We start from the raw sequence: 203,385 nt of genomic DNA, 5'->3' as shown, positions 1-203,385 counted from the left end.
TGATAATAATTACCCGAACAATCCATAACATCAAATGTGGCTTTACTGATGTCAATACCAAATGTTTTTTTATCTTTATCCATAAGAAAATAATTTTGGAAAGGACAATCTACTTGTGTTTCATCACCTTAAAAACGAGATCCAACTCTCACAGAACTGTACGAAATAAAAGTAGAAAAGAGAGGGGATTATCACTGTTAACGGAATCTGAAGTTCCTGCGGTTATCGAAAACCTTACTCCTCTCTTTTGTTCTTTCTGATTAATGTATAAATTTAGAAATTGTAAACTTAAGGCGGTTTTATGCAATAGCTGGTTTACTGTATTACTTCACACTTTTCTTTATAAAAAACAGTATCTTTAACCGAAAGAAATAGTTTCGTTATCCGCAGCACGACGTTGTCGGTAATTATGCACAGCCATATAATCAAAGACAAAACAAATATGATAGAAGATAAACTTGCAGTATTAATTGATGCAGATAATGTATCATACACAAATGTAAAAGAAATGTTGGAAGAGATTTCTAAGAACGGAACTCCAACTATAAAAAGAATATATGCTGATTGGACTAAACCGACTGTTTCCGGATGGAAAAATGTTCTTTTGGAAAATGCTATAACGCCAATTCAACAATACAGTTATACAACCGGAAAGAACTCAAGTGACAGTGCAATGATCATCGATGCAATGGATATACTTTATTCTGAAAAAGTGAATGGCTTTTGCATAGTATCAAGTGACAGTGATTTTACAAGATTGGCCACAAGACTTCGAGAAGCAGGAATGACAGTGATAGGATTCGGAGAAAGAAAAACTCCGCAACCTTTTATTTCTGCTTGTGATAAATTTATTTATTTGGAAATTCTGAAAGCGGTCGTTGTAGAAACCGATGATTCTAAAAAGCGAACCACAAAACCGAAACGAAAAGAAGAACCACTCAGCAAAGTAGATTCAAAAACAATCAAGCTTATAACAGACAGCGTTAATGATTTAGCGGATGAAAGTGGTTGGGCATTTTTGGGCAATTTAGGAAGTTATATTCTTAAAATGAAACCTGATTTTGATTCAAGAAACTATGGATTTCCTAAACTTTTACCTTTGATTAAAGACATCAATAAGTTTGAAATCGATGAAAGAGAAACTGGAAAGGGAAAAATAAGACATATATACCTCAAAGAAAAATAACTCCCACCAACAGCGTTTTTAAAAAATTCCTTCGGCAATTGCTACGTTCGTGTGTTGGTTTATTGTACAACTTCACACTTTCTTTACGAAAAAACAGTGTTTTTAACCGAAAGAAATCGTTTTGCCTACTATCTAGTGCATAAAACAGCAATCCGATAGAGTTTCCTGTAATATGATTTAGAACTTTACTAATTTAAAAACCGCCTATTAGGCGGTTTCTAATGTCTGTTATGAATACATTTTCTTTCTCATTTCCTGAATTTTATCATCCTCCAGGTATTCATCAAAAGTCATGTATCTGTCAATTACCCCGTTGGGTGTGATTTCCAATACACGGTTGGCAACGGTTTGGGCAAACTCATGGTCATGCGTGGTAAACAATACCGAACCTTTGAAGTTTTTAAGCGAATTGTTAAACGCTGTAATCGACTCCAAATCAAGGTGGTTGGTTGGCTCATCTAACATCAACACATTGGCGCGAATCATCATCATGCGCGACAGCATACAACGTACTTTTTCGCCTCCTGATAATACCGTACATTTTTTCAGCGCCTCTTCTCCCGAGAAAATCATTTTCCCTAAAAATCCACGAACATAAACTTCATCACGCTCTTCTTCGGTTTTGGCCCATTGGCGTAACCAGTCGACCAAGTTCAAATCAGGATTGGTAAAGAACTCACTGTTATCATTGGGCAAATAGGATTGCGTGGTCGTGATTCCCCAATCAAATGTTCCGGCATCGGCTTTTAGTTTGTCGTTTAATATTTCATAAAAAGCAGTGGTAGCTCTGGAATCTTTAGAAAAGACCACTACTTTATCGCCTTTGGCCATGTTTAAATCTACATTCTTAAACAAAACCTCACCATCAACAGAAGCTGCCAAGTTTTGTACGTGTAAAATTTGATCGCCAGCTTCTCTTTCGGTATCAAAAATGATGGCCGGATATCTGCGGCTTGACGGTTTTATTTCGTCTAAATTCAATTTCTCAATCATTTTTTTACGTGAAGTTGCCTGCTTAGACTTGGCCACGTTGGCACTGAAACGACGAATAAATTCTTCTAATTCAGCTTTCTTTTCTTCAGCTTTTTTGTTTTGTTGGGCTTTTTGACGGGCCGCTAACTGACTGGACTCATACCAAAACGTATAGTTTCCTGAATAGTGATTGATTTTTCCGAAGTCGATATCCGAAATATGAGTACAAACCGAATCTAAAAAGTGACGATCGTGCGATACTACTATTACAGTATTGTCATAATTAGCTAAAAAATTCTCTAACCAAGTGATGGTTTCAAAATCCAAATCATTGGTCGGCTCATCCATTACCAGCACATCGGGGTTTCCGAAAAGTGCCTGTGCCAATAACACACGAACTTTCATCTTTCCTTCCATTTCACTCATCAAAGTATAATGCATATCTGAAGAAATTCCCAAATTCGAAAGCAATGCTCCGGCATCAGACTCGGCATTCCAACCGTTCATTTCTTCAAACTGTACCTGCAACTCGCCTATTCTGTCTGCATTTTTATCATCGTAATCCGCATATAATGCATCCATTTCCGATTTTACAGCAAACAATACTTTGTTTCCCATCATCACGGTTTCTAAAACAGTATGATCGTCAAACATGTTGTGATTTTGGTTCAGTACCGACATGCGTTTTCCGGGCTCTAAGATTACCCTTCCGGATGTAGGTTCGATTTCTCCGGCTAATATTTTGAGAAACGTTGATTTTCCGGCACCGTTAGCACCAATAACACCGTAGCAGTTGCCCTGAGTGAAGGTTGTATTTACTTCATCGAATAAAACTCGTTTACCAAATTGTACCGATAAATTAGAAACTGTAAGCATGAATTGTCCTTTATTTAAATTTGGTGCAAAAGTAGTGAATAGTGTTCAGTCTTTGGTAAAATAGTATTCAGTTTTTTTATATCAAACACTGTTCGTCATCGAATTAAAAACCGAAATATAACATCGTAAAAAAAGATTGGATAATTAACAATAAAACAGCATATTTACGGCGCTTTACATTTAACTAATGATTAACAGTAAAATCCAATTCGTCAGGTTATTTTTGTTTACTAGTTTCGAAAACATGGTTACGCTTAAAAATATAAAAAGTTTTAGCATACTCTTTCCTTTATTCGTCCTTTGCTGTTCGTGTAAAAATGAATTTAAAAGCAATGACTACGTGGCTTATTTTGGTGGTGAAGTAGTCAATCCGAACAATCGATATGTATTGTTTTGCAAAGACAATGAGGTGATTGATACTTTGAAACTAGACAAAAACAACCGATTCTTCATTCAGTTCGATTCGCTATCGCCCGGACTTTACACCTTCAAACACGAACCCGAATACCAATACGTTTACTTTGACAAAAACGATAGCATCATGGTACGTGTCAATTCAAAAGACTTTGATGCTTCTGTGGTTTTTTGCGGTCGGGGCGATCAAAAAAATAACTTTTTGATGGAGCAGTACTTGCGAAATGAGAAAGAAAAAAACAATTTGTTTGAAGTGTTTGATTACGATATTGATAAATTTACGCACACCATAGATTCTTCCTACCAAGAGGCTAAGAAGTTCTACACCGCCAAAAAAGAAGAAATTAAATGGAGTGATGAGTTTGATGTTTACGCCAAGGCATCGGTAGACTTCCCTTATTATTCGAGAAAAGAGCTTTATCCTGTAATTCACAAAATCAGAACCGGTAATGACGTTTTTGAAAAAATTCCAAGTGATTTTTATGATTTCCGTAAAAAAGTGAATTGCAACAACGTAGCCCTATCCTATTACTCCCCTTTTGTCATGTATTTGTCGCACATGCTTAATAATATGGGCGCTATCAATTACCATAATCATTTTTCAGAAGTTGACTTGGCTTTAAAAACAAACATCAACAAACTGAATATAGCCGACACTCTAATTAAGAATGAGAAGGTAAAAAATATTATTCTCAACAACATAGCATTTACCTATCTTTTGGAAGATCAAAACATGGTAAACAACAAAGCCTTTTTGGAAACCTACCACAAGTACTCCACTGATAAAAGCCAGAAAAATGAAATCCTGAAAATTGGCGATGCTATACAATTACTGACTGTAGGTAATAAATTACCTAATGTTTCATTAATAGACAACAAAGGAGAAACTATCTCATCTTCGAGTTTTGCCAATCAAAAGACGGTTATTTTCTTTTGGTCAGAAAATGCGATGTCACACTTTGAAGCCGTTCATAAAAAAATACTGGCGCTTCACAAAAAATATCCGGATTACCAGTTTGTAGCCATTAATCTGAACGATTCGCAGGAAGCCTGGACAAAGATGATGGGCAACTACAATTTTGACGGAATTACCGAATTGCGCTGTGGAGATTTTGAAGATTTAAAATCAAAATGGGTAATTACTAAAGTACACCGAACGATCATTCTTGATGATAAAGGTTTAATAAAGAATGCATTTACCAATGTATTTGAATCTAATTTTGAAGACGAATTGAAGTAGATTTTCAGATTTTCAGATTTTCAGATTATTAGATTATTAGATAAAAAAAGCGTCCCGAAAATCGAGACGCTTTTTTTATTTGGGTGGTTAACACTTATTGATTCCCTTTAGCATAATCAGCCAAGAACTGAGCCAAACCAATATCGGTTAACGGATGCTTTAACAATCCTAAAATAGAAGATAACGGACCGGTCATTACATCGGCACCAATTTTAGCACAGTTTACCACGTGCATCGTGTGTCGGATGGAAGCGGCCAAAATCTCTGTTTCAAAGGCGTAATTGTCATAAATATCACGAATTTCCTGAATCAAGGCTAAACCGTCAGTTGAAATATCGTCTAATCTTCCTAGGAACGGAGAAACGTATGTAGCACCTGCTTTGGCAGCCAACAAAGCCTGACCGGCAGAGAATACCAAAGTTACGTTGGTTTTTATTCCTTTATCTGAAAAGTATTTACAAGCTCTTACACCGTCTTTAGTCATGGGTAATTTCACTACAATTTGTTCGTGCAAATCAGCCAACTCCTCGCCTTCTCTGATCATGCCTTCGTAATCAGTTGCAATAACTTCGGCACTTACATCACCGTCTACAATGTTACAGATGTCAACGTAGTGTTTCAGGATGTTATTTTTTCCTGTGATTCCTTCTTTAGCCATCAACGAAGGATTAGTTGTAACGCCATCAAGAACTCCAAGACTTTGCGCTTCTCTGATTTCGTTTAAATTGGCAGTGTCAATAAAAAATTTCATACCGTAATTGTTATATATATTAAAAAGTTGTGTGTTCTTATTTTGATGCAAAGTTACATATTCAATGACAAAGTAAGGACCTGATTGTAAAAATTTGTTACAATTTATAATGATTCATCAACATACTTTCATAGATTCTGTCGGGCAAAATACGTTTCAGCACTATCGAAAATTTTTGCATAAACAGTCCGACTTTATAGTGCAGTTTGGGATTCTTTTCGTTAATGATTTGATAAATAGCTGCTGCCATTTCATCGGGGTTACTGCCACTGTCAACATGCTCGTTCATTTGCTTCAGCGTATTGCCGTAAGGTGTTTCATAAGCAGAGCCTGTTATCACGGGCGCATGGTAGCGTCCTGAAGCTATATTAGTTGCAAAATCACCGGGAGCCACATTTACCACCTTAATACCAAAGTTTTTCACTTCCATACTTATGGCTTCCGCTACAATCTCTAATGCTCCTTTTGAAGCCGAATAAATGCCGCGGTATGGCAACCCCATGTAACCGGCAATGGATGTAATATTAATGATTAACCCTGAATTTTGCTCCCTCATTTGAGGCAACACCGCTTTTATGACTTCTATAGGACCAAAGAAATTCGTTTCAAAGTTGTTTTTGATTTCTGCTGTCGGAATTTCTTCTATGGGACCGGTAATCCCAACCCCAGCATTGTTAATCACTACATCAATGCGCTTTGATCTTGAAATTACCTGCTGCACGGCCTGTTTAATGCTCTCTGCATTGCGAACATCTAAAGCAATCAAAGGAAATAACGAATTGGTAATTTTATCCGGATTCCGGCTGGTGCCATATACCGTAAATCCTTTGTGAAACAAGAACTCTCCTATGGCCTTGCCTATTCCCGAAGAACCTCCGGTTATTAAAACTACTTTACTCATATATTTAATTTAAAGATGATAGATAACAGATGAATAGACGAAAGACTGTTTTTGTTTATTTTATTTATTTATATCTTGCCCAAATTGTAACATGTAGCCGTTATTATCATAAATGGCAAACTCGCGCATGCCCCAATCAAAGGTTTCCAATTCATAAACAACATTTACGTCATGTCTTAACTGATTCCAAAGCGTTTCCACATCATCAACTTTGATGTAGAATGAGCCGGTAAAAGCAGGCTTTTCAAACGGCGTGTGCTCGTTGGGCTTGGCAATCATCAACTCGCATTCATCATTAAACAAAGCCGCCCATTGCCACTCATCGCTGCATTCGCCACAACGAAAACCTAAAACATTGCAGTAAAAATCAATGGTTTCCTGCAACTGTTCTGTCCAAATTATTGGGGTAATGTGATGGAATTTCATGTTCTTTAATTATAAAAAAAGAATTAAAAAGACAAATAATCATTTGTCTAATCAGCCGCTAAAGATAAAAAAACACCCCGACGTTACCCAATTTTAATACCCAAACCGGGCTTTTCTCTTAAATGAATTGTACCGTTCACAATTTCAGTTCCTTTGGCAATATCATTACTGATCAAATTCGCTCCGTCTAAATCGGCATAATCACACAAAGGTGCTAAGACAGCTCCTGCCGAAATGCCCACCGTTGATTCGGTCATACAGCCAATCATGATTTTGAAACCAAGTTTACGGGCTTTGGCTATTAACTCTAATGCCGGAGTCAATCCGCCGCATTTGACCAACTTAACATTGATGCTTTTATAATGAGGTTGCAACTCTTTCAAAACCGAAATGTCCTGACAGTCTTCATCAGCCATCCAATTGGCGTAATGATCCGCATGCAGCACCTTAAAATGTTCAGAACCAGGCTTCATGGGTTGCTCCAAATAAGTGAATTTGGAAATCATTTCATAGTTTTCCAGCGAAAGACATTCAGCGGCAGTAAAACTCCCGTTAGAATCTAAAGCCAACGATTGATCCAGTTGCAACAACTTTGTTACCGCATCCTGATCAAAATGATTGCATTTGACTTTGAATTTACTCCAGGCCGATTGATTGATTTTTTTAATTTGGTTTTCTACCGAATCGACGCTGATGGTGATTGACGATTGTGGCAATTGACTGTAATTAATATTATTCAGTTCAAAAAAACTTTGGCGTTCTAATTTTCCAAATAAATCCCAGTAAGCGCAATCAAGTGCTGACCTTAAAAAAGAAGGCAGTTCAAGAGTTGACAAAAACGCATAAAAATCATTAGGATGAACTATTTTATGCTGTTCGATTTGAGTTTGAATTCTTTTTAAAATCAACTCAAAATCGGAAAGATTGATGTGGTAGTAATCTATGGCCGTGCATTCGCCAAAACCTTTTTTCCCATGAGCTTCCAACGACACAATCAAGGCTTCGCGGAATGAGTAATTCCCATATGCAATGGCAAAGGTTTCTTTGAGATTGAACGTTACTATTTGCCATTTTACAACCATAGGGTATAAAAATAAAAAATCCCGATAAATTTCGGGACCCAATTTTAAAAAAATGGCAAGCGACCTACATCGCACCGCTCAACCACATACCTTTGCTATGTTCCCATCCTGGAGGATTTTGCAGGAGCTGGTCGTGTAGGACTTGCCGCTGCAAATATACAATCTTTTTCATTTTTTGCAAGAAATTAAGTCCTTTATAAATATATTTGTGAGTGAAAAATTAAACTTTGCGAATGAAAAATTATAATCTGCTAATAACCATTTTATTAGCCTTACACATGGTTGGTTGCGGCGACAGTCAAAAAGAAAAGGAAGACTATTTCAGTATTGATGAAACCCATTTCAAACCCTTATTTCAAGCTACAGATAAGGTAGATTTGTCACTTATCAACGGTAAAAACAAAACCATAGACAGTGTAGTTTATTTTGCCAACGACAACAAACTGGCTACCGTAAAGGGAAATAATAAATATGCTTTTGATTTGAGCGGAAAAAAATTAGGATATCAAAACCTGAAGGCTTTAGTTTATTTTGAAGGAGATACCGTTTCTATAAAATCACGTATTGAGGTGGCAGCCGCTGTCGCTCCGAAATTATTTAAATATACCGTCGTAAACACCTACGACCACGATGTGGAAGCCTTCACAGAAGGTTTTGAGTTTTACCGCGACACTCTGATGGAAAGTACCGGACAAAACGGAAAATCATATTTTGCCAAAATTGATTATAAAACCGGAAAAGCCTATAAAAAAGTTAGTATCGATCAGCAGTATTTTGGCGAAGGCATTACTGTGATTAATGACAAAGTTTACCAATTAACCTGGCAAAACGAAGAAGGTTTTGTATACGATGCCAATACTCTAAAGAAGATTAAAACGTTCCGATTTGACAAAAAAATCGAAGGCTGGGGAATGACCAACGATGGCAAAAATATTTACCAATCTGACGGAACTGAGAAAATTTGGACCATGGATCCGGAAACCCAGAAACTGACGGATTATATAAACGTGTATACCAACGACAGTAAAATAAAAAGTATTAATGAGTTGGAATGGATTAACGGCAAAATTTACGGTAATATTTGGCAAAAAGATGCTATAGCTGTTATTAATCCTCAAACCGGTGCGGTAGAAGCTGTAATAGATTTATCTGCTTTAAGAGCCAAAGTAACCAACAAAGAGGCTGAGGTATTAAACGGAATTGCCTTCAACAAGAAAACCAATACCATTTTTGTAACCGGAAAAAATTGGAATAAAACGTTTGAAATAAAAGTATCCGAATAAATTCAAACCCTACCTGAAAAGAAAAAATCCCGATGAAGTATCGGGATTTTTTTTATTTCTTTTTTGCTGTTACATATTCGGCTTTGACAGGATCGTAAGTAAATTTATTTTCCTGAGTTTTTCCTTTTTGAATAATGGAGCCGTCCGGATTCAATTTGAACTCAAAACCTTCCCTTCTGATTTTCTCCTGTGTTTCAGAAGCATTTTTCAATTTGTCTAAAAATACTTTCTCAGTGATATGATTGGTCATTTGAGTATTGGAAAACACTTGTTTTTTACCAGTAATTTCATAAATATTTGAATAAACAGTCGTAATATCTTCTGTCTTTAGGTCGGTTTTTATTTGGTTTATTTCTGTCCACGTCAACAAATACAACTTAGTCCCATTGGCTGTAAAAGCACTGAGTTTACAATCGCCCGGGACAAACTTAGAATCGACCGTTTTAATCACAATGGCGTCGTTGGGCTTCCCTTTATCAGTTATGGTCAACTGAAAATTTCCCGATTTAACCTCGGCGACTAAATTATCTGTTTTGGCAAAAGCCGATGTTACAGCAGCACTTTTACCTGTTTTCTTTTTTTGGGCAAAGGCGTTGACACTCAGTAAAACGACAAAGGTAAACAAGACCATTTTTTTCATAGCAGAAGAATAATTCATTTATAGAAATCGAATATACAAAATAATCGGTTCATTAAATGTTAAATAAAAAAACCGGATAATTGCTTATCCGGTTTCTTGTCATTCAAATAACCTTTTATATTATTTTACTTCTTCAAAATCTACGTCTTGAGTCTGGTCGCCACCAGCAGCATCAGCTTGTGGTTGCGCTTCATGTGTTTGTCCTTCGCTTTGAGCTTTGTACATTTCTTCGGAAGCGTTTTTCCAAGCTTCGTTGATTTTGTCTAAAGCCGGTTGAATAGTGGCTACTTCTTTGGTATCATAAGCCGCTTTCAATTCAGTCAAAGCACTTTCAATAGCCTCTTTATTAGTTGCAGATAATTTATCGCCGTATTCTTTCAGTTGACTTTCTGTTTGGAAAATCATAGCATCAGCTTCGTTTAATTTATCTGCTTTTTCTTTAGCCAATCTATCGTTTTCAGCATTCATTTCGGCATCTTTCTTCATTCTTTCAATTTCTTCCGGAGTTAACCCTGAAGAGGCTTCGATACGAATGTCGTGTGATTTTCCGGTACCTTTATCAGTGGCAGATACTTTGATGATACCGTTGGCATCAATATCAAAAGTCACTTCAATTTGAGGCACACCTCTAGGGGCCGGCGGAATTCCGTCTAAGTGGAAACGACCGATGGTTTTGTTATCAGCGGCCATGGTTCTTTCCCCCTGCAATACATGGATTTCAACACTTGGCTGGTTATCGGCTGCTGTTGAGAATACTTGTGATTTTTTGGTAGGAATGGTAGTGTTGGCTTCGATTAATTTTGTCATTACGTTACCCATGGTTTCGATTCCTAATGATAGCGGGGTAACGTCAAGCAGCAATACATCTTTCACATCTCCGGTTAAAACACCACCTTGGATAGCCGCACCAATAGCTACTACTTCGTCCGGGTTCACCCCTTTTGATGGTTTTTTACCAAAGAATTTTTCTACTTGCTCTTGGATTACCGGAATACGGGTTGATCCTCCTACCAAGATTACTTCATCGATATCTGAAGTAGATAAACCGGCATCTTTCAAGGCTTTGGCAACAGGTTCCATAGAACGTTTTACCAAGCTTTCAGCCAATTGCTCGAATTTGGCACGAGTTAACGTTTTTACCAAGTGTTTCGGACCTGAAGCGGTAGCGGTAACATATGGCAAGTTAATTTCGGTTTGTGTTGAGGAAGACAACTCGATTTTTGCTTTCTCAGCAGCTTCTTTCAAACGTTGCAATGCCATTGGGTCTTTGCGCAAATCAACACCTTCTTCGCTGTTGAATTCGTTAGCCATCCAGTCGATGATTACCTGGTCAAAGTCATCTCCTCCTAAGTGAGTATCTCCGTTGGTTGACAATACTTCAAAAACACCGTCTCCTAATTCCAATACTGAGATATCAAAAGTACCTCCACCTAAATCGTAAACGGCAATTTTTTGGTCTTTACCTGATTTGTCTAATCCGTAAGCCAAAGCTGCTGCTGTAGGCTCATTAATGATACGCATTACTTTAAGACCTGCAATTTCACCGGCTTCTTTAGTAGCCTGACGTTGCGCATCGTTAAAGTAAGCCGGAACAGTGATTACGGCTTCGGTAACGGCATGACCTAAATAGTCTTCTGCAGTTTTTTTCATTTTTTGAAGTGTCATGGCTGACAACTCTTGTGGTGTATATAATCTTCCGTCGATATCAACACGTGGGGTGTCGTTATCTCCTTTTACCACTTTGTAAGCTACAGTAGAGGCTTCTTTAGCACTTTCTGTATACTTATTTCCCATAAAACGTTTAATAGACGCAATGGTTTTGGTAGGGTTGGTAACCGCCTGACGTTTTGCAGGGTCACCTACTTTAATTTCGCCGCCTTCTACAAATGCAATTACAGAAGGGGTTGTTCTTTTTCCTTCAGCGTTTGCGATTACTACCGGCTCTCCGCCTTCCATAACTGCTACACATGAATTGGTTGTACCTAAATCGATACCAATAATTTTACTCATAACTTTATCTCCTTTTTTAGTCTTTTGTTTGATTATTCCTCTACGAGTGAATAGTACTTTGTGTTGTACGGTTTCGAGAATGACAACTATTATGCCAAGCGGCAATCAGTAATAAATTGTCAGTTTCAGACTAAATCAGGCTGACAAGATGACACTATTGTTGGAGTGAATACTTTATCGAAAAATTAAATACACGACCGTCAATTGGCGCCCAAAGCTTGTCGAATTTCGGATTGTCAATGGTACCTGAATAAATTTTACCATAATTACTTTGCTTGAAATCGAACAGATTTTCAATGTTAAGCACCATTGTAAAATGACTCCATTTATACTGCAGCATAGCCGCTGCCAATACATAATTTTTTACCGGTTGGTAATTTTGATCCAGTTGGCTGGCAATGAGACTGCTCTCTAGACCAAAACGCCAGGTTTCTGAAGGCTCATAAAACAGCGTCGAAGAAAAATTATGCTTCGGAGTAACTGTCAAACTTTTGTGAAGGGTATCGTATTCTTTTTGCACATCGGTAAACACATAGCCCAAGTACAACTCAAAATCATCGTGTTCGAGTCGACAATAAGACTGAAATCCTCTTGTAACTAGTGAATTAGAAGCATTTTGCAATGCGGTTTGTCCAGCTGTTGCTGAACTGTCGTAAATAGGATTTTTAATCAGGGTATAAAAAAAAGACTGATTAAAAGTAATACTCATATTATTACCCAATCGTTTTTTGTAGTTCACATCGGCATTCCATCCGCGTGACCATTCCGCTTTTAATGAATTATTGTTATTTGTATTTGCCAAATCGGTTTCTAAATCAAGATAATTAAGCGCTACCGGTGATTTGTAACCAAATCCGCCATTCAACCGTGTCGAAAAATCAGCATTGATTTTGTACAATAGTGAAAGTCTTGGCAGTGCAAAATTGCCGTATTTGGAATTGAAATCATATCGAAATCCACTTTCCAAAACCCATTTTTTTGTTGGTTTATAAGTGTTTTGTACAAATGTTCCCAAAGTTGTATTGTGGTAATCAGAAACCAAAGGCAATATCTGTGATGAATTATCTGTAAAAAAGTCACCATTACAATTAATTCCCGCTACCCAATCCATTTTCTCTGATTTATGAAAATAGGAAGCTTCAGCATACAACAGTGTTTGTTTTCCGCTGAAAACATAGGCTTTAGTATCCAACTTTTGGTCTAAAAAACTGCTGCTGGTTTTGAACATTAGATTACTTTTCTCAGACAAATTGTATTGCCATTTGGCATCAAGGCTGTGCCGTTGCATTTGAGTAACAATATGATATAAGTTGCTGTCATAATGCGCAAAATATCGATTATCCCCTCCTTTTCGGGCATCAAAAGTCGCCGAATAATTTACTGTCACAGTAGACGCAGGAGAAAGATAAAAAATGAATTTAGGATGTATTACTGTATTGTTCACTTTTGCCACATCAGTCAATCCATCGTCATCTATATCTAAATGATGCTGAAATGTTTGCCCGATAAAACATGTAAACCCAAATTTTTTATTTCGTTTTGAAAAATACCCGTTCAAATTAGTTTCAGAAAGCGATGTTTGATTTGCTGTAAAACTGAGTTCCCTCTTAAAGTCGGGATTTTTGCTAATCAAATTGATTATTCCTCCGATAGCATCGCCACCATACAGTGTTGACGCCGATCCTTTGATAATCTCAATTTGTTTTAAATCCATAGGGGGAATCTGCATAATCCCAAAGTTGCCCGAAAGCCCTCCATATAAAGGCATGCCGTCTTTTAATAATTGTGTATATCGCCCGTGAAGTCCTTGTATTCTGGCCAAAGTATTTCCGGTGCTGGCGGACATTTGCTGCATTTGAATTCCGGCAATATCCCCCAAAAGACTCATGATGTTCCCGGGTTTAATATTGTTTTCTTCATTCATTTCCTCCAATCCCAAAACTTCAACGCGTGTGGGGGTGTTTTCTATACGAGAATTGGTGCGGGAAGAAGTTACTATGACTTCCTCCAACTTATTTTCTTTCACAGAATCTTTTACGGTCGCATTTTCATTTTGAGCCCAAAGAACTCCCGAAAACAAAAGGTAACATACAATAACGAAACGGCTCAAAGACATACTGTTTTTATTGCAAATGAAACTAAAATTGATGAAGTGTAAATGAAGATTTGTATAAAAAAATCCCAACTGTCAGGTTGGGATTTTATATTTAGTCGTTCATCGAAATGAGGAACTCTTCATTGTTTCTAGTTTTTTTGAAACGGTCGTTGATGAAATCCATCGCTTCCACCGGATTCATGTCGGCCAAATACTTACGCATAATCCACATGCGTTGAATTGTTTTTTCATCTTGTAATAAATCATCTCGACGTGTACTGGAAGACGTCAAATCAATAGCAGGGAAAATACGTTTGTTGGCAATTTTTCGATCTAATTGCAACTCCATATTACCGGTACCTTTAAACTCTTCAAAGATTACTTCGTCCATTTTTGAACCGGTTTCGGTTAAGGCTGTGGCAATGATACTCAGTGAACCACCGTTTTCAATGTTACGCGCGGCGCCAAAGAAACGCTTCGGTTTTTGCAAGGCGTTGGCATCTACTCCACCCGATAATACTTTACCGGATGCAGGTTGAACTGTGTTATAAGCTCTCGCCAAACGCGTAATGGAATCTAATAAAATCACCACATCGTGCCCGCATTCTACCAATCGTTTGGCTTTTTCCAAAACGATATTGGCTACTTTTACGTGCCGGTCTGCCGGTTCATCAAAAGTTGAGGCAATAACCTCTCCCCTGACACTGCGCTGCATATCGGTTACCTCTTCCGGGCGTTCATCAATCAACAATACGATTAAATACACTTCAGGGTGATTGGCGGCTATGGTGTTGGCAATGTCTTTCAACAACATTGTTTTACCGGTTTTGGGTTGCGCGACAATCATACCGCGCTGTCCTTTTCCAATGGGTGAAAAAAGATCTATAATACGGGTAGAAATAGTCGATTGTCTTCCGGCCAGGTTGAATTTTTCTTCTGGGAATAAGGGTGTGAGGTGTTCAAATGATACACGGTCACGCACTACCTGAGGATCATGTCCGTTAATCTTTAATACCTTTACCAAAGGGAAAAACTTTTCTCCTTCTTTTGGCGGACGCACCACACCTTTTACCGTATCACCGGTTTTTAAACCAAACAAACGGATTTGTGAGGTGGACAAATAAATATCATCGGGCGAAGCTAAATAGTTATAATCCGAAGAGCGCAAAAATCCATATCCGTCGGGCATCATTTCCAGAACACCTTCGCTTTCTATGATACCGTCAAATTCATAATCGGAATCGCGGAAATTGTTTTGCTTCTTTCCTTTGAAATTAGGATTGCCGTTGCCGTTTTGATTAGGGTTATGCTGTTTTGGTTTGTCTTCTTTAATGCTTTCCGGAGCTTGAATTGCAGAAGGAGTATCGGTTTCTTCAGGAGTAGTTTGAGGTTCAACAGCCTCTGTTTCTATGTCAAGAGGTTCGTCTAAAACGGGAGTTGCCGCATTTTTGTTCTTTTTCTCAAAAAGAGGTTTTTTGAATTTTGTTTTTTTATTCTGAAAAACCGGCTTTTCTTCAGTAGCTGCTGCAGAGGCATCGGCTGTAAACAAATCGCTTTGTTGGGTTTCAGGGGTTATTTTGGGGGCTGGGGTAATTCGCGTTCGTTTGGTTTTATTTTCAGCGGGTTGCTCAGGGGCTTGCGATTGCTGTTCTTTGAGAGTTTTATTTTGGTGTTCCAAAATATCTGCAATCAATTTATCCTTTTTGGCACCGGCTACTTTTATGGTTTTAGCCAACTTGGCAATTTCCTGAAGCTCAGTAAGCTTCATTTCTTTTAGGGCAGAAATATCAAACATGAATAGTGTTTTGATTTAAATTCGAATTTGGAAAATAGTACAATTTGTGGGTAGAATTTTTTGTAAAGAATAGTCCGAAGGATGAAGTACTTACGGATTTACCATGCAATAATACAAATAATATTTAATCATGCAATAGTATTTTTTAAAAAGAAACTATATTTTTGTCCCACATTTTTCAAAACCATGTTTAGAAAACAAACTTACTTTTTATTGGTGTGTCTGCTGTTGACGGGAGTATTTCCTTTTATTTTTCCGTTGTGGAAAGATGCTGAGGGGAAACCCTTCTATTTTATGATGGATATTGCTTACGTAGCTTTATTCGGATTGAGTGCAACATTGTCATTACTGAGTATTTTATCACACGCAAAAAGACAACAACAATTTGTCATGGGCAGATTGAATATCATATTGAATTTAATTTTATTAGGATTATTTGTGTATCGGACACTAAACTTATCCGGAGAAGCGGCTACCGTTTCTGAGAAGGGTATTGGGATGTTCTTACCTATTTTTTCTATCGTATTCTTGGTTTTGGCCAACAAAGCCATCAAAAAGGATGAAGATCTTGTAAAATCTGTGGATCGATTGCGATAAACCTATAAACTTAGTTTTTTAGTGCTGCAAAAAACCCGAATCGTTGATTCGGGTTTTTTATTTTATGTGGAGTTATCTCAAACAGATTGCTGTTTCTTACCCAGTTCAATTATCTCTAATTGCTGAATCTTATCACCATCAATCTCAAAACGGAGCATAGTCCTCACCTGATGAAAACCATAAATGCCACAAGCCCCGGGATTCATATGCAGGAGATTCAGTTGTTTGTCAAATTGGACTTTTAATATGTGGGAATGCCCACAAATGAAAAGTTTTGGCGGATTTTGTTGTATTTCTGTTCTTATTGCCTGATTGTATTTTCCGGGATAGCCGCCGATGTGGGTAATCCAAACATCCACATCTTCACAAAAAAAGCGGTTATTTAACGGAAACTCTAACCTTGCCTTGTCGTCGTCAATATTGCCGTAAACACCTCTCATCGGTTTGATTGCTTTAATGGCATCGGTCACTTTCAAATCTCCTATATCTCCAGCATGCCAAACTTCATCTGCCTGATGAACATATTTCAAAATACTGTCATCAATATGACTGTGCGTGTCTGAAAGCAGCAAAATTTTTTTCATAAATTATAAAATAGCTGAGAGGCAAAGTTACAAAGTAAGAAAGTATATTTTTTGAGAAAACTTTAGGCTTTTCACAACCTAAAAACTTTGTAACTTTGTTACTTCAAAAATTGTCTGTCACATCTTGAGATATTTTATCAAATTAGCTTATAACGGAACCCATTACCACGGCTGGCAATACCAACCCGATGCTGATTCGGTACAGGAAACCCTCAACAAAGCACTGAGCATCTTATTGAAAACTGAAATCGACATTGTTGGTGCCGGAAGAACCGATACCGGTGTACACGCCAAGCAAATGTATGCTCACTTTGATTTTGAGGATGAAATAGAACCCACAGGATTAGTCCGTAAACTCAATTCTTTTTTACCAAAAGACATTGTCATTTACGATATTTTAAAAGTAGCTGATGAAGCCCATGCCCGTTTTGATGCGATCAAGCGGACATATGAATACCATATACACACCTTTAAAGATGCGTTTGAAACCGGCAGTTGGCAGTACCAAAACAAATTGGACTTAGATCAAATGAATGCTGCCTGTAAACTGTTATTCAAGCACACAGATTTTGAATGTTTTTCAAAAACTAATTCTGATGTCCGAACGTTTAACTGTGTTATTTTTGAAGCACATTGGCAACAAAACGGCACCAAAATAGTGTTTACTATTTCGGCTGACAGGTTTCTGCGCAATATGGTTCGGGCCATAGTGGGAACTATGATTAATATTGGTTTGGGCAAAATAACGCTGGACGATTTTGAAAAAATTATAGAAAGTAAAAACCGCAGTAAGGCCGGCTTTTCGGTTCCTGCTCACGGATTGTATCTAACCCAAATTCAATACGAATACCTACCTTAAACTATGCAGGCAAAAGCATTCGACACTCATTTGTTTAAACGTATTTTAAAATACACCAAGCCCTATCGAAAAAGGTATTACGGTGTCATTTTATTTGCCGTGTCCTTGTCTGTTTTCGCAGCACTTCGCCCCTATTTATTAAAACAAACCGTGGATGCCTACATCAAACCCAAAGACGAACACGGGTTGTTGTTTTATGTCATGATGATGGGGATTGTTTTATTGTTAGAAACGCTCTCGCAATTTTACTTTGTGTATTGGGCCAATTGGCTCGGACAAGATATCATCAAAGACATCCGAACCAAACTCTTCAAACACATGCTCAGTTTCAGGATGAAGTACTACGATACTGCACCGGTTGGACAATTGGTGACTCGCTCCGTTTCGGATATCGAACAGATAGCGCGTATTTTCAGCCAGGGACTATTCATGATTTTCAGTGATTTAATGAAGATGGCTGTCGTGTTGCTTTTTATGTTTTTCATGAATTGGAGACTGACCTGGATTGTCATTATAGCCATGCCAATATTGGTATACATAACCCGAATTTTTCAGCGCAAAATGCAGGTCGCATTTGAAGAAGTGCGTACACAGGTTGCCAATATGAATACATTCGTACAGGAACGTGTAACCGGAATGAAAATCGTTCAACTTTTCAATCGTGAAGAAATCGAATATCAAAAATTCAAACAAATTAACGAAAAACACAATAAGGCCTGGATTAAGACTATTTTTTACAACTCAATTTTCTTTCCGGTAGCCGAAATCATTTCCTCATTAACATTGGCTGCAGTAGTGTTGTATGGTGGTTTTCATATTTTAGACGGGGATAAATTCACCACCTTCGGAGATTTATTCTCCTACACCATGTTTATTACGATGTTGTTCAACCCGTTGCGACAAATTGCGGATAAATTCAACGAAATGCAAATGGGAATGATTGCGGCCAATCGTGTTTTTGATATTTTAGATACTGATAAAGACGTACAACTTGGAGGAACCAAAGTGGCCGGACATTTTAAAGGAGCTATCCGTTTTGAGAATGTACGTTTCAGTTATATTGAAAAGGAAGAAGTACTAAAAGGCATTAATTTCAATGTAAAACCGGGAGAAACCGTAGCTATAGTCGGGGCCACCGGTGCCGGGAAATCGACAATCATTAATTTGTTAAACCGTTTTTACGAAATTGATTCGGGGGGCATTTACATAGATGAACACAACATCAACGACTTTCAAATGGAAAGTCTGCGCAAACAAATTGCCATTGTTTTGCAAGATGTATTTCTTTTTGCCGACACCATTCACAACAATATCACACTCAATAACCCGTCAATTTCAAGAGAAGATGTTATTGAAGCTGCTAAAAAGATTGGTGTGCACAAATTCATCAAAAGCTTACCGGGCGGATATGATTATGATGTAAAAGAACGTGGTGTGATGCTGTCATCGGGTCAAAGACAACTCATAGCTTTTTTAAGGGCTTATGTCAGTAATCCGAGTATTTTAATTTTGGATGAAGCCACTTCTTCCATTGACACTTATTCGGAAGAATTAATCCAAAAAGCGACCGATAGAATTACCCAAAACAGAACCTCTATTATCATTGCCCATCGTTTGGCTACTATCATCAATGCTGATAAGATTATTGTCATGGACAAAGGGCAAATTGTAGAAGAAGGAACGCATCAGGAATTAATCGATAAATCAGACGGTTACTACAAAAAATTATATATCGCTCAATTTATGACTACAACGGAATGATTACTATTTTTTAAAAAAATATCAAAAAAATGTAAATTTTTAAATAATATCTTAAAAAAATTATATTTTTAGCGCTCTTAAAAAAATTTAATGCGCGCCAAAATCTACTATTTCGTTGTACTCGGTACATTATTTTTATTTTCATTTTCTTCCTACGCACAAGTAGCCGTCGATTCTGTCAAAGTCAATTCACTTCTAACGGATACAATTAAAAATACTTACCAGCAATCAGTACGTATAGATATCAACACAACATACATTTTTTCTAAACCCCGTACCATTGACCTTATTCGATATATTCCTTCCGACATTTATCAATTTGGTGTTTCACTAACCCGCAAAGAAAACCTCAAATGGGATGCATTGGCGGTAGGAACTACTGTCGCTATGATACCGTATGACCAAAAAATATTAGAAGACGGTATTGATTTAGGAGATCGTTTGGGCGGCTGGGATGAATCACCACGATACAAACGTGTCTTGGGATTGGAATTCATTCCTACTAGCGTCAGCTCAGCTGTTTATTACATAGGTAATGGAAATACAACTCTTTTTCTAAGCGGTTTTTTTTATGTAAAAGGATTGATCAATCGACAAGATTACAGAGCTCTTAATACTTCAAGCGAACTTGTAGAAGCTCTATTAAGTGTTGGTGTTACCACACAAGCTTTTAAGAGAATAACAGGACGTCAAAGTCCTGTTGCCGCCCTGGAAACTAATCACGACGGAGGACATTGGACGCCATTCCCAAGCTTTAGTGCTTTTGGCAAACATACTCCATATTACGACGCTATGCCCTCAGGACACATGGCTACCTTCATGGCTACTTTAGTTATTATTTCGACCAATTATCCGGAATACAAATGGATAAAACCGGTAGGTTATTCGCTAGGTGGATTATTAGCCTTTAGTATGGTCAGTAATAAAGTGCATTGGGCCTCCGATTATCCTATCGGAATTCTTATCGGTTACATGATTGGTAAAAACATTGCTGAGAGAAGAATTACTGTCAAGAAAGATGATGCAGTAGGTATGATTCCTAAAAAACCGCGTTATGACATCAGTTATAGCTTGAATCAATTTTACAATACGCCTTTAGCCGGAGTGACTATAAAATTTTAGAAATTCAGCATGAAAAAAATTACCTTCCTCTTTTTGTTTATTTGCCAAACCAACCATTTAGATGCCCAGAACAGGGATATAACCAGTGCCGGAGATATTCTTCAGTTTGCCATTCCTGCAACAGCTTTAACTTCTGCACTCATTTATAATGACGACGGTACCAAACCGGCTCTTCAGCTTACTCTGACCTATTTTACGGGCTGTGCAATTCAACAATCCCTCAAACGCATCGTTCTTAAACCAAGACCCGATTGCTCCGATAATTATTCGTTCCCATCGGGCCATACAACTTCCGCTTTTGCCGGAGCTGCTTTTATTCAAAGACGACATGGCTGGCAATACGGAATTCCGTCTTATGTTTTAGCATCATTTGTAGGATACTCTCGAATACAAGCAAAAAAACATGACGGTTGGGATGTGTTAGCCGGTGCAACTATTGGTACAGGAACGGCTTATATCTTTACCAAACCTTATCAAAAAAAAATTCAAGTCGGATTTGACAAAGATCCAAACGGATACCAAATTGGTTTAACCTATATTTTCTAAAAACAATTAGCCCGCTAAAAAAGACTCCAAATTTCAAAAATAAATCCTTAAATTCGCAACTCAAATCTTTAAAGAAATTTTAATAAAATGAAATACGACATTATTGTTTTAGGAAGTGGTCCGGGCGGTTATGTAACAGCTATCCGCGCATCACAATTAGGCTTTAAAGTAGCCGTAATCGAAAAAGAAAACCTTGGTGGTATTTGTTTAAATTGGGGATGTATTCCAACCAAAGCATTGCTGAAATCAGCTCAGGTTTTTGATTACCTAAAACATGCTTCTGATTACGGATTAACCGTAAAAGAATTCGACAAAGACTTTAGTGCCGTAATCGCACGTTCGCGTGGCGTTGCTGACGGAATGAGTAAAGGCGTACAATTCTTGATGAAAAAAAATAAAATCGATGTTATTGATGGTTTCGGTAAAGTAAAACCGGGCAAAAAAGTTGATGTAACCGCAGCAGACGGTAAAGTAACTGAATATTCAGCTGACCATATCATTATTGCCACCGGCGCACGCTCAAGAGAACTACCAAATCTTCCTCAGGATGGTGTAAAAGTGATTGGGTATCGCCAAGCGATGACTTTACCAACCCAGCCTAAGAAAATGATTGTTGTGGGTTCGGGAGCTATTGGTGTTGAGTTTGCTCATTTCTACAATTCTATGGGAACAGAAGTTACCATCGTAGAGTTTATGCCAAATGTCGTTCCGGTAGAAGATGAAGATATCTCCAAACAATTTGAACGTTCGTTGAAAAAATCGGGAATCACGGTAATGACCAATTCTTCTGTAGAAAAAATTGACACCACCGGTAACGGAGTAAAAGCCTTTGTAAAAACAGCTAAAGGAGAAGAAGTTTTAGAAGCCGATATTTTACTATCAGCCGTTGGTATCAAAACCAACATTGAAAATATAGGTTTGGAAGAAACCGGCATTAAAACCGACAAAGATAAAATTTTGGTAAACGATTATTACCAAACCAATGTTCCGGGTTATTACGCCATAGGTGATGTTACTCCTGGACAAGCATTAGCTCACGTAGCTTCAGCCGAAGGAATTCTTTGTGTTGAAAAAATTGCCGGTTTACATGTTGAGCCTCTGGATTACGGTAACATACCGGGTTGTACTTATGCATCTCCCGAAATTGCTTCGGTTGGTTTAACCGAGAAAGCGGCCAAAGAAAAAGGCTATGAATTAAAAATTGGTAAGTTCCCGTTCACTGCTTCAGGAAAAGCCAAAGCTGCCGGAACTCCGGATGGTTTCGTAAAAGTAATTTTTGATGCCAAATACGGCGAATGGTTAGGCTGCCACATGATTGGAGCCGGAGTTACGGATATGATTGCTGAAGCAGTTGTAGCCCGTAAACTGGAAACCACCGGACATGAAATCTTAAAAGCGGTTCACCCACACCCAACCATGAGTGAAGCAGTTATGGAAGCCGTAGCTGATGCTTACGGAGAAGTGATTCACTTATAGAACAGCATTTAATTAGCATGAAAAAAGCCGAAACTAAGTTTCGGCTTTTTTATTACAGCTAGCTTAAATTACATTTTAGCTTTCAATGCTTTATATTTATCTGTCATTTCAAGCGCATTGTAAACACTTAAAAGGGTCTTTTTAGCTGCCTCATTTGTAGGTTCAATCTCTACAGCTTTTTCAAGGTAAGGCAATACCGCTTTAAAATTTTTATCTCTTTCTCCTTTCAGAACTTCGTATCGTTTGTTGTCTTTTTCAGAAGTCCCCAATTTATTCATCTCATTTACCCATTTTTCATCGGCTCTTAATTTTAACTCGGCTAAATTCAAATTAGCATTGAAATAATTCGGATTTACTTCCAAAGCTCTTCTGTAATATTTCTCAGCTTCATCCAATTTACCGGCATCTGAACTGATTACCCCAAGGTTATAAAGCAAATCAACATTGTTCGGATTTTTTTGCAATGCTTCATTCACTAATTTGGTATAAGTATCGTAATCTTTTATTTTCAGATATAAATCCAATTCGGTCAATAATAATGAATCGTCGTTTGGATTGGCTTTACGAGCTTCTTCAACCGCAGATTTAGCTTCGTTAGTTTTACCTTGTTCAACTAATATCAAGGCGATGTTTTTATAAATCTCTCCTCTTTTTGATTCCAACTTTTCATCTCTTGGTTTTTCGTGACTACCCGCTTTGATGAACAAATCGCGATCAGTTTTAGTCGGAAACGTTTCTTCTTGCTTCGAAGCTTTATTGGTTGCCCAATAAACCGTTCCTTCTCCGGTATAATTCAAAGCTTTCAGTTGACTGTAATAGTCTAAAGCTTTGTCATAATCCTGAGCATTTACGGCATAACTGGCTGCATAGAACAATTTATCCTGATCTTTTTTATCCAATTGATAAATAGCATATAACACCTCGGCAGCTTCTTTGAATTTTTTTACATTTCCCAGACCTACAGCCAAATTCACCATTTGTGGTTTGAATGCACCAATGGTTTCATTGATATCATCGGTGTAAATCTTTTTACCCGTCTTTTTTTCATAGTCTAAAGTAGCATTCAAGCTCACAGCCAAATCGGTTATGGCTTTTGGATTAGCCATTTTCAGTAGGGCTGCCTGAATTTGAGCCGGCGGCATCGTTTGATCTAATGCTAAATACTCGAGTACAGGAGTCATCGCTCTGTAAAAGCTTGCATAAATCTTATCTCCTTCTTCGGTAGCCAAAGGTTGAACTTTGGTTACCAATGCTTTATATTCGGCTAAATCATTTCCTTTGATTTCATCTTTTGCATAAATCTTTTTCAGCGCTTTTAACTCATCTTTTTGAGCAAAACCTGAAGCAGAAACCAGTATTGCTGAAGCCAATACAATGTGTTTAATTTTCATGTGGTATTTATTTTAAGTAATTATTCTTGTGTTTCTGAAGCGTCATCAGCAGTTTCAGCCGAATGGTTTTCAGTACCTTCCTCGATTTCTTCTTCTGATTCTTCTTCTTTCATTACTTTGGTCACAGCCGCAATCGAATCATTTCCTTTGATGTTAATCAAACGAACTCCTTGTGTGGCTCTTCCCATTACCCTTAAATCAGAAACTTCCATTCTGATGGTTAATCCTGATTTGTTAATAATCATCAAATCATCCTCATCCGTTACAGCATTAATAGAAATCAGTGCTCCCGTTTTTTCGGTAATATTTAAGGTTTTTACTCCTTTTCCTCCACGGTTGGTGATACGATAAACATCTTCACCGTCTTCATCCACCAACTTGGTTCTTTTTCCGTACCCGTTTTCGGTAACAACTAAAAGTTGTGTATCGTTGATATCTTCTTTTTTAACTGATACCATTCCGATTACTTCGTCTTTATCGTCTGCTAAAGTAATACCGCGAACTCCCGAAGCGGTTCTTCCCATCGGACGCGTTTTTTCTTCTTCAAAACGCACCAATTTACCGGATTTCACAGCAACTAATACTTGGCTTTCCCCATCGGTTAGTTTTGCTTCTAATAGTTCGTCGTCTTCTCTGATGGTAATGGCATTGATACCGTTTTGACGCGGACGAGAATATTGCTCTAACGGAGTTTTTTTAACTTGACCCTGCTTAGTGGCCATGATAACATAATGACTGTTGATGTATTCTTCGTCTTTTAAATCTTGTGTACAGATGAATGCTTTCACTTTATCATCACTTTCTATGTTGATTAAGTTTTGAATAGCGCGTCCTTTGCTGGTTTTGCTTCCTTCCGGAATTTCGTATACACGCATCCAGAAACATTTTCCTTTTTGCGTAAAGAACAATAAATATTGGTGGTTGGTGGCCACAAACAAATGCTCTAAGAAATCCTGATCACGGGTACCGGCACTTTTTTGCCCTACTCCGCCTCTATTTTGAGTTTTGTATTCAGATAAATTAGTTCGTTTGATATAACCCGCGTGAGAAATAGTAATCACCACATTTTCATCGGCTATCAAATCTTCAATACTTACATCACCACCTGAGTATTCAATAGATGAGCGACGGGCGTCACCATATTTATCTCTGATTTCAATCAATTCTTCTTTAATCAACTCCATTCTTAATTCTTTGCTTGCCAATAAATCTTTCAAGCGTTGAATTAATTTCATGATTTCTTCGTATTCGGCTCTTAACTTGTCTTGTTCCAATCCTGTTAATTGACGTAAACGCATTTCAACAATAGCACGAGCCTGAATATCAGACAAATTGAATCTTTCAATTAACTTGGCACGCGCTTCATCACCGTCTTTTGATGCGCGAATCAAAGCAATTACTTCATCAATATTATCCGAAGCGATGATTAACCCTTCTAAAATATGAGCTCTTTCTTCTGCTTTGCGCAATTCAAACTGAGTTCTTCTTACCACAACATCATGTCGGTGTTCTACGAAGTAGTGAATCAAATCTTTCAGATTCAACATTTGCGGTCTTCCGTTTACCAGAGCAATATTGTTTACACTGAAAGAAGACTGCAATTGTGTGTATTTGTATAAGGTATTCAATACCACATTCGGCACGGCATCGCGTTTGAGTTCGTATACGATACGCATACCGCTTCTGTCCGACTCATCACGAATGTTTGAAATCCCTTCAATTCTTTTTTCGTTAATCAAATCCGCTGTTTTCTTAATCATTTCAGCTTTATTGACTTGGTATGGGATTTCGGTAACTACGATGCATTCCTTGCCATTAGATTCTTCAAAAGCTACTTTGGCACGAATAACGACTCTGCCTCTACCGGTTTTAAATGCTTCCCGAACGCCATCCATACCGTAAATGATACCTCCGGTAGGAAAATCAGGTGCTTTGATGTGATTGATTAATTCATCTATTTCAATGTCATTATTATCAATATATGCTAAGGTACCGTCTACCACCTCAGTTAAGTTGTGAGGTGCCATGTTGGTAGCCATACCTACCGCAATACCCGAAGCCCCGTTAATCAATAAATTAGGAATACGGGTTGGCATTACTGTTGGCTCTTGTAAGGTATCGTCGAAATTTAACTGAAAATCAACCGTTTCTTTATCAATATCTGCCATTATGTCTTCTGACATCTTTTTCATCCTGGCTTCGGTATAACGCATCGCAGCGGGGCTGTCACCGTCAACTGAACCAAAGTTCCCTTGTCCGTCTACCAATAAATAACGTAAACTCCATTCTTGTGCCATACGTACCATGGCATCATATACAGAAGAATCTCCGTGCGGGTGATACTTTCCTAAAACTTCTCCAACAATTCTCGCGGATTTTTTGTGTGCCCTGTTAGAAAAAACACCCAAATCATACATTCCGTATAACACTCTTCGGTGTACGGGTTTCAAACCGTCACGCACATCAGGCAGTGCTCTTGAGACAATTACAGACATCGAATAATCGATGTAAGCTGATTTCATTTCATCTTCGATGTTAATCGGAATTAACCTTTCTCCGTCAGACATATTTTATAAATTATTAATAAAAATTAGTTTAAATTCAAAACGTGCTAATATAGACTATTTGAAAAAAATACAAGGGATTTTCATGCACAAATTTCAATGATTTATTAACAAAACAAGGGCTTTTTTTAGTTAATAAATAACCTTTATCGGTACTTTTATTATTGGCTTTTTTTTTGTCAATTAGCTGACAGTACATTTAGCGGGAATGATTTTTGCATTAACGTCCCATTATAACTAAATTTACAATACAAATCACATACTATTATGGATGATAATTTTTCACCAAGAGTCAAAGATGTAATCACTTACAGCAAAGAAGAGGCACTACGATTGGGCCACGACTTTATTGGAACTGAGCATCTGATGCTTGGTATCTTGAGAGATGGAAATGGTAAAGCGATTGCTATTTTAAATAACTTATCTATTGATTTGGAACATTTGCGCAAAAAGGTAGAGGTCCTGAGTCCTGCCAATCCGAATGTAGAGATAAGCAACGAAAAGAAAAATCTGCACCTGACCCGTCAAGCGGAACGCGCTTTAAAAACAACCTTCTTAGAAGCCAAGGTATTTCAGGCCACTTCAATCAGTACAGCCCATTTACTTTTGTGCATATTAAGAAATGAAAACGATCCTACAACCAAACTGCTGCATAGGCTAAAAATAGACTATAATGTGGTCAAAGAACAATATTTAAATATGACACCGAACGAAGAAGATTTTATGGACAATCTGCCACGAAACGAGTCTTATAATGACGATTCAGGTCAAGATGACAGTTTAAAAGAAGGCAGCTTCAACAATCCGGGCAGTAAAACGAACAAGAAATCAAAAACTCCGGTTTTGGATAACTTTGGTCGCGATTTAACCGAATTAGCTGAAGAAGGCAAACTCGACCCGGTAGTGGGACGCGAGAAAGAAATTGAACGTGTTTCTCAAATTTTGAGCCGCAGAAAGAAAAACAATCCGTTACTTATTGGAGAACCGGGTGTGGGTAAATCAGCCATAGCCGAAGGTTTAGCCCTTCGAATCATACAAAAGAAAGTATCGCGTATTCTTTTCAACAAAAGAGTCGTTACCCTTGATTTGGCTTCTTTAGTGGCCGGTACTAAATACCGCGGACAATTTGAGGAGCGTATGAAAGCCGTAATGAATGAACTGGAGAAAAACGATGATATCATACTGTTTATAGACGAGATCCACACGATTGTAGGTGCCGGTGGTGCTACAGGATCTTTGGATGCCTCTAATATGTTTAAACCTGCCTTAGCCCGTGGCGAAATACAATGTATTGGCGCTACAACTTTGGACGAGTACAGACAGTACATAGAAAAAGACGGCGCTTTGGAAAGACGTTTTCAAAAAGTAATTGTAGAACCTACTTCGGTAGAAGAAACCATTACTATTTTGAACAACATCAAAAACAAATACGAAGACCATCATAATGTAATTTACACTCCGGAAGCGATTGAAGCGTGTGTGAAATTAACCAACCGCTACATGTCGGAGCGTTTCCTACCGGACAAAGCAATTGATGCTATGGATGAAGCCGGTTCCCGTGTTCACATTACTAATATTGATGTACCGAAACAAATCCTGGATTTGGAACGCCAACTGGAGGAAGTCCGCGAACTTAAAAATTCTGTAGTTAAAAAACAGAAATATGAAGAAGCGGCTAAATTGCGTGATGATGAAAAACGTCTGGAAAAAGATTTAGCCATAGCTCAAGAACAATGGGAAGAAGAATCTAAAAGTAACCGAATCAGAGTAACCGAAGACAATGTTGCCGATGTAGTTTCGATGATGACCGGAATTCCGGTAAATCGTATTGCTCAAACCGAAAGCAACAAACTGGCTCATTTACCAGAACTGATTAAAGGAAAAGTAATTGGTCAAGATGAAGCCGTACTCAAAATAGCCCGTTCAATTCAACGCAATCGCGCCGGATTGAAAGACCCTAACCGACCTATTGGTTCATTTATATTTTTAGGTCAAACAGGCGTTGGTAAAACACAGTTAGCCAAAGTTTTAGCCAAAGAACTATTTGACTCAGAAGATGCCCTTATCCGCATTGACATGAGCGAATACATGGAGAAATTTGCCATATCAAGATTGATTGGTGCACCTCCGGGTTATGTAGGATATGAAGAAGGCGGTCAATTGACCGAAAAAGTACGCAGAAAACCTTATTGTGTAGTACTGTTAGATGAGATTGAGAAAGCCCACCCTGACGTATTCAATATGATGTTGCAGGTATTAGATGACGGTTATCTGACGGATAGTTTGGGAAGAAAAATCGATTTCAAAAACACCATAATCATCATGACCTCAAATGTAGGTGCTCGTCAGTTGAAAGACTTCGGTCAAGGTGTAGGTTTTGGAACTTCGGCCAAAGTAGCACAAGCAGATGAACATTCAAAAGGTGTAATTGAAAATGCTTTGAAAAAAACTTTTGCTCCTGAATTCTTAAACCGAATTGACGACGTAATTGTATTCAACGCATTAGAAAAACACGATATCGATTTAATCATCGAAATCGAATTGAAAAAACTATATGCCCGTATCGCTGAGTTGGGTTACAAATTGACCCTTACCGATAAAGCAAAAGCGTTTATTGCAGACAAAGGTTTCGACAAACAATTTGGAGCCCGTCCGCTAAAAAGAGCCATTCAGAAATATGTAGAAGATGCTTTAGCTGAAGAAATCATTACTTCTAAAATTGCATCAGGCGACGAAATCCTCATGGATTTAGACGAAACAGCTCAAGAGTTGACCGTAACTATTCAAAAAGCCGAAAAGCCTACAAAATAAGACTGTTTAACCTTTACAAGCCACGAATTGCGAATTATGATTGTTAGTTATATTCGATAATTCGTGGCTTTTTAATTGATATCCATGCCACAAAACAAAATCATATTAGGTTCCGAAGAATGGTGTTCCTTTCCGGAACTCGGTATTCCTGCTATTAAAGCCCGCGTCGATTCGGGGGCCAAAACATCGGCGCTTCATGCCATAAACATTGCTCCTTTTATAAAAGATGGAGAAAACTGGGTTAAATTTGACATCAACCCCATTCAAAACAATTTAAAAACGGTGATTCATTGCGAAGCCAAACTCATTGACAAACGCATTGTTAAAAGCTCGAGCGGTTTCAGAGAACAACGCTATGTTATCAGTGCCAATTTAAAAATTGGTAATGATGCCTGGGAAATTGAGATGACTTTAACCAACAGGGATTCCATGGGATTCCGCATGTTGTTAGGAAGAGAAGCCATGAGCGGCAGAATTTTGGTTGACCCAGAACAAAAATATCTTTTGGGACAAACATCAACAGAAAGTTTGAAAGAATTGTACATCAATTCGGTTCCCAATAAGAGAGGACTTCGCATTGGGGTATTAGCCAGTAATCCTGAACTGTACAGCAACAAAAGAATCATGGAAGCCGGTGAAATGCGCGGGCATGAAATGCATTTTTTGAACATCAAAGAATGTTACATGAAACTGGATGCCGATAAACCCGAAATTCACTACAGAGGAGGAAAAATCCTCGATAATTTTGATGCGATTATTCCCAGAATACGTCCGAGTATCACTTTTTACGGCTGTGCCTTAACGCGCCAGTTTGAAGCCATGAAGGTATACTGTCTCAATTCGGCAGCAGCCATAACCCAATCCAGAGATAAGCTTTTTTCGCTTCAGTTATTACTGCATCACGGGGTCGATATTCCAACTACCGGCTTCGCCAATTCTCCTTTGGATACTGATGACTTGATAAAAATGGTGGGCGGATCTCCTCTGATTGTAAAACTCTTGGAAGGAACCCAAGGTAAAGGTGTTGTTTTGGCCGAAACCAAAAAAGCGGCTGAATCGGTAATCAATGCGTTCAAAAGTTTGAATGCTAATATTTTGGTACAAGAATTCATCAAAGAAGCGAATGGTAAAGATTTACGCCTATTTGTAGTTGACGGCAAAGTGGTAGCCGCCATTCAGCGTGAAGCAGCTGCAGGTGAATTCAGAGCCAACATCCACATGGGAGGAACGGCTTCTATCATCAAGCCTACCGCCGAAGAAAAGAAAATTGCCATTAAAGCAGCCAAAGCCATGGACTTGAAAGTGGCCGGTGTTGACATTATTCGTTCGTCTAAAGGTCCTTTATTACTTGAGGTGAATTCATCGCCCGGACTCGAAGGCATCGAAGGTGCTACCAACAAAGACATAGCCGGAGAAATGATTAAAGCCATCGAAAAGAATTTTAAAATAAAAGAAAGTGAATCCGTATCTTGACATTGTCATCCGCAGTGTGGCGGTATATGTCTTCATGGTGATAGCCTTGCGCATTTTTGGCAAAAAGGAACTGTCACAACTCAATACCGCCGATGTAATCCTGATTTTGCTCATCAGTAACTCGGTGCAAAATGCCATGGTAGGAACTAATTCTTCTCTTTTAGGAGGCATTACGGCTGCCATAGCACTGTTTATCATCAATATGATTTTCAAAAAAATAATGCTCAATTCCAAATTTATTAAAGATTTGGTGCAGGACAAGCCCGAGATTTTAGTACACAACGGTAAAATTTACTTTAAATCTCTTGCAAAATTAGGAATCACTTCAGAAGAACTTCAGGAAGCCATGCGCGAGCACGGAGTTGAATTTTACAAAGATGTAAAATTGGCCATGTTCGAAATTGACGGCAGCATCAGCATCATTTCGGGTAATGACCATTTGAAACAAACGCATCACAAACGAAAAATTCATAAAACATTAGGAACCCTAAACAACTAGGTTATGAATAAAAACAGACTTGAAGCTTTTAGCGACGGCGTGCTGGCCATCATCATTACCATTATGGTACTCGAATTAAAAGTACCCGAAGGCATGGACTTTAATTCGTTGAAACCACTGCTTCCTAAGTTTCTGAGTTATCTGTTGAGTTTTATTTATGTTGGTATTTATTGGAATAACCACCATCATATGTTGCATACCGTTAAACATGTAAACGGCAAAATCCTTTGGGCCAATTTGCATTTGCTGTTTTGGCTATCCCTCATTCCGTTTACCACTGCCTGGATTGGTGACAATCATTTTGCTCCTTTCCCGATGATGATGTACGGAATTGTGCTGCTGATGAACGGAGTAGCCTATTTCGTTTTACAGCGATTGATACTGACACAGCAAGGAGCCAATTCTATTTTAAAAAAAGCCATTGGTACCGATTTTAAAGGCAAGTCCTCTCCCATCCTTTACATCATAGCCGTAGTATTTGCCAATTATTATCCGATAGTATCCGGACTCATCTATATTTTTGTGGCACTAATGTGGCTGATACCGGACAAACGCATTGAAAAGATTTTCAACGAAAATGACTAAATTATGAATCTGTTATCCCAACTTATTATCGGATTTATTGCAGTACTGCATCTTTACATTCTTTGGCTAGAAATGTTTGCCTGGACAACCCGAGGAAGAAAAGTTTTTAAACACATTCCTGAGGAACAGTTTGAAAAAACTAAAATCATAATGGCAAATCAAGGATTATACAATGGTTTTCTGGCTACCGGATTAATTTGGTCGCTCTATATAAGCGACACAGATTGGAGTAGTAACATTGCCATATTTTTCCTGACCTGTGTTCTGATAGCCGGAATTTATGGTGCAATGACCGCTTCCAAACGAATATTTTTAATACAGGCCGTGCCTGCAATTTTAGGATTGCTGAGTTTTTTGTTGGATTTGAATTAAAAACACTACTCCTCCAAATCAATCATAAAACTGTTTAAGAAAGCCACCGAATTGACAATGTCATAATGAAGAATTCTGTCTTCCTTAACCAGCGGCACTTCTTCGCGGTAAGATTTTAAAAACATTTCTATAAACGGACTTGATTTTAAGGGTGCTCTGAATGATATTGCCTGCGAAGCATTCATCAGTTCTATGGCCAAAATACGCTCCAGATTTTCCATGATGCGCAATGTTTTGGTAGCAGCATTCGCTCCCATACTCACATGATCTTCCTGTCCGTTTGAAGAAACAATACTGTCTACACTGGCCGGAGTAGCCAATTGTTTGTTTTGACTGGCAATACCCGCAGCTGTATATTGCGGTATCATAAAGCCCGAATTTAAGCCCGGATTGTCAACCAAGAAAGCCGGTAATCCTCTCAATCCTGAAATTAGTTGATAGGTTCTTCTTTCGGATATACTGCCCAATTCAGACAAAGCTATGCCTAAAAAATCGAGTGCTAAAGCCAAAGGCTGTCCGTGAAAATTGCCTCCGGATATAATGATGTCTTCATTGATGAATACATTGGGATTATCGGTAACCGAATTAATTTCAGTTTTAAAGACTTTTTTCACATACTCAATAGTATCTTTAGAAGCACCATGTACCTGCGGGATACAACGGAAAGAATACGGATCTTGAACGTGAGCTTTGGGTTGCGCAATAATTTCACTGTTTTCAAGCAAATCCATCATGCGCTTGGCGGTAACAATTTGTCCTTTGTGAGGCCTTACATAATGTATTAATTCATTAAAAGGCTCTATACGCCCGTCAAACCCTTCCAACGAAATAGCGCCAATTACATCAGCCAAATAAGAAAATTTCATGGCTTTCAACAACACATAACAACCATAAGCACTCATAAACTGTGTGCCGTTCAATAAAGCCAATCCTTCTTTTGATTGCAATACAATGGGCTTCCACCCCATCTTTTCCAACACCTTTTTAGCCGGTTGACGAAAACCATCGCAGTATACTTCGCCTTCGCCTAACAAAGGCAACGACAAATGCGCTAGCGGTGCCAAGTCACCACTGGCTCCTAACGAACCTTGTGTGTAAATTACCGGCAGGATATCGTGATTGTAAAAATCAACTAAACGCTCCACCGTTTGTAACTGAACCCCTGAGTGACCGTAACTTAAAGACTGGATTTTCAGCAACAGCATGATTTTTACAATTTCAGCCGGAACTTCCTCTCCTGTACCACAAGCATGTGATTTTACGAGGTTTTCCTGAAGTTGCGAAAGGTTTTCATTGGATATCTTCACATTGCATAAAGACCCGAAACCGGTATTGATTCCATAAATAGGTGTTTCATTCGAAGCCATTTTTTTATCCAAATACTCGCGGCATTTTTGAATGTTTAACTGAGCTTCTTCTGAAAGTGAAAGTGTTTTATGTTGGGCAATGATTTCCTGTAAGGTCTCTAAAGTCAATACTTCCGTACTGATATAATGTGTATTTTCCATTTTGGCAGGTGATTTAAGGCCCAAAATTCCGTAAACAATTGGTAAAAAACAATAAAAACAACTACTATTTTATTGTTGAATCATTAAAAAAAACTGACTTCTGCTACTAATGTCTTTAAAAACAAATACTGAATACGTTAAAATTGATATATTTTCAAAAATTTACCAATTTCTTTTTTAATTATTAAAAAGTTTTATATTTGAAAATCATGATGTGTAGTTTTTTAACAAATAATAATACTTCGTCAACCAACTCTTTGGCTGCCATTTCTGCTACAACCACATCAACAACTACCACCCCGTTTGGGGTTTAATCATTACATATAATCCGCTTTAGGCACTTTCGGAACGAAAGAAAGAAAAACGATGACTTTATATTTCTATAAAAACACAAAACAATGATAGTATTAAAATTTGGCGGAACTTCGGTAGCCAATGCCCACAATATCTCCAAAGCAATTGACATTGTAACCCAAAAAAGCAAGGAAAACAAACTGGCTGTAGTGGTTTCTGCTTTCAGTGGTGTTACTGATTTACTCATTTTGGCCGGTAAAACTGCTGCTGCCAAAGACAGAAACTACAAAGAAATCATCAATCAGATTGATAAAAAACACAAGGAAGCCATTGACGAACTGATACCGTTAAGCGAACAAAGCGATATCATCAACACTATCAACAGCGACATCAATCTCCTGAAAACCTTACTGGACGGTTGCTACCTGCTTGGGGAACTTTCCAGCCGAACCGCCGATATGATAGCCGGTTTTGGCGAATTGCTGTCGTCTCAGATTATTGCTTTGGCTCTGAAACAAAAAGTAAGTAATACCGGCTTTAAAGACAGTAGAGAAGTCATTAAAACCAATTCTAATTTCGGAAAAGCCAGTGTCGATTTTACAACTACCAACCAACTGATTGCTGATTATTTTAAAAACAACACTCATCAGGTAGTTTTATTTCCCGGATTTATAGCTTCTTCTCCTGACGGCAACACCACAACTCTGGGACGTGGCGGTTCTGATTATACTGCTGCTATACTGGCCGCAGCGGTCAAAGCTTCGGTTTTGGAAATCTGGACTGATGTCAACGGCATGTTCACCGCCAACCCGAAAATTGTAAAACAGGCAAGACCTATAGAAACCATTTCGTATCAGGAAGCCATGGAATTGTCACATTTTGGTGCCAAAGTGCTCTATCCGCCTACCATCCAGCCGGTACTTAAAGACCGTATTCCAATTTTTATCAAAAACACTTTTGAACCCGAAGCCTTCGGAACCTTGATTTCAGATCATCCCGCCGAGGGTAGCAATCCCATCAAAGGAATTACACACATAGACCATATTGCTTTACTCACCTTGGAAGGCTCCGGTATGATTGGTGTAGCGGGTTCCTCAAAACGATTATTTGAAGTACTGTCTAATGAAAATATAAATGTCATCTTTATTACTCAGGCTTCCTCAGAGCATTCAATTTGCATAGGTATACTCACCGCCGACGCAGATAAAGCGAAAATTGCCATCGACAAAACATTTGAAACAGAAATTACCCAAAATCGCGTAGATCCCTGCATAGTCGAAAAAGATCTTTGCATTGTAGCCCTGGTAGGCGAAAGCATGAAAAACCATCAAGGTATTAGTGGCAAAATGTTCAGTACATTGGGTAAAAACAATGTCAACATCAGAGCCATAGCGCAAGGAGCTTCCGAAAGAAACATCTCGGTAGTAATCAACGAAAAAGACGTTAAAAAAGCCCTGAATACTTTACACGAACGCTTTTTTGAAGACAACACCAAGCAGTTGAATTTATTTGTAATAGGCGTCGGTAATGTAGGCGAAAAGTTTATCGCCCAAATACAGCAACAAAAGAAATTCCTGAAAGAACACCTTAAAATCAATCTCCGTGTAATTGCTCTGGCCAATTCCCGCAAAATGGTTTTTGATGAAGACGGAATCGCACTCAACGACTGGAAAGATAAAATAGACCAAGGCGAAAAAGCCAATGTGACCGATTTCATCAAACGGGTAATTGCCCTTAATTTACGCAACAGCATCTTTGTTGATATTACTGCCAATTATAACATTGCCAACATTTACGACCAATTCCTGTCGCAAAACGTGGCCGTGGTAACTTGTAACAAAATCGCCTGTTCTTCGGAATACAGCCATTATAAAAACCTCAAAAACTTATCCCGAAAATACAACGCTCCGTTTCTTTTTGAAACTAACGTAGGCGCCGGACTACCTATTATTGACACATTGAAGCACCTGATTGCTTCAGGAGATAAAATCAACCGAATCAATGCAGTATTGTCCGGAAGTTTGAACTTTATTTTCAATAATTTCAGCGAGACCTACAGCTTTCATGATGTAGTAAAAGAAGCCGGTGTTCAGGGATTTACAGAACCTGACCCGAAAATTGATTTAAGCGGAGTAGATGTAGCACGCAAAATACTAATCCTGATTCGCGAAAGCGGTTATGAGATGGAAATGGAAGACATTATCAACAACTCTTTCCTACCCAAAGAATGTATGGAAACAACCAATAATAAGGACTTCTTTGAGTCATTAATCAAACATGCCGATCACTTTGACAGCTTGTTGGCCGAAGCTAAATCCAAAAACAGCCGTCTGAAATTTGTGGCTTCTTTTGAAAACGGCAAAGCCAGTGTAGGTCTGCAGTTCATTCCTGCCGACAGTCCGTTTTACAATTTAGAAGGAAAAGACAACATTGTTCAGTTTTACACCGATCGTTATGTAGAACAACCTTTGTTAATCAAAGGAGCCGGTGCCGGTGCCGCTGTGACGGCCTCAGGTATTTTTGCCGATGTAATCCGAATTGGAAATGTTTAAACACAACAACTAACAGAAATGAACGAAATAAAAGTATTCTGCCCGGCCACCATTGCCAACCTCAATTGCGGATTCGACGTAATGGGTTTATGTCTCGAAGGTATTGGGGACGAAATGATTTTTCGCAAAGTACCCGAAAAAGGCATCAGAATAACCGAAATTACCGGAGCTGACCTGCCTTATGAAACCGATAAAAACGTAGCCGGAGTTGCAGCTTTAGCCCTGATAAAGTCAGCAAATCCCGATTTTGGTTTTGAAATCGAAATTCACAAAAAAATCAAAGCCGGCAGCGGTATCGGAAGTTCTTCGGCCAGTGCAGCCGGAGCTGTTTACGGAATCAACGAGCTGCTGGGCAGGCCATTTTCAAAACATGAGCTGGTAGCATTTGCCATGAAAGGAGAAGTCATTGCCAGCGGGTCGGAACATGCCGATAATGTCGCACCCTGTCTTTTGGGCGGCTTCACCTTGGTTCGAGGTTATAACCCTTTGGATGTCATTAAAATTGAAAGTCCAAGTGAAATTTACGCCGTGGTGCTGCATCCACACATCGAAGTCAAAACAGCCGATTCCAGAGCCGTATTACCTTCCAGTATTCCTTTAAAAACAGCTATCACACAATGGGGGAATTTAGGCGGATTAATAGCCGGCTTATATAGTAAAGATTATGAACTCATAGGCCGATCATTACAAGATGTGGTTGCTGAACCTTTTCGCAAATCTTTGATTCCTAATTTTGATTTGGTAAAAAACAGTGCCCTCGACAATGGTGCATTGGGCGCAGGTATATCCGGCGCAGGACCTTCTGTTTTTGCGTTATGTAAAGGACAAAGCTCAGCTGAAAGAGTGGCTTACGCCATGAGCAGTAGTTATCTTGATACCGGAATTCCTTTCGATATTCATCTATCTAAAGTTAATGATGAAGGAACTAAAACTATTGACTATTAAACAACAACCTCATGAAATACTATAGTTTAAATCACGCCTCTCCTAAAGTTGGTTTTCAGGAAGCTGTCGTGCTGGGCCTGGCCCCTGACAGAGGATTGTATTTTCCGGAAAGCATCACGCCGCTTCCTGCTTCTTTTTTTGATAATATCGAAAAACTTTCACATGAAGCAATTGCTTTTGAAGCCATCAAACAATTTGTGGGTGATGAAATTCCGGAAACGGAACTCAAACGCATTATAGCCGAAACTTTGTGTTTTGATTTTCCGTGCGTGCCGGTGGAAGACAATGTTTACGCATTAGAGCTATTCCACGGACCAACGATGGCTTTCAAGGATGTGGGTGCCCGATTCATGTCGAGATGTCTGGGCTATTTCAACCGAAACAGCGATAAAAAAGTCACCGTTTTAGTAGCTACTTCAGGTGATACCGGAGGAGCTGTTGCCAGTGGTTTTTTAGACGTGAAAGGCGTTGATGTAGTTATATTATATCCTTCAGGTAAAGTTAGTGAAATACAAGAACGCCAACTTACTACATTAGGAAAAAATATTAAAGCATTACAAGTAAACGGTGTATTTGATGATTGTCAGGACATGGTCAAAAAAGCTTTTTTAGACGACAGCCTGAAACATAAAAATCTCACATCGGCCAACTCCATCAACATTGCTCGTTGGTTGCCGCAAATGTTTTACATTTTCTTTGCTTACCAACAACTGAAAAAACTCAACAAACCACTTATCTTATCTTGTCCCAGCGGTAACTTTGGAAATATTTGTGCGGGTATCATGGCTAAACGTTTGGGACTCCCAATCGCACATTTTGTAGCTTCAACCAATGCCAACGATACTGTTCCGCGCTTTTTAGAACACGGAACATACGAACCCAAACCCTCTGTGGTAACTATTTCAAACGCTATGGATGTTGGAAATCCAAGTAATTTTATTCGCATTCAGGAGTTGTACCACAACAATTTGAATGAATTTGAGCAGGACTTTTCCTCCTTCAGTTTTACTGATACCGAGACTCAAACAGCTATGAAAGACATTTATCAACGAACCCAATACATAGCAGAACCACACGGTGCTGTCGGATATCTGGGATTGAGGAAAGAACTGCAAAAACATCCTGACAGCATTGGCGTCTTCCTGGAAACCGCACATCCTATCAAGTTTTCAGACATTGTAGAACCCTTATTAAATGTAAAGTTACCCATTCCGCAACAAATTGAAAGTGTGTTGCATAAAGACAAGATAAGCACTAAGATTAAAACCTACGAGGAGTTAAAGAAATTTTTAGCTTGATTTTTTTACATTTGTTGAAAATCAAATCCATGAAAAAAACTACTCTACTCCTTTCCTTTTTTTTGATAATTACAGCCTGTGGTGTCAAACAAACCCGAGAACTGGTAACCTCGGGCGACTATGACGCTGCGATTCGCAACTCGGTTGAAGGACTACAAGGCAATAAAAACGCCAAAAGCAAACAGGACTACGTTTATCTGTTAGAAGAAGCTTTCGCCAAAGCCAAAGAACGTGATACACGCGACATTCAATCGTGGTTTAAAGATGCAAATCCGCGAAATTTAGAAAAGATATACAACACCTATGTTCAACTCAACTATCGCCAGGAACAAATTCGACCATTGCTTCCTCTGAGACTGTTAAAAGAGGGCCGTGATGCTAAGTTCCCTTTTGAAGATTATACCGATGAAATTGTAAGTAGTAAGAACGCTTTGTGCAAATATTTGTATGATAACTCAAAAGCTTTGTTGGTTACTAAAGATAAAATGACCATTCGCAGAGCTTATGACGATTTGATGTATTTAGAAAGCATCAACCCCGGATTCAAAGACACCTCAAAGCTTATTGAAGAGGCCCGCAGTAAAGGAACTGATTATGTAAATGTATACACCAAGAACGAAACCAACATGGCTATCCCCGTTCGTTTGGAAAATGATTTATTAGACTTCAGCACTTACGGACTGAATGACAAATGGACGGTATATCACAGTAATCGCGTAAAAGGAATTGATTATGATTATGGTTTGATTGTTACATTTCGCGACATCAAAATTTCGCCCGAACAACAAAAAGAAAAACAATTTGAAAAAGAAAAGCAAATCAAAGACGGTGTAAAAAACCTGCTCGACTCCAAAGGCAATGTGGTTAAAGACAGTTTAGGTAACCCTATCAAAGTTGATAATATGAAAACCATCCGTATCAGTATTTTTGAATTTTCTCAACTAAAATCCTGTCAAGTAACCGCTAAAGTTGACTACATTAACTTCAAAAATAATCAACTCCTCGAAACCTTTCCATTGAGCAGTGAATTTGTCTTCTCAAATATTTTTGCCACTTACAAAGGTGATAAGAGAGCTTGTGAAGACACTTATTACAGTAATTTTGACCGAAAAGCAGTACCGTTTCCTGCCAATGAACAAATGATATATGATGCCGGAAACGATTTAAAAAATAAACTCAAAGATCTCATTGCTCAACACAAATTCAGAAAATAAAACATTAAGTCCACAAGAGCTTATAAAAAAACCCCGAAGAAATTTCGGGGTTCGTTATTTTAATTTGAATTGACAGTGGCATCATCATAAACAGCTCTTGAAATTTCACCTATCAAATTAGAGAGCTTTTTCATGTCTTTTCCTTTAGTCATAATCGTCAGCAGGTAACCGCCTCCGTTATCCAGATATACTACTGCTGATTCGTGCAGTTGTTTTTCTACTTGGTCACCCGATTCTCCAAACTTGTGAGCAATCTTAGTACCTGCCGGAATCCCTTTTACAATCCCTTCTTTAAAGTCACATTCGCTCAAAAGTTCGGCTGCAAATTCAGAATTTTTGATGGTCAAATAACCGGCATTGAAAATAACACGCATAAAAAGTGAATAATCACTGGCTGTAAACTGGTATTTATCGGCATAAATATTAGGAATTTCAACACCTACATCCGAAAACAGTTTCTGCAATATCTTGTTATCCATGTTGTTTTCCAGCAAAATAGTGGCTGCATTATCCGAATATTTGATCATGTAATTCAACAATTCTCGAATAGTGTAGGTCTGCCCTAACTGTATGGTTTTAGAGGCGTAAGCAATGTTTTTGCCGGTTTCCACCTTGTTTTTATACACAACCGGCATGTTTAAAAAACCCGGATGTTCTTCTTCCATTTTTAAAATGGTAATCAGTACCGGAACTTTGAACAGTGACCCCGGATCATATTTATCATTCGGATTGATTACCGTCCATTTACCGTTTACACGCAGGTAAACAGAAGCAGTGTTGACCTCGCTGGTTTGTTTATACTTTTCAATAATTTCAGTTAGCTTAATCTTGGTACCCGTCAGTTCATCCGACTCGCAGTTTTCATCAACCCATAAAATAGGCTTTACAAATTTCAAACCTGAAATTCGTTTAATATTGTATTCGCAATTCCTTTTGACCGAATTGATGGCTACAGTAGTAGTGTCTTTACGGCTTATCCAGGCATAAATTCCGGCAGAAGCCATTAAAGAAATCACAACTGAAAAGATAGCTACATGGAAAAGAGAAAATTTCCGGGAAGCAAATAATGTCATTTGTTTAGTTTAGTTTTTTGGTTTTGTTAAAAAGTTCCGACAAAACTAAATAACTTCAACATTCAGTCGACATCAAAAATGTTACAATTTTCTTAAAAATTTGTTAAATATATCGCTTCAAATCATCAGCAAAAATGTCGCCGTGCGAGGCTACATAAACCGGATTTCCGTCTCTGATTAAAAGCAACTGCGGTGACTCATGGGTTACATTAAAACGATGGGCGACAGCATCAGAAACCTTTCTGTTTTCTAGTAAATCGATAAAATATGGCGTAATTTTATCGTGCAAATCATACTCGTTCTCGAACTGTTTCAAAGTCATACGGCTAATACCACAACGGGTGCTGTGCTTAAAAATAGCAACCGGTTTTTCAACCGACTCGGTCATAATTTCATTTAGCTGCTCCTCATGGGTTAAGGGCTTCCATCCTACTCTGGACGTATTTTGTACTTCATCTGAATTGCCGAATATGCTTTTAAATAGGTTCATTTTGACTTGATTTAGGACATTTTGACTTGAAATAAAATGAAAAACACTAATAAATCAGTCATTTTGTCTGGTTTTGTAAATTGGAATACATCTTGACGACTTGTTTTCAAAACTAAAAAAATTAAAACAGTTACAAATTGAATTTAACTTTTACACAACAAATAGACATCAGATAACTCACAACTCACAATTTAAAAAAAAATGAACATAAACAATTTAACCATTAAATCTCAGGAAGCTATACAACAGGCACAAAGCATTGCCCAAGCATTAGGCCATCAGCAAATCGAGAACGAACACCTTGTAAAAGGAATACTCGAAGTAGATGAAAATGTAACGCCTTTCATCCTGAAAAAACTCAACGTAAATGTTGATTTATTTAAAAAAGTACTCGACAGTATGCTTCAAAGTTTCCCAAAAGTATCGGGAGCTAACATCATGCTTTCGCGGGAAACCAATGCTACGCTGAACGAAGCAGAGCATATTGCCAAAAAAATGAAAGACGAATACATTTCAATCGAACATTTATTACTGGCTGTACTCAAGTCTAAAAGCAAGGTAGCTCAAATCCTGAAAGATCAAAGCGTAACCGAAAAGGGTATGGAAGCGGCCATAGCCGAAATACGCAAAGGCGAAAGGGTAACTTCGGCCTCGGCTGAGGAAACTTATAATGCGCTCAACAAATATGCTAAGAACTTAAACGAACTGGCCAAAACCGGCAAACTCGATCCGGTCATTGGTCGCGATGAGGAGATTAGACGCGTGTTGCAAATCCTTACCCGCCGCACCAAAAACAACCCTATGCTGGTGGGTGAACCCGGTGTTGGTAAAACCGCCATTGCCGAAGGCCTCGCCCATCGTATTGTTGACGGCGACGTACCCGAAAACCTGAAAGACAAAATCGTCTATTCGTTGGATATGGGCGCGCTCATTGCAGGAGCCAAATACAAAGGAGAGTTTGAAGAACGATTAAAATCGGTGGTAAAAGAAGTAACTTCTGCCGAAGGCGATATCGTCCTGTTTATTGATGAAATTCACACTCTTGTTGGTGCCGGCGGTGGCGAAGGCGCGATGGATGCCGCTAACATACTGAAACCTGCTTTAGCTCGTGGTGAGCTGAGAGCCATTGGTGCAACCACGCTTGACGAATACCAAAAATACTTCGAGAAAGACAAAGCCCTCGAGCGTCGTTTTCAAAAAGTAATGGTCGATGAGCCCGATACCGAAAGTGCCATCTCTATTCTGCGCGGTATCAAAGAGAAATACGAAACCCATCACAAGGTACGCATCAAAGACGATGCTATTATTGCTGCTGTGGAGTTGTCGCAACGCTACATTACCAACCGTTTTCTGCCCGATAAGGCTATTGACCTGATGGACGAAGCGGCTTCAAAACTGCGTATGGAAATCAACTCCAAACCCGAGGAACTCGATGTTTTGGATAGAAAAATCATGCAGCTCGAAATCGAAATTGAAGCTATCAAACGCGAAAACGACGAAACCAAACTCAAAAGTCTGGGCTTAGACCTCGCCAACCTGAAAGAGGAACGCAATGAGATTTTTGCCAAATGGAAATCAGAGAAAGATGTAGTTGATAACATACAAGCGGTCAAACAAGAGTTAGAAGACTTTAAAATTGAAGCCGAACGTGCCGAACGCGACGGTGATTATGGTAAAGTAGCCGAAATCAGATACGGTAAAAGCAAAGAAGCTCAGGAACGTTTAGAAGTGTTACAGAAGCAACTGATTGAAAACCAGTCGGGTTCTTCTCTTATAAAAGAAGAAGTAACCCGCGAAGACATAGCCGAAGTCGTAGCCAAATGGACCGGCATACCGGTAATGAAAATGCTGCAGGGCGAACGCGAAAAACTGTTGCACCTTGAGGATGCTCTTCACCACCGCGTGGTAGGCCAGGAAGAAGCTATAGAAGCCGTGAGTGATGCTGTGCGTCGTAGCCGTGCCGGTTTGCAGGACATGAAGAAACCTATTGGTTCTTTCCTTTTCTTAGGTACTACCGGGGTGGGTAAAACCGAGTTGGCTAAAGCTCTCGCCGAATACCTCTTTGACGATGAAAACGCCATGACTCGCATTGATATGAGTGAGTATCAGGAGCGTCACAGCGTGAGCCGATTGGTAGGTGCGCCTCCTGGTTATGTAGGTTATGACGAAGGCGGACAACTAACCGAAGCCGTCAGACGCAAACCGTATTCGGTCGTATTGCTTGATGAGATTGAGAAAGCGCACCCCGATACCTTTAACATCTTGCTGCAAGTACTTGACGAAGGCCGATTGACGGATAACAAAGGTCGTGTAGCCGATTTTAAAAATACGATTATCATCATGACTTCTAACATAGGAAGCCATATTATACAAGAGAAGTTTGAAAACTTAAAGGGAAGTCTCGAAGCCGCTACCGAGTCGGCTAAGGTTGAAGTACTGGGCTTGCTCAAACAAACGGTACGTCCTGAATTCATTAATCGTATTGATGAAATCGTGATGTTTACGCCGCTGACTTCGGCCAACATCAAACAAATTGTTGGACTGCAGTTGAAAAGTGTTACCAAAATGCTGGCACAGCAAAACATTACTATGGATGCCACTCCCGAGGCTATTGAGTACCTGGCCGACAAAGGCTATGACCCTCAGTACGGAGCCCGTCCGGTAAAACGAATCATACAACGCGAAGTACTGAACCAACTCTCGAAAGAGATTCTGGCCGGCAAAATAACTACCGACAGCATCATCCTGCTCGACTGTTTCGATGGGCAGCTGGTGTTTAGGAATCAAAGCGAAGAAGTAACTACAGAATAAGAATTTGGTTTTTTAGTTTGATTGAAAAAGCCCTGACGGCATTGTGCTGTTGGGGCTTTTTTTTCAGATAATAGATGATAGACGGATGGATGATGGACAGCAACATCAAAATATTATTTTCAGTCTATTATCTATTATCTCTTCGTCTGTTATCTAAAAGAAACAGTTGGAGTACTGCAGTAACACAATCTTTATCACTCAAAATAAAGCTTTTAAGATGATTAATATCATGTTTTTTTACTGTTGTTTTTATTAAATTTATCAGTGCATAACTTTTTATTTTCATCATTAAAACGCATTGTTATGAGAACAACAATTACTTTTATTAGAGGTGTAACCGCAGTTCCTATGCTGCTGTTTTTTATGGTTGGATTGATATCCTCCGGTTCGTTGTATGCGCAGGCGGTATTGTTTGATTTTAACACGGCACCGGTGCAAACCTCACTTCCTGTAACCCTGACCGAGAACGGTATTACGGCTTATTTGTCTGCCACAGGCTCGGGATTTTCAATTCAACAAGCTAATGTGTTAGGATTTACTCCAGTCGGTTTTGACGGACTTTGTATTTATCCCAATAGTGTTTTTGCTGCCGACCTGCTGATTAGTTTTAATCAAACCCTGAGTGATTTTTCTATCATGTATTCTCCGCAGGAATTAGGCTGTGATGACTCGGCCACTATGCGGGTTACGGCTTATATGGATACCAATTGGGTTGGTACCAATACGGCAACGGTACTTAACCCGGGAACTTGGCCAACGGGTACGTTGAGTTGCAGTTTTCCGGCCGGATTTAACAATGTCATTGTACATTATGCCAGCCACCCGCCTACCTGTCAGGATTATGGTGTGATTTTTATGGCCGACAATATGCAGGTAACCCCCATAAACATGGCGGTGATTTCGCACAATGATGTCAGCGGTGCGGGTATATTGAGTCCCAATCCTATTACCCAAGATACTGTATTGTCTTTTTACCTTGAGGAGACTAGTCCAATAACTGTAACCCTCTTTGACCTTAGTGGTAAAGCCATCACTACAATACATAAAGGTACTTTGGCTGCGGGGCCACATATCCTATCGTGCCCGTTGAGTGCACTGGCAATAGACAACGGACTGTATTTGCTAAAAGTAAGCGGCAGTAATATCAGTCATACGTTTAAAGTAGTAGTGATGAAGTAAGTAAAGCATAGCTATTTATAGCTTTGGTGATAAGGCCCTGACGGTGTTGTGCTGTTGGGGCTCTTTTTAGATGATAGATAATAGACGGAGAGATGATAGACCGCAGAAAGCAAAGAGCTAAAAATTTGAAACCGCCTTTCGAAAACCTTATAAACGATAGCACCTCTATACATCGTTCTTAAAATTTGTGTTATTATTTTAAATAAATACCTAACTTTATGAAAAAATAAAATGAAGAAAATCTTTCTAATAATAACAATGATATTCTATTTCAACTGCTATGCTCAGAATTATGCATTAGACCCAACTTTTGCAACAGGAGGAGTAAAATATGAAAACATTATATCTGAAAGTTACCAATACCATAAAAAAACAATACTGTACTCAAATAATAAATACATTATAGCAATGGATCGTACTTTGGTATGTTATAATTATGATGGGTCTAAAGATCTTACTTTTGGAAACAATGGTTCACTAATTTTACCTACAACACATACGATTTATGGTGCTAAACTGGTAGATCAATTCATATACTTTTTTGGGGGAGTGCATACTTCGGGCTTAGATAGTGCTTTTTTGGCTAAAGCATCGGCAAACGGAGCATTTGACACTAGTTTTGGTACGGGTGGTATAGCTACATTTCATATTGGTGATTCAGAAAGTTCCTCTGGAGGTGACTTTTTTAATGATATAAGAGTTAATTCCGATCAAACGATTTATGCCATTGGAACTGCTTACATTGGTTCTACAACGGAAAGCTATTATGTTCTATGCCGAATTACCTCTTCACAACTATTGGATACCACTTTTGGCATCATGGGAAGCATAAATTACGGTTACGGACAAGGATTCAAAATTTTTGACTATCAAGGAGGTTTACTACTAGCAGGTAAAGGAGGCTATCCAGATTTTTCTTCGAGGATTGTTAACATTGACTTTAATGGTAACAACATTAACTCATTTGGCACCAATGGCATACTAAATATTAGCAAACCCACTGACTTAATTACGCCAAGTTTAGTTAATACCTATGTTTTTGGCACTAAATTATATTTATCTTATACCATAGGAGGAGCAGGAAATGTTTCTGGTTATGTAAAATCCTATAACCTTTTGGCTTCAACTACCCAAGTTATGGGAAACATCAGTACAGGTAGAGATGCTTATTTTAGTGAATACAACGGAAAACTATACATAGCTGATGGTACTTGTGCCTATTGCAATGTTGAAGCATTTCGGGTACAACGACTCAATAGTGATGACAGTCTAGATCTTACGTTTAATTCTATGGGACAATATACTTATAACTATGCTCCGAATGCAAAATCGTTTGCCAATGCAATTTATATACACAATGATGGGAAAATTTTTCTTGCCGGATATGGTGGAAGCCTCACTATGATTCGTTTGCAAGAGACTGCTCTAGGCATCACTGAAGGAAATCAAAAAAACAATTTTACAGTATATCCAAACCCAGCTTCGGAAAAGCTTTTTATAAAAAACGATTTCAACCATTCGATAGATAAATTAATGATACAGGGAATTGATGGGAAAACAATTCTTACCAATAAATCAGACTCTGATCAAATAAATATAGACCAGCTTACTAAAGGAATTTATTTTTTAAATATTTTTTTTGAAGGTAATAATGAGATTTTTAAATTCATTAAAGAATAGCCTTTATCTATTCTAATAAATTTTAAATGATCAAGAAGTATCTAATAATTTGGATAGACTTACTATAATTTGTCTACCCACAAATAGGAAAAGAAAAGAGTAATAGTCTGCTGGCGACAAGGGTTTCATACAAAAACCAGTTTACCTTGTTACTCTTCTCACAGTCAACTAAATAAAACCAAAAACCAACACCATCCAATACCAAAGTACTAACTTTGAAAAAAAAGAATATTAACATCAATACAAGTGAAAAAAACAATACTTTCAATCATTTTACTTGCCAATTTCATAGGCAATACACAATGCCAGGCACCTTCAAATCTTACTGTAATAGATAATATTGCTCTGATAACTACTGCTGAATTGTCTTGGGTAGAAAGCGGTAATGCAACATCATGGGATGTAGCAGTCATACCCAATTTTGATGTTACATCATCTTTACCTTCTACTATCTGGGTTTCTTATGCAGCAAACAATCCTCTCCTATTAACCAATTTACCTCAAAGTTCTGGCTGCTATGCTTTTTTCGTTCGGTCAATTTGTTCATCAACCGATGTCAGCCTCTGGGCAGCTGTTGGATCGACAGAATGTTCTTCTGATATACTCAACTATCTTACAACTTTATCTAATGACTCCTTTTCGGCAAAAGACAACAATGAGTTACAACTATTTCCTAACCCATCCAAAAATGTTATTCATCTAAAAACTGACACCAACATTGATCAAATAACTGTATTTGATTCTACAGGGAAAGCAATCCTAATCCAAACTCAAAACTGTAATGAAATTAATGTAGAAAGTCTATCAAAAGGCGTTTACTTAATTGAAGTATCCACAAATAATCAAAAAAGGCATAAAAAATTCATCAAAGAATAATATTGCTGTCATACTGAACCTGTCAAAGTGCATAACCATGACAAACTCAAACCTACTAAACATTAAAAATTCTGCATTGAGTTAATAGTTACCTAGCCACTAACATTACTGATAGCTTAGATTACTGATAGCTTACTATGTCTTTAAACGTTAGCTCCCTGAGCATGTGCTCGCTCACCTATTTGTTGACGCCACATAGCATAATATAATCCTTTTTCGTCTAATAAATCCTGATGCTTACCTTGCTCTATAATTTGTCCTTGTTCCAGAACAAATATCTTATCGGCATGCATGATGGTTGACAGGCGATGAGCGATTAAGACCGTGATTTGATCCTGCTTAGACGAAATACTGCGAATGGTTTTGGTAATTTCCTCTTCTGTAATCGAATCCAGTGCCGAAGTCGCTTCATCAAACAACAACAACCTTGGATTGCGCAACAAAGCACGGGCTATCGAAAGACGTTGTTTTTCGCCTCCCGAAACCTTGATTCCCCCCTCGCCTATGGTGGTATTGATGCCGTTTTCGGCACGAGCCAATAGGTTTTGACAGGCAGCTTTTTGCAACACATCTTGTAATTCTTCATCGGTAGCCGATGGTTTTACAAACAATAAATTATCTTTAATCGTTCCCGAAAACAATTGCGCATCCTGAGTCACAAAGCCCAATTGTTGGCGCAACTCGGTCAAATCAATTTCCTTGGCGTTCTTTTCGTTATAAAAAATAGTCCCTTCCTCAGGCGTATAAAGTCCCACCAGCATTTTGACCAAAGTCGTTTTACCACTTCCGGATGGTCCAACAAAGGCAATGGTTTCGCCGGCTTTGGCTTCAAAAGAAATGTTTTTCACCGCGTAAGAACTGGCCGTTTGGTGCTTAAACGAAATATGTGAAAACTTCAAACTGTGTATCGGTCCGATGGTTTGCGGATGCAACGGTTTTTCTTCGCTTTTGGCATTCATCAACGCGGCGAAATTATCCATTGAGGCTTTGGTTTCGTTATAAGTAGCAATAACATTTCCCAATTCCTGCAGCGGATTGAACAAAAAGAACGAGAAGAACATCAGGGTAATCAAATCACCCGGTTTAATAATACCGTTAAAAATGAACATGTACAGTGCAAAAACCAGACTGGTTCGCATGAAATGCACCGTTGTTCCTTGTACAAAACTCAGCGAGCGGATGAACCGTACTTTCTTTAATTCTAATCCTAAAATTTTGATTGTAGTACTGTTCAACCTGTTGACTTCCTGCTCGGTCAAACCAAGGCTTTTCACCAATTCAATGTTACGTAGTGACTCGGTAGTCGCTCCGGCCAAAGCCGTGGTTTCGCCTAGTATTTCACGGGAAACTTTCTTTATTCTTTTCCCCAAAAAGGAACTGATAAAAGCAATCACAGGAACGGTGGCCAGGAAAATAGGCCCCAACAACCAGTGGATATTAATGGCGTATACCACGACAAAAACGATACCAATTAACGTTTGAAAAATCATGGAAATTGATAGTGTGATAAACTTTTCGCAATCGATTTTTACTTTTTGCAATTTGCCCAATGTTTCTCCACTGCGTTGGTCTTCAAAATCCTGATACGGCAATTGCAGTGCTTTCTGAATCCCGTCGGTATACATGCGGGCTCCGGTACGCTGAATGATAATGTTGGTAAAATAATCCTGAAAGTTTTTGGCTATACGCGACATCATGGCGGCTCCCAACGACAGTCCTAACCAGCCTAAAACCGCTTTTATAAACATGGGTTGGTTGTGATTAAAATTAGCCACACCAACACCACATTGGTTTAATAATTTACCAATAATGATAGAATCACTCAATGAAAAACACTGGTTAACGGCTGCTAAAAACAACGCTAAAAACAATAATGCTTTGTGTTCTTTAATGTAAGTATATAATATTTTCATGTATAGAATTGCTTAAAAAGTGATGCAAAACTACAATTATATCGCTGCGTTTTTTCAAATTGTTATTCTTTTTATTTATACTTGTTGTGTTATCTTTTCAGTGAAATTGCAAACGATACAAATCAGACAGGCAGCCGAAACGAAACCAATATCAAACAATCTTTTTATAAACCATGTCACCATTTGAAACACTAAGTACAGAACGTCTTTTGCTGCGCAAACTGACACCTGAAATTTTTGATTACGTCTACAATCACTTTTCTGACGAAGATTTGATGGAATTCATAGGTGCTCCCAATGAAGAAGCATTATCTAAAGAAAAGGAAAAACACCGCAAAGGGTTGTCTACCTTCAACAAGTCGTTTTGCTATTTTCAGATTTTAGATAAAACCAACCAACAAATTATTGGCTGGTGTGGGTATCACACTTGGTACTTAGATCACAAGCGCGCTGAAATAGGCTACGGTTTATTTGACGACAGCTACAAACAAAAAGGTTTGATGAGCGAAGCTACAAAAGTTATCTTAGATTATGGTTTTAACCAAATGAACCTAAATCGGATTGAAGCTTTCATTGGCAAGGAAAATAAAGCCTCCTTAAACTTGGTCAAAAAATTTGGTTTCACTCAGGAAGGTATTTTGCGCGAGCATTATTTCAATAAAAATTGCATGGAAGATTCAGTGGTTTATAGTTTACTGCGCCGCGAGTATAACTCTTAACCCAAACAATTATTTATTTGTATTTTTGATATACTAATTTGTACCGTTATGCCATTTGATTTAGAAAAAGCAATAGAAATTCTCACCCGAACTCCCGAAGTACTAGCTACACTTTTGACGGGTTTGAGCGATGAATGGATTTATCAAAATGAAGGTGAAGAAACCTGGAGCCCTTTTGATGTTATAGGACATTTAATTCATGGCGAAAAGACCGATTGGATACAAAGAATAGAGATCATACTGGACAACGGAAATGATAAAGAATTCAAACCGTTTGACCGATTCGCGCAATTTGAGGAAAGCAAAGGAAAAAATTTAGAACAATTACTTAATGAGTTTCGAGATTTACGGCAACAGAATCTGATGATTCTTTTATCCAAACCTATTGACAAGGAAACTTTGGCCCTAAAAGGTATTCATCCTGCTTTTGGCCAAGTTACCCTCAAACAATTGCTGGCTACATGGGTAGCACACGATTTAGGACATTTGGCACAAATTGCAAGAGTTATGGCCAAACAGTATGCTGATGAGGTAGGCCCGTGGAAAGAATACCTGCCAATTTTACACAAATAAACTTTTGTAAAAATCCGTGAAAAGATTAAAACGCTACAGAGAACTTATCACCTATTCGGCAGCTATGGCAATCCTATTACTGCTTGTACGCTGGTTGGAGTTTAAGTTTGTCCTGTTGCAAAATCAATATGATATTTATATTGGTTTAATCGCCGTTCTGTTTTTACTCTTTGGCATTTGGCTGGCCGGAAAACTAACAGAGCCAAAAATTAATACTGTGGTGGTTGAAAAAGAAATACGCATCCCTGAATCCGAATTTGTATTAAATGAAAAAGAATTAGCCGAACGAAAAATCAGCAAGCGAGAATTAGAAGTCCTTACTCTAATGGCTCAGGGTATGAGTAATAAAGAGATTGCAGAGAAATTATTTGTTTCACTCAACACCGTTAAAACTCACAGCGCTAACTTGTTTGAAAAACTGGAAGCAAAGCGCCGAACACAAGCTATTGAAACCGCAAAAAAATTACACCTTCTGCCTGGTACTTTAGGATGATTACCAACAAAATCACCCTAAAGGATGACTTGTTCTTCGTATCGATAACCAACCTTTGTCGTCAAATTTTAAATCTAAATGAAATGAAAAAAATTGTACTTACTTATGGTCTTATGGCCGGAGGAATTGTAGCCGCTTTTATGCTTTTTGGCGTGTATTTATTCAGCAATAATCCCAATTTTGATGCCGGAATGTTGTTGGGTTATGCCGGAATGATTATAGCCTTTTCACTCTGTTATGTAGGCATCAAAAATTATCGCGACCGACAGAATGAAGGCATTATTTCTTTCGGAAAAGCATTATCAATCGGGTTGATGATTACATTCATTGCCTCTACCATTTACGTTGGAGTTTGGCTGATTGAGTACTATTGCTTTTTTCCTGATTTTATGGACAAATATATAGCCAGTGCTTTAAAAAAATTAGATACAACTACCATGACTGCAGCAGAAATAAAAGCTAAAACCGCTGAATTGATGCAGTACAAAGAGCTTTATAAAAGCCCGATCATGGTCATACTACTCACCTATGCCGAGGCCTTGCTTCCGGTGGGATTGTTGGTTCCAATAATTTGTGCCTGGATATTGAAACGCAAAACCAAACAAGTATAACTAAAAGTACTGCTTCATATTTCCTAAAAAACATTTAACAGTAGATTGACCTCTTTCTTAGTCATTTTTCATAACTTTAGGATTCATTAAAAAATTTAGGTATGATAAGAAATGCAACAGCCGTTTGGAACGGCACCGGAAAAGAAGGCAAAGGTCATTTAACTACACAAAGCACCGTTTTAAATCAAACGCAGTATTCATTTGGTTCCCGATTTGAAAATGGAATCGGCACCAATCCCGAGGAACTGATAGCGGCCGCGCATTCAGGATGTTTTACCATGAAATTGGCTTTCAATCTGCAGGCTGCCGGCTTTGCTGCAACCAAATTAAAAACGAGTTGTGATATACTTTTTGAGGATGGTAAAATCGTAGCTTCCAAGCTGCAACTAACAGCTGAAGTAGACGGCATCACTGAAAGTCAATTTGCCGAATTAGTAAAAGATGCTGAACAAAACTGTCCTATTTCTCAATTGTTGAATACCGCTATAAGCGTAACTTACACTCTGAATTCCTGATTTAGAAAACAGAATAAATAAAAAAGTCCCGATTGCTCGGGACTTTTTGATAATGGGCAATACCCTTATTCTTTAATCACTTTGATGGTCTTAACTGCTCCGTTTTCGGCGGTTACTTTTACCAAGTAAGTACCTTTTGGCAGGTTAGACATATCAACTTGTGATTGATCTGCATTGATTGTTTTGGCCAATACTTCCTGACCTACAATGTTAAACAAAGCAACTTTGGCAATTGTTTTGCTGTATCCGATGTTTAATACATCTTTCACAGGATTTGGATAAAATGTAAATTTATTCGATTCAAAATCAGGAGTTGCTAATGTTTCAACAACACTGATATCATCAACAAGTAAATAAAATTGATCGGCGTCTGAATAAGCATTAAATCCGAAATAGTATATTCCTGAGGTATTCGGAGTAAATTCTACTAATCCTTGTAAAGCCGTTGAAGTTGTTGTACCACCGGTAATTGAAGGATGATCAACTAGGGTTGTCATAGCCGTGTTAACCGGAGAAGTACCATACGAAACTTTTAATTTTTCTACATAAGTTGTACTATTATTACCATATCGGTATGAAATGGTGTAACTGGTACCGGCATTTAATTGAATACCGTTAGTATAGAACCATGCGTTTGCCGCGTTAGTGGTATTCCAAGCATAGCGTAATGTTTTAGAAGTAAAACCATAACCCGGATTGCTCGCTACAGTCCAGTTATTACCATTACCTGCATTTTGAATGGTAGTACACGACGGAATGGCCGGAACAACCGCAGATTCAAAATCCTGGCTGTATGGCACAGTTGAAGCCGGACATGGAGTCGTAAATGTACCTCTTATACTCCAAACGCTGCTATCAGAAGAAGAACATACCGATCTTACCCAAAAATAATATACTGTTGAAGCTGCTAAATCTGTTAAATCTGCAGAAAGGACGTTAGCACCAACAGAGCCCATAGCCGCAGTTGCAGCCGTTGGAGCAGTATTTGATGTAGAATAAAAATATTCATAACCATTCGCTGGAGGTGTAACTGAAGCAGTCCAAGCAATGGTTGCTGATGACTCCGTTACGTTAGTCACTGTCAGAGCCGTAGGCTCAATACATGACGGCAGAGCTTCCCAAACCACATCATCAATTAATATACTATATCCTAAAGTTCCTTTGTGTCTAAACGCTAATACTTGATTAGCTCCCGGTGCTGTTCCCAGTACAGCTGTAAATGAATCGTATACTGAAGTAGATGTTGTGGTGAATTCTTGTAAAGAAACAAAGGTAGTCGCATCTGAAGGATTGGTCAAATAACCAACTTGAACCGTGTCACCGGCGGTGAAATTACCTCTGGCTCTGAAACGCAATCTGTGTGTTCCGTCACCGGCATTAGATACCGGTCTCATGGCTACTACTGCCTGACTTGCAGAACTAGTACTATAAATATATAAATTGTTTGGTGTTGAAGTTGTCGTAGCAGATGCCTGAACATAAGAAGAACCCAGAGGTCCTACTTTAGCCCAACAAGCCGGAAAAGCCACAGCTGCATCAAAGTTTTCGGTAAAATCAGTTACCGGGTCACATGCCGTTGAAAAATTAGCTATCGTACTCCAAAGCGATGTGTCGGTATCACTACAAACAGAACGAACCCAAATATAATAATTTGTTCCAATGGCCAAGTCGGCTAAATCAACCGTAAGTACATCGGCACCAACACTTCCCATGGGAGTTGTGGAAGCAGTAGGTGCTGTATTTACTGTGGCATAATAATACTCATATCCGTTAGCGGGAGGAGTTCCTGAAGCAGTCCACGAAATCGTTGCTGAAGTTGTAGTTATATTAGAAGCTACAACAGCAGTAGGTGCCTGACAACTGGCTAAGTACTTCACCTGAGAATTACGACAAGTATTCCCACCGGCACAAGACGAATCGTCAGCGTAGTGCAATCTGACAGAATCAGTGTTAATGGCGTCAATCGTAAGTGGTGAGGTTCCAAAAGCAATAACGTTATTCGATAAATCTGTTACCGTTAGAAATAAATGGGTTCCCTGCCCTCCTGTTGAACCGGATTGCTCGGAAAACAAATAATTACTACCAACCAACAAACCGGTCACTGTAGAATATTCTGTTGCATAAGCACAGGTTGTAATGGTTTGAGCCACCCCTGAATTGTTAGACACAGCAGAGCCAAATGCTGCTGTTCTGATACACTGCGCGCTACTGAAGGAGTACATTAATAAAAAGAACAGCAGAGCTAAATTGTGGCCTCGCCTTAAAGTAATTTTTTTCATAATAGTTTAGATTTTAATAATTGGTACACAAATATGATAAAATCTTATATGAAAAACAATCAAAAGGCTAAACTAAACATGAATATATTGAAAATAAAATAAAATTTATTTAAACTTGGCTACTCCCTCTTTTAACCAAGTTAAATATTCTTTTGCGTTAGGTGTATAACTGATTGGCTCATTGAGTTTTTGCTCTTCCAAATCTATTAACACATAAAAAGGCTGAGTGTTGGTTTTGTATTTAGTTATGATAAAATCGGTCCATTTATCTCCTATTGTTACAATTTCGTTTCCGGTAGTTTTCGAAACGGTTTGCTCCTCTTTTGGTAAATCTCTCTTGTCGTCTACATATAACGAAATCAATACAACATCATTTTTCAAAACCTTCAAAACTTGTTCGTCTGACCATACATTGATCTCCATTTTTCTGCAATTTACGCAGGCGAATCCGGTAAAATCGAGCATTACCGGCTTATTTACTTTTTTGGCGTAGGCCAATCCTTTATCATAATCATTAAAAGTCATTATACCGTGCTCGCCCCACTTTGCTCCTTCGGGCAAATCATTATTGGAAACTGTAGCCGAACTGCCAAAAAAGCCTGTAGGGCTTTCGCTGTAAGTTTGCGGTGGTGGAAAAGCACTGATTAATTTTAACGGCGCACCGAAAAGTCCCGGAATCATATAAACTGTAAAGGCCAGCACCAACATTCCCAGAGATAATCTTCCTACAGAAAGATGTTGAATCGGACTATCGTGAGGAGTCATAATTTTACCCAAAAGATACAAAGCCCAAGTTCCGAATATTGCAATCCAAATGGCTAAAAACACTTCTCTTTCCAACAAATGCAACTGTAATACCAAATCGGCATTGGATAAAAATTTAAAGGCTAAGGCCAACTCTAAAAATCCTAATGATACTTTTACCGTATTCAACCAGCCTCCTGATTTGGGCAATGATTGCAACCAGCTCGGGAACATGGCAAACAACATAAACGGTAAAGCCAAGGCCGAAGAAAAACCGAGCATCCCAACAATAGGAGCTATTCCCCCTTTAGAAGCTGATTCTACTAAAAGTGTTCCCACTATAGGGCCGGTACATGAAAATGATACAATAGCCAAAGCCAAGGCCATAAATAAAATACCTATTACCCCTCCTCTGTCTGCTTGTCTATCCACTTTATTAGCCCAGGAATTAGGCAGCATGATTTCGAAAGCTCCCAAAAAAGAGGCCGCAAAAACTACCAATAGTATAAAGAAGAATACATTAAACCAGGCATTGGTTGACAAAGCATTCAAAGCATCGGCACCAAAAACACCGGTAATGGCCAGTCCTAGTACTACATATATTGCAATGATTGAAATTCCGTATAAAATGGCGTTGCGTTTCCCTTGTCCCGGGTTTTTACTTTGCTTGGTAAAAAAACTGACGGTCATAGGAATCATTGGGAAAACACACGGTGTTAACAACGCGGCAAAACCACCCAAAAAGGCCAAAAAGAAAATAGTCCACAATCCTCTTTCTTCCTCATGTTTTGGTGTTTCCGCAGTAGTTTTAGCTTGCTCTTTTGCAGTTGCTGTCAGAGTATCACTATCAGTAGTTTTCAGGGTATCAACTGCTGCCACTGTTTCAGCCGAAGCAGCTGTCGGGATTTCAAAAACGAAATCTTTGTTGTCATTTATACAAGCGTCCTTACAAACCTGATAATCTATTTTGGCTTTGATTGAAGTTAATTTCGGATTCAAAATTTTAACTCTCTGAGTAAATGTAACTTGCTTTTCAAAGTAGTATTCGTCTACTCCGAAAATATCATTGAACTGTTTTTTATAAGGTGATTCCTTTACTTTGCCCACCAGTTCATAATTGTCTTTGGCATTTTCAAATTTAAACTCAGCCGGCAGCGGACCGTTTTCAGGCGTATACTGAGAATATACATGCCATTCGGGATCAATTTTACCGTTCATGATTAAATTGAATTCGGCATCCGAAATCTTTTCTACTTTAGAAGTCCATTTAACAGGTTTTACGATTTGTGCATTGGTATTGGCAAAAGCCAAAAGAAGTAAAAGCGTGGCTATTAATCTATTCATTCTTGTAGTTGTATTTGTAATATACTAGTGGTTTGATTTGTTATTTTAAACCGATCATCAGCTCTTTTTCCTATAATCCAAACGATTTGATTCTCTGAACATAAAAGCCAAGTATTTAATTTATCAGGTAAAGCTGTTTTTTCATCTTTAAAAAACTTACTGACTTTCTTTTTTCCGTTCATACCCAGCGGATAAAAGACATCGCCTTCCTGCCATTTTCTGACTTGCAACGGAAACTGAAGTTTGGCTTCGTCTACAAAGATAGTATTAGTTGTTTGAACCGAAACAGCCTCTGCCTTACAAAAGGTCATTTTTAAGGGAACTTTAACGTCTGCTTGGTTTTGCTTAATCAAATAAACGGTTTCTTCAACTTGTTGTATTGGATAAACTATCAAATGATTTCTGTCTTTCAAGACAACATGTGTATCCGAAAAAACCTGTTTGCCTGATTGCGCATCAATTAAATCATAAACTGCCGTCCAATCAGTAAACCCCATTGGTTTGAGCCATTGGTATATATATGCGTTGTGATTTTTATAGCGAATCAACTCCTGAATGTTTATTTTTAACTGATTATCGGCTTCTTCAACTATATTTTGAAATACTATTAGCGATGCATCATCTACCAATGATTGCGCTTGTTTCAAATGTTCGGTTGTTTTTTCAAAAGACTGTAACAGTCCCGAATTAAGCTCTTTTAAAGCAGGAATGATTTGGTGACGAAGTTTGTTGCGTAGGTATTTATCCGTTGCATTACTACTGTCTTCTCGCCAAGGCACTTTGTTTTCTTTGGCAAAAGTTATAATTTCTTCTCTTGAAAAAATCAACAGAGGCCGGATGATTTTATCATTTTGCTCAGGAATTCCGGTCAAACCGTCAAGTCCGGTTCCGCGGGTGAAATTGATTAAAAATGTTTCCAGACTATCATCTAAATGATGAGCGGTCAGAATGTAATCGTAATCGTGGTTTTGCAAAATGGTTTCAAACCAGTCGTAACGCAGTTTTCGGGCTACAACCTGAATGGATAATTTATGTTGAGCGGCAAAGGCTTCGGTAACAAACTTTTCGACAAAAACAGGAATGTGCAATTCCTGACAAAGCGTTCTCACAAACTGTTCATCTCCATCGCTTTCATCCCCGCGTAATTGAAAATTACAATGAGCAGCGGCAAAATTCAGCTGCAACTGATGACATAAATACAACAAAACCATACTGTCAATACCTCCGCTAACGGTAACGAGTAACCGTTTTTCTTTTAAAAAAGGAAAGTTTTTACGAATATGATTTTCAAATTGTTGCAGCATGTTCAAAAATAGTAATTATTTCTATTTTAATACTTCAAACATGGCTTTCGCTTTTAACAAACACTCTTCGTACTCCTGTTCGGGAACTGCCTGAGAAGTAATGGCGCTTCCCACTGAAAATGATAAATATCTGTTTTGGGCATTATACAAAATACTGCGAATGACCACATTAAAATCGAAATCTCCATTAGGGGTGAAATATCCAACAGCACCGCTGTACAAACTACGTTTGGTTTCTTCCAATTCTTCGATGATTTTCATGGCTGAAATTTTGGGCGCTCCCGTCATGCTTCCCATAGGAAATGTAGTTCTTAAAATATCAACAACAGGAGTTGCAGTATCAACTTCGGAAACTATGGTGGATATCATTTGATGCACTTGTTCAAACGAATAAATACCACACAATTCCTCTACCTGAACAGAACCTTTTGTAGCAGTGCGCGACAAATCATTGCGAACCAAATCAACAATCATAATGTTTTCGGAGCGTTCTTTCGGATTTTGAACTAAATCAACTTTGGCTTTTTCATCTAAAACTGAGTCATTAAAACGTTTGGCTGTGCCTTTTATAGGTTGTGAAATGATTTTGGTGCCTTCTTTCCTCAAATACCGTTCGGGCGATGCAGAAAGCAGAAAATGATCATTGTTTTTAAAAAAAACAGCAAAAGGAGGTTTGGAAATACTGTTGAGTTTACTGTAAATTTCAATCGGATTAATGGTAACATTTTCGGCAAAAAATTCCATGCAGAAATTGGCTTCATAAATATCCCCTCTATGAATATACTCAAGCATCCTCGCTACTTTTGCCAAATAATTTTCTTTTGAAATGCGTTGCTGAATAGCCTGAGAAGCTTGATGATGAACTGTTTCAGTATAGCTCAGTATAGCTTTAAAATCCTCTTCCATTTCATCGTCACACAAACGCAGGTACTGAATTTCGACGGTATTGTTTTTTATCAGAAATATCTTTTTGGGCTGAAAGAAAAACAAATCTGCAAACTGCAATCCGTCAAAATTATTGGAACGCAAATCCTCTACATCATTTTTCAAATCATACGACAAATACCCAAACAGCCAGTCTCTGGCTTGGGATTGGTATTGTTTTAAATCTTCAAAAGCGTTGTGGTAATCTGTTTTTATCGAGGTAAACGCTTCAACAGCTAAAACACAGTCATAGTCTGAATACCGCTGATGATACTGATTTGAATCTAAAAAAATTACTTCTCTAAACTGTTTTGACCAGCCTAGCAACTGATTTTTAAACGTTTTGGAATTAGCAATTTGTTTGGATAATAAGGTTCTCAAAGTGTGTATTTAATGCATTCAAAATTACGACAAAATTTATTCCCGATGCAAAATCAAAGGATTCAAAATTTTGGCACGCTTTTTAGTAAGATTCCAATTAAGGTTTAACCAGTAATTCATTTTAGTATTGATAGAAAACTACACTTTGTCTTTTGATTGATCAATAATCGACAGGAACTCTATTACTAACTATTTAAAATGAACGAAAATGAAACACTTATCAAAATTATGTTTGGCATTACTCCTATTCGGATTAGTCTTTGCCTGCAAACAAGCTGATTACAATGCAGAAGCTACAGCAGCAACTGAATCAGCAGCCATCACCGCCGACAGCACCGTTAGTGCGAAAAACAATCCAACTAAAAATCTTGAAAAGAAAGAACTCGAACGAAAGTTTATTCGAACAGCAGATTTAAAATTCAAAGTGAAAAACGTTGCCAAATCAACCTATGCCATTGAAAGAATTGTTGAAAAACACGGCGGATTCATTACATTTTCGGACTTAAAAAGCAACATCAGCGAGCACAAGTTAACTCAAGTCAGTCAGGACAGTACGCTCGAAACGACACGCTTTACGGTTGACAACACCATCACATTGCGGGTACCGAATACACAGTTGGATACTGTATTAACTGCTATCACCAAGGAAGTTAATTTTCTCGACAGCCGTTTAATCAAAGCTGATGACGTAGCGTTGCAATTGCTCTCGAATAAATTAGCCCAAAAACGAATGACCAACAGCCAAAAACGATTGGAAAAAGGGATTGATACTAAAGGTAAAAAACTCAATGAAATTTCAACAGCCGAAGACAAGGTATTAGAAAAAGCAACGGAAAGTGACGATACCCTACTTAAAAATCTTTCGTTGGAGGATCAGGTTAATTTCAGCACAGTTACGTTATATCTGTATCAAAAAGAAACCATTAAAAATGAATTGATTGCCAATGAAAAAAGCATCAATGCTTACCGACCACATATTGGTTTACAAATTTGGGACAGCTTAAAAACAGGTTGGTTTATGCTTGAGGGTATTATCGCCTTTGTGGTACAACTATGGGCTATACTACTGATTGCATTTTTGGGCTACTTAGCCTATCAAAAACGGAACAGCAAACAAAAATAAACTGCTGATTGTTAAATAAATACCACAGTTTTTTAAGCCGTGGTATTTTTTTGATTAACTTTGATAGTGCATTCTTTTAAAACTATCTAAGATGAAAACCAGCACTACTATTATCAGAGTTCTTATCGGTTTGTTTTTATTGTTCGCTTCTGTCTGTTTCTTTTTAAAATTAACTCCGGAAACGGAAGCAACAGGAAATTTTAAAGCATTTAACACTGGATTAATTGCTTCAGTTTATTTAATGCCTCTGGCAAAGGCAGTTGAATTATTGTGTGGTTTGTCATATGTATCAGGAAAGTACGTAACCTTGGCCAATATCGTTATTTTACCGGTTACGTTGAATATATTGCTGATTAATTATTTTATGACTCCCGAAACACTGCCCATTGCTATTGCTCTTTTCTTAGGTAATTTATTCCTGATTTATAGGTACTGGCCCAATTACAAATCTGTTTTTACTCCATAAAAAAAGCCCCGAAACGGGGCTTTTTATTTTTAACCAATAATTAATTGTGGCTTAAATATGCGGCTGTACTATTGCGGTCAGCGTGCATGGCTTCTTGTCCCTTTTGCCAGTTAGCCGGACAAACCTCACCAACGGTCTGTACGTGAGTATAGGCATCAATTAGTCGTAAATACTCGTTTACATTTCTTCCCAACGGCATATCATTTACGCTTTCGTGGAATATTTTTCCGGTTTCATCAATCAAATAAGTAGCTCTGAACGTTACGTTTGATCCTTCTAAAATCTCATCGTTCAATTCGGCATCATAAACCCATTCGGCATCAAGAATATCCAAAGCCGCAGAAAGATTTCGGGTAGTATCTGCCAAAAGCGGGTATTTTACACCTTCAATTCCTCCTTGATTTTTTGGAGTATTCAACCAGGCAAAGTGTACTTCATTAGTATCACATGAAGCACCGATTACCATGGTATTTCTTTTTTCAAATTCTTCCAAAGCCGCTTGAAAAGCATGTAATTCCGTTGGACATACAAATGTAAAATCTTTCGGATACCAAAATAAAATTACCTTTTTGTTGTTTTTGGTTGCTTCCTCTAAAACGTTAATTTTCAAATTCTCTCCCATGAATGAAATGGCATCCACAGTAATGCTTGGGAATTTCTTTCCTACTAATGACATAATGTATAAGGTTTAAATGTTATATATTTTTGATGGCGCAAAACTAAGAAATCTACTCCGTCTTACACATGATTTTCATCATATTTCACTATTTTTTAATAGTCTTGTTCTATTTTATAATTATTGCTGAAATACCTTTATAATAAAACATTGAGAGAGTTTTATATATTTGTTGAAATCAAACCTTTTGTTTCAAAGCTTTGTACAAAACCCATCAAACTATGAATTTTTCCAATTTATTCCGAAAAAAAACTGTTCAGGATATTCTAAATCAAGTAGCTAAAAATGAAGCTGACGGACATCAGGGACTCGGAAAACATTTAACTGCCAGAGACTTAACCGCCTTCGGAATTGCCGCCATTATAGGAGCCGGTATTTTCAGCACTATAGGAAAAGCCAGTGCCGATGGCGGACCTGCCGTAATTTTTTTGTTCATTTTTACCGCTATTGCCTGTAGTTTTGCTGCCTTTGCTTATGCCGAATTCGCTTCGATGGTGCCTGTTTCGGGCAGTGCCTACACGTATTCTTATGTGGCTTTTGGAGAATTAATCGCTTGGATTATAGGCTGGGCTTTGATTATGGAATATGCTATCGGGAACATTACCGTCGCCATTTCCTGGAGCGATTATTTTACCGGACTGCTTGAAAGTGGTGGAATAACGTTACCTCAATGGGTTCAAATGGATTATTTGACCGCCTCGAACGGTTTTAAAGATGCCTCTGCCCTGATGCAAGGGGGGAAATCGTTTGACAATTTATCCGAAGGCTTACAAGCCGCCTACACTGCCTGGACAACTTGTCCTACCATAGGAAACTTCCACCTCGTGGCCGATTTACCGGCGTTGCTTATTATCATTGTAATTACTTATTTAGTTTATCGAGGGATGAAAGAATCCCGAAACGCAAGTAATCTTATGGTTGTGGTAAAGTTGTGTATCATTCTGTTAGTCATAGCCGTTGGAATATTTTATGTTGATACAGCCAATTGGAATCCGTTTGCGCCAAATGGTGTTGGAGGTATTTTAAAAGGTGTATCCGCAGTATTCTTCGCTTATATTGGTTTTGATGCGATATCCACCACAGCCGAAGAATGCAAAAACCCTCAGCGCGACTTACCCCGAGGGATGATGTGGGCCATCATTATCTGTACCATTTTGTACGTCGTGATTGCTTTGGTGTTAACGGGGATGGTAAATTATGCCGATTTGAATGTGGGGGATCCTCTGGCATTTGTGTTCAACAAACTGAATTTAAAATGGATGTCGGGTATCATCGCGGTAAGTGCCGTTGTTGCCATGGCGAGCGTGTTGTTGGTTTTCCAGATGGGACAACCGCGCATCTGGATGAGCATGAGTCGCGACGGATTGTTACCCAAGCGATTTTCTAAAGTGCATCCGAAATACCACACTCCTTCCTATGCGACCATAGTTACCGGTTTTGTGGTGGCTATACCCGCTTTGTTTTTAAATTTAACCATGGTAACCGACTTGTGCAGTATAGGGACTTTATTTGCTTTTGTATTGGTATGTGCCGGAGTTTTAATTTTACAAAACAAAAAAGACATCCCGAGAGGTAAATTTAAAACGCCTTATATCAATTCGAAGTACGTGTTTCCGCTGCTCTTGGTTGTTGGTGCTTCCATTGCTTTTACGATCAACAAGCAAGCAACGATGGATTTTTTAACCAATGAAAAACAGGTGAACGCTCCGGCTGATATTGTAACTTCGCTCGATAAAACACAAGCCAAACAGGTTTATGACTATTTAGTCACGCAAAATCCGACTACGGAAACCACCGATTTAGAAGCTTTGTTGAGTTCTTTAAACGAAAATGAAACAACCTACAAAAAGGTAGTTGACTCCCTACCTATTGATCAGTCTTTGAAATACGAAAGTGGTTTTAAACTGTTCAAACACAAAATTCCAATGTGGATTTTCCTATTGTCGTTGATTGGATTTGCCGTATGGTCTTGGAAACAAAATCTATCGTTAATTCCACTATTAGGATTGATTTGTTGTTTGTACATGATGGCCGAATTGAGTATTTGGAATTGGATTTACTTTACCTGCTGGTTATTGTTAGGCCTCATCATTTATTTTAGTTTCAGTTATAAAAACAGTAAATTGAATACAATATAAAGTAAAAAAGGTGGCCTGATTTAGACCACCTTTTTCTTATTATTACTTTATTTATGCTAAGTCAAAACGATCTAACTGCATTACTTTATACCATGCCGAAACGAAATCGTTTACAAATTTTTCCTGTCCATCAGCGCAGGCATATACCTCAGCTAAAGCTCTGAGTTCTGAATTGGAACCAAAAATCAAATCAACACGAGTTCCTGTCCATTTTAAAGTTCCTGTTTTACGGTCATATCCTTCAAATACTCCTTCTGAATTGGCAGCTGGTTTCCAAGTTGTACCCATATCAAGTAAATTGACAAAGAAATCGTTGGTCAATGTTTCAGGTCGTTTGGTAAATACTCCGTGTCTTGAACTGTCAAAGTTGGTATTCAGTACTCGCATACCACCGATAATAGCCGTCATTTCAGGAGCAGTAAGCGTCATCAATTGAGCCTTATCAATCAGCATTTCCTCTGCAGAAACCACATATTTAGTTTTTACGTAATTACGGAATCCATCCGCTTGCGGCTCCAAAACGGCAAACGATTCCACATCGGTTTGTTCTTGAGAGGCATCACCTCTTCCCGGAGCGAATGGCACTGTCAAATCGTAACCGGCAGCCTTTGCCGCCTTTTCAACTCCTACATTTCCTGCCAAAACAATCAAATCTGCCAATGATACTTGTTTACCACCACTATTGAATTCAGATTGAATTGCTTCCAGTTTTGATAACACTAAGACCAATTGTGACGGATTGTTTACTTCCCAGTTTTTTTGTGGCATCAAACGAATACGGGCACCATTGGCTCCTCCTCGTTTGTCAGACCCTCTAAAAGTAGCTGCCGAAGCCCATGCTGTGGAAACCAACTGAGAAACACTCAATCCTGAATCAGCTATTTTGGCTTTCAAAACCGCTATTTCGTTGTCATTAACTGGCTGTTGAGTCGGTACCGGAATAGGGTCTTGCCAAATAAGTACTTCTTTCGGCACTTCAGGCCCCAGATAACGGGTAATTGGTCCCATATCGCGATGGGTTAATTTATACCACGCTCGGGCAAAAGCATCAGCAAAAGCATCAGGATTTTCCAAAAAGTACCTAGATATTTTCTCATAAGCCGGATCAGCTCTCAATGCAAGATCTGCCGTAAGCATGATTGGTGCATGTTTTTTGGAAGGATTGTGTGCATCAGGGACCGTTCCTGCTCCAGCTCCGTTTTTGGGTCTCCATTGATGGGCTCCTGCCGGACTTTTTGTTAACTCCCATTCAAAACCAAACAGATTTTCAAAATAATTATTACTCCATTTTGTTGGAGTGGTTGTCCAGGCACCTTCAAGTCCACTACTTATAGTATGTTCCCCATGACCGGTACCGAAAGTATTTTTCCAACCTAAACCTTGCTCTTCAATACTGGCGGCTGCCGGCTCTGGCCCTACATATTTGCTCGGATCAGCCGCTCCATGCGTTTTCCCGAAAGTATGTCCTCCGGCAATTAAAGCAACTGTTTCCTCATCATTCATAGCCATACGACCAAAAGTTTCCCGAATATCTCGTGCTGAAGCCAATGGATCAGGATTCCCGTTAGGTCCTTCCGGATTCACATAAATAAGTCCCATTTGAACTGCAGCCAGAGGGTTTTCTAAATCACGGTCGCCTGAATAGCGTTTATCTTCGAGCCATTTCCCTTCAGAACCCCAATAGATATCTTCTTCCGGTTCCCATACATCTTCTCTTCCTCCTCCGAAACCGAAAGTTTTAAGTCCCATAGATTCTAAAGCGCAATTTCCCGCCAAAATCATCAAATCTGCCCATGAAAGTTTTTTTCCGTATTTCTGCTTGATGGGCCATAACAACAAACGGGCTTTATCTAAGTTCACATTGTCAGGCCAACTGTTGAGTGGAGCGAAGCGTTGGGTACCCGAGCCTCCTCCTCCCCTTCCGTCAGCAATGCGATAAGTCCCCGCACTGTGCCATGCCATACGAATAAAAAACGGACCATAATGACCGTAATCTGCCGGCCACCATTCTTGCGAATTGGTCATCAAATCATAAATATCTTTCTTAACTGCAGCCAAATCCAGGCTTTTGAATGCTTCTGCATAGTTAAACTTTTCTCCCATTGGATTAGACAAGGAGGAGTTTTGTCGCAGTATGTTTAATTTTAACTGATTAGGCCACCAGTCACTGTTTCTTGTCCCATTTCCTGCTGTTTGTTTGGGAGCACCGCCCGAAAATGGACATTTGCTTTCTCCGTTGTGATTGTTACTATTTTCCATAATTATACCTGATTATTTGGTTTATAAATTAGTTGAGCTAATTTATTTATTATATCTTATTGAAATAAAATTCATGATAGATAAAAACTATTCTGTTTGTACAAATTGATTATGATGTAACTACAACTATAATTTAAGGATATAGCATAATTATTACAGTTTAATAATTTTCTGAGTTGCTGATGCACTATCTGTTTCAATGACTACAAAGTAAACCCCTTTAGATAATGTACTTAAATCAATTTGGGCTTGACCAGAAACCGTAATTAGATTTTGCCCCAAAGTATTATGAACTGAAATCGTTTTAAGGCTAGTGCCGATGGCAACAGACACCTGCAACTCATCTCGAACCGGATTTGGATAAAATGTAAATAATTGTTCCCCATTAAAAGTTTCAGTTCCCAACGCAGTAACAGTAGTGGTTACAGTATTCGTTATAATAGGAAAATTATAGTCAAAATAGATACTGGCGGTATTTGAAATAACGTCATCTATGGCAGTCGTATTTTTGGGTTTTATTTTAAAAGCAATGTATCCATGACTAGCATCCTCGTCAGTTATGGATGATACCAAATTAATACCTTCATAAAATACTTCTAATTTATTACCTGAAGTCAAGACACTTCGATACGGATGGCTGCTCGAAACCATTTCTAATGTGCTCCAATCCAATGCAGGATCGAGTAAATCTTTTATCACAATATTTTCTGCTACAGCAGTACCTGTATTTTGAAAACGGACAATATAATGCAGATAATCATTGACATGAGCTATGCTAAGTTGCTCACCTTGTAATACAGTTTTATCATTTGGATCAAATGACCCCACAACCGTTTGACTGAAATCCATTAGATTATCATTAGGCGTTTCATCGTTTTGAGCGGTGGCTATAACAACTTGATAATGCAATATATCTCCGTTAACAACGGCCGGAGTTTCTGTTGGTGCATTAACATTTAGTGTAACCACAATACTTCTGTTTTCAAACGGATTTAAATTCATAAAATCCCACGACAACAAATTTTCCGTTTGAAGACTCAAAGACTGAGTTGCTGTAATAAAATCCAAAACAGTGTCGTCAAATGTTAGGGACACAGTACCCGATTGAATTTGATTTCCTTTATTTTTATAAACAATTTTATATACGACATCAAATCCCGGACGTGCTGGAGTAACCGGAATCAAAGCAACCTCTACATCCGAATGGAGCCCGTTTGGTGTCAAACAAAAATTTGCCGTTTCAGTATTCCCAATGTTAGTAAAATTAAAAGTGTAATTGGTTGGAGAAACCGTAAAATAGGTAGAATTTTCCAATTGCGGCATAACGGTAACATTCCCTACACCGGTATAAAAGGTGTAGTTTCCAGCGGTATTGGTATACGTAAATCCAGTTTGGAAACCGTTTGTTATGATTATTTTTTGATTGTAAAATGAAGTATCCGATCCAGCACAATCAAATTTGACTGTACCATTAACTGTATTATAAGTGCCACCAGGTTCGAACGAACAATACGTGCCATGACTAACGTTTTCCAAACCCGGGTTGTTACTTATGGTCGCTGCTCCAATCTCTCCCTCATCATGACAGATATAATTTAGAGCAGGTAGATTTTGCAAATAGAAATTATAGAATGGAAAAGGCACCATTGGTTCAAGATAAGTATCAGACGAAACAAAACCATTTTTAATATTAATAAACACAAGATTAGGATTATTACTGCATTTCAGTTTGCGAATTCCGGTAGCGGAAAAGTCTAACTGCACCAGAAGATTGTTATCACCATTAAATTCGGTCAGCAACGGATTATCATCAAAGACAATGGTATTAATTAAATTATAGTTGCAATTAACCGATTTTAAATTGGGATTGTGTGAAAAATCCAAAATAGCAATATTGTTGTAAGAACAAACCAATCGGTTCAAGAGAATGGCATTCCCGGTATCTAAAGCCGTGAGAAGATTATTGTTGCAGACCAATGTCAGTAATTGGGTAGACGTTGATAAATTGAGTGCCGTAAGCAAGTTCCCACTACAATTCAAAGTTTTCAAATACATTAAATTGCTTATTTCCAATGATGTAAGTTGATTATTACTACAAACCAAACTTTCCAATTGCAGGCTGTTGTTTACGTTGATACTGGTCATTTGGTTACCGATGCAACTGAATGATTTTAGTGCCGAAAGTCCGTCTGTAGTGTATGTGGTAAATAAATTATTACCGATACCCAAATTTTCCAAATGAATCAGGCCGGACAGGTTAAGGGAATTATTCGTTAACTGGTTATCATTGCAATTCAAAGAAATCAATAAAGTATTAGCAGTGAGGTCTAATGTGGTAAGTTGGTTTTGATTGCAGTTCAAATACGTTAACAGTACGTTATTACTGAGGTCCAATGTTGTTAATTGATTTCCGCTTATATTTAAATACCTCAAATTTGCAAAAGCGGCTATCCCTGTCAAATCTGATATAAGACCATAGGCCAATTTAAAGGGCGGCGTTGACGCTGTAATATCAAATAACTTATATACCATGAGCGCTTCACTCTGTTCTATCTGACCATTACCATTAACATCAATAACAATACTGTTGCCATTGATATCTTTTGCATATTCATTGGTTGTATTAGCTGCAAGTAATTTAGCCTTAAAATTCGCATCCGGAAAATTTATAATCTGTGCCGGAGCAGTAAAACTCGCTATTACAATCAAAAATAAGAGGTAGTTTTTTTTCATAGCCAAATGATTTTAAGTCATAAAGTTACGAAATATTCTGTAAGATAAATATCAAAGCAGAAAAACTATTGCTTTTACTTCTAATGATTTAAAGGGCGCTTCTTAATCATCCCTCCTTTGGTATCTTTTACACTGGTCATGACTACAAAAGCATTTGATTCGATTTTTTCAATTTCAGTATTGAGTTTGTTTAGTTCCAATCGGGTTATTACCGTATAAATAATATCAACTTCTTTGCTGACTCCTCGCTTACCGTAACCGCGTTTGCCGCTATAAACTGTGACACCTCTCCCTAATTTATTCACAATCATACGTTTGATTTCATCGCTGTAAGCAGATACTATGGTAACCCCTATGTATTCTTCTATTCCTTCTACTATAAAGTCTAAGGTTTTAGAAGCGGCCAAATAAGTAATCATGGAATACAAAGCTATTTCAATGCCTAAAAAATAAGCTGCTGTAGAGAAAATAATAACATTTATTACGATGATAAAATCACCTATAGTTGTTCCTAACTTTTTACTTAAATAAATTGCCAATACCTCTGTACCATCAATAACAGCTCCGCCTCGAACAGCAAAACCGATGCCGGCTCCGAGAAAAAATCCGCCGAAAACAGCCACTAACAAATTATCATTGGTAACATTCGGAAAGGTAACTAAAGCCAAACATGTCGAAAGCCCTGCAATGGCTAATGCTGTTTTGATTGCGAAAACTCTACCCATGACTATATAACCCAAAATAATAAACGGAATATTAATCCCTATAATGAGTAAATACAACGGAATTCCGGTTATGGCAGAGACCAATAACGAAATCCCGGTGGCTCCGCCGTCAATGAAATGGTTAGTCAATAAAAAAGCTTTAAAGCCAAAGGAAGCCGAAAAAATTCCTATTGTAATCAGAAAAAAGTCTTTTATGTGTCTGCGGGTTGTGATGACAAATAATCGGTAAGCTTTTGCCAAAACATAGCTTGAGTAATCTTTGCTTTCGTTAGTTTTTAATGTGGTATTCAGTATTATTTTCTTCCAAAGTGAATTCATATGTAAGTGCTTGTATTAATTAATTATTCAACGTTTCATTTATTTTTTTGCAATTGCTGCCAATGGCTATGGTTCATTTCAAATTTTACTTCATTAGAGCCGTGTCTACCCGTCGGTTTCCAACCCATTTTTTTGTAAAACCCCTCAGCTCGTGTTCCGGGTGCGGTTCCCAGCCAAACGGTTTCCAGATTTTGAGAAAAGTACCACTCCAACATAAGATCATGCAGTTTCCTGCCAATCCCTTTTTTATCATGCTCAGGATGCACAAACAAAGCCCAAATGTTCTGTTCTTTCAAATCGGCTATGGCAAAACCTACTATTTGGCAATCTATTTCACAAACCTAGCCTTTGCCTCTTTCAAACATAAAAGTTTTGCAATCCTCATCAGTCACCAAATCAGGGTTAGACAACGTATTTTCGGTAACCGCATTTCTGACGATTTGTATGGCTTTAATATCGGTTTCTCGTGCTTCTCTGAAAATCATTTTGGTATGAATCATGAAATGAATCAACAAAAAAAGCAAGTGTCTTTTTATGGAATCACTTGCTTTTTTTTATTGCGCTTTATTCAGCCGTTACCGGATTGATAATGGCTGTAATCTTTGAAATGCTGTTCGCCGGAAACCCACCCTGTCGGGCATGCTCCAATATCATTTTTTCATCTGGGGCAATGTAAACACAATATACTTTGTTACCGGTTACAAAACTCTCCACCCACTGAATCTGGGGTCCCATATTACTCAACACCCCGCAAGAGGTTTGTGAAATACCTTTTAATTGCTCAGGAGTTAAGTCGCCTGCTCCCGGAATTTCTCTTTCAATAATATACTTTGGCATAAGGCATTCTATTTAAATTCCTATTCATATGGCTTTTCGGATACGCCCCGTTTAGTAAGTGGTCTCTGGACTCCACGTTTAATTGAGCCCTAATTTACTAAATTTTAAAATGAATTAGTCAATCCTAACATCGATTTAACTATGTTTATTAGTTGTAAATTGGAAATTTATTGTAAAAGTTTGGACTTGAAATAATTTGAAAAGAGTATTTCTATTGATAAAATACTCAGAGCCAAACAGTGACCATCAGCTCCTCTTCTGCCGAGATGGATTCTTTTTTTCTTATCTCGCTTTTTAGAGGTAACAAATAGGTGCCGCTTTTGGTATCAAACCATAAGGCTGTATCCCATTCTGTCTTTCCAATCAAGGCGATTGCTTTTAACCTGCCCCAGCCTTCTTCTTGCACTTTCAGCATGCTTCTTATTTCTTCTGACATTGTTTGGGGAAGCGCCACAAAACACCATCCGCCTGGTGGTGAATGCTGCCAGGTTTTTGCCCGAAATTCATATTTAATTTTTCCGTTCAATGGGAATGCTGTCTTTTTTGGAGTAACTTAATTTTCAATTTCAAATTATCGAAAATAATGCCCAGAATTAAAGAAAGTGAACCTATCAGTAAGACCAATAATCCTATTCTGGAATAAAAAATTCCACCGATGATTCCGCCTATAAAAAAGAAACTGATGATTATCAATCGTAACTTAACAGATGAAAACAATTTTTCTCTGGATTCTTTCTCCCTATAAAAAAACAACTGTGACAATTCGATTCCTAAATCTGTGAAAAGTCCGGTTAAATGAGTGGTTCTGACTGTGGCGTTGGAAATTCTGGTAACCAACGAATTTTGTAAACCCATAGCAAAAAGTAAACTACAAGCTATCAAATTAGGATTTTCAACTATTGTGCTTTTGCCCATGAACGCTACTAACATCAAAATGATACTTTCTACCGAAGTTGGGATGATATATACAAAACTATGGTTTCGGCGTGAAATCAACTCCACCATAAAACTGGAGGTAAAAGACCCCAAAAAGAAGAAAAAAATATAGAGGAAGTAAATAAATCCCTGCCAAAAGTTGAGTTTAAATATTTCATCTACAAAAAAGGCAAAGTGTCCCGTAACATTTGTAGTGAGTTTGGCTACCGCCAAAAAACCGGCTACATTTACAATGCCCGCCACAAAAGACAACAAGGATGCTATTTGTAAATTGTGCTTGGCGGTTCTTCTTTTGCCTTGATGGATAAACATCTGTTCTTAATTTTACATTTACAGGAAAACCCTCCCTGTATAAAATCTCACTCAAATATATACATTTGTGATTATTTTTTTAGCTTTAAAATACAATCAAAATAGTTAAATACAATTTATGCTCTGGATAATCTAATGACTAATAAGCCCACCATCATTAAAAAAATACTTATTTTTTTGTTGCTTATGAGCTTCCAATTTGGGTATTTGTCATGGGGAAACAATAGCTCTTCATTTGTTTTTCAGACAGAAGCTAAACTATTCCGCGAGCTGATGACCGACCCATTGTCACTGATTCATCCTTTTATAATGATACCGTTATTAGGCCAGTTTCTGCTGCTGTTTGCATTGTTTCAAAAAGAACCCGGAAAAACAATTACTTTCACAGGAATAGCTTGTTCAGGATTGCTCATGTTGATGCTTCTTTTTATAGGGATTTGGACTTTAGAGTTCAAAATATTAAGCTCAGCAGTACCTTTTGTCGTTTTGTCTTTATTACTATTTCGCAGTTATAAAAAATGACTTCATATAAATACTGATTTTTTTTACCCAACTCTTCTTCTTTCTTTTTTACAATAAATCATATTTTATTGCTTGTTCAACAATTCCTTATGAAGGTCCACCAAACCTACTCTTTTCTAAAAATTAAATAAATCGAAAATTATTTGCGTAACCGATTAGTTACACATATATTTGTAACCGATTAGTTACCTATTAATGTAAAACCATGAGAAGAGATGTATTTCAAGCCATAGCAGACCCTACACGAAGAGCCATATTAAGTCTATTAGCAGCTCAAACATTGACGTTAAATGCTGTCGCAGAAAACTTTGATATAAGCCGCCCGGCCATATCCAAACATATTAAAATACTCAATGAATGCGGTTTAATTGAAATTCAAAATAAAGGTAGGGAAAGGTATTGTATAGCCAAGCTCGAAAATTTGAACGAAGTATCTGTTTGGATTGAACAATACAAACAATTCTGGGAAAATAAATTAGATGCATTAGAAAACTATTTAGATAAAATTCAAAAAAACAACAATGACAACAACAAGTAACACTGCAGATCGTGAGATAATAATTTCAAGACTGCTCAATGCCCCCATCGAGTTAGTATGGGAAGTATGGACAAATCCGGATCACATTAAAAACTGGTGGGGACCAAACGGATTTACCAATACCATAACAAAAATGGAAATAATACCCAATGGTCAATGGAACTTAATCATGCATGGACCTGACGGTACTGATTATGATAATCAAAGTATTTTTACAGAAGTTATTCATCACAAAAAAATTGTTTATCGTCATTTGGGAGATCATCAATTCACCGCCACAATTGAGTTTGAAGCACGAGGTAATCAAACTTACATCCATTGGCAAATGCTTTTTGACACAGCTGAAGAACTAATCCGAATTGCCAAACTATATCCTATCAATGATGGCTTGAAACAAAATGTTGACAAACTGGAAGTATACCTAAAAAATCATCAATAATTAAACATATGGAAAAAACAGACAACAGCCTTACGCTCAAAAAAGTATACAAGGCGCCGGTAGCATTACTATGGAAAGTAATCACCGAAAGGAAGCATTTACAACAATGGTATTTTGATTTTGACGAAGATTGGAAGATGGAGATTGGCAGTACATTTGAGTGGTCTGCCGGAGACAACAAGGGCAAACAATGGCTGCATCGTGGCAAAATGTTGGAAATTATTGAAAATCAAAAACTGGTTCATAGTTGGGAATATGTAGGTTACACAGGAACTTCTGTAGTAACTTGGGAGTTGCACTCCATTGATGAACACACTACCGAACTGCTGTTCAGTCATGTATTTACAGTCCCATTTGATGTTACCCAACCTGAATTGGCAACGGAAAACTTTGAAAAAGGATGGAATCACATCCTCAACATCAGCTTGGTGGAATATCTGGAAAAAATGTAATCCCCTTTCAATCATCAATCAAACATAAAAATCCGCTTCAGAACTTACTCTTTAGCGGATTTTTAACAACCAAATTAAAACTTATAATTATAAGATCTGTAATTCTTGCATGCACTTTTTCATCATTTGATAGGTACGTTCAATGTCATTATCAAGACCTATTGAAAATCGGATTAAACCGTCGGTTAAGCCCATTTCTTTTTGTTCCTCTAGCGGTATTTCAGATGAAGTTGAAGTACCCGGAGCGCTGAACAAAGTTTTATAAAATCCTAAACTCACAGCCAAGTAACCTAAATTTCGGTTTTGCATCAATTCCATCAATTCATTAGCTTTTTCCAAACTTCCCACATCCAGCGTCATCATTCCCCCAAAACCATATTCCTGGTTTATCATTGTTTTATAAATGACATGACTCGGATGGCTTTCTAATCCTGGATAAACAACTTTCAAACCGTCATTTTCAAATTTTTGTGCCAAATACATCGCATTATGACTATGTTGTTTCATACGAATGTGAAGAGTTCTCAAATTCTTCAAAATACTGGCCGAACGCAAACTGTCCATGGTAGGCCCCAACAGCATACTTGCTCCATCATTTACATTTTTCAAATCATTGATAAATGCCTGCGAGGCACAAACCACCCCTCCTACTGTATCACTGCTTCCGTTGATGAATTTAGTCAAACTGTGGATAACAATATCTGCTCCCAATTTTGCCGGAGCAACCGATAAAGGTGAAAAAGTATTATCAACAACTAACTTTATATTATGGCGTTTGGCAATGGCCGCCAAGCTTTCAATATCGGCTACTTCCAGCAATGGGTTACTTACGGTTTCACAGTATAACACTTTGGTATTAGGTGTTATAGCAGCTTCTACTACATCTAATTTAGTAATGTCAACAAAATGGGTTTTGATGTTCCATTTGGGCAACATATTTTTCATAAAAGCATAGGTACCCCCATAAATTGTACGGCTGGAAACAATTTCATCGCCCGCACCGCACAGTTGCATTAAAACCGGAGTTATTGCTCCCATTCCTGAGGCCGCAACATTGGCACTTTCGGTACCTTCCATAGCAGCCAGCGCCTGTCCTAAATACAAATTCATTGGCGATGAATGACGCGAGTACAAATAGCAGCCCTCGACATTTCCTTCAAAAGTATCAAACATGGTTTTGGCCGAAAGAAACGTATAAGTCGAACTGTCTGAAATAGAAGGATTAACCCCTCCGAATTCACCAAAATATTGCAAATCCTGAATCTTATCAGCCGGGTTAAAATCAAGTAATGTTAAGTTTTCGGTATTCATATAGTTTTTTGGGATTTAATAGGAACCAAATTTCTTTTTATTTAGATTAAAAATCAATATTTAAATTAAAATATAGATAAATAAACTACTAAAACTAATTTTAATAAAAAATAAATCTATTTTTGACATAACAAATAAACAATTGTAGATTTAAAAACTAAATTTTAAATTCCAGAAATATACTGATGGATACTACCGATAAAAAACTTTTGGCGTTACTACAACAGGACACCAAAAAAACGACCAAAGAATTAGCCGGAAAACTGAACTTGTCGGTCACAGCGGTATACGAACGCATCAAAAAACTCGAACGTGAAGGAATCATCCATAAATATGTCGCGCTACTGAATCGGAATAAAGTTGACAAAGGGTTTGTAGTCTTCTGCCACATCAAACTCATCCAACATTCCAAAGAATTCCTGACTAATTTTGAACGTCAGGTCATTAAACTTGATGAGGTACTGGAATGTTTTCACGTGAGCGGTGATTACGATTACATTTTAAAACTGTTTGTCAAAGACATGGAAGAATACCGCGAATTCATGGTCACTAAGCTTACCACATTAAATCATATTGGCAGTACCCACAGTACTTTTATGATTGGCGAAGTGAAGAACACCACCGCTTTTACACTATAAAATTCGTTTATCAATTCATCTGAAATTGCGGTAATTATTGAATTCAACATTGCGATTAAATTTGTAGTTTTGTGGCACAAAAAGAAAAACACACAAATCTTAACAATATTATGAATTCATTTGACGTTGTCATCATAGGTTCCGGCCCAGGCGGATATGTTTCGGCTATTCGTTGTGCTCAATTAGGTTTAAAAACCGCAATCATTGAAAAATATTCAACTCTCGGAGGGACTTGTCTTAATGTAGGTTGTATCCCTTCTAAAGCACTATTGGCTTCTTCTCATCATTATGAAGAATTGCAGCATTTTGCCGATCACGGAATCGAAGTATCGGGCAAAGTAAAAGTAAACTTAGAAAAAATGATTGCCCGCAAACAAGCAGTTGTCGACCAAACCTCGGGTGGTGTTAAATTCCTGATGGATAAAAACAAAATCACTGTTTTTGAAGGTGTTGGTTCTTTTGAAAGTGCTACACAAGTTAAAGTGACTAAAGCCGACGGTTCTTCGGAAATTCTTGAAGCTAAAAATACTATTATTGCTACCGGTTCTAAACCATCTACTCTGCCGTTTATCAAATTAGATAAAGAACGAATCATTACTTCTACCGAAGCGTTGAAATTGCCGGAAGTTCCGAAACACTTAATCATCATTGGTGGAGGCGTTATTGGGATTGAATTAGGTCAGGTATATTTAAGATTAGGAGCTCAGGTTTCTGTAGTTGAATTCATGGACCGCATCATTCCGGGTATGGATGCCGGATTGTCTAAAGAATTGACTAAAGTTTTGAAAAAGCAAGGCATGAAATTCTACACTTCACACAAAGTGAAATCGGTAGAACGCAAAGGCAAAAACGTAACCGTTCAGGCCGATGATGCCAAAGGAAATACCGTAATATTTGACGGAGATTATTGCTTAGTTGCTGTAGGACGTCGTCCTTACACTGACGGATTGAACGCTGAGAAAGCCGGAGTTAAAGTTACCGACCGAGGTATGATTGAAGTAAATGATCATTTGCAAACCAACATTCCAAATATTTATGCCATTGGAGATGTAGTTCGCGGTGCGATGTTGGCTCACAAAGCCGAAGAAGAAGGAACTATGGTGGCCGAAATTTTAGCCGGACAAAAACCACACATCGATTATAATTTGATTCCGGGAGTTGTTTACACTTGGCCCGAAGTAGCCGCAGTAGGTAAAACTGAGGAACAACTAAAAGAAGCCGGTATAGCCTACAAAGCCGGAAGTTTCCCATTCAAAGCTTTGGGAAGAGCGCGTGCGAGTGCTGATAACGATGGTTTTGTAAAAATATTGGCCGATGCCAAGACTGACGAAGTTTTAGGGGTTCACATGATTGGTGCCCGCTGTGCCGATTTGATTGCCGAAGCCGTAACTGCTATGGAATTCAGAGCCAGTGCGGAAGATATATCCAGAATGTCACATGCTCATCCTACATTTGCTGAAGCAGTTAAAGAAGCTGCGTTAGCGGCTACCGACAACAGAGCGTTGCACGTGTAATTTTATTAAACATAAAACATGAAACAAAAGAGTCAATTTATTTTAAAGTTGGCTCTTTTGTTATTTTCTTTCGTTCAAACCCACAAAAAATAAAATTCTGAACAGTATCAAAAGGAGTTTTATGATTTTCAATAAAACATCCCTCAAGTTGAAATTCTTTTTCAAATACGAACCGAAGACTCTCCATAGAATATTGTTTGATATCCAAACCACTGCACTTTTTAGGTCCTTCTGTAGAAAAAGCCCCAATGAATATTCTGCCTCCTTTATCCAGAGCTTTATCAACTATGTCTGCATATTTTTCTATCTGAACCGTTTCGGTCAGGAAATGAAAGCAGGCTCTGTCGTGCCAAAACAGGTATTTTTTAGCAGGATTAAAATCCAAAATATCCGACTCAATAAAGGTGACAAATTTGGCCTTATCCCCTAATCTTTTTTTGATGCGGGCAATGGCATTACCCGAAATATCAAGTAACGTAAGATTAGTATATCCTAACGCAAGTAATGCATCTATAAAATAACTGTCACCTCCCCCCACATCTATAATCTCGGAATCCAAAGGCAATTGAAGGGTTTTAAAAAAATCTACCGATGTTTGCGGATATTCCTGATACCAGCTGACTTCTTTTTCAGTTTTTGTGGCAAATACATTTTCCCAATGTTCTTTTTTATCCATAATCTAAAGAGTATTTGTAAAATATTTTTTCCTAAGCCAAAAAGCTACATTTACCAAGATAATCAATACCGGAACTTCTACCAATGGACCAATAACTCCGGCAAAAGCCTGACCGCTATTGATACCGAAAACACCAATTGAAACAGCTATTGCCAATTCAAAATTGTTTCCCGAAGCGGTAAATGACAAAGCAACAGCATCCTTGTAATCTGCTCCTATTTTCTTCGATATAAAAAACATCAAAAAGAACATTATTGCAAAGAATATCATCAGTGGAATGGCTATTCGAATCACATCTAACGGTAAATCTACAATCATTTCACCTTTTAAACTAAACATGATTACAATAGTAAAAAGTAAAGCCAATAGTGTAATTGGTGAAATAAAAGGGATAAACTTCTGATTGAAAAATTGTACTCCGAAGTATTTCCTTATAACAAATCGGCTGATAACAGCTATGGTAAACGGAATTCCTAAATAAACACCTACTGTTTTGGCTATATCTGAAATCGTAATATCCAGTTCCAAACCTTTAACACCAAATAACGGCAACATGATTTTCAGATAAAAGTAAGCATACAAACCAAAAAAGAAAACCTGAAGCAAACTGTTTATTCCAATTAAACCGGCGGTCAATTCGCGATTGCCTTCAGCTAATTCGTTCCAAACAATAACCATAGCAATACAGGGGGCAATACCGATAATGATCAATCCGGTCATATATTCGGGGTAATCATTCAGGAAAAGTGTAGCCAATACAAACATCAAAAAAGGACCAACTAACCAAGTGATAACAAAAGAAGCTGTCAGTAATTTGGGCTTTTTAAACATCAACGACACTTTAGAAAAATCAATCTTTGTGAGCGGCGGATACATCATCAATATGAGTCCGATAGCCAAAGGAATATTGGTTGTCCCTGAAGAAAAGGAATGAATAAAATCAGCTGATTTTGGAATAAAATAACCTATACCAACTCCGAGTAACATGGCCAAAAATATCCATAACGTTAAAAATCGATCCAGAAAGCCTAATCTTTTTTTCATGATACTATTTTGCTAAAAAGCGTTTCCTTACTCACTGTGACCATATTTAATACAAAGTGCCATTTGCCCGGCATGGTAGGCTGTATGAGATATAATTCTTCCAAAAGCTTCGGCTTTAGTTTTGACGCCAAACTCTTTGGTTTCGATTTTTGAATTCCAATCTTCTTCTGATTGTTGTTCTACAATTTTCTTCAAAATTTCAAAAGAATAGTCGACATAGGCTATGAGTTCTTCCAGATTTATCCATTCTCCGGTATCTTTTTTATCAATAACTGTTTTGGCGATTACTTTTGCCTCAATTGAACCAAAAACATTTTTTGCAAATAATAATTCCACATCTCCTATGTGCCTAATCAGAAAACCCACGCTATTGGTTGAAGGAGGTAATTTTTTTAGCAAATCTGTTGCCGATAAAGTAGTCAACTGATTGGTAAATCGGGATCTGGATTCAATCCATAACTGAAGTAATGTTGTTGTTGTTGTTGTCATAAAAATAGTTGAATTATTTGATATTTGAAAATACAAAGTACATCTCAGTTGCAATTTGCAAACTGCGTTCCACATACTTATCATCCATCAAATCGGTTCCGTCAAAGTCTTTAGGGTCATCGTATTTCACAGGAAATCGGGCTTCGGCGCCAAAAACCATAGGACACCCTTCATCGGCACTATTACAAGTCATGATGGCAGCAAAACGGGATTTCGGATTAAAAGTATCAAAATAGGTTTTGGAAAAACAAATAACCGGATGTTCGTTTTTATCAAATTGAACAGCATAAATAGGATTCTGTTCCTGACTTAATTTTTGAATCTGAAATCCTTGTTTGATTAAAGTCTCCTCTATTTTAGGAAACATCGCTGTCGCTTCAGTTCCGCCTGAATAACAATACACCTGTTTGATGTTGAAATGAAAAGCCATGGTTTGAGCCCAAATTTGCGACAAATGACTTCGGCGAGAATTTTGGGTACAAATAAAATTCAAACGGATTTCTTCTTTGTGATTGATTTTGTTTTGGATGTAATCTACCAAAGGAATCAAAACTTTTTGGCGCTCATCAGGGACAACCATTTTTGAAATCTGTTCAATTGATTTGGATAAAATTTCGTGCATAACAATAATACCTCAAAGTACTTAAAGCTCATAAATTATATTGTTAACAACAATTGGAATTCGGCGTACAACATTGCGTTTCTTTAGATTTGAGTTCGCCAATTTTAACTTTCATTTTTTCTGCCGGAATTCCACATTTATCCTGAGCTAAACAATCAGTCATTTTAGATATCAATAAGAAATTGGTGCCGTCAAAGTCTAACCCGAATTTACCGATAGTATCTTTCATTTGGTATTCAACTTCGATTTCAGCGTCAGGCAAACCCAAAACCTTTTCCGAAAGTTCTATGATGTGCACCAGTTTTTCAGGATGTAAACGGTGATCATAATCATTGGCTTCCCATAACTGAAAATTAACCACTTCTTCATTGCGAACAACGCCTCCGCAATCGATAAAATATTTAGTGACTTTGCCCACTTCGGTTACGTGAAAATGACCAGGAACCAGATCTCCGTTTGGCAACTGAAAAGCTATTGAGTTGAGCTTTTTTAATTCGTTTTTAATTTGTGAGAGTTTCATGACTAGATTTTTTTAAAAGCATTTTACTATTCTAACAACATTTGTTTTTTAGTTTGTACCGAATCATACTAAAATGATTTTCGATTTTGGCAACAGTATCCGGATTAATGCAATAACAGATGGAAGTTCCTTCTATAGTTCCTTTGATGAGATTGGCATTTTTTAATTCTTTTAAATGTTGCGATATGGTAGGCTGCGCCAAAGGCAGTTCATTAACGATATCGCCACATATACAACTGTCAACCTTTAGCAAATAATCAACAATGGCAATTCGAGCCGGATGCGAAAGGGCCTTAAACAAGATAGCCATTTCATTTTGTTCAGCAGAAAAAGATTCGGTTTTTGAAGCACCCATGATGTCTGTATATTTTTATATTGCAATATTACGATAAAATAATATTACAAATGAAATTAACTTGTAATTTTTTATACTTATGTGAATCTCAGACCAAAGACAAATCTTAAACCTTAGTTCCATTTATAAATATTTTCATTACTTTTGGCTTTCAAAAAAACATTATAAATGGCAACTATAACTTTAGGAGGAAATCCAATACACACCAACGGTGAATTACCCAAAAAAGGTTCAAAAGCACCTGATTTTCAATTAGCAAAAACTGATTTAGGTTATACTTCCTTAGCTGATTTTAAAGGATCAAAAGTAATCTTAAACATATATCCGAGTGTAGACACCGGTACTTGCGCAGCTTCTACCCGAACTTTTAATGCTAAAGCCAGTGCCTTAGCAAACACCAAAGTATTGTGCATCTCGCGCGATTTGCCTTTTGCTTTCAAACGTTTTTGCGGTGCCGAAGGATTAGACAATGTGATTTGTCTGTCGGATTTCAATACCGGTAAATTTGGTAAAGATTACGGCCTAGAGATGACTGACGGAGCTTTGGCCGGTTTACATTCACGCGTGGTTATTGTTTTAGATGAAAACGGAACAGTTCTATATACCGAACAAGTAGCCGAAATTGCTGATGAACCCAACTATGAATTGGCATTAGCTGCATTATAATTTTACTGTATGGAATTCCAAAAAGACAATTCATTTTTCACTGGTCGTCTGAAAAGTGTTGGATTTGCCGTTAAAGGCGCCATCAAATTGATTACCACCGAACACAGCGTAATGGTGCAATCTTCGATTGGAGTACTAGCCATTATAGCCGGATTTTATTTTCATATTGACCGTTATGAATGGATGTTGCAACTCCTTGCTTTCGGATTGGTATTGGGGGTAGAAAGTCTGAATACGGCTGTAGAAAAAATAGCTGACTTTATTCATCCTGAATTTCATGAAAAAATTGGCTTTATCAAAGATATCGCTGCCGGTGCTGTAATGTTTGCAGCCACTGCCGCCATTGCCGTATTATTATTAATTTATGTTCCTAAATTCCTGTGAACATTCGATTAAATTTCTATTTTTATAGCGTTTATAAATAACCAATGGCAAAAACAGTAAAAAAAGAAACTACCAAAACCCCAAAAGACCCCAACTCGGATATCAAAATCCTAAAAACTAAAAAACAGTATCGTACGCTTTTTGGTTTTTTGTTGATTTTAGTATCAATTGCTTTTCTGGTTTCCTTTATTTCTTTCTTTGTTTCGGGTCAGGCAGATCAAAGTGCTGTTGATGCTTTTACTGACAGAAATGAAACAGTTCAAAATTGGTTAGGGAAATTCGGGGCTTACATAGCCGATTTGTTTATCTATCGTGGTTTTGGCGTAGCCTCCTTTTTGTTTGTCAAATTATTATTCCTCAGCGGTGCATTCTTAATTCTGGATTTACCATTAAAAAAACTCAAAAACACTTGGTTTTGGGACTTATTTGCCTTGGTAGTCTTATCCGTTATGTTTGGTTTTTTTGCCACAACCTTACCTGAATTGGGCGGTACCATTGGCTACGAAATGAATTTGTTTTTTCAAGATTACATAGGTAAAACAGGAACTTTATTAGGTTTGGTATTTGCCATAGTAATTTATTTAATTTTCAAAATAAAAATATCCCCTGAAGCCATCAAGTCATTCTTTGAAAAGAAACACAAAGACATCAAAGCAGATTTGAACAGTATGGTAAATGATGCCAAAGGGACAGATTACAACCTGGAAGAATTTGCCGTAAAAGAACCCGAAGAAGAGGAAGAAGAAATTGAAGAACCTGTTTTGAAAACCTCTGCATTTGAAATCAACAAAGAGGCTCTGAAACCCACAATTGAACATCCTTCGGAAATCAGTTTGGAACCAACCATCAAAACAGTTGTTCCAACTCCTGAACCTATCATCATTGAAACCGATGATGAAGCTTTTGTTATTGAACAGTCTGCAGATGAAGATGTTATGGAAGAAAATTTAGCTGCAAAGTTAGTAGCTGATTTTGGTGAATTTGATCCTACCTTAGAACTGTCCAATTACAAGTTTCCGACCATTGATTTGTTAAAAGAATATTCATCTGTTGGTATTACTATCAATCAGGAGGAATTAGAAGAAAATAAAAACCGAATTGTAGAAACACTCCGAAACTACAAAATTGATATTGCCCAAATCAAGGCGACAGTAGGTCCGTCAGTTACTTTATACGAAATTGTACCCGAAGCCGGTATACGCATTTCAAAAATCAAAAGTTTGGAAGACGATATTGCCTTGTCGTTATCCGCTCTGGGAATTCGTATCATTGCTCCTATTCCGGGCAAAGGAACCATCGGTATCGAAGTTCCGAATAAAAATCCGACTATGGTACCTATGCGAACTGTAATTTCTTCTGCCAAATTTCAGGAAGCGGAAATGGAATTACCGATTGCCTTAGGAAAAACAATATCGAATGAAACTTTCGTTGTTGATTTGGCCAAAATGCCCCACTTGTTGATGGCGGGAGCCACCGGTCAGGGTAAATCGGTTGGTCTGAATGCCGTATTGGCTTCTTTATTGTACAAAAAACATCCGGCCGAAGTTAAATTTGTTTTGGTCGATCCGAAAAAGGTCGAGCTTACTTTATTCAACAAAATTGAGCGTCATTATTTGGCTAAATTACCGGATACCGAAGATGCTATCATCACCGATAACACCAAAGTAATCAACACACTGAATTCACTTTGTGTAGAAATGGACAACAGGTATTCGTTGCTCAAAGATGCCATGGTACGTAACATTAAGGAATACAACGAAAAATTCAAATCCCGAAAGCTGAATCCGGAAAACGGCCACCGATTCCTTCCTTATATAGTCTTAGTCGTTGATGAGTTTGCCGATTTAATCATGACTGCCGGCAAAGAAGTAGAAACTCCTATTGCCCGTTTGGCTCAGTTGGCGCGTGCCATTGGTATTCACTTGATCATTGCTACCCAAAGACCCTCAGTAAACGTAATCACCGGTATTATTAAGGCCAATTTCCCGGCTCGTATAGCGTTCAGAGTAACCTCTAAGATAGATTCAAGAACTATCTTGGATACACAGGGAGCCGATCAATTAATCGGTAGAGGAGATTTATTGTATACTAACGGAAATGATTTAGTTCGGGTACAATGTGCTTTTGTGGATACTCCTGAAGTAGAAAAAATTGTTGATTATATCGGTTCACAAAAAGCCTATGCCAGTGCTTATCTCCTACCGGAATACATTGGTGAAGAAGGCAGTAGCGTAAATCTGGAGTTTGACATCTCTGAAAGAGACAGCATGTTCAGAGAAGCCGCCGAAATTATTGTGACCGCTCAGCAAGGTTCGGCATCATTATTGCAAAGAAAGTTGAAATTGGGCTACAACCGAGCCGGAAGATTGATTGATCAATTGGAAGCTGCCGGAATTGTCGGTCCGTTTGAAGGAAGTAAAGCGCGCAGTGTTAACATTACCGACTTAGCTTCCTTGGAACAATTTTTTAACAACGAACAAAATAATTCTTAAAATGAACAAACTACTTTCGATTGCATTATTCTTACTAGTTAGCTTCAATAGCCAAGCTCAGGATAAAAAAGCAAAAGATTTATTAGATCAGGTAACGGCTAAAATTAAAACTTACAACAACATTACCATTGATTTCAAGTACACTTTAAACAATAGCAAGGAGAACATCAACAAAGAAAGTAAAGGAAATTTATTGTTGGAAGGCAATAAATATGTACTTAATTTTATGGGAGTAACCAAAATATTTGACGGTAAAAAGAGTTACACTATAGTACCTGAAGATGAAGAAATAACGGTTTCAAGCCTTGATGATACCGATGAAAAAGCCATCACTCCCTCTAAAATGCTGACTTTTTTCAACAATGGTTTTAAATTTTCCTGGGATATTTTGCAAGATGTAAAAGGCAGAAAAATTCAGTACATCAAATTAGTACCCACTAATGCTAAGGATCAACGCAAAGAAATCTTACTCGGCATCGATTCACAAACTAAAAACATCTACAATGTGATTGAAATGGGTAAAAACGGTACTAAAACCACATTGACTGTTAATTCTTTTAAAACCAATCAACCTTTGTCAAAAAATCAGTTTACCTTTGTGGCCAGTAAATATCCAAATTACTACATCAACAAAATAGATTAAGCTCGGGTGAAAATACTTGACAGGTACTTACTAAAATCCTTCTTGGTTACATTTGCTACGGTATTTGTAATTCTGTTTTTTATATTCGTGTTGCAAGTCGTGTGGCTTTTCATCTCTGAATTAGCCGGGAAAGATTTAGATGTCTTAATGATTGCTAAATTTCTTTTGTTTAAGATGCCCAGCGTGGTTCCTTTAGTACTTCCCCTTTCCGTTTTATTGGCATCCATCATGACATTCGGCAGTTTAGCCGAAAATTATGAGTTTGCAGCCATGAAATCCTCAGGAATATCACTGCAAAGAGCCATGAGAGGACTCATCTACTTTATTTTTATTCTCGGATTTGTGGCTTTTTTATTTGCTAACAATGTTATCCCTTATGCCGAATATAAGTTTGTCAATTTCCGCAGAAATATTGCTCAGGTAAAGCCGGCAATGGCTATAGCCGAAGGACAGTTCAGCGAAGTGGGAAACTACAATATTAAGGTAGAAAAAAAGTCAGGAAAAAACGGAAGATACCTTAGTTTGGTTACCATTCACAAAAAATCTGTGTTGGGTGACGGAAGCAACACTGTAATCAAAGCCAAAAGCGGTGAGTTGGTCAGCAGTGAAAATTCAAACAACCTGCAATTGGTTTTGAAAGATGGGAATTATTATGAAGATATCATCCCCAAAAAATTTGAAGACCGCAAAAAACTGCCTTTCGCCAAAAGTGAATTTAAACGCTACGTTCTCAACATTGATTTGTCGAAATTGAACAATGCCAATATGGAAGATGAGCAGATTACTAATACGAATACCATGCTCACCATAGGAGAACTGCGTTATACGATTGATTCTCTGCAAAAAAACTACACTAAAGACGTATTGTCCTACACCGAAAACATTTACCAGCGTTCGATTGGCAATATGAATTTTTCCAATTTTGCCGATTCAACAGCAACCAAACTAAATTCAAGTGATTTACTTGAAAATTTTGACCTCAACCAGAAAAACCAAATTCTTCGCGTTGCCAGCGGAACTGTTGATGCTACCAACTTTGCGTTAGACAACTCAAAATTTGACCTGGAAGAAAAGCAAAAAAACATCAACCAACACTGGATTGCGTTCTACGATAAATTTGTCATTGGTTTTGCCTGCATACTCATGTTCTTTATTGGTGCACCACTAGGAGCTATCATTCGTAAAGGAGGTTTAGGATTGCCGATTGTCTTTGCTATCCTCATTTTTATTACGTTTCATTTCATCAATACTTTTGGTAAAAAAGTGGCTCAGGAAAACGGAATTACTCCTTTTTTAGGCTGTTGGATGTCAACCATGATTTTACTCCCATTGGCCATATTACTTACCAAAAGAGCAACAGAAGACAAAGGAGTTTCCATTAATTTTGATTGGCTGATAAATGTATTCACCAGATTCTTTCCACAAAAGGAAGAACTGGTATTTGAAACCGCCTCAACTACGGATTATTTTCATCCTGAAGAAATAGATCCTGAATTAATTAAAGATATTAATGAAAGTAGTACCCCGGCCAAAACTCAAAAAACAGTTATACCCGAATCAAAACCTGTAATGATTGATTCAGGTAGTATTACAATTTTAAATCAACAATACAACAAATTCGCATTACTGGCACTCATCAGCAACCTATTGCTGTTGGCAGTCTTGGTATCAGGATTATTTGAAGGGCAAGCCCAAAAGATAATCAGTATTGTATTGGCTGTCATTTTTTATGGCGCCTTACTTAAGTCAGAACAACTACTAACTAAGATTACTACCGGAATACAACAGCATAAAGATTTGAACTTTTTCATAATGCTTTTAGGCGGGTTTCCGTTTTACATCTTGTTTTATTTCTTTAATAAAAGTTATTTAAACACTGCTTTATCAAAACTAAGCCAAACTGATGGACAACACTAAAATACAACTCAACACTATTGAAGAAGCCATAGAAGACATCCGTCAGGGAAAAGTCATTATCGTGGTAGATGATGAAGATCGCGAAAATGAGGGCGATTTTTTAGCTGCCGCCGAAAAAGTAACTCCCGATATGATTAACTTCATGGCTACCCATGGACGCGGGTTGATTTGCGCCCCGCTTACAGAAAAGCGTTGCCATGAATTAGAACTGCATTCGATGGTCAAAAATAATACCGACCATATGGAGACCGCGTTTACAGTTTCTGTCGACTTAAAAGGACATGGCGTTACTACCGGAATCTCGGCTTCAGACCGGGCTAAAACCATCTTAGCTCTGGTAAATGAAGAAACTAAACCCTATGATTTAGCGCGTCCCGGGCATATTTTTCCGTTAACCGCTAAACAAGGAGGTGTATTGCGCAGAACCGGACATACAGAGGCTGCCATTGATTTTGCCCGATTAGCCGGATTTAAACCGGCAGGTGTGATTGTAGAAATCATGAATGAAGATGGAACTATGGCGCGTTTACCACAATTAGTAGACGTGGCCAAAAAATTTGATTTAAAGTTAGTTTCCATTGAAGACTTGGTCGCCTATCGCATGCAGCACGACAGTCTTATTGTGAAAAAAGAAGATTTTGAAATCGACACCCGATTTGGAAAATTCCGATTAAGAGCTTACCTGCAAACTACCAATAAGCAAGTTCATTTAGCATTAACCAAAGGAAGTTGGAATTTGGGCGAACCAATCCTCACCAGAATCAATTCCTCGCAAGCTAATAATGATATTTTAAATACCTTAACCAACGACATGGACAAAAAGCTGGAAAATATGTTTCAGCAAATTAATGACGAAGGTCGCGGAGCTATTCTATTCATCAATCAGGAAGTTGATTCCTCTGATTTGCTCAACCGTTTAACCGAATTGAAGCAACTGCAAAGCGAAGGAATCTTTAAAGCTCCACAAATTAAAATGGACAATAAAGATTTTGGAATAGGTGCTCAAATACTACATGATATTGATATTTCCAAAATAAGACTCATTTCCAATACCACTCAAACCAAAAGGGTGGGAATGATTGGTTACGGCTTAGAAATAACAGAATATGTAAACTATTAATGATTTTCCATTTAAAGAAAAACAGCAGCCGAAGTAATTTACTTCGGCTTTTATATTTTATAAGATGAATAGACTGTACCATCTTGAAAATCAAATACTGCGCTGATTTTGAATCGCAAAATTTGAAGTAATAGAAATCTAGTTCGTTTGAATGATTTTTATAAAATTTCCATCTTTGTCAAACACAGCATCATAAAACTTTCCGGCCATGATAATCCCAACTTCATAGGTAGTCACTTTTTTGTCATCTTTAACTCTTGCTGCTTCTTTAAAAGTATACCCTTTATATTCCCGATTCAAATAAGTAAGAGCTTTTACAGGTATGGCTTTTTTGGCAATAGAAACTTCGAATGCTTTCATTTTTCCCAAATTATCGTAAACCGCCAGTACCTCAGAAGAACCTTGTTGAAATTTTGCATTGTATCGAATTTGGTCTAAATCTTCTCCGCCGAAATTTTTTGTCCAGTACGGCACCACATTAGGAAATTCTTTTTCAAATGCTGTTTGTACCTCTATAGTTGGGATTACTTTTTCCTGTGCTTCTGTTTTTAAATTAAAAAGCAACACCATACCCAGAAGAATCATCTGATTGAGCACAAAAAAAATATTTGTTTTAGTCACTTTTCCGAATTTGTAATCAACAGTTTTCATAACTTTAATTTTAAATTATTGGGTATTGTTTTTCAATACGTTAAAATTACGAAACCCACATGAAGAGAAGATGAATTTTAATTACTTTGAGTTCTTGATGAAAATTGATCAAAAACAAAAAACCCGAAACTTACGTTTCGGGTTTCTTTCGCGGAGAAAGAGGGATTCGAACCCCCGGACCTGTTACAGTCAACAGTTTTCAAGACTGCCGCAATCGACCACTCTGCCATTTCTCCAATAAGTCGTGCACTACTGCTGTAATGCGGATGCAAATATAACAACCTTTTTGATTTTGCAAAATGATTTTCACTAAAAAATCAACTTATTTTTTATCCTAAAAGCTATTTAATTAATGCTGTGCCACTTAACTACTCCAACAAGAATAAACTTTTTTTAAAAATAATACCTCTAAATCTGGATTCTGAAAAAACCATACTCTGATATGATGAGTTTATGGGTGTTTTTATAGGTTTGATGAGCGGCAATCTGAGCTATTATTTCATCAGATTTGGGAAATTCGTTTTCAAAAACAGAAAGATTGGAACTAAAAAAAGTTTTTGGGTCAGCAAGAAAATCTCCTTTATAATAAAACTCAACGGTTATCGGGAGTTTTCCGCTTTGGGTGTACTCAATAATTTTAGAACACGGCATGCTAATAGGTTATTTATTTTATTTTGTTTTGGGATGGTAAATGTACACAAAGTGACCTATCTAATTCAACTCTGAAATGTTAAAAAGAAGTACCATTTTTCTAACTGTTTGCCAAGTAATAAACTACACTTAAAAATATTGCGAATTTCAGGTAAAAGTTAACAGTAAAACAATAAAAAACATCGTGATTTAAGTAAATAAAATTTAATTCGTAACAACAAGAAATTTATTTTTCAATAAAATAATTATTTGGATATTATTAGTCTGATACAGTTTTCTTCTTAAGATGATAACGGAAGAACAGAATTTTTAGAGCATCGGCTGTAAGTACGTAAAGAAGCACAATTACAAATAAAGTTAATGCAATCAAAGGTGGCAACGGAACCAGTCCTAAAGTATGTGCTATAGGTGTATACGGTAAAACCAATGTCAATCCTAATCCTAACAAACTCAAAATAAAAAGCATTCGACCGGGACGGCTTTTAAAAAAGTTTTTGTAGGTACGAATGATAAAAAGTATAAAAAGTTCTGTAAGTATAGATTCTGTAAACCAACCTGTTTGAAAAACAGATTCAGAAACTTTGAATCCGTAGAAAAGAGTCAAAAAAGTCACCAAATCAAACAGGGTACTGTGAAACCCGAACACAAACATGTAATTCCGTATGAGCTTCATATTCCATTTTCCGGGCTTTTTGAGTTGCTCTGCATCTACATTATCAGAAGAAACACTCAGGTAAGGTAAATCGGTAATGAAATTAGTCATCAAAATTTGTTTGGGTAACATGGGTAAAAATGGCAGCAATAAGGATGCCGCAGCCACGCTGAACATGTTCCCAAAGGTAGCTCCGGTATTGATGTAAATATATTTCAGCGTGTTGGCAAACGTTTTACGCCCCTCTACTACTCCATTGGCAATGACGGAAAGACTTCTTTCGAGCAATACAAAATCGGCGGCATCTCGGGCAACATCTACAGCATTATCAACAGACAATCCCACATCAGCAGCTACCAATGCACCAACATCATTGATTCCGTCTCCCATGTAAGCAACCGTATAGGTTTGCCGGAGCGCACGTATGAGTTGTTCTTTCTGCTGTGGAGCTACCTCAGCAAAGAGACTTATCTTTTTAACCTTTTGTGCCAAATCCTCAAAACTAAGTTTTGACATTTCTTCACCTGTCAGAACCTGCGCATTGTTCATACCTATTTTTTTAGCCAAAGCAGCTGCCACATGCCGGTTATCTCCGGTAATAATTTTAAGATTGATTTGCAGTTTATGAAGACGGTCAATAGCTTGGAGTACTCCGGTTTTAACAGGGTCATGCATCACTATAAATCCGGCAAAGATCATGTCGGATTCCATAGATTTATCAATAATTGTATCGGCTGTAATTTTATAACATAACGCTATACAGCGGTACCCATCAGAACCGAATTGTTCGTAACGGTTAACAAGTGCCTCATGAAAGTCTGTTACAGGCACCAATGCCCCTTGTTCTGTTCGGAGTTGTGTACAAATGCTTAGTGTTTCCGTAAATGATCCCTTAGTGATTAATAATCCGCCTTGTGAAGTACTGACAGCAATGCTGAGACGTTTGCGGTTAAAATCATAGGGAACTTCACCGGTTTTTTGAGGTTGTAGTGTCGGTTGCAAAGCCATATTCTTAAGGGCTTCATCAATAGGGTTGGTATAACCCGATTCGAAAAAAGCATTCCAATAAGCCAATTCACGCACATAGTTATCGGAAACTCCCATACCATTCACAATGTCGGCCACCACTATAACACCTTCTGTAAGCGTACCCGTTTTATCGGTACACAACAAATCAATTTCTCCCAAATTCTGAATAGACGCAAGTTTCTTCACCACTACTTTTTTAGCAAGCATGCGTTTGGCTCCGGCACTCATAGCAATCGTATTGATAGCCGGAAGTAACTCGGGTGCCATGCCAACAGCGAGAGCCAAAGCAAACAAAGCAGACTCCATTAAAGAGTTATGATGCAGCAGATTGACTAACAGTATAAAAAGACTCAATGCTAATGTGACCCGCATCAACAACAAACCAAAATTGCGGATGCCTTTTTCAAAACCGGTTTCTACTGTAAGAGAAGCACTTTGTGCAATACTGCTGAAAATCGTGTCTTCATCAGTTGCGATAACGATGGCTTTTCCGCTCCCGCTCACTACACTTGACCCTTGCCATAAACAATTGCTTCGATTGGCCAAAGAGGTTTTAGCCGCTACTACTCCGGGGTCTTTTGTTACCGGAAAAGACTCCCCGGTAAGACTCGATTCATTAACCTGAAGTAAATTAGCCTCTATCAGCAAACAATCCGCCGGTATGCGTTGCCCCGCCTTAAAAAGCAGTACATCTCCCGGAGTTATCTGAGCCGATTCGACTTCAACAATTGCGCCGTCGCGTATTACGGTAACTTTGATTTCCAGTAACGATTTTAATTTTTCAACTACACGGCCTGCATTTCTTTCCTGCCAAAAACTGAGTGAGCCGGTAGAAAGAAGGATGAAAAGAATGATAATCACATCGGAAGTATCGCCCAAAACCGCCGACAACATAACAGCCACCAACAACAAAAGCATTAACGGGCTTTGGTATTGTCGAATAAAAAGCTTTAAATCCTGCCGAAAAGGGGAACTGGTGTGAGGCAGTTTTTTTCTTTTAGAGAGCCTTTGACGTGCTTCAACAGATGAAAGACCGTCGGTAGTACTGTTCAACTTTTGCAACCAAAAAGTAATATCGTATTGCCAAAATTCTGTTCCCATGTACTGTGTTATATCGCATAAATAACTTAACCGGTAAATAATCCTCTGATTATTCTGAGCTGAAGTCAGATAAAGGTAAGAAAAAATCAGTTTGGTTATTGCTTTTACTAGTGAGTAAAAGTATTTTCATTGCCTAACAAGTAGTATCTTTGAACAATTCTGAGAGACTAAAAACTGAATGATGGAAAACATTCCGATACGACAATTTCCGGATGCTCCTAAGGAACCCCAACTTTCGGACCGTTTCAGCATAAGAGCTGTAGAGGAATTGCTTTTGGGTAAAGACCTTAATGAAGAATTGCACCGACATGATTTTTACTTATTGCTGGTTCTCGAAAAAGGAGCCGGAACGCATGAGATTGATTTCATCTCTTATGAAATAAAAAATCATTGCCTCTTTTTACTGCGGCCGGGTCAGGTACATCAGCTTCAGTTAAAGGCCGGAAGTACAGGCTATTTGCTTCAGTTTAAAACCGATTTTTTATACTCACACAACAGTGCTTCTCAAAATCATTTGACCAAACTAATCCAGTTTTCTTTTTATCCGTTTGAAGATACGGGCTTTATAAAAATAGCTTCCTTATTGGCTGAATCCCTAAAAGAATACAAGGAAAAAGTAAAAGGCTATCAGGAAGTATTGAAGGCTAACCTGAGTATATTACTCATCGAATTGCTTCGTCAACGTCAGGATAAAACGACACCAACAGTAACCGGTGCCCCGTATGCACAAGAAAAACTGGAAGCCTTTTTGGCACTAATAGAATCGCACTACACCACACACAAACAAGTTGCTCAGTATACCGAACTGCTTCATCTGTCCTCCTACCAGCTGAGTGCTATCACCAAAACACTGTTGAACAAAACACCTTCCGAAATCATCACTGAGTACATTCTTTTGGAAGCCAAGCGACAATTATTAGCTACTTCCAATCAGGTAAGCCAGATTGCTTATCATTTGGGATATGAAGATGCCTCTTACTTCATTCGCTTTTTTAAAAAACACATGGGGTCATCTCCCGAAGCTTTCAGGCAAAACTCCAAATAAGTCCTATTCCTCTTCATTTTTGTCCTATTCACGGGGGCCGGTGCCGAAGTAATTTTGTCCTGTAAAATTATTTCAACAGCAAACATTATGAAAACAAAAATGAAACTTATGGCTTCCCTAAAAATCTGGTTGGCCATTTATCCGTCGATTACTCTATTTTTATTTCTGTTCGGTAAAGCCTTGGCAACAATACCCTTATATCAACGCACCTTTCTCCTTACCATTACTTTGGTGCCTTGGATTGTATTTATCGGAGTCCCTTTTATCGATTTTGTACTTCGTCAGATAAGTTCAAAACGCGAAAACCAACAGCGATGAATTCTCCCTCCTCAAGACGTCAATTCATCAAAAAAAGTGGCTTGGCCTTGACCGCATTTGCTTTACCCATCCCTTTTCAAACAACTTTAAACGGCACTGATATGAACACAACAAAACTAATGGATACCATTGTCATCGGAGGCAGTTATTCCGGACTGGCCGCAGCTATGGCGTTGGGGAGAGCTTTAAAACAAGTCATCGTTATTGACAGTGGCAAACCCTGTAATGCACAGACCTCTTTCTCTCATAACTTTTTAACCCAAGATGGAAAAAAACCAAGCGAGATTGCTGCTCTGGGAAGACAACAAGTATTGCAGTATCCAACTGTAAAATTAGTCAACGGTCTTGCCATACAAGGAAAGAAAACCAAAAAAGGGTTTGAAATCACATTGGAAACCGGTGAAACATTTGAAGCACTACAATTAATCTTCGCCACCGGAATCAAAGACAATATGCCCAACATTGAAGGTTTTGCCGATTGCTGGGGAATCTCGGCTATTCACTGCCCTTACTGCCATGGGTATGAAGTAAGACATACTAAAACCGGAATTTTGGGCAATGGCGAATTTGGATTTGAATGGGCCAAAATGATTGCCAACTGGACATCGGATTTGACGCTGTACACCAATGGTAAATCGACTCTGACTGACGAGCAACAGGCTAAACTTAAAGCGCATCACATTGGTATTGTTGAAACCGAAATTCTTAAACTGAACCACGTAAAAGGTCATATGGAGCAAATCGTTTTCACTGATGGCACACAAGCCCCCTTGACGGCTTTGTATGCACCCCGACCTTTTGTACAACACTGCCCCATTCCTGAGTCCTTGGGCTGTGAACTAACAGAGGATGGCTATATAAAAGTAAATGCCGCTCAGGAAACTTCCGTGGTCGGTGTTTATGCCAGTGGTGACAACACTACTCGAATGCGAACCGTAGCCAATGCAGTAGCCACAGGAACTGCTGCCGGTATGTCCGCAAGCAAAAAACTGATTTTGGAACAATTTTAAAAACACCGCAAACTGATTAGTAACACATTACTTTACATCAGTCCTATCCAACTTCATTTTTGTCCTGTTGCTGGCACATCATGCCAAAATACCTTTGTCAAAGAAAAATAAACACTTAACACTTTAACATTTAAACATATGAAAATTATCATTGTAGGTGCCACCGGTACCATGGGAACACACTTAGTAAAAGCTTTAGAAAAAGAGCATGAAATCATCAAAGTAGCTTCAAAAGGAGGCGATATTGAAGCGGATATTACTTCAACGGCATCTATAGAAAAAATGTTTGAACAAATAGGCTCGTTTGATGCCTTAATCTCTACTGCCGGGCCAACATTTGTAGGACCTTGGAGTAAACTGAACGACACTACTTTCAGACAAGGCGTTGAAGGCAAAATGATGGGGCAAATCAATTTGGTATTGATTGGTCAGAAATACATCAATCCGAAAGGCTCTTTTACATTGATAACCGGAGCTTTAACTCATGAACCTCAAGTAAACTTTGCCAATGCCTCTGCAGCTAACGGTGCTGTAGAAGGCTTTGTTCGTGCAGCGGCAATTGAATTGGAAAACGGAATCCGAATTAATGCGGTAAGTCCAACAGTAATTGAAGATTCTCCCCAATACTTCCCTTATTTCCCGGGTGAGATTCCAACAACCATGAAACAACTGGAATACATGTTCCGCAAAAGTGTGTTTGGTAAAGTAACCGGACACGTGATTAAACCTTAATCAAAAACAACCACAGGTCATCATTAACGGTGACTTGTGGTTCTGTTACTGTTACTGTTACAGTTTCAATCATCAACAAAATCATCATTTATGAACAAACTAACAAAACCTATTCACCTCATAGTATGGTTGGTAAGTATCGTCTTTTCAACTTTAAATGCCCAAAACAAAATCAGTTGGGAACGTTATGACGATAACTTCACTGTCTTAAAAAATGACACCTTAAAAAAAGGACTGGAGCAATTGAAGTACATTCCATTAGGAAAAAACAACTATATCTCTTTTGGCGGTGAGCTACGCGAACAATTTCAGGTATACAACAATCTGAATTTTGGCGACGTTCCTCCTACTTACACCAGCAAAAATGCGCATCAACTTTGGCACCGACTAATGGCTCATGCCGATATAGAACTGGGAAATCACTTTCGATTTTTTATACAGTTGAGTAATACTGCCCGATTTTTTAATGAAAATCCCATAGTTCCTGAACTGGATGAGAATCAACTGAGTCTTCATCAGGCTTTTGGAGAGTTGAAACTTCAAAACTGGAAATTCCGCTTGGGACATCAGGAAGTGTTTTACGGCAATCATCGCTTAATCACTTTCAGAGAAGGTCCTAATACCCGCCTGGCTTTCGACGGATTGGTTGTAAAACGACAGTTTAAAAACGGTTCTCTTGATTTTTTTGCCGTTTCCAAAGTCATTTCAAAACAGTATGTTTTTGATGACGAAAGCATGCACGATGGCTTGGTGGGAATTTACGGCACTCAGTTTTATGCGGCTAAAAAATTAGGATTGGATTATTTTCTGGTCAATTTTCAATCGAGAGACCGACAGTATAATTATCAAACAGGATATGAAAACCGTGAAACTTGTGGCATTCGACTCTTTTCAAACCTGAAAACTATAAACTTTGAATTGGAAGGCGCTTATCAAACCGGTAAATTTAAGGACCTGACTATAGATGCCTATAACGTTTTGGCAGATATAAATGTTACCCTAATCCCTTCCAAAAAAGGAATCGTTGGGTTTGCGGCGAATCTGGCTTCGGGAGATAAAAACCCGAATGATAAAAAACTGAATACCTATAACTTATTGTATGCTAAACCGGCATACGGACTGGCAGCTCCTATCGGAGCAACCAATATGCTGAGTTTAAATCCTTACATTAAAATAAATCCGTCAGCAAAATTCAATGTATTGGCCCAAGTGTTTTTCCTGTCGCGAAACAGTAATCAGGATGGTACCTACTCGCCGGGAATGGTACAAAACCGACCTAAACCAAATGCCCTTTTTGAATCCAATAAAAAAACGTTAGGACAACTCTATGTATTGGAAACCAATTATCAACAAAACAAAAATCTTTCTTTTGCCTTTGACGCTTCCTATTTCAAAGCGGGTAGCTATCCTAAAGCCACAGGAAACGGAGATAATCTTCTTTACTTATCGTTTAAATCAACTTACAAATTTTAAGAGTACCTTTGTTATGATTCTGTTTGAGTCTTAACCCAACCTTCTGAAGATGAAAAAAACACTATTCTTACTCATGCTTTGTTTAGTACAGATCAGTCCTGAAAATTCAACAGCCCAGACTTGCGGTACCCGAAATTTAGCACCGGATATTGCCTATTTTCTGAACATGATTGGGTACAAAGATTTAACGCTGGAACAACTCCGACAAATACCAATAGAACAGCTAAAGTATGCCGGCCCTCCGGCCATGCCCTACCCTGTTGCCGATGTACAGCGCATCAAAATAACTGTCGACAGCATTCCGGTTTTGGTGTTTAATGCTACCCACGGCAAGCATTTGCCTATCATCATAAATTACCACGGAGGCGGCTTTATCTCTCCTTTGTTACCTTGTTTAGAGCAACCGCTGTGGTTGGAATCAAAGAACTTGGAAGCCGTTGTATTTGCAGTTGATTACCGTGTTGCCCCCGAACACCGATTTCCGGCAGCACTGAATGACAGTTATTCGGCTTTTAAATGGATTAGTGAACATGGAAATGAATTTGGCGGAGATATAGATAAAATTGTTTTAGAAGGAACCAGTGCCGGTGCCAATTTAGTGGCGGTTATGGCGCAAAAAGCAAAAAAGGAAGGCATCAGCCGTAAAATAAAATTACAAGTCATGAACGGACTCCCGGTTGATTTGAGTCCGAAAAATATGGAAACTTCGATTTCTTACCAAGAAAATGCTGTGGGCTATTTTCAAACTAAAGCAGCGTGTTATTTTGCGTTAGAACAATACGCTCCCGGGCAATATGACAATCCCGAAGTTTCTCCCATACTGACCAAAGATTTAAAAGGACTGCCTCCAGCGGTAATCATCACGGCCGAATTTGATCCACTCAGAGATGACGGTGCTTTATACGCCGCTCAATTAAAAAGTGCCGGAGTGCCGGTTTGGGAACATTGTTTTCCCGGACAAATACATTGCTTAATAGGACTACTGCCCGGTGCTAAAGAGCTGCAAACTTTTGAAGATTTGGTAAAAGAAGCGATGAAGATTAGCTTTGTCAAAAAGTAATTACGATTGATTTATTAAAAAACAATATTTCTAATCATAAATTCAAGTGTTTTTGCCTGTAAATGCAATGAACATAAATTCAAAAACAACAATGAATATACAAACCGAAAGACTCCTCATAAGGCCATTGGTAGTAACCGATGCTCACAATTTTCATGTTTATCGTTCCAACCAAGAAGTAACCCAATACCAGGGATTTGACGTAATGACTTTAGAGGAATGCACCGCATTTATCAATGACAATGCCGAAAAATCGTATGGCAAACCCGGAGAATGGGTACAGTTCGCCATAGCCAACAAAACTACAAACGAGCTTATAGGTGACTGTGCCGTAAAATTAGATTCCTACGACCCACGCATAGGCGAAATAGGCATAACCATATCGCATTTAGAACAAAAAAAGGGCTATGCCAAAGAAACTTTACTGGGATTACTGAAATTCCTATTTGACCAAGAGAATCTTCACAGGGTTGTTGAAATTGTAGATGCCGAAAATGACGCTTCCATAGCCTTGTTAAAGAGCATCGGTTTCAGACATGAAGGCCATTTTATTGAAAATATCTTTTTTAAAGGAAAATGGGGCAGCGAATTCCAATACGCCATGCTGCAACGAGAGTGGAATGCTCTAAAACGATAGTAAATCTTAGGCTTCTCGATACATCCGCCTGAGGCGGACACTTGAAGTAACTCTATAACACTCTAAAGTTTAAGTTTGACTTTGGTAAAAGCTATACAAAAAAAGCCCCTCGATTTAGGGGCTTTTCGTTATTATTTTGGGAAAATTATACTAATCGCAATTAATATTTAGTTATTACTCTTTGACAAACTTAGTATTGGCCGTTCCTTTGCTAGTGTTGACTTTTATGAAATAAGTACCTGCTTTAAGGTATGCAACATCTACAGTTGAAATACTAACTGCATTGGGTATTGCAATTACCATTTGTCCTAAAAGATTGTATATCTCTATTGACTTTATTTCTATCATTTCCTTTGTTTGCAAATTCAATATTTGTTGTGCCGGTACAGGATACACACTAAAATAAGTATTGAAATCAAAATCCTGAGTAGCCAATGCCTGAACAGTAGTTGTAAAAGTATTGGTCACAATAGGCGCATTATAATCAAAAAAGATGCTGGCTGAATTAGCAAATGTACTTCCTACTACTAAAGTTGGTTTCGTTTTGATTTTAAACGCCACGTATCCGTCATTATTGGCATCATCAAACGGCAGGTTGATATTTTCAAAGATAAATTCAACCCTATTGGTGTTTGCTACACGGGTTTCAAATGGAGCACTGCCACTTAACGGAATTAAACTATCCATATCAAACTTAGTGATATCAATCATATCTTTCACCACAATATTTTCAGCGTTTGCCGTTCCTGAGTTTTCAAAACGAATCACATAATGTACATACTCCCCTACCATGCTTGGCGTAATGGTTGTTCCTTCAATACAGGTTTTATCATTAGGATCTAAAGAGTTAACAATTATTTGATTAAGAGTGGAAATATTATCGTTGGGAGTTTCGTCAACAGCGCCTGCAATAGTAGCTGTATAATGCAACGTACCCCCAGCAGACAAAGGTGGAATTTCTACTGGTGAATTTAAATTGAATGTCAGATTAATAACTCTGGTTTCAAAGGGATGTAAGTTGCTAAACGACCAATTCAGATTATTTACTGAAGTGCTTTGTATGGCAGGCGTTGCGTTTACAAAATCGAGAGTAGTATCATCAAAACTTAAATTAATAGAACCATCTTGAATGTGATTTCCTTTATTTTTATAAATAATTTTATATGAGGCATCGAAACCCGGTCTTGCTCTTCCAATCGGAAGTATGGTTATTTCTAAATCATTATGGATTCCGGATGGAGTCACACAAAAGTCTTGTATTTGTGGATTAACAACATTAGGAAATGTCAACGCAAAATTGATAGGACTAATCGTATAATAACTTGAATTTTCAAATTGTGGAGTAACTGTATAACTTCCATTTGGGAGGGCAATACGGTAAAAACCCGAATTATCAGCATAATAATTAGCGGTGGTGCTACCGCTAACCACTTTAAATTTCATGGAAGGATAGTTATAGTCATTCACATCGCAACCGTTTTCATCCGAGTCAATCCTAACATTTCCTCGTAGAGTGCCATACAAATTTCCTCCGGGTGTAAAAGAACAATAGGTATTAACTGTACAAAATGGAATTCCAAAAGTAACTATCGCATTTTGAACCGACGTTAACTGGCTTTCATCGCAACAGATATAACTCAAATTAGGGTTATTCATAATATAAAACAACGTTTCAAACGTGCCATTTTTTACAAACAAACTAGTCAATTGATTATTGTTGACATACAAAGTACCAACTTTAGTATCACTGATGTCAAGAGTGGTAAGTAAATTGTGGTCTGCTTTCAATTCGGTCATGTTTATACAACCTTGCACATTAATACTGGTGAGTAAATTGGTATTACAATCTACCCAAGCCAGTTGTTGATGATTGCTTAAATTCAGAGTGGAAAGGTTGTTGGAGTAACATTGCAGTTCAAACAAAATTGGGCAGCTACTTACATCTAAAGCAGTCAATACATTGGAATATGTATAAAGACGTTTGAGACTTGAACATCCGGCCAGGTTTAAAGAAGTTAATTGATTTGAATAAGAATACACTTCATCTAACAGAGGCATACCTGAAAGGTCAAGACTTGTCAATTGATTTTCATAACAATAAAGATTAACTAAACTCGTCATATTATTGATATTTAGAGACGTAAGCAGATTGTTGCTGCATTTAAAGTAAACTAAACTTGATAATCCGGACAAATTAATGCTTGTCAGCTTATTATCATTACAACTAAGATTGACTAAATTAGATAAACCGCTAATGGATAAACTGGCCAATTGAGAAGAGGTCACTGACAAGTCGGTCAAATTAGTTAGAGTATTAATATTCAAACTGGTAATAGAGGTTCCATTACTGCCAAATTTTCGGAGATTGGTGAAATATTCTATCCCACCCATACTAGTGATACTGGCACCGTTGGCTGTTAACTGGTATATAACCAAAGCTTCACTAACTTGTATCTGGCTGTCACCATTGGTGTCAATAACTACACTGGCACCCGCTTGATTTTTGGCAATACCATTGGAAGTGGTTGCCGATAAAAGCCTGGTTTTAAAATTAGCGTCGGTGAAATTGATTATTTGAGCATTTCCAAAACATACGGTAAAAAATAATAATAAGTACAGGTATTTTAGCTTCATATAAAATAATTTGATAATCAAATATATAAAAGTTTTTAAATAAAAAAAGCCTCACAAGGGTGAGGCTTTAAATTATAATACAAGTTTGGGATATTATCCCATCACTTCTTTTACTTTTTTACCGATTTCGGCAGGAGAATCTACTACGTGAATTCCGTTTTCTCTCATGATGCGTTTTTTTGCTTCAGCAGTATCGTCGGCTCCTCCAACGATAGCTCCGGCATGTCCCATGGTTCTTCCTTTCGGAGCTGTTTCTCCGGCAATAAAACCAATTACAGGTTTACGGTTTCCGTCGGCTTTAATCCATTTGGCCGCATCAGCTTCTAATTGCCCCCCTATTTCACCAATCATGATGATACATTTGGTTTCAGGATCGTTCATCAATAATTCAACGGCTTCTTTAGTTGTAGTTCCAATGATTGGGTCACCACCAATTCCGATAGCTGTTGTGATTCCTAAGCCTTGTTTTACAACCTGATCAGCCGCTTCATAAGTCAAGGTACCCGATTTAGATACAATCCCTACACTTCCCTTTTTGAAAACAAAGCCCGGCATGATGCCTACTTTAGCTTCTCCCGGAGTAATAACTCCCGGACAGTTAGGACCTACCAAACGACAATTTTTACCTTTGATGTATTGGTACGCTTTGATCATATCGGCAACAGGAATACCTTCAGTAATGGTAATAATTACTTTGATACCGGCATCAGCAGCTTCCATAATAGCATCGGCTGCAAAGGCTGGCGGAACGAAAATGATAGTGGTATCTGCACCCGCTTGCTCAACCGCATCTTTAACTGTATTAAAAACCGGACGGTCTAAGTGAGTGGTTCCTCCTTTTCCGGGAGTTACTCCTCCTACTACATTGGTTCCGTATTCAATCATTTGCGAAGCGTGGAATGTTCCTTCGCTTCCTGTAAATCCTTGTACTATTATTTTTGAATCTTTATTAACTAAAACGCTCATGTGTGTGTTTGTTTATTTGGTGTTTATTTTTTGTGTTGCAAAAGTAGCAATTAGTGATTAGTATTTAGCGATTAATACTCAGTTTTTTTGCAAATTTGTTATAGTTGGCTCATTTGATATCCGCGGTAAAGCTTGTTGCCTTTGAGTTCCCAAACCACCATGAAATGAGCCAAGAGCATTTCTTCTCTGGGGTTTTCAAACGTTTTGACGTAATGCGAATACCTAACCGAAACGGTATTCCCTTCGGCTAAAATGTGGGTAATTCTTGATTTAGACCGAACATAAGCTTTGCCTAATTCGGTTATTAATGAAATAATATCGTCGTGTTTGAGTTTTAAAAAACCTTTGGAACTGTGCCATTCCAAAACAACATCAGGATGCAAAAAATCATTGACTGTGTTGGTTTCCAACAGTACATCTGACTTGTAAAAATTTTGAACGATTTCTTTGGCGCTCATAGTTATTTCAATTTGTTTAAAATATCCGGTATTCTTTTTACATTGGCCAATTGCTTTAATTTTTCACGTGATTCCTCAACCGGAGTACCAAAATAGCTCTTTCCTCCTTCTATTGATTTGGTCACTCCTGTTTGCCCTAAAACGACAGCTTTCGCACCGATAGTAATGCCACTGGTAGTTCCTACCTGACCCCAAAGCGTTACTTCGTCTTCAATCACGACACAACCGGCTATACCTGTTTGTGATGCAATCAGACATTTTTTTCCGACAACCGTATCATGACCAACGTGCACTTGGTTATCTATCTTGGTTCCGGCCCCTATAGTGGTGTCACCGGTAACCCCTTTATCAATGGTACACAAAGCCCCTATACCCACGTGGTCTTCAATGACTACTCTCCCACCGGAAAGCAATTGGTCAAACCCCTCCGGACGTTTTTTATAATAAAAAGCATCAGCTCCCAAAACGGTTCCCGAATGGATGATTACGTTATCACCAATCACAGTGTTGTCGTATACAATAACATTGGCATGTAGCAGACAATTTTTACCAATCGTTACATTATGTCCAATAAAACAATTAGGTTGAATGATTGTTCCTGCACCGATAGTAGCTGAATCTGCTATACTGGCATTGGCAGCCACAAACGGACGAAAGTGCTTGGTCAGCACATTAAAATCGCGGAAAGGATCATCTGAAACCAAAAGTGCTTTGCCGTCAGGACAATCAACTTCTTTGTTGATTAAAACAATAGTGGCTGCTGACTGCAGTGCCTTTTCATAATATTTAGGATGATCAACAAAGACGATATCTCCGGGTTCTACTACGTGAATTTCGTTCATGCCATGAACAGCAAAATCATCGGCTCCCACGTATTGGCAACCGATGATTTGAGCTATTTCTTTGAGTGTATGTATTCTTGGAAATTTCATATTTGATTGAACATTTGAAGATTTGAGCATTTGAAAAAGAGGAGTGTATAATCTTCAAATTTTCAAATTAACACATTTTCAAATTAATTACACTCTTTCCATGTATTTACCGGTAGCTGTATCAATTTTGATCTTATCCCCTTCATTGATGAATAAAGGAACATTAACTGCGGCACCGGTTTCTACTTTTGCCGGTTTAGTGGCGTTAGTAGCGGTATTTCCTTTTACACCCGGCTCGGTATAGGTAACCTCTAAAATAATAGAAGCCGGCATATCAACAGACAACGGCATGTCGGTTTCAGTATTGATTTGCACCATTACGTTGGTTCCTTCTTTTAACAAATCCGGAGCGTCTAATACGTCTCTGTTTAAAGTAATTTGTTCGTAAGTTTCTGTATTCATAAAGTGGAAATCATTTCCTTCAGAATATAAAAATTGGAACGTATGCGTTTCAACGCGAACCACATCTATTTTGTGCCCGGCCGAAAAGGTATTATCCAATACTTTTCCATTGGTTAAACTTTTCAATTTAGTTCTAACGAAAGCCGGTCCTTTACCCGGTTTTACGTGAAGAAATTCGATAATTTTATAAATATCGTGATTGAATTTGATGCATAATCCGTTTCTAATATCTGCTGTAGATGCCATTTTGTATTATTTGTTAATTAAATTATTCTGTTATTTATATCTTCTACTATCGATTCGCATTTTAATACGATCCCGAATAGCCTTTCATAATTCCTCTTGAGGAGTTACGGATGAAATCAAGAATCTCGTCGCGTTCCGGTGAAGCAGCCATTTCAGCTTCTATTATTCCCATAGCTTGAGAAGTATTATAATTTTTTTGATATAGTATTCGGTAAATATCCTGAATTTCTCTGATTTTTTCAGAAGTAAATCCTCTCCTTCTCAATCCAACCGAATTAATCCCTACATAAGAAAGCGGCTCTTTGGCAGCTTTGGTATAAGGGGGTACATCTTTACGCACTAGAGAACCACCCGAAATCATGGCATGGTCACCAATATGAATAAACTGATGAATAGCAGCCAAACCGCCAATGATGGCATAGTTCCCTACAATCACGTGACCAGCCAAAGCCACACCGTTTACAATAATGGCGTTATCTCCTATATGACAGTCATGGGCAATGTGAGCCGTAGCCATAATCAAACAGTTATTTCCGATTTTGGTTTGCCCGGAAGCAATAGTTCCTCTGTTGATAGTCACACACTCTCTGATGGTAACATTATCACCAATTACTGCTAGTGATTCTTCTCCTCCGAATTTTAAATCCTGAGGCACAGCGGCAATAACAGCTCCCGGAAAAATATTGCAATTCTTCCCGATACGGGCGCCTTCCATAATGGTTACATTCGAACCAATCCAAGTTCCATCACCGATGACAACATTGTTGTGAATAGTAGTAAAAGGTTCTATAACGACATTCTTAGCGATTTTAGCACCAGGATGTACATAAGCTAACGGTTGATTCATACATTTTTAGATTTAGTTCTTTTTGACAATTTGTGCCATCAATTCAGCTTCGGCTACCAATTTTCCGTTGGCATAAGCGTTAGCCTGCATGTGGCAAATACCTCTGCGGATAGGAGAAATCAAGTCGCATTTGAAAACCAATGTATCTCCCGGCAACACTTTGTACTTGAATTTTACATTGTCAATTTTCATAAAATAAGTCAAATAATTTTCAGGATCCGGTACCGAACTTAAAATTAAGATACCTCCGGTTTGTGCCATGGCTTCTACAATTAAAACGCCAGGCATTACCGGTGCTCCCGGAAAATGACCCACGAAGAAATCTTCGTTCATGGTCACGTTTTTCAAACCTACCACATGGCTGTCTGACATTTCCAATATTTTATCGACCAACAAGAAAGGTGGTCGGTGTGGCAACATAGACATGATTTTGTGAATGTCCATCAAAGGTTCTTTATGTAAATCATACACCGGAACTTGATTGCGTTGCTCTAATTTAATGATTTTAGATAATTTTTTGGCAAACTGCGTATTCACAAAGTGCCCCGGTTTGTTGGCAATTACTTTTCCTTTGATTCGGGTTCCCACCAAAGCCAAATCGCCAACCACATCAAGCAATTTATGACGGGCCGCTTCATTTGGATAGTGCAGGGTAAGATTGTCCAAAATTCCGTTTGGTTTTACTGAAATTTGTTCTTTACCAAAAGCAACTTTGAGGTTCTCCATGGTTTTAGGAGAGATTTCTTTATCAACATACACAATGGCATTGTTCAAATCTCCTCCTTTAATCAGACCGTTGTCTAACAATGTTTCCAATTCGTGCAGGAAACTAAAGGTTCGGGCATCCGCAATCTCGGTTTTGAACTCGGAGATGTTTTTCATGGTGGCATTTTGCGTACCTACCACTTTGGTCCCAAAATCAACCATAGCCGTTACCTGATAATCGTCAGAAGGCATCAGCAAAATTTCACTTCCGGTACTTTCATCGGTAAAAGAAATAACTTCTTTAACCACGTAATATTTACGTTCAGCATCTTGTTCAACAATGCCTGCTTTTTCAATAGCTTCTACAAAAAACTTAGAAGAACCATCCATGATAGGAGGCTCTGATTCGTTTAACTCGATGATTACGTTATCCACATCACAACCAACAAAGGCCGCGAGTACGTGCTCCGAAGTTTGAATTTTAACACCTAACTTTTCAAGATTAGTTCCTCTTTGTGTGTTCACAACATAATTGGCATCCGCCTCGATAACAGGACTCCCTTCTAAGTCTACTCGAACAAAAGTATAACCGTTGTTGACCGGTGCCGGTTTAAAAGTCATTTTGACTTCCTTTCCCGTGTGAAGTCCAACGCCCGTAAGCGAAATCTCGTTTTGGATGGTTTTTTGTTTAACCATGGGTATGCTATTTTAGTTTAGTTTATTGTTGTTGCGTACCAAACAATTTGGTTACGACTCAGATGAATGATTCTTTTTTAATTCTTCCAAATCAGCTACTATCTTCGGTAAATTTTTGAAATGTACATACGACTTGCTGTAATCGCCATAATTGAAGGCTGGCGAACCTTGAATGGTTTCTCCGTCTTGTATATTTTTACCAATACCGGATTGAGCCTGAACTCTAACGTGATTGCCAATAGTCAAATGACCGGCTATACCCACTTGTCCGCCTATCATGCAATGGCTTCCTATTTTGGTTGAACCCGCAACACCGGTTTGAGCAGCGATTACGGTATGTTCTCCAATTTCAACATTATGGGCAATTTGGATATGGTTGTCGAGTTTCACTCCCTTTCTGATTATGGTAGAACCCAAAGTAGCTCTGTCGATGGTAGTAGAGGCACCTACGTCAACATAATCTTCGAGAATGACATTGCCTATTTGGGGTATTTTAGAATAGGTTCCTGTTTCGGTCGGAGCATATCCAAACCCGTCAGACCCTATTACTACACCGGAATGCATGGTGCAATTGGCGCCTATTACCGACTCAGAATAAATTTTTACTCCGGCAAACAAAATGGTATTGTCACCTATGGTAACGTTATCGCCTATGAAACAATTCGGGTATATTTTGACATCATTACCTATTACTACATTTTTACCGATATAACTGAAACTTCCGAGGTATAAATTTGCTCCGTAAGTCACATTTTCAGAAATCACAGAAGGCTGTTCGATTCCTGATTTCATCAACTTCACCTGATTGTAATACTCCAATAATTTTGAAAAAGCCTGGTAGGCATCATCCACTTTTATCAGTGTGGTAGTCAAGGTATTTTCGGGAATAAAGTCGTGATTGACTATGGTAACGGTAGCAGCGGTGGTATAAATAAAATTAACATATTTAGGATTGGCCAAAAAAGTAAGCGAACCTTCGGTGCCTTCTTCTATCTTAGCCAATTTGAACACTTCGGCATCTGGGTTTCCTACCACTTCGCCATCAAGAATTCCTGCTATTTGAGCTGCTGTAAACTTCATTGCCACAAAAATATAAAAAAAACAATTTTAATATTAAAATTCTTCAAGTAGTTTTGGAAAACAGATATAATATTTGGTAACCGGCTTAGACAAGGCTTTTAAATTAAGTTGATCTGATGCTTCCACTACATCTTCTATTGATCGGTCCTTTTTCAGAATTCTGATGGGTTCGGCTTCTTTGCTGTAGGCCTGATTTTTAATTTTTCCTTTAAAAATAAAATATTTAGCTTCCTGCTGGGTAACGTGATGTTCCTTAACAAATCGGGCCGTCATGGCTTCGAGCACTTCAACAGGAAACTTTTCGCTGTTGAGTTTTATTTTTGACAAATCGCGATTAATAATCATTTTACTCAAACTTGACAAAATAAAATCATCGTTATGCTGCCAATTTTTCAATGCACTAATTACATCAAAATCATCCAGTTGCGCAAAAGTATTTAAATCTGTATCCGAAAAGTTATCCAAAGTAACTTTGTGCTCCATAAAATACTTTAACGGTCTGCTGCATTCCACCGGAACTCCTTTATGAAAAAGTTCTTTAGCTCTTTGTAATGTTTTGGTCAAAGTCAGTTCGGCTACCAAACTCGTTTTGTGCAAATAAGCTTGCCAATACATTAAACGGCGGGCCATCAGGAACTTTTCTATCGAGTAGATTCCTTTTTCTTCCATCACCAACACGTCGTCAACTACATTCATCATTTGAATCAATCGATCGGAATTGATATTGCCTTCTGCCACCCCCGAATAAAAACTGTCACGCTTTAAATAATCCATCCTATCCATATCCAATTGACTGGAAATCAACTGCAACATGAACTTTCGGTGGTATTCACCTTTAAAAACCTGAATCGCCAAACTCAAATGACCGTTGAATTCTTCGTTAAGTTTATTCATGAATAACAGCGAAATGGCTTCATGGTTTACCTCTTCTACTATACTGTGTTCCATAGCATGAGAAAAAGGTCCGTGGCCTATGTCGTGTAAAAGGATAGCTATGTAAAGTGCATTTTCTTCTTCTTTGGATATTTTGACTTCTTTAAAACGAAGTACCTCAACCGCTTTCTGCATCATGTGCATGGCTCCGAGCGCGTGGTGAAAACGGGTATGGTGCGCTCCCGGGTAAACCAAATAGGATAATCCCATTTGAGAAATACGTCGCAAACGCTGAAAATAAGGATGCTGAATCAAATCGTAAATCAGCGAATTAGGAATGGTAATGAACCCGTAGATCGGGTCATTGAATATTTTCAATTTATTAGTTTGACTCACTATACAATGGATTTTAGTAAAGATATAAATTTATACCAAAGCTTTAAAATACGCTTTCAACTGTTTGTCGTTTTCACGGCTTGGTGTAAATACTTCTAATATCATCGGTTGATCATTTTGGCCGAACAATTGTTTCAGTCCTTTTGACAATGATTTTTCATCACTGGCAATAGCATACTCAAAACGGTACATTTTGGCCAAATGTTCTGCTGTCAGACAATGTGAAGTTTCAAAATAGGTATGAAATGTTTCGTTCTCCTGATGTCCGGGCAGAATCCGGAAGATACCTCCTCCTCCATTATTAATCAGAATGATTTTAAAGTTTTTCGGAATATAATTATTCCAAAGAGCATTGCTGTCGTACAAAAAACTAACATCTCCGGTAATCAAAACGGTAGGTTTTTTACTCCCCACAGCCGCCCCGATAGCCGTAGAAGTACTTCCGTCAATGCCACTGGTACCTCGGTTGCAAAACACTTCTACCGATGCATCTATATCAAATAGTTGAGCATAACGGATAGCAGCACTATTACTGATTTGTAACTGAATGTGCTGAGGCAGTGCACTCAAAATCCCTTCAAAAGCTTTCAAATCAGAAAAAGCTACTTTCGACAAATAATTATTGTGTTTTTCTTTTCTGGATTGATGAATGGCATGAAAAGTTGCTTTGTAATCGCTTTCTACATTTTTTACAAATGGCAAAAACTGTTTAAAGAACTGATTGGGCGTTACCTGAAAATGGTTGGTCAGGATACCAAAGGTATCATAAGCTCTCAGTTCATCGATATGCCAATGATGTCTGGGTTTGTATTTTCGTAAAAAAGCCTTGATTCGTTTAGACACTATCATGCCTCCGAACGTAACTAAAATACGAGGTTGTAATTCAGTAAATTCAGCAGCGGTAAAAGGAGTAATTAAGGTGTCAATGTTGTTGATGAACGATGGATGGTGCAAATTAGAGGTGGTTTCGGTCATGACCACCACCGATGGTAATGAAGCCAATTGTTCCATCCATCTTTCCTCTATTGAATTCGGGAAACATTCACCTACCAACACTAAAATCTTTTGACTGTGGTTCCACAAAGTAGAAAAGGCAATGATATCTTCTACCCTTACCGTTCGATGGTCTTTAAACAAACCTGTAACATTGCAATCTACCGAAAGCTTGTTGGTGGTTTCATACAAAGGCTCTTCAAAGGGCGCATTGATGTGTACCGGTCCTTTATGAGCAATAGCTACATTAATCGCTTCATTGATAAACACATCATTTTCTTCAGAAGCATCTTCGAGTAAATTAGCATTGTAAAGCGAATGATTCACAAACACATTCTCCTGTCTGATGGTCTGTCCGTCACCAATATCAATTTTATCATGCGGTCGGTCGGCAGATATGACAATAAAGGGAATCTGACTATAGAACGCTTCTGCCAAAGCCGGATAGTAATTTAACAAAGCAGAACCCGAAGTACATACCACGGCTACCGGCTTTTGAATTTGCTGGGCAATTCCCAAAGCAAAAAATGCAGCACAACGCTCGTCAGCAATACTGTAACAACGAAAGTTTGGATTGTTGGTAAACCCAATGGTCAAAGGAGCATTTCGGGAACCCGGAGAAATTATTATATCGTGAACTCCTTTGGCAAGACATATTTCAATAATACTCTGCGCTAAAGGTATTTTGGGATAAATCATTTAATTTTCAGTTTCAAAGTAACAAAGGTACAAAGGTTCGAAGTTATTTTTTACATTTAACTTTTAATTCTGATATGACTAAATTAACAATTAGGCCCTATAAACCCGAAGATGTAGAGGCCATTACGGCTATCTTGAATTACTACATTGTCAATTCGACAGCTTTATATGATTATAAGCAGCGTACGTTTGAACAACAACGGGCTATCTTTGACGATAAACTCAACAAAGGATACCCGGTTTTGGTAGCTACTATTGAGGAACGATTGGTTGGTTTTGGATACTACAGTGAGTTTCGTTTCCGCGAAGCGTATCAATTTACTGTTGAACATTCGGTGTATGTTATGCCTAATGAACACGGTAAAGGTATTGGTCATGCCATCATGAGAAAGTTGATTGATTTAGCCAAAAAACAAAAACGACACACGATGATTGCAGTAATTGACTCAGAAAACCAAAGCAGTATCGAATTTCACGAAAAATTCGGGTTCAAAACCGTAGCTGTGCTCAAAGAAACCGGCTATAAATTTGACCGATGGCTGCATTCCGTTTTTATGCAATTGATGCTAGAATAACAAGCAAGCATAAAAAAAACCTGATTTAGGGTCATCAGGTTTAAAAAAAAAAATTGGGTTATAAATGTAAACTTATAGGATGTCAATGCCGTTTTCTTCCAGTATTCCTAAAAGATAACTGCTTTGATTGGGATTGTATTTTTCTACGCCACTTTGATACCATTTTTGAATGACGTCAATCTGAAAGGCGGTATAATCATCGGCATCAATATCCATTCCCAACATACCGGCTAATAAAAAATCGTCAAGCACCTTATTAGTCACTATCAACTTGGGAATACCGTGAGCAATTTTTCCGTTCAATCGTTCGTATTCTTGTCTTCCTTGTTCAAATCCAAAAGCAAAAGCTTCATTAGCATCCCCAACTATATTTATATAAGGATTGAGTCCGCTCGCGTATCCGTCTAAGTAATCTTGTCTGTAAACGGGATTGAATATATTTTTCATCTTAAAAAGAGGTTGTGGCTTTTATTATTTAATTCAAAGCTAAAAACAATGCATTTTATATTCTCTAAAAATCGTTAAACGGATTAAAAACTCTTTAAATCACTAGGGACGTGACGTTCGTCGATAGAATTGCAACAAAAAACCCGATGAATTTCTCCATCGGGTTTGGCTTTTACTGAGCGATTAATTAGGATTTACCATTAATCCAATCAACTATTTCCGGATCGGTTGGCAACACTCTTGGAGATAACACCTTAACCAATTCGCCTTTTTCATTTAGCAGGTATTTTTGAAAGTTCCATTCCACCTGACTATCCTGTAACCCGTTTCTGCTTTTTTGAGTCAGGAACTGATACACTTCGTGTTGGTCATTCCCTTTCACCGAAATCTTGCTCATCATAGGAAATGTGACCCCGTAATTCATTTTACAAAACTTAGCAATTTGGTCGTTGCTTCCGGGTTCCTGAGCCCCAAAATTGTTTGCCGGAAAACCTACGATTACAAAATTTTTGTCTTTGTATTTTTCGTAAATCGCTTCCAAATCTTTGTATTGAGGTGTGAGTCCGCATTCAGAAGCCGTGTTGACTACCAGTATCTTCTTTCCTTTCAAACTTGAAAAGTCAAATTGTTTTCCGTACAAATCATTAACCTTGAACTGGTAAATCGTTTCTGTTTTAGTTTGTGTATTCATGACCGTGTTTTTTGTGGTTGATGCAAACTGTTTCGTTTGAGCATTGTTTTGGCAACTCCAAAGAAACAAAGCACTGCAGCTTAATAGCAAAAGTTTTCTCATCTTTTTATTTTTTCCATAAAATTACTCATAATCCCAAAAAATGATGTTATACAATTCCTAAAGTTTTTATAAAAAAGAACTCAATGATTTTAAAAAACCATTGAGTTCCCAACAAAACATGATAGAAATTTATTTTCTACCAACCAAAACAAAATGAAACAATCTCATTCATAGCAGATTTTTCCTCTGGTATACTAATTCAAACAAGCATGAAGAGGTTTCCCCCACAGCAGAAAATGATAATTTTTTGTTAAAAATAATTCACAGCGCGAAACAGTAAAAAACAAAAAATCCCGATTTCTCGGGACTTTCTTATTTCTTTCTGTAATGCTTTCTGTATTTCGGATAAGCTATGGCTCCTATCAATGTCATACTTCCCAAGGTGTACCAAATCCAACCGAGCGATTTTGCTTCTCCACTGGCATAAGAGTGTAATCCGACCAAATGGAAGTTTACTCCGTAATACGTAAATAAAATAGACACAAAAGCGTACATCGCCATTAAGTTAAACAACCATTTATTGCGCAAAGACGGAACAAAACGGGCGTGTATTACAAACGCATATACCATTATGCTGATGAGTGCCCAAGTTTCTTTAGGGTCCCAACCCCAGTATCTTCCCCAGCTTTCATTGGCCCATTGTCCTCCGAGAAAGTTACCAATGGTCAACATAATCAATCCGATAGTCAGAGCCATTTCATTGATGTATGTAATTTCTTTGATGTTCAATTCCATTTTGGCTTTGTTTTTTTCATTGGTGAAAAATATCAATACCAAAGCAACAAATCCCAGAATCATTCCCAAGGCAAAAGGTCCGTAACTCGCCACGATAACCGCCACGTGTATCATCAACCAATACGAATTCAGCACCGGTTGTAAATTGGCAATCTCCGGATCTATCCAGTTGGCATAGGCCGCCGTCAAAATCATGGCTGTAACAAAGGCAGAAGAAGCCACTGTTAGTTTTGATTTTCGGTCAAAAGCCAAACCAAAGAACATGGTTGCCCAAGCTACATAAACAATAGACTCATAAGCATTACTCCAAGGCGCGTGTCCCGATATGTACCATCGGGCAATCAATCCGAGTGTGTGCAAAGCAAAAAGGAGCCCTACCAACACATGCAGGATATTTATTGTAACTGATAACCATTTTTTTTCTTTGAAAATTTGAATAATGGTAAACAGGAACATTAATGCCGCTACAGTTACATACCAATACGGCAACTTTTTGAAAACATCGTATTTGTTATATAAAATTTCGTAATCTATTTTTTGATCCGAAGGGCGCACAGCTTTACCGAATTTCTTTTGATAGGCTATGATGCCATTCAACATGGTGTTGGCCATGGTGTAATTTTTCGATTTTTTGGCCAAACTAAGAGACTCCAAATAATAAGGAAAGGCATTTTTGATGGTATCAAGAGCCGTACCTGTTGGCTGGCTGATTTCTAAATTAGAAACCCATTTGTTGTTTTTGTCATTCGGAACCGGATAAATTTTTAAAATACTGCCAAATAAGGCATTGTTCATCAGGTTGATTTTCTTATCGGTTTCAACAAAATCTTTCTCAAACTGATTAGGATTGGCCGTTTTATAAGCGTCTTCCAGATATGGAGCCAATTTGTAGTTGCCTTTGGCATCAAAAAATTTCTTGAACGGAATAAACTTCATATCGGCATCCACCCCGATAATTTTACGAATACTGTCATTGCCGGGTTTGACGTAAACCAACGGAACTTCTATCCAGGCAAAAGGAAATTGTTTCATTGAAATCAAAACCTGATCGGCATTCATTCCGTTATAGGTATCGCTGTGGCTCACTTTTCGCAACAATTCAGAAGCAAAAGTATTAACCGGTTTCATTCTTCCTCCGGCATCCTGTATTACCAAACGACCAAATTGTTCGGCTTGTTTTTCGGGAACTTTATACGATAAGATTGAATCTAAAAAATTGATTTCTTTATTCGGATGCGGATGATTTTGGGCCAATCCGTTCAAAGAAAACAACAATATCAATATCGAAGCCATTTTGGCCTTTTTCTTTTTCACGGTTTCGAGTTTTAGTTTCAAATCTGCAAAACGTGATTTTTTGACAAACATTATTGCCATAAGACAGAAGAACAAAATAAAATAACCGATGTAAGTAATCGTAGTTCCCCAGAAATCGTGGTTAACCGACAGTACTGTTCCTTTCTCATCCGGATCAAATGAAGCCTGGAAGAAACGGAATCCTTTGTAATCAAGAATGTGGTTCATGTAGATGCGAGCATCAAACTTTTCTGTTGAATCGATAACCGTAACCTGACTTTCAAAAGCGGAAAAACTTTTCTCCGTTCCCGGATATTTTTGAGCGATAAAATCATTCAATTTCAAACTAAACGGCAATTGATAAACCTTACTGCCGTAACTCAGCGTAAATTCTAATTCCCCTAACTTACATATTTTGGGCTCCCCTTGCTTTCCTTTTGAGCCGGTTAGCGTAACTTCCTGTTCTTTTCCTCCTGATTTAATAAGAACCGTCAGGGCGTCAGTACCGTTTTTAGGTTTAAAATTTCCACTCGATTCAAACGTTATGAATCCTTTTTTGGGAGCATCAGGTATTACGAACTGGGTTCCTCCTACGTTATATAAAGACCTGTACATCAAAGGCTGTACCGAATCTTTACCTACTTTTCCTTGTAACCTGTCCGCCATTCGCATAAACTGACCTTCAAAAGGCGAAGTGATGGTATTGTTCTTTGTATCGATGTTGATAGCGCCTTTGGTGGGTTTATTAACCGCAAACAGCACGTTGTGAATATCCTGAATTTCACCTTCCTTCAACATGTGCTCATGACGCATACCGTCACCCGACTCGACCAGTTTTAAGTAAACGGTTCCCTTCTCGTCTTCTTTGATGGTTTCTTTGGCATCTAATACAAAGTTTTTATACTCTATTTCGAATGGAATTTCTGCAAATTTTTCGTTAATCGAAAAGTAGTTTTCCGTTACCGGCGACAACAACATGGGTTTTTCAAAAATGCGGCGCTTTAAACTGCCTTCATACATTCCGTCAACAAATACAGTCAAATAGCATTTATCCGAGAAAAGCTGGTTTGATGTAGCTCCTTCTCGAATGGGCATCATTCCTTCATAACTGATGTAACGAGTTATAAAAGCTCCCGTGATGATAAATATGAAGGACAAATGCAGTAAAAGAGTTGCCCATTTTTCTTTTTTGTACAATTGATAACGTTTGATATTTCCGATGAAGTTAATCACAAAAAACAGCATAATAGCCTCAAACCACCAGGCGTTGTATACCCAAATTCGGGCTGTATCGGTATTGTATTTGCTTTCAATAAAAGTTCCGGCTGCCATAGCCACGGCAAAACCTAAAAACAAAACCGCCATTAATCGTGTAGAGAATAAAAAAGCGTATAGTTTCTTTTCCATATGAAGTTTGGAATTTTTTTTAAAGTGCTACAAAAATAGGGTAAATAAATAGATTTCAACTGCATTTGTTTTGGGTTTTAATACTTTTTTAACCCTTGTTTTTTTCTTTAATTTACTAACGTATTTTTTGATAATTTAGCCACATGATTCGAGTGACACTTATTGGTTCCGGAAATGTTGCCCAGCATTTAATCCAAGCATTCAGCAAAACTACTGATGTTGATTTGGTTCAGGTGTTTTCAAGACGAACAGAAGCGGTCACACATTTGGTTGATTCCCGCAAAGTCATCTCTGATTTTACTAAACTGGAAGAAACCGATGTAATCATCATTGCCGTTACTGATGATGCTATTGAAAATGTATCCAATCAGATTCTGCTGCATAACCAACTGGTTGTTCACACTTCGGGCAGTTTGGCCATGACGGCTTTACATTCCAACCACAGACGAGGCGTTTTTTATCCGTTGCAAACCTTTTCGAAAACCAAAGCGATTGATTTTAAACACATCCCGATTTGTCTGGAAGCTGAAAATGAGACCGATTATCAAACTCTTGAAAATCTGGCTAGAGTTATCTCGGAAGTTCACTACAGGGTAAACTCAGAACAAAGGAGAGCCTTGCATGTAGCCGCTGTTTTTGTGTCTAATTTTGTCAATCATTTGTATCAAATCGGAGATGATATTTGTACCGAAAACCACTTATCATTTGATATTTTGAAACCCTTGATACAGGAAACTGCCAACAAAATTATGACGTTGTCGCCAAATGAAGCTCAAACAGGTCCGGCAAAACGCCAGGACACTACTACCATCAATGCCCATCTGTCTTTTTTGACAGATGCCAACCAAAAAGAAATATACAAACTGCTAACTAAATCTATTATTGATAATGGGAAAAAGCTATAAAGAAATTCTGAACAACATTTCGACTTTTATTTTTGACGTAGACGGTGTTTTGACTGATGGTTCGGTACACATAACCCAAACCGGAGAAATGCTGCGCACCATGAATATCCGAGATGGATTTGCCATGAAAGCCGCAATTGAAAGCGGATATCATGTATGCATCATTTCGGGCGGAAACAATGAAGGGGTGCGCATTCGATTGAGAAACCTGGGAATTACCGATATTCATTTGGCTTCATCAGATAAAGTAGCCACTTTTAAAGAATACACGGAACTGTACAACATTAATCCTGAACATGTGCTTTACATGGGCGATGATATTCCCGATTTTCATGTCATGCAACTGGTAGGATTACCCACCTGTCCTCAAGATGCCAGCCCGGAAATTAAAGCTATTTCAAAATACATATCCCATAAAAAAGGCGGCAAAGGAGCGGTTCGGGAGATGATAGAACAAGTGATGAAAGTACAAGGCAAATGGCATTTGTACTACAACGGGAAACACGATTAACTGAATAGTTTCGTTCTGACAAATGAGAATAAATTAAGTAAACATAAATATGAATTTTTTAAAATTAATCCGTTACCAAAACTTATTACTACTGGCATTCATGCAGCTTATTTTTCGTTATGGTTTCCTGAAATACCAAGCTGTTTATTTGTTTCTGAATGATTTTCAATATGGATTATTAGTATTATCGACGGTATTGATTGCGGCGGGTGGCTATGTTATTAATGACATCATGGATCAGGAGACAGATGCCGATAACAAACCCAACAATGTTATTATTGGAAAAAGCATCTCTGAAGCCATGGGATACAATTTGTATTTTGTACTGAATGTAACCGGAGTCGGGATTGGTTTTTATTTGTCCAACGTGATTCAAAAACCAACATTCGGTGGACTCTTCATCATCATAGTCACTATTCTGTATTTGTATGCAACAAGCTTCAAAAAGATACTATTAATTGGCAACATCATAGTGGCATTGGTCTTATCTATGAGTATTTTAATCATCAGTATTTTTGATTTATTGCCTTTAACCTATGCGGATAACCGTAACGAAATGTCAGTCATTTTTTCATTTATGGTGGACTATGCCATTTTTGCTTTTATCCTGAATTTTATTCGCGAAATTGTTAAAGATATGGAAGATGTAGATGGTGATTATAACCAAGGAATGAATACGTTACCCATTGCTTTAGGAATATCGCGGACCGTTAAAGTAGTTTTTGTTTTAGGAATCTCGGCCACTCTACTTTTGCTGTGGTACATCAATACATACTTGATGGCAAACCAACTCTATTTTGCAGTCATCTACGGATTGTTACTCATTGTCGGTCCGATGATTTTCTTTGTGATAAAAATTTGGAATGCTACCTCCAAAAAAGATTTTCATTTGTTAAGCACTGTATTAAAATGGATCATTTTCTTCGGCATTCTTTCGGTGGCAGTCATTACTTTTAACATCAAAAACCATGGGTAATTTAAACCTCAAAAACCTGCAAATCATACTGGCCTCTGGTTCTCCCAGAAGGCAGCAATTCTTCAGGGACATGGATTTGGCTTTTGAAATACGCCTGAAAGACATCGAAGAAACATATCCTGATCATCTTCAGGGTGTTGAAATCACGAACTATTTGGCCGAACTCAAAGCCAGTGCTTTTGAAGGAGAAATCAATGAAAATGAGCTATTGATTACCAGTGATACCATCGTTTGGCTCGAGAGCAAAGCCTTGGGAAAACCAAAAGATTACCAAGATGCGGTGGCTATTTTAAAATCACTGTCGAATAAAACACATGAAGTAATCACCTCTGTTTGTTTCAAAACCAAACACCAAACGGAAACTATTTTTGAAGTAACCAAAGTTACCTTTAACACACTCTCCGATGAGGAAATTCAGTACTATTTAGACAAATACAAACCGTTTGACAAAGCCGGTGCCTATGGCATACAAGAATGGATTGGATTGATAGGCATATCCAAAATAGAAGGCTCTTATACCAATGTTGTGGGACTGCCTACCGAAAAAGTATATCAGTATTTGAAGCAGTTGGATACAGGGAATTAAAAAATTGACTATCTTTCAAATTAAACTGAAGAAATATGTCAGAAACCGTAAAATTTCCTTTTTATATCAGATTGGCAGCCATTTTACTTTGCTTGATTGGGCTGTTTGCCATAGTCTATTTGGGCCGGGATATTATTTTTCCGCTGTTACTTTCACTACTCTTTGCTATCCTACTTCGTCCGGTAGTTCGCTTTTTAATTACCAAACTCCGTTTTCCTCATTTCGTAGCGGTCGTCTTTGCCATAGTCTTATTTGTAATGATTTTTCTGGGAGTTTTTTACTTTATTTCGTTACAGGTAAGTGACATGGCTCATGATTGGGACAAAATCAAAAACAATTTCTTTTATCATATCGAAAATTTCCAACAACTGATTCGGGATAATTTTCATTTGAGCAAAAGTGAACAAAATAAAATCATTCTCAATGCTACCAAGAACAGTTTAGATTCAGGAAAAGAAATTGTAGGCAGTACCCTCAATTCGTTCACCGATATTGTTTTGAATCTGACACTGATTCCTATTTATACTTTTCTCTTTTTGTTGTATCAGAACCTGTTCGTCAATTTTTTAATCAAATTATACAAACCGATTCACCACAAAAAACTCAGAGAAATTTTAATCGAAATTAAACTTGCCGTACAGAGTTATGTGGTGGGATTGCTCTTTGAAATGATTGCTGTTTCAATACTCACTACCATTGGTTTATATATTATAGGTGTCGAATATTTTATCTTATTAGGAATCATTACCGGAATTTTGAATTTGGTTCCGTATATCGGAATCTTGTTTGCCGGAGCTTTGAGTATAGTAGTCTCACTATCGGGTTCAACCGATCTGTCAATTGTCATTGGCGTAATTGTGGTTAATATTATAGTCCAATTTATTGATAACAATATACTGGTACCTATGTTTGTCAATTCAAAAGTACAAATCAATGCATTGGTTTCGATTGTTGGAATCATTATCGGAAATGTTTTGGGCGGAATTACCGGAATGTTTTTGGCTATTCCTATCATTGCCATACTGAAAGTAATCTTTGACCGAATAGATTCGCTCGAACCTTGGGGTTATTTGATGGGCGATGATTTACCCAAAACCTTTGAATGGCACAAAATTAAAATCCCGATGTACAACTACAATACATCGACTACCACAATCAACTTCGGTAACGAAGATATGGATGATGTGATTCCCGAATCAGAACAGAACAACGGTCCTGAAAACAACGAACACTTATGACTATGACTTTTTTTTCAGATTTTATCAAAGAGGTTATTGCCACCGGAATTCTGCTGATTGTTGTCATCTTTCTGCGAATTTTGATAGCCAAATTCATTCGCCGTTATGCCAAGCTTTCCTTCATAATGGAACATCGAACAAACTTGGTAATCAAATACATTCATTTGCTCATCAACATACTGACATTGGTCTGTCTTATTGTAATTTGGGGCGTACAAAAAAAAGACATCCTATTTACACTTTCATCAGTCACAACTGTGGTGGGTGTAGCTATGTTTGCCCAATGGTCTATACTGAGTAACATTACTTCCGGAATCATTTTATTTTTCTTTTTCCCGTTCCGCATTGGCGATATCATCAGCGTGCATGATAAAGATTTTCCGATTCAGGCTGAAATTGAAGACATTAAAGCTTTTCATATCTATCTCAAAACCGATAAAGGCGAACGCATTACCTACCCTAACAATTTACTGCTCCAAAAGGGTATTTCGATTATTAAACACAAATATGATCATACAGAATTTACGGATTAATTTTAATTATGTAAATTTTTTAAAAAATCTTGTAACACAACTTTACAGCTCCGAATCTAAATTTGTCTTATACAATAACAAAAATTAGGTCTAATCTAATCTGCTTCTTTTTTTACGCAATCATAAACAGAAGCGATTATATTAAAAAGAAAATTATGAGAACAACAAAATTAGTATTACTAGTAGCACTATTTGCAGCTACGGTAAGCAGTAAGGCACAAGTTTCGGTGAATGTTAATATTGGTACCCCACCGGTTTGGGCTCCGGCAGCTCCGGTAGAAGTACAATACTATTACCTCCCTGATATTGAAGTATATTATGATGTTCCGGCACGTTGTTATATTTATTTAAGAAAAGGCAAATGGCACCGTTCAGCCGTGCTGCCGGCACGATACAGAGGATACGATTTATACCACGGTCATACGGTATATTTAACCGATTACCACGGAAGAACACCCTATGTATATTACAATGAACACAGAGTAAAATATGTGGGGAACAAAGGCTGGAAATCTAACGGTCATGACAACGGAAACCGCGGAAACGGCAGAGGTCATGGTCACGGAAATGGCAAAGGCAAAGGTCACGGTAAACACTAATGCACCTTCTTTTTATGGATAACAAAGGCTGAGGAATTTTCTCGGCCTTTGTTTTTTACAATTTGACACGATTTTTACAACCACTTAATAATCAAGCGTTTAAAATAATACAATTCTTATCATTTTAATAAAAAAATGCATTTCATCGATAAATTGGTGATTTAATCGTGTTTTTGATTATTTCTTTGTATATCTTTGCCTTAGATTTTTACAGAAAATGCCGCTCAATATTTTTGTTAACCCCAAATCTACAAAAACATGAAAACGACTAAATTGCTCTTCGCTATCCTTATACTATTGATAACCAATGGCATCAGCGCACAAGAAAACACATTAAAGAAAGAATCGTTACCGATCAATAGTAAAAATAACTGTTACCTTCGCTACTATTATTTCCCCAATTTAGAGGCTTATTTTGATAACCTGAAAATGGTTTATTATTATAAAGAAAAAGGAGAATGGGTATCTGCCCCTGAACTACCCGAAAATTATGGTGGCTACTCTCTTTACAATAAAGCCCGAGTAACCATCAATAACTTTGACGATGACAATCCGTTTCAATTAATCTTGTTACACAAAAAAATCTACCCGTACAGTTCAAAAGGAAGATTTGCCTATGCCACTACTACCGGAAATGATTAGGTAAACAGGCGTTAGGATTTAGTTAAAATAAAAATAATTAAAACATCTATTTTTATTTAATCTGTATATTTGAAGCTATTGCACTCTTAACGATTATAAAATGCAAAAGCTTTACTTTTTTTCTATTTATTTTTTACTTTTTACCTTACCAACCGCATGGGCTCAACAGCCGCAAAAACCCAATGCAGTAGAGCTCTACAATCAAATTCAGAAACTGAACTTTTTGGGGTCTGTTCTGTATATTGCAGCACATCCCGACGATGAAAACACCCGATTAATCGCTTATTTATCAAATGACGTAAAAGCCAGAACCGGATATTTATCATTAACACGAGGCGATGGCGGACAAAACCTGATAGGTCCCGAATTGCGCGAACTGCTTGGCGTTATCAGAACACAGGAACTAATTGAAGCCCGAAAAATAGATGGTGGAGAACAGCTTTTTTCGCGTGCCAATGATTTTGGTTTCTCCAAAAATCCTGATGAAACTTTGCAGATCTGGGACAAAGACCAAGTATTGAGTGACGTTATATGGGCCATTCGAAAATTCCAACCCGATGTAATCATCAACCGTTTTGACCATCGTTCGCCGGGAACTACTCACGGGCATCATACTTCTTCAGCTATGTTGAGCTTTGAAGCATTTGACAAAGTCAATGACCCGAGTATTTTTCCTGACCAATTGCAATATGTAACTACTTGGAAAGCTAAACGTTTGTATTTCAATACATCCTGGTGGTTTTATGGCAGTAAAGAGAAATTTGATGCCGCCGACAAATCAGGAATGAGTAATCTCAAAATAGGAACCTATTACCCGTCAATAGGCAAATCCAATCAGGAAATTGCCGCTTTGAGTCGCAGTCGTCATCAGTCACAAGGCTTCGGTTCAACCGGAACCCGCGGTGAGGAAGAAGAATATTTAGAGTTTCTGAAAGGCGATGCTCCGACAGATAAAAACAACCTTTTTGAAGGTATCGACACAACCTGGAATCGGGTAAAAAACGGCAAGCCTATCGGGGAAATCTTAGCTTCGGTTGAGAAAAATTTCGACTTTAAAAACCCATCCGCCAGTATACCCGAATTAGTAAAAGCATACGACTTGATACAAAAATTAGAAGATTCACATTGGAAAAACATCAAATCGGAAGAAATCAAAAAAATCATCGCCGGTTGTGCCGGTTTATACCTGGAGGCAGTTGCTGAAGTGCAAGAAGCTACACCGGGAAGTACCCTAAAAGTAAAACTGGAAGCAATTAACAGAAGTTCAATTAACATCAATTGGAATGCAACTACTACTTTTCCGAATTCGATGAATACTCAGGAAATCACTCCGTTGCCCAACAATAAATCAAGCTCCAAAACCATTACTTTGGAACTTCCTAATAACCTAAATTATACGAATGCTTACTGGTTAAACCAAACCGGAACTGTAGGGATGTATCGGGTAGATGATCAGCAAAATATTGGTAAACCGGATGTTATCAGAGAAATAAAAGTACTTTTTATACTCGAAATTAATGGAGTTACCATTCCGTTTGAACGCAATGTGGTTTACAAATACAACGATGATGTAAAAGGAGAAGTATATCAACCGTTAGATATCGTACCGGTTGCAACATCTTCCATCGCTGAAAAAGTATACATTTTCAACAATGATCGAAGTAAGACCCTTACAGTAAAAGTAAAAGCCGGAAAAGATGCTGTAACTGGGACCGTGAAACTTGAAGTTCCGCAGAGTTGGAAAGTTAGTCCTTCTGAAATTCCGTTCACCATTGACAAAAAAGATCAGGAAGTGTTGGCGATTTTTAGTGTAAAACCCTCTGAAGAGGCCAGCGAAGTTGATATTAAAAGCATCGTAACTGTAGACGGGCAAACGTATGACCGAAACAAGATTGATATCAATTATCCACATATTTACAAACAGATGGCTTTGAAACCGGCTGAAGCCAAGGGTATTCGGTTAAAAATCAAAACAAAAAACGAGAAAATTGCATACATCATGGGTGCCGGCGATGAAGTTCCGAAAAGTTTAGCGCAAATGGGATACGAAGTTCAAATCCTGAAACCCGAAGAAATTACCAGTGAAAAGTTAAAGGGGTTTGATGTTGTAATGACCGGTATAAGAGCATATAATGTGGTAAATACATTGGCGTTCAAACAACATATTCTTTTAGATTTTGTTAAAAAAGGTAAGACTATGATTGTTCAATACAACACGACCGATGATTTGGTTACCAAAGACATAGCACCATTTAAATTGAAAATCTCCCGCGACCGTGTTACCGAAGAAAATGCTGAAGTGCGCTTCTTGACTCCCAAACATGCGGTATTGAACTATCCTAACAAAATTACTGCTGACGATTTCAAAGGATGGAAACAGGAACAAGGCTTGTATTATCCTAACGAATGGGACAGCAACTTTACTGCCATTTTATCTGCTAATGACAAAGGCGAAAAACCTAAAGACGGTGCTTTATTGATTGCCAAATATGGCAAAGGGAATTATATTTATACCGGACTGAGCTTCTTTCGTGAATTGCCCGAAGGCGTCTCCGGAGCGTTCAGATTAATGGCCAACTTAATCGCAATTGGTAAATAAAATGGAAACTAAAAAAACATCCTGGAAAAATAGCTATACCTGGGTTTTAATTGCCAACGCTATTTACATTGTCATCTTTTTTATTTTAATGCAATTATTCTTTTAACATGCAGCAACTCGACTGGATTGTTTTATCAGCTACCTTACTTTTCATAGTATTTTACGGGGTTTACAAAACCAAAGGAAGCAAAAACGTAGAAGATTATATTTTAGGCAACAAGGAAACACCATGGTGGACCGTGGGCTTATCTGTAATGGCAACACAAGCCAGCGCCATTACCTTTTTATCAACGCCAGGGCAAGCTTATCATGACGGAATGGGATTTGTACAATTTTATTTCGGGCTGCCTATAGCTATGGTGGTTATTTCGATTACGTTTATTCCCATTTATCACAAGTTGAAAGTCTTTACCGCTTACGAATACCTCGAAAAACGATTTGATTTAAAAACACGTTCCTTTACCGCTATTTTGTTTTTAATCCAAAGAGGATTGGGAACCGGTTTGACTATTTATGCACCGGCCATCATCCTCTCTTCTATTTTGGGATGGAACCTTACCCTGCTCAATGTGATTATCGGAATTATGGTCATCATTTACACTTTTGCAGGAGGAACCAAAGCCGTAAACGTAACTCAAAAGCAGCAGATGTTCATCATCATGAGCGGCATGTTCATCACGTTCTTTTTAATCCTGCATTTGCTTCCAAACGACATGACTTTTTCTAATGCCTTACACATTGCGGGTGCTAACGGTAAAATGAATATTCTTGATTTTTCTTTTGATCCCGAAAACCGTTATACATTTTGGAGCGGAATTACGGGTGGATTCTTCCTGATGCTTTCCTATTTTGGCACCGATCAATCGCAGGTTGGACGCTATCTTTCCGGTAAATCTGATCGCGAAAGCCAGATGGGACTAATCATGAATGGTTTTATGAAAGTTCCGATGCAGTTTTTTATTTTACTGACCGGTGTAATGGTGTTTGTATTCTTCCAGTTCAATCCGGTGCCGTTGCATTTTAATCCTATAAATAAAGATGCTGTAGCAAAGTCAAAATACGCCGAACAATACCACTCGCTTGAAAAAAAATTAGCCGATTTATCTGAAGAGAAAAAAGAATACAACTTATTGTATATTGACCATTTAAATCAAAACTACGACAACCCTATTTTGAGAAACAAACTGGTTTCGCTCTCAGGAAAAGAAAAAGATTTACGCGAACAAGCCAAAGAAATCATAGAAAAAGTGGACCGAAAATCGGAAACCAATGATAAGGATTATGTGTTTATTTATTTCATTTTACACTACCTGCCGTCCGGGTTGATTGGTCTTTTGCTGGCTGTCATTTTTTCAGCAGCTATGTCTTCATCGGCCTCAGGTTTAACAGCGCTGGCATCTACGACCGCAATTGATATTTACAAACGAAACGTCAAGGGCGAAAAATCGGAAAAACACTTTGTAAATGCAACCAAAGCGTTTACCCTGCTTTGGGGAATTATCGCCATTTTATTTGCCTGCGTAGGAACTTTGTTTGAAAATTTAATTCAGTTAGTGAATATAGTCGGTTCAATATTTTACGGAACCGTTTTAGGTGTATTTTTGGTTGGTTTTTACATCAAATACGTAAAAGCCAATGCCATCTTCTTTAGTGCTGTTATCAGCCAAACGACCATCTTTTTCATTTATTATTACACCATACACATCTACCCTACCGGTCAGGAAAAACTGGGATATCTATGGTTGAATTTTATTGGTGCCACATTAACCGTAGTATTGTCAATATTGCTTCAATCGGTAATGAAAAACAAAGAAACAGCAGAAGTTACAGCATAAAAAAACCACGAATTCCTGAGGGAGTTCGTGGTTTTTCAGTTATTCAGAATGAATTATTTTTTGCTCCATTCTTTAATGCTGTCATTGTTCATTTTGATGTAATCATCGTTTTTGGCTTTTTGTGCAGCAGCTAACGATAATTTGGCTGTTTCTATTGCTCCTTTTTTGTCTCCCAATTTAGCTTGGATTAAAGACTTTAAACGCAATTGCCAAAACGGTACTTCCTCTCCGGCCTTAACCATAGAAACCGCTTTGTTTACGTACTCTAACGCCTTGTTTAAATCTCCATTTGACTGGTAAAAATATTGAGCGGCTGAATAGTAATCACCTGCTGCAGGACCGGCCAATACTTTTTCAATACTTGCCATGGCCATTTTTTGTGTCGGCACTTCAAATTTTAAAGACACCATTGTTTTTTCCCAGGAAATATCTAAAGTAGCACTGTCATTCGTAAGATTGTTGATTGAAATAGTTAATGATTCAACCGGATTTCCCAAAGCTATAGGATCTACGTTAGTAGAATAAGCCACTTTGTTTACGTTCCAATTTTCAGGAGTTCCCCAATTATCGGTATCCGAATAAAAAATTACCTCCCACATGTCCGCTTTTGGAGTAGTGTATAAAGCATATTTTCCTTTTTTAAGGGTAGTTCCCTTAATTACTACATCTTCGCTGAAAGTTACAGTAGTATTTAAATTGGCTCCTGTTCTCCATAATTTTCCGAATGGTACTAAATCTCCAAATACCACTCTCCCCTTTGCACTTGGTCTTGAATAATCAACAGTAACTTCTGTTAATCCAACCATTTGTGTCAGGGTTGCATGCGGACTCGGAGCGGGAGTTTTCACTTGAGCGTGAGTAACATAGTTAGCAATAATTGCTGCGAAAACTAGAATAATTCTTTTCATACGTTAGGTTTTATTGATGTTTGTCCAAAATTACAAATAGTATGAGTTGACGTATGTTAAGAATAACTTAAATATATTTGTTTAACTTTTATTTAATTTTATTAAACAAATATTTTGTAATTTTACAAAAAATTAAACCATGAAAATATATTCTCTACATACCAAACAAAAATTACCCATTACATTGGAAGAAGCATGGAAATTTCTGTCGGATCCCAAAAATCTAAAAACAATTACACCTGATTATATGGGTTTTAAGACGCTTTCAGGCGATGACCGAGCCATGTTTCCGGGACAAATCATTCAATACATAGTAACACCTGTTCTCGGCATTCCGATGAAATGGGTAACCGAGATCACTCACGTACAGGACAAAGTATATTTTGTAGACGAACAGCGATTCGGTCCTTATGCTTTATGGCATCATAAGCATTTCTTACAAGAAATTCCGGGCGGAGTTGAAATGGAAGATTTGGTTCATTACAAATTACCTCTAGGCATTTTAGGTCAATGGGTGCATCCGTTTTTGGTAAAACCCAAACTCAAAGAGATATTTGATTACCGTCAAAAAAAATTAACTGAACTTTTTGGAACTTATAATTAAAACAACATGAAAAAACTATTTTTTTTACTTCTGCTCTGCTCTTCACTGGCATTTTCTCAGGAAAAATTTCAATTGAGCACACACATACTTGACATCAGTAAAGGAACCGGTGCTCCTAATGTTGAAGTGGAACTCAGAAAACAAGACAACACCAATCAAAACTGGCTTTATGTTGATAAAAAAATGACTGATGACAAAGGAAGAATAAAAGAATTTCTTCCGATGAATAACTCAAATTTTGGTATTTACAAGCTCATCTTTAAAACAAAACCTTATTTTGCTAACAACAAACAAGAGAGTTTTTATCCCTTTATTGAAGTTGTTTTTGAAATAAAAGACAATGAACATTACCATGTTCCGATAACACTGAGTGCCAACGGATATTCAACATACAGAGGAAATTAATCATGAAAAATATACTTTTGATAGGAGGATCGTATGGTATCGGCTTGGCTTTAGTCAAAGAACTTCAGCATGACCACAACGTTTTTGTGGCTTCAAGAACAAATGAAAATTTAGAGAACATCAACTGCACTTATATACCGTTTGATGCAACGACCGACACCCTCGACGTCACAAAATTACCCGAAACTCTTGACGGATTGGTTTATTGTCCGGGCAGTATTAATTTGCGACCTTTTAAAGGACTCAAACCTGAAGCTTTTGAAACCGATTTACAAATCAATTTCATCAACTTAATCAAAGTGATTCAAACTGTTTTGCCTAATTTAACGGCTTCAAAACAATCAAGTATTGTATTATTCAGTTCAGTGGCTGCCGGTATGGGCATGCCTTTTCACACCAGTGTTGCCGCTGCAAAAGGTGCTGTTGAAGGTTTCGCTAAAGCTTTGGCTGCCGAATATGCTCCGAAAATACGAATTAACGTAATTGCTCCCTCTTTAACCGATACGCCTTTGGCTGATAAATTCCTGAACTCTGAAGAGAAAAAAGAAAAGTCAGCCTTGCGTCATCCGATGAAGAGAGTTGGTACCGCTGACGATATTGCTCAAATGGCTAAATTCCTGCTGAGTGATAAAAGTAGTTGGACCACAGGACAAATTTTTAATGTAGACGGGGGGATGTCTACTCTATTAGTAAATGCATAAACAATAAATGATGAATATTTTTTGGTTTCGACGCGACTTGCGTTTGGATGATAATGTAGGGCTTTTTCACGCGTTGAACAACGGCGATGCAGTACTGCCTATTTTTATTTTTGATGAAACCATATTATCACAATTATCCAAAGACGATGCGAGAGTAACCTTCATTCACGAACAATTAGAAAAAATACAAAAAGAACTGAAAAAAATTGGACGCTCGTTAGCGGTATTTCACGGAGAACCCTTTGAAGTATTCAACAAAATCCTCACTGAAAACAGCATCCAGGCAGTGTATACCAACCACGATTACGAACCTTATGCTCGCAAACGCGACTTAGAATTATATCGTTTGTTCCAAGAATACAACATCAAATTCAAAACCAGTAAAGATCAGGTGATATTTGAAAAAAATGAAGTTGTAAAAGACGATGGAACTCCTTATGTAGTATATACGCCCTATTCAAAAAAATGGAAAGAAAACTTCAGAAAAACTGAATTGCACCATTACAATTCAGAAGATTATCTGTATAAAATAATAAGTCACTCCTACCCTTTTCTGAGTTTGAAAGATATTGGTTTTGTTCCTTCCAAGATAAAAGTTACCTCTTACGATATTTCTGAAACACTCATCAGGAATTACGAAGCAACCCGCAATTTTCCGGCACTAAACAAAACATCATATCTGGGAGCATATCTGCGTTTCGGAGCAGTATCCATCAGAAAAATAATCGCCAAAGCCATACAGGAAAAAAATGAAACCTTTTGGAACGAACTCATCTGGCGCGAGTTTTTCATGCAAATTCTATGGCATTTTCCGCATACCGTTAGCAAAAGTTTCCGAGATAAATACGATGCCATACATTGGGAAAACAACGAAACCTTATTTCAAAAATGGTGCAACGGACAGACAGGTTATCCTTTTGTAGACGCCGGCATGCGCGAACTGAATGCCACCGGTCACATGCACAACCGTGTACGGATGATAGTCGCCAGTTTTTTGTGCAAACATCTGTTAATCGACTGGCGCTGGGGTGAAGCTTATTTTGCCAATAAATTACTCGACTATGAACAAGCCAGCAATGTAGGCAACTGGCAATGGGCCGCCGGCAGTGGCGTAGATGCTGCTCCTTATTTTAGGATTTTCAATCCAACCGAACAAATCAAAAAGTTTGATAAAGATTGGGTTTACATCAAAAAATGGGTGCCTGAACTCAATACTTCAAAATATCCTAAGCCCATAGTTGACCACAAGGAAGCACGCGAAAAATGTCTTAAAGTGTATAAAAGTGCTGTAGGCTAACGGATGTTTTTGATAAAGTTATAACTCAATTCGCTGAAATTGCTTATCACCATGTCGGCTTGGCTGTAATCCTGCATTTTTGAGTGAAAACTGTCGTAACCGATGCAATATATACCGGCTGCTTTTGCTGCTAATATTCCGTTAGTGCTGTCTTCTATGACGATGCAGTTCTCAACAGGAGTTTGTGCCAAAAAAGCTGCGTGCTGAAAAATGGCAGGATGTGGTTTCGATTTCGGAAAATCTTCTCCCGAAACAATATGACTAAAGTACGGATGCAAACCAAACCGATCAAAAATCTTAGCAATGGTTACCGTAGCCGATGAAGAAGCCAAAACCAACTGCATCCCATTGGCGTACAAATCTTTGATTAAATTCTCTACACCATCCAACAAATACAAATCTGCTTTTCGGTCAAAAGCTTCGTTAAACAAATTGCGTTTAGTTTCAACCAAAGCGGGAACATCTTCCTTTAAATTAAACTGAGCTTTGAGTCGTTCAAAAATATTCTTGGTCGAGTTGCCCGTAAACGAAGCATACATTTCAGGCGAAACCTCAATACCTAACTGTTTAAAATGTTGATTATAGGCATAATGATGTACCGGTTCAGTGTCAACAATTACACCGTCCATATCAAAAATTACGGTTTGTATCACGTTAGCTGTTTTTAGATAATTGTATAAGAAAATAAAAAAGCGGAACAAAAATAAGACTCATCACCAAAAACATAAACCATCCACCCAAATTCTCGCCTTGTTCTAAGCTGGCTTGTACCGTTTTATATTCAATAGCAAAAAAGATAAGAATAACCGAAAGCTTCAATACTCGTATCATGCGGGTCATTATGGTATATTGTTGTAACGCATTGGTGGGCGTTATTGGTGTGGTATAATTAAACTTATGAGGATAACGACTTAAAACCGTCAATGCTATATAGGAAATAGTTGCGATAGTGGTCGATAAGAATAAAGTCCACTTACCTCCGTACCCATCAACCGTTCCGTTTGCTCTGAAGTGAATTGGAATTACCTCAGGTAAGGCAGCATAGTTCCAAAAAGTAAAAACCCAAAAACACACTAAAAACAATACCGCTAAGACTTCAAAAACTTTATCGGTTATCGATAGGGCTATCTTGATTCGGGGCCTTTCAGAAAGTTCCATTCCTTGCTATTTTTTCAAAAGATATTTGATTACTGTTTCGGTGGCATGTAACCCAAAAAGACATGGCATCCAACTGTTAGTACCGTAAAAAGACTTTTTAAAATTGGTGCCATCGGTCATTTTAACACTACCTTCATCCGGTCTTTCATACGAATACACTACTTTGACACCACTCGAAATACCTTCTTTTTTAAGACGCTTGCGCACCACTTTGGCTAAAGGACAGTAATCGGTTTTGCGAATATCGGTTACTTTGACTTTCGAAGCTTCATATTTTCCTCCAGCTCCCATATTACTAATCACTTTGACTCCTTTACGTTTGGCTGCTATTATCAAATTGAGTTTTGGTGTTACGCTGTCAATACAATCTAATACATAGTCAAACTCAGATGTCACTATTTCATTCGCTCTTTCAGGAGAAAGAAATTCTTTCACCGGAACTAAATTAAGTTTCGGATTAATGTCTAATAGCCGTGCAGCCATCAACTCTACTTTAGACAAACCAATGGTAGAATGTAAAGCCGGTAACTGACGATTAATATTGGTTATATCAACTACATCACCATCAACAATTGTCATGTTTCCCACTCCGGCACGAGCCAAAAACTCGGCCGCAAATGATCCGACACCGCCTAATCCGACCACTAAAACATTAGCATTTTTTAATCGTTCTAATCCTTCAGGTTTAAATAAAAGCTCTGCTCTTTCCTGCCACTTTGCCATTTGATTTACATTTTTAAAGGCGCAAAAATAAACAAAATTATCCAATGGTTTGTTAAGGTACTCCAACCGGTGGGTATTAAAAACAACAAACGAAAAACACTTTAAACTCCAAAAACCTGCCTTCGGTTAGTCAAAACTTGTTGCTGCAGAGTATGTACTGAGATGCCACGGTATTCAGCAGCTACAGCATAAACTTCTTCAAGAGATTCTTCCATAGTATCGGTTTCCAGAAAAAAACGATCATCGGGCACCGAAAGGAAAACATCTTTTAAATCCGGATTGCGCAATAGGTATTTGCCAAACGAAAGATAACAACCATTGTCTAACAATTGCTTTGCTACTTGTTCATTTTTGGAAAATCCGTGGAGGATGACCGGAACAGTAATGTGCAATCTTTTTTTAATTTCAATTAACTCCTGATAAGCGGCTACCAAGTGCAACACCAAAGGCTTCTGATGTTTTTCGGCTAAGGTAATCTGACGTTCAAATACTATCGCCTGCAAGTCAATCGGAATAGTAATGCGTTTGTCTAAACCACATTCGCCCAAAGCCAAACATTCGGGTAGTGCTAATTTTTTGTCTATTAATTGCAAATCGCTTTCTAATCTACTTTCATCAATGTACCAGGGATGAATGCCTATGGAATACTGCGGAATTGTCTCGTCAAAAGCCCATGGATATTGGTTCACCAGCTCTAAAACATTCGAACGATTGGTATATTTGTGTGTATGAAGATTGAAATAGGACATGTTCAAAATTAGTGTAAAAGTTACAAAAGCACAACGCCTCAGAGCTTTAAAGTTTGTTATTTTTGCACTATCAATCATCAATCATCATGCTCCTGAACGCTTTTCAACGTTACATCAATAATTTCAGAGGCTTTACCCGCGAAATTTGGATACTCACCATCATCACCTTCATCAACCGTGCAGGAACTATGGTGCTCCCCTTTTTGTCTAAATATTTAAGAGAAGATTTGCATTTTTCCTATAGCGAAGTGGGCTGGATTATGGTTTGTTTTGGTTGCGGATCGATGATTGGATCCTGGCTTGGCGGTAAATTATCCGATAAAATAGGATTTTACAAAATCATGATTTTCAGCTTGTTTACAACCGGTATACTATTGTTGTTGGTTGAATTTGTTACCAGTTTTATAGGACTTTGCATTGGTATGTTTACACTGATGATTATTGCCGATATGTTCAGACCCGCCATGTTTGTGTCTATAGGAGCTTATGCCAAACCCGAAAATCGGACCAGGGCCTTAACTTTGGTCAGACTAGCTGTGAATCTGGGGTTTTCTGCCGGGCCAGCTTTAGGTGGTATAATCATCATGTCAATGGGCTACCGAGGTTTATTTTGGGTAGATGGAGCAACTTGTATGCTGGCGATATTGGTATTCGCATTATTAGTTAAGGAGAAAAAGAAATCTCCCTTCTTAGATAAAGAACACCATAACGAGGCACTGCCCCAATCTGTATTCAAAGACAAACCATTCTGGATTTTTCAGGCCTGCTGTTTGGTATGCGGCATTTTGTTCTTTCAGGTATTCACCACCATTCCGCTTTACCATGGTGAACAATTTCATTTAACTGAACTGCAAACCGGACTCCTGCTTACCATGAACGGTTTATTAATTTTTTTTCTCGAAATGCCATTAGTTAGCTTTGTTGAGCGCAAAAAAATCAGCAAAATCAAAATGGTTTTTATAGGTTGTTTTCTCATGGCCATCAGTTTGTTTTTAATGCTGGTTAAAGTTTGGGCCGGTATTTTAGTTATCATGATGCTGTTTATGACTTTTGGCGAAATGTTTGCTTTTCCTTTCTCTAACTCGGTTTCTCTGAGTCGGGCTCCCAAAGGGCACGAAGGCCGCTACATGGCAATTTATACCATGAGTTTCAGTATGGCTCACATCTTAAGTTCTAAAATGGGTATGCAGATTATTCAGGATTTTGGTTATGCCGCCAACTGGATTTTCATGGGAATCCTCGGAATCATGGGAACTTTCTTTGGTCTTTGGTCCTACCGACTGATTAAAGCCGAGAACACTATAGCGAATTAAATCAACAAGTTATATTCAAAACACTTGATGTATTCCTTAAAATTTAGTTAAATAACTATAAAAACAGTTTATCAACTAAAAAAATAGTTGTATGTTTGATTTCAAATTAATCACTCATGCAAAAGTTAACCAACAAGGAAGAAGAAATCATGCAGATTTTATGGAAGCTCAAAAAAGCATTCGTAAAAGATGTACTGGCAGAAATTAAGGAAGACCAGCCTCATTACAACACCCTTTCGACCATTATCCGCAATTTGGAAGATAAAGGTTTTGTGGCTCACAACGCCTATGGAAACACACATCAGTATTATCCCATTGTAAAAATGGAAGACTACAGAAAGCGTTTTATGAATACGGCCATTGAAACGTATTTCAATAGTTCTTATAAAAATTTAGTCTCCTTTTTTGCGGAAGAAGAAAAAATATCGGCTGAAGAACTAAGGGAAATTTTAGCGTTAATCGAAAAAAAACAATAGGATGGAAACCCTTTTCATTTATCTGATAAAATCAAGCGGATTACTGGCTATGTTCTATTTGGCATATCATTTTTTGGTAAGAAAAGAAACTTTTTTCGATGCAAATCGATGGTTCCTTTTGTCCGGATTACTCACCTCTGCCCTGCTGCCGCTATTCTTCATCAAAAAAATCATTTGGGTGGAAAGTCCGAAAATATCAATGGAGGATTTGGTGGCTTATGCACAACAAGGACCTGTAAACACTAAAAATGTTGCTATTGTTGAAGCATTCGATTGGATGCAACTACTTTGGATGGGTTATACTCTGGTTGCATCAGCGTTACTATTCAAAATCATACTTAATTTATTTTCGCTGTATCGAATGCTTCACAAGCAACAACAATTTAAACGAGAAGGTTTTACCCTGGTTGACTCCGATGATCATATCGCACCCTTTTCTTTTTTTAAATATATTGTTTACAATTCAGATTTTTACACTGGTACCGAATTGCAAAGCATCATTTTACACGAACAGGTACACAGCAAAGAGCATCACTCTGTTGATGTATTGTTGGTTAAATTATTTACTGTTGTATTTTGGTTCAACCCGTTTGTTTGGCTCTATAAAAAAGTAATAGCACAGAATCTGGAATACATAGCCGACCAAAAAGCCATCGCACAACTCAATGACCGACAAGCTTATCAGCACGCTTTACTCAAAGTAGTTACTCATCAAAACTGCTTATCTATAACTAATCATTTTTATCAATCATTAATCAAAAAACGGATCGTTATGTTAAACACCAATCAATCACACAAAAGAAATTCCTGGAAGTATGCCTTAATTCTTCCAGCACTCATCGGTTTTGTATTCTTGTTCCAAATAAAAGTTGTGGCACAGGAAGTAGAATCTGATATTTGGGTAAAAAATATCAGCAATAATGGCGATGTAAAAGTAAAAATCGACAAAAACTGTTCTGATGAACAGTTGAAAAAAGAAGCCAAAAAACTAAAAGAAGAACACGGCGTTACGCTTAAATTTTCAAAAGTAAAACGCATACCTCGGGTGAAATTACCGGCATCAAAGTAGAATATAAAGACAAAAATGGGAATAAAGGAACCACCCAATGCAGCGGAGACGAACCTATAGCTCCTATCCATTTTTACAAAAGTGCAGGCACCATTGGGTTTGGTCAACCCCGAAATATGAAAATTTATGCCAATACAACTGGTAACCATCCCCTGGTTTCAAAAGCTTTCACTTATCATTTTAACAATGACAGCCTGGCGGAAATCAAAGATGTTGATGTCAACATTGAAATCCCTGAAAACATCATAGCACTTCAGGATGCAGACATCGATAAAAAAATAATGATAAGAAACGGCAAAAAACCACTGGTTATCATCAACGGAAAAGTGATTTCAGATGATAGTGAAATTCAAAAAATCATAGGAGAAGCAGGTGCTAAAGGGCACTACAGTTTTAGCTACAGCAGTAGTGACGATAAAGGCGAAACTGAAGCATTTACTATGAGTCCGGAAGACATTTCAAAAATAAAAAGCGATGCGATGAACAATGTTCGCATGGAGATTAAAAAAATCAGACCTCAGGTAAAATCACAAATCAGGATGGCTAATGCCGACTGGAAAAAAGTAAAAGAAGAATTGGAAAAAACCAGAATCAAAACCGAAACATCCAAACCCGAAATGGAAAAAGCCAAAGCCGAAATGATGAAAGCTAAAGAAGAAATGATTAAGGCCAAAGAAGAAATGCTCAAAGCCAAAGCTGAGTTTGAAAAAGAAAGAGCCAAACTTAAAAAAGAAACCCAAAAATAGTTAAAAAATTGTCAAACACTTTTTTCAAAAAAAGGAAACACAATAAGTTTGTTACTGATTTTTAAACCGTTAAACCCCACTTAAAGTATTACTATTATGAAACGAAATCTGTTTTATTTATGGCTGATGATTCCGTTGCTCCCTTTAACTCTTTTAGGACAGGGAAAAAAATCATCAACTTTACAGGGTAAAGTTCCCAGTGATAACATTTACATGACCTGGAACAAAAGCACTCCGGAAACCGAAATGAATGACGATGTGAAAGCATTGGCTGAACACGGTGTTACCATTACCTACTCGGATGTAAAAAGAAATGAAAAAGGCGAAATCACCGCTATCAAAGTAAGCTACAGTGATGCTAATGGCAGCAAAGGTTCACTGGAGTTTGACAACAAGAAACCCATCAATACCATCAAGTTTTACAAACAAAACGATGAAGTTGGTTTTGGAGAACCAAGCAGCAGTGAAATCTTCGGAGGAAATTCATTCCTTGGAAGTGATCCGCAAAAAATGATGAAAGAGTACCATTTTAATTTTAATGATGATAAATCTTTCCCTTTTGGGAATGGTTCAGGAAAAACCAGTTCGCGCATCATCATTCAAAAAGACGGTAAAAAACCATTAGTCTTAGAAGATGGAAACGTAGTTGAAGGTGGTGACGACTACACTGCTGAAGAACTGGAGGAAATCAAAAAAAATAATAAAGTCGAATTGTTCAGCAACGAAGAAATACCGGGTTTCCAATTCAATCAGGGCAATAATTTTAATGATTTAGCCGAGCAAATGAAAAAAATGCAAGAACAAATTGACCAAATGATGTCCAAAAACGGATTGACTCCTCCGGAGAAACCCAAAACCAAAACCGATGATTTAAAAAATTCGAAAGCTGAAATGCAAAAAGCAAAAGAAGAAATGCTGGATGCTAAAAAAGAAATGGAAAAAGCCAAGAAAGAATTAGAAAAAGCAAAGTCAGCATTAAAAACTCAAAAAGCCTAAGTGTAACAAAACCATAGCAAAAACCACTAGCTCAATTAGTGGTTTTTTTACATCAATCAATTAATCAATCAATCAAAAAATGAACAATCAAATCAAAATGCTGTTCTCGGTATTTTTTCTAATATCAGGAATAACCCAAGCACAATCCGGTTTAAAAATAAAAGGAAGAGTTGCGACAACTTCAAATCAACCAATTAGCCAACTTCCGGTAACATTAATAGTTCCGAAAACAAATGCGGTTATTAAAATTGAATTAACAGACTCCGAAGGAAATTATGTTTTTGACAACTTATCAGAAAACGAATATCAAATTCAAATTGAAAACCCTTCTTACAAAGGATTTATTGGGAAAGTCATAGCTCTAACCATTGCTAATCCTGAGATCGAATTACCTCTTGTTTTGCTCGAAGCATCCAATGCAAACCAACTAAATGAAGTAGTCATCACCAAAAAGAAACCCTTTGTAGAAAACAAAATCGACCGAACAGTAGTCAACGTTGATGCATTTATTACAGCCGGTGGCGGCGATGCAATGGATGTGTTGGAAAAATCTCCAGGAATTTCCGTAGATCAAAACGGCACCATTACCTTCAAAGGTAAAAGTGGCGTTCAAGTATTTATTGATGACAAACCCACCTATTTGTCAGGAGCCGAACTCGAAGCTTACCTTAAATCATTACCGGCCAGCACACTCGATAAAATAGAATTAATGACCAATCCTCCGGCAAAATACGATGCTGCAGGCGGCGCCGGAATTATCAATATTGTCTCCAAAAGATCTAAAGCCAAAGGTTTCAACGGCAACCTGACTTCCAGAGTTGGGCAAGGCAAACGCTTTCAAACCCGACAAGGCTTCAACTTTAACTATATGAATAATAAGGTGCGGATCTTCGGGAATATTGGCTATGGCGAAAACAATCCGATGAATGATTTGTACATTTTTCGGAAATTTAAAAACGATGACGGAAGCACTAAGAGCTTTTTCCATCAGGACAGTGATATTCGGGTTAAAGTACATTCAGTCAATACCAAAATCGGTATGGATTATTATGTTTCAGAAAAGACAACCATCGGAGTCGGTTTAAGCGGGACACTGAGAAATGTCAACAAGAACTCGGATGTACTGAGCGATATTACCGATGCCAATTCGGTTTTAGATTCATCAATTGTGGCATACAACCGCCAAAAAGAAAAATTCAAGAACGGTGGTGTCAACCTGAATCTGCGCCACGACATTGATAGTTTGGGGCAACGAATTACTTTTGATGTTGATTATCTGAAATACGATACAGCCACCCGCCAAAAATTTAACAATTATACGTACCAACCCGATAATTCGCTTTCCAATCAGGATGAGTTGAAAGGATATTTGCCTTCCGATATTGCTATTTATTCCTTCAAATCCGATTATACATTGCCGTTTAAAAATGGAAGCCAATTGGAAACCGGTTATAAAATCAGTTATACGAAAACCGATAACATCGCGGATTACAGAGATATAATAAACGGTCAGGAAATACCAAATTACAACACCAGTAATCATTTCAAGTATGATGAAACCATCAATGCGGCATACATTAATTTTAATACCAATTTCAAACGTTTCAACATCCAAACCGGTTTACGTATTGAAAACACAGAATCCAAAGGCCATCAGTTAGGCAATGTAGAACAAACGGGATCAAAATTCCGTAAAAATTACACCAACCTCTTCCCTACGATTTATGTACAATACAAATTGGATACTATCGGAAACAATTCCTTAGTGGTAAATTACGGGAGAAGAATCAATCGCCCGTATTTTCAGGATTTGAATCCGTTTGTGAGTCCGCTCGATAAGTTTACCTTCTATTCGGGAAACCCATTCTTGAATCCTTCGTTTACCGATAATTACGAGTTATCGTATCGGTACAAAAGTCTGTTTTCAACCACTTTAAGTTATGGCTATTCGAAAGATGACATCAACGAAACCATCGAAATCAACGACGGAATTTATTACAGTCGCCCGGGAAACATTGGTAAAAGTCAATACTTCAGTTGGAATGCCAACGCCCAAATTTCATTAACCCAATGGTGGACAGCCAATGCATATACCGAAATAACCCATTCCCGATTTAAAAGTAAATTGTATACTGAAGACTTGGAAACCTCTGGTACCTTTTGGAACTTCTCGATGAATAACAGCTTTAAATTTCAAAAAGGATGGTCGGCAGAACTGAGCGGAACCTACCAAACCGATGTAGTAAGCTCTCAATTTGTTCTCTTATCGAGATCTAACATTAATATAGGAGTACAAAAGAAAATACTTAACGATAAGGGTAGTATCAAACTGGCTGTAAATGACCTCTTCTATTCCAATCTAAACAACGGAATCATTCGAAATCTTCAAAACACTGAAGCTAACTGGAGAAATAAATTAGACAGCCGGTTTGTGGCTTTGACGTTTACTTACAGTTTCGGAAAATCGTTTAAAACTAAAAATCAGTACGATTCTAACGGAGCCGAAAGCGAAAAAAACCGCGTAAAAGTGTGATGATTGATAATCTGAAAATAGCCAAAAGTTGTTTTTTGTTATCTTTATACCAAACACAAAAAAATGTACAGAATATTAGCCAAACTAAACAAGCTGCTTTTACCCAGCTTTACCAAGCGTCAATTAGATTTGGCCAAAGCTAAAAAATGGCAGCTGGCCATTATTGCCTGGCGGTACTTTGTAACTTCAAGAGCATTGGAAAACTAAAAAAATATTGCTTTAATTTTCACAATAGGCTTGCAAGTTTACCAAATATATCTATATTTGCACCCACAAAAAGGCCTCGTGGCGCAACTGAATAGCGCATCTGATTACGGCTCAGAAGGTTACAGGTTTGAATCCTGTCGAGGTCACAAAAAAACGCTCAATCACTTGAGCGTTTTTTATTTTTAACCCTTTTATTCTCTTATTTTATACTTCAACAGACTTCCATTTTCCTTTTTTGAAGAAATAAAATGCCAATAAAGCCAACACTGTTTCGGCTGCAGGAATGGCAATAAAAGCACCAACAGGTCCAAGTTCTAAATGCAAAGCCAAAAACCAGGCTAACGGAATCTGTATCATCCAAAAACAAAAAATATTAATCCAGGTCGGCGTTTTGGTATCACCGGCTCCGTTGAGCGACTGAATCATCACCATACCGATGCCGTAAAAAATATAGCCTAACCCTATTATGCGCAAGGCTTGACTCCCGTATTTCAAAATGACTTCATTGGCGGTATAAATCCCGATAATCGCTTCGGAAAAAAACACAAATAAAAAAGTCACCAAACTCATGAAAATCACATTGTATTTTGTAGTCAGCAGTACACTTTTTTCGGCGCGTTCCGGTTGTTTGGCCCCCAAATTTTGCCCAACCAAAGTTGCAGCCGCATTACTCAATCCCCAAGCCGGAAGAATAAAGAACACTACATTTCGAATCGCAATTTGATAACCGGCGCTCGCATCGGTACTTCCGGTGATGGAAACGATATACGTCAAAATAATCCAACTACCACTTTGGATAAAAAACTGAAACATAGCCGGAGTCGATATGCTCAAAAGCGATTTTACAATTTCTAAATCGGGTTGAAAGTACTTTTTGTAAATTTTAATGGTACGACTTTTTAAGAATAAATGCCAACACTGGTACACCACTCCTATCGTTCTTCCCGTGGCTGTAGCAACAGCTGCTCCGGTTAATCCCAATTCAGGAAACGGTCCGTAGCCGTAAATGAGTAACGGACATAAAATGATGTTAATCAAACTGGCCAACCACAAGCTTCGCATGGCCATCGCTGCATCGCCGGCACCACGAAAAATTCCGTTGATTAAAAACAATAAAATGATGGCCGGACTGCTGGCAAAAATAATCTTGGAAAAAGAAGTTCCATGAGCTATTACTTCTGGCTGAGCTCCCATTATTTTCAATATATCAGCAGCAAAATGAAATCCTAAAACTGCAACAATTACAGATATTATAAATGAAATCCAAATGGCTTGTGCGCCCGACTTAGAAGCGGCTTCAAAATCTTTCTCTCCTACACGACGGGCCACAATTGCCGTTGCCCCGGTGCTTAGTCCGATTCCCAGCGTATAAACAAGAGAAATCACGGCTTCGGTAAGTCCGACTGTCGCCACAGCCACATCGGCATTGGGTAAATGGCCTACAAAATAAATATCGACTACAGCAAAAACCGATTCCAAACTCAGTTCGAGTATCATGGGAATCGCCAACAATACAATAGCAATTTTTACATTGCCTTGAGTGTAATCATGTGCTTCGCCTTTGAGCGATTGTACAATAAGATTAAAAATTCTGTTAATTTTTGATTGATGAATGGTCATGATGATTGGATTATTGGTTATTTTGACGGATGCAAACCTTAAAGTAAGGTTGGGTTATATTCATACATTTTTATTTCTGTATCAATATTACAAAAATTAGTAGCTTTATCGATCAAAAAAAGACTCATGCATCCCGATTATATTTTAGACCAGGAATTTCAGTTCGATATCTTTGATGATGACAACACCCAGTACAAAGAATTTGAAAATTGTACATTTCGTCACTGCGACTTTACCAATTGCACCTTTAAAACGGTTTCGTTTTTAGATTGTAATTTTGTAGAATGCAATTTTAAAGAAGCTAAAATCAATTATGTTTCGTTTCGCGGAGTTTGGTTTACCAAATGTAATTTTACCAACGTGAATTTTGCCATGACTGACCAAGTGATACACGAATTTCACTTCAAAGATTGTTTGTTGGATTATGCTAAATTTTACGCGTTGAAACTGCGTAAAATTCAATTCATCAATTGCAGTCTGATTTCGGTTGATTTCATGGGTTGTGATTTGACGGAAGCGCTATTCGATAATTGCAATCTGAGAAGAGCCGTTTTTATTGACACTATCGCCAATAAAGTTGATTTTTCCACCAGTTATGATTACGCTTTTGATCCTGAAAAAAACAAAATCAAAAAAGCCGTTTTTTCGACTGAAGGTTTGAAAGGATTGTTGGAAAAATACGATTTGGTCATCAAAGATTAAGTAATAATCCGGCCGTCCTCCATCGTTATGGTTCTTTGCGTTCGGGCTGCAAAATCATTATCGTGGGTAACCACCAAAATGGTTTGGTTGTGATCCTGAGTCAGATGCTTGAAAATATCGAATACTATATCACTGTTTTTCTTATCCAAATTTCCGGTTGGCTCATCTCCCATAATAATTAAAGGATTGTTGATTAAAGCCCTCGCAATAGCCACCCTTTGTTTTTGGCCTCCACTCAACTGATTGGGCATTTTTAAGGCTTGATCCTGCATTTCAAGTGTTTTGAGATGTTGCATAGCGTTGTGTTCAATCTCTTCTTCCGACAATTTATTGAGCTTCATGCCCGGCAACATTACATTCTTCAGGACATTATATTCCGAAAGCAAGTAGTGAAACTGAAATACAAAACCAATTTTTTCATTTCTGATTTGAGCCAATTCTTTATCAGACTTACCGGTTACTAACTCTTCATGCATGTAGATTTCGCCTTCATAATCGGTATCCATCGTAGACAGCAAGTACAATAAAGTTGATTTCCCACACCCTGATTTCCCTACAATTGACACAAATTCGCCATGATTAATACTCATATCAATTGACTTCAACACCTGAAACTGAATCGGGTCGTAAAAGTATTTGGTCAAACCTTTGGTTTCTAAAACAATATTGCTCATTTATTTTCCTCTGATAATTTCCACCGGATCGATTCTACTGGCTTTCAACGCCGGAAATAACCCGGCTATAAAAGTGGTTACTAAGGCAAAAGTAATTCCGATAACATAAAACATCGGATTGTAATTGACAGGATACGTTTTGATGGTGGGCAATGCCGCCGTGTTGAAAGGAACCACATCGATGATACTTGAAAAAACATAACCAAAAACCAGTCCCAAAATACCACCCGCAATCCCAATAACCATAGAAAGCGATATAAAAATCCACTTCACGTCATTACCTGAAAATCCGGTGGCTTTGAGAATAGCAATGCTGTCCATCTTTTCAAAAATCATCATATTTAAAATATTGTAAATCCCGAAACCGGCCACAATCAGTAACACTATCCCCACGGCATAGGAAATAATACTTCGAACAGAACTTCCGGTTTCAAATTGTGAATTGGTTGTTTGGTAATCTATGGCATCCAAATCGTATTTCAGGGCAAATTCCTTAGCTAATGCCGGAGCTGTAGTAATATCAAAGGCTTTTACCTGAATATCCGTTATGTAGTTAGTAGGTTCTCCCAACAGCTTTTGAGCCGTAACTAAGGATGTATAGCTCATCACATCATCAATTTCGGAAATCCCAACTTGGGAAATCCCGACAATTTTTAACGATGCTAAATTGCCTTTGGATGTGGTTACTTTGATGATATCTCCTTTTTTTAACAACATCTTATTGGCTAATCCTTTCCCTATAATGATACTGTTGTTCTCTAGCAAATCGGGGATCTGACCTTCAATAATGTATTCACTGATTTTGAATAATTTTTCTTCTGCCAACACATCAATACCATTGATAACTCCTGAAATTTCAATAGTTCCCGAATTAAAAAATACCGGCGCTGTGATTTTGGGTGCCACATCAACAATACGTTTGTCTTGTTTTAAATCGTGTATGATTGATTTGCAGTTGTAAATAGCTTTGCCCCTATCTTTTGGTTTGACCGAGGCGATAAAATTGGTGTTGTTTTTATAATTTTCAGCATAGGATATAGGCTGATTTTCAGAAGGTTTTATTTCGTTATATAAACGAACATGCGGCGTTCGATTGAGCATCAAACCATCAAGCAAATCATTCAACCCGTTCATAAAACTCACCAAAGTTATAAACATGGCAATACCGAAAGTAACCCCTACTCCGGCCACCACGGTTTGTTTCAATCGCGCACGGAGCAAGTGTAATGCAATGTTGATGATGAGTTTGAAATTCATTATTTCGGTCTGTAGATGGTTTCTTCAGCGGTCAATCCGTCTAAAATTTCAACATGTTGATAATCGCTTAGCCCAATTTTTACTTTGCGTTTTTCATCACCATTCACCAAAACATACTGGTTGTCAATCAGGTAATTTCTGGGAATAGTGAGAGCTTCTTTTTTGGTTCTGACAATAATATTGGCTTCAGCCGTCAGATTGGGATACAGTTTTTCGGGAAGATTGATGAAATGCGCTTCAATCTTAAAAGTACGTGAACGCACATCCATAATGGGATAAATTTTATCAACAGTAGCTTCAAAAGATTTGCCTTTATAACTGTCCATGGTTACAATTAATTTTTGTCCCAATTTTACGCGAACCATATCATTTTCATCTACATCTAATTCGAGCAGATAGGCATTCTTTTCGCCGATAATCGCCAAAGGCGTTTGCGGATTGACCAAAGTTCCTTCTTTTACCAAAACATCAAACAACTCTCCATTAATGGCACTTTTCACTGTAAAATCGCTTTGTGATTTTTCGTTGATTTTAAGGTTGATGTTGCTTTTACTTTGTTCGTTTTGCAACTGCAATTTTAACTGTGACAATTGCTTTAAAGCTGCTTCATAGTTAGATTTTGAATTTTTATAGGCCAATTCCACCCGTTCGTATTCAACCTCAGAAATGATGTTGTATTGTTTGATATTCTTGTTGCGATTGTAAACCGATTGATCCAAGGCCAGCTTGTCTTTCGCTGCCTGAACTTTTGACTCCATTTCAGCTATTTTATCCTGAATGTAGCGACTGTTTTCATTGCTTAGCTGATAAGCCAATCGGGCATTTTCGGTACTTAAAGCTGCTTTGTCACTTTCAATTTGAAACAACGGCTGTCCCGTCGAAACCGTTTGTCCGACCGTAACTTCTATTTTTTGCAGTAGGCCGCTAACCGTAGCGTATACTGTATATTGATTTTCAGATTTTACTACTCCAGATGCATAGACACTTTCGGTGATGCTGCCTTTGGTGGGTTGGATTTCACCATTGTCTTTTTTAGAACAGGAAATTACTAAGAGAACAGAAAAAAAGGAGATGGCTTTGAGCAACTTCATGCAATTTTGGTATTTATGAATTTTGTAATTCAAATTTACAACAATTGCTCTAATGAAAATCTAACATTTGTCATAAAAAAACCTTCAAAAGCGAACTCTTGAAGGTTTGATTTTATTGATTTAAAGCTGTTTTAGTAAACAAAAATGGCTCTTTCGCTCATCATGTCGTTTACTTCATCTGCTATTTCTTCTAATAATTCATCGTTGGTAGCGTTCATCAAAACCCTGTCAATTAAATCAACAATAGTTTCCATATCGCTTTCCACCAAACCGCGTGTTGTGATAGCCGGCGTTCCAACTCGAATTCCCGAAGTTACAAAAGGTGATTTGTCATCAAACGGCACCATGTTTTTATTCACAGTAATTTCGGCTTTCCCTAATGCAATTTCTGCATCTTTACCTGTGATATTTTTGTTTCTTAAATCAATCAACATCATGTGGTTATCGGTTCCGCCTGAGATGATGTTGTACCCTCTTTTAACGAATGCTTCTGCCATAGCTTTGGCATTTTTCTGAACCTGCATGGCATACGTAAAAAACTCATCGGATAAAGCTTCACCAAATGCTACTGCTTTTGCGGCAATAATATGCTCCAAGGGTCCACCTTGATTACCCGGGAACACAGACATGTCTAATATGTGTGACATCATTCGGATTTCACCTTTGGGAGTTGTTAATCCCCAAGGATTAGGGAAATCTTTACCCATCATAATCATTCCGCCTCTTGGTCCGCGCAGCGTTTTGTGCGTAGTAGTGGTCACAATGTGACAATGCGGAATAGGATCATTCATCAATCCTTTGGCAATCAAACCGGCAGGATGCGAAATATCGGCTAACAAAAGAGCACCAACACTGTCGGCAATCTCTCTGAAACGTTTAAAATCCATATCGCGGGAATACGCTGAAGCCCCTGCAATGATTATTTTAGGCTGTTCCTGGGTAGCAATTTCCTGAATTTTATCGTAGTTTAATACTCCGGTTTCTTTATCTACTCCGTAAAACACTGGATTGTATAATTTACCTGAAAAATTCACCGGAGAACCGTGAGTTAAATGTCCGCCATGAGCTAAATCAAACCCTAAAATTTTATCGCCCGGTTTTAAGCAGGCAGCATAAACAGCCGTATTGGCCTGAGAACCGGAATGCGGTTGTACATTTACATATTCGGCGCCAAACAGTGCTTTTGCTCTGTCAATAGCGATTTGTTCGATGACATCAACCACTTCACAGCCTCCATAATACCGTTTTCCCGGATAACCTTCGGCATACTTATTAGTAAGTACCGACCCCGCTGCTTCCATCACCTGATCGCTTACAAAGTTCTCAGAAGCAATTAGTTCAATTCCGTGTATTTGTCTTTCTTGTTCTTCAAGAATTAAGTCAAAAATTTGTTCGTCGCGTTGCATTTGAAATTATTTCGTTAAATTGAGGTCAAAATTACGAAAATCGTTTGGTAAATTAATAGTTAATGATATATTTGATTGCTTAATTTTTCAACAACTAAATCAACAAAATCATGCCCATAACAACTAACGATCCTACAAGAAAATCCTGGCTTACTGTTCCGGACGACAGCGACTTCCCTATTCAAAATATTCCTTTCGGTGTGTTTTTGACCAAAGAAGATGTCATCACCATTGGTACCCGAATAGGTGATTATGCGATTGATTTAGGTGCATTACAGCAGCTGAATTATTTTGAAGGAATTGAGTTGACCGACGATATGTTCATGCAGGACAGTTTGAACGATTTTATATCCGACGGAAAAAAAACCTGGCGTTTGGTCAGAAACCGTATCGGAGATATTTTTGACAGCAACAACCCCAAGTTAAGAGACAACAAAAAACACCGCGATATTGTTATTTTTAAAATGGAAGATGTAGAGATGCAACTTCCGGTGATGATTGGTGATTATACTGATTTTTATTCGAGTAAAGAGCATGCAACCAATGTCGGTAAGATGTTCCGCGATCCTGAAAATGCTTTACTGCCTAACTGGCTTCACATTCCGGTAGGTTACCACGGAAGAAGTTCTACTATAGTGCCATCGGGAATTCCGGTGCACCGTCCTATGGGACAAACGCTACCCAACGGAGAAGACACCCCGGTATTCGGACCTTCCCGACTGGTTGATTTTGAGTTAGAAACTGCTTTTATCACCACAGATGCCAATATCATGGGCGAAAACATTCCCATCAACGAAGCCGAAGACTATATTTTCGGGATGGTTTTATTGAACGATTGGAGTGCCCGCGATATTCAAAAATGGGAATATGTGCCTCTTGGTCCTTTTTTAGCTAAAAACTTTGCATCATCAATATCACCTTGGATAGTGACCATGGATGCATTGGAACCTTTTAAAGTTAAAGGTCCGAAACAAGAACCTACACCGCTTCCTTATTTGCAACAAAAGGGTAAAAATGCCTACGATATCAACCTGGAGGTATATATAGAACCCGAAAATGTGGAAGCTACTCTGGTTTCCAAATCCAATTTCAAGTACATGTATTGGTCGATGATTCAACAATTGACGCACCACACTTCTAACGGTTGTCGGGTAAACTCAGGCGACATGATGGGCTCCGGAACCATATCAGGACCTACAGAAGACAGTTTTGGCTCTATGCTTGAATTGACTTGGGGTGGTAAAAAACCAATCATCATGAAAGACGGTACGGAGCGCAAATTCATCAACGACAATGACACTGTGATTATGAAAGGCTATTGTCAAAACAGCTCTGTACGCATTGGATTCGGAGAAGTATCAACCAAATTACTGCCTCCATTCGTCAGAAATTAAAAAAAAATTATAAAACACAACACTAAATATATAATGAAGAATACTGCATTAACACACATTCACGAGAGTCTTGGAGCGAAAATGGTACCATTTGCCGGTTTTAACATGCCGGTACAATACGAAGGCGTGAATGCCGAACATGAGACCGTAAGAAATGGCGTAGGCGTTTTTGACGTGTCACACATGGGCGAATTTTTACTGAGCGGTGAAAACGCACTCGCTTTAATTCAAAAAGTAACTTCTAACGACGCTTCGGTTTTGGAAATCGGACGCGCCCAATATTCCTGCTTACCAAATAACGAAGGGGGAATCGTAGACGACTTAATCGTGTACCGTATGAAAGAAAACCAATATTTATTGGTAGTCAATGCCTCCAATATTGAAAAAGACTGGAACTGGATTTCGTCACACAATGATTTAGGAGTAGATATGCGAAACCTTTCGGATGAGTATTCTCTTTTGGCCATTCAGGGTCCTAAAGCAGTAGAAGCCATGCAATCGTTGACCCCAACTGATTTAGCTGCCATTAAATACTATCATTTTGAAGTGGCTCCATTTGCTGGGATTGAAAATGTAATCATTTCTGCAACGGGTTATACCGGTTCAGGTGGTTTTGAAATTTACTGTAAAAACGAAGATGCCGAACACATATGGAACAAAGTTTTTGAAACCGGTGCTTCATTCGGTATCAAACCTATAGGGTTGGCAGCCCGCGATACTTTGCGTTTGGAAATGGGATTCTGCCTGTACGGTAATGACATCAATGATACTACTTCGCCTCTGGAAGCCGGTTTAGGTTGGATTACTAAATTCACTAAAGATTTTGTCAATTCAGAAAATCTGAAAAAGCAAAAAGAAGCAGGTGTTACCCGAAAATTGGTGGGCTTTGAATTAACTGAAAGAGGTATTCCGCGTCACGATTATGAAATTGTAGATGCAGACGGCAACAACATTGGTATCGTTACCTCGGGAACTATGGCTCCTTCTTTAGGAAAAGGAATCGGTTTGGGCTATGTGAAAACCGAATTTTCAGCGATAGACAGTCCTATTTTTATCCAAATCCGAAACAATAAAGTAGCCGCCAAAGTGGTGAAACTTCCCTTTTATAAAAAATAATCCAAAGTGAAAAAACTCTTTTATATAGGCTTGCTGTTTCCCGGTTTTATCTTTTGTCAAACCGAAAAAAATCCGTGCGAAACACTCTTAAAACTGAATGCCTTAATTCAAGAGAACCATTATAAACCAAAACCGGTAGACGACAGTTTATCGGTTTATGTTTTTAAGACTTTGTTGAGTCGGTTAGATGAAGAAAACCGATTGTTTATAGAGCCCGAAATCAAAGCTCTTAAAAAACACGAATACAAAATTGACGATTACATCAAAGAGGGTAATTGCGATTTTTTGCACGAGTTTTATTTGGCATACAACAAAACCATTGCGCGCTACATCACCTTGCTGGCCGCTATCGAAAAAGAACCGTTTCCGCTGAGCAGTACTGAAAAAGTGGTGTTTTCTAAAAAAGCATTTCCTTATGTCAAAGATGAAAGCGAAGTAAAACATTTATATAAAAAGAGAATACTGTTTAACATATTGCGCGAAGTTGCTGAATTGAGTACCAACAAAGATTCATTGTTGGCAAATTTTGATCATCTTGCTCGGGAAAGTAAAACCAAAATATTTGACAAATACCGATGCAAGATCGAAAGTTATCAATATACCGAAGCCGAATTTCAGGCGATTTTCTTTGAAGTATTTTGTTCATATTTTGATCCGCATACCGAATATTTCTCGGCCAATGACAAATCATCCTTCTACTCTACTGTAAGCTCAGACAACATGACTTTCGGACTGTATGTTTCAATGACCGAGAAAGATGAAATGACGGTTGACGATATCATTCCGGGGAGTTCAGCCTACATGACTGAGAAAATCGATAAAGGCGACCAGCTTTTAAAAATAAAATACAAAGAAACGGAGTACGAGATTGATTGTGCTTCGATGAAAAAAATTGATGAAATCATCAGTTCTAACGAGTATAAAACTGCTGATTTTACCTTCCGAAAGAAAAGCGGAGAAATATACAGTGTGCAATTGGTCAAGAAAATAATGAAAGACTACCAAAACAATGTCTTTAGTTTTAAACTGAAAAAAGACAGCGGCGTTTTCGGTTATATTCGCATCCCCAGTTTTTACTCTACCTTTGAAAACGGAAAATCCAATGTCAGCACTGATGTATCGAAAGAAATCTACAAACTGAATACCGACAAAGTTGACGGCATCATCATCGATTTAGAAAACGACGGTGGGGGTTCTATGGAAGAAGCCATACAACTTTCGGGCATGTTTATCGATCATGGCCCTTTAGCGGTAATGAACAATAACCGAAACAAAAAAGAAATCCTGAAAGATACCAATCGCGGCATTGTGTACAACGGACCAATGGTGGTTATGATTAATGGTTTTTCGGCTTCGGCCAGTGAATTTTTCACTAATGCCATGCAGGATTATAACCGGGCAATCATCATTGGAAACAAATCATTGGGAAAGGCAACTATGCAGCGCATTTTTCCGTTGAATAAAAATAACGATGAGTTTTTGAAGCTGACGCTGGAGAAATTCTACCGCATTACAGGCAAAAGTAACCAGTATATCGGCATCACTCCCGATGTGGAAATTCCGTTATTGTTTGACAAACAAATGCCTCGCGAAGACAGTAACGAAACTGCCTTGAAAAATGATGAAATCGGGGTGAGACTGAAATACAACAAATGGTCAGATGAATTGTATGCCGGAGCCATCGCACTGAGTAAAAAACGCGTTGAAAACAGTAAAGAAGCTGCCGAAATTAACGCACTCAATGCTAAAATAAATCCGTTTTACGATAATGATTTTCCTCCGATAACGTTGCAATTTGATGCCGTTTTTAATGACGTAAACAAAATCAATGACCTCTGGAAATCTATTAAATCGGCTACCGAAAAGGAGTATCCGATAACCGTTGAACAAAATTCGTTTGACGATGAATTTCAAAAACATGATGAGTATTTAAAAAGTTGCACCATGGAAAGAATGAAAACCATCAAACAAAATTATCACATACTCGAAGCTGTAAACATACTGAGCGACATCAAACAATTAAGACCTTAAGAGTTACCCGGTTTGATTCCTATTTATCATTTGCATAAATCGAATATTACTTTATTTTTGCACCCACAATTAAATTAAATAAAACATTCTTAGCAATGGGAAGAGCATTTGAATTCAGAAAGGGAAGAAAAATGAAACGTTGGGCAGCAATGGCCAAAGCTTTCACACGTATTGGAAAAGATATCGTAATGGCGGTAAAAGAAGGAGGTCCGAACCCGGAAGCTAACTCGCGTTTGAGAGCCGTTATGCAGAATGCCAAATCGGCCAATATGCCTAAAGAAAATGTAGAACGTGCTATCAAAAAAGCAACCGACAAAGATACGGCCAATTATAAAGAAGTATTGTTTGAAGGATATGCACCCCACGGAATTGCCATACTTATAGAAACCGCAACAGACAACAACAATAGAACCGTAGCCAACATCCGTAGCTATTTCAACAAATGCAACGGAACTTTAGGAACTCAGGGTTCGGTAGAATTTATGTTTGACCACACCTGTAATTTCCGCATTCCTAAAGCCAATATCGACATCGAAGAAATGGAATTGGAATTTATTGATTTTGGTGCCGAAGAAATCTTTGCCGATGAAGATGATATTTTGATTTACGCGCCGTTTGAAAGTTTTGGAGCCATTCAAAAAGAATTAGAAAACAGAGGTATTGAAATCCTGTCTTCCGGTTTTGAACGCATTCCGCAAATTACCAAAGAACTAACTCCGGAACAAGTAGCTGACGTTGAAAAACTATTGGAAAAAATTGAAGAAGACGATGATGTGATGAACGTATACCACACCATGCAGGAATAATTCAACTGATACAATCTTAAAAGCTCCGATTTTCGGGGCTTTTTTATTTGAATACATTGACTCTGAACTAACCACAGACAGAGGCATAAATACGGATTCTTGAGCCTAAAAAAGAATTCCTTACCTTTGCGGCAAATTACACCCATAATGAGCACTTTCGAGCAATTCAATCTCCCAAAATCTTTACAAAAAGCCGTTGACAGTCTTGGGCTTACGACCCCAACTCCTATTCAGGAAAAATCATTTTCGGTTATTATGTCGGGACGCGATATGATGGGAATTGCCCAAACCGGTACCGGTAAAACCTTCGCCTACTTATTGCCCATCTTAAAACAATGGAAATTCGTCGCAACTGATACTCCCCGAGTAGTGATTTTGGTTCCAACGCGAGAACTGGTGGTTCAAGTAGCTGCCGAAGTGGAAAAATTAAGCCAATTCATGTCGGTTAGAACTTTGGGCGTTTATGGCGGTGTCAACATCAACACTCAAAAAACAGCTGTTTATCAAGGGGTTGACATTTTAGTTGGAACACCGGGACGTATCATGGATTTGGCACTTGATAATGTAATTCGTTTTGACAGTTTACAAAAATTAGTCATTGATGAGTTTGACGAAATACTGAACTTAGGCTTCCGTTTTCAAGTAACCTCAATTTTGACCATGATTAAAACCAAACGTCAAAACATCTTATTTTCGGCCACAATGACTGATGAAGTAGATGAAATGCTGGAAGAATATTTTGATTTTCCTGAAGAAGTTTCGTTGGCACCAAGTGGTACGCCATTGGAACAAATTGAACAATTGGGATATCATGTACCCAACTTTTTGACAAAAATAAATCTGATTGTTGAATTATTAAAAGAGGAAGCTTACGAACGCGTATTGCTTTTTGTCAACAATAAAAAAACGGCGGATTTACTGGCGGATAAGCTGGAAGAAATCTATCCTGAGCAATTTGGCATCATCCATTCGAATAAATCCCAAAACTATCGTTTGCAGACAATGGCTTCATTTCAAGCCGGAGCTATAAGAGGTATTGTTACTACAGATGTGATGGCAAGAGGTTTGGATATTTCGGATATTACCCATGTGATTAATGTCGAATTTCCTGAAATTCCGGAGCAATACATTCACCGTATCGGTAGAACCGGTCGCGCTGATAAATCGGGTATTGCCATCAGTTTAATCAGTCCGAGAGAAGAAGAAATTCAGCTTGAAGCCGAAGTATTAATGGAAAAGGAAATTCAATTCGTCGACCTGCCTTCAACCGTTGAAATAGCTGAGCGCTTATTGGAATTTGAAAAGGACAAAAAGAAAAAAATGAAATTTTTGTTGAAAAAACCCAAACTTGAAGGTGGAGCTTCTTTTCACGAAAAGAAAGAAAAAAACAAGAAAATAAACCTTGGAGGTCCTTCAAAGACCAAAAAGAAAACCGGTTCATCTGTCAATAGAAATATTTTAAAAAACCGAGCTGCCAAAAGAAAGAAGAAATAATTGATAGTTGATAATTGATAATTAACAATTGATTACTATTTTTGACAAATCCAAGATTCGCCGAACAGCCGGTAAAATAAATCGTATGAGGTAAACCATAATTGAAATGCAATTTAAACACCCAGAAGTACTGTATTTTCTTTTCTTATTGGTTATCCCAATTTTAGTACACCTATTTCAATTACGCCGTTTTAAGAAAGAATATTTCACCAACGTACAATTCCTAAAAGAACTTTCTATACAAACCCGCAAAAGTTCAACCATCAAAAAATGGCTCTTGCTTTTTACCCGTTTACTATTGTTCGCTTGTTTGATTTTAGCATTTGCCCAACCATTTTTTACAGCCGTTGACAGTAAAAAAGCCAATAACGAAATGTACATTATTTTGGACAATTCGTACAGTATGCAAGCCAAAGGCAAAAAAGGTGAATTACTCAAACGTGCTGTTCAGGACCTACTGGAGCACACTCCTGAGTCACAAAACTTCTCCCTGATTACCAATTCTGAAACGTATTGGAATACGGACATTAAAAACGTTCAAAAAGATTTACAAGATTTAAAATACAGTGCCACACCTTTCAGATTGGATAATCTGATTGCTAAAGTCAATGCCCGCAAATCGGCTTTTAACAAAGATATCATTGTAATTACCGACGCTGTTGGATTGGAAACCAATCAAACCAAAAGCTTCCGCAAAGAAGACAATGTTTATTTCATCCTCCCGCAAGCCGAACAAAAAAACAATGTAGCCGTTGACAGCGTTTACATCCAACAAACATTAGATAGTTTTTATGAAATTGGTGTAAAACTATCTGCCAATGGAAGCGGTTTTACAGAAGTTCCGATTGCTTTATACAACCAGAATAAACTCATTGCCAAAACGCTGATTACTTTTGAAACGAATACCAAAACCGTCAATTTCACCATTCCGAAAGAGGATTTTCATGGCTATGTTTCGATTACAGATAAAGGTTTAGCCTACGACAACACCTATTTTTTAAGCATTTCTAAACCCAGCAAAACCAATGTTATCAGCATAGGAGATACCGATAAAAGCAAATTTTTAAGCCGAATTTATACCGCTGACGAATTCAATTACAACAACTATCCGATTGCTAATTTAGATTACAATTTATTGGACAAACAGGATGCTATAATTCTCAATGAGTTAAAGGATATTCCTCAGGCTTTACAAACAACCCTGAAATCTTTTGTAAACAAAGGCGGAAATTTGGTGGTTATTCCGGCACAGGAAAGTACTGTTGCTGCTATCAATTCATTCCTTTCAAATTTTGGAGCTATTCAAATGAAAGCCCTTACTTCGGGAGAAAAGAAAATGACCAAAATCAATTTCAACCATCCGCTGTTCAGTACCGTTTTTGAGAAGAAAATCGATAATTTTCAGTATCCTTCTACCAAAACTTCGTTTGGATTGAGCTCCACCTCTCCGGCAGTTTTAACATATGAAGATCAGAGCCCATTTTTAACATCCTTATCAAATCCGCTATCGGCAGTATACGTTTTTGCGGCACCGATTAATAAAGCCAACAGTAATTTTCAAAACTCTCCTCTGATTGTTCCTACGTTTTACAACATGGCGCAGAGCAGTCAAAAAACAGGGGTTAATGCTTTAACGATTGGCGAAAATCAACCCTTTGTGGTAACTACTACGGTAACTAAAGACGAGATTTTAACCGTGAAAAACAATACCGAAAGTTTCATTCCGGTGCAACAACTGTTGAACACGAAAATGAAAATGACTTTTAATGACAATCCAAAAGAAGCCGGGAATTTTGGTATCTTTAACCAAGAGAATTTAGTGCAAAACATCAGTTTTAATTACAATCGAACCGAAAGTAATTTGGCCTTAGCCAATACCGATGCCGCTGCCAATTTTAAAACTATAGACGACATAGAATCGGTTTTCAACACTATACAAACCGACAGAACCGATACGCAAATCTGGAAATGGTTTGTGATGCTCACCTTGCTCTTTTTAGCCTTAGAATTGCTCATTCAAAAATTTGTAAAATGAACCTAATCATTCGAAAAGCAACCATTGTAGACCCTCAAAGTCCTTATCATCAACAAATTGTTGATTTAAAAATCACCAATGGCAGTATCGAGGAAATTGGCACTTCTATTCTGAATATTGAAACTCATCAGGAATTTCAACATGAAGGGTTACACGTTTCACAAGGTTGGTTTGACTCGAGCGTTTCTATGGGGGAACCGGGATTTGAAGATCGGGAAACCATTGCTAACGGATTGGATGTTGCTGCCAAAAGCGGTTTTACGGGAATTGCATTGCAGCCCAACTCCTACCCTATTATCGACAATCAATCGCAAGTTCATTTTGTAAAACAAAAAGCAACTGATGCCGCTACTGATTTATATCCCATCGGTGCTTTAACCAAAGCCGGTGAAGGTAAAGATCTGGCCGAAATGTTTGATATGAAAAACGCAGGAGCGGTGGCTTTCGGTGATTATAACAAAAGTTTGTCCAATGCAAATCTGCTTAAAATAGGCCTGCAATACGCACAGGATTTTGACGGATTAGTGATTGCCTTTTGTCAGGACGAGACCATCAAAGGAAACGGTGTAGCCAATGAAGGAGCAGTTTCTACAAGATTAGGTTTAAAAGGAATTCCTAACTTGGCCGAAGAACTAATCGTCGCCCGAAATTTATTTTTGTTAGAATATACCGGAGGAAAATTACACATTCCGACAATATCTACCGCAAAATCAGTAGCGTTAATTGAAGAAGCCAAAGCTAAAGGATTGGCTGTGACCTGCAGTGTGGCGGTACATCATTTGGTTTTAACCGATGAAAAGCTGGAAGACTTTGACACCCGTTATAAAGTAACGCCGCCTTTACGCACAGAGGAAGATCGAAAAGCATTGATTGCCGGAGTTTTAGATGGTACGATTGACTGTATTACAAGCGATCACAATCCGATAGACATCGAACATAAAAAGATGGAATTTGATTTAGCCAAAAATGGCACCATTGGATTGGAAAGTGCTTTCGGAGCCTTGTTAACGGTATTACCATTAGATAAAGTAATTGAAAAACTGACTTTCGGCAAGTCTGTTTTCGCTATTAAAAATGAATCCATTACAGAAAAAAATAAAGCCAATTTGAGTCTGTTTCTGACTGATACTGACTGGACATTTACCAAGTCAAATATTTTATCTAAATCAAAAAACTCTGCCTTTTTGCACCAACAAATGAAAGGTAAGCCAATTGGCATTTACAACAACGGAAAACTAGTTTTAGCATAAAAACCTATGGAAAACTTAGACAAATCAAAAAACACCGCTATCATTGCTTACTTAACCATTATTGGAAGTGTGATTGCCATTTTTATGAATCAGGAGGAAAACAGGAGTGAATTCGTTTCCTTTCATATCCGACAAGCCCTGGGGTTATTTATTTCTTTCTTTTTATTGGGCTACTTTGTAGGCTATGCCGACAGTTGGACAGCAACTTCTGCTTTTTATTTGTTTTACTTTATCCTATGGATATTTGGTTTTTCCGGAGCTATACAAGGACAAAAAAGAGAAATGCCTTTGGTAGGCGGTTTTTTCCAAAATATATTTAAGAATCTGTAATGAATTTATCTCTTCACCATCTTGTCAGGGCTCCTAAAATTAAAAAAGAAAAGAATCCTCTGCTCCTATTACTTCACGGTTACGGAAGCAACGAAGAAGATTTGTTTTCATTTGCCTCTGAATTACCCGACGACTATTATGTAATTTCTGCCCGAGCACCTTACAGCCTGATGCACGGCAGCTACGCTTGGTATGCTATCAATTTTGATGCTGATGAGAATAAATTCTCTGACACAGACCAAGCTCAGACTTCGCGTGATGTTATTGCCAATTTTATTGATGAATTGATTGCTAATTATCCTATTGACTCACAAGCTGTAACCCTTATAGGGTTTAGTCAAGGATGCATACTCAGTTATGCCGTGGCTCTTTCTTATCCTGAAAAGGTTCAGCGTGTTGTGGCCATGAGCGGGTATTTGAATACTGAAATTGCAGTTGATACTTTTGCGGAAAACGACTTCAGTAATTTGAAAATTTTTGCTTCTCACGGAACTGTAGACCAGGTTATTCCGGTTGAATGGGCTCGCAAATCGATTCCGATTATTGAACATCTCGGAATTGCCATTGTTTATAAAGAATATCCGGTTGGACACGGGGTAGCACCGCAAAACTTCTTTGATTTCAGGAATTGGTTATCTTCCTAAAATAAAAAAGGTCTTGAAATATCAAGACCTTTTTTGTTATTGTTCAGTATCTGTTCCGGTTACTTTTTTTCCTATTTCTCCGTCACCGGTAAATTTGGTTTCAGTGCCTTTCTTGAGCACATAACCTTTCCAAGGAATCAGTTGCCAGTCCTGATAAATCCAAGGCTTCCCTTCGGCACTTCTGGATAAAACCATAGAAGTCGTATCATTGGGCAGAAAAATTTCGGCTTTTTCAGCATCCTGACTAAACAAGACGTAAGCACTTAATGTTTCATCTTCGTTATTTGGATTGTTTACCGGATTAAGTTGAATGCCTGAAAATCCTTTGACACATTCTTTATTAACTTTTGACCAAATATAACCCGCTGACGCCAGGCAACCGTTTTCATCTTTATCATTAACAGTGCTGGAATCTTTGACTGTTACGTTGGTATTTACCTCGTCTGTTACTTCCTCATTTTTATTGGTCAGTTTACAAGAAAAAAGGACAAGTGTAAAAACCAAAAGTGTAACTGTTTTTTTCATGGTATAGAATTATAAATGGCTAATTTAACTCTTTTGGATACAAATAAGAACTCATTACTTCAAAAGAAATCGTTTGGTCATCGTTTACAAAGTATTTCAATAGGACTTCTCCCCAAAGCTCTCCATTGCTGTAATTGGCAATAATCCAACGGTGGTTTAAAATTTTTATCTTGTTGATAATAAACTTTTGTTCCCCCATTTTGGTTTGGTCTGTATATTTATTACCTTCTTTATCATCGTTATATGCTAAAAGCGCCTGTTTCACTTTTTCTTCAAAAGCTTTGATATCATTTTGTGATAAATAATTTTGGGCTCTGTCGTTATTTTCTAACGAAAAAGCATCGGCATCATATAGTTTGTTTGTCATAACCGACAAACTGTCTTTCATTCTTTTATTTGTTTCAGTTAATGTTTGCAGTTCACTACCATCTTTAGATGAAAAGTATTTATAAGTAAACACATTCATTAAAACAGCAATGATAAAGAGATATAAAAACAAAGACTTTCTCATAGTATTAAAGGGTAATTTTTAAATTATCGTAGGCCAAATAAACGTTTGCAGGCAACCGTTGCTGAATTTCTTCATGAAATCCCATCAAATGACTGATGTGAGTCAAATAGGCTCTCTCCGGCTGAACCAAATGTATAAAATCTAAGGCATCCTGCAAACTAAAATGTGAATGATGTGATTCTTCTCTTAAAGCATTTACCACTAAGACCTTTACTCCTCTTAGCTTTTCAAATTCGGAATCGTCTATTGATTTCACATCAGTTAAATATACAAAATCCTGAATTCGATAACCAAAAACAGTAAGATTTCCGTGGTTTACATTTATAGGAGTTATTTTAGTATTGCCTATAGTAAATTCTTGATTGTTTTTTACTTCAAATGTTTCCACTCCGGGTGCTCCGGGGTATTTGTTCTCAGTTTTAAAAATATAATCAAATCGTGTCTTTAGATTTTCTAAAACCCTCTTGTGCCCGTATATAGGGATATCCTTTTTTTGTCGAAAGAAAAAAGGACGAATATCGTCCAAACCGGCTGTGTGGTCAGCATGCTCGTGTGTAAAAAGAATGGCATCCAACCTATGGCATTCAGAGGTAAGCATTTGTTGTCTGAAATCGGGACCGCAATCAATCACAATTGAATTATCATCCCAAGTAATCCAAACCGAAACACGCAAACGTTTGTCTTTCAAATCGGTACTTTTACACACCGGATGATTACTGCCAATAACAGGAATTCCTTGAGAAGTTCCGGTACCAAGAAAATAAACTTGCATCATAGCACAGTTTTTGATAATGATATTTTTGAGTGAATCTTAAAAGTAATTAATTACAAAAATAGACTTAATTATCTTTTTATAAAATAGCTATTTTACTAACTTTGCAATGTATATAAATTACTATGGATAATATTGTTTCAAACATTAAACTGAAAGGCGACAAAGCCATCGAATCGGTTCCTGCCATTAAAGATAAAGCACTGAGAATCAATTTAAATGAAAATATTTACGGGACTTTTGCAGAAATTGGAGCCGGTCAGGAAACAGTTAGACATTTTTTCAGAGCCGGAGGTTCATCGGGAACGATTGCAAAAGCTATGTCGGCTTATGACAAAGACTTTAGTGATGCCATTTATGGTATTGAAGACGATGGTCGTTATGTAACCGAAAGCCGTTTGAAAAAAATGCTGAATCATGAAGTTGAGCTAATTGAAAAACGGTTAAAAAGAGATAAACATCCGAACAAAATATTCTTCAGTTTCGCCAATACCGTCGCTACCATCGACTTTGCAAAGCAATTCAAAGGTCATGGGTGGGTTGGAATTAAATATCAAGTAGAGCCCGATGAAGACTACAACGAAATTACACTCCACATTCGTTTCAAAGAAACCGATGCCCGTTTGCAACAGGAAACTTTGGGTGTATTGGGTGTAAATCTTATTTACGGTGCCTACTACAAGTACAACGATCCTAAGAAATTATTACGTTATCTGTATGATCATTTAGATAAAGACCAATTAGAAATTGATACTATCAATTTTTCAGGACCGCGCTTTGCCAACGTAGACAACCGATTGATGAGTTTACAATTGGTTAAAAACGGCATGACTGATGCGGTAATGTTTGGCCCGGATGGAAAAAACATTTTGCCGGCTTCTATACTATACAAAAAAAACATATTAGCTCTCAGAGGAAGTTTCCGCCCTGTTACTCAGGTAAATATGGACATGTATGAGAAATCATTAAAAATGTTCCTTGAAGAAAGTAAAGTAGAAAAAGACAATACCTTGGTAATTTTTGAAATTACACTTTCGAATCTTCGCTCCGAAGGTGAAATTGACGAACGTGATTTCATGGACAGAGCCGAATTACTTTGTTCGCTCGGGCAAACCGTAATGATTTCTAACTTCCAGGAGTATTATAAGGTAGTTGAATATTTTTCAAGTTATACCAAAGCCCGTATGGGATTGGCCATGGGAGTAAATAATTTGATTGATATTTTTGACGAAAAATACTATCGTCATTTAAGTGGGGGAATCCTGGAAGCATTTGGTAAATTATTCTACCGCGATTTGAAAGTATTCTTATATCCTATGGAAGATGAAAACGGAGAAATCATCACTTCTCAAAATTTAAAGGTGCACCCGCGCATGAAAGAATTGTATAAGTTCTTCGCCTATAACGGTAAAGTGGTTGACATTACTGATTTTGACAAAGAACACTTAAAAATTTTCTCCAGAGAAGTACTAAAAATGATCGGCTCAGGAAACCCTGGATGGGAAAAACTATTACCGGAAGGGATTGCCGAAATCATAAAAAAACATCAGCTCTTTGGTTACAATCCGAACAACGTATTACAAAAAGCATAATAGCAACCCAAAACAAAAAGCCAAGATTACATCTTGGCTTTTTGTTTGACATATTATTTTAAAATCTGAGCGGCGTGCTCTTTAGTTTTTACGTTAGTAATAACCTCATCAATGATGCCCTCTTCATTAATAATAAAAGTAGTTCTGTGTATTCCGTCAAACTCTCTACCCATAAATTTCTTAGGCCCCCAAACTCCAAAAGCCTGAATTACTGCTTTGTCTTCGTCTGCCAGTAATGGGAACGGAAAATTATATTTGGTTTTAAATTTAGTCTGTGACTTTGCAGTATCAGCACTTACGCCCAATAGTGCATAGTTATTAGCTTTGAAACGTTCAAAATTATCTCTTAAATCACAGGCTTCAGCCGTACAGCCCGGAGTATCTGCTTTAGGATAAAAGAAAAGAACTAATTTCTTTCCTTTATAATCGGCAAGTGAATGGATGTTTCCGTCTTGATCTTTTGCAGAAAACTGTGGTGCTCTATCTCCTTTTTGTAATGTTGTCATATTTTGATGTATAAGTTTTTATAAATTTACAATCCAAATTTAGACTAAAATGACCAAACAGGAACGTGCAACATTTGTTATTAATACGTTAAAAGAATACTATCCTGAAATTCCAATTCCTCTAGATCACAAAAATGCTTATACTTTGTTGATTGCTGTGTTGCTTTCAGCTCAATGTACTGATGTTCGTGTAAACCAAATAACACCTTTGTTATTTGCTAAAGCAGATAATCCATATGATATGGTCAAACTTTCAGTAGAGGAAATCAAAGAAATCATCAAGCCTTGTGGTTTATCTCCCATGAAGTCAAAAGGGATATACGGTTTGTCACAAATACTGATTGAAAAACACAATGGTGAAGTTCCACAAAGTTTTGAAGCTCTAGAAGAATTGCCTGCTGTAGGCCATAAAACGGCAAGTGTGGTTATGTCACAAGCGTTTGGAATACCTGCATTTCCGGTTGATACTCATATTCACCGACTGATGTATCGTTGGAATCTTTCGAATGGAAAAAATGTTCAACAAACAGAAAAAGATGCCAAAGCAATTTTTCCAAGAAACCTTTGGAATGAGTTGCATCTTCAAATCATTTGGTATGGTAGAGAATATTCTCCTGCCCGCGGATGGGATTTAGAAAAAGACATCATCACCAAAACCATCGGAAGAAAATCGGTTTTAGACGAATACTATAAAATGAAGAAATAAAAAAAGCCTTGTCTTTACTGACAAGGCTTTTTTATGATATCAATAAGATTACAATGCAGCATTAGCTTGGTTTCTCATATCAGTATATACAGCTTGAGAAACTTCACCAATGAATTGAGATAATTTTTTATTGTCTTTACCTCTAGTCATAATGGTTAATAAGTATGGCTTGTTTTCTAAATAAATAATAGCAGATTCATGCAGTTGTTTCTCATTTTGATTGCCCGCCTCCCCAAATTTATGAGCCAATTTAGTCCCTTCCGGTAAACCTTTTACTATACCATCTTTAAATTCAGACTGACTCAATAATTCTCCTGCAAATTCTGAATCTTCTACGGATAAATAACCGGCATTATAAATAGCCCTCATGAAATAGGAATATTCTTTGGTTGTAAATAAATACTGCGTCGCATAAATGTTTGGCACTTCCAACCCCACATCTGAGAAAAGCTTTTGAAGTATTTTAGGCTCTAAATTTTCTTCTAATAAAATAGTTGCATTATTATCTGAATATTTAATCATGTATGTCAAAAGCTCTTTAACTGTATATGATTGACCTAACTTTATTGTTTTTGAAGCAAAAGCAACATTTTTACCGGTATTTACAACCTTGTTGTAAGTAAGTGACTTGTTTAAAAAACCCGGGTGAATTTCCGCCATTTTTAATATAGCAATGAGTACCGGTACTTTAAAGAGTGAACCCGGATCAAACTTCTCATTCTCATTGACACACATCCATTCATTATGAGCATATTCTCTCAGATATACAGAAGCATTAATTAAATCCCCCGTAGCTTTGTATGCATCAATAATACCCGTTATTTTTTGTTTAACCTCCATCAAACCATCTGATTCATATTCATCATCAACAAACATCAATGGTTTAATGTATTTAAACCCCTCCATTCTCTTTACATTATAATTGTTGGAAAAAGTAGTAGAATTATTCATTTTGGCAACAAATTGACGCTCTTTCCAAAAATTGGTCAGACCGAACGTAATTAAGGCAGTTAATGCAACAAAAATTATGGCATGTAGTAAAGAAAATCTTTTGTTTTTAAAGGATATCATTCTGTTAAGGGGTATTCATTAATTTTGTGCAAAAATAATCAATCCAATCAAAGAAATTAACAAAAAAAGTAATCAATTATGGTGTCATTCGTCGATTTTAACAAATTACTGAACAATAGGAAGACAACTTAATTTGATTTTACCCCACAAAAAAAGCAGACATTCGTCTGCTTCTCTTATAAAGTTAAATTTACTGAACTTTTATAACTTTCGATTCATCAATATGGTATGCTTTGATAACCGCATTGTAATCATTAAAATCTACTTTAATTGTACTGCTTTGTTTATTTCCAAAATAAGCTGGGATTACTACCACTCTGAAAACTTGTCCCAATCGGTAATTTGTTGAAATACCTGCTAAATCAAAGCCGTTCATATAAACATTAGTATCAAAACGGGTAAAATCAAAATTGTATTGAAAATCTAGTGTCCCGTCATCGAAGTAGAATGTTTCCGGTTGTAATTTCCAAACATCGGCTCCTTGAAAAACTCCCGACAATCGGTATACTAAAACCATATCTGAAGTATACAACTGATGAGGATAGGTTAATATCTGACTGAATCCGTTTCCGGTAGTAAAATTAACATTACTATATTCAAATACTTCACTTATGGTATCGTTATCAACAATAGGCTGTGAGTTATTATCATTAGAACAACTTTGTAGCGTCATCATCCCGACAAAAGCTAAAATTATAGTCAAATTTTTCATGGTTTTTAATTTATATGTTATAAGATGTAAAGGTCTGCTCAATTGCTGTGCCAAAATTTATTTTTAACATAATTTTGTATTTTTGGCTCATGGGAAGAAACAATCTGAAAAACATTAAAGCGCATAACGACAAACTTCACAAAGCTCAGGAAAAGACCAAAGCTCAAAAAATCTTACGCACCGAAAAATTGAAAGCTATTGTTAAAAAATTTAATGATACTCAAAATCCTTAATCATCATGGTCAGTTGTTATTGCGGGAGTGAGTCTTCTTTTAAAAATTGCTGTCAACCCTATATAAATAAGAGTCAAAAGGCACCAACTGCTGAAGCCTTAATGCGATCACGTTACAGTGCTTTCGCCACGGGATCAGCCGATTACCTGATAGCTACCACACATCCCTCTAAAAGAAAATTTCACAAAAAAGCAGATATTCTTGCATGGAGTAAAAGCAACCAATGGGTAAAATTAGAAATACTTGTTTCAACCGAAACCACAGTAACTTTTAAAGCCTATTATTTAGATGCTCAATTACAGGCTCAAATTCATTTCGAACACTCCACTTTTGTTTATGAAAATGATAGCTGGTATTATGTAGAGGGAAGTTATTAATTCGTATTATCCTTTATCGGAATCCAAACTTCTTCTTCAGAATCGGGATGGTTGTGTTGGTATTTTGCGCCCAAAATTTCAAAATGAGGCCGGTTATCGAGTACATAGCCCGATGTCGGCAACCATTCCGTAAATATAAACCGGAAAAATGGTTCGGCATCGGCAGGAATCCCTTTGTACAGAAAAACAGCATAGAGTCCGCCGGGAATAACCAGCTTTTCCATGCCGTCGGGGATCAATGCGCTTTCACTAACCCGAACCGTCGCCCATTTTGTAAAAGGAGTATGCCTACCAAAATCAAATTCCTCCGGATAGACCTGAACACTATATAAATCCTCTCCCAGTATGTTTTCTATTTCATGCCGTCTGGGCATGAAGCTTTGCCACATTACCACCGATAAATCCTCCGCAAAAGTCATCGCTTGACGTTTGCCGATTAGGGTTATGGTCGAATGATTTTTGATAACAGGTTGCATGAATTGGTACTGTTGCTTAAAAAATCCGGAGCTGTTTTCTATCAAAACGACTCCGGATGCTATGGAATTACATATTTCTGCGGTACTGTCCGCCTACTTCAAACAAGGCCGCGGTAATTTGCCCTAAAGAACAGTATTTAGTTACTTCCATCAACTTTTCAAACAAGTTTTTGTTGTTGATCGCCGCATCCTGTAACGCTTCTATTTGCTCCTGCTCTTTGCCGGCATAAACCTTATGCAAATTAGTCAACGTTTGTATCTGAAATTGTTTTTCTTCTTCTGTAGCTCGTATCACCTCAGCCGGAATCACTGTTGGCGAACCTTTAGAACTCAAGAATGTATTTACGCCAATGATTGGAAACTCTCCGGTATGTTTCAACGTTTCATAATACAAACTTTCTTCTTGGATTTTACTTCGTTGGTACATCGTTTCCATGGCGCCCAAAACACCGCCACGCTCCGTAATGCGATCAAATTCCTGCAATACGGCTTCTTCTACCAAGTCGGTAAGTTCTTCGATGATAAACGATCCTTGAATTGGATTTTCATTTTTGGCCAATCCCAACTCTTTGTTGATGATCAACTGAATAGCCATGGCTCTGCGTACAGATTCTTCAGTTGGCGTGGTAATCGCTTCGTCATAGGCATTGGTGTGCAATGAGTTGCAATTGTCATAAATTGCATACAAAGCCTGTAAGGTAGTTCTGATATCGTTAAAATCGATTTCCTGGGCATGCAACGAACGTCCCGAAGTTTGGATGTGGTATTTCAACATCTGCGCTCTCTCGTTGGCTCCGTATTTCAATTTCATGGCTTTCGCCCAAATTTTACGCGCCACACGGCCAATCACGGCATATTCCGGATCAATTCCGTTTGAGAAGAAGAACGATAAGTTGGGTCCGAAATCATTGATATTCATCCCGCGGCTCAAATAATATTCCACATAAGTAAACCCATTGGCCAACGTAAACGCCAATTGCGTAATCGGATTAGCCCCGGCTTCGGCAATGTGATACCCCGAAATAGAAACCGAGTAAAAATTGCGGACATTCTTTTGAATGAAATATTCCTGCACGTCTCCCATCAAACGCAAGGCGAATTCAGTAGAGAAAATACAGGTATTCTGTGCTTGATCTTCTTTTAAAATATCGGCCTGAACCGTTCCTCGAACCTGCGACAGGGTTTTGACTTTAATATCATCGTATACTGCTTTCGGCAATACCTGATCTCCGGTAACGCCCAAAAGCATTAAGCCTAAACCGTTGTTTCCCTGCGGCAATTCGCCATTGTATCGAGGTCTTGGCAAACCTTTCTTTTTGTAGATTTCGTTGATTTTTTCTTCGACTTCATCCTGTAAATTGTTCTCCAAAATGTATTTTTCACAGTTTTGGTCGATAGCCGCATTCATAAAGAATCCCAACAACATGGGCGCGGGCCCGTTAATGGTCATCGATACCGAAGTCAACGGATGACTCAAATCAAAACCGGAATAGAGTTTTTTGGCGTCGTCCAAACAACAAATTGAAACCCCGGCATTCCCGATTTTTCCATAAATATCCGGACGCAAATCAGGGTCGTTTCCATATAAAGTTACGCTATCAAAAGCCGTAGATAAACGCTTAGCAGGCAAGCCTAAAGACACATAATGAAAACGTCGATTGGTACGTTCCGGTCCGCCTTCGCCGGCAAACATACGGGTCGGATCTTCTCCTTCGCGCTTGAAAGGATACAAACCGGAAGCAAACGGAAATTCACCCGGCACGTTTTCCTGTAAGTTCCATTTTAAAATATCTCCCCATGCCTGATATTTTGGTAAAGCCACTTTTGGAATTTGGCTGTGAGACAAACTCTCGGTATGCGTTTGAATTTTGATTTCCTTGTCGCGTACTTTAAAACTGTACACCGGATTCTTATATTTATTTACCTTATCGTTCCAAGTCAGGATTATCTCCCAATTGAACGGATCCAGATTCATTTTTACCCGGTCAAATTCCTTCACCAATAAGTTTAGGAAGTCCTTGTTATATTCATTGATATTCAAACTACTAGCATCAATACCGGCTCTGTCAATATCGACTTGCTTTTTATTGACCGATTCAATGGTTTTGTAAATACCGTATAGCTTTTGAGCGACTTCCACTTGGGTCAAAACCGTTTCGTCGTATTTGCGGTTGTTCTCGGCGATTTCCGATAAATAACGGGTTCTATGCGGCGGAATGACGAATATTTTTTCACTCATTTCACGGGTAATCTCGAACGTCGATTTTAAATCAGCTCCGGTTTTCTCAACAATCTTATCCATGATTCTCTTATAGAGCGTATTCATTCCCGGATCGTTGAATTGCGAGGCAATAGTTCCAAAAACCGGCATATCATCGGGGTTGACATCCCAAAGATTGTGGTTACGTTGGTATTGCTTCTTCACATCGCGCAAAGCGTCTAATGCCCCGCGTTTGTCAAACTTGTTGAGGGCTACCAAATCGGCAAAATCCAACATGTCGATTTTCTCCAATTGGGTGGCCGCCCCAAATTCAGGCGTCATGACATAAAGGGAAACATCAGAATGCTCGATAATTTCGGTATCACTCTGTCCGATACCCGAAGTTTCTAGGATAATCAAATCGTATTTGGCAGCTTTTAAAACCTGTATGGCTTCGTTCACATATTTGGATAAGGCCAAATTGGATTGGCGCGTGGCCAACGAGCGCATGTATACTCTAGGGTTGTTGATGGCGTTCATACGTATTCTGTCGCCCAGTAAAGCGCCGCCTGTTTTGCGTTTTGAAGGATCCACCGAAATCAATCCGATGGTTTTTTCAGGAAAATCGATTAAGAAACGACGCACCAATTCATCCACCAAAGAAGACTTCCCGGCACCACCGGTACCTGTAATCCCCAACACGGGTATGTGTGTGGTTTCATTTTTTTTGTGAATGGCATCAAGGGTTTCTTTCGCTATATCAGGAAAATTCTCCGCCGATGAGATAACACGGGCAATGGCTGTAGGATTCTTTTCTTCCAGATGCTGTATTTCTCCATTCAAAACATCGCCAACCGGATAATCCGATTGCATCACCAAATCGTTGATCATGCCTTGTAGTCCCATGGCACGCCCATCATCGGGGGAGTAAATGCGGGTAATACCGTACTCGTGTAATTCTGAAATTTCACTAGGCAAAATAACACCGCCGCCACCACCAAAAATCTTGATGTGTCCGGCTCCTTTTTCTTTCAACAAATCGTACATGTATTTGAAATACTCGTTGTGCCCTCCTTGATATGAGGTCATGGCAATGGCATTAGCGTCTTCTTGAATGGCTGTATTGACAACTTCTTCTACGCTACGGTCATGCCCCAGGTGAATCACTTCTACACCCGTGGCCTGAATGATACGTCGCATGATGTTGATGGCCGCGTCGTGCCCGTCAAAAAGAGAGGCCGCGGTTACAATTCTAACTTTGTTTTTTGGAATATAAGGAGTTTGTGGTTCCATGTTGCGGATATGAAAATTTAAGTGCCGCAATTTACATAATTAATAAAAATTACACCTAAAACCTCTGGCATAATTTTTGGCAAGTTTAGCCAAACTTTAACAAGTTGCTTCAACACATTTTTTACCTTTGACAATTAAATCCTCATTATGAAAAAGTTCCTTTCTACTGTATTTGTTTTCGGTTTATCCTTTATTCTGTTAAGTTGTGCCGAAATGCAGCAAATGGCCAATCAATTTCCTGAATTGAATCCCAACAGCCCAATCGATATTTCCGGTGGTTTAAAAGAAGCCTTAAACAACGGAATCTCAAAGCAAGTTAGCAAGTTGACTGCGGTTGACGGTTTTTATAAAAATGAAATGGTCAAAATCCTGCTACCCGAAGAATTGCAAAAAGTGGATAAAGCCTTGCGAAAAATTGGGTTAAACTCTTTGGCCGATGATGGCATCAAAATGCTAAACCGTGCCGCTGAAGATGCCACCAAAGAAGCCACCCCTATTTTTGTAGATGCTGTAAAAAACATGAGTTTTACAGATGCCAAAAGCATTTTGATGGGAAATGAACGTTCGGCAACGACGTATTTGCAAAATAGTACTACTACTCCGCTCTACGCCAAATTCAACCCGGTGATTAAAAACTCCTTTGCCAAGGTGGGGGCTGACAAAGTTTGGAACAACATCATTACCAAATACAATGCTATTCCGTTGGTTAAAAAAGTAAATCCCGATTTGACCGATTACACCACTAATAAAGCTCTGGAAGGTGTTTTTAAAATGATAGCCGTGGAGGAAAAAAACATCAGAACCAATCTCAAGTCAAGAACATCAACCCTGCTTCAAAAAGTATTTGCTATGCAGGACAAAAAATAAGCTTAATTTTTTAGAAACCAATAACATAAGTATAACAAAACCTTAACATGATAAGCTGAATTAGCGCCGTATCTTTGTAATGTAATAAATTTGGTTTTTTATTATTTTGGTTAGGGTTAGTTTAAAAATGCCGGTATCTTAGAGTGCCGGCATTTTTTTATGCTATGCTTTGATGAATTTTTTTGAAATATTCAAAAGCTTTAATCAAACGGCTGCCATACCAGGAAAACATTTCACCATCCACAAAAACCGTTTTGGCGTGATGTGTATAGCGTCCCAATTCAAAAGCGTGTTCATCTGTAAACGGAAACGGTTCGGAAGATAACAATATTAAATCAGGATCACCTTCCTGCCTTATTTTCTGAATGATAACTTCAGGATACCTTCCTTCATAATTGGGATGATTATCATAAATATTTTCGAACTTATTCAACCGAAGCATTTCGTTTATAAAGGTGTTTCCGCCGGCAACCATATACGGATTGGCCCAAATAAAATATGCTACTTTATGAGCCGGCTTGTCCCTCATAAAGTTTTGAAAATCGTGCAAAGCAAAGTGTATTTTATCTCGCCATTTTTGAGCCTCCGTTCTTTTGTGAAACAGCGCTCCAAAATCAGCAATCATTTGCAAGCTATCATCAATAGTAATAATATCGGTTACCCAAACCGGACAAATTGCTGACAATTCGGCTACGATTTCGGGAGTATTTTCTTCTTTATTGGCAATAATAATATCAGGATGGAGCAATTTGATTTTTTCGTAATGCACCTTCTTCGTGCCACCAATTATTTTTTTAGTCGATTTAAAATGAAACGGATGCACGCAAAACTTGGTAATCCCAACAATACTATCCTCTAAGCCCAAATCAAATAACAACTCGGTTTGCGAAGGCACTAAAGACACGATGCGCTTTGGAGTCGCATTAAAAACATGGAGTGTTCCCCGTTGATCGGTAAATGTTCTCACGTCAACTTAGGTTTTCAAAATTACCGCCATTTCCTGTTGTACTTTCAAGGCTTCTGCTCGGGCTCTTTCGGCAAAATCCATCCCGGAAGACGCATAAATTATGGCTCTTGAGGAATTGATTAACAAACCGACATCCTCATTCATGCCATAGGAACAAACGTCGTATAGACTGCCCCCTTGCGCACCAATACCCGGAACTAATAAAAAGCTACTTGGGATTATTTTTCGGATTTCGGCAAAATATTCGGCCTTGGTAGCACCCACCACATACATCAGATTTTGAGAATTCTTCCAAGTTTTGGAGGTTTTAATGACTTTTTTATAAAGTGCTTCGCCGGCAGCATCTTGGGTCTGAAAATCAAAAGCTCCTTCGTTAGACGTTAGAGCCAACAAGATAGCATGCTTGTTTTCAAAGGCCAGAAAAGGCTCAACCGAGTCTTTACCCATATAAGGGGCGACCGTAACACTGTCAAAATTCAAATCTTCGAGAAATGCCTTAGCATACATGGATGAAGTATTGCCGATGTCCCCTCTTTTGGCATCGGCTATGGTAAAAATTTCGGGGTGATTTGCATTAAGATACTCTATGGTTTTTTGAAGAGATTGCCAGCCCTTTAGCCCGTGAGCTTCGTAAAAAGCGGTATTGGGCTTGAAAGCCACGCATAAGTCGTGGGTAGCTTCAATTATAGCTTTGTTGAACTCAAAAATAGGATCTTCAAGCTGTAATAAATGTGATGGAATTTTGGTCAAATCGACATCGAGACCGATGCACAGGAATGATTGTTTTTGGTGAATTTGCTGAACGAGTTGTGTTGTTGTCATGTGAGTAGTTGTGTAGTGCAAAGTTACAAACTAGAAGTTGACATGTGCAAATTTTATAACATTCACCCAAAATTATGTAACCATCAATCGCTCCTGCCAAAATATCTTTGTATAACAAACGATAAGTACTTGATACATGTCATTTGGTAATAATAAAAAAAGTTGGGGTTAAGAACGAAAAGGCCGTAGTTACTACGGCTTTTTTGATGAGAATATTTTAGTACATTTACAACTAATAAACCCAAATTCTGTTTTATGAAAATCTTCATCAAATTTGATTTCAGTGCCGTTTGCCGAAAAGTACTGGAAGATAAACTTATCAAACATCAAATCAAGCACAGGATATTAGGCTTTGGTGAAGTAGAACTTCTGGAAAAAGTGTCTGATGCCAAATTTGCAGAATTGACGCAGGAACTCCGGGAATATGGAATCGACATCATTGAGAATCAGAAGAGTATTTTGGTACAAAAAATAAAAGACACCATAATTGAAATGATACACAACCCTGATTTGGTGAATGTCAAAAGCTCTGTGTATCTTGCAGAAAAATTGGGTCACAGTTACGGGTATCTTTCCAATTTGTTTTCGGATGTTACCTATACTTCTATTGAAAATTTTATCATTTTACAAAAAATTGAACACGCCAAACAACTCATAGTAAGCAGCGATTTGAGTTTGACTGAAATTGCGTTCCAGCTTAATTATTCGAGTGTGGCACATTTGAGCACCCAATTCAAAAATGTAACCGGAATAACACCTTCGGCTTTTCAACGAATCATTGTTAAACGAAGAGAAATGGCTAATAAAAAATAACCTATGCAAAAAGATTATATACACATCATATTGGCTGATGACGATGAAGACGATCGACAATTCTTTACTGAGGCTTTTGAGGAATTAAAAATCAACACACGTGTTAATACCTTTAATGACGGCGTGGAACTGATGGATTATCTCAACTCGCCCGAAGCCATTTTGCCCAATGTATTGTTTCTTGATTTAAACATGCCCAAGAAAAACGGAATCGAATGTTTACACGAAATCAAAAGAAACGAAAAATTCAACGATATAGCCATCGCCATATTCTCAACTTCTTCCTCTGAAGAACACATTGAAGAAACTTTTGTAAACGGGGCTAACATTTATATCAAAAAACCCAGCGATTTTGCAACACTCAAAAAAGTACTTTCGGATGTAGTTACCATCAACTGGCAGTATCACACTTCGGGATTGAATAAGGACAATTTTTTACTACGCATATAAGAAGCTATGAAACTGAATTCGTTCTATAAGTCGCCGATATTTTTAAAGAGCATTTTCGTGGTTTCGATTTTTGCTATTTTTTTCATTTCTGCGATTACCTTTAAACACATCAATTTGCTCAATGATTCCTCCAAAAGAGTGAAACATTCCTATGATGTTAATTTAGAATTAGAACGTTTATTTTCATATTTAAAAGATTCAGAAACCGGACAGCGCGGCTTTTTAATTACCAAGGACTCTACTTTTTTGGTTCCTTATATCAATGCCAAAAAAAAGATAGACCGATCCTTCAGTATTGTAAAAGGATATACTAAAAACGATCCGGTACAAGAAGACAATCTTCGGAAATTACAATTTTACATCAATAAAAGACAAAACTATCTTTCGATTGCCCTGCACCTTTCGTTAAAAAAACCACTGAATGACCCCGAACTGAAGCGTAAGCTTCTCATCGGAAAAAAGACCATGGACAGCGTGAGAAGCCAGATTAATTACATGATTGCTTTAGAAAAAAAAGCACTGAAAGGAAGAGACAAGCGCTATAAAGACACCATCAAAGTCACTCCGGTTTTCATTTATGTGACCTTATTAATTACCTTGTTATTGATTTCAATATCATACATAAGAATCAATCGGGATTTGGAAAAAATGCAATTGTCTAACAACCGCCTAAAACTCATGAACGAGTCGAGCAGTTTGGCCGAAATTGTGGGCAGTTTTGGAAGCTGGCAATTGAATATAGCACGCAACGAATACTCTTTTTCGGATAACATTTACCGATTACTGGGCTGTGAACCTCAATCGTTTGAAAACGGACAAAACGATTTCCTGAAATATGTTCATCCCGAAGATGTGGCGCTTTTCGATTCTTTAAACACTAACGATTTAGAAAATGATACACTGCCTCCGTTTACTTACAGAGTCATCAGAAAAGATAAGCAACTGAGGTATTTCAGAACTACCGGACGTATAGTAACCAACCGCTCCGGCGATACTATTTTGATTGGAACCACGAGTGATGTTACTGACGAAGTGTTGGCTTCCTTATCATTAGAACAACAAAATATTGAACTCGAAGCGAGTAACAAGGAGCTTTTGGCTTTTAACTATGTTGCCAGTCATGATTTACAGGAACCTTTGCGCAAAATTCAAACCTTCATTTCAAGATTGTCCGAAAAAGAATCCGACCATTTATCCGATAACGGTAAAGAATATATTGCCCGAATTCATGCCTCAGCAGATCGCATGAGAATACTGATTGACGATTTACTGCAATATTCTAGAGCCAACAAAACAGAAAAGGTTTTTGAAAAGGTAAATCTGAATGACTTGTTGGAAAATGCTAAGTTTGATTTGGCCCAATCTATAGAAGAAAAAGAAGCGATTATAAAAAGCGATACGTTGCCAACGATGACGGTAATTCCGTTTCAAATTCAGCAATTATTCATCAATCTTATCGGAAATTCTTTGAAATACAGTCGTGAAAAAGTAAAACCAAAAATCAAAATTTCGTATCAAAAAGTAACCGCAGCAGATGAAGAACTGATTCCGAAAAACACCAAAGAGAAATATTGTAAAATCACCTTTGAAGACAACGGCATTGGCTTTGAACAGGAATATGCCGAGAAAATATTCATACTGTTCAACCGCCTGCACAACAAAAACGAATATGCCGGTACCGGTATTGGCTTGGCCATTTGTAAAAAAATAGTGGAAAATCATCGGGGTTATATTTTTGCCGAAGGCAAACCCAATAAAGGAGCCATATTTACTATTTATCTTTCAGAAGACTGTTAATTCGGTCAACTCTAAAATTCAAATCCTATGGTTACCATAGGATTTTTTGTTTGTAATGGAAATTGTATAACAAATACAAAAATTCTTGTAACACTTACTGTTCACTTCTGTCGCAACTTTGTAGAGCTCCTTTCGGACGAAATCAGCACAACTTAAAAATTTGCCTCATGAAAAATTGTATTACACTCTGCTTTGTAGTGGCTTATCTGGCAAGCGCAACTGCACAAGAAATCAAAGTTCGTAATTTGATTTCTAACGATACTGATACAGCTGTTGAAAACAGTGTTATCAATAGTCTTATTTCCTACTATTATTTCCCGAACATGGAAGTGTATTATGATCTGGAGAAAAAAATCTACCATTATCAATGGGAAAAAAATTGGGTAACCTCAGAAGAATTACCGGTGAACTACGGAGGGTATTCGCTATTTAAAAACGAACGAATCATGATTACTATTCCAAACGGAGATGAACCTCAAAAATACATCAAACTACACCGTAAAGAGTATCCGTATAATGCCAAAGGAAGAATTAAAAGGCCCTCTCAAATACTGGCTGAAAATCCATCAGCCCTGGTACAATAAACATTAACATTAAAACAAAATAAAATCATGCAAAATTTGTTATACACTATAGCCGTAATCCTGGTCATTCTATGGTTTCTGGGTTTTTTGGTTTTCAATGTAGGATCCATCATTCATATTTTATTATTAATTGCCGTAATAGCCATATTGCTCAGAATCATTAAAGGAAAAGAGATATAGAGAAAAACTACACTGCTAATTATTAAATTCCACATCATGAAAACTATTTTTAAGCATGTTCTGAAATTAGTAGTTGTACTTCTTTTGCTTGGTACGACTGATTCTTTTGCGCAAGAAACGGAAAAGAAAAATTACGATCAAGGCTTCCGTTTGGGATTTGGAGTAAGTGGCGGACTTCCGCTACAGGATCCTTATAATTTTAATTTAGGAGGCGATGTAAGAATTCAATACGATTTATCTACGAGATATTCCCTGACTTTTACAACCGGTTTCAACAATTTCTTTGTCAGCGGTGACAACAATGATTTGGGATACATTCCGGTGAAGGGAGGTTTTAAAGCTTTTGTTTTAAAAGATAAACTGTATTTACTGGCTGAAGCGGGCGCTGCGTTTGCGGTGACTAACGGTTATAATAAAACATCCTTACTCCTGAGCCCGGGAATTGGATATGCTACCGACAAAATAGATATTAGTTTACGTTACGAACATTATAATGATTTTCCGATATTAAATTCTAACGATACACCCGGAACAGGTTTGGGACAAATTGCTTTGAGAATTGCTTACGGATTTAAACTTTAAACGGATAAGCGATAAAAAAGGGCTAACAAATTGTTAGCCCTTTTTTATTTAGAAAACTTCGCTTTCTTTTAATTTTTCGGTGTTGGAAACCAACTGAAGTTCATCAATCATTTTTTGAATGTTACCATTCATAAATCCGTCTAAATCAAAAATACTCAATCCTATTCGGTGATCAGTGATTCTTCCCTGAGCATAGTTATAAGTACGAATTTTAGCCGAACGGTCTCCACTGCTAACTTGCGAGTTACGTTTCTTGGCATCTTCGTCTTGTTTTTTGGCTAACTCTAACTCGTACAAACGCGAACGCAATACGGTCAAAGCTTTATCCTTGTTTTTGTGCTGCGATTTTTCGTCCTGACATTGGGCAACTAATCCGGTAGGGATATGTGTCATACGCACTGCTGATTTGGTGGTGTTTACCGATTGTCCGCCCGGTCCTGATGAACAGAAATAATCAATACGAACATCATTCATATCAATCTGTACATCAAATTCTTCAGCCTCAGGTAATACCATTACGGTTGCAGCTGATGTATGTACTCTGCCCTGAGTCTCAGTTTGTGGTACACGCTGTACACGGTGTACTCCGGCTTCAAATTTTAATGTTCCGTAAACATCTTCTCCTGTTACTTCAAAAATTATCTCTTTGAAACCACCGGAAGTTCCTTCATTCATATCCACAACCGAAGTTCTCCAACCTTTGGTTTCACAGTATTTGGTATACATTCTGTACAAATCACCGGCAAAAATTGAAGCTTCATCCCCACCTGTTCCGGCACGGATTTCTACCATCACGTTTTTGGCATCCTCAGGATCTTTCGGAATCAACATAAACTTGATTTCTTCCTCTAAATGAGGTAACCGCTCTTTGGCTTCGTCTAATTGCATTTTGGCCATTTCTACCATTTCAGCATCAGAACCATCTGCAATAATTTCGTTAGCTTCTTCTATATTCCCGGTTACATTGATGAGTTCTTCACGCTTTTCCATGAGCGCTTTCAAACTTTTATATTCCTGATTTAACTGTACATAACGCTTTTGATCGGCAATAACATCGGGTTGAATAATCAAATCCGAAATCTCATCGAAGCGTTGTTTTACATATTGCAATCTTTCTAACATTGTGTATTCTTTAATTGGAGTGCAAAAATAGTAAAAAAAGTGTACAAACGGGAGTGTTCAATTAACCATTTTTTATAATATTGTATGGATAAAAAAAATAAAGAAAATGAAAATCATTACCTGCTCAGCAGTGGTTCTTTTATTAGTTTCCTGCCAAAAAAAATCAGAGAAAAATTTTGATAAACTCGAAAAAATGAATTGGTTAGTTGGCCAATGGGAAAACAAAATGCCCGAAGGCCTGTTGGTAGAAAACTGGAAAAAAGAAAACGACAGCACATTCAGCGGCAGCAGTTATTTCATCAATGCCAAAGACACAGTGCACTTTGAAAGTATTCGACTGACACAAAAAGAAGAGGATTTAATTTACACCGCTACCGTAACCGGACAAAATGATGATCAACCGGTTGATTTTAAACTGACTTCGGACAACGCTAATTCTTTTACATTCGAAAATCCGGCACATGATTATCCGCAAAAAATCACTTATAAAAAGGTGGATCAAAATAATTTAACTGCTACAATCTCGGGAAAACAACAAGGAAAAGAAAGCCAGGAAAGTTATCCGATGAAACGAAAATAAGACTGTTTTCGTTACTTTTTTATATAAACCTCACATTCAACGTGAGGTTTATTCATTTGTAAAACCAACTAAATCAATCAACTAAAAATATTATTTATATTTAATCTAAATAAACTTTTTTAATTCAAATTCTGCCTTTATATTTGCATCGTTATTTTTAATTATTCTAAATAAATGTGTAAATATATTCCAATTGTAGCCATCGCACTTACTTTAAGTACTTCCGTTTTTGGCCAAGTTAACAAAAACGACGATCAAGAAGAACTCTATGCGTTTAACAATGATACCGTTAAAAACAAAAAAGGAGAAACCTTAAAAGAAGTTATCATCATTTCGCAACAGCAAAAAACAATTGTAAAAAGCGGAAAAGCCAACATCAAACCTTTGGATTTACCACAAGCATCAATGGTTATCGGTAAAGAAACTATTAAACAACAACAAATCTTACGACTCTCAGAAGCGTTAAAAAATGCAAACGGAATTTATGTTTCGGGAGCCAGTAACGCATCGGGAAACAACCAGGAAGAATTGGGCTCTCGCGGATTCACTTTCAGTGGTGGTAACACCTTCAAGAATGGAGTTCGCATCAATGGTTCCATAATTCCGGAGGCCAGTTCGTTAGAGAGTATTGAAATCCTTAAAGGAAGTTCGGCCCTCTTGTACGGAAATGTTGCCCCGGGCGGAATTCTAAATTTAATTACAAAAAAGCCCCGATTTGATCATGGCGGCGAACTGAGCTTCAGAGCAACTGAATATAATTTCTTTAAACCTACTGTGGATGTTTATGGTGCTGTAAACAATAGTAATACTGTAGCCTATCGCTTCATCAGTAGTTACGAGCAAGGAAATAGTTTCAGAGACGATGTGCAAACCAAAAGAATTTATTTCAACCCCTCTTTTTTACTGGATATATCGGCAAAAACAAACATCATTATAGAAGCAGATTACACCAAAGACAACAGAACACCCGATTTTGGTTTGGCTACTATAGATTATGAAGTGATAGAATTACCCAGAAACGCATTCCTGGGATTTAATTGGGGAAAATTTGATTCTGAACAAGTTGGTTTTACTACAACCATCAATCATGATTTAAGCAAAAACTGGCAACTTAAAGGCCTCTTTTCATACCAGGGATACAATACAAACTTACTATCCAGTTTAAGACCAAATGCCACGAATTTAGTACAGTCAAATGGCGACTGGACCCGAGGTGTTCAAAAAACAGATACTGAACAGGATTACAACCTCGTTGAAGCTGATTTAAACGGAACTTTTAAGACCGGAAAAATCAAACACACTTTGCTTTTTGGTGCTGATGCTGATCAAAGTAACACTACAACTTTGGCGTATAAAAACATTGTTTGGTTTGACAAAATCAACATTTACAACCCTCAAGTGTCTTTTGATAAGAATCCGATATATACCAATGCTGATATCCCGTCAATGGAAAAAAACACTAATGCTTTGGCAAATGTAAAGAGAGCGGGAGTCTATTTTCAGGATTTGATTGAAGTTACTCAAAAGGTTAAAGTTTTAGCCGGATTGCGCTACAGTTACCTAGAGAATACCACTAACACACTCACATACTCTACTTCGGCTACTGTTGAAACAAAAACCAATGACAATATTGTTTCTCCCAAATTAGGTGTAGTTTTTCAACCTACGAAAACCAATTCTGTTTTTGCCAGTTATTCCGATTCATTTGTATTAAATACCGGAACCGATATAAACCTTAAAGCTTTGCCTCATTCAACCATCAATCAATACGAATTAGGTGTTAAAAATGAATTCTTCAAAGGGCACTTGGTTGCCAATGTAACCACCTACTTAATCGATTACAGTAATTTGGCACAAACCGATTTTAGCAATGGGAATACCAACACCAACATTAAAGAGTTAGCAGGAGCTTATCAAAGTAAAGGAGTGGAAGTAGACATTACGAGCCAGCACAAAGGATTGAAATTGATTGCCGGTTACAGCTTTAATGAAACCCAATATACCAAAAGTAATATTTACGACAAAGGAACACATTTGCGTTTTTCACCCAAGCACACTGCCAATGCCAGTGCATTTTACACTTTTGAAAAAAGTAAACTTAAAGGTTTAGAACTTGGTTTACAATCGACTTACATTGGAGAGCGATTAGGTGGAAGGCTAAAACCCAATAACGCCTCCACTCCGGCTGAATTGGCTCGAAAACCAATTCCGGTTGATGGTTTTTTACAATTTGATGCTTCCGTTGGTTATGCAATTAAGAATTTTACCATCAGAGCAAAATTGGCTAACCTTGGTAATGTCGTGAGTTATTATGTATACGATGACAATACCGTAACACCTATTGCTCCAAGAATGTTAACCACTACACTATCTTATAAATTCTAAAAAAAAATGAAACAAACCACTATCCGTAATCTCCACCGTGACTTAGGCTATTTCTACATTGGATTAATCATTTCTTTTGCTTTTTCAGGAATTCTGATGAATCACCGCGAAAGCTGGCATCCGGAAAAGTATACTATTGAAACAAAAGCCATTGAGGTAAAATTACCTTCCAAAGAAGCTATCAATGAAACGTTTGCCGATTCCTTGGGAAAAGCTTTAGGCATTGATGATAAAATGCGTCGTCATAAAGTAGATGAAGACAAGTTTAAAATTTCTTTTGAAAAACACGATGTGGAAATTGATTTGAATTCCGGAAAAGGTGAAATTGTTTCCTACATCAAAACACCTGTTATCAGCCAAATGATGAAGTTACACAAAAGTACTTCCAATTGGTGGATTTACTACGGTGATATATTCGGGCTATCCTTGATTACTATTGCGGTTACCGGTGCCGTCATGATACCGGCAGGAAAATTTAACTTCAAACGAAGAGGTTGGAAACTGGCTCTGGCCGGAATCATCTTCCCTCTCATGTTTTTGTTTTTGTTTGGTTAATTTTAGAAACTGAAAAGCTCCCCAATTGGGGAGCTTTTTATTTACATTGAATAGTTTTTGAAAATGTAAATCCAAATCATTCTCGACAAGCGTATGTTGAAACAACTCAACAGTACAATCACAACGCCAATGATGGGAATGATACGCAAATCGAATGTTTCATCGAAGAACGGACTTGCCAAAAAATAGGTGATTATTCCTTCCCCCACGGTTAACCCGTAGTTGACAAACATGGCTCCAAAGAAATATCCCGGTTCTTTTTCAAATTTGAAATTGCAATGATCACAGTATTCGTTCATCTTGGGAAAACCCAGACTGAAGAAGAAACTTTTGTCGGCAAAAACTTTGCCTTTGTGACAGTTAGGACATTCATTGCGGAAAATATGGTACAGACTTTTTAACATGAATCATTTTTGGGCAAAGGTAACATGTTGAAGCTAACCAAATGTTTAGTAAATTCGCCAATGCTAGCACAAAAAAGACATTTTGAAAAAACATCCCATTTACAGCATCCAAAATTTCACTGCGCCCATCAGCCAGAAAGATTTGTATGTCAATAGTTTTAAAAACCATTTGAAAACGCACAATTTCATTGAAAAACCCCATAGACACAACTTTTATTTGTTGGTGTTATTTACGAAAGGCAGCGGAACTCATGAAATAGATTTTGATCAGTTTGACATCAAACCCGGAAGTTTATTTGTGCTACAACCGGGACAAATACACCATTGGGCACTATCTTCAGACATCGAAGGCTACATAATTTTCTATTCGCAGGAGATTTATAACTTGTATTTTGGTCAAAAACGAATTGAAGATTATCCCTTTTATCAGTCGGTTATGAATCAGCCCGAGCTATATTTTCAGTCGGATGAGTTATTGCAGATTCAATCTTATCTCGATTTAATGCTGGCCGAAAATCAAAATAATTATCCGAAGAAAGCAGAAAAATTATTGAATTTACTGGATTGTATTCACATAGAAATCTCGAGGAAATATCTTTCTAACAACCAACATATTGCTCACTCCTATAATCACAAAATCCAACAGTTTGAACAATATTTAGAGGCTTTTTACAAAACGGAAAAATCGCCTTCATTTTATGCGGCAAAAATGAACATCACTCTCAAACATTTAAATCGCATTTGCAAAGAAATACTCAATCAAACGGTCACTGAACTCATTACGCAACGCATAATATTGGAAGCCAAACGGCTTTTAACCCATCCCTCTAAATCAATCAATCAGGTTGCCGATGAATTAGGATTTGATAATTATTCCTATTTTTCCAAATTGTTCAAAAAGCAAGCTCATACAACACCTAGCGAATTTAGAAATAATTTAAAATAAAAAACCCACTCTATAATGAGCAGGTTTTCTAAATATTTGATATTTTTTTGCTGAACAGCAATCTAATTCTTAACTGGAATATTGGCCAGAATCTCTAAGAAAAACTTCCAAAACTTCTGTGATGATTTGATTGAAGCTCTTTCATCAGGGCTGTGGGCTCCGTGAATCGTTGGACCGAATGAAATCATATCCATACCGGGATAATTTGTTCCGAGAATTCCACATTCCAATCCGGCGTGACAAGCCACAACATTGGGTTTTGTTCCGTTTTGTTTTTCATAAATATTGACCAAAACATCTAATATTTCCGAATTCACATTAGGTGTCCAACCCGGATAGCTTCCGGCAAAAGTAACTTCGCAACCAAACAATTCGTAAGCCGAACGCAAAGCATTGGCTAAATCCATTTTAGAACTTTCTACCGAAGATCGCGTTAAATTTTGAATCGAAATTTCACCATCTTTCACAATTACGCGGGCAATATTATTGGAAGTTTCCACCAAATCAGCCATATCAGCACTCATTCTGTATACGCCGTTGTGCGCCGCGTAAATTGAACGCAATAAACCTTCCTGAACACCTAAATCCATTACTTTTAACGGCAAATCACTTTTCACAATTTCGATGGTAAGGTTTGGTTCCATCGTTTTGTATTCGGTTTTGATATCGTTGATGATTTCCTGCATGTCGAACACAAAAGCTTCGTCATACATACCGGCCACGATTACTTTGGCGACACTTTCTCTCGGAATCGCGTTGCGCAAACTTCCTCCGTTGATTTCAGCAATCTGCAATCCAAAATTCTCAAAACCGTCAAATAAAAGTCGGTTCATAATTTTGTTAGCATTACCCAAACCTTTGTGAATGTCCATACCCGAATGACCTCCGTTTAACCCTTTTACTGTAATGGTGTAACCGACAGAACCTTCGGGAGTTTCTTCTTCGTTGTAACTTCTATTGGCGGTAACATCAATTCCACCGGCACAACCGATATCAATTTCATCATCCTCTTCGGTGTCTAAATTCAAGAGAATCTCTCCTTTTAAAATCCCTCCTTTTAAGTTCAAAGCTCCCGTCATTCCGGTTTCTTCATCTATGGTAAAAAGGGCATCAATAGCCGGATGCGGTATATCTTTACTTTCCAAAACGGCCATAATCGCAGCAACGCCCAACCCATTATCGGCTCCAAGCGTAGTTCCTTTGGCACGTACCCAATCACCATCTACATACATCTCGATACCTTGTGTTAAGAAATCAAAATCTGTATCATTATTTTTTTGATGTACCATGTCTAAGTGTCCTTGCAGTACAATCGGTTTACGGTTCTCCATACCCAGTGTAGCGGGTTTGCGGATGATTACATTGTGAATTTCATCTTCAAATGTTTCGAGTCCTAAACTGTTCCCGAAATTTTTCATGAATTCAATTACTCGCTCCTCTTTTTTTGACGGACGAGGTACCGCATTTAAATCGGCGAACTTGTTCCAAAGTGCTTTGGGTTCCAGATTTCTAATTTCTTGACTCATTATGTTATTGTAATTTTAGTTTTCTGATTGCCAAAGTTACAAAGTTAAATTGCTTTGAAAAATCGAATTGTGATTATATTTACATTTTAAAATCAACTTTTGAAACGCAAATACATACTCCCGTTATTCCTGCTGATTCAGATTCTCTTTCTGAGATTGCTGGCTTTTTTCCCGGAAACAGTCGAACGTTTTTACAGCAACGGATTGTATATGGGAATTTCAACTATATCGAGAACCCTTTTGGGAAGTATCCCATTCTCAGTGGGTGATGTGCTCTATGGAACTCTCATTATTTATTGCATTTACTGGTTCCTAAAAAATAGAAAGATCTCTTGGAAAGACAAATTATGGACAACGCTGAATTTTGTTTCGGTTGCTTATTTTTTATTCCATTTGTTATGGGCCTTCAATTACTATCGTGAGCCGTTATTTGAAAAAATGAATATTCAACGCGATTACACAGATGATGATTTGTATGCTTTTACCGAAAAGCTGATTGCCAAAACCAACGCAATTCAGTTTCAGATTACCCATGACAAAAACAAGAAAGTAACCAATCCATACACTCAGGACAGTATTTTTAAGCTGACGCAAAACGGGTATGATAATTTGGCTAATGAATATCCGTTTTTCAAGTATGAAATTCCGAGTCGTAAACAATCCCTTTTCAGCTTGCCACTCACCTATATGGGGTTTGGCGGTTATCTGAATCCGTTTACCAACGAAGCTCAAGTCAATGCAAAACTTCCCATGTACGGTTTTCCGAATGTAATTTGCCACGAAATGGCGCATCAAATAGGCTATGCCAGCGAAAGCGAGTGCAATTTTATTGGTTTTATGGCTTGTATTAAAAATAAGGATCTGTATTTTCAGTATGCTGCTTACGTAACTGCACTCAGATATTGTTTGGAAAATATTTACGTAAAAAACGAATCCAAATTCAAATCTTTAAAACCAACCATTCACAAAGGAATATTTGAAAACTATAAAGAAAGTGAAGCATTTTGGGAACAATATGACACTTTTATCGATAAAGGATTTCATATTTTTTATGATCAGTTCCTAAAAACCAATCAGCAACACGACGGCATGGAAAGCTACAGTAAATTTGTAATTCTTTTAATCAATTATTATAAAGACAAAACATTAGGCTAAACTGTACTTTAAAAAACAAACTAAAACAACAGGAAACAAAAAAAGCCGTTGTAAACAACGACTTTTATGTGATCTCAGAAGGATTCGAACCTTCGACCTACTGCTTAGAAGGCAGTTGCTCTATCCAGCTGAGCTATGAGACCAAGCTCTTAGAAAATTCTTATTCGTCGGGGTGGCAGGATTCGAACCTGCGACCTCCTGGTCCCAAACCAGGCGCGATAACCGGGCTACGCTACACCCCGAGAGCGGAGAGACAGGGACTCGAACCCTGGCGACGGTTACCCGTCGACAGATTAGCAATCTGCTCCGTTACCACTCCGGCACCTCTCCTAAATTTTCAATATTGTTATAAGAACATTTTCTTTAAGCGGTTGCAAATGTAATTTATCATTCTATAATTTACAACTATTTCATTTCTTTTTTTAACTTTTAAATCAAATAAAAACTGAAATTACTCACTTTCAATGCACTAGAATTACAATATTTCTCTAAATCTTTTCACAATAAGATTTATTACGGTTCTAATTCCATAATTTGCAATAAAAGTTTAGTTTTGCAATACAAATAAACAACATACATTATGAGTAAAAAAGTAGTTATTGTTTCAGCTGTGAGAACCCCTATCGGAAGTTTCATGGGTTCTTTGTCAACCGTTACGGCAACACAATTAGGAGCAACAGCCATCAAAGGCGCCTTAGATAAAATCAATTTAGACTACAACTTAGTCGATGAAGTATTAATGGGTAATGTAGTACAGGCTGGCGTCGGACAGGCACCGGCGCGTCAGGCTGCCATTTATGCCGGATTACCAAACAGTGTAATTTGCACAACCATCAATAAAGTATGTGCTTCAGGAATGAAAGCCGTAATGCAGGGAGCACAAGCTATCATGAGCGGTGATGCCGAGATTATCGTAGCCGGTGGTATGGAAAATATGAGCTTGATTCCCCACTATGTTCACATGAGAAACGGTGTAAAATTTGGCCCAACTTCTTTGACCGACGGAATGCAAAAAGACGGACTGGTGGATGCGTACGACAACAACGCCATGGGAGTAAGTGCGGACTTGTGTGCAACCGAATACAAAATCACAAGAGAAGAACAGGATGCCTTTGCTATTCAATCGTATGAGCGTTCTGCTAAAGCTTGGAATGAAGGTAAATTTGACAACGAAGTAGTTCCGGTAACCATTCCGCAACGTCGAGGCGAACCGGTGGTTTTTGCAAAAGATGAAGAATATACTAATGTAAAATTAGATAAAATTCCGACCTTAAATCCTGCTTTTACCAAAGAAGGTACTGTAACTGCTGCCAATGCTTCTACCATCAATGACGGTGCTGCTGCCTTAGTATTGATGAGCGAAGAAAAAGCACAAGCGTTGGGATTAAAACCATTGGCTTATATCAAATCATATGCTGATGCCGCACAAGAACCAAAATGGTTTACAACGGCTCCCGCCAAAGCATTACCAAAAGCGTTAGACAAAGCAGGCTTGAGCCTGTCAGATGTTGACTTTTTCGAATTCAACGAAGCTTTTTCAGTAGTAGGTTTGGCTAATGCCAAAATTTTAGGCCTTGACAACAATAAAGTCAATGTTAATGGTGGTGCCGTTTCTCTAGGCCATCCGCTGGGATGTTCGGGTGCGCGAATCATTGTGACATTAATCAATGTCTTAGAACAAAATAATGCAAAAATCGGAGCTGCCGCTATCTGTAATGGTGGTGGTGGTGCTTCAGCTATAGTGATTGAAAGAGCCTAAATAATTAACAATTTACAATGGACAATTGATAATTCTTACAGTATCATTTGTCCATTGTCGATTATCAATTGAATTTAAATGTTTGCCATTTGTAACCTAGCCATAATTCCTCTGCGTGCCGAACCAAGCGATCGAAGCGAGATTGTTTCACAGGTCTTATTTGGTGAGCATTTTGAAATTTTGGAAACTCAAAATCAATGGTCAAAAATCAAATTGCATTTTGATGAATACGAAGGCTGGGTTGATTCAAAACAATATCAAACCATTTCAGAAAAAAGCTTTATTTCACTTTCAAAAGATGCCATCATTTTGAATTCGGATTTGGTTGAATATGTTTCCAATCCTTCAAATGTACTATTGCCTATACCCTTGGGTGCTTCGTTGTCTTTTTTGAATCACAACGAAATCAATCAGGAAAATTTTGAATTTGAAGGCATGAAAATCAGTGGTATTAAACCTAAATCTAATTTGATTACTACCGCTTATTTATATCTGAATGCCCCTTACATGTGGGGAGGAAAAACACCTTTCGGTATAGACTGCTCAGGATTTACTCAAATGGTGTACAAGCTGAACGGCTACAAACTCTTACGAGATGCTTCGCAACAAGCTACTCAGGGAGATGCTTTGAGTTTTATTGAAGAAAGCGAACCCGGAGATTTGGCATTTTTTGATAACGAAGAAGGTAAAATCATCCACGTAGGCATCATGATGGAAAACAACTACATCATACACGCCAGTGGTAAAGTTCGCATTGATCGTTTGGATCATCTGGGAATTTATAATGCTGAACAAAACCGACACACCCATCGATTAAGAGTCATCAAAAAAATCATATAAACCGAAGCAGAAGTTTCGGTTTTTTTAGGCAAAAAAAATCCCGAATCCTTGTAAAGTATGATTCGGGAATTTTATTAATTGCTTTGATGTTATTTCATTAAAAAGTTCATACCAAAATTCAAACTGGAACGACTGTTGGTTACCGCTGAATAATCATTTTCTTTAAAAATATCATTGAAACCACCCTGACCTTCGAACTCGAAAAATATCTTTATTTTCTTTGAAACCGGAATTTTCACTCCAATTCCAACCGCTAAACCAAAATCATTGGTATTGAAAGAATCGGTAATATCGGTACCAAATCGACTGTCTTCCGCATTTAAAAGAAACCCAAAATAGGGTCCGAAATCTAAATACCAATTTCTATTATTACCAAAATGCCAATTCGCCATGATAGGAACTGTCAGATAGTTCAGGTCAATATTGGTTCTGTATAAATTTCCGTTAGGACCGTAAATCAAATCATTATTCCATCCTTTTTGGTCGTAAATCAATTTACCTTTAATACTCCAGGCTCTCGAAAAATAATAATCTACCGAACCTCCGAAGTTGAAGCCATTACCGGAATCGGAATTACTTTGATCATCAGAAACCGATGAATTGTTATATCCGATATTTATACCAAATTCAACATCGCCTTTTTTTTGAGCCGAAGCCGTTGTCAATCCCAACGCGACTAGTATTATTAACACATTTTTTTTCATGATTGTCTTTTTTGCTACTTCAAATGTACTCATTTTGAAAGAAAATATGCTACAGTTTAAATTTCTTTTACAGCTGCTATAAAGAAATCTATTTCTTCTTTGGTATTGTAGTGTGAGAAAGAAATACGGAGACTGGGCAGTTTCAATTCGGCCTCCGATAACATCTCAGCCAAAACGTGCGACGGTTTTACACTTCCGCTTTGGCAGGCACTTCCTCTGGAAACCGCTATGCCTTTCATATCCAAATTAAATAAAATCATCGAGGTTTTCTCGGGAGAAAATGGCAATAATACATTTAAAATAGTATATAAAGTGAATGAACCGTTGACGCAAATTTCGGGAAAGGCAGTCTGTAATTTTTGCAAACAATACTCTTTCAATTCTTGAATATGACTGCGTTCTTCATTTAAATTTTGATACGCAAGTTCCAATGCTTTTGCCATACCGGTTATTTGATGGACTGATTCGGTTCCGGCACGCCAGCCTTTTTCCTGCTCACCGCCAAAAAGCATAGGTTGAAGTACTAAATTTTTACGTACAAAAGCAAAACCAACTCCTTTAGGTCCGTGAAACTTATGGGCTCCGGCCACCAAAAAATCAATCGGTAATTGCTGCAAATCAAATTCTATTTTACCAATAGATTGCACAGCATCACAATGAAATAATGCTTTATTTTGATGACATAAAGTTCCAATTTTAGCAATATCATTCACAACTCCCGTTTCATTATTCACATGCATCAACGATACCATGGTTTTAATGTCTTCTGAAAGGAGGCTCTCTAACTGGTTATAATCCAATACACCGTCATGGGAAACATTTACATAATCAACCCGAATGTTAAACTCTTCTTGCAAAGCTTTAACAGTATACAACGTGGCATGGTGTTCTACTTTGGAAGTGATGATTCGTTTTACACCAAAATCTTTTACTGCACTTCTTAAAATCCAATTGGTTGCTTCAGTAGCCGAAGATGTAAATACAATTTCCTGAGCAGTGCAGTGCAGATACTTAGCAATGGTTTTTCGGGACGTTTCAATCACAGCTTTGGCACTTCTTCCGATGCTGTGTGTAGAGGACGGATTGCCAAAATCAGACTCCATTACTCTTATCATTTCATCAATAACTTCCTTGCGAATTGGCGTAGTTGCCGCATTATCGAGATAAACTTTTTTCATGATGCAAATATAAAAAGTAGTCCTCCTAATAAAATGATAAAAGATAAATTTAATAGTTTAAAAAACTTATTTTTGCTAAAAATTACAGTCCGAATGAAACGAATTCTAGGTATACTTTCTCTTCTTTTTATAATCAATGCCTGCGATGATGGCGATTTAACGATTGACACTATCGACTTCTCCGAAGTATCCGCCAAAAAATGTGATCTTAAGGATATCATTTATAAAGTAAAAGATTCTGAAATGTTGATTCTTGCTATCCCGGCCAGTACATTTCCTAACGATCAAACACCTAACGGTACCCCCATAACCCTGCCAATAAACAGCAGTAATCAGGTAATTTACAGACAATATAACGGCACTGTCAGCAGCGACAACATCTGCCCTACCGTACCTTCTGCTACGCCTTCATTAACCGAAGAATGGAAAGCTACCGCCGGAACAATTCAAATCACATCTACTGCCCTATATGCCACAACAACGGGTAACGGCACGAAAATCACTAAATACAACCATTACATCGTTTTCAAAAATGTAACGTTCCAAACCCCGAACGGGACTCAGGTTTATGAAAATTATATTTTTGGAAATTACACTACAGATGCTACTGCTTTGGCTTTTGGATTTGACAACGAAGTACAAAAAAGCAGTTGTGACGATCGAATTTTTAATTTCAACGGCAGTGAAGCACTAATATTGGATGTAGCGAATTATGCCACTCTTTTTGAAAATGCTGTGACTGTTACTCCGAGAAAAGCAATTATTGGTTCTGATAACAAATTAACGTATCAATTGTATACCAATCAAGTAACTGATGCCTATTTTTGTGCTACTACCCCTCCGACAACGCCTACCCTTTCGCAAGAATGGAAAGCTATGGATGGTGTTACTGACGTAAGTGGTATCATAGAAGTAAGTACCACTACTTTGGGCACCGATTTTCAACACACTATTCGATTAAAAAAAGTTACTTTCAAAAGAGGCAACAGTACATTTTATCTAGGTGATGATGTCTTGTATGGAAGTTTTATAACCACTCCGTAAATCACTCATATCATGCCCAGCGATTGTATTTCTTATCAAAATTCAGGCTATTTTTCTAAACTGGTTGTTGACTATTTAGCAGAAAAGCCCGAATTGAAAAAGTACTACAACCATTTTCCTAAACTTGAAAACTTCGAAAAGCAACTCAACGAAAAAAAACTGAATTTTTCACAAAATCACAGAACCGTTTTGGTTTCTGAATTAGAAAAACAGTATCAAAACTTCGAAATATCGGAAGCAACCCGAAAAAATATCAGCTTACTATCGGATTCCAAAACATACACCGTTACTACGGGACACCAACTCAATTTATTCACAGGACCTTTATACTTTTTGTACAAAATTGTCAGTACTATCAATTTGTGTAATGAATTGAAAAAAGCCTATCCAAATCATGATTTTGTGCCTGTATATTGGATGGCAACCGAAGATCATGACTTTGAGGAAATCAATTATTTTCACTTCAAGAAAACCAAAATCAAATGGAATAAGGACAGTTTAGGACCGGTAGGAAGACTTTCAACCAAAGGCTTAGCTGAAGTTTATGATGTATTTGCCCGAGAATTGGGAGTTGGTACTCACGCAGAAACCCTAAAAAACTTATTTAAAAACAGTTATCTGAAACACGATAATCTAGCCGATGCAACACGCTACTTAGTAAATGAATTATTCGGAAATAAAGGCTTAGTAATACTTGACGGAGACTCCGTTTCCTTGAAAGAACTGTTTGCTCCGTTTGTGAAACAAGAACTCACGCACCGTACTTCTTTTCACAAGGTAACCGAAACCAACAACCAGTTGGAAAAAGACTACTCTATTCAGGTTAATCCGAGAGAAATTAATCTTTTCTATATTGAAGACACACTAAGAGAACGAATAGTCTTTGAAGACAATTTGTATAAAGTAAACCATACTAAACTGGTCTTTTCCGAAGAGGAAATCCTAGATTTATTAGAAAAAAATCCGGAGAAATTCAGTCCAAACGTGATTCTGCGACCTTTATACCAGGAAGTAATCCTACCCAACCTTTGCTACATTGGCGGAGGTGGAGAGCTGGCCTATTGGCTACAATTAAAAAGTAATTTTGAAACTAACAACATTACTTTCCCTGTGCTTTTGTTGCGCAATTCAGTTTTGTTAGCCACCGAAAAGCAAGTTACAAAAGCCGATAAATTGGGTCTTAGTTGGAAGGATTTGTTTACCCAACAGCAAGTATTATTTACTCAAAAAACAAATGAATTTTCACAATTCGATATCGATTTTACAGAGCAAAAAGAATTCCTGAAACAACAATTTGAAAAGCTGCAGGCAATAGCATTACAAACCGACAAATCGTTTACAGGAGCTGTAAAAGCTCAGGAAATTAAGCAAATAAAAGGATTGGAAAATTTGGAAAAAAGATTACTCAAAGCAGAAAAAAGAGTACATGCCGAAAAACTGGAACGCATCATTACCCTTCAAAATGAACTGTTTCCAAATCAGGGATTGCAGGAACGCAAAGCCAATTTTGCTGAATTTTATACCGAGACAGAAGGAAAATTACTTGAAAAATTGCTCCCGGAATTGCATCCGTTAGAAGCAAATTTCACAATAATTACTTTATAATTTGACTTGGAAATAGCTAAAAAAGACCTACTTTTGCACCCAATTATAAAAAAACAAATAAAATGACAACAAATAGAACATTTACTATGATTAAACCGGATGCTGTTGAAAACGGACACATCGGTGGAATATTAAATATGATTACTGAAGGTGGTTTCAGAATCGTATCATTAAAATTAACGCAATTGACTGTAGCTGATGCTCAAAAATTTTATGCAGTTCACTCGGCCAGACCTTTCTTTGGGGAATTAGTTGAATTCATGACTCGTGGTCCGATTGTAGCGGCAATTTTAGAAAAAGAAAATGCGGTTGAAGATTTCAGAACTTTAATCGGAGCAACAAATCCTGCAGATGCTGCCGAAGGTACTATTCGTAAAAAATATGCAACTTCTATCGGAGAAAATGCTGTTCACGGTTCAGATTCTGACGAAAATGCAGCTATTGAAAGTGCTTTCCATTTTTCAGGAAGAGAACAATTTTAATACTGTATTGTTATAGTTTTAAGACCGTAATTTACAACTATATAAGAATCCCATTTCTAATGAAATGGGATTTTTTTTTGTTAAAATAATTGCTTCTTTAAACTTTAATGTTAAATTTACCGTACCCCCTTTTAATATTTGCTACCTATGAATGAAAAGTACAACCATCTGTGTGACACCTATAACACGGAACTTTTTTTTGAATTGTCGGCCGATTTGCTTTTTATAGCCGGTTTTGACGGTTACTTCAAAAAAGTAAATCCCGCTGCTTGTCAATTATTAGAATATTCTGCTGAAGAATTGTTGGACAAGCCTATTAATTATTTTATTCATGAAGACGATAGAGATATTACTACTCAAAACCGCAATAACATCAAGGCAGGAATCCCTCTATTAAACTTTGAAAATCGATACGTGACCAAAAGCGGTGATATCATTTGGTTGTCATGGACATCTATGCCTCTAGATGATTTAGAATTAGTATATGCCATTGCAAAAAACATCACCCATATTAAAAAAATGGAAGAAGAACGGAATACACTTTTACTAAATCTTCAAAAAATCAATAAAGATTTAAAAAAACTCACCTATACCGCTTCTCATGACATGCGTTCACCTGTGAACAATTTACTCACAGTTTACAGCTTATTGGATACCTCAAAAATAGACGATGAAGAGACTTTCGAATACATAGAAATGTCAAAAAAAGCTACTGAGGGACTCAAACAAACACTAGACAATTATGTGGATAATATCAGTCATAATGAAAGTCTGCTGGTAAAAAGTGAGCCGCTTTCTTTTGAAAAATCTTTACAATCAGTGTCCGATTCGATTAAATCATTAATCAAAAGCACCCGAACTACCTTGGTCTATGATTTTTCTGAAGCCGATACAATTCAGTTTAACAAGTCGTACTTAGACAGCATCTTTTTAAATCTGATTACCAATGCAATTAAATACGCCAACCCCGAGGTCATGCCTATAGTTACAATAAGTTCCAAAAAAAAACATGACATCACTCAGTTAATTGTTACTGATAACGGACAGGGCTTTGACATAAAAAAAGTAAAAAACAAAATCTTTGGTTTGAATCAGAAATTCCATAATAACCCTGACAGCAAAGGAATAGGATTATATCTGGTTTACCATCATGTTATGGATATGGGAGGAAGCATCGATGTGCAAAGTCAAATTGGTGTGGGTACAACTTTTACTATCAACTTCAAAAATTAAATTTTTGGAATTTGTTCTTGTTAATTTTTTAATAAAAGTAAATTGTATTTACCGGAAAAATCTTTTTTTTGACGCTTAAATCATTAACAAAAAACAAATCAAGATGAAAAAACAAGTACTGGCTATTTTATTTATGGCCATTTCGGGCATTGCCATGGCACAAACTGCACCCGAAAAAAAGAACAACAATCCTGAATTTACAGTTAACGGAAAACTGGGATTTGCCCGTTTAAAATCAACCGGAAATGCTCCACTTAATGGAAACATTAATGGTAGCGACGTCATGGTTGCTTTTAAATTGGGACAAAAGTGGGATGTCTCAACCGGTCTCGGTTATTTTGAATTCAACGGCAACACGACTGCTGCCGGAAACAATGCCAGCCTTAAAAACTCTTACCTGCACATCCCCTTACAATTTAGCGGGGACTTCAATTTATTTAAAAACGAAAAACCTGAAAATGACAAGCTGTTCTTTACCATTGGTCTAGGTCTATACGCCAACACCTTATTAAAACAAGAATTGGAAACAGCTCTTGACCGATCCAGTACCAAAAATATGGGTTGGAATTTTGGTCTATCGAGCCAGATTGGACTTAAGTTCATCCTGAGCGACGCCTTTAACATTGGTATCGGACTTGAAAGTCAAAGTGACTTCAACAAAATGAAAAAAGACGGAGCTGAACAAAAAATTGAGCAGTTTAACGGTATGTACTTTAAATTGGGGCTTAAATTTTAAATCCTCTACCCTAAAAATCAAAAAAAAACTGTTTCATACGAAACAGTTTTTTTTTGATCAATCTTTGCTGAATATCAAATTATAATTATCACTACAAGCAACAGCCCTACAAATGTGACAGGACATAATTAAGACATTAAAAAATCTATAATCTTGATTAGATCTGACTCTTTTTCAAAATCTATATTATGCTGTTTGATAAAATCTTCTAGTACTGATTTCTTCTCCGGAAACATCTTTACCAACCCTTTTCTGTTTTTCGGAAATTCGATAATATCCTTGTCTTCATTCTTAAAATAATATGTATCATCTGTTTGAACAAACTTTGCAGGAATAATTGTCTCAAAAGGAACCGAATTTACCTTCTTTTCAACAAATATGATGTTTTGCTTTTTAAATAAAATGCAATTACTTTTTTGATATACATTTATAAGATAACCAAAAATTGGCTTATTCTTTTTGGTATAGTTCACCAGTTGATATTTAACATTTTCATCTGAAAAGGTAATTGGATTAAATGTTGCAACTTTATTTAAAATGAGAGTATCTTTTTTTGAATTGATAAATTCAAATTCATCATTAAAAACGTCATAACGCATCAAAGCAACTTTGGATATACCCTCTATTTTGGCAGGAAAGAAACTCATTTTCAAATAAGGAGATCCTTGAGTTTCAGGAGAAGATTTACGTATACTTTTCGCACCAAATGTAGCAGTTTCCAAATCATCTATTAGACGGGTTGTTGTGTTGTTTTGGCTGTAAGCATTCATTATAAATACTGAGGAAATAACAGCTAAGATTAATCGTTTTTTCATTTTATTTTATTTTATTTAAAGTATAAAACTACAAATTTAGTTTTTGTCTCTAATCATTCAAATCTGTTAAAAAATGAAACAGATATCATAATCTTAATCAAAAGTGACTTCAACGAAACGGAAAACATGTTTCTAAAATAGTGAGGAACACAACATAGCATATTTAAATTCAATCATTAAGATTTTCAACACTTAGCATAATTAAAATAAAAAGCCCCAAATCAAGGGGCTCAGATATATAATTATTATACTAAACAGATAAAAACTCTATTAACTTAATCAAATCCTCTTCTTTCTTAAAATCGGTCTTATTTTGTTTGATAAAAATTTCTATCTCCATTTTTTTCTCAGGAAAAAGTTTTAACAACCCTTTCTTATTTGAGGGGAATTCAATAATTTCTTTGTCCCTATTCTTAAAATAAAAAGCATCTTCAGCCTTTACATAACTTGCCGGCCTATCACTTTCATAGGCGTTTGCTGCTAATTTTTCTGCAATCAAAATAACAAACTGTCTTTTGAATAATACAAAATTATTTTTCTCAAATAACCGAATAAGATATCCCTTTGTCAACTCTCCTTTATTAACAAATTCTACTAATCTATATTGATTTGTAGTGTTTACAAAGGTAATTAAATTGTATTGATTATTTTATTCAAAACAAGTGTATCACGCTTGTTATCAATAAATTCCAACTCATCTCTATAAGCATTATAACGCATACTCACATTTACGCCATTAACTGTAGCCGGTAAAAACACTTTATTCAGATAAGGTGAACCTTGAGGTGCATTCTTGCCATCTTTGTTGTATGCCATCCTATTTACAATACCCAGGATATTTTTACTTTGGTCCATTTTTTCCTGACTCGTATTAAAATTTTGAGAATTAACACTCATTGAAAACAATAATGGAATAAACAATACAATTTGCTTTTTCATAACATTTAAGATTTAAATTTCTATTGCAAGCTTGCTAAACTTTGTTCTATAGTGGCAATCTTGGCTAGTGCATCGGCTTCTTTTTTGCGCTCATTTTCTATGACCTGTGCAGGTGCACCGGCAACAAACTTTTCATTCGCCAATTTGTTTTGTACACTGCGTAAAAACCCTTGATTGTATTTCAACTCTTCGGTTAGTTTAGCTATTTCAGCAGGTACATCAATAGCACCTGAAACCGGTATAAAATACTCATTCGATTTTACGCGGTAAGTCAAAGATCCGTCAACTTTATCCTTGATATACTCTAAATCACTTATATTTCCCAGTTTGATTATAATACTGTCAAAATAAGTCGAAGACTTTTCATTGTTAATCACTTTCATCGCTACGGATTCTTTCATCGCAATATTCTTCTCTTTACGAATCGTTCTCACTCCGGCAATTACCTCCATCGCAAAATCAAAATCGGCAATCAACTGTTCGTTAAATGAAGTCATAGCCGGATATTCCGAAATGATTAAGGCTTGCTCTGGAGTTCTCTCAGTGATATGTTGCCAAATTTCCTCGGTTAAGAACGGCATGAACGGATGCAGTAATTTTAAATTAGCTTCCAACATTTCAATTGCTTTTTCGAAAGTTGCACTATCTATTGGCTGTTGGTAACCCGGTTTAATCATTTCCAAAAACCACGAACAGAAATCATCCCAAACCAATTTGTAAATAGCCATTAACGCATCAGACAAGCGGTATTTGGTAAAATGATCTTCAATTTCTACCAAGGTTTGCTGTAACTTGGCTTCGTACCATTCAATAGCAACTTTAGAACTTTCCGGTTGAGCAATATTGGCGACTTCCCAGCCTTTGATTAAGCGGAAGGCATTCCATATTTTATTAGCAAAGGCTTTTCCGTTGCTGCACAATTCTTCATCAAACATGATGTCATTTCCGGCAGAGGCACTCAATAACAAGCCTACTCGCACGCCATCGGCACCAAATTTTTCAATAAGTTCGAGAGGCTCCGGAGAATTCCCCAACGATTTCGACATTTTTCTGCGTTGCTTGTCGCGTACCAATCCGGTTAAATACACGTTCGTGAACGGTTTTTGACCGGTATATTCGTAACCGGCAATTATCATTCGGGCAACCCAAAAGAACAAAATATCCGGTCCTGTAACTAAATCACTGGTTGGATAATAGTATTTGAAATCTTCATTTTCAGGGTCAAGTATCCCTCCGAATACGGCTATTGGCCATAACCATGAAGAAAACCAAGTATCTAATGCATCCGGGTCCTGATGCAAGTCTTCAGCTTTCAGTGTCGAATTACCAGTTTTTGTTTTTGCTAATTCGAGTGCTGCTTCTTTGGTTTCCGCTACTACAAAATCTTCTTTTCCTTCACCGTAATAGTACGCCGGAATTTGTTGTCCCCACCACAATTGACGGGAAATATTCCAATCGCGAATGTTCTCCAACCAATGACGGTAAGTATTGTTGAAGCGCGACGGATAGAGCTTAATTTCTTCGGTTTCTAAAACCGCTTTAATGGCCGGTTTTACTAAATCTTCCATGCGAAGGAACCATTGGTCAGACAAACGAGGCTCGATTACCGCTTTGGTTCTTTCTGAAGTTCCTACTTTGTTGATATGATTTTCAACTTTTGCCACAGCATTGATGTCTTCTAACTCTTTCACGATTTCCTCGCGAACCACGAATCGGTCTTTGCCTTGGTAGTGCAATCCGAAACTATTTAATGTAGCGTCATCATTAAATATATCGATGATTTCTAAATTGTGTTTTTCACCTAAAGCTTTGTCGTTTATATCGTRTGCCGKCGTCACTTTTAAACAACCGGTTCCGAATTCCATATCAACATAGTCATCAAAAATGATGGGAATGAAACGATTACAAATCGGTACTATGGCTTGCTTTCCTTTTAAATGCTGGTAGCGTTCATCATCCGGATGAATGCAAATAGCGGTATCTCCCAAAATAGTCTCAGGGCGAGTGGTAGCAATGGTAACAAATTCATTACTGCCTACGATTTGGTATTTTAAATGGTACAGTTTTCCTTGTCGTTCTTCATAAATTACTTCTTCATCTGAAAGCGTTGTTTTAGCCTCTGGATCCCAGTTTACCATGCGGTAACCGCGGTAGATTTGACCTTTATTGTACAAATCAACAAAAGATTTGATAACCGAAGCCGACATATCGGGATCCATAGTAAACTTTGTACGATCCCAATCGCAGGAGCACCCCAGTTGTTTTAGCTGTTCTAGGATGGTTCCTCCGTATTTTTCTGTCCAATCCCAAGCGTGTTTGAGGAACTCTTCGCGGGTTAAATCATTTTTGTTAATGCCTTCCTGTTTCAATTTTGCCACTACTTTGGCTTCGGTAGCAATAGAAGCATGGTCGGTTCCCGGCACCCAACAGGCGTTGAACCCTTTTAATCGGGCACGACGAATTAAAACATCCTGAATGGTGTTGTTGAGCATGTGTCCCATGTGCAAGACTCCGGTCACATTGGGTGGCGGAATGGTAATGGTATAGGGTTTACGATGGTCGGGTTTAGAATGAAAATAGTTGTTTTTCATCCAGTAGTCGTACCACTTTTTTTCGGCTTCTTTGGCGTTGAATTGAGCTGGAATCATATTGAGATTCTTAGATTGTTAGATTATTAGATTTTCAGATTACTGAAATGCGATGCGGTTTTCTTTTAGCCCCGATTGCAGTGGCTACCGTGTAGCGCGGAAAGCGGGAATATGGATGGCCGGCACTCACTGTCTTTTCGCTTCAAAACGATTGTGGCACATCTTTTGTAAACTGAACTGCAAAAGTAATTAATAAAGACTTTAGAAAAAATTAAGAATTAAATTTTTGCTTATTAATTTAAACGAAGTAAATTTACGAACCAAAGAAAAAAATTTGACCTATGAAGAACTTTTTACTTATCACAGTACTCCTTATAAATGCTGCTGTTTTGGCTCAGGTTGGTCCCAAAATTGAGTTTAAGGCAAAAGACAATACCATTGATTACGGAACCGTGAACAAAGAAGATGATAATGGTATTCGCGTTTTTGAATTCACCAACACCGGAGATGCTCCACTCATCATTACAAATGTGCAATCGACTTGCGGATGTACCGTTCCTTCAAAACCAACAGAACCGATTTTACCGGGAAAAACAGGCAAGATTGAAGTGAAATACAACATGCATACCGGCCCTATCCGAAAAACAATTACTGTTGAAAGTAATGCCGTAAATGTGGAAGACGGCAGGGTTGCCATAAAAATTAAAGGTGAAGTGGTTGAAAAACCGGTAGAAAACCTACTTGAGAAAAAGACTAAAAGTCCCTTGATGCAATAAAAGAAACGCCCCGAATTCGGGGCGTTTTTTTATAGAATACTTTTGAGTTGAAATTGATAGGTAAAAGTAGCATTGTTGCGTTCGATTTCCATTTTAATGGTTTTGCCTTCTTCTGATTTCAATAATTCGTTTATTTTTTCAATGGTCAGGTCTTGCGCACTGTGGCTGTTGATACGCAATATTCTGTCGTCTTTTTTCAGACCTGCTTTTTCGGCGGCAGAATTACTTCTGACGTTGGCTATTTTGAAGATGGGTTTTAATTCAAATCGGATTTGAAGGTTGTCCTGTACTCTTTCATCGTTAGAGCCGTTGTATACCTTTATTCCCTGACCGCCTCTGTTTTCATATAAATGTTTGGTCCACTCCAATCCGGCATGAGCCACTTCAATTCCACTCATATTAAAATTAAACGGATCGTGAATTTTGTTGTTAGGATTGGTATAAATTGCTTTATTTTTATAATCAAAAACAATGTTGAATCGCGATAATACCTCCCCTCCGACAGAGCCAACCCGGTTAGGAACAAAGTTAACACTCATAACCGAAGTCGAATCGGGAAAAGTAACAATCGGATTTTTGAAAACCGTATTGCCGAAACTAAAAGCTTTTATCCGCCCTCTTAAACCAAAAATATCCCCGCTGAAACCCCTTCCTAAAAAGTCATGTATGGTCTTTTCAGGTTGCTTGAGCCTACCGTTTTTATTCAAAAAAATCCAAAGGGCATCGCTGTTCCCGGTATCCAATAAAAGTTTTGACGGAATACTTTTTTCATCTTGCTGAATCTCTGAAACAACATAGGGTTTATTAAGTTCAAGCGAAATACTGTCTTTCTTAAAGTTGCGTTTCAGTTGTTTGATAATCTTCTGATTAGCATCGGCATAAACCGTTATTTTTTTACGTTCATAATCAATCGCTACTTTGTGATTTTTGAAAAAATGATACCCAATAATACCGTTGACCGGAATACCCACCTGCGATGAAAAATTAAACTCCTGATCCAGTACTATGTAAATTTCGTGTTCCAAATCAACAAAATCGTTGACATTCAGTTTATTTTTAGATGATTTATAAGCATCGATAGCTTCGTTACTTCCTAAGCCTTTGAGCTTTAACTGTTCGATATGAAAAAACTGAATTTGTTCCTTGTCGTCTAAACTGAAGAGAATGGTTTCTTCAACACCCGTATCTAGCAAAAAAGTCAGCGGTTCACCGTTTACTTCGATAGGAATAAAAATTAAGTTATTGATGAGCTTAAAAGGAATGACTACCCTTTTTTTGGGGCTATCAATTTTAAATTCCGATTGACAAAATACGGTAGTGACAAAAAACAGAAAAAAGTATACAATAAAGAATCTCCGCATCGAAACTGATTTGGTATAAATTTAATAAAATAAATCTACCTGAAATATTTTTTAAGTTGTATTAAAGTATACACCGGAATTGTTTTCGAGCGAAAAATGTCGCAAATTTGCATTTCAAAAATAGAAATCATGCCAAAAATATCATCCAAAGGGCAACACATGCCCGAATCACCTATTCGAAAACTGGTTCCTTATGCAGAAATTGCTAAAAAGAAAGGACATAAAGTATACCATTTGAATATTGGTCAGCCCGATATTAAAACGCCTGATGTGGCATTAAATGCTGTGAAAAATGCCGATATTAAAGTATTGGAATACAGTCACTCAGCCGGATTTGAAAGTTACAGAACCAAGCTCTCAGCCTATTACAAATCACACGGTTTACCTATTGAAGTTGCCGATATCATTATCACTACCGGTGGTTCTGAAGCATTGCTTTTTGCTATGGGAAGTACCATGGATTCAGGCGATGAAATTATTATTCCTGAGCCGTTTTACGCCAATTACAACGGTTTTTCAACGGCTTCCGGCGTGAAAGTTGTTCCGGTAATTTCAACTATTGACGAAGGCTTTGCCCTTCCTCCTATTGCTGCTTTCGAAAAATTGATTACACCCAAAACAAAAGCCATCCTGATTTGTAATCCCGGAAATCCAACAGGCTATTTGTATTCAAAAGAAGAAATCATGCAATTGGCCGAAATCGTTAAAAAACATGATTTATTCCTGATTGCCGATGAAGTGTACCGCGAATTTATTTACGATGAAAACGACAAACATTTTTCTGTCATGAATGTTCCCGGAATTGAAGAAAACGCTATCATGATTGATTCGGTTTCTAAAAGATACAGCATGTGCGGTGCCCGTATCGGTTGCATAGTTTCTAAAAATAAAGAAGTCATGGCTACCGCCATGAAGTTTGCACAAGCACGTCTAAGCCCGCCAACCTATGCCCAAATAGCCAGTGAAGCGGCTTTAGATACTCCGCAAAGTTACTTTGACGACGTAATTTCAGAATACAAAGAACGAAGAGATACTCTGATTGCCGAACTACAAAAAATTGAAGGTGTCAAAGTAGCAACTCCTAAAGGAGCGTTTTATTGCATCGCAAAACTACCGGTAAAAAGCGCAGACGATTTTGCACAATGGTTATTGGAAACTTATGATAACAACGGCGAAACCGTTATGGTAGCTCCTGCAGCAGGATTTTATTCCACCCCAAATGTCGGTTTAGATGAAGTCCGTATTGCGTACGTCCTCAAAAAAGAAGATTTGATTCGCTCAGTGGCTATTTTAAAAGAAGCTTTGAAAGTTTACAATCAAAAATAAAACAATAAAATTTACAAGACGAGAACTCTCCATTTACGGGGAGTTTTTTGTTTTCAGCAGCGGCACTCCCTGCACCTGTTCACTCCCCCTCCCGCTATCCGCGCTACACGGTAGCCAGCTCCTATCGGGGCTATAAGCACGTGCAAAGTTTCAATGATATCTTGTGGCAAATTTTTACCCCAGATAAATTTGCCACACTTTTTGTGGCATTTTTTTTATACTGTTTTTTTTTTGCCATAACTTTTGATGAGTTTCTTTTGTGTTTGTTATAAAAAAAAACTCCTCAATGTCTTGAGGAGTTTTTTTTCATTTATAAATCTACTTGTCTTATCGTTTCAGCGAGAAGTGTGCCTTAAACTGTCGCATGCCACTACCCTCGGCAAAGTCTACCGTAAACCAATAGTCATCCGATGGCATCAGATGCCCGTTGTAAGTTCCATCCCAACCCGCACTCAAAGGACTAAGCTGTTTGAGTAACTTACCATAACGGTCAAAGATGTAAATCTTAGCTCCCGGCTGATCATGCAATCCGCTTATATTCCAATGATCGTGATACCCATCGCCATTCGGAGTGAAATAATGTGGGTAATCAATCGTCTGGATGTCTTTAATCATCTCCACGCCACATGAATATCCGTTAGGGTCTCTTACATCCCATACATAAACTGTGTGTTCGCCTAATGAAACATTCTCAAAGAT

General features: G+C 37.7%; 188 protein-coding genes, 5 tRNA genes, 1 other RNA gene and 1 pseudogene. 107 read left to right on the top strand and 88 right to left on the bottom strand.

Features of this window, described 5'->3' with window-relative positions; all coding sequences use genetic code 11:
* The first annotated feature begins 442 nt into the window (after positions 1–442).
* Positions 443–1,186 carry an NYN domain-containing protein gene (locus EZL74_RS05580; RefSeq protein WP_131475610.1) on the top strand — a complete coding sequence of 248 codons (744 nt, stop codon included), beginning with the start codon at positions 443–445 and terminating at the stop codon, positions 1,184–1,186.
* A 228-nt stretch (positions 1,187–1,414) separates the two neighbouring features.
* Here the strand turns inward: EZL74_RS05580 and EZL74_RS05575 are convergent, their stop codons facing one another.
* On the bottom strand, positions 1,415–3,034 hold the full coding sequence (locus EZL74_RS05575) for an ABC-F family ATP-binding cassette domain-containing protein (RefSeq protein ID WP_131475609.1): 1,620 nt from the start codon (positions 3,032–3,034) through the stop codon (positions 1,415–1,417).
* 244 nt (positions 3,035–3,278) lie between these two features.
* On the opposite strand from EZL74_RS05575, the gene EZL74_RS05570 reads away from it, so the two are divergent.
* Entirely contained in the window at positions 3,279–4,688 is a 1,410-nt protein-coding gene (locus EZL74_RS05570) for a TlpA family protein disulfide reductase (RefSeq protein WP_161971701.1), read from the top strand.
* 94 nt (positions 4,689–4,782) lie between these two features.
* Here EZL74_RS05570 and fsa read toward each other — a convergent pair whose 3' ends face one another.
* The 5 genes from fsa to ffs all read right to left on the bottom strand — a co-directional run bounded on the left by fsa (position 4,783) and on the right by ffs (position 7,996).
* The gene (gene fsa / locus EZL74_RS05565) at positions 4,783–5,439 is read right to left on the bottom strand and encodes a fructose-6-phosphate aldolase (RefSeq protein ID WP_131475607.1); all 657 of its coding nucleotides are present in this window, start codon (positions 5,437–5,439) and stop codon (positions 4,783–4,785) included.
* A 97-nt stretch (positions 5,440–5,536) separates the two neighbouring features.
* Entirely contained in the window at positions 5,537–6,340 is an 804-nt protein-coding gene (locus EZL74_RS05560) for an SDR family oxidoreductase (RefSeq protein WP_131475606.1), read from the bottom strand.
* Between the two features lie 60 nt (positions 6,341–6,400).
* Positions 6,401–6,766, bottom strand: coding sequence for a VOC family protein (locus tag EZL74_RS05555; protein WP_131475605.1), 366 nt, complete (start codon positions 6,764–6,766; stop codon positions 6,401–6,403).
* A gap of 83 nt (positions 6,767–6,849) precedes the next feature.
* The gene (locus EZL74_RS05550; RefSeq protein WP_131475604.1) at positions 6,850–7,848 is read right to left on the bottom strand and encodes an enolase C-terminal domain-like protein; all 999 of its coding nucleotides are present in this window, start codon (positions 7,846–7,848) and stop codon (positions 6,850–6,852) included.
* 50 nt (positions 7,849–7,898) lie between these two features.
* Positions 7,899–7,996: signal recognition particle sRNA small type (gene ffs, locus EZL74_RS05545), an RNA gene on the bottom strand.
* A gap of 85 nt (positions 7,997–8,081) precedes the next feature.
* On the opposite strand from ffs, the gene EZL74_RS05540 reads away from it, so the two are divergent.
* Positions 8,082–9,131 (top strand): glutaminyl-peptide cyclotransferase, encoded by a 1,050-nt coding sequence (locus EZL74_RS05540; protein ID WP_131475603.1) that lies wholly within the window; start codon positions 8,082–8,084, stop codon positions 9,129–9,131.
* 52 nt (positions 9,132–9,183) lie between these two features.
* On the opposite strand, the gene EZL74_RS05535 is transcribed toward EZL74_RS05540, so the two are convergent.
* The 4 genes from EZL74_RS05535 to rho form a co-directional block, all read right to left on the bottom strand.
* A complete protein-coding gene (locus EZL74_RS05535; RefSeq protein ID WP_131475602.1) occupies positions 9,184–9,771 on the bottom strand; it encodes a hypothetical protein in 588 nt (195 codons plus the stop codon).
* 120 nt (positions 9,772–9,891) lie between these two features.
* Positions 9,892–11,781: a molecular chaperone DnaK gene (dnaK, locus tag EZL74_RS05530; RefSeq protein ID WP_131475601.1), complete on the bottom strand. Its 1,890-nt coding sequence runs from the start codon at positions 11,779–11,781 to the stop codon at positions 9,892–9,894.
* A 154-nt stretch (positions 11,782–11,935) separates the two neighbouring features.
* Positions 11,936–13,891 (bottom strand): TonB-dependent receptor plug domain-containing protein, encoded by a 1,956-nt coding sequence (locus tag EZL74_RS05525; RefSeq protein ID WP_161971700.1) that lies wholly within the window; start codon positions 13,889–13,891, stop codon positions 11,936–11,938.
* 97 nt (positions 13,892–13,988) lie between these two features.
* Entirely contained in the window at positions 13,989–15,671 is a 1,683-nt protein-coding gene (gene rho, locus EZL74_RS05520; protein ID WP_131475599.1) for a transcription termination factor Rho, read from the bottom strand.
* 186 nt (positions 15,672–15,857) lie between these two features.
* On the opposite strand from rho, the gene EZL74_RS05515 reads away from it, so the two are divergent.
* Positions 15,858–16,268, top strand: coding sequence for a DUF4293 domain-containing protein (locus EZL74_RS05515; protein WP_240034562.1), 411 nt, complete (start codon positions 15,858–15,860; stop codon positions 16,266–16,268).
* 77 nt (positions 16,269–16,345) lie between these two features.
* Here the strand turns inward: EZL74_RS05515 and EZL74_RS05510 are convergent, their stop codons facing one another.
* Positions 16,346–16,852, bottom strand: a complete 507-nt coding sequence (locus tag EZL74_RS05510) for a metallophosphoesterase family protein (RefSeq protein WP_131475597.1) — start codon at positions 16,850–16,852, stop codon at positions 16,346–16,348.
* 124 nt (positions 16,853–16,976) lie between these two features.
* On the opposite strand from EZL74_RS05510, the gene truA reads away from it, so the two are divergent.
* The 5 genes from truA (at position 16,977) to lpdA (EZL74_RS05485) (ending at position 22,616) form a co-directional block, all read left to right on the top strand.
* On the top strand, positions 16,977–17,711 hold the full coding sequence (truA, locus tag EZL74_RS05505) for a tRNA pseudouridine(38-40) synthase TruA (protein WP_131475596.1): 735 nt from the start codon (positions 16,977–16,979) through the stop codon (positions 17,709–17,711).
* A 3-nt stretch (positions 17,712–17,714) separates the two neighbouring features.
* On the top strand, positions 17,715–19,472 hold the full coding sequence (locus tag EZL74_RS05500; protein ID WP_131475595.1) for an ABC transporter ATP-binding protein: 1,758 nt from the start codon (positions 17,715–17,717) through the stop codon (positions 19,470–19,472).
* Positions 19,473–19,562: 90 nt separating this feature from the next.
* Complete coding sequence (locus EZL74_RS05495; RefSeq protein ID WP_131475594.1) at positions 19,563–20,594, top strand: phosphatase PAP2 family protein; 1,032 nt, start codon at positions 19,563–19,565, stop codon at positions 20,592–20,594.
* Positions 20,595–20,603: 9 nt separating this feature from the next.
* Positions 20,604–21,140 (top strand): phosphatase PAP2 family protein, encoded by a 537-nt coding sequence (locus EZL74_RS05490; protein WP_131475593.1) that lies wholly within the window; start codon positions 20,604–20,606, stop codon positions 21,138–21,140.
* A gap of 87 nt (positions 21,141–21,227) precedes the next feature.
* Positions 21,228–22,616: a dihydrolipoyl dehydrogenase gene (lpdA, locus tag EZL74_RS05485; protein WP_131475592.1), complete on the top strand. Its 1,389-nt coding sequence runs from the start codon at positions 21,228–21,230 to the stop codon at positions 22,614–22,616.
* Positions 22,617–22,684: 68 nt separating this feature from the next.
* Here lpdA (EZL74_RS05485) and EZL74_RS05480 read toward each other — a convergent pair whose 3' ends face one another.
* Together EZL74_RS05480 and gyrA are read right to left on the bottom strand one after the other, a co-directional pair.
* Positions 22,685–24,007 (bottom strand): tetratricopeptide repeat protein, encoded by a 1,323-nt coding sequence (locus EZL74_RS05480; protein ID WP_131475591.1) that lies wholly within the window; start codon positions 24,005–24,007, stop codon positions 22,685–22,687.
* Positions 24,008–24,027: 20 nt separating this feature from the next.
* On the bottom strand, positions 24,028–26,574 hold the full coding sequence (gene gyrA / locus EZL74_RS05475) for a DNA gyrase subunit A (RefSeq protein WP_131475590.1): 2,547 nt from the start codon (positions 26,572–26,574) through the stop codon (positions 24,028–24,030).
* 264 nt (positions 26,575–26,838) lie between these two features.
* Here gyrA and EZL74_RS05470 point away from each other — a divergent pair, with 264 nt between their 5' ends.
* From EZL74_RS05470 to EZL74_RS05450, 5 genes are all read left to right on the top strand, one after another.
* A complete protein-coding gene (locus EZL74_RS05470) occupies positions 26,839–29,382 on the top strand; it encodes an ATP-dependent Clp protease ATP-binding subunit (RefSeq protein ID WP_131475589.1) in 2,544 nt (847 codons plus the stop codon).
* An 84-nt stretch (positions 29,383–29,466) separates the two neighbouring features.
* Positions 29,467–30,855, top strand: a complete 1,389-nt coding sequence (gene rimK, locus EZL74_RS05465) for a 30S ribosomal protein S6--L-glutamate ligase (RefSeq protein WP_131475588.1) — start codon at positions 29,467–29,469, stop codon at positions 30,853–30,855.
* Complete coding sequence (locus tag EZL74_RS05460) at positions 30,839–31,354, top strand: DUF421 domain-containing protein (protein WP_131475587.1); 516 nt, start codon at positions 30,839–30,841, stop codon at positions 31,352–31,354. Before rimK ends, EZL74_RS05460 begins: the two co-directional genes overlap by 17 nt.
* 3 nt (positions 31,355–31,357) lie before the next feature.
* Positions 31,358–31,939, top strand: coding sequence for a TMEM175 family protein (locus EZL74_RS05455; RefSeq protein ID WP_131475586.1), 582 nt, complete (start codon positions 31,358–31,360; stop codon positions 31,937–31,939).
* Positions 31,940–31,942: 3 nt separating this feature from the next.
* Positions 31,943–32,311 (top strand): DUF1304 domain-containing protein, encoded by a 369-nt coding sequence (locus tag EZL74_RS05450; RefSeq protein WP_131475585.1) that lies wholly within the window; start codon positions 31,943–31,945, stop codon positions 32,309–32,311.
* A 5-nt stretch (positions 32,312–32,316) separates the two neighbouring features.
* On the opposite strand, the gene hutH is transcribed toward EZL74_RS05450, so the two are convergent.
* Positions 32,317–33,819, bottom strand: coding sequence for a histidine ammonia-lyase (gene hutH / locus EZL74_RS05445; RefSeq protein WP_131475584.1), 1,503 nt, complete (start codon positions 33,817–33,819; stop codon positions 32,317–32,319).
* A gap of 398 nt (positions 33,820–34,217) precedes the next feature.
* Between hutH and thrA the strand changes: the two genes are divergently transcribed.
* Genes thrA through EZL74_RS05425 form a run of 4 tightly spaced genes read left to right on the top strand, consistent with a single transcriptional unit; the run spans position 34,218 to position 40,122 of the window.
* Positions 34,218–36,665 carry a bifunctional aspartate kinase/homoserine dehydrogenase I gene (gene thrA, locus EZL74_RS05440; RefSeq protein WP_131475583.1) on the top strand — a complete coding sequence of 816 codons (2,448 nt, stop codon included), beginning with the start codon at positions 34,218–34,220 and terminating at the stop codon, positions 36,663–36,665.
* A gap of 18 nt (positions 36,666–36,683) precedes the next feature.
* Positions 36,684–37,610 (top strand): homoserine kinase, encoded by a 927-nt coding sequence (locus tag EZL74_RS05435; RefSeq protein ID WP_131475582.1) that lies wholly within the window; start codon positions 36,684–36,686, stop codon positions 37,608–37,610.
* Between the two features lie 11 nt (positions 37,611–37,621).
* A complete protein-coding gene (thrC, locus tag EZL74_RS05430; protein WP_131475581.1) occupies positions 37,622–38,908 on the top strand; it encodes a threonine synthase in 1,287 nt (428 codons plus the stop codon).
* Positions 38,909–38,937: 29 nt separating this feature from the next.
* Complete coding sequence (locus tag EZL74_RS05425) at positions 38,938–40,122, top strand: hypothetical protein (RefSeq protein WP_131475580.1); 1,185 nt, start codon at positions 38,938–38,940, stop codon at positions 40,120–40,122.
* Positions 40,123–40,181: 59 nt separating this feature from the next.
* On the opposite strand, the gene EZL74_RS05420 is transcribed toward EZL74_RS05425, so the two are convergent.
* Positions 40,182–41,195 carry a serine hydrolase gene (locus EZL74_RS05420; RefSeq protein ID WP_131475579.1) on the bottom strand — a complete coding sequence of 338 codons (1,014 nt, stop codon included), beginning with the start codon at positions 41,193–41,195 and terminating at the stop codon, positions 40,182–40,184.
* 103 nt (positions 41,196–41,298) lie between these two features.
* A complete protein-coding gene (gene ytxJ, locus EZL74_RS05415) occupies positions 41,299–41,685 on the bottom strand; it encodes a bacillithiol system redox-active protein YtxJ (protein ID WP_131475578.1) in 387 nt (128 codons plus the stop codon).
* Between the two features lie 201 nt (positions 41,686–41,886).
* On the opposite strand from ytxJ, the gene clpB reads away from it, so the two are divergent.
* From clpB to EZL74_RS05395, 4 genes are all read left to right on the top strand, one after another.
* Complete coding sequence (gene clpB, locus EZL74_RS05410) at positions 41,887–44,496, top strand: ATP-dependent chaperone ClpB (RefSeq protein ID WP_131475577.1); 2,610 nt, start codon at positions 41,887–41,889, stop codon at positions 44,494–44,496.
* Positions 44,497–44,799: 303 nt separating this feature from the next.
* Positions 44,800–45,675: a T9SS type A sorting domain-containing protein gene (locus EZL74_RS05405; RefSeq protein ID WP_131475576.1), complete on the top strand. Its 876-nt coding sequence runs from the start codon at positions 44,800–44,802 to the stop codon at positions 45,673–45,675.
* 258 nt (positions 45,676–45,933) lie between these two features.
* Positions 45,934–47,355, top strand: a complete 1,422-nt coding sequence (locus EZL74_RS05400; RefSeq protein WP_161971699.1) for a T9SS type A sorting domain-containing protein — start codon at positions 45,934–45,936, stop codon at positions 47,353–47,355.
* Positions 47,356–47,601: 246 nt separating this feature from the next.
* Positions 47,602–48,231 carry a T9SS type A sorting domain-containing protein gene (locus EZL74_RS05395; protein WP_161971698.1) on the top strand — a complete coding sequence of 210 codons (630 nt, stop codon included), beginning with the start codon at positions 47,602–47,604 and terminating at the stop codon, positions 48,229–48,231.
* A gap of 143 nt (positions 48,232–48,374) precedes the next feature.
* On the opposite strand, the gene EZL74_RS05390 is transcribed toward EZL74_RS05395, so the two are convergent.
* A complete protein-coding gene (locus EZL74_RS05390; protein ID WP_131475573.1) occupies positions 48,375–50,144 on the bottom strand; it encodes an ABC transporter ATP-binding protein in 1,770 nt (589 codons plus the stop codon).
* 173 nt (positions 50,145–50,317) lie between these two features.
* On the opposite strand from EZL74_RS05390, the gene EZL74_RS05385 reads away from it, so the two are divergent.
* The 5 genes from EZL74_RS05385 (at position 50,318) to EZL74_RS05365 (ending at position 53,055) form a co-directional block, all read left to right on the top strand.
* On the top strand, positions 50,318–50,863 hold the full coding sequence (locus EZL74_RS05385) for a GNAT family N-acetyltransferase (protein ID WP_131475572.1): 546 nt from the start codon (positions 50,318–50,320) through the stop codon (positions 50,861–50,863).
* Between the two features lie 48 nt (positions 50,864–50,911).
* Positions 50,912–51,436 (top strand): DinB family protein, encoded by a 525-nt coding sequence (locus EZL74_RS05380; RefSeq protein ID WP_131475571.1) that lies wholly within the window; start codon positions 50,912–50,914, stop codon positions 51,434–51,436.
* A gap of 16 nt (positions 51,437–51,452) precedes the next feature.
* A complete protein-coding gene (locus EZL74_RS05375) occupies positions 51,453–51,929 on the top strand; it encodes a helix-turn-helix transcriptional regulator (protein ID WP_240034561.1) in 477 nt (158 codons plus the stop codon).
* Between the two features lie 83 nt (positions 51,930–52,012).
* Entirely contained in the window at positions 52,013–52,540 is a 528-nt protein-coding gene (locus tag EZL74_RS05370; RefSeq protein WP_131475570.1) for a DUF4199 domain-containing protein, read from the top strand.
* Positions 52,541–52,641: 101 nt separating this feature from the next.
* Positions 52,642–53,055: an OsmC family peroxiredoxin gene (locus EZL74_RS05365; RefSeq protein WP_131475569.1), complete on the top strand. Its 414-nt coding sequence runs from the start codon at positions 52,642–52,644 to the stop codon at positions 53,053–53,055.
* Between the two features lie 65 nt (positions 53,056–53,120).
* Here the strand turns inward: EZL74_RS05365 and EZL74_RS05360 are convergent, their stop codons facing one another.
* The 4 genes from EZL74_RS05360 to EZL74_RS05345 all read right to left on the bottom strand — a co-directional run bounded on the left by EZL74_RS05360 (position 53,121) and on the right by EZL74_RS05345 (position 60,031).
* Positions 53,121–55,334 carry a fibronectin type III domain-containing protein gene (locus tag EZL74_RS05360; protein WP_131475568.1) on the bottom strand — a complete coding sequence of 738 codons (2,214 nt, stop codon included), beginning with the start codon at positions 55,332–55,334 and terminating at the stop codon, positions 53,121–53,123.
* Between the two features lie 105 nt (positions 55,335–55,439).
* Positions 55,440–57,422: a protein-disulfide reductase DsbD family protein gene (locus EZL74_RS05355; RefSeq protein WP_131475567.1), complete on the bottom strand. Its 1,983-nt coding sequence runs from the start codon at positions 57,420–57,422 to the stop codon at positions 55,440–55,442.
* Positions 57,419–58,726, bottom strand: coding sequence for a tRNA lysidine(34) synthetase TilS (gene tilS / locus EZL74_RS05350; RefSeq protein ID WP_131475566.1), 1,308 nt, complete (start codon positions 58,724–58,726; stop codon positions 57,419–57,421). The genes EZL74_RS05355 and tilS overlap by 4 nt, the downstream gene beginning before the upstream one ends.
* Before the next feature lie 21 nt (positions 58,727–58,747).
* Positions 58,748–60,031: an anthranilate synthase component I family protein gene (locus EZL74_RS05345; RefSeq protein WP_131475565.1), complete on the bottom strand. Its 1,284-nt coding sequence runs from the start codon at positions 60,029–60,031 to the stop codon at positions 58,748–58,750.
* 208 nt (positions 60,032–60,239) lie between these two features.
* Between EZL74_RS05345 and EZL74_RS05340 the strand changes: the two genes are divergently transcribed.
* Together EZL74_RS05340 and EZL74_RS05335 are read left to right on the top strand one after the other, a co-directional pair.
* Positions 60,240–61,154, top strand: a complete 915-nt coding sequence (locus EZL74_RS05340) for a DUF4349 domain-containing protein (RefSeq protein ID WP_131475564.1) — start codon at positions 60,240–60,242, stop codon at positions 61,152–61,154.
* 91 nt (positions 61,155–61,245) lie between these two features.
* The gene (locus EZL74_RS05335; RefSeq protein ID WP_131475563.1) at positions 61,246–61,620 is read left to right on the top strand and encodes a DoxX family protein; all 375 of its coding nucleotides are present in this window, start codon (positions 61,246–61,248) and stop codon (positions 61,618–61,620) included.
* A gap of 40 nt (positions 61,621–61,660) precedes the next feature.
* Here EZL74_RS05335 and EZL74_RS05330 read toward each other — a convergent pair whose 3' ends face one another.
* On the bottom strand, positions 61,661–62,296 hold the full coding sequence (locus EZL74_RS05330; protein ID WP_131475562.1) for a peroxiredoxin: 636 nt from the start codon (positions 62,294–62,296) through the stop codon (positions 61,661–61,663).
* A gap of 221 nt (positions 62,297–62,517) precedes the next feature.
* On the opposite strand from EZL74_RS05330, the gene EZL74_RS05325 reads away from it, so the two are divergent.
* Positions 62,518–64,434, top strand: coding sequence for an amino acid permease (locus tag EZL74_RS05325; RefSeq protein ID WP_131475561.1), 1,917 nt, complete (start codon positions 62,518–62,520; stop codon positions 64,432–64,434).
* Between the two features lie 51 nt (positions 64,435–64,485).
* Here the strand turns inward: EZL74_RS05325 and katG are convergent, their stop codons facing one another.
* The 8 genes from katG to EZL74_RS05290 form a co-directional block, all read right to left on the bottom strand.
* The gene (gene katG, locus EZL74_RS05320; RefSeq protein WP_131475560.1) at positions 64,486–66,693 is read right to left on the bottom strand and encodes a catalase/peroxidase HPI; all 2,208 of its coding nucleotides are present in this window, start codon (positions 66,691–66,693) and stop codon (positions 64,486–64,488) included.
* Between the two features lie 153 nt (positions 66,694–66,846).
* The gene (locus EZL74_RS05315; protein WP_131475559.1) at positions 66,847–69,426 is read right to left on the bottom strand and encodes a DUF7619 domain-containing protein; all 2,580 of its coding nucleotides are present in this window, start codon (positions 69,424–69,426) and stop codon (positions 66,847–66,849) included.
* 80 nt (positions 69,427–69,506) lie between these two features.
* Positions 69,507–70,469, bottom strand: a complete 963-nt coding sequence (locus tag EZL74_RS05310; protein ID WP_131475558.1) for a YitT family protein — start codon at positions 70,467–70,469, stop codon at positions 69,507–69,509.
* Positions 70,470–70,504: 35 nt separating this feature from the next.
* The gene (locus EZL74_RS13280; RefSeq protein ID WP_262708127.1) at positions 70,505–70,801 is read right to left on the bottom strand and encodes a GNAT family N-acetyltransferase; all 297 of its coding nucleotides are present in this window, start codon (positions 70,799–70,801) and stop codon (positions 70,505–70,507) included.
* A 9-nt stretch (positions 70,802–70,810) separates the two neighbouring features.
* Complete coding sequence (locus EZL74_RS13275; protein ID WP_240034559.1) at positions 70,811–70,969, bottom strand: hypothetical protein; 159 nt, start codon at positions 70,967–70,969, stop codon at positions 70,811–70,813.
* A 64-nt stretch (positions 70,970–71,033) separates the two neighbouring features.
* The gene (locus EZL74_RS05300) at positions 71,034–71,306 is read right to left on the bottom strand and encodes a DUF4242 domain-containing protein (protein ID WP_131475557.1); all 273 of its coding nucleotides are present in this window, start codon (positions 71,304–71,306) and stop codon (positions 71,034–71,036) included.
* Between the two features lie 226 nt (positions 71,307–71,532).
* Entirely contained in the window at positions 71,533–71,832 is a 300-nt protein-coding gene (locus EZL74_RS05295) for a DUF1905 domain-containing protein (RefSeq protein ID WP_204745129.1), read from the bottom strand.
* On the bottom strand, positions 71,829–72,554 hold the full coding sequence (locus tag EZL74_RS05290; RefSeq protein ID WP_131475556.1) for a YoaK family protein: 726 nt from the start codon (positions 72,552–72,554) through the stop codon (positions 71,829–71,831). The genes EZL74_RS05295 and EZL74_RS05290 overlap by 4 nt, the downstream gene beginning before the upstream one ends.
* Positions 72,555–72,689: 135 nt before the next feature.
* On the opposite strand from EZL74_RS05290, the gene EZL74_RS05285 reads away from it, so the two are divergent.
* The 4 genes from EZL74_RS05285 to EZL74_RS05270 all read left to right on the top strand — a co-directional run bounded on the left by EZL74_RS05285 (position 72,690) and on the right by EZL74_RS05270 (position 74,505).
* Entirely contained in the window at positions 72,690–73,076 is a 387-nt protein-coding gene (locus EZL74_RS05285; protein WP_131475555.1) for a hypothetical protein, read from the top strand.
* A 205-nt stretch (positions 73,077–73,281) separates the two neighbouring features.
* Positions 73,282–73,614 (top strand): ArsR/SmtB family transcription factor, encoded by a 333-nt coding sequence (locus tag EZL74_RS05280; RefSeq protein WP_131475554.1) that lies wholly within the window; start codon positions 73,282–73,284, stop codon positions 73,612–73,614.
* Entirely contained in the window at positions 73,598–74,053 is a 456-nt protein-coding gene (locus tag EZL74_RS05275) for an SRPBCC family protein (protein WP_131475553.1), read from the top strand. Before EZL74_RS05280 ends, EZL74_RS05275 begins: the two co-directional genes overlap by 17 nt.
* A gap of 8 nt (positions 74,054–74,061) precedes the next feature.
* Positions 74,062–74,505, top strand: a complete 444-nt coding sequence (locus EZL74_RS05270) for an SRPBCC family protein (protein ID WP_131475552.1) — start codon at positions 74,062–74,064, stop codon at positions 74,503–74,505.
* 87 nt (positions 74,506–74,592) lie between these two features.
* Here EZL74_RS05270 and EZL74_RS05265 read toward each other — a convergent pair whose 3' ends face one another.
* The gene (locus tag EZL74_RS05265; protein WP_131475551.1) at positions 74,593–75,816 is read right to left on the bottom strand and encodes an aminotransferase class I/II-fold pyridoxal phosphate-dependent enzyme; all 1,224 of its coding nucleotides are present in this window, start codon (positions 75,814–75,816) and stop codon (positions 74,593–74,595) included.
* A gap of 185 nt (positions 75,817–76,001) precedes the next feature.
* Here EZL74_RS05265 and EZL74_RS05260 point away from each other — a divergent pair, with 185 nt between their 5' ends.
* Both EZL74_RS05260 and lpdA (EZL74_RS05255) read left to right on the top strand, forming a co-directional pair.
* On the top strand, positions 76,002–76,454 hold the full coding sequence (locus tag EZL74_RS05260; protein ID WP_161971697.1) for an Lrp/AsnC family transcriptional regulator: 453 nt from the start codon (positions 76,002–76,004) through the stop codon (positions 76,452–76,454).
* A gap of 110 nt (positions 76,455–76,564) precedes the next feature.
* Positions 76,565–77,968: a dihydrolipoyl dehydrogenase gene (gene lpdA / locus EZL74_RS05255; RefSeq protein WP_131475549.1), complete on the top strand. Its 1,404-nt coding sequence runs from the start codon at positions 76,565–76,567 to the stop codon at positions 77,966–77,968.
* A 37-nt stretch (positions 77,969–78,005) separates the two neighbouring features.
* Here the strand turns inward: lpdA (EZL74_RS05255) and EZL74_RS05250 are convergent, their stop codons facing one another.
* The 6 genes from EZL74_RS05250 to EZL74_RS05225 are packed head-to-tail and all read right to left on the bottom strand — an operon-like array spanning position 78,006 to position 81,674.
* Positions 78,006–78,644: a class I SAM-dependent methyltransferase gene (locus EZL74_RS05250; protein WP_161971696.1), complete on the bottom strand. Its 639-nt coding sequence runs from the start codon at positions 78,642–78,644 to the stop codon at positions 78,006–78,008.
* A 3-nt stretch (positions 78,645–78,647) separates the two neighbouring features.
* On the bottom strand, positions 78,648–79,688 hold the full coding sequence (gene arsB, locus EZL74_RS05245) for an ACR3 family arsenite efflux transporter (RefSeq protein ID WP_131475547.1): 1,041 nt from the start codon (positions 79,686–79,688) through the stop codon (positions 78,648–78,650).
* Positions 79,689–79,715: 27 nt separating this feature from the next.
* Positions 79,716–80,177 carry a DinB family protein gene (locus EZL74_RS05240; RefSeq protein WP_131475546.1) on the bottom strand — a complete coding sequence of 154 codons (462 nt, stop codon included), beginning with the start codon at positions 80,175–80,177 and terminating at the stop codon, positions 79,716–79,718.
* 13 nt (positions 80,178–80,190) lie between these two features.
* Entirely contained in the window at positions 80,191–80,799 is a 609-nt protein-coding gene (locus tag EZL74_RS05235) for a low molecular weight phosphatase family protein (protein ID WP_131475545.1), read from the bottom strand.
* 43 nt (positions 80,800–80,842) lie between these two features.
* Complete coding sequence (locus EZL74_RS05230; RefSeq protein WP_131475544.1) at positions 80,843–81,319, bottom strand: DUF6428 family protein; 477 nt, start codon at positions 81,317–81,319, stop codon at positions 80,843–80,845.
* 31 nt (positions 81,320–81,350) lie between these two features.
* Complete coding sequence (locus tag EZL74_RS05225; RefSeq protein WP_131475543.1) at positions 81,351–81,674, bottom strand: ArsR/SmtB family transcription factor; 324 nt, start codon at positions 81,672–81,674, stop codon at positions 81,351–81,353.
* A 168-nt stretch (positions 81,675–81,842) separates the two neighbouring features.
* Between EZL74_RS05225 and tpx the strand changes: the two genes are divergently transcribed.
* From tpx to ribB, 6 genes and pseudogenes are all read left to right on the top strand, one after another.
* Positions 81,843–82,340 carry a thiol peroxidase gene (tpx, locus tag EZL74_RS05220; RefSeq protein WP_131475542.1) on the top strand — a complete coding sequence of 166 codons (498 nt, stop codon included), beginning with the start codon at positions 81,843–81,845 and terminating at the stop codon, positions 82,338–82,340.
* 9 nt (positions 82,341–82,349) lie between these two features.
* Positions 82,350–82,724: a diacylglycerol kinase family protein gene (locus EZL74_RS05215; RefSeq protein WP_131475541.1), complete on the top strand. Its 375-nt coding sequence runs from the start codon at positions 82,350–82,352 to the stop codon at positions 82,722–82,724.
* 44 nt (positions 82,725–82,768) lie between these two features.
* Positions 82,769–85,216 carry a DNA translocase FtsK gene (locus tag EZL74_RS05210; RefSeq protein WP_131475540.1) on the top strand — a complete coding sequence of 816 codons (2,448 nt, stop codon included), beginning with the start codon at positions 82,769–82,771 and terminating at the stop codon, positions 85,214–85,216.
* Between the two features lies 1 nt (position 85,217).
* Positions 85,218–85,859, top strand: a complete 642-nt coding sequence (locus EZL74_RS05205; protein WP_131475539.1) for a LolA family protein — start codon at positions 85,218–85,220, stop codon at positions 85,857–85,859.
* Between the two features lie 6 nt (positions 85,860–85,865).
* Positions 85,866–87,278 (top strand): annotated as a pseudogene (locus EZL74_RS05200) (LptF/LptG family permease); the annotation flags it as partial.
* A gap of 484 nt (positions 87,279–87,762) precedes the next feature.
* Positions 87,763–88,896, top strand: a complete 1,134-nt coding sequence (gene ribB, locus EZL74_RS05195; RefSeq protein WP_161971695.1) for a 3,4-dihydroxy-2-butanone-4-phosphate synthase — start codon at positions 87,763–87,765, stop codon at positions 88,894–88,896.
* 138 nt (positions 88,897–89,034) lie between these two features.
* Here the strand turns inward: ribB and EZL74_RS05190 are convergent, their stop codons facing one another.
* From EZL74_RS05190 to mgtA, 4 genes are all read right to left on the bottom strand, one after another.
* Entirely contained in the window at positions 89,035–89,547 is a 513-nt protein-coding gene (locus EZL74_RS05190) for a hypothetical protein (protein WP_131475536.1), read from the bottom strand.
* A 151-nt stretch (positions 89,548–89,698) separates the two neighbouring features.
* Positions 89,699–89,783: transfer RNA gene (locus tag EZL74_RS05185), tRNA-Ser, on the bottom strand.
* A gap of 172 nt (positions 89,784–89,955) precedes the next feature.
* On the bottom strand, positions 89,956–90,198 hold the full coding sequence (locus tag EZL74_RS05180; protein ID WP_131475535.1) for a hypothetical protein: 243 nt from the start codon (positions 90,196–90,198) through the stop codon (positions 89,956–89,958).
* A gap of 259 nt (positions 90,199–90,457) precedes the next feature.
* Positions 90,458–92,980: a magnesium-translocating P-type ATPase gene (mgtA, locus tag EZL74_RS05175; RefSeq protein WP_131475534.1), complete on the bottom strand. Its 2,523-nt coding sequence runs from the start codon at positions 92,978–92,980 to the stop codon at positions 90,458–90,460.
* Positions 92,981–93,158: 178 nt separating this feature from the next.
* On the opposite strand from mgtA, the gene EZL74_RS05170 reads away from it, so the two are divergent.
* From EZL74_RS05170 to EZL74_RS05140, 7 genes are all read left to right on the top strand, one after another.
* Positions 93,159–94,025 carry a helix-turn-helix domain-containing protein gene (locus EZL74_RS05170; RefSeq protein ID WP_204745128.1) on the top strand — a complete coding sequence of 289 codons (867 nt, stop codon included), beginning with the start codon at positions 93,159–93,161 and terminating at the stop codon, positions 94,023–94,025.
* 87 nt (positions 94,026–94,112) lie between these two features.
* Complete coding sequence (locus EZL74_RS05165) at positions 94,113–94,343, top strand: hypothetical protein (protein WP_131475532.1); 231 nt, start codon at positions 94,113–94,115, stop codon at positions 94,341–94,343.
* Positions 94,340–95,353 (top strand): NAD(P)/FAD-dependent oxidoreductase, encoded by a 1,014-nt coding sequence (locus EZL74_RS05160; RefSeq protein ID WP_131475531.1) that lies wholly within the window; start codon positions 94,340–94,342, stop codon positions 95,351–95,353. Before EZL74_RS05165 ends, EZL74_RS05160 begins: the two co-directional genes overlap by 4 nt.
* 138 nt (positions 95,354–95,491) lie before the next feature.
* A complete protein-coding gene (locus EZL74_RS05155; RefSeq protein ID WP_131475530.1) occupies positions 95,492–96,085 on the top strand; it encodes a short chain dehydrogenase in 594 nt (197 codons plus the stop codon).
* 90 nt (positions 96,086–96,175) lie between these two features.
* Positions 96,176–97,558, top strand: coding sequence for an alginate export family protein (locus tag EZL74_RS05150; RefSeq protein WP_131475529.1), 1,383 nt, complete (start codon positions 96,176–96,178; stop codon positions 97,556–97,558).
* Between the two features lie 49 nt (positions 97,559–97,607).
* Positions 97,608–98,618, top strand: a complete 1,011-nt coding sequence (locus EZL74_RS05145) for an alpha/beta hydrolase (protein ID WP_131475528.1) — start codon at positions 97,608–97,610, stop codon at positions 98,616–98,618.
* A 91-nt stretch (positions 98,619–98,709) separates the two neighbouring features.
* Entirely contained in the window at positions 98,710–99,255 is a 546-nt protein-coding gene (locus EZL74_RS05140; RefSeq protein ID WP_240034558.1) for a GNAT family N-acetyltransferase, read from the top strand.
* Between the two features lie 174 nt (positions 99,256–99,429).
* Here the strand turns inward: EZL74_RS05140 and EZL74_RS05135 are convergent, their stop codons facing one another.
* From EZL74_RS05135 to menD, 10 genes are all read right to left on the bottom strand, one after another.
* Entirely contained in the window at positions 99,430–101,889 is a 2,460-nt protein-coding gene (locus EZL74_RS05135) for a DUF7619 domain-containing protein (protein WP_131475526.1), read from the bottom strand.
* Between the two features lie 93 nt (positions 101,890–101,982).
* Positions 101,983–102,855 carry a succinate--CoA ligase subunit alpha gene (gene sucD, locus EZL74_RS05130; RefSeq protein WP_131475525.1) on the bottom strand — a complete coding sequence of 291 codons (873 nt, stop codon included), beginning with the start codon at positions 102,853–102,855 and terminating at the stop codon, positions 101,983–101,985.
* Between the two features lie 98 nt (positions 102,856–102,953).
* Entirely contained in the window at positions 102,954–103,313 is a 360-nt protein-coding gene (locus EZL74_RS05125; RefSeq protein WP_131475524.1) for a nuclear transport factor 2 family protein, read from the bottom strand.
* A 2-nt stretch (positions 103,314–103,315) separates the two neighbouring features.
* On the bottom strand, positions 103,316–104,245 hold the full coding sequence (locus EZL74_RS05120) for a UDP-3-O-(3-hydroxymyristoyl)glucosamine N-acyltransferase (protein ID WP_131475523.1): 930 nt from the start codon (positions 104,243–104,245) through the stop codon (positions 103,316–103,318).
* An 87-nt stretch (positions 104,246–104,332) separates the two neighbouring features.
* Complete coding sequence (gene efp / locus EZL74_RS05115) at positions 104,333–104,893, bottom strand: elongation factor P (RefSeq protein ID WP_131475522.1); 561 nt, start codon at positions 104,891–104,893, stop codon at positions 104,333–104,335.
* Positions 104,894–104,954: 61 nt separating this feature from the next.
* A complete protein-coding gene (gene lpxA / locus EZL74_RS05110) occupies positions 104,955–105,740 on the bottom strand; it encodes an acyl-ACP--UDP-N-acetylglucosamine O-acyltransferase (protein WP_131475521.1) in 786 nt (261 codons plus the stop codon).
* Between the two features lie 12 nt (positions 105,741–105,752).
* Positions 105,753–107,141 (bottom strand): bifunctional UDP-3-O-[3-hydroxymyristoyl] N-acetylglucosamine deacetylase/3-hydroxyacyl-ACP dehydratase, encoded by a 1,389-nt coding sequence (locus EZL74_RS05105; protein WP_131475520.1) that lies wholly within the window; start codon positions 107,139–107,141, stop codon positions 105,753–105,755.
* Positions 107,142–107,192: 51 nt separating this feature from the next.
* Positions 107,193–108,221 (bottom strand): UDP-3-O-(3-hydroxymyristoyl)glucosamine N-acyltransferase, encoded by a 1,029-nt coding sequence (gene lpxD, locus EZL74_RS05100; protein WP_131475519.1) that lies wholly within the window; start codon positions 108,219–108,221, stop codon positions 107,193–107,195.
* 33 nt (positions 108,222–108,254) lie between these two features.
* Positions 108,255–109,490, bottom strand: coding sequence for an HD domain-containing protein (locus EZL74_RS05095; RefSeq protein WP_131475518.1), 1,236 nt, complete (start codon positions 109,488–109,490; stop codon positions 108,255–108,257).
* Between the two features lie 30 nt (positions 109,491–109,520).
* Positions 109,521–111,182 carry a 2-succinyl-5-enolpyruvyl-6-hydroxy-3-cyclohexene-1-carboxylic-acid synthase gene (gene menD / locus EZL74_RS05090; RefSeq protein ID WP_131475517.1) on the bottom strand — a complete coding sequence of 554 codons (1,662 nt, stop codon included), beginning with the start codon at positions 111,180–111,182 and terminating at the stop codon, positions 109,521–109,523.
* Positions 111,183–111,256: 74 nt separating this feature from the next.
* Between menD and EZL74_RS05085 the strand changes: the two genes are divergently transcribed.
* Entirely contained in the window at positions 111,257–111,757 is a 501-nt protein-coding gene (locus tag EZL74_RS05085) for a GNAT family N-acetyltransferase (protein ID WP_131475516.1), read from the top strand.
* Between the two features lie 72 nt (positions 111,758–111,829).
* On the opposite strand, the gene EZL74_RS05080 is transcribed toward EZL74_RS05085, so the two are convergent.
* The 3 genes from EZL74_RS05080 to ccsA form a co-directional block, all read right to left on the bottom strand.
* On the bottom strand, positions 111,830–112,204 hold the full coding sequence (locus EZL74_RS05080) for a hypothetical protein (RefSeq protein WP_131475515.1): 375 nt from the start codon (positions 112,202–112,204) through the stop codon (positions 111,830–111,832).
* Positions 112,205–112,391: 187 nt separating this feature from the next.
* Positions 112,392–112,997, bottom strand: a complete 606-nt coding sequence (locus EZL74_RS05075; RefSeq protein WP_131475514.1) for a glutathione peroxidase — start codon at positions 112,995–112,997, stop codon at positions 112,392–112,394.
* Between the two features lie 312 nt (positions 112,998–113,309).
* Positions 113,310–116,432: a cytochrome c biogenesis protein CcsA gene (ccsA, locus tag EZL74_RS05070; RefSeq protein WP_131475513.1), complete on the bottom strand. Its 3,123-nt coding sequence runs from the start codon at positions 116,430–116,432 to the stop codon at positions 113,310–113,312.
* Positions 116,433–116,575: 143 nt separating this feature from the next.
* Between ccsA and EZL74_RS05065 the strand changes: the two genes are divergently transcribed.
* The 10 genes from EZL74_RS05065 to EZL74_RS05020 all read left to right on the top strand — a co-directional run bounded on the left by EZL74_RS05065 (position 116,576) and on the right by EZL74_RS05020 (position 126,856).
* Entirely contained in the window at positions 116,576–117,337 is a 762-nt protein-coding gene (locus tag EZL74_RS05065) for a Rossmann-like and DUF2520 domain-containing protein (RefSeq protein ID WP_131475512.1), read from the top strand.
* On the top strand, positions 117,321–117,848 hold the full coding sequence (locus tag EZL74_RS05060; protein WP_131475511.1) for a KdsC family phosphatase: 528 nt from the start codon (positions 117,321–117,323) through the stop codon (positions 117,846–117,848). Before EZL74_RS05065 ends, EZL74_RS05060 begins: the two co-directional genes overlap by 17 nt.
* Positions 117,849–117,897: 49 nt before the next feature.
* The gene (locus tag EZL74_RS05055; protein WP_131475510.1) at positions 117,898–118,824 is read left to right on the top strand and encodes a geranylgeranylglycerol-phosphate geranylgeranyltransferase; all 927 of its coding nucleotides are present in this window, start codon (positions 117,898–117,900) and stop codon (positions 118,822–118,824) included.
* Entirely contained in the window at positions 118,817–119,410 is a 594-nt protein-coding gene (locus tag EZL74_RS05050; protein ID WP_131475509.1) for a Maf-like protein, read from the top strand. Before EZL74_RS05055 ends, EZL74_RS05050 begins: the two co-directional genes overlap by 8 nt.
* A gap of 35 nt (positions 119,411–119,445) precedes the next feature.
* Positions 119,446–120,648, top strand: coding sequence for an AI-2E family transporter (locus EZL74_RS05045; RefSeq protein ID WP_131475508.1), 1,203 nt, complete (start codon positions 119,446–119,448; stop codon positions 120,646–120,648).
* A 2-nt stretch (positions 120,649–120,650) separates the two neighbouring features.
* Positions 120,651–121,181: a mechanosensitive ion channel family protein gene (locus tag EZL74_RS05040; RefSeq protein ID WP_131475507.1), complete on the top strand. Its 531-nt coding sequence runs from the start codon at positions 120,651–120,653 to the stop codon at positions 121,179–121,181.
* Between the two features lie 155 nt (positions 121,182–121,336).
* Positions 121,337–121,780, top strand: a complete 444-nt coding sequence (locus tag EZL74_RS05035) for a hypothetical protein (RefSeq protein ID WP_131475506.1) — start codon at positions 121,337–121,339, stop codon at positions 121,778–121,780.
* Between the two features lie 258 nt (positions 121,781–122,038).
* Entirely contained in the window at positions 122,039–122,422 is a 384-nt protein-coding gene (locus EZL74_RS05030; RefSeq protein WP_131475505.1) for a hypothetical protein, read from the top strand.
* A 100-nt stretch (positions 122,423–122,522) separates the two neighbouring features.
* Positions 122,523–125,021: a PIG-L family deacetylase gene (locus EZL74_RS05025; protein WP_131475504.1), complete on the top strand. Its 2,499-nt coding sequence runs from the start codon at positions 122,523–122,525 to the stop codon at positions 125,019–125,021.
* 107 nt (positions 125,022–125,128) lie between these two features.
* Positions 125,129–126,856, top strand: a complete 1,728-nt coding sequence (locus tag EZL74_RS05020) for a sodium:solute symporter (RefSeq protein ID WP_131475503.1) — start codon at positions 125,129–125,131, stop codon at positions 126,854–126,856.
* Positions 126,857–126,909: 53 nt separating this feature from the next.
* Here EZL74_RS05020 and EZL74_RS05015 read toward each other — a convergent pair whose 3' ends face one another.
* Positions 126,910–127,764, bottom strand: a complete 855-nt coding sequence (locus EZL74_RS05015) for a DUF2911 domain-containing protein (RefSeq protein WP_131475502.1) — start codon at positions 127,762–127,764, stop codon at positions 126,910–126,912.
* Between the two features lie 139 nt (positions 127,765–127,903).
* Between EZL74_RS05015 and EZL74_RS05010 the strand changes: the two genes are divergently transcribed.
* The 4 genes from EZL74_RS05010 to EZL74_RS04995 are packed head-to-tail and all read left to right on the top strand — an operon-like array spanning position 127,904 to position 130,771.
* A complete protein-coding gene (locus EZL74_RS05010) occupies positions 127,904–128,368 on the top strand; it encodes an SRPBCC family protein (RefSeq protein ID WP_131475501.1) in 465 nt (154 codons plus the stop codon).
* 6 nt (positions 128,369–128,374) lie between these two features.
* Positions 128,375–128,773, top strand: coding sequence for a hydroxyisourate hydrolase (uraH, locus tag EZL74_RS05005; RefSeq protein WP_131475500.1), 399 nt, complete (start codon positions 128,375–128,377; stop codon positions 128,771–128,773).
* Positions 128,773–129,474, top strand: coding sequence for an SDR family NAD(P)-dependent oxidoreductase (locus EZL74_RS05000; protein ID WP_161971703.1), 702 nt, complete (start codon positions 128,773–128,775; stop codon positions 129,472–129,474). The genes uraH and EZL74_RS05000 overlap by 1 nt, the downstream gene beginning before the upstream one ends.
* 10 nt (positions 129,475–129,484) lie before the next feature.
* On the top strand, positions 129,485–130,771 hold the full coding sequence (locus EZL74_RS04995) for a cryptochrome/photolyase family protein (protein ID WP_131475613.1): 1,287 nt from the start codon (positions 129,485–129,487) through the stop codon (positions 130,769–130,771).
* On the opposite strand, the gene EZL74_RS04990 is transcribed toward EZL74_RS04995, so the two are convergent.
* From EZL74_RS04990 to EZL74_RS04975, 4 genes are all read right to left on the bottom strand, one after another.
* Positions 130,768–131,424: an HAD family hydrolase gene (locus EZL74_RS04990; protein WP_131475498.1), complete on the bottom strand. Its 657-nt coding sequence runs from the start codon at positions 131,422–131,424 to the stop codon at positions 130,768–130,770. The genes EZL74_RS04995 and EZL74_RS04990 overlap by 4 nt on opposite strands.
* 1 nt (position 131,425) lies before the next feature.
* Entirely contained in the window at positions 131,426–131,929 is a 504-nt protein-coding gene (locus tag EZL74_RS04985; protein ID WP_131475497.1) for a DUF1648 domain-containing protein, read from the bottom strand.
* Between the two features lie 6 nt (positions 131,930–131,935).
* Entirely contained in the window at positions 131,936–132,652 is a 717-nt protein-coding gene (locus EZL74_RS04980) for a tRNA threonylcarbamoyladenosine dehydratase (protein ID WP_131475496.1), read from the bottom strand.
* A 101-nt stretch (positions 132,653–132,753) separates the two neighbouring features.
* Positions 132,754–133,401, bottom strand: a complete 648-nt coding sequence (locus EZL74_RS04975; protein WP_131475495.1) for a TatD family hydrolase — start codon at positions 133,399–133,401, stop codon at positions 132,754–132,756.
* A gap of 86 nt (positions 133,402–133,487) precedes the next feature.
* On the opposite strand from EZL74_RS04975, the gene EZL74_RS04970 reads away from it, so the two are divergent.
* The 8 genes from EZL74_RS04970 (at position 133,488) to EZL74_RS04935 (ending at position 140,887) form a co-directional block, all read left to right on the top strand.
* Entirely contained in the window at positions 133,488–134,714 is a 1,227-nt protein-coding gene (locus EZL74_RS04970) for an MDR family MFS transporter (RefSeq protein ID WP_131475494.1), read from the top strand.
* A gap of 116 nt (positions 134,715–134,830) precedes the next feature.
* Positions 134,831–135,190 (top strand): BlaI/MecI/CopY family transcriptional regulator, encoded by a 360-nt coding sequence (locus EZL74_RS04965; RefSeq protein ID WP_131475493.1) that lies wholly within the window; start codon positions 134,831–134,833, stop codon positions 135,188–135,190.
* A 1-nt stretch (position 135,191) separates the two neighbouring features.
* Positions 135,192–136,259 (top strand): M56 family metallopeptidase, encoded by a 1,068-nt coding sequence (locus EZL74_RS04960; RefSeq protein ID WP_131475492.1) that lies wholly within the window; start codon positions 135,192–135,194, stop codon positions 136,257–136,259.
* 116 nt (positions 136,260–136,375) lie between these two features.
* A complete protein-coding gene (locus tag EZL74_RS04955) occupies positions 136,376–137,005 on the top strand; it encodes a BAR domain-containing protein (protein ID WP_131475491.1) in 630 nt (209 codons plus the stop codon).
* 96 nt (positions 137,006–137,101) lie between these two features.
* A complete protein-coding gene (locus tag EZL74_RS04950; protein ID WP_131475490.1) occupies positions 137,102–138,001 on the top strand; it encodes a hypothetical protein in 900 nt (299 codons plus the stop codon).
* 79 nt (positions 138,002–138,080) lie between these two features.
* Positions 138,081–140,534 (top strand): TonB-dependent receptor, encoded by a 2,454-nt coding sequence (locus tag EZL74_RS04945; RefSeq protein ID WP_131475489.1) that lies wholly within the window; start codon positions 138,081–138,083, stop codon positions 140,532–140,534.
* A 63-nt stretch (positions 140,535–140,597) separates the two neighbouring features.
* On the top strand, positions 140,598–140,741 hold the full coding sequence (locus tag EZL74_RS04940) for an SsrA-binding protein (protein WP_131475488.1): 144 nt from the start codon (positions 140,598–140,600) through the stop codon (positions 140,739–140,741).
* 72 nt (positions 140,742–140,813) lie between these two features.
* Positions 140,814–140,887 (top strand) — tRNA-Arg (locus tag EZL74_RS04935).
* A gap of 58 nt (positions 140,888–140,945) precedes the next feature.
* Here EZL74_RS04935 and EZL74_RS04930 read toward each other — a convergent pair.
* On the bottom strand, positions 140,946–142,361 hold the full coding sequence (locus EZL74_RS04930) for an MATE family efflux transporter (protein WP_131475487.1): 1,416 nt from the start codon (positions 142,359–142,361) through the stop codon (positions 140,946–140,948).
* Between the two features lie 126 nt (positions 142,362–142,487).
* Between EZL74_RS04930 and EZL74_RS04925 the strand changes: the two genes are divergently transcribed.
* Positions 142,488–143,063, top strand: a complete 576-nt coding sequence (locus EZL74_RS04925; RefSeq protein WP_131475486.1) for a pentapeptide repeat-containing protein — start codon at positions 142,488–142,490, stop codon at positions 143,061–143,063.
* On the opposite strand, the gene EZL74_RS04920 is transcribed toward EZL74_RS04925, so the two are convergent.
* The 4 genes from EZL74_RS04920 to glyA form a co-directional block, all read right to left on the bottom strand.
* Complete coding sequence (locus EZL74_RS04920; protein ID WP_131475485.1) at positions 143,060–143,737, bottom strand: ABC transporter ATP-binding protein; 678 nt, start codon at positions 143,735–143,737, stop codon at positions 143,060–143,062. The two genes, EZL74_RS04925 and EZL74_RS04920, sit on opposite strands and share 4 nt — an antisense overlap.
* On the bottom strand, positions 143,738–144,994 hold the full coding sequence (locus EZL74_RS04915) for an ABC transporter permease (RefSeq protein ID WP_131475484.1): 1,257 nt from the start codon (positions 144,992–144,994) through the stop codon (positions 143,738–143,740). It abuts the gene before it with no gap.
* Complete coding sequence (locus EZL74_RS04910) at positions 144,994–146,085, bottom strand: efflux RND transporter periplasmic adaptor subunit (RefSeq protein WP_131475483.1); 1,092 nt, start codon at positions 146,083–146,085, stop codon at positions 144,994–144,996. The genes EZL74_RS04915 and EZL74_RS04910 overlap by 1 nt, the downstream gene beginning before the upstream one ends.
* Before the next feature lie 131 nt (positions 146,086–146,216).
* Complete coding sequence (glyA, locus tag EZL74_RS04905) at positions 146,217–147,491, bottom strand: serine hydroxymethyltransferase (protein WP_131475482.1); 1,275 nt, start codon at positions 147,489–147,491, stop codon at positions 146,217–146,219.
* A gap of 110 nt (positions 147,492–147,601) precedes the next feature.
* Here glyA and fahA point away from each other — a divergent pair, with 110 nt between their 5' ends.
* The 9 genes from fahA (at position 147,602) to EZL74_RS04860 (ending at position 158,591) form a co-directional block, all read left to right on the top strand.
* A complete protein-coding gene (gene fahA, locus EZL74_RS04900) occupies positions 147,602–148,885 on the top strand; it encodes a fumarylacetoacetase (RefSeq protein ID WP_131475481.1) in 1,284 nt (427 codons plus the stop codon).
* Between the two features lie 33 nt (positions 148,886–148,918).
* On the top strand, positions 148,919–150,001 hold the full coding sequence (gene gcvT, locus EZL74_RS04895; protein WP_131475480.1) for a glycine cleavage system aminomethyltransferase GcvT: 1,083 nt from the start codon (positions 148,919–148,921) through the stop codon (positions 149,999–150,001).
* Between the two features lie 6 nt (positions 150,002–150,007).
* Positions 150,008–152,032, top strand: a complete 2,025-nt coding sequence (locus EZL74_RS04890; RefSeq protein WP_131475479.1) for a S41 family peptidase — start codon at positions 150,008–150,010, stop codon at positions 152,030–152,032.
* 95 nt (positions 152,033–152,127) lie between these two features.
* Complete coding sequence (locus tag EZL74_RS04885) at positions 152,128–152,838, top strand: YebC/PmpR family DNA-binding transcriptional regulator (RefSeq protein WP_131475478.1); 711 nt, start codon at positions 152,128–152,130, stop codon at positions 152,836–152,838.
* A gap of 147 nt (positions 152,839–152,985) precedes the next feature.
* On the top strand, positions 152,986–154,332 hold the full coding sequence (locus EZL74_RS04880) for a DEAD/DEAH box helicase (protein WP_131475477.1): 1,347 nt from the start codon (positions 152,986–152,988) through the stop codon (positions 154,330–154,332).
* A gap of 106 nt (positions 154,333–154,438) precedes the next feature.
* Positions 154,439–156,367 carry a vWA domain-containing protein gene (locus EZL74_RS04875; protein ID WP_131475476.1) on the top strand — a complete coding sequence of 643 codons (1,929 nt, stop codon included), beginning with the start codon at positions 154,439–154,441 and terminating at the stop codon, positions 156,365–156,367.
* Positions 156,364–157,617, top strand: a complete 1,254-nt coding sequence (locus tag EZL74_RS04870) for a dihydroorotase (RefSeq protein WP_131475475.1) — start codon at positions 156,364–156,366, stop codon at positions 157,615–157,617. The genes EZL74_RS04875 and EZL74_RS04870 overlap by 4 nt, the downstream gene beginning before the upstream one ends.
* A gap of 6 nt (positions 157,618–157,623) precedes the next feature.
* Positions 157,624–157,947, top strand: coding sequence for a DUF4870 domain-containing protein (locus tag EZL74_RS04865; protein ID WP_131475474.1), 324 nt, complete (start codon positions 157,624–157,626; stop codon positions 157,945–157,947).
* Positions 157,947–158,591: an alpha/beta hydrolase gene (locus EZL74_RS04860; protein WP_131475473.1), complete on the top strand. Its 645-nt coding sequence runs from the start codon at positions 157,947–157,949 to the stop codon at positions 158,589–158,591. Before EZL74_RS04865 ends, EZL74_RS04860 begins: the two co-directional genes overlap by 1 nt.
* Positions 158,592–158,627: 36 nt before the next feature.
* On the opposite strand, the gene EZL74_RS04855 is transcribed toward EZL74_RS04860, so the two are convergent.
* The 3 genes from EZL74_RS04855 to EZL74_RS04845 are packed head-to-tail and all read right to left on the bottom strand — an operon-like array spanning position 158,628 to position 160,399.
* Complete coding sequence (locus tag EZL74_RS04855) at positions 158,628–159,116, bottom strand: hypothetical protein (RefSeq protein WP_131475472.1); 489 nt, start codon at positions 159,114–159,116, stop codon at positions 158,628–158,630.
* 19 nt (positions 159,117–159,135) lie between these two features.
* Positions 159,136–159,627, bottom strand: coding sequence for a hypothetical protein (locus EZL74_RS04850; RefSeq protein ID WP_131475471.1), 492 nt, complete (start codon positions 159,625–159,627; stop codon positions 159,136–159,138).
* A gap of 4 nt (positions 159,628–159,631) precedes the next feature.
* Positions 159,632–160,399 carry an MBL fold metallo-hydrolase gene (locus tag EZL74_RS04845; RefSeq protein WP_131475612.1) on the bottom strand — a complete coding sequence of 256 codons (768 nt, stop codon included), beginning with the start codon at positions 160,397–160,399 and terminating at the stop codon, positions 159,632–159,634.
* A gap of 134 nt (positions 160,400–160,533) precedes the next feature.
* Here EZL74_RS04845 and EZL74_RS04840 point away from each other — a divergent pair, with 134 nt between their 5' ends.
* The gene (locus tag EZL74_RS04840; protein ID WP_161971702.1) at positions 160,534–161,991 is read left to right on the top strand and encodes a TonB-dependent receptor; all 1,458 of its coding nucleotides are present in this window, start codon (positions 160,534–160,536) and stop codon (positions 161,989–161,991) included.
* Positions 161,992–162,044: 53 nt separating this feature from the next.
* Here EZL74_RS04840 and bcp read toward each other — a convergent pair whose 3' ends face one another.
* The gene (gene bcp / locus EZL74_RS04835) at positions 162,045–162,497 is read right to left on the bottom strand and encodes a thioredoxin-dependent thiol peroxidase (protein WP_131475469.1); all 453 of its coding nucleotides are present in this window, start codon (positions 162,495–162,497) and stop codon (positions 162,045–162,047) included.
* 49 nt (positions 162,498–162,546) lie between these two features.
* On the opposite strand from bcp, the gene EZL74_RS04830 reads away from it, so the two are divergent.
* Positions 162,547–163,203, top strand: a complete 657-nt coding sequence (locus EZL74_RS04830; RefSeq protein ID WP_131475468.1) for an endonuclease III domain-containing protein — start codon at positions 162,547–162,549, stop codon at positions 163,201–163,203.
* A gap of 48 nt (positions 163,204–163,251) precedes the next feature.
* Here the strand turns inward: EZL74_RS04830 and EZL74_RS04825 are convergent, their stop codons facing one another.
* Both EZL74_RS04825 and EZL74_RS04820 read right to left on the bottom strand, forming a co-directional pair.
* A complete protein-coding gene (locus EZL74_RS04825; RefSeq protein ID WP_161971694.1) occupies positions 163,252–164,154 on the bottom strand; it encodes a serine hydrolase in 903 nt (300 codons plus the stop codon).
* A 310-nt stretch (positions 164,155–164,464) separates the two neighbouring features.
* Positions 164,465–164,986, bottom strand: coding sequence for a hypothetical protein (locus EZL74_RS04820; RefSeq protein ID WP_131475466.1), 522 nt, complete (start codon positions 164,984–164,986; stop codon positions 164,465–164,467).
* A gap of 89 nt (positions 164,987–165,075) precedes the next feature.
* Between EZL74_RS04820 and EZL74_RS13185 the strand changes: the two genes are divergently transcribed.
* Together EZL74_RS13185 and EZL74_RS04815 are read left to right on the top strand one after the other, a co-directional pair.
* Positions 165,076–165,219, top strand: coding sequence for a hypothetical protein (locus tag EZL74_RS13185; protein WP_193553749.1), 144 nt, complete (start codon positions 165,076–165,078; stop codon positions 165,217–165,219).
* Between the two features lie 5 nt (positions 165,220–165,224).
* Positions 165,225–165,596, top strand: a complete 372-nt coding sequence (locus EZL74_RS04815) for a YchJ family protein (RefSeq protein WP_131475465.1) — start codon at positions 165,225–165,227, stop codon at positions 165,594–165,596.
* On the opposite strand, the gene EZL74_RS04810 is transcribed toward EZL74_RS04815, so the two are convergent.
* Together EZL74_RS04810 and EZL74_RS04805 are read right to left on the bottom strand one after the other, a co-directional pair.
* Positions 165,593–166,072: a GyrI-like domain-containing protein gene (locus tag EZL74_RS04810; RefSeq protein WP_131475464.1), complete on the bottom strand. Its 480-nt coding sequence runs from the start codon at positions 166,070–166,072 to the stop codon at positions 165,593–165,595. The two genes, EZL74_RS04815 and EZL74_RS04810, sit on opposite strands and share 4 nt — an antisense overlap.
* Positions 166,073–166,139: 67 nt before the next feature.
* A complete protein-coding gene (locus tag EZL74_RS04805; protein ID WP_131475463.1) occupies positions 166,140–169,565 on the bottom strand; it encodes a methylmalonyl-CoA mutase family protein in 3,426 nt (1,141 codons plus the stop codon).
* A 147-nt stretch (positions 169,566–169,712) separates the two neighbouring features.
* Here EZL74_RS04805 and EZL74_RS04800 point away from each other — a divergent pair, with 147 nt between their 5' ends.
* A complete protein-coding gene (locus EZL74_RS04800) occupies positions 169,713–170,432 on the top strand; it encodes a DUF4197 domain-containing protein (protein WP_131475462.1) in 720 nt (239 codons plus the stop codon).
* 157 nt (positions 170,433–170,589) lie between these two features.
* On the opposite strand, the gene EZL74_RS04795 is transcribed toward EZL74_RS04800, so the two are convergent.
* Together EZL74_RS04795 and pyrF are read right to left on the bottom strand one after the other, a co-directional pair.
* Complete coding sequence (locus tag EZL74_RS04795) at positions 170,590–171,399, bottom strand: ABC transporter substrate-binding protein (RefSeq protein ID WP_131475461.1); 810 nt, start codon at positions 171,397–171,399, stop codon at positions 170,590–170,592.
* A 6-nt stretch (positions 171,400–171,405) separates the two neighbouring features.
* Entirely contained in the window at positions 171,406–172,221 is an 816-nt protein-coding gene (pyrF, locus tag EZL74_RS04790) for an orotidine-5'-phosphate decarboxylase (protein ID WP_131475460.1), read from the bottom strand.
* A 255-nt stretch (positions 172,222–172,476) separates the two neighbouring features.
* Here pyrF and EZL74_RS04785 point away from each other — a divergent pair, with 255 nt between their 5' ends.
* From EZL74_RS04785 to EZL74_RS04760, 6 genes are all read left to right on the top strand, one after another.
* Positions 172,477–173,034, top strand: a complete 558-nt coding sequence (locus EZL74_RS04785) for a helix-turn-helix domain-containing protein (RefSeq protein ID WP_131475459.1) — start codon at positions 172,477–172,479, stop codon at positions 173,032–173,034.
* A gap of 3 nt (positions 173,035–173,037) precedes the next feature.
* A complete protein-coding gene (locus tag EZL74_RS04780; protein WP_131475458.1) occupies positions 173,038–173,484 on the top strand; it encodes a response regulator in 447 nt (148 codons plus the stop codon).
* A gap of 6 nt (positions 173,485–173,490) precedes the next feature.
* Complete coding sequence (locus EZL74_RS04775) at positions 173,491–175,281, top strand: CHASE3 domain-containing protein (RefSeq protein ID WP_131475457.1); 1,791 nt, start codon at positions 173,491–173,493, stop codon at positions 175,279–175,281.
* Between the two features lie 167 nt (positions 175,282–175,448).
* On the top strand, positions 175,449–175,865 hold the full coding sequence (locus tag EZL74_RS04770) for a hypothetical protein (protein ID WP_131475456.1): 417 nt from the start codon (positions 175,449–175,451) through the stop codon (positions 175,863–175,865).
* A gap of 27 nt (positions 175,866–175,892) precedes the next feature.
* Positions 175,893–176,045, top strand: coding sequence for a lmo0937 family membrane protein (locus tag EZL74_RS04765; RefSeq protein WP_131475455.1), 153 nt, complete (start codon positions 175,893–175,895; stop codon positions 176,043–176,045).
* Between the two features lie 36 nt (positions 176,046–176,081).
* Entirely contained in the window at positions 176,082–176,627 is a 546-nt protein-coding gene (locus EZL74_RS04760) for a hypothetical protein (protein ID WP_131475454.1), read from the top strand.
* Positions 176,628–176,675: 48 nt separating this feature from the next.
* On the opposite strand, the gene prfA is transcribed toward EZL74_RS04760, so the two are convergent.
* Positions 176,676–177,749, bottom strand: coding sequence for a peptide chain release factor 1 (gene prfA / locus EZL74_RS04755; protein WP_131475453.1), 1,074 nt, complete (start codon positions 177,747–177,749; stop codon positions 176,676–176,678).
* 106 nt (positions 177,750–177,855) lie between these two features.
* Between prfA and EZL74_RS04750 the strand changes: the two genes are divergently transcribed.
* From EZL74_RS04750 to EZL74_RS04740, 3 genes are all read left to right on the top strand, one after another.
* Positions 177,856–178,329: a DUF6265 family protein gene (locus EZL74_RS04750; protein WP_131475452.1), complete on the top strand. Its 474-nt coding sequence runs from the start codon at positions 177,856–177,858 to the stop codon at positions 178,327–178,329.
* A gap of 174 nt (positions 178,330–178,503) precedes the next feature.
* Complete coding sequence (locus tag EZL74_RS04745) at positions 178,504–180,714, top strand: TonB-dependent siderophore receptor (protein ID WP_131475451.1); 2,211 nt, start codon at positions 178,504–178,506, stop codon at positions 180,712–180,714.
* Positions 180,715–180,720: 6 nt separating this feature from the next.
* Positions 180,721–181,269, top strand: coding sequence for a PepSY-associated TM helix domain-containing protein (locus EZL74_RS04740; RefSeq protein ID WP_131475450.1), 549 nt, complete (start codon positions 180,721–180,723; stop codon positions 181,267–181,269).
* Between the two features lie 41 nt (positions 181,270–181,310).
* On the opposite strand, the gene EZL74_RS04735 is transcribed toward EZL74_RS04740, so the two are convergent.
* Entirely contained in the window at positions 181,311–181,673 is a 363-nt protein-coding gene (locus tag EZL74_RS04735) for a DUF983 domain-containing protein (RefSeq protein WP_131475449.1), read from the bottom strand.
* Positions 181,674–181,755: 82 nt separating this feature from the next.
* Between EZL74_RS04735 and EZL74_RS04730 the strand changes: the two genes are divergently transcribed.
* On the top strand, positions 181,756–182,619 hold the full coding sequence (locus tag EZL74_RS04730; protein WP_131475448.1) for a helix-turn-helix domain-containing protein: 864 nt from the start codon (positions 181,756–181,758) through the stop codon (positions 182,617–182,619).
* Positions 182,620–182,681: 62 nt separating this feature from the next.
* On the opposite strand, the gene EZL74_RS04725 is transcribed toward EZL74_RS04730, so the two are convergent.
* Positions 182,682–184,145 (bottom strand): aminoacyl-histidine dipeptidase, encoded by a 1,464-nt coding sequence (locus tag EZL74_RS04725; RefSeq protein ID WP_131475447.1) that lies wholly within the window; start codon positions 184,143–184,145, stop codon positions 182,682–182,684.
* 99 nt (positions 184,146–184,244) lie between these two features.
* On the opposite strand from EZL74_RS04725, the gene EZL74_RS04720 reads away from it, so the two are divergent.
* Positions 184,245–185,300 carry a DUF3810 domain-containing protein gene (locus tag EZL74_RS04720; RefSeq protein ID WP_131475446.1) on the top strand — a complete coding sequence of 352 codons (1,056 nt, stop codon included), beginning with the start codon at positions 184,245–184,247 and terminating at the stop codon, positions 185,298–185,300.
* Positions 185,301–185,369: 69 nt separating this feature from the next.
* Here the strand turns inward: EZL74_RS04720 and EZL74_RS04715 are convergent.
* From EZL74_RS04715 to EZL74_RS04705, 3 genes are all read right to left on the bottom strand, one after another.
* Positions 185,370–185,443: transfer RNA gene (locus EZL74_RS04715), tRNA-Arg, on the bottom strand.
* A gap of 24 nt (positions 185,444–185,467) precedes the next feature.
* Positions 185,468–185,542 (bottom strand) — tRNA-Pro (locus EZL74_RS04710).
* 4 nt (positions 185,543–185,546) lie between these two features.
* A tRNA-Ser gene (locus EZL74_RS04705) sits at positions 185,547–185,630 on the bottom strand.
* A gap of 250 nt (positions 185,631–185,880) precedes the next feature.
* On the opposite strand from EZL74_RS04705, the gene EZL74_RS04700 reads away from it, so the two are divergent.
* Positions 185,881–187,059 (top strand): acetyl-CoA C-acyltransferase, encoded by a 1,179-nt coding sequence (locus EZL74_RS04700; protein ID WP_131475445.1) that lies wholly within the window; start codon positions 185,881–185,883, stop codon positions 187,057–187,059.
* A 78-nt stretch (positions 187,060–187,137) separates the two neighbouring features.
* Entirely contained in the window at positions 187,138–187,899 is a 762-nt protein-coding gene (locus tag EZL74_RS04695) for a C40 family peptidase (protein WP_131475444.1), read from the top strand.
* Between the two features lie 89 nt (positions 187,900–187,988).
* Here the strand turns inward: EZL74_RS04695 and EZL74_RS04690 are convergent, their stop codons facing one another.
* Entirely contained in the window at positions 187,989–188,603 is a 615-nt protein-coding gene (locus EZL74_RS04690) for a porin family protein (RefSeq protein ID WP_161971693.1), read from the bottom strand.
* 56 nt (positions 188,604–188,659) lie between these two features.
* A complete protein-coding gene (locus EZL74_RS04685; protein ID WP_131475442.1) occupies positions 188,660–189,781 on the bottom strand; it encodes a cysteine desulfurase family protein in 1,122 nt (373 codons plus the stop codon).
* Between the two features lie 93 nt (positions 189,782–189,874).
* On the opposite strand from EZL74_RS04685, the gene EZL74_RS04680 reads away from it, so the two are divergent.
* From EZL74_RS04680 to EZL74_RS04660, 5 genes are all read left to right on the top strand, one after another.
* The gene (locus EZL74_RS04680) at positions 189,875–190,825 is read left to right on the top strand and encodes a hypothetical protein (RefSeq protein ID WP_131475441.1); all 951 of its coding nucleotides are present in this window, start codon (positions 189,875–189,877) and stop codon (positions 190,823–190,825) included.
* Between the two features lie 12 nt (positions 190,826–190,837).
* Positions 190,838–192,430 (top strand): bacillithiol biosynthesis cysteine-adding enzyme BshC, encoded by a 1,593-nt coding sequence (gene bshC / locus EZL74_RS04675; protein ID WP_131475440.1) that lies wholly within the window; start codon positions 190,838–190,840, stop codon positions 192,428–192,430.
* A gap of 62 nt (positions 192,431–192,492) precedes the next feature.
* A complete protein-coding gene (locus tag EZL74_RS04670; protein ID WP_131475439.1) occupies positions 192,493–192,912 on the top strand; it encodes a nucleoside-diphosphate kinase in 420 nt (139 codons plus the stop codon).
* 147 nt (positions 192,913–193,059) lie between these two features.
* Positions 193,060–194,145 carry a PAS domain-containing sensor histidine kinase gene (locus EZL74_RS04665; protein ID WP_131475438.1) on the top strand — a complete coding sequence of 362 codons (1,086 nt, stop codon included), beginning with the start codon at positions 193,060–193,062 and terminating at the stop codon, positions 194,143–194,145.
* Between the two features lie 103 nt (positions 194,146–194,248).
* Positions 194,249–194,881, top strand: a complete 633-nt coding sequence (locus EZL74_RS04660; RefSeq protein ID WP_131475437.1) for an outer membrane beta-barrel protein — start codon at positions 194,249–194,251, stop codon at positions 194,879–194,881.
* Between the two features lie 128 nt (positions 194,882–195,009).
* Here EZL74_RS04660 and EZL74_RS04655 read toward each other — a convergent pair whose 3' ends face one another.
* The 4 genes from EZL74_RS04655 to EZL74_RS04640 form a co-directional block, all read right to left on the bottom strand.
* Entirely contained in the window at positions 195,010–195,696 is a 687-nt protein-coding gene (locus tag EZL74_RS04655; RefSeq protein WP_131475436.1) for a hypothetical protein, read from the bottom strand.
* A gap of 250 nt (positions 195,697–195,946) precedes the next feature.
* Positions 195,947–196,267, bottom strand: coding sequence for a hypothetical protein (locus EZL74_RS04650; RefSeq protein WP_131475435.1), 321 nt, complete (start codon positions 196,265–196,267; stop codon positions 195,947–195,949).
* Between the two features lie 59 nt (positions 196,268–196,326).
* Positions 196,327–196,635 (bottom strand): hypothetical protein, encoded by a 309-nt coding sequence (locus tag EZL74_RS04645; protein WP_131475434.1) that lies wholly within the window; start codon positions 196,633–196,635, stop codon positions 196,327–196,329.
* Positions 196,636–196,655: 20 nt separating this feature from the next.
* The gene (locus EZL74_RS04640) at positions 196,656–199,283 is read right to left on the bottom strand and encodes a valine--tRNA ligase (RefSeq protein WP_161971692.1); all 2,628 of its coding nucleotides are present in this window, start codon (positions 199,281–199,283) and stop codon (positions 196,656–196,658) included.
* A gap of 281 nt (positions 199,284–199,564) precedes the next feature.
* Here EZL74_RS04640 and EZL74_RS04635 point away from each other — a divergent pair, with 281 nt between their 5' ends.
* Positions 199,565–199,999: a DUF1573 domain-containing protein gene (locus EZL74_RS04635; RefSeq protein ID WP_131475433.1), complete on the top strand. Its 435-nt coding sequence runs from the start codon at positions 199,565–199,567 to the stop codon at positions 199,997–199,999.
* Between the two features lie 29 nt (positions 200,000–200,028).
* Here the strand turns inward: EZL74_RS04635 and EZL74_RS04630 are convergent, their stop codons facing one another.
* On the bottom strand, positions 200,029–201,360 hold the full coding sequence (locus tag EZL74_RS04630) for a PDZ domain-containing protein (RefSeq protein WP_131475432.1): 1,332 nt from the start codon (positions 201,358–201,360) through the stop codon (positions 200,029–200,031).
* Positions 201,361–201,489: 129 nt separating this feature from the next.
* On the opposite strand from EZL74_RS04630, the gene EZL74_RS04625 reads away from it, so the two are divergent.
* Positions 201,490–202,686, top strand: a complete 1,197-nt coding sequence (locus EZL74_RS04625) for a pyridoxal phosphate-dependent aminotransferase (RefSeq protein ID WP_131475431.1) — start codon at positions 201,490–201,492, stop codon at positions 202,684–202,686.
* Positions 202,687–203,013: 327 nt separating this feature from the next.
* Here EZL74_RS04625 and EZL74_RS04620 read toward each other — a convergent pair.
* Positions 203,014–203,385: T9SS type B sorting domain-containing protein (locus EZL74_RS04620; RefSeq protein WP_131475430.1), on the bottom strand; the 372-nt coding region annotated here is incomplete at its 5' end.

It is taken from the genome of Flavobacterium silvisoli, assembly GCF_004329815.1.
Taxonomy (GTDB): Bacteria; Bacteroidota; Bacteroidia; order Flavobacteriales; family Flavobacteriaceae; genus Flavobacterium; species Flavobacterium silvisoli.
This window is presented reverse-complemented; position numbering and strand designations above follow the sequence as displayed.

What these genes read in the sequence shown, in the direction of transcription:
- EZL74_RS05580 (WP_131475610.1), top strand. Translation starts at nt 443, where the DNA reads ATGATAGAAGATAAACTTGCAGTATTAATTGATGCAGATAATGTATCA.
- EZL74_RS05575 (WP_131475609.1), bottom strand. Translation starts at nt 3,034, where the DNA reads ATGCTTACAGTTTCTAATTTATCGGTACAATTTGGTAAACGAGTTTTA.
- EZL74_RS05570 (WP_161971701.1), top strand. Translation starts at nt 3,279, where the DNA reads ATGGTTACGCTTAAAAATATAAAAAGTTTTAGCATACTCTTTCCTTTA.
- fsa (WP_131475607.1), bottom strand. Translation starts at nt 5,439, where the DNA reads ATGAAATTTTTTATTGACACTGCCAATTTAAACGAAATCAGAGAAGCG.
- EZL74_RS05560 (WP_131475606.1), bottom strand. Translation starts at nt 6,340, where the DNA reads ATGAGTAAAGTAGTTTTAATAACCGGAGGTTCTTCGGGAATAGGCAAG.
- EZL74_RS05555 (WP_131475605.1), bottom strand. Translation starts at nt 6,766, where the DNA reads ATGAAATTCCATCACATTACCCCAATAATTTGGACAGAACAGTTGCAG.
- EZL74_RS05550 (WP_131475604.1), bottom strand. Translation starts at nt 7,848, where the DNA reads ATGGTTGTAAAATGGCAAATAGTAACGTTCAATCTCAAAGAAACCTTT.
- EZL74_RS05540 (WP_131475603.1), top strand. Translation starts at nt 8,082, where the DNA reads ATGAAAAATTATAATCTGCTAATAACCATTTTATTAGCCTTACACATG.
- EZL74_RS05535 (WP_131475602.1), bottom strand. Translation starts at nt 9,771, where the DNA reads ATGAAAAAAATGGTCTTGTTTACCTTTGTCGTTTTACTGAGTGTCAAC.
- dnaK (WP_131475601.1), bottom strand. Translation starts at nt 11,781, where the DNA reads ATGAGTAAAATTATTGGTATCGATTTAGGTACAACCAATTCATGTGTA.
- rho (WP_131475599.1), bottom strand. Translation starts at nt 15,671, where the DNA reads ATGTTTGATATTTCTGCCCTAAAAGAAATGAAGCTTACTGAGCTTCAG.
- EZL74_RS05515 (WP_240034562.1), top strand. Translation starts at nt 15,858, where the DNA reads ATGTTTAGAAAACAAACTTACTTTTTATTGGTGTGTCTGCTGTTGACG.
- EZL74_RS05510 (WP_131475597.1), bottom strand. Translation starts at nt 16,852, where the DNA reads ATGAAAAAAATTTTGCTGCTTTCAGACACGCACAGTCATATTGATGAC.
- EZL74_RS05500 (WP_131475595.1), top strand. Translation starts at nt 17,715, where the DNA reads ATGCAGGCAAAAGCATTCGACACTCATTTGTTTAAACGTATTTTAAAA.
- EZL74_RS05495 (WP_131475594.1), top strand. Translation starts at nt 19,563, where the DNA reads ATGCGCGCCAAAATCTACTATTTCGTTGTACTCGGTACATTATTTTTA.
- EZL74_RS05490 (WP_131475593.1), top strand. Translation starts at nt 20,604, where the DNA reads ATGAAAAAAATTACCTTCCTCTTTTTGTTTATTTGCCAAACCAACCAT.
- lpdA (WP_131475592.1), top strand. Translation starts at nt 21,228, where the DNA reads ATGAAATACGACATTATTGTTTTAGGAAGTGGTCCGGGCGGTTATGTA.
- EZL74_RS05480 (WP_131475591.1), bottom strand. Translation starts at nt 24,007, where the DNA reads ATGAAAATTAAACACATTGTATTGGCTTCAGCAATACTGGTTTCTGCT.
- gyrA (WP_131475590.1), bottom strand. Translation starts at nt 26,574, where the DNA reads ATGTCTGACGGAGAAAGGTTAATTCCGATTAACATCGAAGATGAAATG.
- EZL74_RS05470 (WP_131475589.1), top strand. Translation starts at nt 26,839, where the DNA reads ATGGATGATAATTTTTCACCAAGAGTCAAAGATGTAATCACTTACAGC.
- rimK (WP_131475588.1), top strand. Translation starts at nt 29,467, where the DNA reads ATGCCACAAAACAAAATCATATTAGGTTCCGAAGAATGGTGTTCCTTT.
- EZL74_RS05455 (WP_131475586.1), top strand. Translation starts at nt 31,358, where the DNA reads ATGAATAAAAACAGACTTGAAGCTTTTAGCGACGGCGTGCTGGCCATC.
- EZL74_RS05450 (WP_131475585.1), top strand. Translation starts at nt 31,943, where the DNA reads ATGAATCTGTTATCCCAACTTATTATCGGATTTATTGCAGTACTGCAT.
- hutH (WP_131475584.1), bottom strand. Translation starts at nt 33,819, where the DNA reads ATGGAAAATACACATTATATCAGTACGGAAGTATTGACTTTAGAGACC.
- thrA (WP_131475583.1), top strand. Translation starts at nt 34,218, where the DNA reads ATGATAGTATTAAAATTTGGCGGAACTTCGGTAGCCAATGCCCACAAT.
- EZL74_RS05435 (WP_131475582.1), top strand. Translation starts at nt 36,684, where the DNA reads ATGAACGAAATAAAAGTATTCTGCCCGGCCACCATTGCCAACCTCAAT.
- thrC (WP_131475581.1), top strand. Translation starts at nt 37,622, where the DNA reads ATGAAATACTATAGTTTAAATCACGCCTCTCCTAAAGTTGGTTTTCAG.
- EZL74_RS05425 (WP_131475580.1), top strand. Translation starts at nt 38,938, where the DNA reads ATGAAAAAAACTACTCTACTCCTTTCCTTTTTTTTGATAATTACAGCC.
- EZL74_RS05420 (WP_131475579.1), bottom strand. Translation starts at nt 41,195, where the DNA reads ATGACATTATTTGCTTCCCGGAAATTTTCTCTTTTCCATGTAGCTATC.
- ytxJ (WP_131475578.1), bottom strand. Translation starts at nt 41,685, where the DNA reads ATGAACCTATTTAAAAGCATATTCGGCAATTCAGATGAAGTACAAAAT.
- clpB (WP_131475577.1), top strand. Translation starts at nt 41,887, where the DNA reads ATGAACATAAACAATTTAACCATTAAATCTCAGGAAGCTATACAACAG.
- EZL74_RS05405 (WP_131475576.1), top strand. Translation starts at nt 44,800, where the DNA reads ATGAGAACAACAATTACTTTTATTAGAGGTGTAACCGCAGTTCCTATG.
- EZL74_RS05400 (WP_161971699.1), top strand. Translation starts at nt 45,934, where the DNA reads ATGATATTCTATTTCAACTGCTATGCTCAGAATTATGCATTAGACCCA.
- EZL74_RS05390 (WP_131475573.1), bottom strand. Translation starts at nt 50,144, where the DNA reads ATGAAAATATTATATACTTACATTAAAGAACACAAAGCATTATTGTTT.
- EZL74_RS05385 (WP_131475572.1), top strand. Translation starts at nt 50,318, where the DNA reads ATGTCACCATTTGAAACACTAAGTACAGAACGTCTTTTGCTGCGCAAA.
- EZL74_RS05380 (WP_131475571.1), top strand. Translation starts at nt 50,912, where the DNA reads ATGCCATTTGATTTAGAAAAAGCAATAGAAATTCTCACCCGAACTCCC.
- EZL74_RS05370 (WP_131475570.1), top strand. Translation starts at nt 52,013, where the DNA reads ATGAAAAAAATTGTACTTACTTATGGTCTTATGGCCGGAGGAATTGTA.
- EZL74_RS05365 (WP_131475569.1), top strand. Translation starts at nt 52,642, where the DNA reads ATGATAAGAAATGCAACAGCCGTTTGGAACGGCACCGGAAAAGAAGGC.
- EZL74_RS05360 (WP_131475568.1), bottom strand. Translation starts at nt 55,334, where the DNA reads ATGAAAAAAATTACTTTAAGGCGAGGCCACAATTTAGCTCTGCTGTTC.
- EZL74_RS05355 (WP_131475567.1), bottom strand. Translation starts at nt 57,422, where the DNA reads ATGAATAGATTAATAGCCACGCTTTTACTTCTTTTGGCTTTTGCCAAT.
- tilS (WP_131475566.1), bottom strand. Translation starts at nt 58,726, where the DNA reads ATGCTGCAACAATTTGAAAATCATATTCGTAAAAACTTTCCTTTTTTA.
- EZL74_RS05340 (WP_131475564.1), top strand. Translation starts at nt 60,240, where the DNA reads ATGAAACACTTATCAAAATTATGTTTGGCATTACTCCTATTCGGATTA.
- EZL74_RS05335 (WP_131475563.1), top strand. Translation starts at nt 61,246, where the DNA reads ATGAAAACCAGCACTACTATTATCAGAGTTCTTATCGGTTTGTTTTTA.
- EZL74_RS05330 (WP_131475562.1), bottom strand. Translation starts at nt 62,296, where the DNA reads ATGTCATTAGTAGGAAAGAAATTCCCAAGCATTACTGTGGATGCCATT.
- EZL74_RS05325 (WP_131475561.1), top strand. Translation starts at nt 62,518, where the DNA reads ATGAATTTTTCCAATTTATTCCGAAAAAAAACTGTTCAGGATATTCTA.
- katG (WP_131475560.1), bottom strand. Translation starts at nt 66,693, where the DNA reads ATGGAAAATAGTAACAATCACAACGGAGAAAGCAAATGTCCATTTTCG.
- EZL74_RS05315 (WP_131475559.1), bottom strand. Translation starts at nt 69,426, where the DNA reads ATGAAAAAAAACTACCTCTTATTTTTGATTGTAATAGCGAGTTTTACT.
- EZL74_RS05310 (WP_131475558.1), bottom strand. Translation starts at nt 70,469, where the DNA reads ATGAATTCACTTTGGAAGAAAATAATACTGAATACCACATTAAAAACT.
- EZL74_RS13275 (WP_240034559.1), bottom strand. Translation starts at nt 70,969, where the DNA reads ATGATTCATACCAAAATGATTTTCAGAGAAGCACGAGAAACCGATATT.
- EZL74_RS05300 (WP_131475557.1), bottom strand. Translation starts at nt 71,306, where the DNA reads ATGCCAAAGTATATTATTGAAAGAGAAATTCCGGGAGCAGGCGACTTA.
- EZL74_RS05290 (WP_131475556.1), bottom strand. Translation starts at nt 72,554, where the DNA reads ATGTTTATCCATCAAGGCAAAAGAAGAACCGCCAAGCACAATTTACAA.
- EZL74_RS05285 (WP_131475555.1), top strand. Translation starts at nt 72,690, where the DNA reads ATGACTAATAAGCCCACCATCATTAAAAAAATACTTATTTTTTTGTTG.
- EZL74_RS05280 (WP_131475554.1), top strand. Translation starts at nt 73,282, where the DNA reads ATGAGAAGAGATGTATTTCAAGCCATAGCAGACCCTACACGAAGAGCC.
- EZL74_RS05275 (WP_131475553.1), top strand. Translation starts at nt 73,598, where the DNA reads ATGACAACAACAAGTAACACTGCAGATCGTGAGATAATAATTTCAAGA.
- EZL74_RS05270 (WP_131475552.1), top strand. Translation starts at nt 74,062, where the DNA reads ATGGAAAAAACAGACAACAGCCTTACGCTCAAAAAAGTATACAAGGCG.
- EZL74_RS05265 (WP_131475551.1), bottom strand. Translation starts at nt 75,816, where the DNA reads ATGAATACCGAAAACTTAACATTACTTGATTTTAACCCGGCTGATAAG.
- EZL74_RS05260 (WP_161971697.1), top strand. Translation starts at nt 76,002, where the DNA reads ATGGATACTACCGATAAAAAACTTTTGGCGTTACTACAACAGGACACC.
- lpdA (WP_131475549.1), top strand. Translation starts at nt 76,565, where the DNA reads ATGAATTCATTTGACGTTGTCATCATAGGTTCCGGCCCAGGCGGATAT.
- EZL74_RS05250 (WP_161971696.1), bottom strand. Translation starts at nt 78,644, where the DNA reads ATGGATAAAAAAGAACATTGGGAAAATGTATTTGCCACAAAAACTGAA.
- arsB (WP_131475547.1), bottom strand. Translation starts at nt 79,688, where the DNA reads ATGAAAAAAAGATTAGGCTTTCTGGATCGATTTTTAACGTTATGGATA.
- EZL74_RS05240 (WP_131475546.1), bottom strand. Translation starts at nt 80,177, where the DNA reads ATGACAACAACAACAACAACATTACTTCAGTTATGGATTGAATCCAGA.
- EZL74_RS05235 (WP_131475545.1), bottom strand. Translation starts at nt 80,799, where the DNA reads ATGCACGAAATTTTATCCAAATCAATTGAACAGATTTCAAAAATGGTT.
- EZL74_RS05230 (WP_131475544.1), bottom strand. Translation starts at nt 81,319, where the DNA reads ATGAAACTCTCACAAATTAAAAACGAATTAAAAAAGCTCAACTCAATA.
- EZL74_RS05225 (WP_131475543.1), bottom strand. Translation starts at nt 81,674, where the DNA reads ATGGGTGCTTCAAAAACCGAATCTTTTTCTGCTGAACAAAATGAAATG.
- tpx (WP_131475542.1), top strand. Translation starts at nt 81,843, where the DNA reads ATGGCAACTATAACTTTAGGAGGAAATCCAATACACACCAACGGTGAA.
- EZL74_RS05215 (WP_131475541.1), top strand. Translation starts at nt 82,350, where the DNA reads ATGGAATTCCAAAAAGACAATTCATTTTTCACTGGTCGTCTGAAAAGT.
- EZL74_RS05210 (WP_131475540.1), top strand. Translation starts at nt 82,769, where the DNA reads ATGGCAAAAACAGTAAAAAAAGAAACTACCAAAACCCCAAAAGACCCC.
- EZL74_RS05205 (WP_131475539.1), top strand. Translation starts at nt 85,218, where the DNA reads ATGAACAAACTACTTTCGATTGCATTATTCTTACTAGTTAGCTTCAAT.
- ribB (WP_161971695.1), top strand. Translation starts at nt 87,763, where the DNA reads ATGGACAACACTAAAATACAACTCAACACTATTGAAGAAGCCATAGAA.
- EZL74_RS05190 (WP_131475536.1), bottom strand. Translation starts at nt 89,547, where the DNA reads ATGAAAACTGTTGATTACAAATTCGGAAAAGTGACTAAAACAAATATT.
- EZL74_RS05180 (WP_131475535.1), bottom strand. Translation starts at nt 90,198, where the DNA reads ATGCCGTGTTCTAAAATTATTGAGTACACCCAAAGCGGAAAACTCCCG.
- mgtA (WP_131475534.1), bottom strand. Translation starts at nt 92,980, where the DNA reads ATGGGAACAGAATTTTGGCAATACGATATTACTTTTTGGTTGCAAAAG.
- EZL74_RS05170 (WP_204745128.1), top strand. Translation starts at nt 93,159, where the DNA reads ATGATGGAAAACATTCCGATACGACAATTTCCGGATGCTCCTAAGGAA.
- EZL74_RS05165 (WP_131475532.1), top strand. Translation starts at nt 94,113, where the DNA reads ATGAAAACAAAAATGAAACTTATGGCTTCCCTAAAAATCTGGTTGGCC.
- EZL74_RS05160 (WP_131475531.1), top strand. Translation starts at nt 94,340, where the DNA reads ATGAATTCTCCCTCCTCAAGACGTCAATTCATCAAAAAAAGTGGCTTG.
- EZL74_RS05155 (WP_131475530.1), top strand. Translation starts at nt 95,492, where the DNA reads ATGAAAATTATCATTGTAGGTGCCACCGGTACCATGGGAACACACTTA.
- EZL74_RS05150 (WP_131475529.1), top strand. Translation starts at nt 96,176, where the DNA reads ATGAACAAACTAACAAAACCTATTCACCTCATAGTATGGTTGGTAAGT.
- EZL74_RS05145 (WP_131475528.1), top strand. Translation starts at nt 97,608, where the DNA reads ATGAAAAAAACACTATTCTTACTCATGCTTTGTTTAGTACAGATCAGT.
- EZL74_RS05140 (WP_240034558.1), top strand. Translation starts at nt 98,710, where the DNA reads ATGAATATACAAACCGAAAGACTCCTCATAAGGCCATTGGTAGTAACC.
- EZL74_RS05135 (WP_131475526.1), bottom strand. Translation starts at nt 101,889, where the DNA reads ATGAAGCTAAAATACCTGTACTTATTATTATTTTTTACCGTATGTTTT.
- sucD (WP_131475525.1), bottom strand. Translation starts at nt 102,855, where the DNA reads ATGAGCGTTTTAGTTAATAAAGATTCAAAAATAATAGTACAAGGATTT.
- EZL74_RS05125 (WP_131475524.1), bottom strand. Translation starts at nt 103,313, where the DNA reads ATGAGCGCCAAAGAAATCGTTCAAAATTTTTACAAGTCAGATGTACTG.
- EZL74_RS05120 (WP_131475523.1), bottom strand. Translation starts at nt 104,245, where the DNA reads ATGAAATTTCCAAGAATACATACACTCAAAGAAATAGCTCAAATCATC.
- efp (WP_131475522.1), bottom strand. Translation starts at nt 104,893, where the DNA reads ATGGCATCTACAGCAGATATTAGAAACGGATTATGCATCAAATTCAAT.
- lpxA (WP_131475521.1), bottom strand. Translation starts at nt 105,740, where the DNA reads ATGAATCAACCGTTAGCTTATGTACATCCTGGTGCTAAAATCGCTAAG.
- EZL74_RS05105 (WP_131475520.1), bottom strand. Translation starts at nt 107,141, where the DNA reads ATGGTTAAACAAAAAACCATCCAAAACGAGATTTCGCTTACGGGCGTT.
- lpxD (WP_131475519.1), bottom strand. Translation starts at nt 108,221, where the DNA reads ATGAAGTTTACAGCAGCTCAAATAGCAGGAATTCTTGATGGCGAAGTG.
- menD (WP_131475517.1), bottom strand. Translation starts at nt 111,182, where the DNA reads ATGATTTATCCCAAAATACCTTTAGCGCAGAGTATTATTGAAATATGT.
- EZL74_RS05085 (WP_131475516.1), top strand. Translation starts at nt 111,257, where the DNA reads ATGACTAAATTAACAATTAGGCCCTATAAACCCGAAGATGTAGAGGCC.
- EZL74_RS05080 (WP_131475515.1), bottom strand. Translation starts at nt 112,204, where the DNA reads ATGAAAAATATATTCAATCCCGTTTACAGACAAGATTACTTAGACGGA.
- EZL74_RS05075 (WP_131475514.1), bottom strand. Translation starts at nt 112,997, where the DNA reads ATGAGAAAACTTTTGCTATTAAGCTGCAGTGCTTTGTTTCTTTGGAGT.
- ccsA (WP_131475513.1), bottom strand. Translation starts at nt 116,432, where the DNA reads ATGGAAAAGAAACTATACGCTTTTTTATTCTCTACACGATTAATGGCG.
- EZL74_RS05065 (WP_131475512.1), top strand. Translation starts at nt 116,576, where the DNA reads ATGATTCGAGTGACACTTATTGGTTCCGGAAATGTTGCCCAGCATTTA.
- EZL74_RS05060 (WP_131475511.1), top strand. Translation starts at nt 117,321, where the DNA reads ATGGGAAAAAGCTATAAAGAAATTCTGAACAACATTTCGACTTTTATT.
- EZL74_RS05055 (WP_131475510.1), top strand. Translation starts at nt 117,898, where the DNA reads ATGAATTTTTTAAAATTAATCCGTTACCAAAACTTATTACTACTGGCA.
- EZL74_RS05050 (WP_131475509.1), top strand. Translation starts at nt 118,817, where the DNA reads ATGGGTAATTTAAACCTCAAAAACCTGCAAATCATACTGGCCTCTGGT.
- EZL74_RS05045 (WP_131475508.1), top strand. Translation starts at nt 119,446, where the DNA reads ATGTCAGAAACCGTAAAATTTCCTTTTTATATCAGATTGGCAGCCATT.
- EZL74_RS05040 (WP_131475507.1), top strand. Translation starts at nt 120,651, where the DNA reads ATGACTTTTTTTTCAGATTTTATCAAAGAGGTTATTGCCACCGGAATT.
- EZL74_RS05035 (WP_131475506.1), top strand. Translation starts at nt 121,337, where the DNA reads ATGAGAACAACAAAATTAGTATTACTAGTAGCACTATTTGCAGCTACG.
- EZL74_RS05030 (WP_131475505.1), top strand. Translation starts at nt 122,039, where the DNA reads ATGAAAACGACTAAATTGCTCTTCGCTATCCTTATACTATTGATAACC.
- EZL74_RS05025 (WP_131475504.1), top strand. Translation starts at nt 122,523, where the DNA reads ATGCAAAAGCTTTACTTTTTTTCTATTTATTTTTTACTTTTTACCTTA.
- EZL74_RS05020 (WP_131475503.1), top strand. Translation starts at nt 125,129, where the DNA reads ATGCAGCAACTCGACTGGATTGTTTTATCAGCTACCTTACTTTTCATA.
- EZL74_RS05015 (WP_131475502.1), bottom strand. Translation starts at nt 127,764, where the DNA reads ATGAAAAGAATTATTCTAGTTTTCGCAGCAATTATTGCTAACTATGTT.
- EZL74_RS05010 (WP_131475501.1), top strand. Translation starts at nt 127,904, where the DNA reads ATGAAAATATATTCTCTACATACCAAACAAAAATTACCCATTACATTG.
- uraH (WP_131475500.1), top strand. Translation starts at nt 128,375, where the DNA reads ATGAAAAAACTATTTTTTTTACTTCTGCTCTGCTCTTCACTGGCATTT.
- EZL74_RS04995 (WP_131475613.1), top strand. Translation starts at nt 129,485, where the DNA reads ATGAATATTTTTTGGTTTCGACGCGACTTGCGTTTGGATGATAATGTA.
- EZL74_RS04985 (WP_131475497.1), bottom strand. Translation starts at nt 131,929, where the DNA reads ATGGAACTTTCTGAAAGGCCCCGAATCAAGATAGCCCTATCGATAACC.
- EZL74_RS04980 (WP_131475496.1), bottom strand. Translation starts at nt 132,652, where the DNA reads ATGGCAAAGTGGCAGGAAAGAGCAGAGCTTTTATTTAAACCTGAAGGA.
- EZL74_RS04975 (WP_131475495.1), bottom strand. Translation starts at nt 133,401, where the DNA reads ATGTCCTATTTCAATCTTCATACACACAAATATACCAATCGTTCGAAT.
- EZL74_RS04970 (WP_131475494.1), top strand. Translation starts at nt 133,488, where the DNA reads ATGCTCCTGAACGCTTTTCAACGTTACATCAATAATTTCAGAGGCTTT.
- EZL74_RS04965 (WP_131475493.1), top strand. Translation starts at nt 134,831, where the DNA reads ATGCAAAAGTTAACCAACAAGGAAGAAGAAATCATGCAGATTTTATGG.
- EZL74_RS04960 (WP_131475492.1), top strand. Translation starts at nt 135,192, where the DNA reads ATGGAAACCCTTTTCATTTATCTGATAAAATCAAGCGGATTACTGGCT.
- EZL74_RS04955 (WP_131475491.1), top strand. Translation starts at nt 136,376, where the DNA reads ATGAAAATTTATGCCAATACAACTGGTAACCATCCCCTGGTTTCAAAA.
- EZL74_RS04950 (WP_131475490.1), top strand. Translation starts at nt 137,102, where the DNA reads ATGAAACGAAATCTGTTTTATTTATGGCTGATGATTCCGTTGCTCCCT.
- EZL74_RS04945 (WP_131475489.1), top strand. Translation starts at nt 138,081, where the DNA reads ATGAACAATCAAATCAAAATGCTGTTCTCGGTATTTTTTCTAATATCA.
- EZL74_RS04940 (WP_131475488.1), top strand. Translation starts at nt 140,598, where the DNA reads ATGTACAGAATATTAGCCAAACTAAACAAGCTGCTTTTACCCAGCTTT.
- EZL74_RS04930 (WP_131475487.1), bottom strand. Translation starts at nt 142,361, where the DNA reads ATGACCATTCATCAATCAAAAATTAACAGAATTTTTAATCTTATTGTA.
- EZL74_RS04925 (WP_131475486.1), top strand. Translation starts at nt 142,488, where the DNA reads ATGCATCCCGATTATATTTTAGACCAGGAATTTCAGTTCGATATCTTT.
- EZL74_RS04920 (WP_131475485.1), bottom strand. Translation starts at nt 143,737, where the DNA reads ATGAGCAATATTGTTTTAGAAACCAAAGGTTTGACCAAATACTTTTAC.
- EZL74_RS04915 (WP_131475484.1), bottom strand. Translation starts at nt 144,994, where the DNA reads ATGAATTTCAAACTCATCATCAACATTGCATTACACTTGCTCCGTGCG.
- EZL74_RS04910 (WP_131475483.1), bottom strand. Translation starts at nt 146,085, where the DNA reads ATGAAGTTGCTCAAAGCCATCTCCTTTTTTTCTGTTCTCTTAGTAATT.
- glyA (WP_131475482.1), bottom strand. Translation starts at nt 147,491, where the DNA reads ATGCAACGCGACGAACAAATTTTTGACTTAATTCTTGAAGAACAAGAA.
- fahA (WP_131475481.1), top strand. Translation starts at nt 147,602, where the DNA reads ATGCCCATAACAACTAACGATCCTACAAGAAAATCCTGGCTTACTGTT.
- gcvT (WP_131475480.1), top strand. Translation starts at nt 148,919, where the DNA reads ATGAAGAATACTGCATTAACACACATTCACGAGAGTCTTGGAGCGAAA.
- EZL74_RS04885 (WP_131475478.1), top strand. Translation starts at nt 152,128, where the DNA reads ATGGGAAGAGCATTTGAATTCAGAAAGGGAAGAAAAATGAAACGTTGG.
- EZL74_RS04880 (WP_131475477.1), top strand. Translation starts at nt 152,986, where the DNA reads ATGAGCACTTTCGAGCAATTCAATCTCCCAAAATCTTTACAAAAAGCC.
- EZL74_RS04875 (WP_131475476.1), top strand. Translation starts at nt 154,439, where the DNA reads ATGCAATTTAAACACCCAGAAGTACTGTATTTTCTTTTCTTATTGGTT.
- EZL74_RS04870 (WP_131475475.1), top strand. Translation starts at nt 156,364, where the DNA reads ATGAACCTAATCATTCGAAAAGCAACCATTGTAGACCCTCAAAGTCCT.
- EZL74_RS04865 (WP_131475474.1), top strand. Translation starts at nt 157,624, where the DNA reads ATGGAAAACTTAGACAAATCAAAAAACACCGCTATCATTGCTTACTTA.
- EZL74_RS04860 (WP_131475473.1), top strand. Translation starts at nt 157,947, where the DNA reads ATGAATTTATCTCTTCACCATCTTGTCAGGGCTCCTAAAATTAAAAAA.
- EZL74_RS04855 (WP_131475472.1), bottom strand. Translation starts at nt 159,116, where the DNA reads ATGAAAAAAACAGTTACACTTTTGGTTTTTACACTTGTCCTTTTTTCT.
- EZL74_RS04850 (WP_131475471.1), bottom strand. Translation starts at nt 159,627, where the DNA reads ATGAGAAAGTCTTTGTTTTTATATCTCTTTATCATTGCTGTTTTAATG.
- EZL74_RS04845 (WP_131475612.1), bottom strand. Translation starts at nt 160,399, where the DNA reads ATGCAAGTTTATTTTCTTGGTACCGGAACTTCTCAAGGAATTCCTGTT.
- bcp (WP_131475469.1), bottom strand. Translation starts at nt 162,497, where the DNA reads ATGACAACATTACAAAAAGGAGATAGAGCACCACAGTTTTCTGCAAAA.
- EZL74_RS04830 (WP_131475468.1), top strand. Translation starts at nt 162,547, where the DNA reads ATGACCAAACAGGAACGTGCAACATTTGTTATTAATACGTTAAAAGAA.
- EZL74_RS04825 (WP_161971694.1), bottom strand. Translation starts at nt 164,154, where the DNA reads ATGAATAATTCTACTACTTTTTCCAACAATTATAATGTAAAGAGAATG.
- EZL74_RS04820 (WP_131475466.1), bottom strand. Translation starts at nt 164,986, where the DNA reads ATGAAAAATTTGACTATAATTTTAGCTTTTGTCGGGATGATGACGCTA.
- EZL74_RS13185 (WP_193553749.1), top strand. Translation starts at nt 165,076, where the DNA reads ATGGGAAGAAACAATCTGAAAAACATTAAAGCGCATAACGACAAACTT.
- EZL74_RS04815 (WP_131475465.1), top strand. Translation starts at nt 165,225, where the DNA reads ATGGTCAGTTGTTATTGCGGGAGTGAGTCTTCTTTTAAAAATTGCTGT.
- EZL74_RS04810 (WP_131475464.1), bottom strand. Translation starts at nt 166,072, where the DNA reads ATGCAACCTGTTATCAAAAATCATTCGACCATAACCCTAATCGGCAAA.
- EZL74_RS04805 (WP_131475463.1), bottom strand. Translation starts at nt 169,565, where the DNA reads ATGGAACCACAAACTCCTTATATTCCAAAAAACAAAGTTAGAATTGTA.
- EZL74_RS04800 (WP_131475462.1), top strand. Translation starts at nt 169,713, where the DNA reads ATGAAAAAGTTCCTTTCTACTGTATTTGTTTTCGGTTTATCCTTTATT.
- pyrF (WP_131475460.1), bottom strand. Translation starts at nt 172,221, where the DNA reads ATGACAACAACACAACTCGTTCAGCAAATTCACCAAAAACAATCATTC.
- EZL74_RS04785 (WP_131475459.1), top strand. Translation starts at nt 172,477, where the DNA reads ATGAAAATCTTCATCAAATTTGATTTCAGTGCCGTTTGCCGAAAAGTA.
- EZL74_RS04780 (WP_131475458.1), top strand. Translation starts at nt 173,038, where the DNA reads ATGCAAAAAGATTATATACACATCATATTGGCTGATGACGATGAAGAC.
- EZL74_RS04775 (WP_131475457.1), top strand. Translation starts at nt 173,491, where the DNA reads ATGAAACTGAATTCGTTCTATAAGTCGCCGATATTTTTAAAGAGCATT.
- EZL74_RS04770 (WP_131475456.1), top strand. Translation starts at nt 175,449, where the DNA reads ATGAAAAATTGTATTACACTCTGCTTTGTAGTGGCTTATCTGGCAAGC.
- EZL74_RS04765 (WP_131475455.1), top strand. Translation starts at nt 175,893, where the DNA reads ATGCAAAATTTGTTATACACTATAGCCGTAATCCTGGTCATTCTATGG.
- EZL74_RS04760 (WP_131475454.1), top strand. Translation starts at nt 176,082, where the DNA reads ATGAAAACTATTTTTAAGCATGTTCTGAAATTAGTAGTTGTACTTCTT.
- prfA (WP_131475453.1), bottom strand. Translation starts at nt 177,749, where the DNA reads ATGTTAGAAAGATTGCAATATGTAAAACAACGCTTCGATGAGATTTCG.
- EZL74_RS04750 (WP_131475452.1), top strand. Translation starts at nt 177,856, where the DNA reads ATGAAAATCATTACCTGCTCAGCAGTGGTTCTTTTATTAGTTTCCTGC.
- EZL74_RS04745 (WP_131475451.1), top strand. Translation starts at nt 178,504, where the DNA reads ATGTGTAAATATATTCCAATTGTAGCCATCGCACTTACTTTAAGTACT.
- EZL74_RS04740 (WP_131475450.1), top strand. Translation starts at nt 180,721, where the DNA reads ATGAAACAAACCACTATCCGTAATCTCCACCGTGACTTAGGCTATTTC.
- EZL74_RS04735 (WP_131475449.1), bottom strand. Translation starts at nt 181,673, where the DNA reads ATGTTAAAAAGTCTGTACCATATTTTCCGCAATGAATGTCCTAACTGT.
- EZL74_RS04725 (WP_131475447.1), bottom strand. Translation starts at nt 184,145, where the DNA reads ATGAGTCAAGAAATTAGAAATCTGGAACCCAAAGCACTTTGGAACAAG.
- EZL74_RS04700 (WP_131475445.1), top strand. Translation starts at nt 185,881, where the DNA reads ATGAGTAAAAAAGTAGTTATTGTTTCAGCTGTGAGAACCCCTATCGGA.
- EZL74_RS04695 (WP_131475444.1), top strand. Translation starts at nt 187,138, where the DNA reads ATGTTTGCCATTTGTAACCTAGCCATAATTCCTCTGCGTGCCGAACCA.
- EZL74_RS04690 (WP_161971693.1), bottom strand. Translation starts at nt 188,603, where the DNA reads ATGAAAAAAAATGTGTTAATAATACTAGTCGCGTTGGGATTGACAACG.
- EZL74_RS04685 (WP_131475442.1), bottom strand. Translation starts at nt 189,781, where the DNA reads ATGAAAAAAGTTTATCTCGATAATGCGGCAACTACGCCAATTCGCAAG.
- EZL74_RS04680 (WP_131475441.1), top strand. Translation starts at nt 189,875, where the DNA reads ATGAAACGAATTCTAGGTATACTTTCTCTTCTTTTTATAATCAATGCC.
- bshC (WP_131475440.1), top strand. Translation starts at nt 190,838, where the DNA reads ATGCCCAGCGATTGTATTTCTTATCAAAATTCAGGCTATTTTTCTAAA.
- EZL74_RS04670 (WP_131475439.1), top strand. Translation starts at nt 192,493, where the DNA reads ATGACAACAAATAGAACATTTACTATGATTAAACCGGATGCTGTTGAA.
- EZL74_RS04665 (WP_131475438.1), top strand. Translation starts at nt 193,060, where the DNA reads ATGAATGAAAAGTACAACCATCTGTGTGACACCTATAACACGGAACTT.
- EZL74_RS04660 (WP_131475437.1), top strand. Translation starts at nt 194,249, where the DNA reads ATGAAAAAACAAGTACTGGCTATTTTATTTATGGCCATTTCGGGCATT.
- EZL74_RS04655 (WP_131475436.1), bottom strand. Translation starts at nt 195,696, where the DNA reads ATGAAAAAACGATTAATCTTAGCTGTTATTTCCTCAGTATTTATAATG.
- EZL74_RS04645 (WP_131475434.1), bottom strand. Translation starts at nt 196,635, where the DNA reads ATGAAAAAGCAAATTGTATTGTTTATTCCATTATTGTTTTCAATGAGT.
- EZL74_RS04635 (WP_131475433.1), top strand. Translation starts at nt 199,565, where the DNA reads ATGAAGAACTTTTTACTTATCACAGTACTCCTTATAAATGCTGCTGTT.
- EZL74_RS04630 (WP_131475432.1), bottom strand. Translation starts at nt 201,360, where the DNA reads ATGCGGAGATTCTTTATTGTATACTTTTTTCTGTTTTTTGTCACTACC.
- EZL74_RS04625 (WP_131475431.1), top strand. Translation starts at nt 201,490, where the DNA reads ATGCCAAAAATATCATCCAAAGGGCAACACATGCCCGAATCACCTATT.